The organism is Thalassospira sp. MCCC 1A01428 (assembly GCF_002115825.1).
Lineage (GTDB): Bacteria > Pseudomonadota > Alphaproteobacteria > Rhodospirillales > Thalassospiraceae > Thalassospira.
The window spans coordinates 1-170356 of record NZ_JFJZ01000010.1 but is presented as its reverse complement, the minus strand read 5'-3'; the positions used below and the strand labels follow the sequence as shown (position 1 = coordinate 170356).

Genomic DNA, 170356 nt, shown 5'->3' with positions numbered 1-170356 from the left:
AATGCCGGGACTAAACAGTTACGGCGCTGGTTCTGGCCGTTTATATGGTGATTTTTGATGGCCATATCGGTATGCCGGTGATGGCAGGGGGCTGGCTGGCCTTGTGCGGGTTGGCATTTTTAACCCATATCGGCGGGCAAGGTATGGTGTCGGTATGTTTTAAACGCGTTGATGAAGCAACCGGATCGATTATTTTATTGTGGCAGCCTTTTATGTCGGCATTGCTGGGGGCGCTTGTGCTGGGCGAGGTTTTAAACCCCTGGCATGGTTTGGGAGCTGCGTTTGTTATGGCGGCGGTAGCCTATATTACGGTATTTCGCCGCCGCCGGGCGATATAAGGACAAAGCCTTTCCTGCCCGCTGAAAAGCAAGGCGGCATTGGCGTTGCGGGCAGAACGGGCGGTGCAGCGTCTTTAGGGGTTAAGCATAAGCCACAAGGTTATGATTGGCAAAATAACCGCAAGTGCCCCCAGAAAATTCCACAGCCGTGCGGCGCGAAAATAGGTGTCGGGCAGGGTGGTCGCGTTATGTGCTGCTGCCATATGCGACAGGCGCGCCATGCGACGTTGTAGGGGGATCAACCCCAAAAGCCATATGATTGCCGAAATCACAAACAGTGTTATGCCGCTTTGCAGATTGACGCGGGCTGCAAGGTCAATGCGCCCGATGTGATACATGCCAAGGCCCCCGATTGCAATTAACACCACACCGCCTGCGGTAAAGGCCAAGTCGGTGATTTTGATCAGCCGGCAGGAAAAAGCAATGATCGCCGGGTTTTTTGTGCGATCAGCTGCATTTTTCCACACTGCACTGACGATGATGTTGCCCAGAAACAGCACCACCCCGACAAGATGGATAAATTTTATCAAGATGAAATCCATAAGGCTGCCTTTGATTGCAACGAGAAACGGGGGAAACGGGGGCGATTGTTCGGGGTGGACCAGATTAGTCACTGGTAGAGGAAAGGCTGGTGTGATGCACGGCTATAGTCGGGCATACCACGTGAAATACATGTTCTTTTTGCTGTTATTTCTTTGTGTTTTGCAAGCTGGCGGGAATGCCCAGATCCTCGGCCAGAAGGCCAAAGACGAATTGTTGCAAAGGTTGGTCCAGTGGTGGCGATATCATGCCATCAATTACCAGGGTCGCAATACCGTGCGCCCGGCTCCAGGCCGCCAGGGCACGGTTATAGGCATTGGCGGCATCGGCCAGTGTCATGTCACCGCGCTGGTCCAGATTGGTGACAGAGCGTTGCAAAATATCAAAAACACTGTCGGCGGCATCGCGCAGATCGGGGTATTGGTCCAGCGGTGGGCGTTCGCGCCCGAAAATCAGCCGGAAATGCTGCGGATGTTCGATGGCAAATTCGACATAGGCCGCACCTAGTGCGACGATGCGTTCTTCATGCGGCAGATCGCACCTGGCGGTTTCTTCCAGCCGTTCGCCAAAGCGTTCCAACGCGGCAATTGCCACTGCCGCCAAAATGCCATCCTTGCCATCAAAATGGCGATAGGGTGCGGCTTCGGAAACCCCGGTTAACCGGGCGAGGCGACGCAAAGACAGGCCGCCTGGGCCTTCCTTGCGCAGGATGGTTTCGGCTTCGCGCAGCAATACATTGCGCACGTCGCCGTGGTGATATTTGCTCATATGCTCGTGTCGTTTTTTTATGTATGTTAATAATGTTAACATATTCAAGGCCGCCGCGTGCGTCAAGCCCAAATACCGCAGAAATCAGCCTTTTTCGCTGGGTCAGTACAAGGGGGCGGAAAATAGTGATGTTGTTGTACCGGCAGCGTGTGGCTGGTTTAAGGCTTCAGGTGTCGGGCTGTGCAGGTGTCGGGCTGTGCAGGTTGCGGTGGTTTGACGGGGTGTTTTAAGCCGCCCGGCTGATATGAGGAAAGCCGTAAAATGCGCTGGCGTGACAGATGTGTCGCCAAAGTGATATCGCAAGGCGGAGTTTTGGCACCTGCCCGTTAAAGGCAGCAATGAAAAGCAGCGTCGCAAGGCCCGCTTAAGCAAAAAGGCAGGGCCACATGTGCCCTGCCAAATGATGGTCTATGGTGTTTACTGTCAGCCAACGAGTGGGGACGCGGTGCGCTTCTGGCCCTGACCCTGATCAGGCCCTGTTCCAGCCTTCGCACTGCGCGCGGTGACGCAACAGGTGGTCAGCCAGCACAATGGCGGCCATGGCTTCGCCAACCGGGACGGCCCGAATGCCCACACAGGGGTCGTGGCGGCCTTTGGTGACGACATCCACATCCTTGCCTGCGGTATCGACGCTGTGGCGCGGTTGCAGGATAGAGCTGGTCGGTTTCACAGCAAAACGGATCACAACATCTTCGCCCGATGAGATGCCGCCCAATATGCCGCCGGCATGGTTGGACAGGAAAACCGGTTTGCCATCTTCGCCCATGCGCATTTCATCGGCATTTTCAATGCCGGTCAGTTCGGCAGCTTCAAAACCGTTGCCAATTTCAACGCCTTTGACGGCATTGATCGTCATCATGGCTTTGGCAAGGTCGGCATCAAGCTTGTCATAAATCGGGTCGCCCAGGCCAACCGGCACGCCGGAGCATACCACTTCGATCACGGCACCAACCGATGACCCATCCTTGCGCAACCTATCAAGATATTTTTCAAAGACCGGCACGGCGTCGGCATCGGGGGTGAAGAAGGGGTTGTTATCAACCTCGTCCCAGTTCCAGTTGGCGCGATTGATTTCCTTGGTGCCCATTTTAACCAGGGCCCCGCGAATTTTGATGTCATCGCCCAAAATTTTGCGGGCAACGGCACCGGCGGCAACCCGCATGGCGGTTTCACGCGCCGATGAACGCCCGCCACCGCGATAATCGCGAATGCCGTATTTTTCCCAATAGGTATAATCGGCATGGCCGGGGCGGAACTGGTTTTTGATCTCGCCATAATCCTTGGAGCGTTGATCGACATTTTCAATCAACAGGCCAATCGGTGTGCCGGTTGTTTTGCCTTCAAACACACCTGAAAGAATTTTAACCTCGTCAGGTTCGCGGCGCTGGGTGGTAAAGCGGGACTGGCCGGGTTTGCGTTTTTCCAGATATTTCTGAATGTCGGCTTCGCACAGATCAAGGCGCGGCGGCACCCCGTCCACCACGCAGCCAATGGCCGGGCCGTGGCTTTCGCCAAAGGTGGTAAAACGAAACAGAGAGCCAAAACTGTTGCCAGCCATCAGATATCCAGACATCAAGAGGTTAACGATTGAGACAGACAAAACGGGCCGCCCGTAGGCGACCCGGTAATGATATCGTGATCGCGATTAGGGTTTGCTGACCGTAATGTCCGGGGCATCCACCTGTTTCATGCCAACGGTATGATAGCCGCAATCGACATGATGGGTTTCGCCCGTCACACCTGTTGACAGGTCGGAGAGGAAATACAGACCCGACCGACCGACATCATCGATCGTAACATTGCGCCGCATCGGCGAATTATATTCGTTCCATTTCAGGATATAGCGGAAATCGCCAATCCCGGAAGCGGCCAGGGTCTTGATCGGCCCGGCGGAAATGGCGTTAACACGAATATTATCCGGGCCAAGGTCGTTGGCCAAATATTTGACGCTGGCTTCAAGGGCGGCCTTGGCAACCCCCATCACATTGTAATGCGGCATTACCTTTTCTGCCCCGTAATAGGACAGGGTCAGCATTGAACCGCCACTGGTCATCATTTTTTCGGCGCGCTGGGCAACGGCGGTAAATGAATAGACCGAGATATTCATCGACATGGCGAAATTCTCGGGCGAGGTGTCAAGATACCGGCCCCGAAGTTCGTTTTTGTCGGAATAGCCAATGGCATGGACGATGAAGTCAATGGTGTCCCATTTTTCCTTCAGGGCCGCAAAAGCCTCATCAATGCTGGCGGGATCACTGACATCGCAGGGCAGGACAATGTCGCTGCCAATGCTTTCCGCCAGCGGGCGAACGCGCTTGCCCAGGGCATCGCCCTGATAGGTGAACGCAACTTCGCCACCCGCAGCGGCTACGGCACGGGCAATGCCCCATGCAATGGATTTATCGTTGGCGACGCCCATGATCAGGCCTCGTTTACCGGCCATCAGGCCTGAAAGGTTATCGGCGGACAGGCTCATTTTTCCTCTCGTTCAGGCGATCTCTCTCCGTATCTGGAACCGTACCCGGTTCGGGCGGGAACGTATACTGGAGACATTCAATATTATCCGCATCCTACACAAAGCCCGGCCAAAATCAATCTGGCCTGTTTTATCTTTGCATGGCACGTTATTCTAGCTTGCTTATCTCACTATAGCCGGAAATTGCACAGGATTAAGCGTTTAATGGTGAATTGGCGAAAATTGCTCGACGATCGTACCGGATTTTGGCGCTATGCGTTTATGCGGTTTTTACATGACAACTCGCCGCAACGGGCGAGTGCCTTGTCATACACCACGTTGCTGGCGATGGTTCCATTCCTGGCAATCGCGCTGACCGTGCTTTCGGCTTTTCCGGTGTTTGATCAATGGAAAGATCAGATTTCCGGGTTGATTTTCAGCAACTTCCTGCCCGAAACCGGTTCTGAAGTCGCTGATTATTTAGCCGGTTTCTTAAAAAATACCGGTCAGATGACGGCCATTGGCACGGTGGTTCTGGGTTTCACGGCAGTGATGTTGCTAGGCTCTATCGAAACCGTGATGAACGATGTTTTCCGGGTAACAACGCCTCGCAAACTTTTGTCGCGACTGGTGGTTTTTTGGGCGTTGATTACAGTGGGGCCGTTATTATTGGGCCTTAGTCTGTCGATGGCGTCCTATATTTTTGCCATGCGTCACATGATCGGCGGTGACGCTCTTGATGCGCAAATTGGCCAGTTGGGGTTTTTGGCCCCATTCTTTTTATCCGCCATTGCCTTCACCTTACTGTTTTTAGGAATGCCAAACCGGTCTGTCGTCATTGTTGACGGGGCCGTCGGCGGGGTGGTTGCGGCGGTTTTGTTCGAAGCCCTGAAAAAGGGTTTTGGCCTGTATGTCAGCACATTCCCGACCTATCAGACCATTTATGGTGCCGTGGCGGTGGTGCCGATTTTTCTGATCTGGATGTATTTGACCTGGATGGTCATCTTGCTGGGCGCACAGGTGGCCGCCGCACGGTCCGAATGGCGGGCAGCACGGGCCGCCGGGCTGGTACCGGACCCGCGCGGAGGTGTCCCTGGTCATACCGAGCGGTTGATTGCGGTGCTTAAGCTGCTGGAATATCTGCAGGCACGGTTTCAACTGGCCGATAAACCGCCAAGCTATCGCCGGTTATTGCGCGAATTGAAAATGGGCGGGCGGGATTTGAACTGGGCGCTGGCTGCATTGCGCCGCGAAAACCTGATCGAACGCAGCGAAAAACATCGCTGGTTATTATCGGGGGATTTATCGCGTTTAAAACTTGGTCACTTAATGACCCGGCTGGGCCTGTTTCTGGATCATGACCGGTTGTTGCTGGTCGAGGTCAATAGCGGCTGGCCCGGACGTGTGCGCGATAAATTGCTGGAGCTTGACGATACCCGTCAGGGGTTGCTTGATGTATCGATTAGCGACCTGTTTCAAAGCCCCCGCCCGGAGGACAAGGTGCCACAACCTGTCGAGGATGACGGGACTTCATCGGCACCCGTTGACATTGACCCTGATGAAATGAACCGCCAGGTCGAGTGACGGTATTTTTGCGCGCAATGCAGGGTTAAAGAAAATGCCGGTTGCATGTGCGACCGGCATTTGAATGGTATATTTTTGGTCTGATGTGAAATGTCTTTTCAGGCAGGGTCTGACGGTGTCGGGGCAATGGCAATCAGGGTGCTGCATTTGGCATGTGCCAAAAGTGATGCACCGGTTGACCCGCCCCACCAGCGCGACAATGCGCCCTGTTCACGGTGACCAACCACAATCAGATCAGCTTTGATAACCTCGGCAACCCTGCCAATTTCGCTGGCAGGAATGCCGTTTTCCAAACGGGTTTCAACGGCCAGCCCCATGCCCTGCAACTTCGCCTTACCCTCGTTCAGGCTTTCCTGTATATCGGCCAGCATTCGGTCCGGTAAATCAGACGGAACCGCAGCTTCGGCATAAATTACCCCTATATCCGGTGCCAGCACGGCAAGAAGGCAAACTTCGGCCTGGCACATAACGGCAAGTTCAGCACCCTGTTTCAGGGCCGCACGGCCTTCTTGGCTGCCATCATAGGCAAGCAGGATTTTCTTGTACATGGTGTGGCCTTTATTGTGAAAAGCTGGTGGAAACAAAATGTTATCCCATGCCATCAGCCATGCCAAGTTCAACCATCAGGGGCAAGTCATAATATCAGAAAAACCGAATTTAGGGTTTTGAAGGGTGGCAGGATTCGTAACCTTTCCGATAACTGCCCGGATAGGTAACAGCTAGGATGTGGCTTGAAGCGTTTCTCCTTTAATGGGTAAGGGAGTTGTCAATTTTGGCCAGGGCCTGTTTTATTTCAACCCGTCGCCCGGAATCGGCAACGGGCCGGTCGGGCCGGTCAGGGGCCGCAAGGGCATGTTGAAAATAGGCGCGTGCGTCTTCATAGCGTTTGTTTTGCAATAGAAAATCGCCATAAAAATAATTGGGATCAATGCCGTCGGGGTTGATGGCCAGTGCCTTTTTCAAAAATTCCTCGGCCTTGGTGTTGCTGCCAAAGGCAAGTGGCCATCCGGGAACCTGATAATAAAGCGACCCAAGTGACGTATAAGCCGAACCGTTCAGGGCATAGGGGTTAAGTTTGATGGATTGTTCAAACAGGGCGCGGGCATCGCGGACCTTGCCAAGTGCTGACAGGCCCTGATCCAGCCCCGCATCGGTTGAAAGAATAATCGCTTTCCATATCATGACTTCCGGGCTGTCTGAATATTCATGGGTCAGGGCATCGGCCCGGGTTTCAAGCTGATGAATGGCATCAAGCTGCTGATCCTTGTCCGGGGTTTGATATTTGATGCGCGCCCAGTCATGCTGAAGTTGCGCGACGCCGGCCATAAAGGGGCTGGTGGCATTGGGTGCGGCGGGGGCCGGTGTTGCCTGTGCGGCCTCTATGAACAATCCTGTCAGGGCAATACAGGAACAGGCACAGGCACAGGCGAGGCGGGCGAAACGGCTGTTCATGCCTGTTTTCTTTCATCAACACGGTTAGATGGAATGTTAGACAGGGACAGGGTCGGCGATGCCACGTCCCGGTTCGCGGCAAGAATTTCTTCGCCAGTCAGCCGGTTGTGTTGCAGGCCCTTGTCGATCAGTGCTGGAAAAACGGCATTGAGGATGGCAAAGGCACGCTCGGGCCAGCCAATGCGCACGTCGGTTTCGCGCCGTTCAATGGCGCGAACAATGCGGTGTGCGATTTTATCCGGGGCGTCTTCACGGGTTTTTGTGCGCTGGTTCAGTAATCCGGCATGGCCTTTATTCATGGCTGTTTTTACGGCACGCGGTGCAATATGGGTGATGGTAATGCCATCTTGCGAAACCTCGCGGCGCAAGGCATCGCTAAACCCTTTCATGCCTGCCTTTGCCGCCACGTAACCGGAAAAATGCGGTAGCGGAATAAACCCGGTCATCGAACCGATATTAACGATCTGGCCGCTGCCGCGCCAGCGCATCGCTGGCAGAACCGCCTGTGACAGGCGCATGGGAACCAGCAGGTTCAAAGTTAGCAACAGCCCGTAATCCTGATCTTCGGCACGATTGAAAACGTTAATGCCGGCCATGTTGATGAGAATGTCCGGGGTGGTGCCGCGCAGCATGTTGCAGGTGCTATCGACGGTTTCGTTCAGATCGCCAAGACGGGCGCGGTCATAGACAGCAACGATTGCGCCGCGTGCGCGCAACAGTTCGACAAGGGGCGCACCGATCCCGCCGGTGCCGCCGGTGATGAAAACCGTTTTATCCTTAAGCGACATCGCGTACCTCGCTTACATGAGGAATGGCACCAAACAGGTTTGCAAACAGACGGAAAGTGTTTGTCGCCACTTCGATGATGGCCGCCTGATCTGCTGGATCAGTGATTTGGTTGACGGTTTTTTCAAAGAATTTCATATGCTCGATATCAAGCGAGCCATGTGAAAACAAATAGGTAAAGGCCGATTTGGGCAGGTCCAGACCATTCATCACGGCATCCGCACCCATGCTGGCGATTTGGGTTGATGTGCTTTCCAGCATGAAAACCATGCCAAGAAAACCAACAGGGTTTTTGCGTGTGATGTAATCGTAATTATAGGCAACCATCACCTGTGTTTCCAGGTTGGGTGCGGCCTTGCGGGCGGCGTCCTTATCCCCGCCTGCGGCAGCAATATCATTGAGAATCCATTCCTCGTGGCCTTCTTCCTCGTCCAGATATTCAATAATTGCCTTGTGTAACCAGCGTTTTTCATCGGGAAGGCGGCTGCCCATTGCCATTAGAAACGGAACGGTATGTTTGACGTGGTGATAGGCCTCGGTCAGATAGGCAATATAGGTGGGGCGTGAAATGCGCCCTTGCAGACCATCGACAAGCTGGGGAACACGATAGAGTTCCGCGCGCGCAATTGCAGTTTGCGCAACGAGTTGGTCATAAAAATTCATTGGTGTTTCCTTGACGGCAAGAGGGGAGAGATATTGCTGAAGGATGTTTTTTCGGCGGGGGCGTCCTGTGCCGGTCAAACATTCGTTTTCAACGGTAAAGGGCGCAACGATGCGGAAATGTTTGATCCGGGCGTAATCGGGAAGGGTTTCATTGGCGCTGGCAATGCAGGCGGAAACATCGGCATGGGGGCCGGTTGGCACAATCAGGGCACTTAGATGCGGGTCGCCGTCGCCATAAACGATGGTCTGGTAAATTCCCGGTTGTGCCAGTAAAACCGATTCAGGCCATTCAGGTGAAATATTGCGGCCCATGGATGTAATCAGAACATTTTTACAACGCCCCGTAACATGGACAAATCCGTCTTCGTCCATATGGCCAAGGTCGCCGGTTAAATGGTGGCCGGGGGCTGTTTCGCCCAGATATCCCAGAAATCCCGGGTGATGAATAACAATTTCACCGTCGGTTATGCTGGCCTGAACATGCGGTAACAGGCTGCCGGTGGTGCCGATCCTGTCATGGCCAGGAACATTCATTGAAACCACCGATGCACATTCAGACAGGCCGTATCCTTCATAGACCGGCAAACCAAGGTTGCGCGCCTGTTTGATGAGATGCGGGTCAACTCGTGATCCACCGATTGCCAGAAATTTAAGGTCTGGCAAGGGCCCCTGTTTGATAACCTGTAGCAGCAAGGCGCGCATCAGTTCGGGCACCATAATGGCGGATGTTGCGGCATTTTGTTTCAGGTGATGATGCAGGCTGGAATAGTTTGCGTCAAAGTCGCCTAACTGCGGCAGAACAATGGTGCAGCCCGCCACCAGGCCACTATACACCCCGGCAACATTTTCAAGCAGGATGGCAAGGGGCAGCACGCAAACATGCGTGCCGGCAAAGTCGTTTCCCAGCATGGTATGAATGGAATGGGCAACGTTTTCCATCGCCGATGCGGGCAGGCATACGCCCTTTGGCGTTCCGGTGGTGCCCGATGTAAAGGTGATTTTGGCGGTACCCCGGGGTATGGTGGGCGATGCCGATTGCCCGGTTGCCTGCAAACCTGCCGGGCTAAGCATATGTGTAATGCCTGCCCGTGCAATCGTATGGTCGATTTGCTGACGGGTAAAAAATGGCGGGATCGGCACACAGACGGTTTCTGTTTTCAGGGCTGCCAAATCCCATAAAAGCCATTCAATTGTGTTGTCCAGTGCCAGTCCAAGAACGTCTACATCAGTCAGGCGGGCGCAATAATCGTCAATCTGGCGAAGCAGGGCACCATAGGTGATTTCGTGATCGTTACTGCGCAAGGCAATATGGTTTTGGTCATGAGATTGAATAAAGGAAAACAGCATGATCAGCCTTCGCCATTGTGTTTAAGTTGAAGATGCAGGCGGGGGCGAACATGGGTGTAATGGGCGCCCAACCGTGTTTGCAGTCGTTGATAGCCATCGGCAACCGAGCCGGACAATACGTGGGGGCAGGTGGCATAATAACGGCCCCAGCCGGTTTGGGTGTCGGCCAGGCGTGATGGGTCGGCGGTGGCATGTCGCTGGGGGTTCAGGCCCATTTTATGAAGCCGTTTTTCCAGGCTTGCAGTGCCTGTGACGATGGCGTGGGTAAAACCGTTATGATGCAGATAGGCCGACAGGGCCGCGAACAAAAATGCCGATGCGCCGGTGCCCGATGCTGCCAGATTGCCGATTTCAACAATTTGATGTCGGGCAACCCCAAGAACATCTTCGACAGGCGCGCTAAGATATTGTTCCAGAAAAATGGGACCGTGCCCGGCCGAACGAAAACCGAGAGCGGCAACGATACGCCCGGTGTCGTCACGTACGCTCATCAGGTTGCTATATTGCACCTTCAGGGCGGCGTCATATGTATCGGCATAGATATTTGCAATAAATGTTTCCACTTCCGGCCGTTCTGCCGCAAGCAGGCTTAATATCGAAATGGCACCGGCGTGCATTTGCAAATGATCAAGGAAGCCCCGCTTTTTGATTGTCATCGAGGCCGCAGGAATGCCGTTCTCGGTATAGGTCAGGTTGAGCATGTGCAGTTTGCCCCTGCATTGTGATAGGGGCAGTGTGCGAGGTTCTGCTGACAGGAACCTGAAAGAACTGTGGCAATATCAGGGAAGGTTAAAGTTCTGGGTGGGAACGGTCCCGGGGTGTGCGGGAGCCAGGTGTTTCAACACGCAAACTTATATCGCTGCTGCGTAAATGCAGGTCGCGTTGCGGGAACGGAATTTCGACACCGTTTTCCTTAAATTCATCCCAGACATGAAGCAAAACTTCACTGATGACATTGCCGCGCCCATTTTGCGGGTCGTTGATCCAGAACCGGATTTCCAGATCGACGGAATTATCGCCAAAGCCGCGCAGCAAGGTATTGGGGCCGGGGCTTTGTAAAACGCGTTTGCATTTTGCCGCTGCGGCATTGCACAGGGCAATCGCCTGATGCGGGTCATTGTTATAGGAAATACCGACCGGGACTTTCAGGCGCAATTGCAGGTCCGAATGGCTCCAGTTTTCAACCTGGTTGGTGATCAGGTCCTCGTTGGGGATCAGAAATTCGGTGCCATCGCGCGTGCGCACCGCAGTGTAACGGGCCCCTAACGACTGGATCCAGCCAAAGGTATCGCCAATGGCAATAACGTCGCCGGGTTTGATCGACCGGTCCAAAAGCAGGATCAACCCGCTGATCAGATTAGCAACGATCCGTTGCAAACCAAGGCCAATGCCCACACCAACTGCACCGCCAAAAACCGCCAGTGCAGTCAAGTCGATGCCAATTGTGGACAGGGCAAAAAACACCGCAATCGATAGCAAAACGATTTTAAGCAGCTTGACCAGCAATACCTGCACCGACGGCGTTAACCGATGCACCCGGTTAATACGCTGTTCAAACAGATGCGATGCGAACGATGCCACCCACAACAATATTGCCAGCGATAAAACGGCCTTGATCAACCCGTAGACCGATACACGCACCGATCCCAGTTGAAGGGCGATGCTATCAAGCATGTCGATGGTGGGGGTCAGCAGACCGACGATATTAAGGGCGGCGATGCTCCAGGCGACAATGGCAATGGTGCGGCCCCAAATCGGATCATTCATAAAGGCACTGGCAAGGCGGATGAAAATCCACGCATTTAGCAGGCTGGCAACCAGGCGCAACACGTTGTGGGGGTAGGATGTTTGAATGGCGATGCCATCAAGGATCCAAATGATGACCACAAAAACAAGGGGAAACGACAGACCGGGCAGAGAGGCACAAAACCGTCGTAACCCGGGGATGTGGCTTAATCCTTGCCAGTTTTGCAGCCGGGTTAACAATCTGGCAACCGGGGATGCCAGTAAAACAGCGGGAACGGCGGCAAAGGCGACGGCTGCAACCTGTAACAGGATCGGTACCAGCAATAAATTGGCTTCAATCCAGGCAGTTGCCCGTTCAAACCATGCCAGTATTCGGTCTGATTGCCAGAAATTGTCCATTCATGCCCGCCTGTTTGATCGCACGCGCCTGTTTGTTTTCCGACACAAGGCCGGGTTTATATGGCGCGTATTTTAATCCTGTACGGTGATCATAACATCACGGGTCAGAATTACAGCCAAAACGGTATGGAAAATATCTGCGTCTGTTTTGTCAGGGCAGGCCGGTTACACCAAAGGATGCCCGGTTAAAGGCATCCTTTGGTGTATATCGTCGGGGTAAGGTTTGGTCAGGTGTCTGATTTCATGCTGCCATGGGTGCGAAAGGCAGCATGCCAGGAAAAGGCTTCTTCGATCAGGTGGGGTGTGTGACCGCCACGGCCACAGGCCCGGCGATAATAATCGGCCAGATCATCGCGATAGGACGGGTGGGCACAATTGGCGATAATGGTTTGGGCGCGCTCACGCGGGGCTAAACCACGCAAATCGGCCAAACCGGTTTCCGTGATTACGATATCAACATCGTGTTCAGTGTGGTCAACATGACTAACCATCGGAACGATGCTGGAAATATTGCCGCCCTTGGCAATGGATTTGGTGACAAACACCGACATATGGCCGTTGCGGGCAAAATCTCCCGATCCGCCAATGCCGTTCATCATGTGCGTGCCGCCAACGTGGGTGGAATTGATATTACCGTAAATATCAAATTCCAGGGCGGTGTTGATGCAGATAAGCCCCAGACGACGGATCACCTCGGGGTGGTTGCTGATCTCTTGCGGGCGCAGGATCAGTTTGTGTTTATACTGGTCCATATCCGCAATGACCTGCTGGTATTTAGGCTGCGACAGGGTGATTGACGACCCGGATGCGAAATCCAGTTTTTCGGCGTCAAACAGATCAAAGGTCGAGTCTTGCAATACCTCGGAATACATCTTCAGATTATGAAATGGCGTGTCGATAAAGCCATGCATCACGGCATTGGCGATGGTGCCAATGCCAGCCTGCAAGGGTTGTAATTCATTGGTCAGGCGGCCTTTGCGGACCTCGTTACCCAAAAAATCCGCCAGATGCCCGGCAATGGCGCGGGTGTCATCATCGGGGGGCAGGATGGTGGATGAACTATCAAGCTTTTGGGTAACAACGATGGCCGCAATTTTATCGGGATCAATCGGAATAAACGGAAACCCCACCCGGCTTTCGGGCGAAACCACCGGGATTGGCTGGCGGGTCGGGCGGCGTGACGGAATATAAATATCGTGCAGGCCTTCCAGCGTGTCGGATTGCGACAGGTTAATTTCGATAATTACCTTTTTTGCCAGAATGGCAAAACTGGCCGAATTGCCGACCGACGTTGTCGGAATGATGCCGCCTTCTTCGGTAATGGCGACGGCCTCGATCACTGCAATGTCGATGGCTGGAATTTGTTGTGTTCGCAGTTGTTCAACCGTTTCTGACAAATGCTGGTCAACAAACATGACTTCGCCGTTATTAATCGCCTTGCGCAGGCCCGGATCGGCCTGAAACGGAATACGGCGTGCCAGTACATGGGCTTCGGCCAGGGTTTTGTCCAGGTCATTGCCAAGCGATGCGCCGGTCATCAACGTTATCTTAAGCGGGTCGGTTTTTGCCCGTTCGGCAAGCGCCATGGGGACCGCCTTTGCCTCGCCCGCGCGGGTAAATCCGCTCATGCCAATGACCATGCCATCCTTGATCAGGCTGGCGGCTTCTTCGGCGCTAACAACACGATCCCAAAATCGCGGATGACGTATTCGCTGACGGTGCATGGAACTTCCTTTGCGAGCAGATCAATGACGACCCTTCAACACATAAATGACCAAGGGTCATGAAAGGTGTGCGAAAAATGCGGAGCTATCTGTATTTTCCGCATTGCTAATATTAAAGCGAGATCGCTATGGCGTTGATATTGATCAGATCGACCGGTTTATATTTGCCTGTATTGACCAAAACAGATTAACCGGCCCCTTAATGGAAATATCCCATATCTCATAGGCGACAGGCAGACTTAACAAACACCCGTCAACTGTCGCGTTTCTTTGATCGGGTTTGGTCACTGTATTTTAGGGCAGGGAGATAAGGTTCTGCAGAAAGCTGTGAATTGCCCGGGCGCAATCATCCAGGTTTTGCCCGGTATCGCGCCCGGAGCTTTTGCGCGGTGTAAAATCGTGGTTGCCGTCTTCAACCCAATGCATAAGCACTGCAGGTGAAAGGGAATATTTGGCGATTTCATCGGGCGAGCCAAACGGATCGCGGGTACCATGACAAATAAGTGTTGGTGTTTTTAGCGTGTGCAAATGATCTATGCGGGTTTTTTCCGGCTTGCCCGTTGGGTGAAACGGATAACCCAGGCACAGCAAGCCTTTCACAGTCATGTCATCGGCAATCATGCTGGCGATGCGTCCACCCATCGATTTACCGCCGATGACCAGCCTTTCAGGCGCGCCAATATGATTGATCAAGCTGTGAAAGGTTTCAATTAGAACCGGCGCGCGGTCTGGCGGGCGTTTTTTACCATCCATACGGCGCTTTGCCATATAGGGAAATTCGAACCGTCCCACGCGATAGCCATGTGTCGCTAGCCTTTGTGCCATTTCAGTCATAAAGGGGCTGTCCATCGGTGCGCCGGCCCCGTGCGCCAGAATAATCGTCAGATCGGCTGTTTGCGGGCCATTCCAGATAATATCGACAGTCATGGGGCCTCTGTTTTTAAGGAAACTGCGAAAATAAACCGGGGCGGGACAGGTGTGGGAATGTATTAATCAGCCGGGCGATAAAATAAACAGGGCCGTTACAAATATGGTGTGTAACGGCCCTGATTGATATGTTGTTTTAGGCGTTATCGCACCGAATAGGGATGGTCACGGGACCATTTTTCGATGAAATCGATCAACTCCCGGTCGCGGTTTTCCGGAAGTTTTACCGTCAGGTGAACATACTGGTCGCCGCGTTTGTCGCCTTTGTCATAGGGCGCACCCTTGCCACGCAGGCGCATGGTGGTGCCGCTATTGGCGTTCGCGGGGATTTTCATTGAAACCTTGCCATCAATTGTTGGCACTTCGATTGACCCGCCAACAAGGGCTTCGGGCAGGGAAATGGCCAGCTCGCAATGAAGGTCATTGCCTTCGCGGCGAAATTGCTGGTCGGTATGGACATGCAGCTTGATTAAGGCGTCGCCGGCATCGCCCCCATGCATACCCGCCATACCCTGATTTTTCAGGCGCAGGGTTTGCCCGTCCTCGCTGCCGGGGGGAATGCGCACTTCTAACTGTTTGCCGCTGGCAAGATTGATGCGCTTGATTGTGCCCATCAGGGCTTCTTTTAAATCAAGGCTAAGTTCATAGGAAATATTGGGGCCTTTGACACGGGTGTCGCGCTGCCCGCCAAAACCGCCGCGTGCGCCGGCACGGTTACCAAAAATTTCGTCAAAAATATCTTCGGCATTGTGGCCGCCAAAACCGAACGGGTCGCGCCCCGCACCCGCACTGCTGCGATAGGTGCCGCCACCGGCACCCGCCCGGCCAAATGGCCCGGTGTCGCGCCCGTCGGCATCGATTTCGCCATTATCGTATTTTTTGCGGCGTTCGGCATCGCCCAGCAAATGGTATGCAGCGGAAACCTTTTTGAATTTTTCTTCAATTTTGGTGTCGTCCGGATGAAGGTCCGGATGAAGTTCACGCGCAAGTTTGCGATAGGCTTTTTTTATTTCGTCCTGCGAGGCCGTTTTGGTTACGCCAAGGATCTTGTATGGGTCCTGCATTGCCAGCCTGGTTGGAAAAAGTGAAACATGATGGGGCCGAAAACGGTGTTATCGGCACGCGGCTATTATTAGCGGGTCTTGGTTATGATCGTAAGTGTTTTTGCAATTTTTAGCCAACATATACAAAAACGGCGCAGGGCTAATGCGCTGCGCCGTTTTGCCTGTTCATGCGGTCGTTAATTAACGACTTTCCATGTGCCATCGGGCTGGCGACAGGCCGTGCCATAGGCCTGCTGTTTTTCGCCGCCGATCATGACAGTCTGCTGGTATTCACGGCAATACTGGTCGTTTTCAGGTTTCTGATAGGTTCGGGTCGGGGTGATGGTGCCCGAATGGCCGCTATCGGGGTTTGACCAGGTGCTTGTCTGACCAACCGGTGCGGTTTCAAGGGTGTGCTGGGTGGTGTTTTGCATCATCGCACGGTCGGCATTGTCAAGCGACTTGCCGATTTCGCTGCCGATCATGGCACCGGCAAGTGTCCCCAATGCCACACCGACCAGCTGGCCTTTGCCTTTGCCAAACTGTGCGCCTGCAACAGCACCGCCAACAGCGCCCAAAAGGCCGCCTGCGGTCTGTTTGGTGCCCTGGTTTTCAGCGCAACCCGCCATCAAAAATGTGCCGAGCATCACGGGGATGATAAAAGAACGTGCTTTCATTATATTCATGCCTACCTTGTCTTTACTGTCCCAACCGATATGTATTTAAAAAGGCGGACTGGTCTTGTTGTATGATCCTGTCTGTCGCAAGATGCCAACCAGTTGAACCTTATACGTTGTCAAAGGACCGTTTAGCGTAATGGACGAGAAAATTACGACAAAAATTGGGCATGTCGCCCACAATGATCCATTCGATTTGTTTGATGTGTGGTTCCGTGAGGCGAAAAACAAGGAAGATACCTATCCTGACGCCATGACACTGGCGACCGCAGATGCACAGGGGCGGCCCTCTGCGCGCGTTGTGTTGCTAAAAGGGTTCGATCCCGAAGGGTTTGTTTTTTATACCAATTACGAAAGCCGCAAGGGCACGCAACTTGGTGAAAATGCCTATGCTGCATTGTGCTTTCACTGGAAAAAACTGGAACGTTGCGTGAGAATCGAAGGGCCGACCACCAGGGTGGATGAAGCCGAGTCGGATGCCTATTTTCAATCTCGCGCGCGCGGCAGCCAGATCGGGGCATGGGCGTCGGTGCAGTCGCGCCCGATGTCAGGCCGGTTTGACCTGGAAAAACGGGTGGCGGAATTTACCGCAAAATTCGGCTTTGGCAAGGTGCCTCGCCCCGATCATTGGGGCGGTTTCCGCCTGGTGCCCGACCGCATCGAGTTCTGGTCCGAAGGAACGTTTCGCCTGCATGATCGCCAACTTTACACCCGTGACGCCGAAGGGACCGGCTGGCTGGTGGAAAAACTGTTTCCATAAACCTGGTAGCGGGTCCGGGCGTGGGCGGGGCTTTGCCCCATTCTGTGCATGGGGTTGTTATGTGGGGGCCGCTATTGTGGTTCCGCATCCGGGTTTTCCGGCGGGCAGAATGCTTCCTGTAACACAAGGATCACCTTCATTACGTTGGGGTCCTTGATTGAATAATATATTGTTTGTGCATCGCGCCGGGTTTTAACCAGCCCGTCGCGCCGCAAGCGTGCCAGATGCTGTGACAGGGCGGATTGCTTAAGCTGCAATTCACCTTCCAGTGTTCCAACAGATTTTTCTGTTGTGCCTAGCGAACATAAAATCATCAACCGCCACTGGTTGCCCAGCGATTTCAGAAATTCGGATGCCTCAAGCGCGTTGTCGTACAATTCGTTATAGTTCATTGTTTTTGGTCTTGGCCTGTAGGCTTGCAAGTGCGTTGAACGATGGTGAAACCATTTTGGAACGAGCGATAAAGTACCATAAAATGCCAACCTTTTCGCCTGTTAACAAATTTAATGTTACAGTTTTGGTGCTTTCGTCAAAATTAAAACGGAATTTGATCCAATTGTCGTGATGAGACCCGTTTTACCAGAAGCAAGCGACCCGTCATTCTTTCAAGATTGGGGCGATTGAACCAAATGGCAATATTGCCAGTAATAATTTGCCTGCGATCAGGTTGGAGCGCAGATTTGACAAATTCGAAAGTTTTGATTTCAGACAAAGACAGTGCAGATAATCGACGTGATACTGTTTTTTCAGAGGAATTTGTTCCCCGTTTGAAATTCCGGCCCGAAAGGCTGGTTAATGTGTCAGGTTCAACGCGAATGTGGAGTATTTAGACCATGGCTGTACGTACGATTTTGGCTCCGGTCGCTGGATCGGATATGGACCAGCGGGTTTTGTCGCTGGCATTTAATGTCGCCCGGCGGTTTGATGCCCATCTGGAAGTTTTGTTTGTTGCCCCTGAACCACAGGATGTTATTCCGATTGTGGGCGAGGGCATGTCGGGCCTGATCATTGAAGAAATGATGGGAGCGGCCGAGAAGGAAACCAAAAAACGCCTGGCAAATGCCGAATCTGCCTATTTTCAGGCGCGTCAGGCCGCCGGTATTGCCGAGGCCGATTTCCCGCAGGCGACATTGCAGCCAACCTGTGCGTGGCGCCGCGATGACGGGCGGGAAGATGAAACGGTTGCCCGTCGCGGTCGTTTGTTTGACCTTGTGGTGATTGGCCGTGACCCGCGCGAAGCTGCCGCGTCGCTGACATTTGATGCCTGCCTGATGGAAACCGGGCGACCATTGCTGGTAACACCCAGTGTTATTCCTGCTGATGTTGGCGCCAAGGTTATGATTGCATGGAATGGCGGGGTCGAGTCTGCCCGGGCTGTTACGTCGTCAATGCCGCTTTTGCGGCAGGCCAGCGAGATTACCATTGTCAGTGTGGGCGAGGTGCCACATGGCCGGGCAACCGCACAGGCCCTTGCTGATCAGTTCGTTTGGCACGGGGTGAAGGCCAATGTGGATTTACGGCCCGATCAGTCCAATGTTGCGGCAGCCTTGATGGATGCGGCTGAAAAATGCGGCGCTGATAGTGTTGTTTTGGGGGCTTACAGCCATTCCCGATTTAAGGAAATGATTTTGGGCGGTGTTACCCAGGATATGCTGGCCAAGTGTTCCTTGCCCTTGTGGATAATGCATTGACGCATACGTAACCCATCTTGTTGAAATTCCATCAGAAAATCGAAATATTAGTATGATGACGGGAAAAAGGCGCAGTTTTCTGCGCCTTTTTTTGTTGCGCATGCGAACAAAAAGGATCAGGGTTTGGGTAATTATTACAAAAAAATGTCGTGGGGCGGGCTTGCGTCCTGGAGAAATGTCTGGCGAGGGGGTTATCCCAATGTTGTCTTTGCGCGATGTAATCGATTTCGCTGCAATGTCTGAAGAACTGGCTTCTGAAATTGCGGAAACGGCACAATTACCCGATCTGGGTGCTGTTTTTGCACGTTCGCCCCACAGGGTCGTGGAAGCTGTTGTGCCCTGTGGTGCTAACGATATTGATGTCGAATAACCTGTCTTTCATCGGCAGGAAGTGACGTCAGCCTTCTTTCGACTTGCGCTTACGAAAGTCTTAAAACAGGTCAAACTGGTTGTCGGAAACCGGTGATGAAGGTGTGTGTGCCGATCCCGCCTGTGGTTCTTCGTTCCACGCCAGAAGATGGTTGGGGGTGGGGCGCAACATATGCCGCACCGCAGAAAAATCCTGCTGTTGATCCAGCCATTTATGGATATGGCCGGGCCCGATAATGGCGGGCATACGGTTGTGAATATGACGGATCACAGGGGATGGCGGGCATGTGATGATCACAACGTCGTCACCGTTTTCCAGCCCGGCAAACAGAAACGGGGCATGGTTTGGCAGGGTGATATGGTTTTTATAACGATTTTGCCCATTCTTGCGCCATTCAAACCAGCCGGTGGCCGGTATCAGGCAGCGCCGTTGCAATAACGGGCGAAATGTTCGTTTTTGCGCCAGCGTTTCGGCACGTGCATTAATAAGCAGGCCTTTTGCAGCCTGGCTTTTTGCCATATTGTCGCCACCGTCGTGGCGGGCTAAACCCCATTTGCGCAGCGATAGGGACCATGCCGGTATAATGACGGCAATCGGGTCTGTTGGGCGCTTGATTCCCGATAATCCATTAAATCCGCTATTCTCAAGATTATCGCCTGTTTCATTGCTTGTGCCATCTTCACTTATGTCTGTGGCGGATTTGGCCTGTGCCGCCTTTTGCGGGGCCTTTGGGTTTGTTTGATCAACATGATTTTTATGCTCCGCCGGTTTAGCCGATGGGGCCGGATCATCATTATGTTGGGTGCGGTTTTGCCGTGTCGCGGGCGACAAGGGCAAGGGACGCTGCCGTATCATTTCGGCCATATCCAATGCCAGTCGGGCCTGAAATGCCCGAATGTCAGTATTTAAATCAAACCGGCTGCACATGACTTTTGCCTTTTCCCCTGACGGGCTGGTAGCGTTTGCTGTTTAACCGGCCTATATCAACAAGGTACATCAAAGTCAGCAATTCGCGGGTGGGTTATGGTTTTATTCCGATGCCAGACTACCATCGAAGAATGATCTGTAAAATATCGGGCTGAAACCCCCAACGGGTGTCTTCATTCTGTTGGGCCTGAGTGATATAAACGGCGGTCAGTATCGCCACCAGCAAGGAAGCCATTTATGAGCAACGCCGCCGCCCCGAAAACCGTTGTTCTTACCGGGGCCAGCCGTGGGATTGGCCATGTGACCGTTGGTTATTTTGCCCAGCGTGGCTGGCGGGTTATTTGTTGTTCGCGCGAGGCACCACCGCCCAGCTGTCCGCGGGACCCGTCTCAAGGCATTCACATTCGTGCCGATCTGTCCAAACCCGAAGATGTCGAAAGTTTTATTGCCCAGGCAAATGATGTGCTAGGCGATGACCCGTTACATGCCCTGGTCAATAATGCCGGGGTGTCGCCCAAAACACCCTACAAGGAACGCCTTGGTTGCCTGAATGGTGACCTTGAAGGGTGGCGCGATGTTTTTGAAATTAACTTTTTCACCCCGTTAATGCTGGCGCGTGGTTTTGCGGCTGCTCTTCACCGGGGGAAAGGGGCCATTTGCAATATCACCTCGATTGCGGGGCATTATGTGCATCCTTTTGCCGGCTCGGCCTATTCAACATCAAAGGCGGCTTTGTCCGGCCTGACGCGCGAAATGGCTGTTGAATTTGCCGAACTTGGCGTGCGGGTTAATGCTGTTGCGCCTGGAGAAATTAAAACGGCTATGATTTCGCCGGAATACGAAGCCCTGGTGCCGCGTATTCCCATGAACCGCATGGGAACGCCGGAAGATGTGGCCGCTGCGGTGCATTATCTGGTCGGTGACGAGTCAAGTTACGTCACCGGCACCGAGATATTTGTAACCGGCGGACAGCATCTTTACTGATTTTGCCAACCAGATAACAAAGAACCCCGGTTTGATTAAACCGGGGTTCTTTGGCATATATCGATTGCCATTTTGCAATCGGCGGTGACGTGTTGCTTTATTTTCCGGGTTGATTACGCAACTTTTCGGCTTCGGCGTAAAATTTCTTTTCCCATTCCTTATGGTTATCCAGCCCTTCTTTCAGGAACGGCGTGAAAATGGCCAGACTCATCAGGATTTTATGAACAAGGCGGGCCGGAAATTTTAACGGCTTTTCAAAGTCCACAAACAGCACAACCCGGGTTTTATCGGTGTGATTCCACGCCTCGTGTTCATAGGCGTCATCAAAAATCAGAACCTTGCCTTCCTGCCAGTGGCATACCTGCTGGTCAACACGAATGGCAAGTTTGTCGGCAGGATCGGGAACAATCAGGCCCAGATGCATCCGTAAAACGCCATTATAGGGGCCGCGATGCGGCGGCAAATGCTTGCCCGGTTCAAAGATTGAAAACATCGCGGTTGTCAGACCCGGGATTTTATTCACAATGCGCCAGGTTTCCGGGCAGGTCCTGATTGCCTGTTCCGATTTTATACCAAAGCCCAGAATGAAAAATGTTTTCCAATGTGCATCGGTCGAAATCGTTTTGACGTCGGTTGAAATATCCTGAAACGACGGCAGGTCACTTTGGCGCTGTAAAACCTGCTCCAGTTCCTTGCGAATGGCTGGCCATTCTTTTTCAACTTCGGCAGCCCATGGAAAGGTCGCATTGTCGTAAACGGGCGGATTTCCCAGTTTGGCGTATTTATAATTAAGGCGTTCGGCCCATGAAACAATTGCCATAAAAAACCGGGTGATCCGGCTTGGCCTGTCCATGGGATTGATCCCGTCTGTACCGAAATTTTGTGTGGGCTCGTAAGAGTTTTCTTGTTGTATCGTTGTATCGGAATTGGACAAGTTTACACTCTTTCAAAAACAGGCACAAAGCAGGTGAGTTGCCATTACGCCATGAAATCACGGCAATATTTTGCAAAAAAATGACTTTAGCGCCACTTTTGTTTGCGGTCAAATATGCTGGTAATTTGTATTTCACAACGTCGGAACCAGCACAGGTTGATTGCAACTTTGGTAATGATGGGCCGGATTGGATTTTGGGCGAGCGTGAAGGCGGATTAATCGGCTAGTTCAAGCCACATTTAAATTGGCAACGCCCTTGGAAGGGGCAGTTGCCTGGATTGTTATTGATCATTACGGGGGAAAGGCGGCGTGACCGGGGATTTTCCCCTGTATTTTAGCAATAATCGATACAGCCGATGGTTGATTTGCAGCGTTTTTCCATAACAAGTTGTTTAGCGCCGTCGCAGTACGGGGCTTGATAACATGCCTGTATGATCAACCCCGCAATGGCGGAGACGTCGCCGGGCTGTTCAGGACGAAGATACATTTTCCGGGGCAATTAAGGTGGTCAGCCACGCGTGTTTCTGGCGCAAACGGGAAACTTCCATATCGATCCAGCCAACAAAAGCGCCGACATCATCGGCATGTTGTTCGCGCAGGACAAGCATCCGGTCCAGTTCAAGTTCGCAAACATCTTGCAGAATTTCAATTTGGTCGCGGCGGGTTTCATCATCCAGCAAATGCAGAAATCGCATTTTAAGGGCCATGACCAAACGTGACAGCTCGCCCGATGTATCGCGCAGGGTGCCTTGCATTAATTCATCAAACTTTTGCCGCCCGGCATTGGTAAGGGATAGTTCACCTTCACCCTTGCCACCCGCACCACATGTTTCACGCACCAGCCCTTCAAGTTTCAAAAGCTGAAGCGAAGACCCCATCATGTCGAGCGACGGCCCCATGATATGGGCCGTGAAATGGCGCACCAGATTGGCCAGATCAGCATAACTGATCGGTTTGTCCGACAGGGCCAAAGTTCCAAGTGCGCAGAGGCGAAGACATTCTTTGGGCAGCAAGGTTCTATCCGTATACATGGCGGTTCCCGATCCATTACAGGTTCCGACGTTAACGCGAACGGTTCTTAATTGCAAGAAAATTGAGGGGCTGCAATTATTTTCCACCATCAGAATATAGAGCCAACATGCGCAATTGCAAACAGGACAAAGCGGCAAAGGGTCTGACAACAAAATGTGCCGGGGATTGTTGCGTTGTCGGTTCTTAAACCCGCGCAGATGGAAGGGGGATGACCATGGCGCAGGCAAACAAAACCCCGCCACAGGGGCGGGGTTTGAAACTGTTATGCGCACACAGTTTGTAACAAAGCCGTTATGGGGTCAGGCAGCCTTTTGAATGCCTAACTGGCCCCAGACGGTCAGCAATGAATTGATCAGATGGTCGATCAATTCATCATTATGCAGGGGGCCAGGGGTAAAGCGCAGGCGTTCGGTGCCGCGCGGCACTGTCGGATAGTTGATTGGCTGGACATAAATGTCGTGATCATAGAGCAGGCGGTCGCTGGCTTCCTTGCACATCGCGGCATCACCCACCATTAACGGTACGATATGGCTGGGGGCATCCATCACCGGCAGGCCGGCATCGCGCATGCGCTGGCGCAGGGTTTCGGCGCGTTCTTTTTGCGCTTCGCGTTCAACATTGCTTTCTTTTAAATGGCGAATGCTGGCGAGGGCACCTGCGGCAATGCTGGGCGGATGGGAACTGGTAAAGATAAAGCCATTGCCAAAGCTGCGCACGAAATCGACGATTTCGGTTTTACCGGCAATGTAACCACCAATAACACCAAATGCCTTGGCAAGCGTCCCCTGAACAATATCAACCCGGTCCATTACACCGTCGCGTTCGGCAACACCGCCGCCATGCGGGCCATACATGCCAACGGCATGAACTTCGTCAAGATAGGACAGGGCATTGTATTTTTCGCACAGGTCAAGAATTTCGCTGATCGGTGCGATATCACCATCCATCGAATAAACCGATTCAAAGGCGACAATCTTGGCGCGGTTAGGGCCAAGGTCAGCCAGAATCTGTTCGAGATGCTCAACGTCATTATGTTTCCAGATGCGACGCTCTGCCTTGGAGTGGCGCATGCCTTCGATCATGGAATTGTGGTTGAACGCATCGGAAATAATCACACAATCGGGCAGTTTGGTGCCCAATGTGGAAAGGGTTGTCCAGTTGGCGACATAACCTGATGTCATCAGAAGGGCGGCTTCCTTGCCGTGCAGATCGGCAAGTTCTTCTTCAAGTGCGACATGGACATGGTTGGAGCCGGAAATATTGCGCGTGCCACCGGCACCGCCACCCTGTCCGGTAATTTCGGCCTGCATGGCTTCAAGAACCTTGGGGTGCTGCCCCATGCCAAGATAGTCGTTTGAACACCACACTGTAATTTTGCGCGGGTCTTCACCATTTCCGGTATGAAGCCAGGCACGCGGAAATTCACCGACGATGCGCTCAAGATTGGCGAATACACGATAACGGCCTTCAGCCTTAAGGCCACCAAGCGCGTCTTTGAAGAAGTTGTTATAATTCATCTTTGCATCTTTCGCCTGTCGCTTCACGGTTTGTGTGCGGTACAACCCGCGAAGGTCCTTATCTATCCCGTTGATCGTTTTGATCTGGCGGGAACAGCATTTCCGGGCGCGTCCTGTCCGGGGGTGTGGTGCGGTTATTGACCATTTATTGGTCCACCGCATTGACCCGCATCAAATTTTTAAGCGATTCCAGTCTCACCACGAACCATGCTGGCAGAAAGGCGTTCCATCCTGTTATGTGTCGATCTCGCCCCTGGCACCAATTTGGCGGTAATGGCCGGGTTTGGCAAGCCCAACTGCCGTAATTTTGCCCACATGGCACACATGCGTGGTTTAAATGGCAAGAAATATGCGAAACCGTGACTGTTTCAACACGGTTATGTGATGAAAATCAATTATCTGGCAGGCAGTTCTGGTGCAAATTCCCACGGTCTTCGCCCCGATGAGTTGCGAAATATCCGATGACAGAGTCGCTGCAACGCACCATGAAACATCGTTTCTAAATTATTGGTCCGTCGCCTGGCAGGTGTGAACGCCCGGGGCCTGAGCGATATGCAAGGCCCCGGGAAAGATCGAGTCTGCGCCGGGCAGGGTGATAGCCGTTAAATTGCCTGTTGCCACTGGGTCAGGGCGGCTTCTATGCCGTCAAACATGGTATCAATTTGCGCATCGGTAATGATTAATGGCGGGCACATGGCAACGCTGTCGCCCATCGCGCGCAGGATAACCCCGTGTTGCAGGCAAAGCTCGGCAACGGCCTTTCCTGCCCAACCGGTTGGGGTAAAGGGTGTTTTGGCACATTTGTCAGCCACCAGTTCAAAGGCACCAATCAGGCCCTTGCCCCGGGTTTCTCCAACATTTTCAAATTTGTTCAGATCGCGCAGGCGTTGCTGAAAATGCCCCATAACACTGCGAACATGATCAATAATGCCATCATCTTCGTAAATTTTAAGGGTTTCAAGGGCAACGGCAGCGGCAACCGGATGGCCGGAATAGGTAAAACCATGCCCGAATACGCCAACTTCATCCGCGCCTTTTTTCAGAGCCTGATAAATCTTTTCATTGATGAACAGCGCTGAAATCGGCTGATAGGCCGATGAAAGCTGCTTTGCCACCGTGATCATATCGGGTTTAAGGCGGAAAGTTTCGGTGGCAAACATGCGCCCGGTACGGCCAAAACCACAAATCACCTCGTCGGCAATAAACAGAATGTCGTAGCGGTCCAGCACTTCCTGAATTTTTTCAAAATAGGTGCGTGGCGGTACAACCACCCCGCCAGCCCCCATGATCGGTTCGGCGATAAAGGCGGCGACTGTTTCGGGGCCTTCGGCTTGAATCAGGTCTTCCAGTGATTCGGCCATACGGGTGGCAAAATCTTCTTCGGTTTCATAGGGCTGGGCTTCGCGCCAGAAATGCGGGGTTTCGGTGTGCAAAATGCGATCAATTGGCAAATCGAACAGTTTATGATTGCCCGGCAGCCCGGTTAGCGATGCCGAAGCCACCGTTACCCCGTGATAGCCGCGCTTGCGCGAAATGATTTTTTTCTTTTCCGGGCGGCCAATGGCATTGTGATAATACCACACCATTTTTATCGCACTGTCCGTGGCCTCGGACCCGGAATTGGCGAAAAATATTTTCGACATCGGCACCGGGGCCAGTTCAAGCAGTTTTGCCGCCAGATCAATGGTCGGGTCGGTGCTGCGCGAGGCAAAGTTATGGTAAAATGGCAGGGTTTCCAGCTGTTTTGTTGCCGCAGCCACCAGCCGTTTTTCGCTAAAGCCCAGCGATGCACACCAAAGACCAGCCATACCTTCGATATAGTCGCGGCCATTATCGTCGCTCACATAAATACCGTTGCCTTTGGTAATGATCAGCGGGCCGGTTTTTTCGTGCGCAGTAAAATTGGTGTAAGGGTGCAAAACACTGGCAACGTCGCGGCTGGCAGCAGAATTTCCCAACGAACTGCTTGTGGTTTCCGGGGAGGTATCTGTGGTGGTGGACATGGTGAACCTCGTAAATCGGGTAAGGATGTTTGTCGCGACTTTATCGGCTTGTTTCGCAAGGGGGAATCATTTCTTGCATCAGGGATGGAAATGCGGCGACGGGGCACTGCGACAAGGGGATCAACAAACCGAAAAAAGGCAGGAAGGTGCAATTTTGCGCGCGGCGGGGCAGGCGCAAAGGCAAAACGGCCAATCTTGCGATCAGCCGTTTTGTGCGAATGGTCGACGGGATATTGAAAAAGACTAGTGCGAAAACAGCACCGGAACCGTCATATGTTTAAGCAGGTGTTGGGTGACACCGCCCAGCATCAGTTCGCGCAGGCGCGGGCGGCCATAGGCCCCGCACAGCATCAAATCGATGCTTTCATCAGCGGCGCGCGACAATAACAGGTCACCCACACTGATGCCTTCGGCATTCATGGTTTCCTTGCGCACATTAACGCCGTGGCGTGCCAGGCGGTCGGCAATGTCCACACCGGGAACCGGAATGGAGTCACGCGCGGCTTTGTTGGGGTCCGCACACAGAACCAGCGCCGATTTGGCATTTTCCAGAAACGACATGCCGTCATTTACGGCGCGAACAGCCTCGCGATAGGGTTTCCATGCGACCATGACACGGGTGCCAACGGTTTCGTATTTGCCATAACGTGGCACAACCAGAACCGGCGCGCCGGCGGTCAGAATAACCTTGTCGGGCATTTCCGATGTCGACGACGGATCAGAACTTTCCGGGTCATACTGGCCCAGAACCGTCAGGTCATGATGGCGGGCATACATGGCAACGGTGTCGGCAATTTCGGTTGCCAGGCAATTTACTTCCTGCCAGCTAAACGGCACACCGGCTTTTTCGCAGGCATCGGTAAAGGTAACTTTGGCTTCAGCGGCACCTTCGCGGATGGTGCGGCGCTGGGCTTCCATGATGTCAGCCGAAATCTGGACTTCCATGAAACGTGGAATTTCGGCGCGCGGTAAAACATAAACACCGGTCAGATGGGCTTTGTGTGCCTTTGCAACCGTCAGCGCAACCGACAACCTTTCGGTGCATGGTTTGGTATTGTCGATGTGAACAAGCATATCACGAAACATCTGCCAGAAGCTCCTTCCTGCGCGGCCCGGACAAAGGGTTAAAACAGCCGGGCGATAATGATGAAGGCAGGATAAACCAGCGATTTGACGTTAACTTTGTTCTATCTCAAAACAACGCTTAAAAACCTGCCCGTGTGCAGTCCAAATAACGTAATGCGCGCAAACGTTAAGGGCATTGGTTTGAAAATTCAATGTGTTTGCGACGAAACACTATGTCGGAATTTTCGATTTACCGGCGGACGTTGTCTAGCCGCCGGGCGATATCGGAATTTCCTTTTGCATTGACGGGGCCATTTGCGGCGCGGTGGCCGGGCGGCGTGGTACATTGCCCATTTGTGACGATGTTACCGGAAAACTCCTGCCGGTTTGCGGGACGATGGGATCGGCAAAGTCCTCGCCTGAAATCACGCTCAGGCTTTGGCGTAATTGCCGTGACAGGTTGGGCCAGTTGACTTGTAAAGTGGTGCAGGACGCGGCATCTGCTTCGGTCAGGCAGCGGTTTGCCATGCGGTCCAGAATGCCAAGGGCAATACGGGCCTCTTCAAGTTCGTTTTTTTGTAATGGCGATAGCGCGATGCTTTCGACCGGCGTTGACGGTGCCGGTTGGGCTTTGTCCTTTGTAAACGGGCTGGAGGCAACGGGGGCTGCTTGTGCCGCAGGCGCGGTTGCTTGTGGTTGTGCTGCCGGGGGCTTTTGTTCGTTCCAGCTCCAGGGGGTGACAATACCGGATGGTGTGGCGTTGGCTGCATTTTGTTGCTGCGAATAGGTTGGCGCACAGGCCGTGATGGCCAAAAGCGTTGCCAAACCTGCCAGCGAAGCGAGCCGTTCAAATATGCTTTGATATGTCATGCAAGGCTCCTTTGCCTACCGGTTGCGTCGCCCCGGTTCCGGGGTGTCGCCGTCATGACGTTGTTTCCCTTGGATCATTCCATTGTGCCGCTTGTGCGTCATTCTGTCCAGCGTCGGGCATTTTGTCCGTATCTGCCCGTGGGTCCAGTGCGTCTTGTAACCCGTCACCCAAAAAGTTTACCGCAATAACGGTCATAAAAATCAGCAATCCCGGCCATAGGGCCAACAGCGGGGCATCCCAGATAAATTCCTGCGCATGGGTCAGCATATTTCCCCAACTGGGCACAGGGGGCTGAATACCCAGGCCCAGAAAACTAAGTACGCTTTCCATCAAAATCACATTGCCCACTGCCAGCGTGGTGGCAATGATGATGGGCGTAACAACATTGGGTAAAATATGGCGCATAACAATGCGCACCGGTCCACCGCCCAGCGCCCTTGCCGCCATTACAAATTCGCGTTCGCGCAGGGCCAGTGTTGCCGCACGTACCAGCCGTGCCACGGTGGTCCAGCCGAACAGGGCAATGATCAGGATAATGCGATACAGGCTGAAACTTTCGCCATTGATAATGTCGCGTGGAATGCCAAGTTTGCCAGGGTCAATCGCGGCCAGTACAATTAACAATGGCAGCAACGGCAGGGATATAACCCCATCGGTAAAACGCATTAAAAAGCCGTCGATCCAGCCGCCACGAAACCCGGCGATCACACCAATGATGGTGCCAAGAACCGCTGCACACAAAGCCGAACTAACCCCGACCATTAACGATACCTGCCCGCCATATAACAGGCGCAGTAATACATCACGGCCCAGTTCGTCTGTACCGAGCGGATGATCAGGGCCGGGTGCGCCATAGCGCGAGAATAAATCAACCGCCTGCGCGTCCGTTCCCAGAAAATGGGCAACCAGCGGCGCGCATAGCGATGCAATGGCAAACAGCATCAGAATCAGCAAGCTGATCCATGCCAGCTTATGGCGCGAAAACCGCCGTGCTGCCAGACGCCACGGGCTGGCGGATTTGGGATGGGAATGGGGGGTGATGTTGCTTTTTTGCGGCTGGGTCATGACAGCTTCACCCGCGGATCGAGAAGTTTGTAGCCAATGTCGGCCAGCAAATTGCCGATCAAGGTAACCAGCGTTGCCAGCATCAACCCGGCCATTGCCAGATTGTAATCAGACCCGATCACCGCATTGTAAATAAGTCGCCCCATGCCGGGCCATGAAAACAGGGTTTCCGTGATCAATGCGCCCGAAAACAAACTGCCAAATTCCAGCCCCAGCAGGGTCACGACCGGCATCATGCCATTGCGCAAGGCGTGGCGGATGACAACGCCGCGTTCCGACAGGCCCTTGGCGCGTGCCGTGCGGATAAAATCCTGGCGCATAACCTCGATCATGGATCCACGGACAAAGCGAATGTGCGATCCGACACTGGCAATGGTCAGGGTTGCGACGGGCAAAACCATATAGCGTAAGCCCTCCCAGCCACTGGCATTGTCAAGCTGGCCCGTGCCGCCGGCGGGCAACCAGCGCAGGGTGACGGCAAAAACCAAAATCGCCACCAGCCCCAGCCAGAAAGGCGGGATCGATACGCCGGCAAAAGCGGCAAGGTTAATGCCGTAATCGCGAAAGGATTGCGGTTTTAACGCTGCATAAATGCCGGCAGGAAGGGCAATGGCCAGCGATAGCGCCCAGCTTGCCAGCATCAGTTTCAGGCTGTTGACCAAGGCCGGACCAATCAATGTGGTGACAGGTTGGGTAAACAGGCGGGAATAGCCAAAATCCCCGTTCAGGGCCGCCCACAACCAGTGCAGCCAGCGCAGAATTAACGGCTGATCCAGCCCGTAGAGGCCTTTAAGACGGGCAACATCGGCGGATGTGATAGACGGATTGGCCGTGATCATCAGATCAATCGGGTCGCCCGGCATCAGCCCGATCAGGACATAGGCGCCAAACGATACCAAAACCATGACCAATGCGGTTTGCCAAAGCCGACTGAAAATAAAACGCCGCATGTCTGTTTATTGATCCGTGCGATACCATTCCTCAGCCCAAAGCGAGCTGGGATACATGTGGCCCGTCGGGCGAATGCCCTTTAGCCATTTGGGGAAAATGAAACCGCTTTCACCATGATAAAGGGGCAGGGCGGGGAGGTCGGTTGCATATATTTTTTGCAATTCGTGCCACAGCGGAACGCGTTTATCAAAATCAAGCTCCAGCTCGATCTGGTCAATCAGGGCATCGACTTTGGGATTTTTATATCCGGTATAGTTCTGACCTTCGTAATGGTTTTCGGCGGTTGGGATCTGATCGGATTTTAAAATGGTGAGTGGCAAGTGTTCGGGGGCCGATATCCAGCCAAACATCGCCAGGCCATCAAACTTGCGTTGCGGCAGGGTTTCGCCAAACAAAACCCGGGCGGGCTGGTTTAAAATATCCACATCAATACCCGCCTGTTTCCAGCGGTTTTGCAAGACTTGCTGAATTAACTGTCCGGTGCTGCTTTCTGTAGCGCCATACAGGGTGAAATGCAGGGTTTCGCCCGTGGCATTTTTGCGCATGGCCTTGCCTGTGCGCGTCCATCCGGCGTCATTTAACAGGGCATCTGCTTTTTCGGGATCAAATTGGTAATGGGGAACATCGTCGGTAAAAACCGGGTCGTCAGGATGAATGAAATCCAGCGTTGGCGCATTTTTACCGGCAAACAGTTTCTGGCTGATTTCATTGCGGTCAATGGCATATAGCAATGCCTGACGTACCCGGCGGTCTCCCAGCGGGGCAAAGGCACTGTTAACGTCAAGATGATAAAATGACAGGCCCTTTTTATAAATAATATCGTATTGATCGCCGAACCGTTTTTCAAAACCGATCACTTTATCCAGCGACAGGCCGATTTCGCCGGGGGTATAATCAATCTCGCCTGCGCGCAAGGATGCCTCAAGGGCGGCTGTGTTTTCAAAATTGCGCAGTTGTATGGCGGCGATTTGCGGTTTTTTCCCCCACCAGTAAGGGTTTTCTTCCAGCATCACGGCACTGGCGGTAATGACCTTTGTCACCAGATAGGGGCCAAACCACAGGCCGGGGGTCGCGGGTGCCGTGACATACAGGCTGCGTTTTTGATAGGTTGCCGGGTCTTCATCAAAAATCGGTTTTTCCAGATGGGCCGGTAAAATTTCAACACCCATAAAGGCATTATAGCTGTAATCGATCCGGTCGAGGGTGACAGTGAAATGGTGGTCATCAACGATTTTGAAATCGACAATCCGGTCGAAAACTTCCTTGTCGGCAACGGCAACATCCTTGTTTTGACCAACGGCAATGCTAAAGGCAACGTCTTTGGTTGTTAGCGGTTCGCCGTCACCCCATTTGGCACTTTCGGGTAATGACAGGCTAAGCTGTACGCCTTCCTTGCCATTGGCAAGCGGGACTTTTTTGGCAAGGCCATTGTCAAAGGATGGCACTGCATCGCAAAGCATACAGGCGATTTTCCAGGCGTGATTATAAACCATGATCGGACGGCGGACGAAGCCCAGGATATAGGATTGCACCGCAGAGGATGAAAAGGCAGGATGCAAGGTTTCGGGGTAGCCGCTAATACCGATTTTAAGGGTTTCGTTGGCCTGGGCAATGCCGGCTGATGTCAGGGTGACCCAGCCTAACAGCAAAATCCCGATCAGTTTACGCATTCATGCCTCCGTCGCGCGGGCGGACCCGTCAAATTGTCATTGTCTTTCAATGTGATTGAATTTTTGCTTTGGTGCAACGCCGTGTTGCTTCCATGCAAAAAGCCGCCCGGTTGGGGCGGCTTTCAACATCGGTTGATTTGGCGGCGAAAAGCAGGAATTAATCGTGTTTGCCGCCATGCGATTTTGACCAGCCAATCGGGTCGGCCAGAAAATCACGTACACCGGCAATCGCTTCCTTGCTGAAATATTCGCCTTCCTGGGCGACAGCCAACACGTCGTGCCAGGTGCATAGATAATGCAGTTCGATATCGTCTTTTTTCAGTTCTTCAAGGGCATTGGGGAACACGCCATAAAAGAAGACAACAAACGCATGTTTGCATTCGGCACCGGCGTCACGAAGAGCATTAACAAAGTTAACCTTTGATGCGCCATCGGTTGCCAGGTCTTCGACCAGCAAAACACGCTGGTTTTCATGAATATCGCCTTCGATGCGGGCCTGGCGACCAAAACCTTTGGGTTTCTTGCGCACATATTGCATCGGCAGGTCCAGGGCCTCGGCCAGCCAGGCTGAATAGGGAATGCCAGCTGTTTCACCACCGGCAACAGCGTCAAACCGTTCGTAACCGGCATTGTCCGAAATCTGGCGGGCGGCAAGATCAATGACTTTGCGGCGGGCACGCGGAAACGAAATCAGCTTGCGACAATCAATATAGGTGGGGCTGGCCCAGCCGGATGTCAGGATATAGGGTTCTTCCGGGCGAAAATTGACCGCACCGATATCAAGCAGGATACGGGCGACAGTTTTGGCAGCATATGAACAATGCGAAGCAGTTTTGGACGGGTCTGACATGGCTGTATTTCCTCTGGGCTCGGATAACGCGCCCGTCTTAGCCTTTTATCGGCCAAAGCGCAAAGAAAAGCCGCTGACCAAATGGTCAGGAATAACAATTTATTGATGTCTGCCAGCAAAGTTATACCGACAGAATGGAAATATCAGATCTAAAACAAAATGATGTTTTGAGGCAGGATATCACCAGCATAGGCAGATTGTAATTTCGGGTGGCTGGAATTGAAGATGCACATCTGTGAATTGTAATTTATTGTAATGGCGAACCTGTGGCGGATTGGCAATTGGCGCAAATCGCGTTATCGGTAACCACACGGAATTATTTGCTTTAAGGGGGCAGTGCCATGATGACAGACGCCGGGCTGATTGCAAATATCGATGCGGGCATTGCCACCGTGACCATTCATCAGGCTGAACGTAAAAATGCGCTAACAAAACCGATGTGGGCCGAACTTTCGCGGATGATTGCCGATTTGGGCGCGCGCGATGATTTGCGCTGTGTGGTTATTCGCGGTGGTGCCGGTGCCGGGTTTGGTGCCGGGGCTGATATTCATGAATTTGTGCGCGAACGGCGCGGCTTTAACAAGGCCCGTGATTATGGCCTGCTTCATGCCGAGGCATTGCAAAATATTCAGTCCTGTATGCATCCGGTTATTGCCGCGATAGACGGGGTTTGCGTCGGCGCATCAATGGTTTTAGCGGCGGCGTGCGATTTTCGCATTGCCGCCGATGATGCCCGTTTCATGATGCCCCCTATGAAACTGGGGGCAACACTGGGTTATCCGGAACTGCAAATTCTGCTTGATGTGCTGGGACGCGCGACCTTGATGGAAGTGCTGTTTGAAGGGCAAATGTTTGATGCCAGCCGTGCCCAGCATATTGGCCTGGTTAGTCAGGTCGTGCCGTTGGCTGATTTTGACAGCGAAATTGCCAATGTCAGTAACCGGATCGCCCGGGGCGCACCGATCAGCCAGCGGATGCATAAAAAAATGATCAACCGGCTGACTGAAGGGGGCAGTATTTCGGCCCGTGAATTTGACGAGGCCTATCTGGCATTTGACAGCGATGATTTCGAGGAAGGCTATTCGGCGTTTCTTGAAAAACGCAAACCGGTTTTTCAGGGCCGATAGCCGCTATTGTTTGTGATTAGAACGGCATATTCGGGGTTAGCGGAATGTCGGTAATACCATAATCGATGCCCATTTTATGCAGTTCGCTGGTGATTTGCGACCTGTGATGGGTTTGATGGTTAAAGATTTGCAGAAATAGCACCTGTAACGGCACATCGCGCACTTTCCCCGTTACATCGGCCAGGGTGCGAATGTTATCCTGCCATGCTGTGTTTCCCGAACTGGTAAGGGTTTGCAGGGTGGCATCTGTTTCAACGCGCAGGCGACGCAGTTTTGCAAAATCATCGGCTATGGTGATTGTCGGGGTAAATGCGCCGGGGTTGCCGCCATTTAGCAGGGTTAAAATACGTTGATCGATATACAGAATATGGTTCAGCGTTGCATGGATCGACCCAAAGAACATACCCCGATCCTGCCTTCGGGCGTCGTCGCCAATCTGGTCGCACAAGTCAAACAAAACGCGGTTTTGCCAGCTGTTATAGCGGGCCAGTTCCTGCCCGCAGGCGTTGAAATCCATAAGTGGCATGTTGGTTTTTCCAGTTGTTCTTGAAATTCAGAAGGGCAGGTTGGGTGTGAACGGCATGCCGGTTACACCATAATCAAGGCCCATTTTGTAAAGCTCGGCCGTGATTTGTGAACGATGATGAGTTTGGTGGTTAAACATTTGCAGAAAAAATATCTGCAAAGGGACATCGTTTGTTTTGCCATCAATATCTTGCAAGATGCGGGTTTTATCCTGCCATGCCGGGTTTTGCCTGTTGGCGAAATCGTCAATTGCATTATCGGTTTCAACGCGCAGGCGCCTTAGCTTTGTAAAATCATCGGCAATGATAATTGTCGGTGTAAATGCGCCCACGGTGCCGCCGTTTAGCAGGGATAAAGTACGCTGATCGATATAGAGAATATGGTTCAGGGTTGCATGGATCGACCCAAAGAACATGCCCCGGCTTTGTTTGCGGGCGTCATCGCCAATCTGATCGCATAACGCAAACAAAACCTGGTTTTGCCAGCTGTTATAGCGGGCCAACACCAGTCCGCAGTCGTTAAAATCCATCAGGGACATTGGCTTTATTCCGCAGTTTATGACGGGGAAGGGCCGGGTAGATGGCAACAGGGCCGTGATGGCGGCCCTGTTGGTTTAAATGGCGATGGCGGTGTTTTCGGTGGCCTGTTTGGGTTTGGCAACCAGATGAGTCATGATATTGGCAAAAATGCCAAAACCCAACATGCAGGTGGTGACCGGCCATAATCCATCTTCAAAGGCATGCAACCAGCCTAAAAATACCCCGGCCAGTGCCCCGCATGAAAACTGCATGGTTCCCATCAGGGCGGTTGCCGTGCCGCCAATATGGGGGAAATATTGCATGAAGGATGCCGTGGCATTGGGGGCCGTCAGGCCGATGGCCCCAACCGCAACCATGATAAGAGGCACGACCACATAAAGCGACGGGGTGAAAAAATTGCAGGTTACGAACAGGGCGACGGCCGCAGCCAGTTGCACACTAACGCCGATGGCCAGAATTTGGTGGCATTCCATGCGTTTAAGCAACGGGTTGTTGATGCGGTTGCAAAAGATGATGGTCAGCACATTTGCCCCGAACAAATAGGGGAAATGGGCCGGTTCAACGCCGAAATAATCGATATACATAAACGGAGAGTCGGTGAGAAAGCTGAACATCACCGCACTGGCGCCAGTATGGGCCAACATAAAGCCAACGGCATTCCGTGTGCGCAAAACTTCCAGATAGGTCCACCACACCCGCCGGGCCGGACCGGCATAACGGGGGCGCAATTTGGTGGTTTCGGGCAGTTTCATCCACACAATCACCAGCATCAGGCTGCCATAAAGTACCAGCAGGACAAAAATTGACCGCCATGAGGAAAAACTGAGCAGACCGGCACCGACCGTCGGGGCCACCAGCGGGGCGATCATCATGATGACGGCGATCAGGGCAAACATGCGCGCGGCTTCCTTGCCGTCAAACAGGTCGCGCACCGACGCCCCGACAATAACAAGGGCAAAACCGCCACCAATGGCCTGAACAAACCGCATGATGTTAAGGGCAAGCGGGCTTTGCACTGTTAAAATAATCGCACTCGCGAATACATAAATTGCAAGGCCGGTAAGGGCGACAGGGCGCCGACCAACGCGGTCCGACATGGGGCCGCCCACCAACTGCCCCAGGGCAAAGCCGATCAGAAAACAGCTGATGGACACTTCGACATCATGAATGGGCGCACCAAAATCGTTTGCCATGGCCGGAATGGCGGGCAAATAGGTGTCGATGGCAAAGGGCGCAATGGCGGTAAGTGCTGCCAGCAAAATGGCAAGCCGTTTGGTATTTAGCGGCACGGCAAGGCTGTTCATGGGGCGGTCCGATCCCGGTTTTTCATGACGGTTAATAAAATTAAGGGTCGTGGTTCGGGCGGACGGTTTTTCGGGCGGTGGTGGCCTTGTCCCCGAATGATAAACGTCTTCCTGAGTGCGGGAAGGAAACGTTTTGCCTGCCTGATTTTGTTTGAAACGATTCAATGGTGTCTATTATCCATAAAAATCTGTTTCGTTCAAATAGGCAGAAGCTTTAAGGCCGGAATGGCAGCCATGCAATTTTACAAATGAAAAAGGGGTATTCCGCAGCCGGAATACCCCTTGAAGGTCAGATCATGTGGTGATGCTAGTAGTTCATCACTTTTTCCGGGCCCATCAACAGGGTTGGCAACCATGTTGAAATCGCCGGGATATAGGTAATGATGATCAGGAAGACCAGCAGGATCATCAGCCACGGGAAAGCCGCGCGTACGACCTTAAGCAACGGCATCCCCGTTATGCCCGATGTGACAAACAGATTGAGCCCCACCGGTGGTGTAATCATGCCGATTTCCATATTGACCACCATGATGATGCCCAGATGGATCGGGTCAATGCCCAGCTTCATCGCAATCGGAAACAGGATCGGCGCCATAATCATCAGGATGGCAGACGGTTCCATAAAGTTACCGGCAATCAGCAGGATGATATTGACAACAATCAGGAACCCCCAGGCCGGAAGGCCCCAGCCAATGATGGTTTCGGCAATGGTATGCGGGATGCGTTCGGTTGTCAGCACATGGGCAAACAGCATGGCATTGGCAATGATGAACATCAGCATGATGGTCACTTTGCCAGCCTCAAGCAGAACGTGGCGAATGTCCTTGTCAAACGGTAACAGAACAATTGCCTTGCCCATCAGGCCGATATTGCGCGTGGCAATCGCGCCAAAGCCGGTATTGCCCCCCTCGGGGATCCAGGGCTGATCCTTGATCGGGCCCATGTCGCGGTAAAACAGCACCGCAACCAGCATGGCGTAAAACGAGGCCACGGCGGCGGCTTCGGTCGGGGTGAAGGCCCCGCCATAAATGCCCCCCATGATCAGGACCACAAGAAGCAGGCCCCCCGATGCCGAGAGCAGGCTGCCGCCCCATTCGCCAAGCGACGGACGATCCTGTTTGGGCAGCTTTTTGATTTTGGCGACCACATAAATCGCCAGCATCAGCATGATGCCTACCATCAGACCGGGAATAACCCCACCCAGGAACATGCGGCCAACCGACACCTGGGTTGCAGCGGCATAAACCACCATCACGATGGACGGCGGAATAAGAATGCCCAGTGTCCCGGCGTTACAAATCACCCCAGCGGCAAAACTTTGCGGATAGCCCGATTTGACCATGCCGGCAATCACGATGGAGCCAATCGCCACCACAGTTGCCGGGGATGAACCCGACACAGCTGCAAACAACATGCAGGCCAGAACCGATGCCATGGCAAGGCCGCCAGGGAACCAGCCGACACTGTTAACCGCAAAATTGATCAGACGGCGGGCGACACCGCCAGTCGATAGAAAGGTTGAGGCAAGAATGAAATAGGGGATGGCAAGAAGGGTGTAATGCTCCATCCCGCTAAACAGTTTTTCTGCCAGCGTTGCGAGGCTGTCACTGCCAAACAGCAGAATGGTTGCCAGCGACGACACCCCCAGCGACAGGGCAATTGGCGCGCCGAATGCCATGAGCACGAACAGCAGAACAAACAGGAATGCAATGGTCATGAATAAGCGATCCCTCTTTGATGCCTATGATGCGGAACGGTGTGAACCGTTCTTTGCATCGTCATTTACATCAGCCTGACCGCCCAGCTGGTCGATGGCTTCGCGGGCTTCGTCAGCCAGGGTGAAGCCGGTTTGCCGGCCGGTAATGATGCGCCAGCCGACCTGTGCCAGACGAAAGGCCAGCAAGGCCCCGCCAATCGGCATGATCAGATAGACGACCCACAGCATCAGGGGTGAATCCTCGGCTTCCATTTCCAGCATGTGGTTGAAGGTTACCAGTTCCCAGCCACCTTTGGTGATCCAGAAACAGTAAAGCAACCCGGCCGCAACAATGATCAGGCCGATAATGCGCTGAAGCGTTGCCGGAAACAGTTTCACCAGCGCATCGACACCAATATGGCTGCCAATCTTAACCCCGTAGGACATGCCAAACAGGATCAGCCAGGCAAACAGGAACTGTGTCATTTCCAGAGCCCAGGTGATGCCGGAATTAAACACGTACCGGGCAATGACATTGGCGAAAGTAAGAGAAGTCATGGCGGCAAGCAGGAGGGCGATGAAGCCCTCCTCCAGCCGGGTAACGACCGTCGAGATCATCGTAAACGGTCCCTTATCCAGAGAGATTTACAGGGAATTATTTGTTGCAGGCTGCGGCGGCGTCGATCAGGTCCTGACCGATTTCACCCGCAAACTGGGTCCAGACCGGTTTCATTGCCGTCTGCCAGTCCTTGAACTGTGCATCGGACAGTTCGACCAGTTCGGTTTCGCCCGAATCAAGGACTTCCTTGCGTTGCTGTGCAGTCAGATCAGCCGACAGATCGTTGCCGTATTTGGTGGCTTCCTGCATTGCCTGGGTCAGACCATCACGAATTTCCGGATCCAGACCTTCCCACCATTTGGTCGAGGTAACGACCATATAGTCAAGCAAGCCGTGGTTGGATTCGGTGATGTAATCCTGAACTTCGTAGAACTTCTGCGAATAGATGTTCGACCAGGTGTTTTCCTGACCATCGACAACGCCGGTCTGCAGGGCCGAATAGGTTTCAGCGAAAGCCATTTTCTGCGGAACAGCGCCAACAGCTTCAAACTGTGCAGCAAGAACGTCCGAGCTTTGGATACGGAATTTCAGGCCTTTGGCATCGGCCGGTTCACGCAGCGGCTTGTTGGCTGAAAGCTGCTTGAGGCCATTATGCCAGTAACCAACACCGGTCAGACCTTTGCTGGCCATGGAATCAAACAGGCCCTTGCCCTTGTCGCTGTCCTGGAAGCAGGAAACGGCATCCATGTCTTTAAACAGGAACGGAAGGTCGTAAATGCCAAGCTTTTTGGTCCATTTGCCAAATTTGGCAAGTGACGGTGCGCCAAACTGAACGTCGCCGCGCAGAATTGCCGGCAGAACCTTGTCGTCATCGAAAAGCTGGGAGTTCGGATAGATTTCAACTTTGACTTTGTCGCCAAGAATTTCTTCTGCACGCTTTTTGAAGTAATCGGCAGCCTTGCCCTTCGGCGTGTTCGGAGCAACAACGTGCGCAAATTTGATAACTTCCTGAGCCGAAGCATTGTAAGACATGCCAAGGCCAGCCAGCATTGCCGCGCTTGCGATCAGAATCTTTTTAGTAACCGGACGCATATATGTTCTCCCTAAAAGCTTAATGCGTTTTCCCAATAGTGCGCCATTGAATCGGCGTCATTCTATCCCGCCGTAACAGGCGCTGCCCTGAATAAGCAACTTCCGGGCCAGTTTGCTGTTTGCGTTATAACCACAAAGCATATCAGCTATTTGGCTTGCTTTTGGCTTATGGTGCATTGCAGCGTAAGCTGTTATTTTTGTTATGATTTCCGCACAGTGCAAAACTAATATGTGCGGTTTTTCGCACATTAATTTCGCGCTTTGGCGACATCCTTTTAACAGCATGTGGGAAATTTCTGCGAAATACCAACGAAAAAAGGTTTAAATTATTCGCGTAAAGGTTTTGTCCATGGCCTTGGCTACGGCGCATTTACCTTGCCATGGCGGAGAGCTGGCAAGGGGAATGAACTGGTTTGAAAATGTGAAGAACGGCCCGGATCGATAGTGTAGGTTGATGCGAACCAGGGATACCCAGGATGTACCGTATCGTCAGTATACGAAAAGGTGGTGGTGTTAGTCGTTTTCGGGGCGGTTACGAAAATCGGCGGGTGAAATTTCGTATTTTGCCAGTTTGTCATAGAATGTTTTGCGTGGGACCCCCAGGGTGGAAACCGTGGCTGTTACATTGCCACCATGTTTACGCAGGGCTTCGCAAATCAGGTTTTTTTCAAAGGCTTCGACCTGACGGGGCAGGGGAAGGGTTAAGTCGGCATCGTTACCGGCCTCATGTGTCAGGGTGTCGAGGCCCAGCACACGGCGTTCGGCAGCATTGCGCAATTCGCGCACATTTCCCGGCCAGTCATAACTGGAAAAACGCGCCAGTTCCTGCGGGTCCAGCGGGTCGAAGCTGCGACCAAACCGGTCTTCGGCCTGTTTGAGGAAATGGGCAAATAACAGGGGAATATCGTCCTTGCGATCGCGGAGCGGCGGGATGTGCAGCTGAACAACATTAAGGCGGTAATAAAGGTCTTCGCGAAATTCGCCGCGCGATGCCGCGTCACGCAGGTCAACCTTGGTGGCGGCGACCACGCGCAGGTCAATGGGTTGGGTGGTATTGGAGCCCAGACGTTCCAGCGCACGTTCCTGCAAAACCCGCAACAGCTTTACCTGTAACGATAATGGCATGCTTTCGATTTCATCAAGGAAGACCGTGCCCTTATTGGCAAATTCAAATTTACCTATGCGTTTGCGGTCTGCGCCGGTAAACGCCCCGGCTTCGTGGCCGAAAAGTTCGGATTCAATCAGGTTTTCGGGCACAGCCCCGCAATTGATGGCAACAAACGGCCCATTGCGGCCCGACATATCGTGCAGGGTGCGTGCGACAACTTCCTTGCCGGCACCGGTTTCACCGTTGATCAGGACATGGGCATTGGTGGTGGCGATATTGCCAATTAACCCGCGTAGTTTTTCCATTGCCGGGGTCCGGCCAATCAGGCCGTTGCTGGCGGGCAGGTGGCGGGCCAGTTCGGCTTTCAGGGCGCGGTTTTCGCTGATCAGGCGGCGGTGTGCGCAGGCCCGGCGTACGATGTCGATAAAATAGTCTGGTGCGAACGGCTTTTCGATAAAATCAAAGGCCCCGCTGCGCATGGCTTTGACAGCCGTTGCCACATCGCCGTGCCCGGTTACCAGAATAACCGGCAGGTCAGGGTCAATTGCGATGGTTTGTTCCAGCAATTCCATGCCGGTCATTTTGGGCATGCGAATGTCGGTCACTAAAATGCCGGGCCAGCCTTTGGCGATACGGTCGCGGGCCAGTTCGGGGCGCTCAAAACATTCGACCGGGATATCTGCCAGTTCCAGCGTTTGTTGTGCGGCTTCCCGCACATCGGCATCATCGTCAACAAACAGTACGTGTTCGCAGGGGTGGGTCACCGCTTATCCTTTGGTCGCAGTACGGATCGAAATACGCCGGGTCCTGCCTTGCCTGCGCCCGTTGTCGGATCGCGGGCGAAGGAAGTGGCGGTTTCGTCGTCTAAAAGTGCAAATTCATGGACGGGTGTTTTAACACCGGCTTTCGCCGCCGTCGAGCCTGCCGCGATATTGCGTCGTTCGATGCCGGTGCCGGTTGTATCAACCGGGCGCAATTCAACAATAAAACATGCGCCGCCGTCAGGGGCGGGAAGGTTTTCGGCGCGTATGGTGCCCCCGAAACTGCGCAAGATGCCATAACAGATTGACAAGCCAAGCCCCAGCCCGTCGCCAAATTGTTTGGTGGTGAAAAACGGGTCGAACAGTTGTGGCATGGTCTGGTCCGATATGCCCGGTCCATTGTCCGATACGCTGACAAAAACACGATCAGACCCGCGGGTGATATCAATCATGATCCGTGCGTCATCCTGATCGCGGCTGGCATCGGCGGCATTGGTAAGCAGATTGATAAAAACCTGTTCAAGCTGGGTTTCTTCGGCGGTTACAAACATGCCCTGTTTCGGGCGTGGAAACGCGATAACAGCATTTGATACGCGGCCTGTTTCACGTACCAGATCAATGGCCTTTTGAATGGCGTGGGCAACGTCAACCGGGCCGCTGTCATATTCGGGGCGTCGGGCAAATGTTTTTAAATGGTTGGTGATGCGCCCCATGCGTTCGGTCAGTTCGGAAATGCGGGTTAAATTGCGTTCAACGGGTTCGGTTTGTCCGCGGGCAAAAAACTGGCGGGCATTGTCGGCATAGCTGCGAATGGCGGTTAGCGGCTGGTTTATTTCATGGGCGATCCCGGCTGACATTTGGCCAAGGGCGGCTAATTTTCCGGCCTGCACCAGTTCGGCCTGGGCGGTGCGCAGGGCATCTTCGGTGCGTTGGCGTTCGGTAATTTCTTCGGCCAGGCGCACATTTGTGTTCATCAAATCGGCGGTACGCAATTTTACCTGATGTTCCAGTTCGCGTTGCGACCAGTCGCGAATTTCAAGCTGTTCAAGCATGGCGCGCCGACGCTGCAACAACATAAAAATGGTGCCCATGATAATGATGTGGATGGCCCCGGCAATAAAGGCAGCAGCCAGAATGGATTGGTCCAGAACGGCCTTGTCAGTTAGCAAAAATATGCGCCAGCCTTGCCGGGGCAGGGTGCTGCCGATGGTTAAATACCGGGTGGTTGCGGGCGTTCGTGAAGATGCAGACTGGCTGTCATCCGGACGCGGAGCAGGAAAGCCTGCAACCGATTTTCCGAATGGAGCGGAGGTGCGGTTTAGCCCGTCGTCGGTGTTGGTGACGGCATTGTTTCCTGCCGGGTCGGGGGTAATGTTTGTGGTGTTTACATCGTTGGGCCGGTCATCGCTGATGGTGGTGTCATGCTCTATCGGGGTTTCGGTGGCAATGGACGCCAGTTCCAGCGTGGACATTACGCCATCACGCGGCCAGTTGCCCTTGGTCACGGGCATGGCGGTTAACGGGTATTCGCCATATTTGCGTGATTTTAAAACATTTCGGCGCTGCCCTTCGGACAGGCCGCGCAAATCGCGAAAGCGCCATTCCGGGTGCGAGGAAATAATGACAATGCCGTTTTCGTCTTCGACCAGAACGCTTTCGCCGCCGCGCGCCCAGCGATTAACCAGCGTTTCAAGGTGAGTTTTGACCACCATCACCCCGGCAATGTCGCGGCCATTGGTTAGAACCGGGTGGGAAATATAATATCCTGGCACGTTCGATGTGATGCCAAAGGCAAAATAATGCCCGGTATTTCCACCCATTGCCTGTTTGAAATACGGGCGAAACCCAAAATTACGGCCGACGAAGGATGCGTTGCTGTTCCAGTTGCTTGCAGCAATGGTTTCGCCGGTATTGTCCATAAAATAAATATCGGATGCACCGCTGTCAGCCGCCAGTTTTTCCAGATAGCGGTTAACTTCGTTGGTATCTTCGGCCGTGGGGTGATGCATGCCCGCCAGCGTTAAAATGCGCCGGTCCGATGCCAGCGTGATTGGCAGATATTCGTGTTCCTTGATCGCCCCTTGCAGGTTGGAACGATAAAGTTCCAGTTTGTTTCGCCCTTCTTCTTCGAGCGTCACAATGCGGGTTTCGCGCCAGCCCTGCATGCTGATAAAAATCGTGACGGGCAACAAAAGCAACATGCCCACCAGCACAAGGCGCGCACTGCGGCGAACGGATTGCGATGTTTTTAACATTGGGTGGACATTTCCCGGATTTATCGGCACAGCAAAAGCACTGGATGATTTTTTGTAATATGCCCTGTTTCTGCCTGTCTTGCGATATTTTCATTCCCAATGCGGCTATGACCCATAAAAGATCGTGCCGGGCGATGATGTTGCGGGGCTGGTAATTGTTTTGGTCTGTTTTATAACAGAGAGGAACGCCACGTTCAGGCTGCTACGCGATGATGCGGGATAGAATGACAGATAATGCAATGACGGAAACCGGCCAAAACCGGATTTGGGTTTTGGCTGATGATCGGCCCGGCAATGTCAATCAGGCGGTTGGGGTGGCCGAAGCCATGGCATGCCCGTTTAAGCGTATCGACATTTCCTATGGCGGGGCTGCGCGATTGCCCAATTTCATTCGCCGGGCATCCTTGCTGGGTGTAACCCCGCGATCCCGCGAAAAATTGCAGGCACCATGGCCCGATCTGGTTATTGCTGCCGGCCGCAGAACAGCCCCGGTGGCGCGCTGGATCAAGCGGCAAAGCGGCGGTAAAACCCGGATTTGCCAGATCATGCGGCCCGATGGTGGTGAAAGGGAATTTGACCTTATCGCCGTTCCCGCCCATGACGGCGTGAGGCCCGCCGAAAATGTACTGGAGATTCCCGGTGCGCCCCATCGCATCAGTGAAACCCGGCTGGTGCTGGAAGGCAAGGCATGGCAGGGGAAGTTTCAGGGGATGCCGCGCCCGTTGATTGCCCTGATTGTGGGCGGCAGCACCAAAAAAACCAGGTTTACTGCCGCCATGGCCCGTGATGTGACCGAAACCGCCATTAATGCTGCACGTTATAATGGCGGATCGTTGCTGGTGACGACCAGTCGCCGTACCGGGCGCGAAAATGAAGCCCTGATTGCAGAATTGCTGGAAAAGGCACATGTGCCATTTCATTTGCATGGCTGGAACAGTACCGAAGACAACCCTTATTTCGGGTTTTTGGCACTGGCCGATATTTTGATTGTTACGGGTGATTCCGTTTCAATGTGCTGTGAGGCCTGTGCAGCCCTGGGTGGAGTTTATATTTATGCCCCGGATGGTATTGCCGCCCCGCGTCATCGTCGTTTGCATCAAAACCTGTTTGATCGCGGGTTTGCCCGGCCATTGGCAGTAGGGGAACTGCCCGTGAATGACGTGCCGTCAGTGACGAGGCTGGAAGCCTTTCGCCATCCGTCCCTGCAGCCGGCACGCTTAGTTGCCCAGCGCTGCCTTGAATTGATCGGTGAGCGGGGCTGATGCACAGTGTGACATTGTGCCGCGTGGCGGATGATCGACAGCTTGGAATTTAATTCGCAGGCTTCTTCCTTGCATGATTTCAGAACAGACATAGATTTCGGGTTGAAAACAAGCGGGCGATATACCGCGAAAAAATCAACAAGGAGACTATGGATGCATAACGTAAAAGCCAATGGTGCCGATATTCCTGCTTTGGGCTTTGGTACATTTCGGATGCCGGGCGAAGACGTGTTGCGCATTGTACCCAAGGCACTTGAAGTTGGCTTTCGCCACATCGACACCGCGCAGATTTATGGCAATGAAGCCGAAGTTGGCAGTGCTATTGCCGGGTCATCCGTGTCGCGCCACGATATTTTCCTGACCACCAAGGTGTGGGTCGATAAATTTCGCCATGATGATTTTATCGCATCGGTCGAGGAAAGCCTGAAAAAGCTGAAAACCGACTATGTTGATCTGTTGCTGTTGCATTGGCCGAAAATGGAAGTGCCCCTGGCTGAGCAGATCGGCGCGCTTAACGAAGTGCGCAAGGCCGGTAAAGTGCGTCATATCGGGGTTAGTAATTACAGCACCCGATTAATGGCGGATGCCGTTGCCCTGAGCGATGCCCCGATTGTGACCAACCAGATCGAGGTTCATCCCTATATTGATCAGTCAAAAGTGATTTCTGCCGCAAAAGAGACAGGAATGTCGATTACATCTTATTACGCCATGGCCGATGGCAAGGTGTTTGAAGACGATGTTTTGAAGGAACTTGGGGCCAAATATGGAAAATCCGTTGCGCAGATTGTTCTGCGCTGGGTGATCCAGCAAGATGGCCTGATTGCACTTTCCAAAACCGTGGGCGAGAAACGCGTGGTGGAAAATTTCGATATCTTTGATTTTGAAATTTCGACAGCCGATATGCAGGCGATATCGGCACTGGCACGGCCCGATGGCCGAATTGTCAGTCCCGACGGACTTGCTCCGGTTTGGGATAACTGATTTGCCCCAGGCAATCAGGCTTCGGGGACTGGCAGCTTAAGTGCTGCCAGTCCTTGTTTTTTGTGTTCTGTGCGGGTTGGCTGTGAATGGCGGCTGCACCACGGTGTGGGAATGTATCAAGCACGGACACCACATTTCGCGCGCATTGGCGGGCGGCTGGTTGGCGTTATGACGACGGTTTTGCTTCAGGCTTCGCCTTTAAAATCGGTACTCGCGCTAAGGGTTTTTTGAAACTCGACAAATGCCGGGGTGGAAAAACCCGGGCGCGAGGCAAGATAGGTATCGACCGTTGTAAGCGGATGTTGTTTGACGTCGCCCAAATGGTTGATCAAATTGACAACGCTGCGCGGCATGATGCTAACGCAGGATCCTGCTGCGGTGCAGGCAAACATCGCATGATAGGAATTAACTTCCTGAATGGTGAAATGGGCTTTGCGCGACCCAAATTGGGTTAACCATTCCTCGGCCAGCATCCGATAGGTGCAGCCCGGTGCAAAAGCGGCCAAAGCCTTCGGCTCAATGTCTGTTGCGTGTTCAATGTCGGGGTGGCCCGGCGGCAAAAGCAGTACCAGTTCTTCGCGAAAAACAGGGACTTTGTCGAGCTCAGCCTGGCCAAGCCACCATTCGCCAGACGGAACAGCAATAAGGGCGCAATCAATATGATGGGCCTGCAAGGCTGTGATCAGCTGGCGGGTTGGTGCGGTTGAAAGTTCGATCGTAACCTGCGGCCAGTTTTTGTTGAATGTCGCTAACGGGACGGGCAGGCGACTTGCGACTGTGCTTTCCATTGATCCGACACGCAGGGTGCCAACCGGTGCTGCCGGGTTTACAAGCTGCCGGGCTTCGTCGGCCAGGTTAAGGATGCGTTCGGCATAGTCCAGAAAAGTCAGACCTTCGCCGGTTAAAATCATACGTTTTTTGTCGCGTTGAAACAGGGCAACGCCGATTTCGGTTTCAAGTTGCTGAATACGGGTTGTGACGTTTGAGGGCACGCGACCAAGAAGTTCGGCCGCGCGTGTGATGCCCTGTTCGCGGGCGACAGTGCGAAAAACCGCAAGCGAGGCGATATCCATAAAAACTTCTCCGTTGCAGGATCGATCCGGATTTTATATTCTTAATAAGGGAATAAATACAACAATAAATTCTTTATTTGAGAATTAGTTTGTGTCAGTTATAGCTGGAATGATGATCAAAAGGGCCGATTTCGGGCCGTTGCCAATGATGTGCAAACAGCCAAGGAGACAACACAATGCTACACAGGTTGGATATTGCTTTGCCTATTATTCAGGCCCCGATGGCAGGTGTTTCAACACCGATGATGGCGGCGGAAGTGTGCAACGCGGGCGGGCTTGGATCTATTGGTGTGGGGGCAACCAATGCAGATGGTGCCCGAAATATGATCGACGAGGTAAAAAGCCGAACAGACCGGGCTTTTAACGTTAATGTTTTTGCGCATAAGACGGCAAAGGCAAGCCCGGAAAATGAAGCTGCCTGGCTTGAATACCTAAAACCGGTATTTGCCGAATTTGACGCTGAACCACCCGCCCGGTTACGCACAATTTACAAAAGCTTTATTGATGATCCCGATATGCTGTCGTTGCTGTTAGAGGTCAAACCCGCGGTCGTCAGTTTCCATTTTGGTTTGCCGGCAGCCGGGGCCATTGCCGCATTAAAACAGGCGGGAATTACGTTGTTGGCGACGGCGACAAGCCTGGATGAAGCCCGAAAAATAGAGGCGGCAGGTGTTGATGTGATTGTTGCCCAAGGTATTGAGGCGGGTGGACACCGCGGTATTTTTGATCCTGCGGTATATGATGAAGGTTTGGGCACCTTTGCTTTGACACGTTTATTGGTGCGCCACTGCAAGGTGCCGGTTGTGGCCGCGGGGGGCATTATGGACGGGGCCGGTATTGCGGCGGCACTTGACCTTGGGGCGATTGCGGCCCAGATCGGCACAGCCTTTATTCGATGCCCTGAATCGGCGGCGGACGATGCCTATCGCCGGGCGCTGGGTGGTCCGGGTGCTTTCCATACCCGGTTAACGTCGATCATTTCCGGGCGTCCGGCGCGCGCCCTTGCCAACCGGTTTACAGCGTTGCACGAAAGTGCCTGCGATCAGGTCGTGCCGGAATACCCAATTGCCTATGACGCGGGAAAAGCCCTGAATGCGGCAGGCAAAGCCCAAGGTGAATATGGTTTTGGTGCGCAGTGGGCCGGTCAGGGGGCACCACTTTCGCGCGCTTTGCCAGCAGCCGAGCTTGTAGCGACGCTGGCGCGCGAGATTGAAGACGCGGCGTCGGTGCGGATGTAACAGACACCGGGAGGGTGCTGGTCACAGCTGTTTATATAATCTGTGCCCTAGCATATTCATCTGGAATAAAACAGGGGCCGACAACCACATGTCAGCCCCGGTTTTGTTTATGATGGTCAGATTATAATATTACACGGCCTGCGAATGGCGGTTTGCACTGTGATCCAGAAATGTGTCAAACACGGCACATACCGCACGGACCAGCGGTCGGCCGGTTGGTGTTACGGTGATGGTGTTGCAGCAAACCGTTGCAATGTCATCGACTGCCATTTTACGGATTTGATCAAGTTCCGTAGCAAAGCGTGATACAGGCACGTTATGCGTACGGCAAACTTCATCCAAATCGACCGAAAGATGGCACATCAGTTCGTTGATCACATCACGGCGGATGCGGTCTTCGTCGGTAATGGCGATGCCTTTTTCAATGGCCATCAGGCCATCTTCAACGCAGCGTTTCCAGCGGGCCAAAGCCGGGTCGTTTTGGGCATATCCTTGTGGCAGCGACGAAATCGCCGACGGGCCCATGCCAATCAGCGCTTCGGCGCGATCTGTTGTGTAGCCCTGGAAATTCCGGTGCAAATCACCTGCCAGCATGGCCTGGGCCATTTCATCGTCGGCGCGGGCGAAATGGTCCAGTCCGATGGCAACATATCCGTGTTCGGACAGGCGTTTCTGAATGGCGTCATATTGCGCCCACCGTTCCGATGTGCCGGGCAGGGCTTCGGTCGGGATCAGGTTTTGGTGTTTTTTCATCCAGGGTACATGGGCATAACCAAACACCGATAAACGGTCGGGGTTCAGGGTTACAGTTTTATCAACGGTATCCATTACGCCATCGATGGTTTGAAACGGCAACCCATACATCAAATCAACATTGATGCCGGTCATGCCGCGTTCGCGCAATCCTGCAATCACACCTGCAACCAGTTCAAACGACTGCACGCGGTTTACCGCCTTTTGCACGGTGTCGTTAAAATCCTGTACCCCGATGCTGGATCGGGTAAAGCCGCAATCGCGCATTGCATCCATAAAGTCGGGCTTGGCGGTGCGCGGGTCCATTTCAATGGCAATTTCGGCATCAGGCAAAATGGCGAAGCCCTGCGCAATATCACCCATAATATTGCGCAGGTCATCGGCACTTAGAATGGTGGGGCTGCCACCGCCAAAATGAATATGGGCAACCGGGTATTTGCCCGGCAGGGCCGATAGCACATTTTTAATTTCGGCGCGCAGCACATCAACATAGCTACCCACGGGGCCGTAATGCTTGGTAATTTTGGTGTTGCAGCCACAGAACCAGCACATTTCCTCGCAATAGGGCACATGGAAATAAAGTGACAGGGGCTGGTTTTGGTCCAGTTCCGATAACCAGCGCCGGTAAACCACACCATTGACGGCCGGGCTGAAATGCGGGGCGGTCGGATAGCTGGTATAGCGCGGCAGGCGCAAGTCGTATTTCTGATGCAGGGCGGTGGATGTCATGGCGAATATGGCCTCATCAATGTGATGAAGCGTTTTTTGCATTATTCCAAATCCACCGCCTTGATGTGCGTCAAGATCTGGTTCAGTTGTGACGGAACGCTGAAATCAGGTCGGCGCGCAGGGCCGAAAGGCGGTCTCTGGCATCGTCTTCACGAAATGGAAGCGATTGACCGACACCCCAGATCGGGCCGGGCCAGGCGGGATCATCGGGAAAGCGTGCAACAACGTGGCAATGAAGTTGTGGCACCATATTGCCCAGCATCGCAACGTTGGTTTTATTGGCGTTAAACAGGCGCTTCAGGGTTTTGGATGTTTCGGCACATTCGTGCCCGAGCATCTCGCGTTCGTCGGCGGTCAGGTCGTCGTAATCGACCAGGTCGTTGCGACGTGGCACCAAAACCAACCACGGATAACGGGCATCATTCATCATTAAAATACGCGACAGCGGCCCTTCGGTTACCAGATCGGTGTCGGCGGCCAGTTGCGGATGCAAGCGAAAAGGATCAGTCATGACAAGGCCCTGTTTTACGATATCTGCGACGGGAGTGTTTATATCAGCAAAGTTTTGTCTTGTCCTGCGCGGTAGGTGACGTATGGCAAATGTTACCTGCGTCACAGGCGGAACTGTCATTGCTTTCAGGCGTTTGTATGGGGACCATGCGAAATGCTATGCTGTATTTCGATACATCATGGGGTCGGGTCCGTGATGGAGTGTTGATAAAATGCCGGGAAAAATAATTGCCAAAACGGGCGAGAAACCTCGCGTAATTATTGTTGGGGCGGGGTTTGGCGGGCTTGCGGTTGCGCGTCAACTGGTTGGCAAGGAGGTCGAAGTGGTGCTGATTGACCGCAGCAACCACCACTTGTTTCAGCCCCTGTTATATCAGGTTGCCACAGCCGATTTGTCGCCCGCCGAAATTGCCTGGCCCATTCGCAGTATTTTTAGCCATACCCCCAATGTTTCGGTATTTTTGGGCGAGGTCACAGGCATTGATCTGGCGGGCAAAAGCATTATCGCGCGTGATTACCGGGTGGAATATGATTATCTGGTGTTGTCGACCGGGGCTGCGACATCCTATTTCGGGCATGATGACTGGGAAAAGGTGGCTCCGGGATTAAAAAACATCGGCGAGGCAACCGAAATTCGCAAACGTCTTTTATTGGCGTTTGAACGGGCCGAAAATGCTGAAAACGAAGAAACCCGCCAGCAATTTATGAATTTTGTGGTGGTAGGGGGCGGGCCAACCGGCGTTGAAATGGCCGGTGCCATTGCCGAATTGGCAAAGCAGGCTTTATCGCACGATTTTCGCCGTATCGACCCGCGTGATGCACGTATAATTCTGGCCGAGGGCGCGCCGCGCTTGCTTGGTGCTTTTCCCGAAGATTTGTCCGAATATACCCGCCAGTCGCTGGAAAAGCTGGGGGTTGAGGTGATTTTAAATCAGCCGGTCAGCGATATTACCCCGCAAGGTGTTCAAATTGGTGATGAATTTATTCAAAGTGCCAATGTCATTTGGGCGGCCGGGGTCAAGGTTGACCATATGGCCGACTGGACTGGTGCCAGGACAGACCGGGGTGGCCGGGTAGAGGTTACACCTGACCTTGCCATTCCCGGCCATGCCGATGCATTTGTGATTGGGGATGCCGCCCATGTGGAATGGCGAGACGGGCAAACGGTGCCCGGCATTGCCCCGGCCGCCAAACAAATGGGAAAATATGTTGGTAAACGTATCCTTGACCGTATCAAAGGGCAGGATAGCGAACCGTTTAGCTATAAACATGCGGGTAATCTGGCGACAATTGGCCGACACCGGGCTGTTATTGATTTTAACGGGTTTAAATTAAAGGGTTTCCTTGCCTGGTGGGTGTGGGGCCTTGCCCATATTTATTTTCTGATCGGCATTCGGGCCCCGGCGCTGGTTTTGGTGCAATGGGCCTGGAGCTATATCTTTCGCAAAAAAGGTGCGCGGTTAATCATTGGCCCGGTCGAACCGGACCCGGAAAAGGCGGATATGTATCGCCAGAATTAGCGCTTTTGGCGGTATGCATGTATTTTGGCAGGCAGTTGAATGCGGCCAAGGTGGTTTTAACGGCCTGTTCCAACGGGGTGTGGGGTTCTTCGCCCAGAAATGTCCGTAACCGTGAATTGTTCAGCCGAACGGGTTGACGCCACAGATATTTCATTTCGTCGATTTCACGCAGAAACGGCACAAATAACGTGGCCGGTTTGATCAGCCACCACGGAAACCGGCGCACGGGCAGGGCCGGGTTGTTGCAGGCGGTGCGAATGGCATTAATCATGTCAGTGCCGCTGGCATCCCAGTGGCCGCCAAAATGGAAACGGGCAAAATTGTCTAACTGGTTTTCGCACGCCAGCAAGCGGCATATTGTTTCGGCTACGTCAGGTAAATAAGCCCATTGATGGCCGGTATTTTTTGCGCCGGGATAAATGATGGTTTTAACCGGTTTGCCCGGTTTGATCAGGCCCTGGGAAAACCAGTTATTTTTGGCGGTGGGGCCAAAAAAATCACCGGCGCGTAAAATTAATACCCGTGCCCCTTTGGTGCAGGCGTTTTCAAGCCTGCGTTCCATAATGGCGCGAATGGTTCCTTTGCGGGTTTTCGGGTTTTGCGGGGCGTTTTCGTCAATATCAGGAAAAACATCTGGCCCGTAATTATAAACAGTGCCGGGCAGAACGATGCGGGTGCGGTTGGCAATGGCGGCGGCAATGCTGTTATCAAGCATGGGTAAAACATATGTCGACCAGTTGCGATAACCTGGCGGGTTTACAGCATGAATAATAACATCAACATTTTCGGCGGCGCGCAAAACATCGTGTTTATTTAAGGCATCGCCTTCGATCCAGTCGATTGGCCGGGCGTGTTGCGGGGATACGGGGGGCGCTGCTGATATATCGGGCAGGGCGCGAACAAGGGCGCGAATGTGCCAGCCTTGACCGATGAGCTCGTTCATAACGGCGCGGCCAATGCCACCATTGGCACCCAGGATCAAGGCGGTTTTTGGGGCGGTTGCCATATGTGGTCTCCTGTGCGAGGGGAAGTGTGCGGGACACGGGTTTATTCAGATGCACAGGGTAGGGGGAAACGAAATAAACGGTATTCTATAAGTTTGTATATTTGATATAAGAATATGTATGGATGGGTATCAACCGGACTGGGGCCTTTATCGAAGTTTTCTGGCGGTGCTGACGCATGGATCATTGTCGGCGGCGGCGCGTGCTCTTGGCCTGACCCAACCGACATTGGGCCGCCATATTGACGAGTTGCAACGTCAATTGGGTGTTACCCTGTTTACCCGGTCGTCAGGCGGTTTGTTGCCTACCGATGCTGCCTTGTCATTACGCCCCCATGCCGAAAACCTGAAAGCTGCCGCCGATATGATTTTGCGTGCGGCCAGCGGCCTGGATGAGGAGGTGCGCGGTACGGTGCGCGTGACCGCCAGCGATGTGATCGGGGTCGAGGTTCTGCCCGGTATTTTAACCGATTTGCGGCGGAATTATCCCGATCTGGAAATAGAACTGGCGCTTGGCAACCAGGTTGAAGATTTGTTGCGCCGGGATGCCGATATTGCCGTACGGATGGTTACGCCGCGTCAGGATGCGCTGGTGGTGCAGCATATTGGTGAAATTAATCTGGGCCTGTTTGCCCATTGCGATTATCTGGCGCGCAAAGGTATGCCGCAGCACATTGAGGGGCTGGTTGAACACGACCTGATCGGTATTGACCGGGACCCGCAAGATCGGCGAATGATGCAATCCTTGCCCGAGGCGTTTCATAACTGCCATTTTTCGTTTCGATCCGACCAGCATCTTGCCCATTTGGCAATGATCCGTGCCGGATACGGCATTGGTGCCTGTCAGGTTGGTGTCGCTCGCCGCGACCCGAATTTGGTGCATGTTTTGCCAGAATTTTCATTTGTTATTGATAGCTGGGTGACCATGCACGAAGACTTACGTAATAATTTGCGCTGCCGGGTTGTGTTTGATGCGTTGGTAAGCGGTATGAAGGATCATTGGCGGATCCAGCGAACAGCGGCGATGCCCATTTAGGGGGGTGTCAGCAAAGCGATGAATCCCTTTGCTGACAGCTTTGTTCATGCCTGGATTATTTAGGTGCCATGTTGAGCCACAAGTTTCTCAACGATTTTGGCGGTATCGTTTTCCGCCGTCATAATTGACCGGTGCGTCCGGGTGTCGGCGAATTCGTCATATTCGATTGCGGCGCTGTGGTGATCGGTAATGCCGATATATTCCAGCGGGGTGAAAACGCCGCCTTCCACATGGTTTAAATGGGCAATTCTTTCGCCGGGATTATAACCGTAATCGCCCCTGGATGATAAAACGACAACGGATTTGTTGTCGGTTACCATCGGCCAATAAGGGATGGTGCCGCGCGACCGGTCAAAGCCGAAGGTTCGCCCGACGCGGACAATATTTTCAATCCATGCCTTCATTTGGGCGGGCATGCCAAAATTATACATGGGCACACCAGCCACGATCACGTCGGCTTTTAGCAATTCATCAATCAGCATATCGCTTTCGGCCAGAACATCCTGCATCCAGTTTTCGCGCTGATCCGGTTTGGTGAAAGCGGCGTGGATCCAGTCGCCGGTAATCGGGGCGGGCGGGTTTGCGCCAACATCACGATACATAATCGTATCGTCGGGGCGATGTTGACGCCAGTTTTCGATGAAATGCGCAGTTAACCTGCGGCTGTGCGACCCGTGCGGGGCCAGATCAGAGCGGCCAGGCCGTGCGCTGCTGTCGATATGTAAAATGGTTGCCACAATGGTGCTCCTGTGATGAATTGAAATCATCTTTATTTGTGCAAAACTGTGGTAATAATTGACGGTAAATTGGATACAATCAAAATCGAATACGTCAACTATTAGATGAGTTAAATTCACCTATATGTCATTGCCACCTCTTGCTGCCCTTCGCGCGTTCGAGGCTGCGGCCCGACACCTGAGTTTTAAAAAGGCCGCAACCGAACTTGCCGTGACACCAACAGCAATCAGCCATCAGATACGTTTGCTTGAAGAAACGCTTGGCCTGCGCCTGTTTGATCGTGCGCCCAGGCAGGTGCAGTTGACCAACGCCGGGCAGGAATTATTTCCGGTGCTGCGTGATGGGTTTCATGAGTTTTCCCGCGTTATAGAACACTTAAAACGGCGTAAAGCACAACGTAGCCTGACTGTTTCGGTGTTACCGTCATTTGCGGCCAAATGGTTGTTGCCGCGTTTGCCACGGTTTAAGGTGGCGCATCCTGACATTCATTTAAGTTTGCATACATCGGTTGATGTCGTTGATCTGGCAGCAAATAGTGTAGATGCAGCCATACGTTATGGTGCAGGTCCTTATCCGGGGCTGATTGTGCAGCCCCTGTTTTTTGAACATTTTGCGCCAATGGCAAGCCCGGTTCTGAATGTGCAAACACCCGATGATTTGCGAAAAACACCATTGTTGAATCTGAAATGGTTGCATTCTGATGCGATGACGCCAACCTGGGCGCGCTGGTTTGATACAGCCCGGATCCGTGATGCAGATTTAACAACCGGCCTTGCGTTTAGCGATGATACCCATGCCATTCAGGCGGCCATCGCCGGGCACGGTGTCGTACTTGCCAGTTTTGAAATGACGGTGCAGGAACGCCAAAGCGGACTTTTAGAGCAACCTTTTGGCCCGCAGATACGGGGGTATCAATATCATTTGCTTCACAGTGGCAAAGGTGCCCGTCAAGCCGAAATACAGGCTTTTGGCGAATGGGTCGCTGCGGAAATTGCCCGTGATAAGGATCGGTGAAAGTTAACGCATATTTCCTTTAACAATATCCACGTTACCGTGTGGCTAAACCGGGTTTTGGTAAAGGCGTTACTTTAATCGTGCGGGCACCACAGAATCTATGTTGACGGCAACACTGTGAGGGCAAATCATGCACGGGTTGTTCATGTTTCGTGAAAGGGGATGATCCCATGCCCCGGTTTTGTGCCAATCTGTCGTTTTTGTTTGCTGATCACCCGTTTGAAAAACGTTTTGCTGCTGCGGCATCTGCCGGGTTTAGCGGGGTTGAATATATTGGCGCCTATGACATGGCGATGAACGACATCAAGCGTCAGTTATCCGACAATGATTTAACCCAGGTTTTGTTTAATTTGCCACTTGGCGACTGGGATGCAGGGGACCGGGGTTTGGCGTGCCGTCCGGGCCGCGAAGATGAATTTCGTGATTCTGTTTTCAGGGCGCTGGATTATGCCGCAGCCCTTAACTGCGACATGCTTCATTGCATGGCAGGCAATATGGAAAAGGGCGAAGACCCTGGCGAACTGGCCCGCCTTTATTGCGATAATTTGTTATATGCCGCCGATGAAGCAGCCAAAGCAGGCGTTACCATACTGATCGAACCAATTAGTGGCAATGAGATGCCGGGATATTTGCTAAATTCTGTCGAGCAGGCGGCAGTGATTATTGACCAGCTTAACCATCCCAATCTGGCATTGCAGTTTGATATTTATCACGCTCAGCTTGTTGGCGGCGACATTGCATCGCGGTTGGGTAAACATTTGCCCAAAATTCGCCATGTGCAAATTGCCGGGGTGCCGGGCCGTCATGAACCTGACCGGGGCGAGTTAAATTGTTCGTTCCTGTTTTATCTGCTTGACCGGTTGGGGTATGATGGCTGGATTGGATGTGAATACAAACCCCAGGGCACAACTGAAGAAGGCCTTGGCTGGCTTTCGCTGTGGCAAGGCAGTGTCTCCTGAGGTTTGTGCGTGTTCTTGTGAAAAGTCTGACCGGAGGCGGCATGTTCTATCCGGTCAGTACAAAATGTCTTGCCTGTCAGGCCGTGCGTACACAGGTCAGGAAAGTTTCGACCTGTGATTTCAGGTCGTCTGCTTTTGTTGTCAGGTCCCGTGCGACATCGCTTACCTGCCCGGCGGCGTTTTCGGTATTTCCGACGGAATTTCTGACTTCTATAATATTGGCGCTGACATCGTTGGTGCCGGTCGATGCCTGCTGAATATTGCGGGTGATTTCCTTGGTTGCGGCATCCTGTTCTTCCATTGCCGATGAAATTGCCACCGTGATGGCGTTCATTTCATCAATGGTTTTGGTAATTGACAGGATGGCGTCGACGGCCATGTGTGTTTCGGTCTGAATTGTTTCAATTTGTTGGCTGATTTCGCCTGTTGCCTTGGCTGTTTCATTGGCCAGGCTCTTGACTTCATTTGCCACAACCGCAAATCCCTTTCCGGCCTCGCCGGCGCGGGCGGCCTCGATTGTGGCATTCAACGCCAGAAGATTGGTCTGTTGGGCTATATTTGAAATCAGGCTGACAACTTCGCCGACCTTTTGAGCCGCGGTAACCAGGCCCTGCATTTGCTGGTTGGTTGCTTCAGCTTCGTTCACAGCACGTTGTGCGGTGTCGGATGATTGTGAAATTTGCCGGCTGATTTCGTTAATAGACGAAGATAGTTGTTCGGTGGCGGTGGCAACGCTTTGCACATTGGCGGATGCCTGTTCGGACGCGGCTGCAACGGTGGCGGCGCGCTGGTTGGTATTGTTCGCGGTATCGAGCATCGAGTTTGCCGTATTGCCCATTTGGGATGCCGACGAAATAACCGCTGTTAATACCTGGGCAATGATGGCGTCAAAATCGCCGGTTGCCTGTTCTATTTTTTTTGCCCTGGTTTCGCGTTCTTTGCTTTGTTCAACTTCGCGCGCAGCCAATTGGTCCGCTTTGATCATGTTTTCCTTGAAAACCCCGACGGCGGTTGCCATTTCGCCAATTTCGTCGCCCCGGTCTGTGTCGGGGACGTCAATGGTTTTGTCCCCTGATGCCAGGACGCGCATGGTTTCTGTCATGCGAATAATGGGGGAGGCAATGGCACCGCCAATGACAAATGCCATGATGACGCCAACCCCCAGCGCAATCACGACACAACCCGCAATCATGCTATAGGCAAAGAAAACCGTGTCGTGATTTTCGGCTTGTCTTAAATCAAGAAGTTTTGCTTCCGCGCCGTGAATGTCATTCATGGTGGCGCGGAATTGGTCCAAATATGTTTTTCCCCGTGCCTCGCCAACAAGTTTGGATAATCCATCCATTGTTGTAATGCCGCTGTCATTGCTGGTGCGATTTGCCACAATATCGCGCCGGATATTGATCATTGGCTTCGTCACATTTGCTTGCCAGTCCTTGAGTATTTTTTCCGCTTCATTAAGGCGGTTTACTTGCGTTGGATTGTCCGAAACAACTTTTTTCAGGTTCTCTATTTGGGAATAGACGTTTTTTTCGCCTTCATTATAGGGGGCCAAAAAGTCTTCGTTCCCCGAAAGAAGATATCCGCGCATCCCGGTTTCCATGTTGATTGCAGATGCCGTGATCGTCTCGATATCAATTAGGACCTCGTTGGTATGTTCGACCCATTTGCTTGTCGATAGCATGGAGCGAATGCTGAAGACGGAAACACCTGCAAGCACCAGCAAGAACAAAAGGGGGCTTAGGATCCCGAACAGAACTTTCAGTTTCAGCCTGACATTTTGGAACGACATGATGGCATCCTCTATAATCGCAGCAAAGATGCTGCCGAACAGACATGGAAGATCGTTCTCGCGTGGCGCGAGGTTTCTGATATGCGCATATAAAATCGATTGTTATTCTACTATGAATTGTAATTGAAGTTCAGGTTCAATTTTCATTATTGACGGTGAGACGTTGAATTTTTCCGGCGGGTAAAGGCGTTTGAGAGGTGATTTTCTTTGAAAAGAATGCTCACGCAGATGCGTGGTTTCGCTAGCCGCGTTTTGCCGGCGAAATGGATCACGGATTCTGTGTGTAACCCTTGCGAATCGGCTTGGGCCAAGACATTTCCGGAAATGATGTGATAAATTAATGAAGGATCGCCTGGACCAGTGCTGCCAGCCCGGGCGCGATCTGTCTGTAAAAGCGGGTCTTTGTTAAAAAATCAGGATGGCGCGAAAATCGTTCACGTTGGTCAGCGTCGGGCCGGTGACAATCAGGTCATCAAGTTTTTCAAACGCGCTATAGGCATCGTTACGATCAAGATAATCAGCCAAATCTATTTGCCGGGTTTGGGCCTTGGCCCAGCTTTCACTGTCCATAATCGCACCGGCGTTATCTTCGCTGCCATCAATGCCATCGGTATCAATGGCAAGGGCGGCAAAGCCCGCTTCGTCGCGCAATTGCAGCAATAGTGACAACATAAACTCGGCATTACGGCCCCCACGGCCGCCTTCGCCGCGCACGGTGACGGTGGTTTCCCCGCCCGAAAGCAAAACACAGGGTTTTACAGCAGGTTGGTTATGCCGGGCGACTTGCCGGGCGATACCAGCGTGCATTTTGGCAATCTCGCGCGATTCCCCTTCAATTGCATCGCCCAGAATAACCGGGTTCAACCCCAGTTCTGACGCGGCTTTGGCCGCTGCCAGCAATGAATCTTGTGGGCGGGACAGCATAACAGTTTCATTGCCAGCGAAGCAGTCATGGTCGGGTTTGATGGTTTCAAAATCGTGGTTGTTCAGGGTTTTTTCCACCGATGCAGGCAGTGCAATGCCATAGCGCGCAAGAATGGCGCGGGCATCTTTTTGGCTGGTGGGGTCGGCAACAGTCGGGCCAGATGCAATAATCGCCGGGTCGTCGCCGGGCACGTCAGACACCAGATAGGTCACCATGCGGGCCTTCGCCCCGGCTTGTGCCAGTCGCCCGCCCTTGATCGCGGACAGATGTTTGCGCACACAATTCATTTCCGAAATCGTTGCCCCGCTTTTTAGCAGGGCTTTGCTGATGGCCTGTTTGTCTTCCAGGGTAATGCCGGGTGCGGGCAAGGCCAAAAGGGCCGATCCGCCCCCCGAAATCATGCAGACAATCAAATCATCCGGCCCGGCTTTGCGGGCGATATCAAAAATGCGTTGGGCGGCTTCTTGTCCGGCGGCATCGGGTACGGGGTGTGATGCCTCGATAATTTCAATGTGGTTGCAAGGGGCCGCATGGCCATAGCGGGTGACGACCAGCCCACCCAGCCTGTTTTCAATATCATCGCGGCCGTTGGCTTTGATCCAGCATTCCTCGAAACAGCGTGCCATATGTGCCGATGCCTTGCCTGCGCCAATCACGATGGTTTTACCGCGGGGCAAAACCGGCATGTTGTGTGGAATTTGCACAGCCGGGTCGGCCGCGCGCAGGGCCGCGTCCATCAATTTGCGCAAAATGTTACGGGGCGGTTCGGGCAATCTGGCAGGCTGCAAGGACATGGATATGTCTCCGGTCTGGACAGGGATATTGTTTTACCGCCATTTGGGGCGGGTTTGGCGGGCCAATGTTAACGGAATTAATTTTGTGACCGGTCTTTATTGCGTTCGGTCACATGGGCGATCACGGCCCCCAAATGGTTATACATCGCCTGTTCGGCGCGGTCCGGGTCGCGGGCGGCAATGGCGTCGATAATCGCCTGATGATGGGCTTGCACCATGTTGTCAAATTGCGGTCCGGCAAAAATATGAAAGCGAATTTCGTCAAGGGCGGTTTGCAAAACGTCATGCAGCATTTTCATCAGGTGATAATAAATGATGCTGCCGCTGGCTTTGGCAATCATCATGTGCAGGCGGTGGTCATCCTCTGCCCGGTATTTAACCGCCCGTCGCGGGTCATGGGCGCGCTGAAAGCTGCTGCGAAGTTCCGCCAGTTGTTCGTCTGTGGCGTTTTCAGCGGCGCGGCGTGCCGCCCATGTTTCCAGTGTGCGGCGCAGTTCCATTAAATCAGACAGATTGGTGATGGACCCGCGCACCAGATCGGTCATCGCAACATCCATTTCGATGCCGGTCGATGATAAAACTTCGGTTCCGCCGCCTTGTACGGCGCGTAGATATCCGCGCGTTTTAAGTTTCTGCAAGGCTGCGCGCACCGAAACCCGGCTGACATTCATGTCTTCGGCCAGTTGGCGTTCCCCGGGCAGGCGTTCGCCGGGCAAATACGCACCTTGGGCAAATTGGGCCAGCAGGGCGTCGGCTACCCGGTCGGCCACTCTTTTGGGGCGGCCATCCTCGTTGGTGGTGCTGATATCGTCGCGGGATGTGTGCGGCGTTGGCTGCATCGGGAACGGACTCTCCGGGTTCTGGCAATTGGGATTATGCTTAATGGTCATACCAGTTTACGTGAAGTTGTCGCGAAAATGAATGATTTGCGTGGTCGATATTCACTGACTTGCCAGAATCCTTGCAAATTGCTAGGCATTTGAAAGTGATTCCAGACTGTTTGGTCTTTTCCACCGGCCAGGCCCTTTCATCTTTGCCCAAATATCAGGAGACTTCGCGTGAGCCACCATCCCGCGCAACTGCTTTGCAGTGATGATCCCGCCCCGTTTGATGTTTTAAATGACCATGGCAAGGGACATGCGCTGTTTGTATGTGACCACGCTTCACGCGCCATTCCCAAATCTCTTGGCACTCTTGGCCTGCCCGAGAGCGAACGCAAACGCCATATTGGCTGGGATATCGGGGCGCGCAAGGTTACCGAAATTCTGGTGGAGCGGTTTGACTGCCCGGCGGTGCTGGGCGGATTTTCACGGTTGGTGATTGATTGCAACCGCCAGCTTTGGGACCCGACCGGGATGCCCGAAGTTGCCGATAAAACCGTGGTGCCCGGCAACCAGAATATGTCGCCCACAGAGCATATGAAGCGGATTAACGAAATTTTTCTGCCCTATCATTGGGCGATTGAAGAACGCATTGCCCGTTTTCATGCCCATAAAATCGCCCCCGCCATTTTGGCCATTCACAGCTTTACGCCGGTTTTTCAGGGCTTTGAACGCCCGTGGGAAATCGGGGTTCTGTGGGATGAAGATGCGCGTGTTCCGGTTCCGCTTTTGGAAAATCTGCGGGCGCAAAACCCGGATTTGACGATTGGCGATAACGAACCTTATTCCGGGCGCCACATGGCCGATTACACCATTGACCACCATGCCGAGGCCGCCAATTTGCCGTGCGTGTCGATTGAAATTCGTCAGGACCTGATCGATACTGATGCGGGCTGTGAAAAGTGGGCCAAAATTCTGGGCGACGGCTTTGAAAGCATTCTGGCCGATCCGAACCTTTATAAAATCCGGAGAGACTGATTTGCCCGCAATATTGCGCAAGGAACCGGGATTTACCATTGGGATTGAAGAAGAATTCTGGCTGGTTAACCGCGACACGCGTGATGTTGCGACCGACCCGGCAGCCGGTTTTTTAAAGGACTGCAAAGCCGAACTTGGCGACCATGTGTCGAGCGAGTTTATGCGCTGCCAGGTCGAAATTGGCACCAGGGTGTGTGACAGTGCCGCCGAAGCCCACGACGAACTGACCCGGATGCGCAGTGTCTTGTGCGATGTTGCCGCGCGCCACGATATGGCGTTGCTGGCGGCATCGACCCATCCCTTTGCCCATTGGGACAGCCAGAAACATACCGAGGGCGAACGCTATAGCACCATCGCGCGCGATTTGCGCACGGTGGTGGAACGGTTGCTGATTTGCGGTATGCATGTGCATGTCGGGATCGAGGATAACGACCTTCGCATCGAATTAATGGCGCAGGCGGCCTATTTTTTGCCTCATCTTCTGGCCCTTACCACCTCGTCGCCGTTCTGGCGCGGGCGCGATACCGGGCTTCAAACCTTTCGCCTGTCGGTGTTTGATAATTTACCGCGCACAGGTTTGCCCGAGGTTTTTGGCTCGTGGGCGGAATACCGCCGTCATGTGGACATGTTGATTAATGCCGGTGTGATCGAGGATGGCACCAAACTCTGGTGGGACCTGCGGCCCAGTGATCGCTGGCCAACCCTTGAAATGCGCATTGCTGATGTGTGCACCAACCTGGAAGATGCGGTGTGCGTGGCATCGTTAACGCGGTGTATTTTGCGCATGCTTTATCGGTTGCGGCACAATAACCAGCGCTGGCGGATTTATGCCAACATGCTGATCCGCGAAAATCGCTGGCGGGCTTGCCGCTATGGCAGCACGGCAGGTGATGCCGCCGGGTTGATCGATTTTGGTCGTGGCGAAATTGTGCCTTATGCCGATTTGCTCGAAGAAATTCTCGATCTTATCCGCCCTGATGCCGAACATTTTGGCTGTGTTGCCGAAGTGGAACATGCGCATAAAATTCTGGAACGCGGCACCAGCGCAGACCGGCAACGCAATATCTATAATGCCGCGATTGACCGGGGGGTTAGCCCGCGTGACGCACTGGTAGAAGTGGCCGATTATCTGATTACGGAAACCAGTCCTGTCAGGACAACACCGATTTAACCCGAATGTGGATACCTGAAGGCTTGTCATCAATTGGTGCTTTGGGTATCGTCGCGCCGCATTGAAATTTGCGCTTCGCAACTGAAATTCTGCGCTTCGCACCATGCGCAGCGCCCTGCATATCATCGGAGATCAGAGAATGACCGAAGTCGGAGGAATCGCAGCCGACCAGCTCGTATCCTATGTCGAGCGTATCGAGCGCCTTGAAGAAGAAAAGGCCAACCTGATGGCCGATATTAAAGAAGTTTACGGCGAAGCCAAAGCCCTTGGCTATGACGTGAAAATCCTGCGCCAGATTATTCGCCTGCGTAAAATCGAGGAACATGAACGTTCTGAACAAGAACAGATCCTTGAAGTTTACAAACGCGCGCTTGGCATGAACTGATTTTCTGCTGTCACATACTGACAGTCAGAAATGCTATCAAGGGCCTGCTGGAAACAGCGGGCCTTTTTGATTTTAGTCGACGGAGTTTGCGCTTATGACCCGATCCCGCCCTGAAATAACGGCAGAAGTGACCGATGGTGTTTGTAAGTTGCTGCATCACCATAATATGGCGTGCGTAACAGAATTGCGGCTGGGCAATGGGCGCAGGCTGGATGTTTTGGCACTTGGCGCCAAGGGTGAATTATGGGCGGTTGAGGTGAAATCATCGGTCGAGGATTTTCGCGTTGATGTGAAATGGCAAAGTTATGGTGACTATTGCGACCGGTTTTTCTTTGCCGTGCCGATGGAATTTCCCCGTGATTTGATCCCCGATGATCAGGGATTGATTGTTGCTGACCGCTTTGAAGCGGCGATTCTTCGACCCGCCGAAGAAAGCAAGTTGAACGCCGCGCGCCGCAAAAAGCTGTTGATTGATTTTGGCCGTTTGGCCGCCGGCCGCCTGCGCGGCGATGATAAGATGGATATGCTGATTTCCTAGCTGCTGAAATGCAAAACGCCGCAGCAATGGGACGCTGCGGCGTTTTGTTTGGTCACATCGTTGCGGTCGCCGGTTTATTCCGCCGCTTGTAAATGTTCGGGCGGGTTATGGAACTGCTGGCGTAATTCGGCCTCGCGTTCTTTTACCTTGGCAATATTGGCATCCTTGACATGGCCGTAACCGCGAATTTGTTCGGGCAGGGCCAGAAGGGCACCGGCGATGCGGTCATTATCGGCGTTCAGGCCTGCAATTACCTCGTCCACCAATTGTTCATAATGCGTGATTAAGGCACGTTCGGTTTTGCGTTCATGGGTTTTGCCAAACGGGTCCAGTGCCGTGCCGCGCAGGAACTTTAATTTCGCCAGTACGCCAAAGGCCGACATCATCCACGGGCCGAAAACCTGCTTTTTCAAATGCCCGGTGGTGGCATCGCGATTGGCAAGGGCAGGCGGGGCCAAATGGAATTTTACCTTGTAGTTGCCGGTAAAGTTTTTGCGCAATTTGGCGGTAAAGGCCGGGTCGGTATAAAGACGGGCGACTTCGTATTCGTCCTTATAGGCCAGCAGTTTGAAATAGTATTTCGCAACTGCTTTGGCGATGTGGTCGTGCCCATCGCCGAGTTCGTTTTCGGCGATTTCCGCCTTGCGGACCAGTGCCTCATAACGGTTGGCATAGGCCGCGTTCTGATAGCCGCTCAGGAAAATTTTGCGTTTGGCGATCATATCTTCAAGGGTGGTGGCAATGGGATGGGCCTGCTTTTCGTTCGGGCCAATCACATCAACAACTTTTTGCGCGTCATGGGCAAACAAACGGCCCCAGTAAAAGGACTGCTTGTTCATTTCAATCGCGACACCGTTAAGGTCAATCGCCTGCATCAGGGCTTCTTCGGTAATCGGGATCAGGCCGCGCTGCCAGGCAACGCCGAGCATAAACAGGTTGGTGGCAATTGAATCGCCCATCAACCGGGTGGCAACGTCGCTTCCTTCGACAAAGCTGACGGCATCGGCACCACAGGCATCGACGATGGCCTTTTTATGCTCGTTACTTTTAAGTTCGAAATCGGGGTTACGGGTAAAGGCGCCGGTGATGGTTTCGTGCGTGTTGATCACAGCTTGGGTAAAGTTACGCCGCATTTTGGCAAGGCCTTCAAAGCTGGCCGCCACCAGCAGATCACAGCCCAGCACAACATTGGCTTCACCCGCCGGGATGCGCGCCGCATGCAGTTTTTCCTGATTATCGGCAAAGCGGATATGGCTGACAACGGCACCGCCCTTTTGCGCGAGGCCCGCCATATCCAAGCCGACAATACCTTTGCCTTCAATATGGGCCGCCATGCCCAAAAGCGCGCCGATGGTGACAACCCCGGTGCCGCCGACCCCGGTTACCAATACCGACCACGGTTCTGCCAGGGATGGAAGTACGGGTTTGGGCAGCGAGGCAAAAACGGCGTCGCCATGGTTGTCACCTTTTGCGGCGGCTTCCGGTTTGCGCAGGGCGCCACCTTCAATGGTGACAAAGCTGGGGCAAAACCCGTTGAGGCAGGAAAAATCCTTGTTGCATGCCGATTGGTCAATGGCGCGTTTGCGGCCAAATTCGGTTTCAACCGGCACAACGGCCAGGCAGTTGGATTTTTCACCGCAATCGCCACAGCCTTCACACACCAGATCATTGATGAAAACCCGCTTGGGCGGATCGACCATTAATTTGCGTTTGCGCCGGCGGCGTTTTTCCGCCGCACAGGTTTGATCAAAAATCAGGATTGATGTGCCGGGAACTTCGCGCAGTTCTTTTTGTGTTTCATCAAGGGTATCGCGATGGCGAATATCGACACCCGATGCAAAATGGGCATCAATCGGGTATTTGTCGGGTTCGTCGGATAGGACGATGATGCGTGTTACCCCTTCATCGGCCATCTGCCGGGTGATTTGCGGCACACTGATTGGTCCGTCTACCGGCTGGCCGCCTGTCATGGCAACCGCATCGTTAAACAGGATTTTATAGGTAATATTGACCCCCGAGGCGACAGCAGCACGAATGGCGAGTGAGCCGGAGTGATAATAGGTGCCATCACCCAGGTTTTGAAAAACGTGTTTTTCGTTGGTAAAGGGTGCCTGGCCAATCCAGGTGACACCTTCGCCCCCCATATGGGTGAAGGTCTCGGTCGAACGGTCCATCCAGTTAACCATGTAATGGCAACCAATACCGGCCATGGCACGGCTGCCTTCCGGTACTTTGGTAGAGCTGTTATGCGGGCAGCCGGGGCAAAACCACGGAATACGCGCCACATCGGGCCGGGGCTCGGCAATTTCACGTTCTTTTTGCGCCAGCCATTCAATGCGTTCGTGAATTTTGGGGCTGTCGAAAAAACGGTTGATGCGCGCAGCCAATACCTGTGCAATCCGCGCCGGGGTTAGCTCGTCCATGGACGGCAGGTTCCAGTTGCCCTTTTCGTCGAACTTGCCAATCACGGTTGGGCGCACATCTTCGCGCCAGTTATAAAGCTGTTCCTTAACCTGGTTTTCCATCACCGCGCGTTTTTCTTCAACAACGATGATTTCTTCCAAACCCTGGGCAAATTCGCGTACGTCATCACGGTTTAGCGGCCAGCTCATGCCGACTTTTAAAACCCGAATGCCGATATTGGCGGCGTCCTGTTCCGATATGCCCAAATCATCAAATGCCTGCATAACATCAAGATATGCCTTGCCTGTGGTGATAATACCGAGGCGCGGGGTGGGGCTATCAATCACAATGCGGTTCAGCTTGTTGGCGCGCGCATAGGCCAAGGCAGCATACAATTTATATTTCATCAGGCGCAGTTCCTGTTCCTTTGGCGTATCGGGCCAACGGATGTGAACACCACCTTCAGGTAGTTCAAAATCGGGAATAATCGGGGCAACGCGGCCCGGGGCAACATCAACAGCAGCCGAACTTTCAACCGTTTCGGCAATGGTTTTCATTGCCACCCAGCAACCCGAATATCGGCTCATCGCCCAGCCATGCAGGCCAAAATCGATAATATCCTGCACGCCTGACGGGTTTAAAACCGGGATTTGCGCATCGATAAAGGCATATTCGGTTTGGTGGGGCAGGGTGGATGATTTGCACGAATGGTCATCCCCCGCCAGAACAAGAACACCGCCGTTTTTTGACGTGCCCGCATAGTTGGCATGTTTGAAAACATCGCCGGACCGGTCAACGCCCGGGCCTTTGCCATACCATAAGCCAAAAACCCCGTCATATTTGGCATCCGGATACATGTTGACCTGTTGGCTACCCCAGACAACGGTTGCGGCAAGGTCTTCGTTGACGCCAGCCTGAAATTCGATCTGCTGTTTGGTCAGGAACTTTTTTGCCCGCCATAACTGTTGATCCAGCCCGCCCAGGGGCGACCCGCGATAGCCCGAAATACAGCCTGCCGTGTTTAAACCGGCGCGTGCGTCCAACTGCCGTTGCATTAAAGGCAGGCGCACCAGCGCCTGGATACCGGTCAGGTAAATGCGACCTTCTTCCAGGGTATATTTGTCGTCCAGGGTAACTTTTGCCAACTTTGCCATCTGATGACCTCTCTGGTCTTTGTCTCTTGCGGGAAGCCTCGCGGGTTTTCGCATTTTTATTAATTAATATGGCGCGGATAAGGGCGATGCGAAATACCCGTTACTTTGCAATAATGGTAATGAATGCTGACCTTTTTTCAATCACTCTCGCATTGCAATGGTCAAAACGCCTGATTGTACGGGTTGACGTTGCGTCAACTTGTTATTTGCTTATTTTGGTACCGATTTGCGCGCAATTATCTTGCGTCTCTTGTGCGGTGCAAAGTTTTGCAGGATGCGAGTCCATCTTTGTTTTTGGCGATAGCAGTGGTACCGTCCGGTAATATCCTTTTACTCCTCACAAGGAACCCTGAAATGGACCAACGTCTTAGTCTGGTGACGCTCGGTGTGCGCGATCTTGCTGCTGCCCGCAGTTTTTACGAGGAAGGTCTGGGCTGGAAAGCGACCAGTGCGGTTGAGGGTAAAGTGGTTTTCTATCAGATGAACGGCATGATTATTGGGTTGTTTGGCCGCGATGATCTGGTGAAAGACGGGAATTTTACCGATAGTGGTGCGGGTTTTTCCGGCATCACACTGGCATATAATGCCCGGGACGAGGCCGAAGTTGATGCCGTGATGGTCCAGGCGGAAAAGGCGGGGGCGGTTATTCAAAAACCGGCCGAGAAGGTATTTTGGGGTGGGTATTCAGGCTATTTTTGCGACCTTGATGGCCATCCCTGGGAAGTGGCCTATAATCCGTTTTGGAATATCACCGAAGACGGGCAGATGGTAATACCGCAAGATTGATGCTTTAAAAACGTGCCAGGATGACAATAGCCCGGCACGTTGCGATAGATGTGATCAGGTTTTTGTTCTCAAATGGGTAAGGATATAAATTAGCCCACCCGCGACAAGCCCCCAAAATGCGCCGGAAATTCCATAAAATGTAAGGCTGGCAGCGGTTATCAAAAATGTAACCGCTGCGGCTTCGCGGTTATTTTCATCGCGAAAGGCGGCAACGACCGAGCTTGAAAATGCGCCAATCAGGGCAAGACCTGCCACAGCCTCGATCAGGATGGTTGGGGCCAGGCTGACAAGGGCGGTGATTACGCCAGCCAGCAAACCAAAGACAACATAAAATATGCCAGCAAAAATGGCGGCCCAATAGCGTTTTTGAGGGTCGGGGTGCGCATCTTCACCTGCACACATGGCGGCGGTAATGGCGGCAAGGTTTACCGCATGGCCACCGAATGGGGCCGACAGTAGCGAAAAGATGCCGGTGGTGGCAAATAACGGCCCGGGCGGGGTGTTGTAGTCGTGCGCTCGTAAAACGGCCGTTCCCGGAATATTTTGCGAAGCCATGGTGACGATAAATAAGGGCAGGGCAATACCCACCAACCCGGCGAGGTTAAAATGCGGCACCACAAACGCGACGGGTGGCACCAGTGATAAATGCAAATTGGTGATGGCACCGTCGGGAAAGTTAACACCAAATATAAGAACCAGCACAAACGCAGCCAAAGCGGCAGGCACCGCAAATAACCGTTTAAAACGCGCGACAATTAACCATGCCAGTACAATCGGCAGGCCTAGTACCGGGTTAAATGCCACAGCTTTGATGGGGGCCAGGCATAAACCCAGCAATACCCCGGCCAACATGGCATTGGCAAGCGGGCCGGGAATCGCTGCAACAGCCTTGCCCAAAGGTTTCCATGTGCCGCAAATCACGATCAGGATGGCGCAAATGATGAAGGCACCAACAGCAACCGGAAACCCGCCTTCGACTGCGCCGGATGTTGCAAGTAACGCTGCCCCCGGTGTGGACCAGGCAATGCTGATTGGCATGCGCGTTTTAAGCGACAGGACAATGGCGCATATCCCCATTGAAATCGAAAGTGCCATTAGTCCGGATGCCGCCTCGAACGGCGAGGCGCCGACAGCTGTTAACCCCTGCAAGACAACAGCAAAGGAGCTTGCCGTGCCGACAAATGCAGCGAGAAAACCCATAAAAAAGCTTTGGGAGGAGATGTCACGCAGCATTGGCTGGCTCCAGCGGGTGAAAATAACCACGCGAAGCTAGCCAATCTTTTGTTGTTAATCCACAAAAACTGTTGCGGCACAATTACGTCGACATGATTGTTTGGAATTTTTATTGCCGGTGAATGGTGTGCGACATTCAATATGCCGACAATTTCCAAATTTCCGGGTCACTCATTATTCCGGCAAGGTTTTACTGGGTGGGTCATATATAAAAACGTCGTCATTGCTGTGTTTAGACAAAATCTGATGTGCTTTTTCTTCCTGTCGGTCATCGTCGCTGCGCACAGCAAGCAAAAGGCCGCCATCTTCAAGTTTTTGTTGAACCTTATCGGAATGCTGTTTGCCAAACAGTTTGGCGAGAACACCGCCAGCAGCGGCACCGGCCCCGCCAGCACCAAGGATGGCCGCAATGGTCGCAACCATCGGTCCACCCGCTGCGACCATGATACCGGCGGTGGTGAAGGCGGCAACATACATCGGTGCGCCGATCAGCGCGCCTTCTGCGTCACCCGTTGGGTCGGGTGATGTATAGGCAATGCGCGGTGTTGCCGGATCATTTTCCAGATCTTCGGTTTTGCGATAGATATGGCCCAGTTTTTCGTCGATTGTCAGTTCATTGGCAATCAGGCTCATTTCCGATCGATTAAAACCAGCTTTTTGTAAGGCCTCCAGTGCGTGGTGCATGTCATTGGCATTGTCGAAAACACCAATGATCTGGCGGTGGCTTTTTTCGGGCGTCTGGGTCATGTGTCCCTCCTGTCTTGGTTTCGAGACCAGCGGGATGTGCCGGATAGTTGAATAGTTCCAGAACATATTAGGCAGGGTGAAGTTCCGATAAGGCATAAAAATGGCGCGTAACAGTGCCTTGCTACGCGCCGATAAATTGGAATTTGGCCGATTTTAACCGAAATAAGGATCAGGAATGGTCATTGCGGCGTGATAACCCAGATAGAAATTGGTTGCCAAAGCAATAATCGCCAAGGGCAATGTTACTTTCAGGTCCGCAAAAATAGCCGGAATTTTCGCCCAGATTTTTTCGCCCAGCTTTTCCTTGCGATAATAATCAAAGTTTGCCAGTTGCGAGGCGATGACTGCGGGGGGCAACCAGTAAACAATTGTCGGAATAACGATACGCCCGGCGCTGATTTCGATTGAAAGAAGAATGATGCCGTAGAGCGATGACGCGCCAATGATAAAAAGGCCCTTCGCCCACATGCCCTTGCACAGATAATAAAGCCCGCCGAAAAAGAACGCGAGGAAGTTGCGCATCAGCCGGAATTTCTGCCAAAAGCTTAGGGACTTGTATTTTTCTGTTTTTGTCACTGCGCTCATGGAAAGTTTGTCTGCGTCAAGAGAGTCCAGTAAATCAAATCGCCGTTGCCAGGATGGGCTATAGTTCTTTTGATGATTTGCTGTGGTTGCGTTCTCATTCATAGGTAAGGGAACCTTCTGCTCGATGGTTTGCTCTTGTTTTGTATTGCGAAGCTGCCTTTTGGCTTTGGCTTCAATTGTTTGCGTTGAAGTTGTTTTATTTTTGGACGGTTTTTCAAGTACCGATCAAAGGTGGCAGAAATTTGACAATTGATACCATTGGTTGCCGGGATGCTTCGCTTGGGAAGCATCAACCTTGATCTGCGAGAAAACCGGTTTCAATGTTAAAAATGCGCAGGCTGCCAGCCTTTTGGCTGGCATCTATGACGTTATTTTTGCGGGAATATGCACGCAAGATAACCGCCAGCCCAAATACTTCGCCAATATGATTGATTTTTAATATTTTTTCGTTCTAATCATTGAAGGAAAAGTAATGGTATCTGTAATTCAGATCCATAATAGGCATTCATTTTTTGATCAAAAAAAGAGCCCTGTTTGTGAGCTCTTTGATTCTTGAATTTAGGATAATTATAGCATCAGAGAGCTGGTTATTTAACGATTAAACCAGTGGTTTTCTGTTTTTAACTTTTTCCAATCTTAAATTCTACATCTTTACCTTTATTATCCTGACCTGTTCCAACTTGCCCTTTACCCTTTCCAAGGCTGGTCCAAACACCATTGGCCGTTCTTTTGTCCGAACAGGTTAACGACCAGGTCCCGGTCCATTGTGTCTTGTCGTCTGTGATTGAAGTGCCGTCGCAGGTCATGGTTGGCTCAGCTATCGTTACCGTGAAATCGGTCTGCGCAGCCCCTTTGGCGGTCAGTTTGACCTCACCTTGCATGTCTTTAGCAATGCCATCCCACGATATAGTGAATTGCACTTTGTTCTTGTCTTTCGGCGTCAGCGGGCCGATGTTTTCATAGGCTTTTGCCAGCTCTGTTCTTTCAGCATCGGTAATTAAGTCTATTTTTTGAACAAGCTCTTCGGCAGGTATTGTTAAGCTATCGCCACAATTCACGAATATGACAGCAGTATCGGGATATCCCCTTTCATTTCGGGCATCCGTAAGAACTTTTAAGCGCTTAACAAACCTTGCGACAGTGCATTTACCACTTGTCGCGATCAAACCTTTGGTCCGTGGCGAAATTTTGTCAATTTGAACGTATTTGTCTTCGGGGATGTCAAATTCAGTGGCCAATTTACGGAATGTATTGCGATCAAGCATGTCATCTTCCGTGCTTTGCCGGAACCACGCAACATTCACATGTTCGATGGTAATGAATATTGAATCTTTGTCTGAAATAATCTGTTCAGTCCAGACAGAGCCATTATTGCGTTCAATGCTTTCCGTTTTGTAGGTTCGGGAAGGCTTTAGAAATGTAAAAGCATTAAAATGGGTTTGATATGGTTGAAACGATCCCTTGCTTTCAAGGCTCATTGAACGCCCAATAGAATCTCTTGGCGCTCCGTCGCTGACACAAGCCGTTAAAAGTAGTCCGCAACTTAATGCCGTCAGTTTAGAAAGTATCTTGATCCCCAACATCTGTCCCGTTCTCAAAAGTTAATATTTTAGACCCGTAGAATATACTATCAGGAGTTGTGTGGCGTGACATAAAAAAGAGCCCCTAAAAGGAGCTCTTTTAAATTTTAACGTTCCGTAATTTTAAATTCTATTCGCCGGTTTCGGCGATAGGCGATTTCATCATCACGATTATCAAGGGGTTGATATTCGCCAAAGCCCGCTGCTACCAGCCGTTTGGGCGGCACGCCCTGGTCAATCATGAATTTGACCACGGAAATTGCCCGTGCAGCAGACAGCTCCCAGTTTGATTTGAAATCGTTATTTCGGATCGGAACCTTGTCGGTATGGCCATCTACCCGCATAACCCAATCAATATCATCGGGAATTTCGGTCGAGATCTGCTTTAGGGTATCAGCAAGTTTCGCCAGCTGAACCTTGCCTTCGTCGCCAATGTCAGCTGAACCGGAACCAAAAAGCACTTCGGACTGGAAGACAAAACGGTCGCCAACGACGCGGATGTTTTGGCGATCGCCCAGCACCTGACGCAGACGGCCAAAGAACTCGGACCGGTAACGCTGCAATTCCGCAACCTTTGATGCCAGTGCGGCATTCAGGCGCTGTCCCAGATTTACGATCTGGGCGTCTTTATCCTTGCTCTCGGCTTCGGAAATTTCCAGGGCATCCTGCAATTTTGAAAGTTGCTGACGCACTGCCAGCAATTGCTGGTTTAGGGCCGCAACCTGAGCACGGGCAGATTCACTGATGTCTTTTTGATCATCAAGCTCGCTCGCGCGCTGTGCCAGAAGTTTTGCCAGTTCATCAATTCGCGATTTCTGGTCTTGCTGGGTTTGGTCGGCTTTTTCTTCCAGCTTGCTCAGTTCGGATTTTTTGTCTTCCAGCGCAGCCAGTGCCGCCAGCAGTTTCTTTTCCTGCTCAGCCGCGGACATTTGCGCTGATGACAGTTTGTCAGCCAGCGCAGAAACCCGGTTTTTTAGGGCATCACGGTCGTCGCTGGTGGTCGAAAGCTCGGTCGTGAGCTGGGTTAGTTCCAGCTGCATTTCCTGGTTATTGTTGCGTTCAAGCGACAACAGATTGGTGAGTTCATTAACTTGCGATGTAAGGTCGCTAAGGGCCTTGTCGCGACCCGAGAGGGCCGCACCGAGATAGACCTGTGCAACAACAAAGATCATCAGCAGGAAGATGATCACCATCAAAAGTGTTGCCAGGGCATCTACAAAGCCAGGCCAGGTATTTACATCGCGACTGCGGCGGCGAGACAAGCCGGACATGGGGTTAACCCTCCTCGGCGATCGCGGCGATGGTACGGGCCAGAAGTTTTATTTCGCTTCGAATTTCCTGGGTCTGCTGCTGGCGTCCCATGGTCAGTTCGTCAGCGACGCGCCCAACCTGGTTGTCAAGCGAGCGGATATGCGCACGGGTATTGTCATCAATACCAAAGCTGCCGCCCTTCATTGAATCGGACAACTGATCAAGCACCGGTTTGAGGTGCATCTGGCTTTCCGCCAGCTTGACCATCAATTGCTGTTCAGCCTTCATCTGGTCGGTCAGGGTCGAAAGTTTGTCGGCCAGATCGATCAGGGTGTTGTGCGATTTGATTTGCGAGGACTCGGAACGCTGGATCGAGTTTTGCAACCCTTCCATATTATCGGCCATCTGTTCGATCAGGGCTGAAAGATAAGCCGGAACCGATTGTTCTCCATCAGAAAGCGGCCCGCCCGAAGAAACACGGGTGAAGCTTGATAGCCATTCTTCAAGTTCGTTAAAGAAACGGTTCTGTGCCTGACCTGCCTGCATGTCGAGAAGGCCAAGCGCCAGCGACCCGGCCAGACCAAACAGCGAGGAAGAAAACGCCGTACCCATGCCATTCAGCGGTTTTGAGAGGCCTTCCTTAAGTTGGCCAAACCACAATTCCATATTGCCGCCGCCACCAACATTGACGTTGCCAATCACGTCGGCAACCGAGTTAACGGTTTGCAGCAAGCCCCAGAAGGTGCCGAGCAAGCCCAGAAATACCAGCAAGCTTACCAGATAGCGCGATAATTCGCGGCTTTCATCCAGACGTGACCGGATCGAGTCGAGGATGGTGCTGGTTGCCAGGGTTGAAAGCTGTGGTCGGTCGCGGCGCTGCTCCTGCATCATGCGCGCCATCGGGGCAAGCAGTTTGGGCGTATCCTGTGCACTTAGACCGGGGCGATTACGGCGAAAATCTTCAATCCAGGCGACTTCGGGATTCAGGCTGAAGGCCATGCGAAATGTATAAACGACGCCGATGATAAATACGCCAATGATCAGGCCGTTCAATACTGCACTGGCCAAAAAGGCACCAGACAGCGTCGGATATAACAGGGCTGCGATGGCGACGATAACGGCTGTAAAAATTCCCATCCGGGTCAGATAGGCACCAGGTTTGGTAATAACCGGAATGCTGGCCGCGCCGTTGGACGCATTATTGCTCATGACAGATAAATCCTAGCGTTGAACGGTTTTAACATCGACGCGGTCAGCCGGGCCGGAGGGGACATTGGCACCAAGCGCGCGAACATCAATTCGGGTTGATCGTACGCCGCTGTCGATCAGATAGGAACGGACTTGCAAGGCACGCGAAAGCGAAAGACGACGGGCTTTGCTGGCATTCTGGGATTCACCAGCGGCATACGCCTGAAGCTGAACGCGCAAGTCGTCATCTTTGGTTAGCGTCCGAACAATGGCGTCAAGTCTTTTCCTGGCGCCATTATCGAGTTCAAAACTGTTTTCAGAGAAGGGCAGGCTGTAATCGCCCCCTGCGGTAACTTCTGCCTTTGGCTTGTCCATCGCCAGCGATGCCGGTGCCGAAGCCGTTTCGCGCTGCTGCTTTTGCGGCTGCGGGGCAGGGCGGGGTTCGGGCAGCGGTGCAGCTTTGTGGATTGCGGGTTTGGGCGCCGGCGGTTTGGGCATCACGCGTGCCTGCGGCTCGGTCATTTTTTGAGGCGAAGTTGTTGTGCCCGGTGCGGGGGCGGGTGCCGTTGGTACTGCGTTGTCTTTTTCCAGCGGATTGGGCGTGACTGAGGGGATGTCTTTGGGTTTCGGGGCCGGTTTAATGGCGTTTTTGTCGGGTAACGGCACCGTATTTACGGGCGGGACCGCCATTTTGTTTTTGGGGGCCTCACGCGGAGTATCAATATGTGGTTCGGTAATTTTTGGCGCTGTCGGTGGGGTCGCCTTTGTGGTGCCGGTATTTTTATCGGCCACTTGCACTATTTTTGCCACGGGTGCCGCAGGGGCGGGCGTTAGCAAACTGGCAGGCTTTGCCGCCGGAGCCGATGCCGGTGTTGCGACATGTGCCGGGGCAGATACCGTCATAGCAGTCGCCGGGGTAGCGTTTGCACTAACCACCACACGGCTGGCAGCATTTTCAGCCGGTTTGGCACGCGGTAACCCGTCGAGAGTCCTGGCGGGTGGTTGGTGTGGGGCGGGTTGCACCAGATGAATAACTTGCGGTGCGCCATCATCTTCCATGTCTGCCGCAAGCGGGCCACCAAGATTGCCTGTGGTGCGGCCAGGTGAAGGGGCCGTTGCCGGCGGGAATTCTTCGACGGCAGGGCGTGATGGAAAGGATGCCGGCGCGCGTAATTGCACGCGTTCGACCGGCGGCCGTAAAATTACCGGCGCTTGCGGGCTTTGTGCGCTGGTGTCTGAAGGAATAACACCTGCGCCATCAATGACGACTGTTTCAAGATCATCAATAGTGTTGCCTGGGGTGTTACGGGTGCTGGCGGCATCGAAGTGCTGCGCCCCGCCCGGGGGTGTTAGCAGCAGTTGCGGGGCCAGAAAGCGTGATTTTGGCGAGGTTTGCGGATAAATCAAAAGCTGGCTGTCGATCTTGATCCGGGGATTGGTATCATGGCCGGAAAATGAACCGCCTGATGTATCGGTTTCGCTGTTGCCAAGCTGGTCCAGAACACCCCAGTCAACCTGCACATTGCTGCCGGGCATTGCCGGAGAAAACGACCGGGCACTGGCACCATGACTGGTCGCCATCAATGTTCCGAGCGCCGCCGCAATGGCAATCGCCGAAATCTTTGTATTCCCCTTCATCAATTCGCAGGCCCCTTGTTATCCTGTTTTTCGACCGCTCGCATTGAATGCGATTTTTGTGACGATCTTACGGCACGCAAAGTGCTACCCCAGTTCCGTCCCGGGTCTTCCCTCCCGGACCGTTCTTTGGCACCATAACTTACCATATTGTTGTCGACAACCGGTTTGACCTGAACGCAAAAAAGGCATCCACAACAATTTGTGAATGCCTTTATGATTTTCGCGAAAAACGATCCCGAATTATTCGGAAACGGCTTTCTTCAAAGTCTTGGCCAGCACAGGCTGGATCGAATCATTTGCTGCAACCACACTGCCCGTACCGAGCATGTTGGTGCCACCATTGATGTCGCGGATATACCCGCCAGCTTCGGTAATCATCAAGATACCGGCGGCGATATCCCACTGGCTTAAATGTGTTTCCCAGAAACCGTCATAACGACCGGCAGCAACATACGCCAGATCCAGCGATGCTGCGCCAAAACGGCGTACGCCAGAGCAACGATCCATCACAGCATGAAGCTGTTTTTCAAACACAGCATGATCACCGCGCCCGACATGTGGAATCCCGCAGGCCAGAACGCACTCGTTCAAACGGCGGCGGCCAGAAACACGCAGCCGGCGGTTATCGAGATACGCGCCAACGCCTTTTTCAGCCCAGAAGAACTCGTCCTTGGCGACATCATAGATAATGCCGGCAATGATTTCGTCCCCCCGTTGCAAGGCAACCGAGATGGCAAAATGCGGAATGCCATGCAGGAAGTTGGTGGTGCCATCAAGCGGGTCAATGATCCAGCGGTGTTCCGGATCGCTCCCTTTGATTTCCCCACCTTCTTCAAGCAGAAAACCATAACCGGGGCGGGCCCGTTCCAGTTCTTCGCGCAGGCGTTTTTCGGCACGATGATCAGCAGCCGAAACAAAATCGCCTGGGCCTTTCATTGATACCTGAAGGTTTTCGACTTCACCGAAGTCGCGCTTAAGCCCATAGGCCGCCTTTTCGACGGCCTTGAACATAACATTGATATTTGCTGAACGACGGGCGGCGCCACGCACGGCTCATCTCCCGGTGTTTGAATGTGTCTGAAAAAACGAGCGACGCTGAAAGTTAATCTTTTGCGCGCTCAAGATAGGTGCTTTCGGCAGTATTCACGACGATGCGGGTACCCGATTCAATGTGCGGCGGCACCAGAATGCGAACACCGTTCTCAAGAACAGCCGGTTTGTAGGACGAGGATTGGGTCTGCCCCTTTACCACAGCATCGGCTTCCACGATCTGGAAGGTTGCGTGTTCGGGAATAGTTGCGCTAATCGGTTCTTCTTCAAAGGATTCGACGGTAACAACCATCCCATCCTGAAGGAATACCGCAGGGTCGCCAATCAGTTCGGAATTGACTGTGATCTGCTCGAAAGTTTCGCTGTCCATCAGGGTCAGCATGTCGCCTTCGGCGAACAGGAACGTATAGTCCTTCTGGTCGAGGCGAACACGTTCGACAGTTTCAGACGCACGGAAGCGTTCGTTAAGCTTCGTATTGTCCCGCAGGTTTTTCAGTTCAACCTGGTTAAATGCACCGCCTTTGCCAGGCTTTACTGCATTGGTCTTCACTGCGCGCCACAAGCCGCCATTATGTTCAATAATGTTGCCCGGACGGATTTCGTTGCCGTTGATTTTCATGGCACCAACCGTTCTTTCAGATCACAGATTCACAATGTGGAAAAAAGTGGCGTCTAACTATCAGTTTGCAGGCTTTCCCGCAAGTATCTTCGTGCCATGCAAACGCATGCGCGCCTTGTGCGTTTGCATGGCTCGTCATTTTCAAAAGGTAAGGCGGTGTTTTTCTGAGGCTGGCAGGGCCAGCTTGCAGGTTTATTCCGCCGCAGTTTTGATGTTTTGACCAGGTAGCGGAGACATTCTGCGCTGAATGGCAGGGAAACAAAAGGTCAGGATCATTGCCGCCGCAGCAGCAAACCCGGCCAATATATAAATCTGGTGGGCCTGTGTGGGACCCTGGGAAAATACCCAGGCAAAGATATAGGCAAAGGCGGCCTGGCCGATGGAAAACAGGGTTGTGGTAAAGCTCCAGGCCTGATGACGGTCATCTGCATCGTCGATTAATTCATGGATCCAGCCCAGAATAAGCGACACAACACCAGGTACTGTGGCCCCGACCACAAAGGCCGACACCAAAAGCAGGACAGGATTTTCGCCGCGGGCCGGGATGACTGTCATCACCATGTCCACCAGTAACATACCCGTTAAGGTTACCCGAAACCCGAACCGGTCGCCCAGCTTGCCCAGCGTGACCGGCCCACAAAGGGCACCTATACCAAATATGGTCCAGCACATGCTGCCAAAGCCATCGCCAAGTGCGAGAATGCGCGACGTATAATCGACAAGAAACACCATGTGCGGCACCAGGGAAATGGCGACAAGCGCGTAAACCAGCCCCACCACCCACACCGTAATATGAGGCAATTTTCGGGTTTTTACCGGTTTTTGGGGCACTTTATGCGGGGTGGATGCGGTATCGGGGGCCGTTTTGTGTGCAGAGGTATCTGCGGGCAGTAAAAACCAGGACGACATCATCAAAACAACGCAAATTCCACCCAGTCCAATCCAGGCCCATCCCAGATCATGGGCAAGCAGGATTGGCACAAGGGTACCTGAAATGATAATGCCTGTGCCAACACCACTGAAAATAAGGCCCATGGCAAAGCCGCGTTTTGCAACCGGCACGGAAGGCAAAATGGTTGGTGCGGCCAAAACAATCAGAAAGCCGCCGCTAAGACCCGATAAAATACGCCATGGAAAGAACCACCAGAACGAGGCCGGTTGCCAGCATGCAAAAAAGCTGATGGCGGCAACAAGCATGGCAAGGCGCAAGGCACTGCGATTTCCCAGTTTTGCTGCGGCCAAACGTGCGCAGGAAGCCCCCAGCAGATAACCGGCAAGATTGGCCGCGCCAAGATAGGCAACGCTACCTGCCAGAAACCATTGTTGATGGATCATGGCCGGAATTAAGGCGGAATAGGCAAACCGCGACAGGCCAACCCCGATAAGCGAGGTGCAAAAACCTGCCCAGATATAAAGCCGGGTATCGGATGAAAGGCGGGAAACACTGGGCATCAAGCTGTCCTGATCATGGGAATTGGCGTGATGCTAGTGAGTGTTGGGGATCATTGAAAACGAATTATAATGATAACAGTGATCATTATTTAAGATATCACTCTTAATCCTGGTTTTGCCTCCAGTGGCAGGTCAGTTTGAGCCTGGTTATTGAGGGCGTTAATATCGTCCCAATGTTGGGCAATGGTTTGAAACAGCGCCGATCGTGCGCTGGTCTGCAAGGCATCCTTGCGCTGGATAAATACCGTTTCAACATGGGTGCTGCTTGCTGGCAGGGGATGAAGGGAAACAGGCCCAATTCGGCTGACATGGGGCAACAGGGCCCGTGGCAGCATGGTGATGCCCAATCCTGCCGAAACGCAGTTTATAACAGTTTCCAGCGTGCCAAATTCCAGAACCGGTACGTTTTTACGGCCAAGACGGGCCAGGAAATCTTCCAGCATGAAGCGGTACTGGCAACCGGCATTCATCACAACAATTCGTAATGTGGTGGAATCACATGTTTGCGCGATTGAGGTCATCTCTGCGGGGCCGTAAATAACAAGTTCTTCGGCAAAACAGGGCAGGGCGGTTAAATTGGGGTGGTCAACCGGGCCGCACACAAAGGCACCGTCAAGTTTGTGTTCGAGAACGGCATCAATCAGGCCGGCAGTGGTTTCTGTGCGCAAACTTAAATTAACATCCGGGTATTTTTGCAAAAATTTGGCCAGTACCGGCGAAATGCGCAGGGCTGCCGTTGTTTCCTGCGAGCCGATTTTCAGCGGGCCGGTGGGCACACCATCATCAATTGTGGCTTGCCTGGCCTCGCACATTAAATGCGCAAGCCGTTCATAATAGGGTAACAGGCGCTGCCCGGCCGCACTTAGCTTCACGCCGCGATGATGGCGTTCAAACAGGGATGTTCCAAGGCTTTCTTCCAGAATACGTATCCGGGCGGTGATGTTTGATTGTACTGTATTAAGTTCTTCGCTTGCTTTGCGCATACTGCCCAGCCGGGCGACGGTCGCAAAAACCTGCAAATCGGAAATATCCATGACTGACACGCCTGTATTCACGGGGTCGTGCATAAGCACGATGCTTGCACCGGGTGATCAGATGAAAGATAGGCCGTAATCAGGGGCAGGGCAATATGCCGGCTATTTTGCAACCAGATCTTCGCTGGCTGCGGCAATGGCGCGGGCAATGGCAATGGCGCCTGCTTCGGCCCCGTCAGGATGGTTCCAGATGGCCCCGCTAACGGCAACAAAATCGGCCCCGGCCTTTACCAATGGTGCCAGATTATCGGCATTGATGCCGCCAATGGCAACACAGGGAACCGTGGTAAAGGTGGTCCATATTTCAATAATTTCCGGTTCAACCCAGGTGCCGGGGGTTTTGGTGGTGGTGGGGAAAAATGCGCCAAATGCAACGTAATCGGCCCCTTTGTCGCCCACATCCATGGCCCGATGGCGGGAATCGTAACACGAAACGCCGACAACATGTTCTTCGCCCATGATTTTACGGGCTTCGGCGTAACTTCCGTCTTCGGCGCCAATATGGACACCATCGCAGCCGGTTTTATGGGCCAGATCAGGGCGGTCATTTAAAATCAGGGGAATGTCGCGTTTGGAGCAAACCGGCAAAATCTTTTTGATCGCGGCGATGATACCTTCATCATCGATGTCTTTCAGACGAAGTTGAACACATTCAACCGCACCGGTATCCAACACGCGGGCAAGCAGATCCGGGAAGGTTGCCAGATCAATGCTGGGAGGCGTTAGAAGATAAAGGCCGGTTTGTGCGTCGTCATTCACGGCGGAGGTTCCTGTTTGCTATTACATCGCCTGTTTATCCTGCCCGAACGAACTTGGCAATCAAAGCTGTGCCAATGCCGCCCGCAGGCGTTTTTCCAGTTCGTGTTCGGGCAGGAAGTGATCGTCCATATCATGCAACATCACGGTATTTTGAACCCGCGTGGAGGTGGCATCGGCACGGGGTTGCTCAAACATCGTGGCGGCCCATATATGGCTGCCCTTTTGCCGGGCGATGGCGCGTAAACTTGTCATGGCATCGGTGGAAATATCACCAACGATAACATGGGCGATGTTTGATTCCAGCGCGGATAAGGCCTGCCCGGTGTGGTGGGTGCAATCTATGGCCCCCTCGAACTGGCAGTTGGGCCAGGCATTGTTTAGTTCTGCCAGCAAGGCGGCAAACCATTTTGCGCCATGTGTTTCGCCGCAATTTATCGGGCTATGCAAAATAAAAGGTTTCGTGCCCATAACGCGGCAGGCAAGGGCTGCACCGGTGAAGCTGTGAATACGGATATGAAACGTCAACGGTGACATGGTGATCCAGTGTTTGAAAGGGGGCACCATTATTAAAGGCAGGAGGCCAAAATTCACCCATAAAAAAGGGGCGATCCAAAGACCGCCCCTATTATCTGGTTTATCCGGCTGGATTACAGATATTTTGCCATTTCAACAGCGGTGTCGGACATCCGGTTGGAGAAGCCCCATTCGTTGTCGTACCAGGACAGGATACGCACGAAGTTGCCTCCAATAACCTGGGTCTGGGTCGAATCGAAGGTCGAGCTGTTCGGATTGTGATTGAAATCAATCGATACCAGCGGCGCATCATTTACGCCCAACACACCTTTAAGGCGGCCATTGGCGGCTTCTGCGATGGCAGCATTGATTTCTTCGGCAGTGGTATCACGGCCCGAAACAAAGGTCAGATCGATCATGGAGACGTTCGGGCTGGGCACACGAACCGACGTTCCGTCCAGCTTGCCCTTAAGTTCCGGCAGAACAAGACCAACAGCCTTGGCCGCCCCGGTCGAGGTCGGGATCATGGAAAGCGATGCTGCGCGGGCACGGCGCAAATCCTTGTGCAGGCTGTCAACCGTGTTCTGGTCGCCGGTGAAGGCGTGAACGGTGGTCATGAAGCCTTTGGTGATGCCAACGGTTTTGTTCAAAACATCGGCGACCGGTGCCAGGCAGTTGGTGGTGCAAGATGCGTTTGAAACAATGATATCATCAGCGGTCAGGCTGTCGCTGTTAACGCCATAAACAACGGTTTTGATGTCGCCCTTTGCCGGGGCGGAAATCAGAACGCGCTTGGCACCTGCGGTCAGGTGTTTGCCTGCGCCTGCTTCATCAAGAAAGATACCGGTGCATTCAAAAGCGATATCGACGTTCAGTTCGCCCCACGGCAGGTTGGCCGGGTCGCGTTCGGAACAAACCTTGATGGCCTTGCCATCAATGACCAGATCATTGCCTTCGGCTTTGACGTCATTGGCAAGAACACCATGTACAGAATCATATTTCAGCAGGTGGGCATTGGTTTTGACGTCGCCCAGATCATTGATGGCAACGACTTCAAGATCGGTGCGGCCGCTTTCGACAATCGCACGCAGAACCAGACGGCCAATACGGCCAAAACCATTAATCGCAACACGAATAGCCATTAATTCCTCCAAAAACATACTGATTGTGACCGGACGGTCAAACCCCGCAGACGGGGACAATCAAAAAGGCCGGATCGGCATATTACCGATCCGGCCCGGAAATTAAACCAGTTCCTTGGCCGCTTTGACCATGGCATCGGCGGTAATGCCGAAATGTTCATACAGTTCCGGTGCCGGTGCCGACGCACCAAAGCCATGCAGGCCAATGACCTTGCCGTTTTCACCGACATATTTTTCCCAACCGAAAACCGACAGGGCTTCGATGGCAATACGCGGGGCAGTCCCCAGAACGCTTTTGCGATATTCGGGCGACTGTGCGTCGAACAGTTCCCAGCAAGGCAGGGAAACCACAGCGGCTGAAATGCCTTCGGCTTTCAGTTTTGCCTGGGCATCAACGGCGATTTCAACTTCCGAACCGGTTGCAATCAGGGTGACCTGGGTGTCGCCTTCGGCTTCGGAAATGATGTAACCACCACGGGCAACAAGGTTGTCTTCGCGGTATTCGGTGCGCAATACCGGCAGGTTCTGGCGGCTAAGGGCCAAAACCGTCGGGCCGGTTTCATTGGTAATCGCCATGGCCCATGCTTCGGCGGTTTCAACCGCATCGGCCGGGCGGATCATGGTGACATTGGGCATGGCGCGCAGGGACGCAACATGTTCAACCGGCTGATGGGTCGGGCCGTCTTCGCCAAGACCGATGGAATCATGGGTCATAACGTAAACAACGCGCTGGCCCATCAGGGCGGACAGGCGAATGGCCGGGCGGCAATAGTCGGTAAAGACCAGGAAGGTGCCGCCATAGGGCAGGATGCCGCCATGCAACGCCAGGCCGTTCATGGCCGCTGCCATGCCATGTTCACGAATGCCGTAATAGATGTAACGGCCTTCATACCCGCTTTGCACCGAAATCGGTTCCTGAACGGCTGTTTTGGTGTTGTTGGACCCGGTAAGGTCAGCCGAGCCACCGATCATCGCCGGGATTTCCTTGGTCAGAACTTCGAGCACATTCTGCGAGGATTTACGGGTGGCGATTTTGGGCAGTTCTTCCGTAATCTGTTTCTTGTAAGCATTAAATGCTTCGATCCAGTTTTCCGGCAGTTTGCCTTCGACCCGCTGTTCAAAATCGGCACGAACATCGGCGTCCTGCGCATCAAAACGTGCGCCCCAGGCCGCAAATTCGTCAGCACCACGGGCACCTGCTGCACGCCATGCTTCAAGCACATCCTGGGGGACGTCAAACGGTTCATAGGACCAGTTCAGTTTTTCGCGTGCGCCGGCCAGTTCTTTTGCACCCAGCGGCGACCCGTGTGTAGCCGAGGTGCCGCCCTTGGTCGGTGCGCCAAAACCGATAACGGTTTTACATGCGATCAGCGACGGGGTGCCGGTGGTTTTTGCTTTGGCAATGGCGGCTTCGATGGCATCGGCATCGTGGCCGTCAATCTGTTGGACATCCCAGCCTGCGGCTTCAAAACGTTTTTTGTGGTCTTCCGAGGTCGAAAGCGAGGTGGGGCCATCGATCGAAATGCCGTTATCGTCAAACAGCACGATCAGCTTGGAAAGCTGCAAATGACCAGCCAGCGAAATGGCTTCCTGCGAAATGCCTTCCATCAGGCAGCCGTCACCGGCAACGACATAGGTGTAATGGTCAACCAGGTCGTTATTATAGGCCGCATTCATGATGCGTTCGCCAAGGGCAAAGCCGACAGAGGTGGCAATACCCTGACCCAGCGGGCCGGTGGTGGTTTCGATGCCGGCACCATGACCATATTCCGGGTGGCCGGCAGTACGTGCGCCGAGCTGACGGAAATTTTTGATCTGGTCGAGATCAAAGTCTTCATAGCCGGTAAGATACAGCAGCGAATAAAGCAGCATTGACCCGTGACCGGCAGACAGGACAAACCGGTCGCGGTCTGGCCAATGCGGATGTTTCGGATCGAATTTCAAAAACTTGGTAAAGAGAACAGTCGCGACGTCCGCCATGCCCATTGGCATGCCCGGATGGCCGGAATTGGCTTTTTCCACGGCGTCGGCGGAAAGAAAGCGAATGGCATTTGCCATGCGGCTATGTTCTGCTGTTTTCGTCATTGAATGCGCTTCCTGGGGGTTCGCTATCGGGCGTTGATTACTACGGCTGAATAAATCAAATAAGACGGGCGGAACATGCCCCCGCGATCCGCATACGTCAACCTGTTCTGTCGAAAAACTGACTGGATTGCTTAGATTGCGGTTAATCCTTACGTGATATGATGGCGATCAGAACGGTTTTGAACAGGCAGTATCGCGGAACAGTTGACGCCCTGCTTTGTCACGACCTATCTTGTGAAACGATTATGAAGGATCAGGAAGGACGATATGTCACGTCTGCAAAATGCCGGTGAACGTCTTGAAATTGCCCTTGCCGCCCTTGAACAGGCGGTGGAGTCGCGGCTGGCGCGATCACAAGCGAACGCCCTGTCTGGCGAAAGCGAGAATGCGGCCGCCCAGGCACGGTCTGAAGAAATGCGTGCCGAGCTGGATGCCCTAAAGCACGATTATGATGTGCTGGCGCAGGCAACCGAAACGGTTTCACAACGCCTTGACGGTGCTGTGGGGCAATTGCGGTTGGTCCTGAGTGACGAAACTGAACAAAAGCAGGCGTAAAATCATGGCACAGGTTTCAGTGCGTATTAATGGTCGCAGTTATGATGTTGCCTGCGAGGACGGGCAGGAAACCCGCCTTTCCCAGCTGGCAGAATATGTCGATGAACGTGTGAGCGAGATTGCCGGGATGGTCGGCCAGATTGGCGAACAGCGCCTTTTGGTCATGACCAGCCTGTTGATTGCCGACGAACTTGGTGATGCTCACGAAAAACTTTCGGTGCCGGCCAGTGCCGCTTTGCCCGAAGGGGCGGTTGCCCCGAATGATGCTGATCGTATGGCGCAAAGCATGGAAAATCTCGCCTCTCGTATAGAGGCTATTGCACAAAAGCTCGCAGCTGACTAAGTTCGCATCGGATACTGCTTGCGATGCGTCCTTCGGGGCGATCAAAAGTGGATCCAAAAGGGGGCTGCCCTGCGCGTCAGATTCGCTAATTCCCGGGGCCGATGCTCATTTCTCTAGGGAGCTGTCCCTGGCGGGACCGTGGTCTCGTTATATGGCGCCCACCTGCACACGCAGGTCACGAGGAATTACCACATGGTCAACGGCAGTGGTGGCTCCCGCTTTCCTTCGGGGAAGCGGGAATTTTCCTTTTTGGCTGGTTTAATTGAAATTTGTGATCGGGGGATGACCTGCCCGGTGGGTGGGATTGCCGCGTTTGGTCATGCGGTGTGATAGACGGAATTAAAAATGCGGCTTTTACATTTAGGCGATGTTTTGGGGCAATCCGGGCGCAAGGCGGCACTGGAAGCATTGCCAATGTTGCGTGATCGTTTGCAGGTTGATGCTGCCGTGGTGAATGTTGAAAACTCGGCCCACGGGTTTGGTGTAACTGCAAAAATTTGCCGCGAATTTTATGATGCCGGGGCCGACGTGCTGACCACGGGCAACCATGTCTGGGATCAGCGCGAAATCATCACCTATATCGACGAAGATAAAACCCTGCTGCGCCCGTGGAACTTTCCTGATGGCACGCCGGGACGTGGCGATTGTGTATTTACGGCACGGTCGGGCAAAAAAGTTGCGGTTGTTAACATGATGGGTCGCCTGTTTATGGACCCGCTATCGTGCCCGTTTCAGGGGGCCAACAAATTGTTGGGTAAATATCGCCTGGGTAAAAATGTTGATGCGGTTTTGATCGATTTTCATGCCGAAACAACATCGGAAAAAATGGCATTTGGCCATCATTGCGATGGGCGTGCGTCGCTTGTTTTGGGGACACATACGCATGTGCCAACGGCGGATGCGCAAATTTTGCCAGGCGGCACAGCCTACCAGACTGATGTTGGCATGTGCGGTGATTTTAATTCCGTGATCGGGATGAAACACGAAAGTTCGGTGGCAAAGTTTCTGACCAAAATGCCGTCAGGCAGGCTGGAACCTGCCGAGGGCCCGGCCACAGTGTGTGGTGTTTATGTGGAAACCGATGACAAAACAGGCCTGGCCAAACGGATCGAGCCGGTTCGCATTGGCGGGCGGTTACGTGGTGCCTGGCCCAGCGCCTGATAATATCGGCGTATCGTTTTGACAGACACCGAAATTCACAGATGATAACGGGCCGATGCAGGGATGCATCGGCCCGTTTTGCGCCGTTTCCAACCGTGCAGACATCACGGGGTCGGGGGGGGGAGTTGATGGCTGCACGGCTGTAATCCGGTATGCGACGACCCTACCGCAAACTTTTTAGACCCGATAGCCCAGTCCTCTACAAAGATTGCACAATCCTGCAAATGCGAAAAAACAGTCTGTTGTTTTGTGCAATCGATGATTATGTGTTTTTTGAACCAAGTAAGCCATCAGGCGACATTTTGGCATTCAGGTGAGAAAAAGGCATAACGTCATGACCGATGGTCTGGATAAATTTGCACAACTGATTGAACAAAATTGCACCGGCACCGGGCGCCACGATACGGCCATTCCCGGTGTTGTGCTGTTGCGGGCGGATGCCCCGATGGAACCGGTTAACGTGGTGTATCAGCCGTCGATCTGTATTTTGGCAAGCGGCGAAAAAACGGCGTTAATGGGCGAAAGTGTTTATGTTTATCGACCGGGGCAATATTTAACCGTGTCACTGGATGTTCCGGTGTTGGGTGAAGTTACCGTCGCCAGCCCCGAATGCCCCTATTTGTGTTTGCGTCTGGATCTGAACACCAAAGTTATGGCCGACATCATGATGGAGGCACGGGAAAACAATATTGTGGCAACCGGTCGCCAGCCGGGACCCGCAATGCAGGTTAGCGATGCCGGGCCAGAGATTATCAATGCATCGATCCGCTTGCTGGAACTTTTGGCAAACCCGCGCGATATTCCCATTCTGGCCCCGTTGATCGAGCGCGAAATTTTATATCGCCTGTTAAATGGTCCGCAAAGTGTTCGGTTGCAGCAACTGGCAATGGCCGATAGCAAATTGAACCAGGTATCACGTGCGATCGAATGGATAAAAAACCATTTTCGCGAACCCTTTAGCGTCGAGGTTCTGGCCCGCGAGGCGCATATGAGCCCCTCGGCGTTGCATCAGCATTTTAAGGCCATTACTTCCATGAGCCCGCTGCAATATCAAAAACAGCTGCGTCTGCAAGAAGCGCGTTCATTGATTATGGTAAATGCGATGGATGCGGCCAGTGCCGGATATCATGTCGGCTATGACAGCCCATCGCAGTTTTCACGCGAATATCGCCGGATGTTCGGTGCGCCTCCCAGACGGGATGTCGAACAATTGCGACTCTCGTCTTCTGCCGGGATGGTTGAGGTTGCGTGACAGGTATAGCCTGTGATTTTCCACAAGGATGAATGCGGCGGTTGTAAAATATTGCTGTATAGCAGGTGATTTTGGCCTGCGTGGTTATGCTGTACCCCCGGATATATGAAAACAGCGATCATAAAAACACCCGAAAGAATAGGTTCCGGGTGGAGAATTGGTGTTTGTGAAAATTTAGCCTTGACTAACTTTTAAAGTCCGCACAACAATTGGGGATAAATTTCCTGATGATCTGCTGACTTTGTTTGACTGACCTTATGTCGGTGAAGGCTGTCAGACGGAACTAGCCGGGTTTGTAATTATTTAAAATCTAAGCGGGATCGGTTTCCCGTGCGCGGAGAATGACGAATGGCCGACATTGGTGAAGCGAAACGCAAGCAGGGTGACTGGCGGCTGGATGCCGATCAACCTTCTCTTGTTGAAGTGTTTCGGTCGATTGCGGTATCGCCGGATGCCGGTTTTTTCCGCAAGTTTCTGACTTTTGCCGGGCCGGGATATCTGGTTGCAGTTGGCTATATGGACCCGGGAAACTGGGCCACCTCGCTGGCGGGCGGGTCGCAGTTCGGGTATGCACTGTTATGTGTGGCGTTGCTGTCAAACATCATGGCGGTTATTTTGCAGTCGCTATGCGCCAGGCTGGCGATTGCCACCGGGCGTGACCTGGCGCAGGCCTGCCGCGATGCGTTTCCAACCTGGATGTCATGGCCGTTATGGCTGTTGGCGGAACTTGCTATTTGCGCCACCGACCTTGCCGAGGTTATCGGCACAGCAATTGCCCTGAATTTGTTGTTTGGCATTCCGCTGGAACTGGGCGTGTTGATTACGGCGGCCGATGTTCTGGTGATTTTGTGGTTGCAAAGTCGCGGTTTTCGCTGGGTCGAAGGGTTTATCATTGCACTTTTGGGCGTTATTTCGGTTTGTTTTGCCATCCAGATCGCCATGGCTGATCCGGACTGGTATGGCGTGATTACCGGCTTTGCCCCAACCGTAAATGTTTTGACCAATCAGCATATGCTGTATCTGGCGCTGGGGATTATTGGTGCCACGGTAATGCCCCATAATCTGTATCTGCATTCCGGTATTGTGCAGACACGCGCCTATGAACATTCGATCAAAGGCAAGCGCGAAGCCCTGCGTTTTGCCACACTGGATTCAACGGTGGCGCTGACCTTTGCCTTGGTCATTAATGCTTCTATCCTGATTTTGGCCGCAGCAACCTTTCACGTGGCCGGGCAAACCGACGTTGATGATATCGGCAAGGCGCATGAATTGCTGGCCCCCCTTTTAGGGGCGTCGATGGCACCGATTTTGTTTGGTGTGGCTTTGCTTTGCTGTGGTCTTAGCTCGACTGTAACTGCAACAATGGCCGGCCAGATTGTGATGGAAGGGTTTATTAAAATGACCCTGCCATCGTGGTTGCGACGGTTATTGACCCGGGTAGTTGCCATTATTCCGGCGATTGCCGTAACGGTGATTTATGGTCAGGCCGAAACCGCAAAATTGCTGATCCTGTCGCAGGTGGTGCTGAGTTTTCAGTTGCCCTTTGCGGTGGTACCACTGGTAATGTTTACGGCATCAAAACAGAAAATGAAGGAACTGTGCGCGCCGCGCTGGTTAACTTTTGTTTCCGCAATCATTGCACTGATCATTATCGCGCTGAATGTTAAACTGCTTTACGATATTTCGGTTGGCGCGGTTTAGGGCATAAGCCGCCGTCGGGTTATAAAATATATTGGGTTTCAGCATTTTAGGCCGGAAATAACATCACAGGAATGTGACGGATATTTTCGGCCTTTTTGCATATCCAGGCTTGAACGCCGGGCAGGGCATTGATACGAATTTTCGCCTCTGCCGCGATTTTCTTTGGATTATTAATAATTCGCAATTACGTCGTGCGCCGGGATGTTTATAGTGCGCCGAGCGCAATTTGCCATTTGCCTGCCGTTTGTCGGGTTATCTGTACAGACAATCGGCAAATGTTGCATTTTGCCTGTCGTCTTTTTGTCGTCACAGCAAAAGAAACCGCCATGAATGATCGCCCGGAAAACCACCGCAAGAAGGGAAAACGCCGCACCCTGATCGCAATGGGATGTGCCTTTGCCGTTATGGTCACGCTGGTGGTTTATTCGCCGACGCTTTATCGCATGTTTTGTGCCGTAACCGGGGTTGGGGGCACGGTCCGCCAAATTTCGGTCCCCAATAAAACTGCCGGGGCATCTGCAAATGGTGCAAATGGTAATTCAACGGGCGAAGCGGCGGCAATTGCCGATGATATGGTCGAAGTTTATTTCGATGCCAATGTTGCCAAAGGGCTACCGTGGGAGTTTTACCCCGAAGAACGGATGGTAAAGGCCAAGCTGGGTGAACCGGTGAAGGTGTATTATTATGCCAAAAATAATTCGGATGAAACGATTGTGGCGCGCGCGGTCTTTAACGTTACGCCCTATAAATCGGCCCAGTATTTTTTTAAAATCGAATGTTTCTGTTTTACCAATGAAAAGCTGGCGCCGGGAGAAAGCGCACGGATGCCGCTTGTTTTATATATTGACGATCAGATCCACAAAGATCCGAATACTGCCGAGGTTAAGGATATCACCCTGTCCTACACCTTTTATCGCCAGTCCGATCTGACCGAGCAGGAGATTTCGGACGCACGCGAACTTAAATCCGGTTCGGACCAGAAAGAGGCCGAATTGTCGAATTCGGAAAATATCGATCTTGAAAACGATGTTCGCCGTCACTAGACGCAGGCCAGCCAGCAGGGGAATTCCTGGATATGAAAATCTGTTCGTTGATCTTGATGCCGTTTAAACACTTGCGCAAACCGGCTGTGACGGTCACCTGTGCCATTGTGCTGGCCGGTGCGGCTGGTACGGGCATGACCACCCTGTTTTCGGGCCAGGCACACGCGCATAGCTATGTGCTTGGCAAAATTATGATCGGTCATTTCTGGGCACCGCCTGCTGCGCAAAATGCCAAGGGTGCTGCTGTATTTGGTCCCTTGTTAAATGGCGGGTCTGAACCGGTCACACTGGTGGGGGCAACCACCCCGATCGCAGATCAGGTGCGTTTCAGGGTGGAAAAGGACGGTGTGGAAAGCTGGGTTGACAGCATTACACTTGCCCCGAACAAACCAGTGGGCCTGGCGGCCTGGCGCGAACATATCTGGCTGACAGGTTTGAAAGAGCCCCTTACGGCTGGCGGGGCGTTTGACCTGGATCTGGATTTTGGCAAGGCCGGGCACAAAACAATTCAGATCGTGATCGAGGCAGAAGGCGGGCATTAAGCCAGAAGCCACACGGCCTTCCGGCCCCTGTGGGCAGGTATGATAACGGCAAGTAAATAGCAAAATGGCCCGTCACATACATGACGGGCCATTTTGTTTAGGGTGTCAGGGAAAATCAGGAAGCAGCACGGTCATGAGCCTTGCGGCGCAAATCTTCCAGAATGGTATTGATGCTGTCATTCAGGCCCTGAATTTTCTTCGCCGCATTTTGCGATGTTTGCAAAACTTCGCCGGAGAGTTCACCGGTTTTGCCGGTTTCCTCGGCGACATCGGTGATGGAGGTTGAAACCATCCGGGTGCGGTCAGCTGCATTGCGAACATTGCGGGTGATTTCGTTGGTGGCGGCACCCTGTTCTTCAACTGCTGCCGAAATGGTTGTGGCAATTTCATTGATGCTTTCAATGATGCTGCCGATCATTTCGATGGCGGAAACCGACTCTCCGGTGGATTTCTGAATGCCGGAAATTTGTCCGGCGATTTCGTCGGTGGCTTTTTCCGTCTGGTTGGCAAGGTTCTTGACCTCGGCGGCAACCACGGCAAAGCCTTTACCGGCATCGCCAGCGCGGGCAGCCTCGATGGTGGCATTCAGGGCCAGAAGGTTGGTTTGTTCGGCAATATCGGTAATCAGGGCGATTACCTCGCCAATGCGATTGGCTGATTGCGACAGGCTGACGACCAGATCATTGGTTTCGCGAGCCTTTTGTGCCGCATCGTTGGAAATGCGGGTGGATTCGGCCATTTGCCGGTTAATTTCGGCGTTTGACGCTGCCAGCTGTTCGGTTGCAGCGGCAACAGTTTCAACATTGCTGGTGGCTTCGCGCGCCGAGGTGGCAACTTCTTCGCTTTGCCCCGAAACCAGTTCGGCACTTTGCGTCATTTGCCCGGAAACACCCTGCAGTTGTTCGGCAAGGGCGGCAATTTCGCCAACGGCACTTTCAACTTCGCCCTGCAAGGTATCGGCAAGGCCCAGCAGTTCGTCGCGCAGGGCTTCGTTGCGCTCGCGGTTCAGGCGTTCTTCTTCGGCCTGCATGTCACGCACTTTCAGGGCATTCTCCTTGAACACCTCAACCGCGCGGCCCATGGCCGAAATTTCGTCATTCCCCTTGGCAGGGACGACAACTTCAAGGTTACCCCCAGCCAGTGTGACCATGGTTTGCTGTAAACCACCAAGGCGGCGCAACAGATTGCCACGAACATAGATGACATAGATCGCCAGCGACAAAAGCACCGCAACTGCGGCGACGATGTACAAAATAAGCGACCCTTGCTGTTGCAGATCGCGGGCAGCGGTTGCGGCACCATCAACATCGCTTTGCAGGGTTTCAACAACCTGATCAACGCTAAAGCCCATCGTTGACGCAAATTCACCAGCTTTGGCAACCAGTTGCTGGGAATCAATAGCGGCCTGCAATTCGCGCGATTGCAGGTCGGGCAGGCTGCCTTCACCAACAGAAAGCTTCTGCATTTTGTCGATCAGGTCTTCGTAAAACTTGATCAGTTTGGGATTACCCAGGTCCTGCAACATGTTTGAGGCATCAGCATAACTGCCGCGCACCCGCACGCCAACAATGGAAAGGCGGGTCATGTCGCGTTCAGAGGCCGAGCCGATTACAATATTTGAAATCTGGTTGCCAAGGTTGGTCAGGGCGACCAGCGGCGCGCGTTTGCTAACACTGTCATGATATTTAAACAGCGACGCGATCAGATCTTCGCGAGGCTGGCGGGTTTGCAAAACCGGGCTTTTGCGCAGTTCCTTGACCATTTCCGAAATCTGGCCAAGCTCGTTGGACGTAACGGTCATCAACGGTTTCAAGGTGCTGACGAAGCGATCGGATAATTGCTGGAAATCGGTCAGTTTTTTAGCTTTTTCGTCGCCAATCTGGAACCGTTTCTGGGTCAGTTCATGCAACTGCGCCAGGGTTTCCTGCAATTGAGCGCTGTTGGTTTCAATGACGTCCAGGGTATCAGGCTGCATGCCGGAATCGCGAAGCTGTTCAATCCGGTTTTTCAGGGAAACAACCCGGTTGTCCAGCTCGGCCTTCACACTTTCCTCTTCCTGGGGTGACGACGCTGCGACAATGCGCGGGGCAATGGCAACGATTTCGGCACTTTCGGTGGCCAGCTGCTGCGCACTGAACATCGGCGGCAGTTTGGCTTCGGTAATGTTATCAAGCTGTGTGCCGAAGCGTTCAAATGATATCGCGCCTACGGCGGCGGCTATAACGGCCATCAGCCCAACCAGTGCGAAGGACACAAGCAGTTTTCCGCGTACGCCCATGCCATTCTTTTGCACGGATTTTCGCTGGTTCCGGCCCCCTGTAGTCTGTTGCATTTAGTCTTGACCCTGTGTTCTGCCATTGGCATGCGAGAGACCCGGTTGCTGGGAACGAACGTTCCGGGGCTATGTTTTCACAATGCCAGTTCCATCTGCCGCAGGAATGCAGCAATCGGAGATTTCAAAATATGTTTGTTTTAGTGCGGGCCGGATTGATATTTGTCCCCCAACGGGCCCACTCCCGAATTTGCTTTTTATTCATAACATACCGGCAAAATACAAGTAATCGGTTTGTATTTTGTACAGATGCATAGATAACTTATTCTAATTTCGGAATTTATTATTCTTCTGGTATCGATAATATGACCATAGGTCGTGATACGTTGGGACGTATCAGGGTTTTTACGTGCATTTTCGGGTTCAGAGTCGTGTTTTTTCAAAATAACGGCCCGCCAAAAAATAGCGGGCCGTCGATAATCAGGTTCTGTTTACGCCGTTGTGCATTGGCTTGCACGCGATAATAATCAGAGTTGTATCAGTTGGCCCGATCATAAGCCTGTTGACGCAAGTTATCGAGAATTTCACTGATGCGGATACGCATATGTTCGACCTTCTCGGAAGCACTTTGTGCTGTTTGCAGCACCTGACCGGACAATATGCCGGTTTTTGATGTTTCGGCCACCACATCTCCGATTGATGTTGAAACCATACGGTTGCGTTCGGCGGCCCCGCGGACATTACGGCTTATTTCATTGGTGGCGGCACTTTGTTCTTCGACGGCTGCGGAAATGGTTGTGGCAATTTCATTGATGTTTTCAATGATTTTCCCAATTTCGCTAATAGCCGTCACAGATTCTCCGGTTGATTTCTGAATGCCCAGAATTTGTCCGGCAATGTCGTCGGTGGCTTTTTCTGTTTGGTTGGCCAGGTTTTTAACCTCGGCGGCCACCACGGCAAAACCTTTGCCGGCATCGCCGGCACGGGCCGCCTCGATGGTGGCATTCAGGGCCAACAGATTGGTTTGCTCGGCAATATCCGTGATCAGGGCAATTACTTCGCCAATACGCGTGGCTGATTGCGACAGGCTATTGACCAATTGGTTGGTTTGTTGTGCCTTTTGGGATGCTTCGGCCGAAATGCGGGTCGATTGCGTCATTTGGCGGTTGATTTCCACATTCGACGCCGAAAGTTCCTCGGTTGCGGCAGCAACCGTTTCGACATTGCCGGTAGCCTCGCGGGCCGATGATGCCACTTCTTCGGTTTGCCCCGAAACCGTTTCGGCACTTTGCGACATTTCCCGGGAAACCTCCTGAAGCTGCTGTGCCAAAGTGGCAATTTCGCCCACGGCGCTGTCGACTTCATCCTGCAGCGTGTTGGCAAGGCCCAGTAATTCGTCTCGCAGGCTTTCATTTCGTTCACGGGTCAGGCGGATTTCTTCCGCCTGCATGTCGCGCACCCTGATCGCGTTGTCCTTGAATACCTCGACGGCACGGCCCATTGCGGTAATTTCGTCGTTACCTTTGGTGGGAACCATAATATCAAGGTCGCCGCGGGCCAGTGTCACCATTGCCTGTTGCAGTTTTTCAAGGCGACGCAACAAATTACCCCGGACATAGATAACGTAAATTGCAAGCGAGATCAGAATAGCGCTGGCAGCCACGATGTACAAAATCAGGGTGCCCTGTTTTTGCAAGGTTTCTGTTTCAACTGCTGCGGTATCAACCTGGCTTTGCAGGGCTGTTACCAGTTCATCAACCCCACTGCCCATGGCGTCGGCATATTGCGCACTTTGCGCGACCAGTTGTTCCGATGCGGTAGCTGCGGCCAGTTCACGCTGGCGAATTTCAGGCAGGCTGCCGTCCCCGCTGGAAAGTTTCTGCATCTTGTCGACCAGATCGGCATAAAACTTTTGCAGTTTTTTGTTTTCCATCTGATTGACCAGGTCCAGCACATCGGCATAAGTGCCCTTCACCTGGACCGACACGATTGAGAGCTTATTGTCGCTGGTTTCGGTTGTGGTTGCGATTACCGAACTGCCTGCTTCGTTGCCCAGACGGCCAATTTCCTGAATTGGGGCGCGCGCAGCAATGGTATTGCGATATTTGACCAGCAACTGCACCAGGTCTTCCTTGGACCGGTCAATGTTCTCGTCCTGCTTGCCGTCAAGTTCGTCAATTGCCGCCCCAAGCTGTGCCAGATCATTTTGGGTATAGGATAATAACGGCTTTAACGTGCTGGCATACCGGTCAGCCAGCGATTGATAATCCTTGACGGCTTTGGATTTTTCTTCAGCAGCCTGTAAACGCTGGCGTGTAACCTCGAATAGCTTGTTGAGGGTATCGCGCAGGTTGGCACTGTTTTCCTCGATCTTGTTGAGGGTTTCAGGCATCAGGCCTGTATCCCGTAACGTGGCGACTTTTTCGGCAACACCCTTAAGGCGTGCGTCGAGTTCGGCCTTAACAGTCTGTTCTTCCTCGCTGCTGGTAGAGGCCACAATGCGCGGGGCGATGGCGACGATTTTGGTGCTTTCAGTTGCCAGATTTTGGGCTGTGAACATTGCCGGCAGTTTTTCATGCGTAATGTCGGCCAGTTCGGTGCCAAATTTATTAAAAGAATACGCCCCGATCATTGCTGCAAACACGGCAAGCAGACTAACGATCGTAAATGATGCCAGCAATTTACCCTTCACACCGTTCGCTGTGTGGGCATTTTTCCTTGTTGGCTGCTGGTTAGAGATCCCCGATTTTGAAGTCATTTTCCCTATCCTCGTTAGAGACGGGCGATCAGCAAGACATGGCCAATCTGTCGATGGTTACAGGTGATTGGTTGTTGCCACCCTGGCGGGTCTTCTTTTTATATTGGCTGCATTTGACAGGGCCGTTTTCGGCGGCCTTGATAAAAGGGATGTCAAATCAGCTTCATTTTCATAACGATAACATTTTGATGATAAATTGATATCGTTAATTGTGTAATTCAATGATGTTTCGTCGATGTCGCGACAATGATGCCGGTATGAGAGTTCCGGTAAATTTGTTCAGGCCACTCGATATTCGGGTCTGGAACAATTTTAAGAAGGAACTTCAACGGCATAGACTTTTGGTTAGTCCATGATGGGCGAAGTTTATAATGTTTCGCCGTAGAGGTAGATAAAAAGTTCAAAAGGGTAGGTCCATCTGCTTTTAGCTGGAACCGTCGACGAGGCCGTGACCAAGCTGGCAGACTCGAAGATACAGGGTCGCGTTTTTGTTCAGGGTTCTTAACGGAAAAATGTCCTAAAGCTGCATAATTGCGACGCGGGCCCAGTGTCGCATCAAATATAAACTGGTTGCCGCCTTATATAGTGCCGGTCACCGCGGGTGTTTTATCCTGTCTGTCCTCGATTTGGGGATTTATCAAACGAGGCGGCACATTGGGCGTGCGGGGCAGGGGCTGAAGTTACGCAGAGTTAACCTTGCAATTTAGCGGGCATGGCTGGGCCTTTGGCTAAGCCGTACAATGGTTCGGAACATTGAAAAACCGTTGTTTCAGGCAAGGAAAAACCCCGTTCAGTTTCTGAACGGGGTCAGGTAGGGCTTGTAATCCGGCGGGTTCCCCAAGCGGTGGACGCGTCGGTTAATGTTGGTGTTTCGGTTATGATGCCGCGCGGTCGTGGGCCTGCTTGCGCAAGTCCTGCAGGATATTGTTGATCCGGGTTTGCAGGTTTTCGACCTTTTCCGATGCTGTTTGTGCGGTTTGCAAAACCTGCCCCGACAATTCACCGGTTTTGGCCGTTTCATTGGCAACATCGGTAATGGAACTTGAAACGGCCCGTGTCCGGTCGGCGGCCCCACGCACATTGCGGGTGATTTCATTGGTGGCCGAGCCTTGCTGTTCAATGGCCGCCGAAATGGTGGTGGCAATTTCATTGATATTCTCAATGATACTGCCAATCATTTCGATTGCAGAAACAGACTCTCCGGTCGATTTCTGAATGCCTGTAATTTGCCCGGCAATTTCGTCGGTGGCTTTTTCCGTCTGGTTGGCAAGGTTTTTGACCTCGGCGGCAACCACGGCAAAGCCTTTACCGGCATCGCCGGCGCGGGCAGCCTCGATGGTGGCATTCAGGGCCAGAAGGTTGGTTTGTTCGGCAATGTCGGTAATCAGGGCGATTACTTCGCCAATCCGGTTTGCTGATTGCGACAGGCTAACCACCAGTTCGTTGGTTTCGCGTGCTTTTTGCGCCGCATCGTTGGAAATGCGTGTGCTTTCCGCCATTTGCCGGTTGATTTCGGCATTTGATGCCGAAAGCTGTTCGGTTGCGGCTGCAACGGTTTCTACATTGCCAGTGGCTTCCTGTGCCGACGATGCAACGTCTTCACTTTGTGTCGACACCAGTTCGGCGCTGTGGCTCATTTGCCCGGAAACGCCTTGCAGCTGTTCGGCAAGGGCGGCAATTTCGCCAACGGCACTTTCAACTTCGCCCTGCAAGGTATCGGCAAGGCCCAGCAGTTCGTCGCGCAGGCTTTCATTGCGTTCACGGTTCAGGCGTTCTTCCTCGGCCTGCATATCCCGAACTTTAAGGGCATTATCCTTAAAGACTTCAACCGCGCGGCCCATAGCCGTGATTTCATCGTGGCCCTTGACCGGCACGGCGACATCAAGGTTACCCCCGGCCAGTGTGACCATGGTTTTTTGCAAACCATCCAACCGGCGCAGCAAGTTACCCCGGACATAGATCACGTAAATGGCCAATGACAGCAGGATCGCGGCAATGCCGACAGCATACAAAATGGTCGAGCTTTGTTTTTGCAACGTTTCTGCGCTGGCTGCCGATGTGTCGACACTGTTTTGCAGGGCATCTACAAGTTGGGAAACGCCAACGCGCATTGTGTCGGCAGCCTGCGCACTTTCGGCGACAAATTTCTGTGCCGTGTCGATTGCTTTTAGTTCCTTGGTCCGCAAGGTTGGAATGCTGTCATCGCCGATCGACAAGGCTTCCATTTTATCGATCAGTTCATTGTAGTATTTTTTCAGCTTCTCATTGTCCATTCCGTTCACCAGATCGCGGGCATCGGCATAGTTGCCACGAATACGAACGGCGGTAATGGACAGTCGCACGGCCTGGGTTTCGGTCGTGGCGGCAATGATCATGTTGGTGGCTGTTGCCCCCTGACGTTCAATATCAAGGATCGGGGCGCGGGTTTGCACCGCGTCATGCAGCTTGTAAAACTGCGCCACCATGTCTTCTTTGGTTGTTTCTTCGGCAGAGGCCGGGTCTTTGCGAAGTTTTTTTACTTCGGCATCGGCCTGGGCGATGTCATTTTGAGTATAGGACAAAAGCGGTTTGAGCGTATCCCCGTAACGTTTGCTAAGCTCAAGAAAATCCTTTGTTTTTTCGGCTTTTTCTCTGGAAATCTCGAAACGGGCCTGGGTTGCTTCATGCAAGGAGGTCAGGGCCTGTTCAAGTTGCTGACGGTTGGTGTCGATTTCTTCGAGAATCTCGGGTTCCAGCCCGGATTGACGCAGCTCGTCGATCTTGGCGCTCAGCCCGATCAGACGCTGATCAAGTTCATCCTTGACCGTCTGTTCTTCTTCCTGGCTGGAAGCGGCAATGATGCGAGGGGCAATAGCAACGACTTCTGCACTTTCTGTTGCCAGTTGCTGTGCTGTGAACATTGGCGGCAGTTTGTCTTCTGTGATGTCGGCCAGTGTTACGCCAAACCGGCCAAAAGCAAATACCCCGACGATAACGGCCGCAACAGCCATAAGCCCAACCAAAGCAAAGGAAATCAGAAGTTTCCCTTTAACCCCAAGCCCCGACTGATTTTTTTTGGTATTTTTTTTAGGCTGTTTCGGGGTCCCTGTTTTCTTTCCCATTCTGTCCTACCTTTTTGTTGCGCCGGTGTTCACCCTCACCGGTTTTGAGGCACGGACCTTTTTGAAGGTATCCGCGTATCCACCCTTTGTTTCGGTTCGATTACCCCTTGCCGGTTCAAACCTGGTTTGCGTTGTTTTATTCTGTCTTATTCTCTTCCGATATTGTTGCATTCTGTCTGGCTTCGCAATAGGCAAGCCTGTTTGTGAAAACAAAATGCATTTGATTTTATGTCTCGGACACGACACCTGACGGCTTTATTGCGATCACATTTGTCGATTTGCAGTGAAGTTCGGCAAGCGGGAGGGCCGTGCGGTTTCCGAGCTGAATGTGCGTGCGATGGCTGGACCTTGGGCCGCAAACACGTTATAGGAGCGTGCATTGCATTTGCCTGAAGGGCCTGTAACCGGGCTTTAAGGGGAGGCGCAACACAGGTTTTCACAATGTTGGGCTGGCGGAAAATACAGTATGTATATGTATTGGCGGCAGTTTGACAGGGGCCCGGGCGGCACCAGATCGATAACGTAATTCAAGAATACAGGTTTCAGGTTATGGCCGGTCATTCCCAGTTTAAGAATATCATGCACCGTAAGGGCGCGCAGGACAAAAAGCGCGCCAAAATCTTTACCAAACTTGCCCGTGAAATCACGGTGTCGGCAAAGATCAGCGACGACATTGGCAGTAACCCGCGTTTGCGTGCGGCCATTGCTGCCGCCCGCGGGCAGAACATGCCCAAGGACAATATCGACCGTGCGATTAAAAAAGCGCTCGGCGCCGGTGAAGGCGACAATTTTGAAGAAGTTCGCTATGAAGGTTATGGTACCGCCGGTGTTGCCGTAATCGTCGAAGCCTTGACCGATAACCGCAACCGTACCGCATCCGAAGTACGCGCAGCCTTTACCAAAAGCGGCGGTAACCTTGGTGAAACCGGTTCGGTTGGTTTTATGTTTAACCGGATTGGCGAAATTGTTTATCCGGCGGACAAAGGCGATGCCGACGCGATTTTTGAAGCTGCCCTTGAAGCGGGCGCTGCCAATGCGGAATCGGATGACGAAAACCATGTCATCGAAACTGAAATCGAAGATTTGAACAGCGTTCGTGAAGCCCTGACCGAAATTTTTGGCGATCCTGAAAGCGCCAAACTGGTATTTCGTCCGGTCACCACGGCTGAAATCACTGTCGATCAGGCACAAAGCATCATGAAACTTGTTGATGTGCTTGAAGATAATGACGACGTTCAGAATGTCTGGACGAATGTCGAATGGACAGACGAAATCGTCGCGGCCCTCGATAACTGATCTTGCTTACGCCCGTCATTTTGCTTTGAATGACGGGCGTATTGTATTTTGACGTCAATAATAACAGCAGGTGATTGTCACGTGGTCAGGGTTCTTGGCATCGATCCCGGTCTTCAGCGTACCGGATGGGGCGTGATCGACCTGAACGACAATCATATGCGCCATGTTGCCAACGGTGTTGTAACCTCGACCCAGGCGTTGTCGCTGGCCGAACGGCTGGTGCAGCTTTATTCGGGCCTGACCGACATTATCAATCAGTGGAAGCCCGACGAGGCCGCTGTTGAGGAAACCTTCGTTAATAAAAACCCGGTATCAACTCTTAAACTGGGGCAGGCGCGGGGTGTGGCCATGCTGGCGCCCGCACGCATGGGCATTCCGGTTACCGAATATACACCAAATGCGGTTAAAAAGACGGTGGTCGGTGCTGGTCATGCGGCCAAACAGCAGGTTGAAATGATGGTTTCCACCTTGTTGCCGGGGTGCAAAATTGCCGGAGCCGATGCCGCCGATGCGTTGGCCATTGCCATTTGCCATGCGCAACATGCCGGAAACCGCCAGATGATGGCCCGCTATCAGAACCAGAACGGGGGATCTGCCCGATGATTGCCAAATTGCGTGGCATTGTTGATTTTATCGGCGAAGACAGCGTTATCATTGATGTTAACGGTGTTGGCTATCTGGTCTTTGCCTCGCGGCGTACCTTGTCGATGTTGCCGCAAGCGGGCGGGGATGCCGGGCTGATTATCGAAACCCATGTCCGTGAAGATCATATTCATCTTTATGGTTTTGCCGATAATGCCGAAAAACAATGGTTTTCGCTGTTAACCACGGTACAGGGGGTGGGGGCCAAGGTGGCGCTGGCATTGCTGTCGGTTTTGTCCCCGACGGACCTTTTGCGTGCCCTTGCATCGCAAGACACAACCGCGCTTTGCCGCGCCCCCGGTGTGGGGGCCAAGGTGGCAACGCGGATTGTGGGCGAGTTAAAAGACAAGGCCGCAAAATTGAATTTGGGGCCCGTCGCAGCACCTGTTGCGCCGGTTTCAAGGGCCGAAGGTGCGGATACACCTGCGGCAGATACAAAACCGGCCCGTAAACGCACGGTAAAAGCTGCACCTGCCGTGCCTGAGACCCCGGTTGTTGATGATGGTGCGATGATGGCCGATGCCGTTTCAGCGCTGGTTAATTTGGGATATGGTCGTTCCGAGGCCTTCGGGGCCGTTGGCCGGGCATCCCAGCAGGCGGGCGAAAACCGGAACCTTGATACCCTGATCCGTTTGGGTCTGAAGGAGCTTAGCGCGTGAGCGAGGAAGACGACCGGTTGTTAAGTGGTGAACGCCACGCAGAAGACCGTCAGGATGGATCATTACGCCCCCGTCGCCTGGATGATTTTACCGGGCAAAAGGAAGTGCGCGAAAACCTTGATGTGTTTATTCAGGCCGCACGCGGACGCGAAGAAGCCATGGATCATGTGCTTTTTTTCGGTCCCCCGGGACTGGGCAAAACAACCCTTTCGCAAATTGTTGCCAGTGAGCTTGGCGTTGGCTTTCGGGCAACGTCCGGCCCCGTCATTGCCAAGGCAGGCGACCTGGCGGCATTGCTGACGAATTTACAGCCGCGTGACGTTTTGTTTATCGATGAAATTCACCGGTTGAACCCCGCTGTTGAAGAAATTCTGTATCCGGCGATGGAAGATTTTCAGCTGGACCTGATCATTGGCGAGGGGCCGGCGGCGCGCTCTGTTCGTATTGATTTACCCCCCTTTACGCTGGTGGGGGCCACAACCCGGTCGGGTTTGTTGACGACACCGCTGCGCGACCGTTTTGGCATCCCGTTACGTTTGCGGTTTTACGAACCCGAAGAGCTGGTTGATATCGTTGCCCGCGGGGCACGGCTGCTTGATTTTGACATGACCCGCGATGGCGCAATGGAAATTGCCCGCCGGTCAAGGGGAACCCCGCGTATTGCCGGGCGGTTGCTCCGCCGTGTAAGAGATTTTGCTGTGGTGGCCGGTAAGTCGCCGGTCAATGATTTTATCGCCGATGCCGCCCTGACACGGCTGGAAGTCGATAATCTGGGGCTTGATAGCCAGGATCGCCGATATCTGACCTGTATTGCCAGCAATTATGGTGGCGGGCCGGTCGGCGTTGATACGCTGGCCGCCGCCCTGTCCGAGGAACGCGATACCATCGAGGATGTCATCGAGCCTTATTTGCTTCAGCAGGGGCTTATACAGCGCACACCGCGCGGGCGGATGCTGGGGGTGAAGGGGTTTGTGCATTTGGGGCTGACACCGCCGCGCAATCAGGCCGGTGTGCCAATGGCGGACCTTTTCGAAAGCGAAGCCCTGAACAATGCAAATGACGAAGGCGAGCAATGACAGAATCCCTGTTTGGCACAATAGACGGAAAACGCCACATTTACCCGTTTTGCGTGTTCTATGAAGATACTGACGCCGGCGGAATTGTATATCACGCGCAATATTTGGCTTTTGCCGAGCGCGCACGGACGTCAATGGTGAATTTATTGGGTTTTTCCAATAGAAACATCGCTGAACGCCACAAAGTTGCCATAGCGGTTCGACATTGTACCGTCGATTTCCGTCGGGCTGCGCGGCTTGAGGATCGGTTGACTGTGCAAAGTCGGTTGGTCCGAATTGGCGGTGCGTCACTGGGTTTTGAACAAAAAATTATGCGGGACGGCGAGGAACTGGTCGTGATCGATATCGTTCTGGCCTGCATGTCGTTGGAAACCTTTCGGGCGCAACGCCTGCCGGATGAATTAAGAAATGTGTTCAGTGACTATCTGGATGTGAACGAGGGCTAAAGAAACGATGGAAAATCAGGTTGTCGATGCCGTGTCTCTTGGCCAGTCGGTTATGGCGCACGACATGTCGGTGTGGGGGCTGTTTGTTCAGGCAGGTCTGGTCGTCAAAGTCATTATGATTGGCCTGTTGCTGTCGTCCGTATGGGTCTGGGCGATTGTCTTTGAAAAGATGTTTCGCCTGCGCAAATTGCGTGCCCAGGCTAATCAGTTTGAAGAAGCCTTCTGGTCGGGCGGGTCGCTTGAGGATCTTTATGATCGCATCGCAGACCGGCCCAAAGACCCGATGGCGGCCATTTTTGTTTCGGCCATGCGGGAATGGCGGCGCTCAAATGCACGCGGCGTTAGCGGCGAAACCATGCGCGCGCGCCTGCAACAACGCCTTGAACGGGCAATGGAAGTAACGCTGGGCCGTGAAATGGACCGTGTTGAAAAATACATGACCTTTTTGGCCTCTGTTGGTTCTACGGCCCCGTTTGTTGGCTTGTTTGGCACTGTTTGGGGCATTATGGCGTCGTTCCAGTCCATTGCGGCGTCGAAAAACACATCGCTTGCGGTGGTTGCCCCGGGTATCGCCGAGGCGCTGTTTGCGACGGCTATTGGTCTGGTTGCGGCTATTCCGGCTGTGGTGGCCTATAACAAAATTTCAAGCGACCTGAACCGTTATGGCAATCGTCTTGAAGCGTTTGTTGACGAATTCAGTTCGATCCTTTCGCGCCAGCTTGACGAAAAACGGGATTGATCCATGGGCGGACAACTAGCTTCGGGAAATTCCGGTGGTGGTCGGCGGCGCGGACGTCGGGGGCGCGGTGGCCGTAAGGCCATGAGCGACATCAACGTTACGCCAATGGTCGATGTGATGCTGGTGCTGCTGGTGATTTTTATGGTCACAGCACCGCTGATTACGGCAGGTGTCGATGTTGATTTGCCCAAGGCCAGTGCAACACAAATGACCGGTCAGGACGAACCCCTGGTGGTGTCACTGACCAAAGAGGGCGCTGTTTATATTATGGACAGCGCAGTTGATCGCGACGAACTGGTGGCGAAATTGCGGGCCATTACCGAAAACAAGCAGGATACCCGTATTTTTGTAAAGGGCGACAAGGCTGTCGATTATGGCCAGGTGATGGATTTGATGGGACGGATCAACGAGGCCGGCTTTAGCAAGGTGGCCCTGATCGCCGATCTGCCAGATAAAGGCAAATAAACGGTCATGCTGCGTAATGTGCTGATTTCACTGGCGGTACATTTGGTGATCATTTTGATCGCCTATTTTGGCTTGCCTGACCTGTTTAAACCTGAGCCGCTGGAAATGCAGTCGGTGTCGGTTGATGTTGTGACGGTGGATGAATTTGCGGCAGCCATGAAAAAAGCGCCGCCGCTGCCAAAACCTGCGGACAAGCCGGCGACAAAGCCGCAGCCCAAGGAAAAGCCGACGCCACAACCCAAGCCCCAGGCAAAGCCGGAACCCAAGCCCGAGCCCACGCCGGAACCAACACCGGAACCCAAGCCCCAGCCGAAACCCGAGCCCAAGCCGGAACCGAAGCCCGAGCCAAAACCTGAGCCGAAACCAAAACCGGAGGTTAAAAAAGCCCCCGAAGCCGCACCGGTGCCCGAAAGGGATGACGGTGAATTAAAGGCCAAGCCAAAGCCGGTTGAAAAGAAGGTGGAAAAACCGGAGCCAAAACCGGAAAAGAAACCGGAGCCCAAGCCCGAGAAAAAAACTGAGCCGAAAAAAGAAGAAAAAAAGCCCGAGCCCAAAACGGAACCAAAGCCAAAACCCGAGAAAAAGGCCGAGCCCGCGCCGAAGCGAACACTTGCCGATATCTTGAAAGATGTGCGCAAAACCGAAAGCACACAGGAACCTGTTCCTGATCAGCCGAAGGAAAAACCGGCCAAGGAAACGGCCAGCGAGCAAACGGCAACGCGCCTGGATGATCGTTTGAGCATGAGTGAGCTTGACGCCTTGAAGCGCCAGATCGCGCAATGCTGGAACCCGCCGGTTGGCTCCAAGGACGCGGATTTTGTGGTTTATCTGAATGTGCAGGTAAATCCGGACCGGACAGTGCGGGGTGCCCAGATTGCCAACCGAAATGAAATTGGCAGTGATGCCTCGAAGCGGACAGTTGCGGAAAGCGCCTTGCGGGCTGTTTTAAACCCGGCCTGTAGTCCGCTTAAGCTGCCGGAAAATAAATATGACCTTTGGAATACAGTCGTAATGACCTTTAACATGCGTGAAATGTTGGGAATGTAGGCTGATTTGAGGAAATATTTGTGAAATTGTGGTGAATTGACCCTAATTTCGCCGGAATGATTGCCAATTGTTGTTGTTTTATGCCGTGATTGTTTGAGAAGACGTTTAGCGATATTGGTAAGCCTTTGAAGACAGGCAGGAATCGGATATTAACATGAGGCAACTTTTAGAAATGCTGCATAGCGAAATCTGCATGAAATGATGTGCTAAAACCGCAATGCAGCCCCCTGAAAGTGCCGCTGGATTAAATGCAATTCTAGCGCAAATTCACGTCCAGTTTTGACGCGCGTGAATTGACGGGTTAACGAGCTATCCTTTTGAAAACGCGTGGAGAAAAGCGAGGCAGGATGACAACCAAGACCAAGGCTTTTAAACGACACTGGCATGTACGCGGGCTGGCTGGCCTGTGTGCCCTTGCCGTTGCTGTTGGCTTGACCATTGCTGCGGCCGCCCCGGCGCAAGCAGAACTGCGTGTTGATATTACACGCGGTGAAGTTAAACCGATGCCGATCGCCGTGACACGTTTCGCAGGCGAGGGCGTTTCGGAAACCGATGTCGGGCAGAATATTACAAAGGTGATCAGCAACGATCTGGCGCGCTCGGGCCTTTTCAAAACGATTGATGAAAAGGCCTTTATCCAGAGCGCCAGTTCGCTGGCGGTCAATCCCAACTTTGCCGAGTGGCGCACAATTGGCGCCCAGGCCCTGGTCAATGGCCGGGTCCTGACCGAGGCAAACGGGTTATTGCGAGTGGAATTTCGGTTGTGGGACGTTCTGGCTGAAAACCAGATGGCCGGTGTTGCCTATCGCACACAGCCGGGCAACTGGCGGCGGATCGCCCACAAGATTGCTGACGAGATCTACAAACGTATAACCGGTGAAACCGGGTATTTCGATACCCGCATCGTTTATGTGTCCGAATCGGGACCGGCAACAAACCGGACCAAGCGGCTGGCCATCATGGACCAGGACGGTGCAAACCATCGTTTCCTGACAGACGGCAAGTTTCTTGTTCTAAGCCCACGGTTTTCGCCGACCGCGCAGGAAGTGGTCTATATGTCGTATTTTAACGACAAGCCACGGGTTTACGTTCTTGATATCGACACCGGAGAGCTTGAACTTCTGGGAGATTTTCCGGGGATGACTTTCGCCCCGAGATTTTCACCAGATGGTAATTCGGTGGTCATGAGCCAGGCCCTGGACGGCAATAGTGAAATTTATTCGCTGGATTTGCGCACCCGCGAAAAGCGCCAGTTGACGCGGCACCCCGCGGTTGATACATCGCCATCCTATTCGCCTGATGGATCGCGCATTGTTTTCAACTCGGACCGTAGTGGCGGACAACAACTTTACGTGATGAATGCAGATGGAAGTGGCGTGCAACGGATCAGCTTTGGTGGTGGATTATATTCCACACCGGTCTGGTCACCACGCGGCGACCTGATCGCCTTCACGAAGACGCAAGGAGGTCGGTTCTATATTGGTGTTATGCGGCCAGATGGCAGTGGTGAACGGTTGCTGGCCGAGGGGTATCTCGTAGAGAGCCCGACATGGGCACCGAATGGTCGGGTTTTGATGTTCCATCGCCAAATCCCGTCCAAGGACGGAACCAAGGACAAATATCGCCTGTTTTCGATTGATTTGACCGGTTATAACGAACGTGAAATCGTTACACCGGCGGATGGTTCGGATCCGGCATGGTCGCCCTTGATTCCCTGATTTCTCAATTGTATAGTCTTTGCGAAACACCGTATGCGATTCGTTTTTAAGGCGAGCATGTGATGGTGTCGCGAGACATGGTAAAAACCAACTCGGGCGAATGCGTCCGGTGTTAAGGGGAAAACTTAAATGAAACTTCGGATTCTGAGTGTTTTTGCTGCTGCTGCTCTTTTGGCCGCTTGTGAAACAGCACCGGACAGTTCTGCGAATTCGCAGGGCGAAGGTGTCTCTACAATGAACCAGCCTGCTGATACCACCACTTCCAATGCGCTTTCTGAAAGCAGCCCGGAATGGTTTGCAGTCAATGTTGGCGATCGCGTCTTCTTTGACTACGATCAGTATGACCTGTCGGCAGAAGCCCGTCGCACTCTGGAACTCCAGGCTGCATGGCTGAAGAAATACCCGCAGTACACTGTTCTGGTTGAAGGCCATGCCGACGAACGCGGCACGCGCGAATACAACCTTGCACTCGGCGAACGCCGTGCGAACTCTTCCAAGGATTATTTGATTGCGTTGGGCGTTGAACCGTCCCGCATCGAAACCATTTCCTATGGCAAGGAACGCCCGGTTGCTCTGGGTCATGACGAAGCCAGCTGGGCCAAAAATCGCCGCGCTGTAACGGTTGTCCGTTAATCGCGCGCTGGTTTGAAAACCGGTTTGATTTCAGGCGCCTGTCCCGGTTTCGGGGCAGGCGCCTTATTTTTGCCGTTTGACAGCGCAACGATTTTTGTTTGAAATCTGTTGCATGTTACTGAGTTTGACCAAAAAGGACCGGGAAATGATCCGACCAGAACCCGTCATGATCCGTGGCGTTTCCTTGCTATCTCGCAAAGTGGCCCCTGCTGTTTTGTCTGTTTCGCATAATACACGCCCGTCGTTGCTGGCAAAAATGGGCTCGCTGGTGATTTTGGGTTTTTTGACAGTCGGGTTTACGTCCCCGGTTATGGCGCAGGACGCCTCGATGTCGCGCCAGGTCGAGCAGTTGCGCAAGGATCTTGATTTGCTGCAACGCTATGTGTACCGCGAAGGCCCGCCTGCCAGTGGCGGGGCCGCTTCAGCAGGTGCGGTAACCGGCGGGGCCGACAATACACCGGCCGCCGCGCGCCAACAGGTTCAAATCGATAATTTGCAGGCCCAGATTACCCAGTTAACTGGCCAGATCGAAGAGCAAGGTTACAAGGTTCGCCAGATGTCGGATCGGCTGGATCGCCTGATTTCGGACGTTGACTTTCGCCTAAGCCAGCTTGAAGGCAAAAACACCCAGACCGGGCAGGCTGGTACAGGTGCCGCCGCCGGTGCGATGGCAGGGGGCATGTCCGCCCCGCAAGACAACACTGCAGGCAGCACCGCTGCGCCGGGGAACAGTGCTTCTGGTGGCAATCTGGGCGGGGCCACTGGCGGGCAGCCTTTGGATAAAAATGGTACGCAGTTGTTTGGCGTGATTAAAGGGCAGGGGGAGGCACCCGAAATTCCATCCGGCCCGCAAGGAAATAGTAGTGGTGCAGGTGCTGCCGGTGCCGCCGCTGCGGGGACGGCAAGTGCGGCTGATGGTGTCCTGCCTGCAGGAAGCCCGCAGGACCAGTATCGTTATGCGTTTGGCTTGTTGCGTCAACAAAAGTTCCCCGAGGCTGAAGCTGCCTTACGTGCCTTTGTTAAAGCCCATCCGAAGGATCCTTTGGCAGGGAATGCCCAATACTGGCTGGGTGAAACATTTTATGTACGGGGCAATTACGATCAGGCTTCACTGGCCTTTACCGAAGGCTTCCAGAATTATCCCGATAGCCCGAAAGCAGCAGACAATTTGTTGAAACTGGGTATGTCGCTGGCGAACCTTGGCAAAACGGACGACGCCTGTCTGACTTATGATCATTTGCTGTCTAATTTTGAAGGGTCTTCAACGGTTATTCTCGACCGTGCCCGTCAGGAAAAGAAAAACCGCAACTGCAAATAAGGCGCTTGTGGCGATTATGACCAATAGCGAGCCCGAACAACAAGCGGCGTCAGACGGTGTTCCCGTTGACGCCGCTTCCTTTTCCGCCCTGATGTCTTCCTTTGCCCCGTTCGAGACAGCGCCACGCCTGATGGTTGCTGTTTCGGGGGGCGTGGATAGCATGGCGCTGACCCTTTTGGCGGCACAATGGTGTGCTGAACGGAATGGCAAGGTGCTGGCAGTGACCGTTGATCACGGTTTGCGCCCGGCTGCCGCAGCCGAGGCGCAATGGGTGCGGCTGCAACTGGCGCAATACGGTATTGATCACCGGGTTTTGCATTGGCAGGGGCCAAAGCCGGGGGCGGCGATCCAGCAGGAAGCACGGGCGGCCCGGTATCGGCTGATTGACGAACTTGCCGCGCAACTGGGCATTTTGCATGTTCTGGTGGGCCATCATTTAAATGATCAGGCTGAAACGATCATTATGCGCCAAAACCATGCCAGTGGCCCGGTGGGGCTGGCGGGGATGTCAGGGCAACGATATTTACGCCATTGTCGTCTTTTGCGGCCATTATTGTCTGTCCCGCGTAAAAACCTGGTTGCGACGCTTCGCGGGTTTGCGCCGCCAAATTCCGGCCAGGTGGAGGATGGACAGAAATGGCTGGAGGACCCGTCCAATCGCAATTTGGCGTTTGAACGGGTGCGTATCAGGCAGGAATTGCGCGAACGGCAAAATTTATCATCAGGTGCAATATCACTGCACGATTTTGGTGCCCTGGCTCGGGCCCGTCAACATATTGAAAATGCTGTTGGCGCGTTTTTAGCCCGTCATGTTTATTTGGCACCTGACGGGGTGGCCGCCGTTAACTGGCCCGGCTTCAAGGATGATCAAAGCGACCCCAAAAGACCCGGAAGGGGCCGCATATCGGGATTGTCTGATTTTGATATTGCCGCCTATGGCATCGGTCATGTTTTACGCTGTGTCGGCGGGGCAAGTTATGCTCCGGCACGAGACTCGGTTCGCCAGATTCTACAATTAATACGGCAAAGTGAACCTGCACGGCACAGTCTTGCCGGGTGTGTTCTGCATCGGCGGAAAAATCATATCCTAATTTATCGCGAGGCCGGGCGGATGGATAAAACGCCACAGCCTGTATGGCCCGGACAGAAGAACAGGTGGGATCACCGGTTTGAATTGCAGCTTGAAGGGGGTGTGAAACCCGCGACAGACGGGGATTTTGCCGGTTTTTCGATTGCGCCGCTTGGGATGTGTGACCCGTTTCACAAGCGGGCTTTTCGCCGTGCGATGGCGCAATTTGTGCCATTTTGGGCATCCCGCCCGCGTCAGGCGCTGGCTGTTTTACCCGTTCTGTTGTGGCAAGATCAGCCTTTATCTGTCGCTGGCCTTGAGATTTGTGCGCTTTCCGACGTATTATCCGCCGCCGGTTGCCCGACAGCTCAGTTGGAGCTGTTTTGGGCAATCAGAGTGACGTGGCGGTTTGCGCCATCGACCCCTTTGTGGGAAGGTGGTTTTAAATTCGTCGCAAATCCGTGACTTCGTACTTGCGCCGGGCCAGCCTGTTATTATCTGATGGGTCAGGTCATGTCGCGGGGTGCCTGCCGCGTAGTGGCGGATATTGTTCGCGACCAGTAGCTTGGAAAGAATATGGGAAAAAATCTCGCACTGTGGGTCATCATAGCCATTCTTTTGGTGGCTTTGTTTAACCTGTTCCAGTCGCCATCCGGACGGTCGGGCCAGTCACAGCTGGCATTTTCAGACTTTCTGTCGGATGTTGATTCCGGGCAGATTTCTGAAGTGACCATTCAGGGCAAAACTCTTACGGCGCAAACGCGCGACGGTCGCACCGTCAATGTGTACACCCCGAACTACCCCGACCTTGTTGATCGACTGAACAAGAAGGGCGTTCGTATTGTTGCCAAGCCAGAAGAATCGCTGTCGCCGCTGATGAGCGCGCTGATCAGCTGGTTCCCGATGCTTTTGATTATTGGTGTGTGGATTTTCTTCATGCGTCAAATGCAGGGCGGCGGTGGCAAAGCCATGGGTTTTGGCAAATCAAAGGCCAAATTACTGACCGAAAAGTCCGGTCGGGTGACCTTTGAAGACGTTGCCGGTATTGAAGAAGCCAAAAACGAACTTGAAGAAGTTGTCGACTTTTTGCGCGATCCGCAAAAGTTTCAGCGTCTTGGCGGCAAAATCCCCAAAGGTATGCTTTTGGTCGGCCCTCCGGGGACGGGTAAAACCCTTTTGGCACGTGCCATTGCAGGCGAAGCGAACGTGCCGTTCTTCACCATTTCGGGTTCGGACTTTGTTGAAATGTTTGTGGGTGTCGGCGCATCGCGTGTGCGTGACATGTTCGAACAGGGCAAAAAGAACGCTCCTTGCATTATCTTTATCGACGAAATTGATGCCGTTGGGCGTCATCGTGGTGCCGGTCTTGGCGGCGGTAATGATGAACGCGAACAGACGCTGAACCAGCTTCTGGTCGAAATGGATGGTTTTGAAGCCAACGAAGGCGTGATCCTGGTGGCTGCTACCAACCGTCCCGACGTTCTGGACCCTGCATTGCTGCGTCCGGGCCGGTTCGATCGTCAGGTTGTGGTGCCAAACCCCGATCTGGAAGGCCGTGCGCATATTCTTGGTGTGCATGCCCGCAAAATTCCGCTGGGACCGGACGTTGAACTGCGGACGGTTGCACGCGGGACCCCGGGTTTCTCGGGTGCGGACCTGGCGAACCTTGTCAATGAAGCTGCCCTTGCGGCCGCTCGCCTTGGCAAGCGCGTTGTCACCATGTCGGATTTCGAAAACGCCAAGGATAAAGTCATGATGGGGGCGGAGCGCCGTTCCATGATCATGACCGATGATGAAAAGAAACTGACAGCATATCACGAAGGTGGTCATGCGTTGGTGGCTTTGCATACACCGGCTTCCGATCCGATTCACAAGGCAACCATCATTCCGCGCGGTCGTGCATTGGGTATGGTGATGCGCCTGCCGGAACGTGACCAGGTTTCAAAATCCTACGAACAGCTGATTTCTGATCTGGCTGTTGCCATGGGGGGCCGTGTTGCCGAAGAACTTATTTTCGGCAAGGACAAGGTTACCACCGGGGCGTCGTCCGACATCAACATGGTCACGCAATATGCGCGCAAGATGGTGACGGAATGGGGCTTCTCCGAAAAACTGGGTAACGTGAAATATGTGGATAACCAGGAAGAAGTGTTCTTGGGTCACTCGGTTGCCCAGCACAAGAACGTTTCGGAGAAAACTGCTCAGCTGATCGACGAAGAAGTTCGCCGGTTCTCGGATGAGGCGCTTAGCTTTGCCCGTCGCGTTTTGACCGAACATATTGACGATTTGCATGTTCTTGCCAAAGGGCTTCTGGAATATGAAACCCTGAGCGGCAAGGAAATCGAAGCCTTGCTGCGTGGCGAGGAAATCAATCGTCCGGGACATACCGGTGGCACAGGTGCCGATAGTGGTACTCCGGGTCGTCGTTCTGCTGTTCCGACATCGCGCACACGCAAGGAAAACCCGGGTGAAGGCGGGGGTGAATTGTCACCCGAGCCGCAGCCGGGCAGCTAAAATGAAAGTTTGCTAACCTATGGACAAGATCGAAGGATCGGTCCTGCGAAGCCCCGCCGATGTGCGGGGCTTTGCTGATTTTGATGGACCGTTATACTACGTACCTACCGGCTTTATTGACCGCGCGGATGACCCGCAAACGCTGCCACTGGCAGGTGGACGTCGGGGGTTTTCTGCACTTGAGATTATCCGCCGTCGTGAAAACGGCGGGGCGCAAAGCATGATTTTGCCGTTACTTGCTCTTGAAGGGTGGGTTCAAAATTCCGGCCGGGTAGACGAAATCAATGCTGTCATAGACCGTTTAACGGGCAATCGCCGCGCATTCGCCAATCAGGATATGGATAGTTCCCATATCATGGGCATTGTCAATGTTACCCCGGACAGCTTTTCTGATGGGGGGGATCATAACACGGTAGAACGTGCCATTGCCCATGGCCGGGCTTTGGCCGGGCAGGGCGCATCCATTCTTGATATTGGTGGTGAATCTACCCGTCCCGGTGCGGCGGCAGTTTCGATTGAAGAAGAAATTGAACGCGTTGTTCCTGTTATCCGTGCCCTTGCCGATGACGGGCATTGTGTTTCGGTTGATACCCGCCATGCGGCTGTTATGGCAGCAGCAATGGAGGCTGGCGCACAGATCGTTAATGATGTGACGGCGCTTGAAGGCGAAGAAGCCTCGCTGGAATTTGTCAGCCAGTCTGATACGGCGCCAGTCATTTTGATGCATATGCAGGGCGAACCAGGCACCATGCAGGACAATCCCCGGTATGATTGTGTGGTGCTTGATGTTTACGATTACCTGCTGGACCGTATCGAAAGTTGTGAGCGCGCCGGGATTAGTCGGGACCGCATTTGTGTCGATCCAGGTATCGGATTTGGCAAATCGCTTACGCACAATATCGAACTTCTGTCACGCCTGTCTATTTTTCACGGTTTGGGATGCCCGGTTTTGCTGGGCGCATCGCGTAAATCCTTTATCGGTAAAATTGATCCGTCGGCATCGCCAAAACAACGGTTGGGCGGATCATTGGCCGCGGCCCTGAATGGCTGGCGCCAGGGAATGCAGATTTTGCGTGTCCATGACGTGGAACAGACAGTGCAGGCCTTAAGCATCGCATCGGCCATTGGCACAGTATAACGCCGACGGATCGTGTTTTTATGTTCGTTTGAAAAAGGTGGGGGCGATAAATGTATCGTTTCCACCTTTTTCTTTTTGCGTTTAACCAATTCTGTCAATTTCTGACACGGGATGCTTCTGGCTTGCTATTGACGTCCATTGTCTTCATATCTGTATCACCGGAAGAACTTTTTCTAGTATGCAGTGTTGCATCTGCGTCACCTGTTTTCCCGCCGGTAGGATAAAAATACGAACCCGATTGAATATTGACATCGTTGTGGTGCAATATTGTAAAAGCGTTTCTGGTGCTATCGGGTCGGTCGGAGCAGAATAAATGGCTGCGTGCATTTTTGTGGTCGAAGACAATGAAGACCTCAATCGCGATCTTTGTGAATATCTGGAGATTTGCGGGTTTGATGTTGTCGGGTGTGAAAGTGGCCAGGAATTTCATCGTGCCCTTGAAGACTTAACTCCAACCGCCGTTATTTTTGACGTGATGTTGCCTGATGCCGACGGGTTCGATCTGGCACGCTTCACCCGCAATAAACTTGATTGCGGGATCATGATGCTGACATCGCTTTCAGGAATGGATCAACATTTGGCTGGCTATCAGTCCGGTGCTGATGTCTACCTGACCAAGGATAGCCCGCTTTCGGTAATTGAAGCTGCCTTGCGCCCCTTATTGCGCCGGGTGACAACCCCAGGGCCCGATGCCGCAAATGAAACAGCGTCGGAAGGTGAGGATGATTGCTGGAAACTTGACCGTCTGAACTGGACATTAACGTCGCCAAAGGGTGGCAGTGCAGTGTTAACGGCCGGGGAACGTACAATTATTAGTGTTTTGATCGACGCTAATGGCGGGTGGCTGACCCGTCCCGATATTGTCAAGGCGCTGGGCAAGGCAGATACCGCTGAAAATTGCCGAAACCTGGATACAGCCATTCGCCGTGTTCGCCAGAAAATTACCAAAGATACGGGCGATGAATTGCCAGTTCGCACGGCATACGGCCGGGGATACGCATTTACGTCACCTGCATTGATTGTTGGCGAAGAAGTCGATGTCGACGTGTCGCCGGTAAAAGTTCGTTCCAACGCGTAATATCAAATGTCCGGATATGCTGTTTGCAATCGGCCAAAAGGACCGGTTCGGTGCGTGTTTGAATAATACAGTGTTTGATCTTGTTGGTGCGGCCTGATTTTTGAGCTGGCTGAATAAATATTAGGTTTGTTTTACCCTGGCCTTCCGGCATGGTCTGGTTTTGTTGGCTGCACTGCCTGTGTATAGGTTGGGCTTGCGTGTTATAGCGATGCTTCAAGTGGCAGGATAATACGGATATTAAATCCTTGTTCCGCCCCTGAAACAATATCGGTTTTACCGCCGTGCGCGGCAATGATGCGCTGGGTGATGTGCAGGCCCAATGCAATTTCATTGCGCGGGGTGATGGTTTCCAGATTGGTTTTTTTCTCGTAAAACCGGTTCGGTCCTGAATTCTGCTCGAGAGTGCTTTGAATCGAAAACATGGAATTGCGCAGGGTTTCAATGTCCACTGCCTTGGCCCCGTCCAACCCCGGATGGGATATGTCTATTTTCAGTGTCATATTGTATTCTTCGTGCGCGACCAGCGAAATGGGTTCTCCTGGCTGGTGGCGGCGCGCATTTTCGATGACATTGGTAAGTGCCAGCCCCAGCAAGGTTTCATCCGCATATAAAACGTTATTGGCCCCGCCGTTATAAACAAGGTCAAGTTTGGCGTTTTCACGCTGGGCCAGAGTGATAAATTCCTGAAGAAAGCCTTTGGCCGGGATCAGTTTGCGGGCCAGGGCAAATTGCGGGGCATTCAGGTTATCCTTGCCTAAAAACACATCAACCAGTCTTGCCAGTTTCCCTGACTGGTCCTGAATGCGTTTCAGCCGGTCTGTTACAGGGCGGGGAACGCCATGCTCGCCACGGGCAAGGGCATCTTTGTTCAGACGCAGTGTTACCATTTCAGCAGCCCGCTGGATCACGGCCAAAGGGGTGCGAAATTCGTGCGATAGCATGGAAACCAGTTTGCGCTGTTCCTGAACAATCTTTTCTGTACTTTCAGCCAGATTGGCAGCTTTCAGGCGATCTCGGTCAATGGCTGTAATGCGCAATGCCATCAGCACGCTCATTAAAACAAGATGTGCCGCCAGCGCAAAGGGGTATGCTGCAGCGGTTATGTCATTGACGGGCAGGAAGTGATTTAGGGCAAGGTAATATACCATCAGGGCGGTGGTGGGCACCGCCATCACAGTCAGGTAAATCCAGTGAACAATAAAACGCGGATTATGAATGATGCGCCGTATCAGAAAACTAATGTAAATTAACATGATACATGTATGCGATAACTGACAGTAACTGGCAAAGGTGGTGTAAAGTGGCGATGTCGCCGTGACAGACCCCAATAAAATAATGATGGAATAGCTATAGAAAATCTTTTTGCAAAACCGGCATTCCGAACCGATATCAAGAATATTGACCCAAAGCAGGCTGGCTGCCGCGATGTTAATGGCCGTTCCTGCCCCTACCAGCAAATCATTGGTATAGGGCCATTCCGGGGCAAAAAGTGTAAGAAACAACCCTCCAACAGCTGATGATAATGTGCCAAATGCCGCCAGGCAGGCGCCATAAAGTGCAACAGCGTAATCACGGATAAAAAAGCCGATCACCACGTAAATGATCGACATCATCATCAAAACGCCAATAAAAAGCCCCTTTGCCGCCAGGCCCAGCGACCACCGGCTGATTTGAGCATCATTTGATAGCAAGGATGCTTCGATAAATTGAGTGCTGTTGGACTGTGTGCGAATGTAGAGGGTATATTTACCCTTATCTATTGCCGGAAACGGAGCCAAGTGTTCCGGTGCCAAAACAGGACGTTGGCTTGAAGGAACATGATCGCCCAGGAGTACCGACCAAATAGGCACCGGATTGTCTTTTTGGGTCAGATACAGGTTGATCACGTTCAAAAAGATGGGGCCGATATCGATGTGGCGGCTTTCGCGGATCGGGTTGGACGCGATCAAATCAATGCGATACCAAATAGCATTGTTGGTATAGCCAAAGGCCGGGACTTTGGTATGGGCGGTAAAGGCACTGTCGGGCAGGGCGCGAATGTCGTTTAGGGTTTTGTTCTGTTCCGGGTCCTGGTAACTGGCAATATGTCCGGTGAATAAAATATCGTCCGACAAAGGTGCTGAAATATCGACCGGAGGGGCCAGGCCAGCGTGTGCCGGGCTGTAATGGGCGTCAGTCCCTGCTATCAGGCCTATAATCATCATCAACAGCAACCCTGAAACAGGCCTGTGCGATTTTAGATATATCAGCGCGCTTTTATATTTGGCCAAGGCAGTAAACAGCATGGTCAGTCTGCCCCCGTCTTGCGTGCATTTCGGCCCGACGTAATCCGTTGGGTATTGCGGTGGCGGATATTGTAAATGGTTGCTTCGCGATCAATTGGCAGTTTGAAAATAACTGTGGTGCCACCTTTTTCGGCGACCGACATTGTGATCGCCCCGTTATGGGCTTCGAGAATGCGGCTGGCGATATGCAGGCCCAGGCCAACGCCACGGGTACCATCCGAGGTTTTACCCCGATAAAATGCCAGGGAAACCTGTGACAGGTCTTCTTCGTTCATGCCGGGTCCGTGGTCTACCAGGCGGATATAGGCATATCCGTCGCCCCGATGATTGCAATCAATTGAAACAGGCGATCCTGGCGCGTATTTTCGTGCGTTTTCAATGACATTAATGATGGCAAGTTTTAAAAGGGTCGGGTCCGCGTTGATGGACGTATCGGCATCGCCGTGCAGGGTAATATCAATTTGTGTGCCTTCCTGATCAACGGAACCGATAATACCGGCAAGGAACTCAAACAGATTGACGGTTTGGCGGTTCAGGGTGAACGCTCCGCGATCAAGGGTGTCTTTTGTCAGAAAAACATCCACCAGCCCGGATAATTGACCTGCGTGGTTACGGATGCGCGCCATGCGATCGGCGATACCTTCACCGGCATCACCAAGATGCAACGAAATTAACTCGGCTGATCGTTGAATGATTGCCAGTGGTGTTCGAAATTCGTGACCTAACATGGTAATGAATTCGCGTTGTTCTTCGGCAAGAAGGCGGGTTCGATGGCGCCGGCTTTGTGCTGCAATCCGCGAGTTTTCAAGATAACTGGTGCGATACGCCATCGCTATTCCCATCAGGATCAGATGGAAAATGGTAGCTACCGGATAAACAACCCGGGTGAGCTGGTTTGTTGGTGCCGCGCCGACCAAAGAGGCAACATAAAGGGCAGCTGCAATGCAGGGAAGACCCAAAGCGACCAGATAAAACAGGTGCATGCCCCGCGGAGTGAGCCAGACACGATAGATCAGGCAGATAAACATGCTCACAAGCACGAGCAGGTGAAACGACAGAAAATAATGACCAAATTCGGTGTAATAGGAGGTCGGCGATGTTAGCACCATCGAGGCCGCAATACCGGCATAAATACAATAAGCCCGATAGAGACGCTGGTTTAACTGGCGCAAGTTAATAACCGTAACCCACATCATGACGCTGGTTGCCACAGACAGGGCCGAACCGCCACCTGTTACGATGTCATTTAAAGGAGGCCATAGAGGTTGCAACAGTAAAAGGCCCAATCCGGAAAGACCAATGCACGTTATTGCCACTGACAAAACGTAATTGCCATACCAGAACAGCGAAATATCGCGGATCAATACACCGCCGACAAGATAAACGCCGCCAATAACCGTCAGGGCTGCGACCAGAATGCTTGACAGGATCAGGGCGCGCCCGCCTTTTGACATCAGGGTCGAATCATTGCGAAAGCTGGCTGACAGGGTGTTGGTGCTGGTTGTTTCCACCCGAAAAACAATGCTGTATTTACCCGGCGCAAGATCAGGAAGGCGGGTTGTCGGGTAGCGGCTTTTTATGGTGTCGCTGGTTGCCTTGATGGCATCACCCAGCAGGTCGCGCCAGACGAATTTTTGCGCATTTATGCTAAAGATCGCGACATCAATCCGGTTAAGGTAAGGCGGGCTTATTTCCAGAAACAGGCGCATATTGTGTGATGTCGCTGTTTCCGGTGTGTCGGGAAATTCTACTTCAAATTCTGCCCGATACCAGACTGCGTCACGGGTATATCCCGCACCGATCGAATTGTGGACCGGGACAAAATCCTTGGCAGGCCGCTCTACGACTTCGCGAAACGACAGAATTCGTTCCGGGTCGTTCAGGCGAACGATATACGGGTCCAGCGACATGTCAAACAGGGCCTGCTTGCCTGGCGGTGTAACTGTCAGACGTGCGCCCTGGGCATGTGCGATGCTTCCGGTCAGGAAAAGAACGGTATAAAAGACAGCAATCAGAATATAAAAAATGGACCGTTTTTTTTGCATTTCCGTTTGTTCGGGGATGCGTTCCGGTCGTGTTTGTTGGCCAACACTTTGCACGTTATGCGAAAGTTGCCGGTATATCCCCATTGCTATTTTTTTTGACGGTATCAATCCCCTGGACCCTCAAAAACCACCCCGTTTATGTGTTAACGTTAAATCAGGCCTGATGCCATTGCTTTGTTATGCGGATTTGAACCGCTTCATTGTCCGGTATATACAAAACCATCTGTTTGGCTGGGGCAGGTATAAGAAGAAGAATGGACAAGCCGGTGGCATTCTGACCTGACTTTGTTATAACCGCAGACCGAAACCGGACGATCAAGCAAGGAACCCGGTTGTTGAGATGCCGGATCAAGCATAGTGAAAGAACACAACACATGAGCCGCAAGTATTTTGGGACCGACGGGATCCGTGGAACTGCCAACAGTGCGCCGATGACGGCCGAAGTCGCCCTTAAGGTTGGTATGGCCGCAGGGCAATATTTTACCCGCGGCAACCACCGTCATCGTGTGGTGATCGGCAAGGATACCCGTTTGTCGGGTTATATGCTTGAACCAGCCCTGGTCGCCGGTTTTACATCCATGGGGATGGATGTAATTCTGGTGGGGCCAATGCCTACGCCTGCGGTTGCAATGCTGACCAAATCGATGCGGGCCGATATTGGTGTGATGATTTCCGCATCACATAACCCCTTTGAAGACAATGGCATCAAGCTGTTTGGCCCGGATGGTTTCAAATTATCCGATGCGGTTGAAAGCGAAATTGAAGCCCTGATGGAAAGTGATCTTTCGGCTTTGCTGGTGCCGGCCAAATCATTGGGCCGGGCAAAGCGCATTGAGGACGCACCGGGGCGTTATATTGAAGCCGTTAAATCGTCGTTGCCGGGGCATGTAACGCTTGAAGGATTACGAATTGTCCTTGATTGCGCCAATGGTGCCGCCTACAGCGTTGCACCGATGGTTTTGCGTGAACTGGGTGCAGACGTTATTGAACTTGGCACCACACCAAACGGTTTTAATATTAATGATAATTGTGGTTCGACCCACACCAAACCCATGTGCGACCTGGTTGTTGCGCAAAACGCCGATGTCGGCATTGCCCTTGACGGGGATGCTGACCGTGTTCAGATGTGCGATGAAAACGGTCGCCTGATTGATGGCGACCAGTTAATGGGGCTTGTAACCACGCATTGGCACAAAACCGGCCAGTTGCGCGGCAATGCCCTGGTGGCAACGGTGATGTCAAATCTGGGTCTGGAACGGTATCTGGAAAATCAGGGATTGCGCCTGATCCGTACCAAGGTTGGGGATCGTTATGTGGTCGAGCAGATGCGTGCCCTCGGTTGTAATGTTGGCGGTGAACAGTCCGGACATATTGTGTTGTCGGACTTCGCCTCGACCGGTGATGGCTTGCTGGCATCCTTGCAGGTGCTGGCTGTGCTGGCGGGGCATGACGGCCCGGTATCACAGATGACCCATGTATTTGATCCGCTGCCGCAAGTTTTGAAAAATGTGCGTTATGCTGCCGGTACCGACCCCTTGGGCCATACCAGTGTGATCGAGGCAATTTCCGCTGCGGAAAAGTCGTTTGACGGTAACGGCAGAGTGCTTATTCGCAAATCGGGCACTGAACCGTTGATCCGGGTGATGGCCGAAGGCGATGATGCTATCCATGTCGAACGTGTTGTTGATGGTATTATTGCGCAAATCAATACGGTAACCGCCTAAAGCCGGTTCAGGCTTCGGCTTTCCGCAATTTGGGTTTGAAGAACAGGAGATTCCCGATGAAGGGGCGTGTGTTGATCCTTGCCGGTTCTGATAGTTCCGGGGGTGCGGGTATTCAGGCAGACATTAAAACCGTGACTGTGCTGGGGGGCTATGCCGCCACGGCGATTACAGCCCTTACGGCACAAAACACCCAGGGCGTGTTTGGCGTGTTGGGGATCGACCCTGCCTTTATCATCCAGCAGGCTGAATTGATGCTCGATGATATCGGTGCGGATTGTCTGAAAACCGGTATGTTACATTCTGTCCCCGTGATCAAGGCTGTTGCCGGCTTGCTGGATGGCAAAGCGGCCGGTGTGCCTGTGGTGATTGATCCGGTAATGATTTCGCAAAGCGGATCACGCCTGTTGGAAGAAGATGCGGTTGAAAGCCTGATCAAACTGCTGATACCGCGTGCCACTGTTTTAACCCCTAATATTCCCGAAGCAGAAGTTTTGTCTGGTCTTCGCATTACCAGCGAGGCCGATATGATTTTGGCGGCAGAAAAGATTGGCGCGATGGGGGCCAATGCTGTTCTGGTCAAAGGCGGGCATTCCGAGGGAAACAGGATTGTCGATATTTTGTGGGATCGTGAACACGGTATTTCCGGCTTTGAAGAAGACCGTATTCCGTCGAACAATAACCATGGTACGGGCTGCACCCTTGCCAGTGCCATTGCAACAGGGATTGCCCAGGGGCTTGATCTGGGGGATGCGGTGGCGCGTGCGCGTGCTTATGTACGTGAAGCCATCCGTACCGCCCCTGATTTCGGCAAGGGGAATGGCCCGCTAAATCATGCCCATCCCGTCACCGGTGAATAACCCGCAATAGAAAGCCACGTGTTATGCCCATGCGCACGGCAATGCCGGGAACATCGTTTTTTGATCAGGCCCGTAATAATGCCTGGTCGAATTTTCGTTTATTGGCCTGTTGTGAAAAACTGCCGCAGATAGAGCTAACAGCAGGGCGCACGTCATTTTTCCCAACAATCCTGCAAACCCTCAATCATATCCTGATCGTGGATTGGTATTATATTGATGCCCTTAAATCCGGCGGTCGGGGGCGGGATTGTTTTACCAGTGCCAACCCCTTTGCCGATATAACGACCCTGGCCGAAGCCCAGCGCGCCAGCGATGGTGAATTGCTGGATTTTTGCGAAAAACTGACAGGGGACGCTGCCCTGGAAATGGTAACACTGGACCGAGGCAAGGGCGAAACGGCCTATGAGACAGCAGGGGCGGTGTTGTCGCATTTGTTTGTGCATCAAACACATCATCGCGGGCAGGTTCATGCGATGTTATCGGGAACGCCGCAAAAACCGCCCCAACTTGACGAATATTATCTCGATTGCGACGCCGTTTACCGCGGAAGCGATTTTCAGGATATTGGCTGGAACGATAAATGATGCATTTTATTCGCGGACGAATGGCCCGCCGGTTATTGGCCGTGGGTATTATTGCCATTTTGGCATGGTCAACACTGGGCGGCCCGCGCGAATGGTTCGCCAATCAGATATGGCCCGATAATGCGGCCCCGTGGGAAAGTGTAACCGCCGTTTATTACCCCGATAAAAACGATCGGTCGGCCTTGAAGTTTGCGGGCGAAGGACTTGATAGCGTTGAAAAATGCAAGGACGTTGTGCGTAAGCTGGCGGGGGAAAACAATGACCCGGATTTAACACGTGGATCTTATGATTGTGCGGTGGGGTTCTATCCCACCGACGACCATACCGGCCATTACCGACTGAAAATTACGCCCTGATTGCCGGCCAGACTGTTACAGAACATACCATAACAGGGCAGGCAGGCTGATTGCAGCGAGAAAGGTTGATGCAATAACAACCCCGGCAACTTCTTCGGGGTCGTTGTCGTATAGCTGGGCAAACAGGTAACAAAAAACCGCGACCGGCATTGAACATTGCAAAATCACAACCCCTCGGGCCGCTCCGTCCAGCCCCAGAATTTCCGATAATCCAAGACCGACACCAAACCCCATCGCCAGACGCAAAACCGACAGGCCGATACTGCGAAGCAGGCTGACCGGTTTAAGCCGTGCCAAAGATACACCCAATGTAAACAGCATTAACGGGATGGTGAGCTGGCCGATCAGATCGGTGGTGTTGTAAAGCCAGGCCGGAACCGGGGTTTTGGTTGCCAGAAACACAATTGCAATTAATGTTGCCGGAACAATCGGCATTTTCGCAAGCGAGCGAATTGAAAATGTGCCGGCGACAAACGCCACGCCAACAGTAAGTTGCAACACAATCATCGCGGCAAAAAATGCCACGGCCAATGCCAAACCATCATTGCCAAATGCCAGCAAACACAACGGTAACCCGACATTGCCAATATTGGGCCAGCTTAGCGATTGCAAATAGGTACGCGGGGATAGCTTGAACAGTTTCAGGATTGGCCAGCCAATGGCAATAAAGGCCAGAATGGAAAGAACCGCTGCACTGCCCATCGACAACAGGGCATCTGCGCCGAGTTTAACGGTGGCAAGGGCGGCAAAGGTCAGGCACGGTGTGCCAAAATAGGTCACAAGCGATGTGACAAGGGATGTATCAAAATGTTTGCCGGCCCGTGCCCAGAAATATCCCAGACCGGTTGTGATAAAAACCGGTGCCAGAATGGCAAAAATATTGGCAAACATGGATCATCCCCCTGACAACTACGCCAGTCTTGGTAATTGCCATGTTCTGGCAGGGTCCGACAAGTTAATAATGGTAATACCAGTTATAATGCCGATGTTTTATCGGCTGTTTTCTAACCATCGAAAGCCGTATTGTGAAACTTCCTAAATGTGGGGCCGTTATATTTGTGCCTTGCTGTAAGGCATTGGTTATCCCATTTTAAGGTTGCCGGATTTAAGCCGGGTACTCTTAGTTTCGCAGTTAACACAGTGCTGGACAGGCATTTTTGATATGACCGATTATTCTTTTGTGCGCCGGCACCTGATCGACCCGTCGCCCAAATGGCGGGATCAGCGCAACCCTTTGCCAGCTGTTTTTCTGGATCGTGACGGGGTAATAAACGAGGAAGTGCATTATCTGTCGCGATCGGAAGACATGGTGTTGATCCTCGGTGTGGCACAGGCCATTGCCCGGATTAACGCAGCAGGCGTGCCGGTTGTGGTTGTGACAAATCAATCCGGTGTGGCGCGCGGGTTCTTAACCGAAGACCAGTTGTATGATTTGCATATTCGGATGACGGAGCTGCTGGCCGATGCCGGGGCAAGCGTACAGGGTATTTATTATTCGCCGTTTCATACTGATGGGCAGGGTGAATATCGCAAGGAAAGCATTTGCCGCAAGCCCGGCCCCGGTATGATTTTTGCCGCCTGCGAGGATTTTGCAATTGATCGGCCTGAAAGTGTGCTGGTTGGTGATAAAATTGCCGATATTCGCGCGGGCAATGCCGCAGGCCTTAAAACCGTGATGGTGCGGACAGGACATGGCGCCAGGGAAACCTTACTTCCCGCCGCCGCCGAGGAGGCCGGATTTATTGCAGACGACCTGTTGGCTGCAGTGAACCAGTTGTTTGCCAGTGGTGCCATCGCCAAATAGGACCGGTTACTGTATGCACCACAGCCGCCAGACATCACGATAGGCCTCCTCAAAATCAGCGGCAATCATGCGGTGGTCCATCATGCTGGCTTTCATTACCCGGTCACGCAATGTTCGCCGGATCATGGACAGGGCATCAATATCGCGGCCCAGAAGCACGGCTTTTTCGACATATCCATTGCGGGTTTCGGCGGCCAGCGCATCCAGCCCGACATCGCCAAGCACCCCAAGCCCGCACCGTGCCGACGGCATGGTGCCAGCCAGTGTTACAAAAGGCACCCCATGCCATAACATGTCGCAGCCTGCAGTAATGTTATTGGCAGGGAACGGATCCAGCCCAATGTCTATCTGGTCATAAATGGTAATGTTCCGGTTTTTATCAGGGTTAATCCCGTGACATGTGATGCGATCAACATGCAAACCGGCCTGACGGGCACGATCCAGAAAATTCTGGCGGACAAAATCATCATGCAGTCCTTCCGCCTGTATGATCAGGCGGCTACGGGCTGCTTTGTTCATAATCCGTGCCCAGCTGTTTAAGACCGTATCGCTAATGCGCGGTAACGTACCGACAAAGCCATAGGTCAAATACCCGTTTAGCAGGGCAGGCAACGGGCCGGTTGCCGGGCTGTCCTCGGGCGGGGTATAGGCAAAGCCGGCATGGGGCAGGCGGTGTAATGTTTCGCTACAAAGGCGGTTTTCGGCCGCACCTGCGGCTGTCATGTCAACATGGCCGAACATGTGGTCAATTTGACCGATGCCGGTTGATGCATGATAAAATGTGACCTGTACGGGGGCCGGGCGATAGGCAAATACCTCGATCGGGTGGTCGCGTGTGAAACCCGATAAATCAACCAGAATATCGATTTTGTCCTTTCGGATGCGATCTGCAATGCGTTCGGCATCCTGCCCTGCCACATCGCGCCAGCTATCGGCGACAATTTGCCACTGGCGGGTGATGTCGTCGTGGCGGGTGACGGCGGAATATAAAAACAGTTCTATATGATTGCGATCATGATGGCGGGCCAGCCCCATTAACCGTGCATATAACGGGTGATCGCGAAAATCGGGCGATATCCAGCCAATGCGAAGGCGCCTGTCAGTGCTGCGGGTATTGGCAAATTTGGGCGGGGATGCAAGGGGGGGTAAATGTGATCGCGCCCATTGTCGTGCCTGTTTTAAATATTCCGGGCCGTCAAATTGCGGCAAATACAAAAGGGCCGACAACAGCCGCGCATGAAAATCCGCACGGGCCGGGTTTTTTTCGACCAAAGCAGCAAGGCGGGCAACCCCGTGGGCCGTATCGCCCCCCCGGATCAGAATGTCGGCAAACAGGGCTTCGATATCGGCCAGTTCAGGGGCGTGTTCACGGGCGGCTTCCAGCACGTTGCTGGCTTGCTGGTATCGGCCTGATGCGATCAGGGATGTCGCCATATTGACCATTGATGGCACATGATCGCTATGGATGCTTAACGCACGTGAAAACAGGTTTTGGGCCGCGTCGATATGACCCAGTCGCAACAGAACAGCGCCAACCTGGTTGATTTTATCTGAATCAAGTTTGGCGGCTTCGGCAGCATTTTCAAATGCCATCAGGGCGGCTTCATATTGTCCTAACGCATTCAGGGCTTCGCCAAACAGCAAAAATGCATCAAAATTGCCGTTATGCAGGTTCAGCATTCGCCCCAAAAGGTCGATTGTCTGGCCATAATTGCCGCGGGCCTTTTCAAGGCGGGCCAGATGAAACAGGGCGGTTGGGAAATCGCCGTGATAACTAAGGGCCAGGCGAAATTCGTCAATTGCGCGGTCTATTTCGCCGTTGGCTTCCAGGGCAATGGCATAGTTGCACCGGGCCGCCGGGTTGGCCCCCATGCGCGAAATGCAGCTTTCGAACAGTTCCAGGGCTTCACGATGCTGCCCCTCGCGAGTCAGCAGGGTGGCAAGAAGATGCTCGGCCTCGTTATGGTTCGGGGCGATATCGAGAACGCGGCGGTAAATTTTTTCCGCTTCTTGCAGGCGGTTGCCTTCGTGGGCCGCCAGCCCGCGCCGCAGCAATGTTGAAAGCTCGGCTGTCATGCAATGCCTTGTTTTTGATGTCCTGTCCTATAATGACGTAACCGGGGCCGGTTTGTCATCTTATTCGGATGTTAGTGCTTTAACATCAAATGCTTTAATACCTGGAAATTGACAATGCTATGGCCTGTCGCCAGTGCAACGGTTCTGTCGGCGATCAAATGTGACGGCTGGCATTGCAGCATTCCGGTTTGCAGACTACGTGCGAAGAAAGCAGGCATCGATAATGCCGGGCGTGTGATGTTTGTGTATACCTGTCGCTATCCAAACCGTGGCGAGCCATTGCTGTGGCAATGAGTGTTACGGTAACTCCAAAAAAAACCCCAGCCACAAACGGGCCGGGGCGAGAATGGGAGTGGGAGAATCGCCTGGCGGCGATAATCGAATATTAAAATATTCTTTCGTGACGGCACCGTCTCCTATTCGTTTGATTGATCTTGTGGGTCTTTGGGATAGGGTGATTGGCGTACATAATCCAATGGGGCAGTGCATTTGGGTTAGTGCGGTTATGGCTGCTGGTTCGCCCGGTTTTTTGCCTGTAAGCTGACAGGTATAAAAATACCCGCATGGCAGGTTTGTCGAAACTTTCAGCCAAAAAACTGTAAAACAACGCCAAGTCTGTGCTAGAACGCGAGTTCAAAAATATCACGTATAAAGAGAGGGTCGACCCATGCCGGAATATCGGTCTCGTACAACCACCCATGGTCGCAATATGGCGGGCGCGCGCGGCCTTTGGCGCGCAACAGGCATGAAGGATGAGGATTTTGACAAGCCGATTATTGCGGTGGTCAACAGCTTTACCCAGTTTGTGCCGGGCCATGTTCATCTTAAAGACCTGGGCCAGATGGTTGCACGCGAGATTGAAGCTTCGGGTGGTGTCGCCAAGGAATTTAATACCATTGCCGTGGATGATGGCATTGCGATGGGGCATGACGGTATGCTTTACAGCCTGCCGTCGCGCGAAATCATCGCGGACTCGGTTGAATACATGGTTAATGCCCATTGTGCCGACGCCATGGTGTGCATTTCCAACTGCGATAAAATTACCCCTGGCATGTTGATGGCGGCCATGCGCCTTAACATTCCCTGCGTGTTTGTGTCGGGTGGTCCGATGGAAGCCGGCAAGGTGACGATTGATGGCAAGGAACGCCATCTTGACCTGGTTGATGCCATGGTTGAGGCGGCCGATCCGAAAATTTCGGACGAACAGGTGGCTGTCGTCGAACGTTCTGCCTGCCCGACCTGCGGGTCGTGCTCGGGCATGTTTACCGCCAATTCCATGAACTGCCTGGCCGAGGCCCTTGGTTTGGCTTTGCCTGGCAATGGATCGGTTCTGGCGACGCATGCGGCACGTAAGGAACTGTTCCTTGAAGCTGCCCGCACATCAGTTCGTTTGGCGCGCCGTTATTACGAAGAAGACGACATTACCGCAACGCCGCGCGGCATTGCATCTTTCAAAGCCTTTGAAAATGCAATGGCACTTGATATTGCCATGGGTGGGTCAACCAACACGGTGTTGCATTTGCTCGCGATTGCCCGTGAAGCCGAACTTGATTTTACCATGACCGACATGGACCGTCTGTCCCGTCAGATTCCGCATTTGTCCAAGGTGGCACCGTCTCACCCGTTATATCATATGGAAGATGTGCATCGTGCCGGTGGCATCATGCGTATTCTGGGCGAACTGGAACGGGGCGGGTTGCTGCATACGGATGTGCCGACTGTTCATGCCAAAACCATGGCGGATGCTCTTGAAAAATGGGACATCAGACGAACCACCAATGAAAATGTTCAGAAATTCTATCGTGCCATGCCAGGTGGTGTCCCCAGTCAGGTTGCCTTTAGCCAGGAACGTTACTGGGACGATCTGGATATGGACGAAAAAGGCGGCTGTATTCGCGACATTGAACACGCTTATAGCAAGGATGGCGGTTTGGCTGTTCTGTTTGGCAACATGGCGATCAATGGCTGTATTGTTAAAACTGCCGGTGTCGATGCCAGCATCCTGAAATTTACCGGCCCGGCTGTTATTTGCGAAAGCCAGGATGAAGCCGTTGCCAAGGTTCTGGGCGGTGAGGTCAAGGAAGGCGACGTTGTTGTCATTCGTTATGAAGGACCCAAGGGTGGGCCGGGTATGCAGGAAATGCTCTATCCGACCAGCTATCTGAAATCGATGGGGCTGGGCAAGGCTTGCGCCCTGATCACTGATGGTCGTTTCTCGGGTGGAACGTCGGGCCTTTCAATTGGTCATGTGTCACCCGAAGCTGCGGCTGGTGGCGATATTGCCCTGGTTGAACCGGGCGACACCATCGAAATCGATATTCCCAACCGGACCATCCATATCGCGATTGACGATGCCGAAATGGCTGCACGCCGCGAAGCAATGGAAGCCAAAGGTGCGGCTGCCTGGAAGCCCGCCAAACCGCGCAAGCGTAAGGTGACAACGGCATTGCGGGCCTATGCCGCCCTTGCCACCAGTGCCGATAAGGGCGCTGTGCGCGACGTGACGCAGGTTGAATTCTGATCCTGAAGGTCGCTATCTGAATTTTAAAGCCACCCGGTATGCTTTGGCGTGCCGGGTGGTTTTTTTATGGAAATTTGCGCCGCACGGCTTGTGAAACGATTGGCAAGGGCTTCAGAGAAGCCCGCCCCTTTTAAATCAGCTGATGATTTCAAGCGCCAGCGCAATGCCCTGACCGCCGCCGATGCACAGGGTGACAATGCCGCGTTTAAGGCCATCGCATTGCATGGAATGGATTAAACGGGTGGTTAAAACGGCCCCGGTGGCCCCAATCGGGTGGCCATGCGCAATGGCCCCGCCATCAACATTGACGATATCTTCGGGCAGACCCAGTTCGCGCAGTACCGCCAGCGGCACGGCGGCATAGGCTTCGTTAATTTCGATGCGGTCAATGTCGCCACGCTGCCATCCCGCGCGATACAGTGCCTGTTGCACGGCGGGGACGGGGGCAATGCCAAACATCGCCGGGGCCACGGCCGCGACGCCGTAAGATACCAGCCGTGCCATCGGACGTAGGCCTGCTTTTTCGGCGGCATCGCGGTTGGCGACAATCATGGCCGCAGCGCCGCTGTTTAAACCCGGTGCGTTGCCGGCGGTAATGGTGCCATCGGGGCGAAAGACCGGGCGTAGTTTTGCCAGCACATCCATGCTGGTTTCCGGGCGAACCGATTCATCGCGATCAAACGTGATTGTTCCTTTTTTACCGGCAATCTCGATGGCCGTAATTTCGCCCTCAAAAGCCCCGTTTTGCTGGCGGGCTGCAAAGTTCTGGTGCGAGCGGACGGCCCAGCGGTCCTGATCGTCGCGCGAGATGTTTTTTTCCGTGATCAAATCTTCGGTGTGCCAGCCTGAATGTTCGCCCGAAAAGGCATCATGCAGGCCGTCTAGCAACATGCTGTCCTGTATTTCACCGGGCCCCATGCGATAGCCAAAACGGGCGTTGGACAGCAAATACGGGGCGCGGTCCATGTTTTCCATGCCCCCCGCGATCATGATGGCGCTATGGCCCAGCCATATTTCACGGGCAGCAGCGGCAATGGCCTCGGCCCCTGAACCACAAACACGGTTTACTGTTACTGCCGGAACCGCATCGCCCAGCCCGGCATTAACCACGGCCTGGCGCGCCGGGTTCATTTTGTTGCCTGCCTGCACCACATTGCCCATCACTGCGCCGTCAATCTGGCGAGCAGACAGTTTGGCATCGGCCATAACCCCGGCAATAACCCGCGCGCCAAGGTCGGTTGCGGAAACGGGGGTAAGGGTGCCGTTGAATTTGCCAATGGCCGTGCGGCGCGGGGCGCATAAAACGATATCGGGAAGGGTCATGTCTGTGTCCATTCATGGCAGGTTGGCGATGTTGCTGGCGTGTCGAGCCGGGCTATTAAATGCATATGCATTTAATATATAGTCATATGCATGAACTTGGCAATCATCATGCCGCCCTTAATCGCCAACCGGGAGTTGCTGTGTGACCAAACATGAAAAATCGCCCCGCGCGGATGCGGTCGCCCTGGCCCTGACCGGCGTCTGTATGGCGCATGCCCTGCGCCGTGCAACGCGCGTGGTTAGCCGGCAATATGATGCCGCCCTTGCGCGGCACGGGTTGACCATCGGCCAATTTACCCTGTTGGCGCATATTCAACGAATGGCAAACCCGTCGGTACAGGCGGTGGCCGATGCCATGTTTATGGACCAGTCAGCCATGTCGCGCGGGTTGCGACCATTGGAAAAGGCGGGGCTGGTGATATCGCGGATGGACCCTGCCGATAAAAGGCGGCGCTTTTTATCGGTTTCCGATGCTGGCCGTTCTGCGTTTGATGCCGCCGCAGGTGACTGGCAAAAGGTGCAGTCGCGGTTGCGTGACAATCTGGGGTCGGCAGAGTTTGATATGCTGCGCAAAACCTTGCTGACGTTTTAGCACGCTCAAGCTGAATAACGCCCGAACAGACAAACCCCGCCGTGACAGCGGGGTTTGCACAAAACAGATTTTAAGGTGTTTCCGGCCTATGCCAGTGCTTTTTGCAAAGGCAGATAATCGTAGCCCAGTTCACGAGCAACTGCTTCATAGGTGATGTTGCCATCATGCACGTTAAGGCCCGCTGCCAGATGAACATCATCCTGACAGGCCTTTTTCCAGCCCTTGTCGGCGAGGGCGAGCATAAAGGGCAGGGTGGCGTTGTTCAGGGCGAAGGTGGATGTCCGGGCAACCGCACCGGGCATATTGGCAACGCAGTAATGCACAACGTCATCGACAATATAAATCGGGTCGGCGTGGGTGGTGGCTTTGGATGTCTCGAAACATCCGCCCTGATCAATGGCAACGTCCACAATGACCGAGCCCGGCTTCATTTTTGACAGTTGTTCACGGCGGATCAGTTTTGGTGCGGCGGCACCGGGGATCAGAACCGCCCCCACAACCATGTCGGCATCATATACCAGCGATTCGGTATCATCGATGGTGGCATATTGGGTTTTGATGCGCGGACCGAAGATATCGTCGAGATAGGTTAACCGTTTGATATTTTTATCAAGAATGGTGACATCGGCCCCCATGCCTGCCGCGATGCGGGCAGCATTGGTGCCAACGACACCACCGCCAATGACAACCACCTTGGCCGGGGAAACGCCGGGTACACCCCCCAGCAACATCCCGCGTCCGCCATTGGCTTTCTGCAGGGCAGCAGCCCCCACCTGGGGTGCCATGCGCCCGGCCACTTCCGACATCGGGGCCAATAATGGCAGGCCGCCGTTGCGGTCGGTGACGGTTTCATAGGCAATGGCGGTTACGCCCGATTTGATCAGGCCTTTGGTTTGTTCAGGATCCGGTGCCAGATGCAAATAGGTAAATAACAACTGACCGGGGCGCAGTTGTTCATATTCAACTTTTTGCGGTTCCTTGACCTTGACCACCATTTCGGCGGTGGCAAAAATCTCGTTGGCAGTATCAATTATTGTGGCCCCCGCTGCCTGATAATCGGCATCACTACAGCCAATACCGGCACCAGCATTGGTTTCGATAATGACCTTGTGGCCGTGGGTAATGGCTTCGCGTACGGATGACGGGGTCATGCCGACGCGATATTCATGGTTTTTGATCTCTCTTGGGACACCGATTAACATCGTGTGACCTCCCGGATTTTGAAGTGGCGGGTGGGCTTTTTGCCCGGCTTTTAGTTATGTTTGAACGTTACCCTAAAATTATGGCAATTTCTCTTCAATTTGGGCCGCAAAAAATGGTATTGTTGGCAGATTATTTTAAGAAAATGCCAATATGTCAGGGAAACATTCGAATGGACATCGACGATCGCGACCGGATGATATTGCGCTTGCTGCAGCAGGACGGGCGCATTAGCAATGCGGATCTGGCGGAAAAAGTGAACCTGTCGGCCTCGGCTTGTTTGCGCCGTGTACGCCTGCTTGAAGAAGCCGGGTTTATTGACCGTTACGCCATGTTGCTAAACCCGAAACGGATCGGTAAACCGGGCAATGCCTTTGTCAATATTTCCATTGCCCGGCAAACGCGGCAGGCGCTGGAAGATTTTGAGCGGGAAATCCAGTCTGTTCCCGAAGTCGTCGAATGTTACCTGTTGGCAGGGCAAAGCGATTATCTGGTGCATGTTGTGTACAGCAACACATCGGATTACGAACGTATCCACAGCGAAGTCCTGACCCAGTTACCCGGTGTGGAACGGGTGCAAACCGTTATTACCCTGCGCGAAGTGAAACGTACCACAGAATTGCCCGTGTGAAAAACAATGCCCGGTTGTCGTGTTTTGGCGGGTGATCATACGAAAATTGATTTTGTTGTTTTGGCAGAAGAAACGCCATCAAAGATGACCAATAGTCATTTTGGATGATCGAAAAAACATGCAGAATCATGCAATTGGCTTTAGCCATTCTTAAAAATGCTGCATCGTTTTGACATTGCTGACCGCATGGCTGCATTGCGTATCGGATGTTTGTGAAGCGTTAAATGAGGTGATAGCGGGAACGGTTGTTTGACTCTGCACTTCTTTGCGGGCAATAATCTGCCGGGGAGAAGACCGGGGAAGAACAATTGATGGAAAACGAATGCCTCGTTCGCGCACGCAGTCATGAACAAAAACTGCGCCGCAGGAACGATATAATAGACGCCGCCGAGGCGCTTTTTCTGGAAGGTGAGGGGCAACTGCCGTCTGCGGCGGAAGTTGCAAAAAAGGCCAACCTGGCCAAAGGCACATTATACCTTTATTTTTCCAGCAAAGAGGCCTTGTTTCTTGAAGTCCTCCGTCGCTTTTTCAAGGGATGGAGCGAGAATAATCTGGATATGATCGAGCAGGAGGCCCTTCGCCCGCCTGCAGAACGCGATGCCTTGCGTGTTGCCCGCCAGTTTGTTGACTATCTTGTTAAAAGATCACGGTTTTTGCATTTGGCATCACTATCGCATGGTGTGCTGGAGCAAGGGGCCGATGACGAAAGCGTGTTGATCCATAAGCGGTATGTGGCTGCTATGGTTAAACGTACTGCGGATGCGCTTTCTGAAATTTATGCCATTACGGCACAACAGGCACGAAACCTGATGGCGAATTCGTTCGCCCTTGTATTGGGGCTGTGGCAAATGTCGCAGGTGCCTGCCAGGGTTGTGGTGCTGATGCGCCAGAATGCCCTTGAAGACATGATTATTGATTTCTCCCAGTCTGCCGAAACGGCTGTCATCGAGTTCTGGCGCGCCGAAATTACGGTGATGAAGCAAAGCAATGTTGGGCAGCAGGATGCACCGGCTGTTTTATAGTTATTTTGTGACTGTGAATTGAAAAAGGATGGCCGCATTTTGTTTGGTCATCCTTTTTTATTGATCGTTTGCCGTGATAAACGCAGCATTTTGTGGCTTTTGTTAAACGAAAACCGCCCGGGGCAAGGCTGGGCGGTTTTGTGTTTTATTTTATGGTCGACGAGACATCATAATCAATTAGCCGACAATTCCGGGATCATCCTGTATCTGGCGGCTGCGTTGCCGTTCGGAGCGCATGACAAGGATGCTGGCAATAATGATCAGGATTGAAATTGCAACAATGATCAGGGTGGCCAACGCATTGATTTCGGGCGAAACCCCCAGCCTGACCGACGAAAAGACTTTCATGGGTAGGGTGGTGGAACCAGGGCCGGCCACGAAACTGGAAATGACCAGATCATCTAGCGAGAGGGTGAAAGACAGAAGCCAGCCTGCCATCAGGGCCGGTAAAATCATTGGCAGCGTGATCAGGAAGAAAATCTTGGTGGGTTTGGCCCCCAGATCCATCGCCGCTTCCTCGATCGAGCTATCCATCCCGGCCAGACGTGACTGAATAACAACGGCCACATAGGCTGCACAGAATGTTGTGTGGGCAATGACAATGGTGGTCATGCCTCGGCCTTCGGGCCAGCCGATAAGCTGTTCCATAGTAACAAATAACAGCAGCAATGACAGGCCGGTAATAACGTCGGGCATCACCAGCGGGGCTGCAATCATGCCGGAAAACATGGTGCGGGTTTTAAAACGCCCGAACCGTGACATCACCAGCCCGGCCGGGGTGCCAATGGCAAGGGCAAGGGTCGCTGACATAACCCCGATACGCAGGCTGTTCCAGGCAGCGTCAATCATGCCGTCATCCTGAAACAGTTCGACATACCATTTGGTTGAAAACCCGGCCCAGACCGTAACCAGTTTGCCCTCATTGAACGAATAAATGATCACGAGCAGGATGGGCACATAGAGGAAGGCAAAACCGAAACACAGTGCCGAGGTTAAGAAGATTGATCTTTTGCCGCTCATTTCCCGGCCTCCTCGGTTTTACCCTGAATGTGCTGAAAATACATGATCGGCACGACCAGAAAAATCAGCATGGCGATCGCAACCGAGGATGCAATTGGCCAATCCCGGTTGGAGAAAAACTCGTTCCACAAGGTTCGCCCGATCATAAGGGTATTGGGGCCGCCCAGAAGTTCCGGAATTACGAATTCGCCCACAGCAGGAATGAAAACCAGCAAGGACCCTGCCAGAACACCGGGCATGGAAAGCGGCAGCGTAATCTTCAAAAACGCCTTCCATGGTTTGCAGCCAAGGTCGAGGGCAGCTTCAAGCAGGCTGCCATCCATTTTTTCGAGCGTCGAATACAGCGGCAGGATCATGAAGGGCAGGTAGGTATAGACAATGCCGATATAAACCGCGAATTCGGTTTGGCGCATAATCAGGGGTTCGGAAATGATGTGCATCCCCATCAGGGCAGCGTTGATTAATCCCTCGCGGTCCAAAATGCCGATCCAGGCATAAACGCGGATCAGAAAACTGGTCCAGAACGGCAGGATCACCAGCATCAGCAACAGGTTGCGCGTAGACCCCTTGGCCCGGGCAATGCCATAGGCCATTGGATAGCCGATTAATAGCGTGATGACGGTTGAAATGGCGGCAATACGGATCGAATTCAGATACGCGGTGATATAAAGGCTGTCGGAAAGCAAAAACAGGTAATTGCCAAAATTGATGGCAACATTGACCCCTTCATCCACCCATTGAAACAGTGCGCTATAGGGCGGCTGGGCATATTCGGCGGTGGCGAAACTGATTTTTAAAACAATCAGGAACGGCACCAGGAAAAACAGGAACAGCCACAAATAGGGCAAGCCAATAACAAGAACCCGCCCATGCCGGATCATCCAGCGGTCAAAACGTTGTTTAAGGGTTGGTTTTATCTCGCTCATTGGTTCAGCACCGAGGCGGACCCCGTCTCCCAGGTTACCCAAACCCGGTCTTCCCACGTATAGCGCGGTTCATTGTGGCGATGGGTATTGGGTTCGCTAACCTTGATGCGCAGGCCACTGTCAAGGCGGACGTGATAGGTCGAAAGGCCACCAAGATAGCCGATTTCCTCGACCTTGCCGCCAAAACAGTTATGGGCGCTGTCTTCGGGTTTTTCCGTGCAAAGACGCAGGCGTTCCGGCCGCAGGGCAACCCAAAGTGTGGTGCCTTCATGGCCCTGAACCGCGTGGTCGATATAAATATCGCCGCCAATATCGTCAGACCGGATGATGGCGTATTTTTCGTCATCATCAACCAGTGTTCCTTCAATCAGGTTAACCTGACCCAGGAAATTGGCGGTAAAGCGGGAATTGGGGTATTCATAAAGTTCAAACGGGGTGCCTTTTTGTTTGATAACCCCTTCATTCATCACGGCAATGCGCGAGGCCATCGTCATGGCTTCTTCCTGGTCATGGGTCACCATGACAAAGGTGGTGCCAAGTTTTTCCTGGATATTGACCAGTTCAAACTGGGTTTGTTCGCGCAGTTTTTTATCCAGCGCCCCTAACGGTTCGTCGAGCAACAAAACCTTGGGTTGTTTGACAAGTGACCGCGCCAGGGCGACACGCTGGCGTTGTCCGCCCGAAAGCTGATGCGGTTTGCGTTTGGCAAACTTGCTCATTTGCACCAGTGCCAGCATATCGGCGACGCGGTCTTTGATTTCAGATTTTGAATAACCGTCCTGATGCAGGCCAAAGGCCACATTGGTTTCAACACTCATATGCGGGAACAGCGCATAGGATTGAAACATCATGTTGGTGGGGCGTTCATAGGGTGGAACGCCGGCCATATCCACGCCATCAATAAAGATTTTGCCGTCGGTCAGTTCTTCAAACCCGGCCAGCATGCGTAACAAGGTGGTTTTACCACAGCCTGAACCACCCAGCAGGGCGAACAGTTCGTGACGATAAATATCAAGCGATACATCGTCGACAGCGTAAAAATCGCCGAATTTTTTGGTTACTTTTTCAAACCGGATAAACGGAACCGCATCCGGATCGTTCCACGGTTGGCTTGACTGCACGCATTCGCGTGCTTCTTGCTGATTGGCCCCCTGCGACACCAGGATTCTCCCGTCTGATGTTGTGAAACTATTTATCTTTTTTCTGCTTAACAGGATGAAGCAATTCCGCAATCTGTAAAGAGTGGTGTGCGATATTTCGAACGTTTAGATGGTGTTTTTGGCCAAAATGCGGGGAAAATGGGCGGTGCTGTTCAGTAATTGAGCATTTTTTGCTTCACAGATGTTGCTTTTATCCATCGTGTGTTTGCATTTGCGAAGGGTTTTTTCGCGTTGCGTAATACGAGTCATTAAAAAAACAAGGCGCGGGGGTGCCGCGCCTTGTGTATATCCGTTTTTTATTGAAACAGACCTTACTGGCCGGTTTTCAATTTGGTCCACAAACGGGTCCGTTCGCGCAGCAATTTGGGCCCGGGTTCAACCTTGGCGCGCAGTTTTGCCTTTACCTCGTCCGACGGATAAATGCCGGGGTTATTTTTGATTTCATCATCAACATATTCCATCGCTGCCAGGTTCGGGCCAGCATAGGTAACATAGTTGGTGATCGAGGCACTAACCTTGGCATCAAGAACATAATTGATGAATTTGTGTGCCAGATCGGGGTGCGGTGCATCGGCCGGGATTAACATGGTATCAAACCAGATCAACGTGCCTTCCTTCGGGATCACATAATTGATGTGAACATCATTTTCGGCTTCGTCGGCACGGTCACGCGCCATAAACACGTCGCCGGAAAAACCGACAGAAACGCAGACATTGCCGTTGGCAAGATCGTTGATGTACTGGGAACTGTTGAAATAGGTGATAAACGGACGAACTTTTTCAAGCTGCGTCATCGCGGCCTGAATGGTTTCCTTGCTTTGCGGTTTGTCGCCATTACCCAGATAGAAATTAACCGGATCAACCATTTCCCCCGGATCATCGAGCAGGGTCAGGCCACATTTTGACAATGGTTCGGCGTATTTCGGATCAAAAATAAGCGCCCAGCTATCGGTCGGGGCATCATCGCCCAGAATTTCCTTAACCTTGTCGACATTGTAGCCATAGCCGTTTGTGCCCCACATATAGGGTACGGCATAGGCATTGTCGGGGTCGTATTTGGCAGTCTGTTTCAAAATAGCCGGGTCCAGGTTGCCATAGTTTGGCAATTTGGATTTATCGAGCTTCTGGAAAATATCAGCCTGGATCAGGCGTTGGGCATCGGCCAGAGTTGGAACAACAATGTCATAGCCCGAATGTCCTGCCAGCAATTTGGCTTCGACAACCTGATTGCTGTCATAGACATCGTAGTTGACCTTTACGCCATATTCCTTTTCGAAATTGGCAACGGTATCCTCGGCGATATAATCTGACCAGTTATAGATGTTCAATACATCCTCGGCCGATGCAATGGTCGCATGGGCTGAAACAGCCGCGACCAGCGCAACCAGGCTGGTGGTGCATTTTTTTAGTGACGACATGTCGCTGTGCCTCCCTTAATGACAGCGTTGAGACAGGCAAACGGGGGATGTTGCCCCTGCAAGCTCTGATCTATCCTTTAAACGGTTCGCGGATTTGTCAAACACAAGATACTGGCACGCCACTAATTTTGTGTTTTCAAGCACGCATAAACCTTGATGTTGATCGCGTTTATTGGCCGGTTTTCAGTTTGGTCCATAACCGGGTTCTGGTGCGCAGAATTTTTTGCCCGGGTTCAACCTTGGAACGCAGCCGTTCTTTCACCTCGTCTGACGGATAAACGCCGGGATTGTTTTTGATGCGGTCCTCGATCATATCCATTGCGGCCAGGTTGGGGCCTGCATATTCGACATAATTCGTGATCGCCGCACTGACATCGCCCCGCAAAATATAGTTGATGAATTTCAGGGCAAGGTCAGGATGCGAGGCATCAGCCGGGATCATCATGGTATCAAACCAGATCAACGTGCCTTCCTTGGGAATAACATATTTGATCTCGTTGCCATTATTGGCCTCGGCGGCGCGCGACGCGGCCATATAGATATCACCCGACCAGCCAATGGCCGCGCAAATGTTACCATTCGCCAGATCGTTGATATATTGGGAACTGTGGAAATAGGTGATGTAAGGGCGAACTTTTTCAAGTTGCGCCATTGCGGCCTCGACGGTTTCAATATTTTGCGGCGTGTCGGCAGTACCTAAATATGCACTAACAAGGGGGACAATTTCGCTGGGATCGTCCAGCATGGTCAGCCCGCATTTGCCAAGAGCCTCGGCATATTTGGGGTTAAAAACCATCGACCAGCTATCGACCGGCGCGTCATCGCCCAAAACTTCCCTGATTTTGGCAACGTTATAGCCAATGCCGTTTGTGCCCCACAAATAGGGTACGGCATAGGCATTGTCGGGGTCGTATTTGGCTGTTTGCTTCAGAATTGCCGGGTCCAGATTGCTGTAATTGGGCAATTGCGACTTGTCGAGTTTCAAAAATAACCCGGCCTTGATCAGGCGCTCGGCATCGGCCAGCGTTGGCACCACAAGGTCATAACCGGAATTGCCAGCCAGCAACTTTGCCTCGACCATCTGGGTGCTGTCATAAACATCGTAGTTAACCTTGACGCCAAATTCCTTTTCAAAATTGGCGACGGTATCTTCGGCAATATAGTCTGACCAGTTGTAAATATTTAAAACTTCTTGTGCCGATACGTTATTGGCAAGGCTTAAAAGGCCAATGGCGGTCGTAAAGGCTGTCAGGCTGATAGATTTTTTGTTTGGTTTCATTTTGCGGTGCCTCCCTGGTGGCAACGTCATTTATCATGGGGGCCTCCCTGTTCCTCCCATGCCTGCCATAATCCTGTGAGGTTTCCGGATTTTGTCAAACACTTGAATCAGAGTCTTGGCGTGTTTTGAATTTTATGCTGTTTATTTCGTATATTACAAAAAATAATTGCGCCGAAATATCGATTTCGGCGCAATATTTGCGTGAATTCACGGCACATTAAAACGATCAGGGTTAAACGTTAAGCAGAAGATGCTCACGTTCCCAGGCGCTGATCACGGTTTGGTATGCATCCCATTCGGCTTCCTTAACTGCCAGAACTGCGGCAGAAAATTCGTCCCCCAGCAGTTCCTTTAAGGGGCGGGACCGGCTGAATTTTGCCAGGGCTTCGTGGATATGTCGGGGCAGGGAATGCGCCCGGTCATAACCCGATCCTTCAATCGGTGTTGTCGGATCGATTTCTTCCTGAATGCCCAAAAGGCCACAGGCAAGTGAAGCCGCAATCGCCAGATAAGGGTTGGCATCGGCACCCGGAATGCGGTTTTCGATCCGGCGGGCACTGGGCGGGCCGTTGGGCTGGCGCAGGCCAACCGTGCGGTTATCCAGTGCCCAGTGCATGTTGATTGGCGCATCCGACCACGGCTGCAACCGGCGATAGCTGTTCATGTTCGGGGCCAGCAACGGCATTGCCGCCGGCAAATAACGCTGCAAGCCACCAATATAGTTCAGGAACAGTTTGGAATTTTCGCCGTCTTCATTGGAAAACAGGTTTCTGCCGGTGTCGATATCGATCAGGCTTTGGTGAATATGCATGGCGCTGCCGGGCAGGTTGCCCATTGGTTTGGCCATAAATGTGCCATAGACACCGTGTTTTAATGCCGTTTCACGCAGTGTGCGCTTAAACAAAAACGACTGATCCGCAAGTTCGAGCGGCGCACCATGGTTAAAGTTCATTTCCAGCTGTGCCGGGCCCGATTCGTGGCTCATGGTATCGGCATCGATATTCATGGCCTCGCAATAGTCGTAAAGGTCTTCGATCAGCGGGTCGAATTCGTTAATGGCATCGATGCCAAAGGCGTTTGATGCCCGTTCCGGTCGGCCAGAACGCCCGACAGGCGGTTCAAGCGGGTTGTCAGGGTCGGTGTTTTTGGCAACCAGATAAAATTCAAGTTCCGGGGCAATGATCGGGCGCATGCCCAGGTTTTCAAACTGTTTGAGAACCCGTTTAAGAACATTGCGCGGGGAAATCGACACTTCCTCGCCGGAAAAATGGTAACAATCGCAAATGATCTGGGCGGTTGGTTCTTCGTACCAGGGAACAACACGAATGGTTTCGGCATCAGGTACCATCACCACGTCTTTTTCCGCCGGGTCCAGAAATGCATCGGTTTCTTCGGGGTATCCGCCGGTGACAGTCAGGCAGAAAATTGCCTCGGGAATGGCGAGGCTTTTGTTTTCAACCCCGCGCAAAAACTTTTGGGTTGGCAACACCTTCCCGCGTGCCACCCCTGACATGTCAGGGACAATACATTCGACTTCTTCAATTTTTCGTTCGGATAGCCACGTTTTGAGATCCGTACTCATCATAAGTCGGGCGCTTTCACGCCAGTCCTTCATAATTGCAGTTTATTGCTTTTTTACCGGTTTTTACCGGCGTCCTTTACAACAAACTGTGTTTAAGTTGGCAAATGATCGAATAAATTTCGGTTTTTTATGCGTTTTTCCGAATTCAATGCGAACATCTAACGATATAGCCGAATATGACCCAAGAGTAAAACTGGCAGGAAACGTCCTATTCAGGCTATAGTCGCTTTCAGATTATAAGTTCAGCGCTTGTGTGCTGGTCAAGGAGGTAAAGAATGAAAATCGAACATCCCTATCTAATGTTTCTTGGCGATGCCCCGGATGAACTGGCCGCGAAGACCGCCATTGGCATCAAACAATGGCGCCCGGAATGGTGCAAGGGCCAATTGCGTTTGGAAAACTGCCATGCCGACCTTGGCCTGCCAGATATGACCATTGCCGAAGCCCGCGAAGCGGGTGTGAAAACCCTGGTTCTGGGCGTTGCCAACCGTGGTGGTATTATCGGACCGGCATGGATGGAAACCCTGTTGGCCGCGATTGACGCCGGTATGGACATTGCCAATGGTTTGCACACCAAGCTGAGCACGATCCCCGAGCTGGTTGAAGCCGCCGCAGCCAAGGGCGTTTCGCTGTTTGACGTGCGTCACTTCAGCGGAAAATTGCCGATTGGCAATGGCGAAAAGCGTAGCGGCAAGCGCGTTTTGGCCGTTGGCACCGATTGCTCGGTTGGTAAAATGTATACCGCCCTGGCTATTGAAGAAGAAATGAAAAAGCGCGGCATTAAATCGACCTTCCGCGCCACCGGGCAGACAGGCATTTTCATTGCCGGCGAAGGCATTTCGGTTGATGCGGTGATTTCCGATTTTATTTCCGGTGCTGTTGAAACCATTGCTCCGGCCAATGATGCGGATCACTGGGATGTTGTCGAAGGGCAGGGCAGCCTGTTCCATGCCTCGTTTGCGGGCGTTTCCATGGGCCTGTTGCATGGCTCCCAGGCTGATGCCCTGGTGGTGTGCCACGAGCCGACTCGTACTCATATGCGCGGTTTGCCCGGTTATTCCCTGCCGGATTTGAAAACCACGCTGGAAGTTAACCTGATGCATGCGCGCCTGACCAACCCCGATTGTGTGGTGGTGGGGTTTGCCATTAACACCAAGGCCTTAGATGACGCGGCGGCAAAAAAGCTGATGGCGGACGTGTCGGCTGAATTTGGCCTGCCGTGTGTGGATCCGGTGCGCAACGGCGTTGCCCCGATTGTCGATAAACTGCAGGAGATCTGATGTGCCGAAATTAAGCGTCACATCCGAAGTCTGGCCGCTACGATCAGCCTTTAAAATTTCACGCGGGGCGAAAACCCAGGCAGAAGTGGTGGTTGTTACCCTCAGTGATGGGGAATTTAGCGGGCGCGGGGAATGTGTTCCCTATGCCCGTTATGGCGAGTCGATTGATCAGGTGATTGCCGATATCACGGCACAGGCAGATGCGCTTGATCGCGGTATGACACGGACGGAATTGCAAGATGCAATGAAGGCCGGGGCCGCGCGCAATGCGGTTGACTGTGCCTATTGGGACCTGGAAGCCAAACGTTTCGGCCGCCGGGTCTGGGATTTGCCCGGGCTTGAAACCCCGGCGCCCGAAGGGCTGGTTACGGCAGAAACGTTAAGCCTTGATACCCCTGATGCGATGCGTGAAGCAGCCAAAAAAGCGGCATCCGCGCCGCTTTTGAAGTTAAAGCTGAACGGTGAGAACGTGCTGGAAACGGTGCGGGCCGTGCGTGAAGGCGCGCCGACATCGCGTTTGATTGTTGATGCCAACGAGGCCTGGTCAATCGAGCTGTTGCGCGATATCGGGGCCGAGCTTGATGCGCTGGGTGTCGAAATGATCGAACAGCCCTTGCCTGCGGGCAATGACGACGGGCTGGTTGATATTGATTGCCCGGTTTTGCTGTGCGCGGATGAATCGGTTCATACTGTGGCCGATATTCCGCGTCTGGCCCGGCTTTATGACATGATCAATATCAAGATCGATAAAACCGGCGGTCTTACCGGCGCACTTGAACTTGCCGATGCTGCCCTCGAGGCGGGGATGCAATTGATGGTGGGCTGTATGGTTGGAACATCGCTTGCGATGGCACCTGCCATGGTGGTGGCCGCAAAAGCCCGCATTGTTGACCTGGACGGGCCGCTCTGGATGGCAAAAGATCGCGACGATGGCATTGAATTTACCAAAGGTGTGATGGCATTGCCGGATGTAAATCTTTGGGGATGATCTGACAGGTGTGATGTCAGTTCTTTGTCAGTGCAGATGATGAATAAAGGGGCAGTTGCAAAACTGCCCCTTTGTCATTTTGGCATTTACCACTAAATATTGCGTATAATATGCCGCTTATATTCATAATAATTCCGAAAATTTGCTGCCAATTTACTTTTATTGCGAATTTGCTGCTCTTATGGATAGTTGTCATTTCGCAATTATAAGGTGAGGATAGCTTCGAATTTCCGGGGCGCTGGGTGCTCCTGGTCGAAATAGGTGACGGAGCCCCTTGGTGCCAGCCTCGAAATATCCTTTGGCGTCTTCCCTTCGAGGGCGATTGCGATATGATTGTCGCGATCTTGTCATACCTTTTTTCCATAATGATGCCTTGCGTTTGCGGCGTTCGGAAATTTTACGCCATACCGGGCGGCTGGCAGCGGGTTTTGTTCTGCTGTTTCTGTTTTGCGCACCGTTATGGGACGGCACCTATGAAACGTTGTTTTCTGCCAATGTTTTAAATGTGTCACGACTGGTTGTTGTGCTGGTGGCATTTTGGGTGGTTCTTGACGGGCGCTTTGGTTCGCGGTTGCGGCGCAAGATGCCTTTATTGCCCTTTGCCCTTTTAATGGTGTCTGCCGGGGTGCTGTTTGGCCTGTCACTGGCCGATCCTGCCGCATCGGCCGCGTCGGTAATGACCCATTCGTTATTGTTGCTGGCAATGGGGATGTTGCTTGCCGCAATGCCCCTCTCCCTGCTTGAGGTTTGCGCTTTTCTGGCTATTCCTGCGGCACTTGATGTTTCGGGGTTGCTGCCCGATACCACGGGTGCGGTGGATGCCGGGTTAATGTCCACCCGGGTGCTTTTTCTGGTTATGACGATGACGGCGGCACTATCGGCATTGTTGCAGTTACACCGAACCATTATCAATATTCAGCAAATTGCGCAGGACCCCCTGACAGGGGCGTATAGCCGTGGGTTTGGCAGCGAAATGCTGTTTTTGGGGTTTGAAGCCGCCCGGCGTAATTGCCGCCCGTTTGCAATTGCATTTGTCGATCTGGATAATTTCAAACAGGTGAACGACCAGTTCGGTCATGACCGCGGGGATCGTATTCTGGCCAAAAGTGGTGAAAGCCTGGTTGAGGGGCTGCGCCGTGGCGATGTAGTTGTACGGTGGGGCGGAGAGGAATTTTTGGTCCTGCTGCCGGGTCTTAGCACGGCACAGGCGCGCGAAGTGATGCGTCGTGTTGTTGAAGATGGCCTAACAGAGCTTCCTGACGGGGGGCGTCAGCATTGTAGCGTCGGCATTGCCGAGCGTATTGAAGACAAAATAGAAGATCCCCATACGCTGGTTGATCTGGCGGATCAGCGTATGTATGAAATTAAAAAAGATCAGGAAACAGACGGTATGGGAATTTCCCGCATCGTTTCGCGCCCCGCCCGGCCTGAAGGGACCGGGGCGACTGTGATTTTGCACCCGGCCTGCGAACCGTCATTATCTGTCGGAACAATCATTTCCTGATTTTGCCATATCCACAAATTTCTGGCCGCAGGTTCGGGGATAGCACCTTGTTTGGAACGCGTGACGTTCCCAGATCAAATCCGGTTTTAAGGGGCAAGAATCTGCTGGCCATGATCATGGCTCTAGCCCCGGCCCCGACCGTGCAATTTCCTGTCATTTTGAAATTTTGTGGTGCTGCATAACCAACATAAAGCATCGCCTGCTGTTTCTGCAGTTCTTATGGCTTCAATGCCATAAGCGGCTTGGGGGTATGGTGAATTGGGGGAAGGCACTATCGGATCGGTACGCAGAGGCGGGAACGATTAGATGGCTTCGGGCTTGATGTCGCGTGTTTACATCCTTCTTGTCGTGACGTGCGGTGTGTTTGGTTGTGCTGGTGAAGGTGCAGGTGTTTGTCATTGCAGCTATTGTGCCCCTGGTGCCCGGGTGTAGCTTTTTCTGTTCTGTGCTTTGTTTAAGGGCTTTGCACGGTGCAGGAACACCTGATCATGAGCTGAGCACGTTATGATGTGGCGTTGAGTTACCGATTTTCAGAAAATTTGACGATGCCGAGGCGATAGAATCTTCGTTTTCCGACATTAAGAATGGGAAATTGAAAATTTCGCCCGAATTAATGCTGGCGATTCGGCCCCGATTCTTTTGAAAATTTGGACAGGTTTGCTGACCAAGTGCCACAATTTGCGGCATCTGCGGATCGAAAAAGTGTCAGTCCTGTGAAATTTTGGTCAAAAAAACAGCATAAATTTTAATGATAAAAAAATAGACAGAAACATGTTGCAAGGCAGCGAGGATCTGGCTATTCTCCATTTGTGCGCTGCGGTAGGACGTAGCGCATTCCGGCGAGCGACTAGTTCGCTCGTTTCTTGGACGTTTCCTCCCTAGACTTGGGCCGCTGTCATAGGCGGCCTTTTTTTTGTCTGGAATCTGGGGTTTTCAGCGTTTTTGATTGTGGCGTGGCACAATTTGGGTGCTATTCGGGCTCCGGAAAAAATCCCGTTATCGTTTTGTGCGTTGCGGTGTAAGTGGCGGTAATTACGCGACTTGTCCGCTTTATCATGGCGTGTTTGGGGGAGGTGTTGTTCGGGGATCCATCTCGGGGATGGTGCCATCGCCGTCGCCAAGGCCGCGCTGCATGATCACGCTATCGACCCAGCGGCCCAGTTTATAGCCCGCCGACTGTAACGTTCCCGCCACCCGAAAGCCAAGCCGGGCATGAAGGCCGATGGAGGCAACATTTGCGGAATCGCCAATAATGGCGACCATCTGGCGGTATTCCAGGGCGGTACAGCGCGTGATCAGTTCTGACAACAGGGCACGCCCGGCCCCTTTGCCGACAATTTCTGGCGCGATGTAAATGGTATCCTCGACGGTGAAGCGATAGGCCGGGCGGGGGCGATAGGCGCCGGCATAGGCGAAGCCTTCGACATTGCCGTCAATTTCGGCGATGAGATAGGGCAAGCCGCGTTCGCGCACATGCTGCCAGCGTGCCGTCAGTTCGGCAATTTCGGGGGCGCGTTCCTCGAACGAGGCAAGACCATGCAGCACATGGTGGCCATAAATTTCGGTGATGCGGGCAAAGTCATCGGGCCGGGCATCCCGGATCAGCAAATCGCCCAGTTTATGATCGGTGGTGGCGGCGGTCATTCCAGGGGGCTCCCGTCGAACTGGTGAAAGGTGTCGATAAGTTTGCTCATCTGATCGCGCAGAACAGTGAAACCGCGATGGGGTGTCAGGGTTTCTTCTTCCATATACAGGGCGCGGTTAATTTCGATTTGCAGGGTGTGGACGTGCTGGTCAGGCTGCCCGTAGTGGCGGGTGCAATAACCGCCCGCGTAGGGGTCGTTATAGGCCGGGTGATAGCCCATGTCGCGAAAACATTCGCTGACAAAACGGGTTAATGTCGGGTGGCAGGATCGTCCGTAACAATCCCCCAGGACCAGTTCAACCGGAGACTGTGTGGAATCCATCGAATCGCCAGGCATCGAATGACAATCGATCAGGATACAATAACCAAACTGGTCACGCGTGGTGTCGATCAGCTTTTGCAGGGCGGTGTGGTAGGGGGTGTAACAGGCATCGATACGTTGCAACGCATCCGTAATTGGCAAGCGGCTTTTGTAAATTTCCACCCCGCCACTGACCACACGCGGGATCGACCCAAGCCCGGACAGGGCGCGCATTGAATGTATATCTGCATCGTCGGGGAGTTCACCGTCAAACATGCGGGGGTCAAGTTCCAGCGCGCCACGATTAACATCGACATAGGCACGGGGAAAATTGGCACATAGAAGTGGTGCGCCGCTTTGGGGGGCCGCGGCAAACAGCCGGTCAACAAAGGCATCTTCCGATGCACGAAGGGCAAAAGCATCGATTCGCGCTTGCGACACCAAATCATCGGGATAGGCCCGACCGGAATGAGGGGATGCAAAGACCACAGGGAGGGTCTGTTGTTGCGGCAAAAAAACAGTCGCCGGGGTGCTGGTGCTTTGTTCAGGTGGCATCAGGTTCATGTGGCTTTCGTCGCACGGGCTGTCAGGGGCACCAACATGGTGCAAATCGGGCGAGGCATTCTCTTATCATGAAGATTTTTTTGCAAAAAGCCAAATGGGGGGTTGCACCTTTGCAAGCCTTGGGCTAAATACCGCTGCGCCGCAAGAAACAACGCTAAAGCATTTTAGCAAGTAACCATATTGCGGCAAACGGAAGATGGCAAGATGGGCCTATAGCTCAGTTGGTTAGAGCGTTCGCTTGACATGCGAGAGGTCACAAGTTCGAGTCTTGTTAGGCCCACCATCTTCGCACATATAAGGGCCTATAGCTCAGTTGGTTAGAGCGTTCGCTTGACATGCGAGAGGTCACAAGTTCGAGTCTTGTTAGGCCCACCATTCCAACCCCGCCCGTTTGGCGGGGTTTTGTGCATCCGGGCCGTTCCTGTCCCTTTTCCCGTTTCCCTAATGCCCTGTTTTTTCATAATTTTTTGAAATTTTATGGATTGAACTTTTTCTGACTTGAAAGCGTGCAGATTGTGTGTTGAATGCATTCAAGTGACAGGTTGCTTTCGTGATGCAGGAGCATGCTATGGGGTTACCATTTGAAACGGTTTTGGGCCTTCTGGCAGGCAGCATGACGACGCTGGCTTTTTTGCCGCAAGTCCTGCGCACATGGCGCACCCGATCAACTGCAGACATATCGCTGGGCATGTTTTTGGTATTATGTACCGGCATCGCGCTGTGGTTTGTCTATGGTCTGCTCAACGGTGACTGGCCCGTGATCATTTCCAATGGGCTGACCTTCCTGCTTGCGGCTACTATCCTGGGCTTTAAGCTGCGCCATGGCTGACATTACAAAGGCTACAAGTTGATCGGGTGCCATTGCGCGGCCGTTTTATAAGCCTTTCTGGCTGTCATCGCGTAATCCGTTCAAGAGTTCACAGAAAAAGGCGGCCTGACCTAATTGGCCAGACCGCGTTGATTTGCATTTGTGCCCTGAAGATATTTAAAGCGGCTTGATGGCCGTTTTGGCGCTATCCTGGTTTTTGGTAAGTCAGGCTGTGCCGTTTTCGCAATGGCATCCTCGAAATCGCGGATCATTTATTGACCATGGTGACATTCAGGTTCCAAGCGGCTAACCGCGGCTCATTGAATACGATAGTCCGTTGAAACGCCATGGTTTGGCATGGTGGGCGCGGGAACATCATGATCAAGTTCCGGGCACTGCCAAAACCGGCCATTTTATCGGCACCTGACGCAGCGTTCAGGGATGGTCCCGGGTTAAGCTGGACCGTTTTAGTATCGGTTTCATAGCTTGTACCAGCGCTGGGTGGGCATGATGCAATCAGGACATAAATTGCCGGTTTGCCTTGCCCGGAACGTTGTTGAAAATCGTCGCCGCAATGTGTTTGTGGGTTGATTGCGGTATTGTTATCAGCCCAGTTTCAAATCAAACACCACAAGCCCTTTAATGCCGCCTTCGGCGAGACCAACCAGTTCTCCCCCCAGTGCCTTGTGGTCGGGCAGAACCAGATAGGCGTCGCGTGCAGCTTCATCCACAAAATCAACGCAGATGCCGTGGTTGAAACCCTGTTCCAGGTTTTCGGGGCTGACAGACGGGCTGGCATCGAAGTCGCGCATGCCGGGTAGCTGGTCGCGGAGTGCTGCCAGGCGATCAAACAGGTTTTGAATTGTTTTTTCGCTGGTATCAGGTTTGAAATTAACCAGAACAATATGGCGGATCATCAGGCGTACTTCCTTGTATTGGCCAATTGGCGATGAGCGGTTGTTTTTGTTATGTGGGCGCAAAATACCGCATCGCCAGCCGCTTGCCACGATTTATGTGCGCATCACGGCAATGGATTTCCGAAACCGGAAGGCGGCAAAGGCAAAAAACAGCCCGCCAATGCCTGCGACCATGGCAAATTCCGGCCAGACAATATCCAGCCCCGCACCGCGATATAAGATAGACTGGGCAAATTTGACATAATGGGTTGATGGTACAAATGTCATGATCCATTGCATGAGCTGTGGCTGGCTTTCGGTTGGGGTATAGCCGCCTGAAAGCAGGCGCATGGGCAAGACCACCAGCATAAACAACAAGCCAAATTGCGGCATGGATTGTGCCAGCGTGGCCAGAAAAATGCCCAGTGCGGTGGCAAAAAACAGGTATAAGACCGTTCCTGCCAAAAACAGGGCTTCGGACCCGGCAATGGGAACCTTAAGCATCAGCTCAACCACCAGCCCCAATGACAGGCCTGCCGCAACCAGAATGATCAGCCCGTTTGACCATACCTTTGCCATCATGATTTCAAACGGGGCCAGTGGCATCACCAGCAAATGTTCAATGGTGCCATGTTCACGTTCGCGGATCAGTGCCGCCCCGGCCAGAATGATTGACAGCATGGTTACGTTATTGATGATTTCCATCACGCTGGTAAACCACGAACTTTCGGCATTGGGGTTAAAGGCGTAGCGCAAGACCAGATCGATAGGGGATTGTGCCGTTTCGCCTGCAGCCTGGGTTTTGCCGCCCATCCATGTGCGAACTTCCTGACTGAAAATACTGTTGATATATCCTTCGCCAATTCCCGCCTGCATCATGGCGGTGGCATCGATATTTAACTGGATATCGGGTTTTCGCCCGGCAATCACATCGGCTTCGAAATCGGTGGGAATAACCAGCACAAAGGTATATTGGCCGCTATCCATTACCGGGTCGATATCGCTGTAATTGATCAGGACCGGCGTTTTAAAATAGGGTTTTTCAAGCGCATCTCGCAGGCGGGTTGAAAGTTGCGATCTGTCCTGATCGACCACGGCAATTGATGCGTTATGCAGGTCATGTGACAGGCCGGTGGCTGCGGTGTAAATGGCAAACGAAAATGCCCAGACGATCAGGGCCAGCAACACCACATCCTGTCGCAGACTGAACAGTTCCTTGATCCCCAGGCGATAGATGTTTTCAAGACGATGACGCAGTTTCATGTCCTAGCGCTCCTGCCGGGGAAGAAGCAGCATTGAAAGGCCTGTCAGGGCCGGAAAAAACAATGCCAGAATGATAAATTGCGGATACAGCGCCATTAATCCCAATGCCTTGGTAAAGACCCCGACACTGATGGTCATGAAGTGCGAGGTGGGAATGATCATGGATAAAACGCGCGGCCCGGCCTCGAGCGAGGATATTGGCTGCATCATGCCCGAAAACATGACCGACGGGATCATGGTGGCAATGGCGGTGCCAAACAGGGCGGCAATTTGGGTTTTGGTGAACGACGAAATCAGCAATCCCAGCCCGGTTGTTGAGACCACAAACAGGAAAGCCCCTAGGACCAATGCCAGAAAGCTGCCTTTTACCGGCACACCAAAGACAACAACCGCCATGAATGTCATCAGGGAAAAATTGATCATTCCCAATGCTATATAGGGCAATTGTTTGCCAAGCAAAAATTCAAACCGGCTTACCGGTGTAACATACAGGTTGGTAATCGACCCCAGTTCCTTTTCGCGCACCACGCCAACCGCCATCAGCACCGCTGGAATAAATACCAGCAACAAGGCAATCACCGATGGCACAATGGCATAGATGCTTTTGAAATCCTGATTATAGCGATAGCGGGCCTGAATGCCGGCGGGCAGGGCGGTTGCCACATTGCCGGTTTCGCGCATGATGTTGTCGCCAACATACTTTTGGTGAATGCCCTGCACATAGCCATGGATGGTTTCGGCGCGAAACGGCATGGTGGCATCAATGGTAGCGGCAATTTCCGGGCTACGATTTTGTTGCAGCTTGCGGCCAAAATTTGGCGGAATTTCTACTATCAGTGCCAGTTCACCGCTTTTGATGCGGTTTTCCATTTCGGCATAGCTGTGCAGGGGTGGTTTTTCCGTAAAATATCGCGATCCGGCCAAACCTTCCAGATAGGTGCGGCTTTCGGGGGTCTGGTCACGATCCAGTGCGGCATAGGTCAGGTTTTCAACATCGAACGTAATGCCAAGGCCAAAAACCGGCATTAAAATTAATGTGCCAAGCAAAGCAAAGACCAGCCGGATCGGATCGCGAATTAACCCCATTGCCTCGCGCAGGCTATAGGCCCACATGCGGCGCGGGCTAAAGCCGGGAACAGCGGTTTCCGCCCAGTTGGCGGCCGCGATAAAGGTCTCGTTTTCGGCATCTTCGTTTGTGCTAATCTCGCCAATGCCAGGCGTGGCATCTTTGGCATTCGCACTCCGCCCGGTTTTGTCAGTGTCGCCAGTGGCCTCTTTCAGATAGGCGATAAAGGCCTGTTCCAGCGTTTCGGTGCCGCGTTTTTTTACAAGCGCTGCTGGCGTGTCGCTATCGAGAACCTGACCAGCATGCATCAGGGAAATACGGTCGCACCGTGCGGCTTCGTTCATGAAATGGGTGGAAATGAAAATCGTCACACCCTGATTGCGCGACAGATCGATTAACAATTGCCAGAAATCATCGCGTGCGATCGGGTCTACCCCCGACGTGGGTTCGTCAAGAATAAGGATTTCAGGCGAATGAATGATCGCAACAGCCAGCGACAGGCGCTGTCGCACCCCCAATGGCAGTTTTTCAGCCAGATCATCCATATAATGGGTCAAGCCAAACCGGGTTGAAAGGTCATCGATGCGTGACGAGAGTTGATCGGGCGGCAAGTGAAACAGCCGTGCGTGCAAATCCAGATTTTGACGTACGGTGAGTTCGGAATATAGCGAAAAGGCCTGCGACATATAGCCGACCCGTTCGCGCATTTTAAGGTCGGTGCCGTTCGAGGGTTCGCCAAATAGCCATGCCTTACCCTCGGATGCGGGCAGCAGGCCGGTCAGCATTTTCATGGTGGTGGTTTTGCCGCACCCGTTAGAGCCTAAAAATCCAAAAATCTCGCCCCGCTCAATGCGAAAACTGACATGATCAACAGCCGTGAAATCGCCAAACTTTTTTGTCAGGTCTTTTGCTTCGATGGCGGGTTTATCGCCGCTTTCGGGGCGGGGCGGAATAACCAGTTCCTTGTGGTCCTTGCGCTGGTCCTCGGGCAGAAGGGCGATAAATGCAGCTTCGAGGCTGTCGGTTTTTGTTTGTTTCAATAATTCCTGCGCCGTGCCGCGCGCCAGGATTTTGCCGTCATTCATGGCGATCAAATGGTCAAACCGGCTGGCTTCATCCATATAGGCGGTGGCAACCAGCACGGTCATGCCCCGGCGTGCCTTGCGAATACTATCGATTAAATCCCAGAATTGCTGACGTGATAACGGGTCAACGCCGGTTGTTGGTTCGTCGAGAATTAAAATGTCCGGGTCGTGGATCAGTGCGCAGCACAGGCCCAGCTTTTGTTTCATGCCGCCCGAAAGATTACCTGCCGGCCGGTTGGTAAATGGGGTCAGCCCGGTGCTTTGAACAAGATTTTCAATGCGTTGGGCGCGTTCGGATTTTTTTTGCCCAAACAGGCGACCGAAAAATTCCAGATTTTCGCGTACGGTCAAATCCATATACAGGTTTTTACCCAGCCCCTGGGGCATATAGGCAATACGCGGCGATGTTTTGGCACGCTGACGGGCGTTGCGCATATCACCGCCCAGCGTTATGACGTCGCCTTTTTGCACCTGCCGCGCCCCGGAGATCAAGCCAAGCAGGGTGGATTTTCCTACGCCATCAGGTCCGATAAAACCAACAATGCGCCCCTGGTCAAGATCCAGATTAATGTTTAACAGGGCATCGGTTTTACCATAGTGATGTGAAACATTTGCGACCCGCACGGCTGGCCGGGTGTCGGGACCGTTCTTCATGCTGTTGTTCTGGGGTTGTGTGTCACCGGTGGGGGGAATCATTGGTCGCTGGTCCCGCTGGCCGGGTGATCGGTCGTATCAACGGTGCCAGCCCCGGCAGGCAGGTGAACCTTTAAACGGTCCGGCCAGCCGCTGTTGGATGCAAGAATGATATAGGCCTCGCCAGGCAGGCCGGTTTTGACCTTTTCAATGTTTTGTTCCAGCAGGTCCGAACTGATGCGGATTTTAACCCGGAACATCAGTTTCTCGCGTTCGGTCCGGGTTTCAACTTCGCGCGGGGTGAACTGGGCATTGTCGGCAACAAATGAAACCGTGGCAGGAATGACAAAATCAGGTGCTGCATCCAGCACAATCCGCGCTTCGTTGCCAACATAGGCCAGGCCCGCTTGCGAAGTGGGCAAAAACACCGTCATGTAAACGTCGGTTAAATCCAGCAGGGTGACAACCTTGCCACCCGCAGCCAGAACTTCGCCCGGTTCCGCCAGACGGTATTGCACACGGCCGCCACGCGGGGCGGTTAAAACGGAATCATCAATTTGCACCTGAATGCGCGCCACTTCGGCGCCCGCAGCTTCGACAGATCGTTCGGCACTGGTCTGGCGGGCATGGGCAGCTTCAAGCTGGGCGACAGCAATGTCGCGGTCCGCTTCGCGCTGGTCCACCTGTTCGCGGGCGATATTGTTATTTTTTACCAGTTTTTGCGCGCGATCCAATTGTTGTTTTGCCAGGCGCAACTGGCTTTCGCGTTGAACAATTTCAGCCCTGGCTTCGGGGACGGCCTCTTTGGCACGGGCTTCTTGCGCCAATGCCTGTGCCAGTTGGGCATCCAGTTCGGATGTATCCATTTTGGCAAGGATATCCCCGGCATTTACCCGGTCGCCTTCATCGACCAGCACTTCGGAAACCCGTCCGGCATATTTGGTGGCGACGTGGATTTCTTCGGCCTCAATCCGGCCATTGCCCGATGCGATATAGTCGGGCAAGTCATCCTGATTTTGCAACCAGGCATAATATCCGCCACCGGCAACGATAATCAGAATGGCCAGCACAATCAGAACAGGGCGCAGGGTTTTCATAAAAGCAGGCTCCAGAATCACATTGTCGATGTGCTGGCAGGACATTCCGCACCGCACAATATTAGAATACACTGGTATTATCGATTTGCCAGCGAGAAGCGGGTGATATTTGCCAATTATTCTAACTTAACGGGTGATGGCCGTCTTTGATCCTTAACAAACCTGATATTCCGGTGTCTTGCCGGGGGGCATAACCAAAAAAGGCCCGCAACAGTGTGCGGACCTTGAATATACTGGCGGGCGACTTACGCGGTATTCGGGGTTATAGAACCCGGGCCAGATATTCCGCCGGGCTTTGCGGGCGCACACCTTCCTGACGTTTAACCTGACAGCGGCAGGAAAAACCGGTGACCAACATGTTATCGACGCCGGTTTTTTCGGCTTTTTTCTGCCAGCTCATTTCATAAAGGCGGCGCGAATTATCGTGGTTGGCGGTTTCGTGGCCATAAACCCCGGCCATGCCGCAACATCCGGTACGTTCGGCCGCCAGTTTGATGCCAAAGGCATCGAATATTTTTTGCCATTTTACGCTGACATCGGGGATCGATGTTTTTTCGGTGCAGTGGGGGAAAAGGGTTGGCACGCTGTTTTGGTCAATGGTGGTCGTCATTTTCGGCGGGGTTAAGCGGCCATTGCGAATTTCGCTTTCAAGCCATTCATGAAACAGATTAACCCGGTAATCGGGCCGGTTTTGCAGCCGTTGGGAATATTCCTGACGGTAGGTTAGCGTTACGCTGGGTTCAATACCGATCATCGGAATGCCAAACTGCGCCAGGTCGCCATAAACTGCATCATTGTCGCGGGCCTGTTTGTCGAACTGTTTTAAAAAGCCTTTGACGTGCTGCGCTTTGCCATTGGGGCGATACGGCGGCACAAAAACCCGATAGCACAGTTTGCGCAGCAAATCGACATGGCCCAAAAATGTTTCAACATCATAATGGGTGGTGAAACAATCCTGTATCAGCAAGACAGATTTAACCCGTTCGGCATCGCTCAGGGTTACAAGCTGGTTTTTGCTAAAGGGGGCAATACCACGGGCATGAAGGGCCGGGGCCAGTTTGCGCGTACTGGTTTTGGGCAAATCTTCCAACCCGGCAAAGCGGGCAAAGGCCCATTTCACCGGCGGCAGGGATTGCAGCATATTAAACAGGGCCGGGGCCGATGCTGTTAGCGGGGCCAGCCGTTCTAACCGGGCAATGATGTAATCCTTTAACGGGCGCGGATAGCGGGCATGATAGGCGGCCAAAAACCGCGATTTCATTTCGGGAATATCCACCTTGACCGGGCATTGCCCCGCACATGCCTTGCACGAAAGGCATCCATTCATGGCGTCATAAACGTCGTGGGAAAAGTCGCGCGCATTGGCAAAGGCCAGCTCGGGGGCTTCGGCATCGGTGCCGACACTGATTTGACGGATCCATTCGCGTACCATGCCCGCACGGCCCTTGGGCGAATGCACCCGGTCGCGCGTGACCTTGTAAGACGGGCACATGGCGTCGAAATCGTCATAGTTAAAACAGGCGCCGTTGCCGTTACAGCGTGTCGCGTTCAAGTATTCGTTTTTCAGCCCCGCTTCGATCTGGCGGTCTAGCTGGCCGCGCATAGGGGCTTCGTCAATCGGGGTTATCGGCAAATCCATGCCATAGGGCGATGCGATTTTGCCGGGGTTAAGTTGGCCTTCGGGGTCAAATTCCTTTTTGATGCGGCGCAGCACATCATAAAGCTCCGGCCCGAAATAGACCGGCGAAAATTCACCGCGGAACCCTTTGCCATGTTCGCCCCAGATCAGGCCGTTATATTTTTTGGTCAGTTCCACCACGCTGTCCGAGACGCGACGCAGGCGAATTTCATCTTCCTCGTCACACATATCGAGCAACGGGCGCACATGCAGGCAGCCGACATCGACATGGCCAAACATGCCGTAATCCAGCCCTTCGCCATCCAGCAAGGCGCGAAATTCGGCAATAAAATCAGCCAGGTTTTCGGGCGGAACGGCGGTGTCTTCAACAAAGGGGGTGGCGCGGCGTTTGCCTTCAAGGTTGCCCAGCAATCCGACCGCCTTGGATCGGATCGACCAGATCGCGGCCATTTGGGCCGGGTCTGTGGCGACCACCGACCCGATGGGGGCATTGGCCTCGTTCGGATTGTCGGCCAAATATTGCGCCAGTTGGCGTTGTTTGTCGGCCAGTTCATCGGCGTCATCGGTGGCAAATTCGACCACGTTAAACCCGCGTGTTGGTATGGTAGCACCGTCTGTGCCCAGCAGTTTGGCCAGCAAATGCCAGCTTTCGTCTTGCTCGGCCAGTTTCATTACCTTGTCATCGATGCTTTCAATCGCAATTGGATCAAAGGCCACCAAACGGCCAACATGGCGCAGGGCATCGTCAAAGCTGGCATAGCGTACAACGGTTAAGGCTTTGTATTTGGGCAGGCGGATTACGCGAAAGGTGATTTCCTTGGTCAGGCCCAGGCTGCCTTCGGCACCGGCGATCAGGAAGCTAAGGTTGCTCGCACCGTCATCGGCCACGGCCTCTTTAAGGTTATAGCCGGTAAGACCCCTGTTCATTTCCGGGAAGGTCGATTTGATTTGATCGCGGCGCGGTAAAATTTCGTCGATGATTTTGCGATAAACGCCACCGATGCGGGTTTTTTGCGCGGCTTCAATGGCGGTTTGTTCGGCATCCAGGGCGGATGTAACAAAATCACTGCCATCCACCAGAACTGTCGTCATTTTTTCGATGTAATGGCTGGTTTTGCCGTAAATGCGCGATCCTTTACCCGAACTGTCCGATCCGACCATACCGCCCACCGTGGCGCGGTTGGCGGTTGACACATTGGGCGGAAAGAAAAAACCATGTGGTTTTAGCCACGCATTTAGCTGTTCCAGCACCACACCGGGTTCAACCCGCACCAACCCGGTTTGCGCATCAAAGTCGATGATGTTGTTGAGGTATTTCGATGTATCGACAATCACGGTGTTATTAAGTGATTGGCCATTGGTGCCGGTTCCGCCGCCGCGCGGGGTTAGTTTGACCCGGCGAAATTCGGCGCGTCCTGCCAGTTCCATCACCACATTGATGTCGTCGCGCTGGCGCGGTTGCAGCACGGCACGCGGCATGACCTGATAAACACTGTTATCTGTCGCATGGATCAGGCGGGTGGGGAAATCGGCATGGATTTCACCGCTAAATTTGCCTTCCAGTTCCAGCGTTTTTAAAAATGCCAGGGTCAGATCATCAAGGCTGCGATCAGGGGTCAGTTTCGGGATCATCGAAATCTCTGTCTACGGGGACGGGATATGTTGGGCAGGGCGGCTATGGCGTAATGTGGACGGTTGTTTTTGTAATGTCACCTTATTCAACCGGATTATGATTGATTGTACAAATCGAAAATTCCGAATTATTATTCGATTTTTACATATAATAAAGCTGGTTTTAAAATGTTGTCATCGGTCAGTTTGCGCCATTTGCGCGGGTTTATTGCTGTTGCGGAACACGGGTCCTTTACGCAGGCCGCCAACGTGTTGGGCATAACCCCGCCCACCTTGACGGCAACCATTCGCCAGTTTGAAGACATTATTGGCATGTCGTTGTTTGACCGAACCACCCGGCAGGTCGCACTTAGCACGGGCGGGGGGCGGTTTTTACCGGTGGCGCGCCGCCTGATGGCTGACTTTGAAATGGCCCTTGATGATCTTGATGCGCAGTCCAAAGGTTTGGGGGGCAAGGTTGTTGTTGCCGCCGCACCGTCGGTGCTGACGCGAATTTTACCGCAGATCATTGTCGAGTTTCATGCCGCCCACCCCGATGCCAGTTTGCGGCTGGATGAAATGAATGCGGGCGAAGTTCATGACGCGGTTGCCAAAGGAGAAGTTGATTTTGGCATCGCTGGCGACTGGAAGCCCTTGCCCGACATTCAGTTCGAACCGCTTTTTAGTGATCAATTGGGGGTGGTGTGTCGCCATGATCATCCTTTTGCTGGCCGTACTCAGGTGTTATGGCATGAACTGGTGGATTACCCTTTTGTCGGCCTGGGGCCGGAATCGGGAACCGGGGCGATATTGGCCCGGCACAGCGGGTTCAATGCCCCGCCAGCGTCCATCGTCACCGATGCGCTGGATGGCGGCCATCAGGACCGTTCGCATTTGGAATTCGAACCGGACGGAGGGCACCCTGATAAAGCCGATATACGGCGTAGCCATGCGCTGCGGCCTGTTGTGGAAACATCAAATACAGTAACGCTTTGTGCCATGGTTGCCGCGGGCATCGGCATTACTATTTTGCCCGAACTGGCCGCGCGGGTAGAGGCCAGCCGTGACCTTGTTTTTGTTCCCCTTGGGGCGCCGGTACGCGAACGCCAAATTGGTGTTATTCGCCGTAAAAGTCGAAGCCTGTCGCCAATTGCGCGTATTTTTCTTGATATCGTTCTTGATCGGGCACCAACCATGCCGTTGGCCGCGCGGTTACGATGGCATTTGCCGTTTTGAAAACCTTTGTTCTGTTGCCCCTTGCGATTTGTTTTGAACGACTACAGTTAAGGTGGATGCTATCTTCGCAATGCAGCATCGCCCGCACAGGGCACGATGTCGCGCATAATGGGCCGGAAACAGGCCCTGATACTGTCCCGATTGGAGAACAAGATGGCGCCTGATTCTTCTGTATCTTCCCCGTCGCGGAAAACAAAATCCCGGCCAAAGCCCATTTCCCGACCCGTTCGGAGAACGCCGAAAATTTGTGGTAAACCGCCATTTAATGCGCAAAACCGGTTGTCGATTGATTTGGCGTTGCAAGGCGGCGGATCGCATGGTGCCTTTACCTGGGGGGTGCTGGACAGGTTGCTTGAGGAAGACTGGATCGACATCGAAGCGATTTCCGGGACATCGGCCGGGGCAATGAATGCCGCGGTTATGGCCGATGGCGTTGCGCAAGGCGGGCGCGAAGGCGGGCGGGCAGCCCTGGAAAAGTTTTGGCGAAAAATATCTGATGCCGCGCGGTTTAGTCCGCTTCAACGTGGCCCGCTTGATATTTTGCTAGGCAACTGGTCGTTGGAAAATTCGCCGTTCTTCCAAATGATGGATATGACAGCGCGGGTTTTTTCGCCCTATCAGCTAAACCCGCTGGGGGGTAACCCGCTGTCGGATATTTTAAATGAAATGGTGGATTTTGACCGGCTGACACATGGCGATATTCGCCTGTTTGTGACGGCAACCAATGTGCAAACCGGGTGTGGGCGCATTTTTCGCAACGAGGACATTGATGTTGATGTGCTGCTGGCGTCTGCCTGTTTGCCGATGATGTATCATGCCGTTGAAATTGACGGTGAGCCTTATTGGGATGGTGGATATTCGGGCAACCCCGCAATTGCGCCTTTGGTGCGTGAATGTGCGGCCAAAGATACGATTCTGGTGCAGATCAACCCGGTTGAACGCCAGGGCACGCCAAAGTCCGCCCGCGATATTGCCAGCCGGTTAAACGAAGTATCGTTTAATTCGGTGTTGTTAAAAGAACTGCGCATGATTGCCCTGTTGCGCCGCGTGGTCAGTGACGAGGAAGAGGAAGGGGCGCGTTGGGCAGAAATGCGGATGCACCGCATCACCGGAGATGTGATGCTGGATCTTGATGCATCGTCGAAAATGAACGGTGAATGGTCGTTTCTGGAAATGCTGCGTGACGAGGGCCGTAAGGCAAGCGAAGCATTTTTAAAGACGCATCAGTCCGACCTTGGGGTGCGCCCCAGTCTGGATATTGATGCCATGTTGCCCGAAGTTTAGGTTTGGCGATGTCGTCATAAAAGTTTCGTTATTTCGATATTGTTCTGGAAGGCACGCGCCGTAATCTGTGATCCTTGCATCGGGGTTTCCTTGTGAAAGGCGCGGCCATGTTAATTGCCCAAATAACGGATTTGCATATTCGTGCGGACCGCCAGCTTGCCTATGGCCAGGTGGATACCGCGACCGCCCTTGAAAATGCGGTGGCCCATGTGCAGGCCCTCGACCCGGCACCCGATGTCATTTTATTTACCGGGGATATTGGTGATATCGGCATTGCCGGGGAATATGACCTGGTAGCTGAAATATTGGCACCATTGTCATCGCCCTGGTACATGATACCGGGCAATCATGACAGGCGGGTTGCGTTGCATCGTGCCTTTCCGCGTGCAATACCGGCGCAGGCAGGTGGTTTTTTGCAATATGCAGTACGGGATTTTCCATTGCACCTTATTGCGCTTGATACCCTGCATGAAGGGTTCGGGCATGGCGTTTTATGTGCGGAACGTTTGACGTGGCTGGATCGTGAACTGGCCCGCCACCCTGATCAGCCAACCCTGATTTTCATGCATCATCCGCCCATCATCAGTGGAATAAACCATATGGACGGGCTCAGGTTGCTGCCCGATACTAACCGCGGTGGCACCCCGGTGGATGAAATCGGGGCCGCGGGGCTGGCGGCAGTGTTGGCACGTCATAGGTCAGTCGTGGGGATTATTTGCGGTCATATCCATCGGCCCATACATTGTTTGTGGCACGGCGTTCCGCTATGTGTGGCACCGTCCGTGGCACATCAGGTTGTTGGTGATTTTCGCAAAAATGGCCCGGCGGCGTTTAATCTGGAGCCACCGGCTATTTTGCTGCATTTTTGGTCGGATGCCATGCATGGGCAGGGGCTTTTGACGCATACAAGTTATATCGGTCATTATGATGGTCCTTATCCGTTTTTTGATAAGACCGGAAAGCTGATTGGCTGAGATGCCTCTGTTTGTTTACGCAAATTGCAGCAGGGGTGAAAAGACCCTGCTGCAATAGTTGCCAGCTAAAACCGGATGACCTCGGATATGACCAGTGGGTGAGGTGTGCCGGGTTAAATGTTCATCCCGCCGGAAACTTCGATCCGTTGGGCATTGACCCAGCGATTGTCATCGGAAAGCAGCGACGCAATCATGGGTCCGATGTCATCGGCAACACCGGCACGACCAAGGGCGGTAACACTTGAGACCATTTTATTGTAATTGGCATTGTCACGAACAGCACCACCACCAAAATCGGTTTCGATGGCACCAGGGGCCACGGTGTTGGCCGTAATGCCGCGTGTGCCCAATTCCTTTGCCAGATAACGGGTGAAAACCTCGATCCCGCCTTTCATCATGCCATAGGCCGCATAACCAGGGCCGCTAAAGCGGGCAAGGCCGCTTGAAAGGTTAATGATGCGTCCGCCATCGGCCATCAGGGGCAATAATTTCTGGGTCAGGAAAAACACGCCTTTGAGGTGAATATTCATCAGGCGATCAAATTGTTCTTCGGTGGTTTCCGTGATCGGCGCATTAATGCCAATACCGGCATTGTTGACCAGGAAGTCAAAACTGCCGCGGCCCCAATTTTCGCTCAGGGCGGTTTTAAGGCTGGCAACAAAATCATCGAAACTTTCCGTGACGCCGCTGTCAAGCTGAAGGGCAACGGCATTGCCACCCAGTTCGGCAATTTCTGCTACGGCTGCGTCAGCTTCGGCACGGTTTGAATGATAGGTCAGAACAACATCAATTCCCTTGCGGGCCAGATTAACAACGGTGTTACGACCAAGGCCACGGCTGCCGCCTGTAACAATGGCAATTTTGGATGCGGTTTGCGCTGTCATGTGCAAAATCTCCGTTCGGGTTTGTGTTGATTGCAAGCTACGCCTGCCGCGTTTTTACTGCATGCCCGGTCATGCGAAGTTTTTGCCTGATTCTCCAAAACGTGGTGAAGGGGCTTTGTCAATGCGGCGGGTCAGGGTAGTTTTACGGGAATAATCCTCTGTAATTTTTTGTCCTGATAGGGAAGCGCGGTCATGGTGTTTGGTCCGAAATATGACGAAATCAAAACAGCACTTTCATCTTGCCTGGCGGGGCTGGGCGCGGAGAACGGCGTGCATAAAACCGCGATTGACGGGGTTATGGTCATGCGCGAAACCGCACCAACAGGGCTGATACACATGATGTACCGGCCTGTTTTATGTCTGGTCATGCAAGGTGCAAAGCAGGTGACAGTGGGCGGAAAAACCACCGGTTTTCAGGCAATGCAGTCCCTTGTTGTCAGTGTTGATTTACCCGTGATCGGCAAGGTTACCAGGGCCACCTGCGACGAACCGTTTCTGGCAATGTCGATCGATATTGACCTTGCTGAAATCCGCGATTTATTGGCGGAAATTGAAAAGGATGTTGGCGCAGGCAATACAAGCAGCAAAACAGACCAGCCCGCGCTGTATATTGAAAATGTCGATGACGCGATGCTTGATTGTGCCGGACGTATTTTTCAACTGCTAGAGCGGCCCCAGGCGATCAGCGTGGTGTACCCGTTAATTCGCCGAGAAATATATTATTGGCTGTTGTGTGGCCCGCAAGGCGATGTTTTGCGCCGCATGAGCCTGCCAGACGGGCATACAAGACGCATTGCCCGGGCGATCCATAAAATTCGCAGCGCCTTTAACGAAAGCCTGCGGATTGACCAGCTTGCCGAGATGGCCGGGATGAGCGTTTCATCCTTTCATCAGCATTTTAAATCGCTTACCGGCATGACGCCGTTGCAATATCAAAAGGAATTGCGCCTGCGTGAAGCCCGCCACCTGATGGGGACCAATGCCTTGTCGGCGACCGAGGCCGCCTATGAGGTTGGCTATGAAAGCAGTAGCCAGTTTAGCCGTGAATTTGCCCGCCTGTTTGGCATGACTCCACGGCAAAGTGTTGCCCGTATGCGCACAACGACGATCAATTAAGTGGCCTGCTATATCGGTGCAACTGTGACGGGTTTAAACGATCCGTGTCGGTAACCCATATTTGATTACCGTGTTTGTTTTATTGGCCTTTTCCCTGCCAATTTCTTGCGGTGAGCGTCATCCTGGGGCAAAGTCATCGCAAAATACAATCGGGGGAATGGCGTTTTGACGGCAAGCGAGCGTGAGAAAATGGTGTCCGGGCAGTGGTATCGGTGCCTGGATGACGAATTGGCAGACATGAGGATGGCGGCACGTCATGCTGTCTTTGCCCACAATAATACGCCGCCCGATGATCGCGGCAATATCACAGCGGCCTTATTGGCATTGCTGGCTTATGCGGCCCCGGACGCCCGTATTGAAGCGCCATTTCATTGTGCCTATGGTTGCAACATTCATCTTGGTGCCCAGGTTTTTATCAATTCGGGCTGCACATTTCTTGATAGTGCGGAAATAAATATCGGGGCGGGCACTATGCTGGGGCCTAACGTGCAAATTTATTGTCCGCAACATCATAAAGACCCGGTTTTACGCAAGGACGGCCTTGAAATTGCCCGGCCGGTTTTTATCGGGGAAAATGTCTGGGTTGGTGGCGGTGCAATTATTATGGGCGGCGTTCATATTGGCGACAATGCCATTATCGGGGCCGGTTCGGTGGTGACACGTGATGTTCGCGCAGGAATGACGGTGGTAGGTAACCCGGCCCGTGAAATGATTAACCGGTCATCTGTGGCCTGAACCTGTGCTTTACACGTTGCCGGTGCCAACCTGTTTTATGGGATTTTGGCGGGGCAGTATGGCAACAGGGGCTTTGAGACCGAAAAGATATTGTTGGATTGACGGGCCGGGATGGGGGCATTTGTTGCCAGTTGCGTATCGTGCGTTCATGCCTGCTAGGGGGCGGTTAACGCCGGGTTTGCATCAATGTATCGACTGCGGCCTGATGATTGCGAATAAATTCAAGGTTATCAGGATTGGTGTTGGGGATTTTATCGGGGCCAACCCGGACGGCAACAGCACTGTGGGCCAATGTCATGCTGGCAATCAGATACTCACGCGCGTTAAAGCCGTTTTTGGCTAATAGGGCCTTGATTTTTGGCTGGTTATTCAGGTTTGCAACCATTTCATCAAGTGATTTGGGTTTCGGCGATTTCAAATCATAGTCGTCTTTATTGTTTTTGATTTCGGTGACAACGTTTGTCATGCGTTCAAGTTCATCGGCGGTCAATTTATGGCCTGCTGTGGCTTTGGCAATATCCTGGCGCAGGGTATTGTCGCCATTGGCCGCAGCGGCCGGGAAACTGGTTGCGACACCAATAAACAATGTTAATGCCAGGGCGAGGATACCTGTTTTACCGGGGATTCTGAACATGTCGGTGTCTCCTGTCGTGGGCGTTTTTTCGCGTTTTTTGGGTCAGACATTTGCGACCTACACCCATAATTTGACAAGAATGTGGGCAGGGACAATTTGTGAACCACAAACAGAACCGGGCCGGGGCAAACAGATGTGCATCTGGTCGGCTTTTATGCGGGTTGCGGTATTATCGGGTGTTATTTGCCAATCCCGGCCTTGATTGCCAGGCGGCGTAACGGGCCGATATGGTTGATCGCGCAAAGCCCGCTATAGCGCAAGTCTCGCAGGAATTTTGGTTCTGCCATTGCGGCACGGTTTAGCAGGTCAATGCCACCAACCCGGCCAACGGTTTTTGGCAACTGTCGACGTTCCCAGCGGTGCAGCAAGGCATCGCTACCGATATCGCGGTTTTCCAGCTTTGCAAGGTCGATCTGCTTTGCCAGCGTTTCGATGTCATGCAGGCTCATATTAAGGCCCTGTGCGCCAATGGGCGGTACCACATGGGCGGTTTCGGCAATTAACGCCAGGCGTGGCGCAGTTAACCGATGGGCAATTTGCGCCACCATTGGCCAAACAGCACGCGGTGTTACGATATCAACCGGGCCAAACAGGTTGATTGTTTCGGTCGTTAGCTCGCGGGCCAGCGCCGCATCATCCATCGCGGCCAGTGTTTGCGCGCGGGCATGTGGCACCATCCAGACAACCGATGAACAGGCTTTGCCGTTATGGTCGGGCATCGGCACCAATGTAAGCGGGCCGCCCGAACGATGAATTTCGGTCGAAATATTATCGTGTGGGGTATCGTGGGAAACGGCAAATACCAGCGCATCCTGTTCATAAGACCACCGGTTAAAACGGATGCCAGCCAGATCGCGCAGGGTTGAATTGCGCCCGTCAGCTGCCAGAACAAGCGACGCAGCAAATTTTTGCCCATTCGACAGGGTTATAATCGCCGGGCCGGGGCCAGCCGGTGTGGGCGCGCGATAGCCGGTTACCTTGCAGCCATTCATTAAACGCACATTATCAAGGGTGGCGATTTTACGTAAAAGGGCGGCTTTGGCGGCAATGTTGGTGATGTTCCAGCCAAAATAGCCATCGCTGGTTTCTGCACCATCAAAATCGGCGGTTTCGCGGGGGGTACGTTCGGCCCCACCCGCATCAACGATGCGCATGACGCGTAATTGCGCACCGCTTTGCTGCATGTCATCCCAAACACCGGCATAGGTCAGGGTGTCGATACCCGGTTTTAAAAATGCCGTGGTGCGCAGGTCGGTTGTGGCTGTGTCGGGGGTATCTTTCGGGGCTGGGTCAACAATGACAATCTGGTGGCCATCGGCTGCAAGGCGTGCTGCTGCACTTAACCCGGCGATGCCGCCACCAGCGATCAGGATTTCGGTTTCTTGCATTATCTGTCCACCCGTGTTGCCGGAAATCTTTTATTCTCCTGATATATAGAACGCTTTGGCGGTTGGGCAAAGTGCTGGATCGTGGCGAGGTGGCCGAAAACCAGTCATGCAAACCCGGTGGTTGCGCCACGTGTTGATTTTCTGCATGCTCGCGGCGATTTTGGCATTGGTGACGGGAACAAAAAAATGGGTGCGTGGCTGTATTTGATTTGCGCGATCAGCCTTGAAGTTGCGGGCACGGTCAGCCTTAAATTTTCCGACGGGTTTCGCGACTGGCGTTTTACCACATTGACGCTTGGCTTATACGCGATCAGCTTCTGGGTGCTTTCCATAACACTTCGTACCATACCGGTCAGCACGGCTTATGCCATCTGGTCAGGTTTGGGGATGGCCGCCATCGCGGTGATCGGCATGGTGTTTTTCAAAGAACCGGTTACCGCCATCAAGGGCGTGTTTCTGTTAATGATTATCGGCGGTGTTGTGGGGTTAAATGCTGTTGGAAAACATTAATGTCATGACCTGCGGTTTATAGAACCCATATTGGAACGACCGACGCTGCCAGCAATATTCCCAGCGCGATATTCAGGATTCTCCATTGGATATCCGATTTTAATAATCGCGCCAGAACTGCACCGGTACTACACCATAGCGATAAGGAAAATATCGCTGAAACACCAAAGCCAAGCCCCAATAGGGACGCCAGACTGACCGGGTTTGTGATCAGGCTGGAAAAGGACGCAGCAGCCCCCATTGTCATGGCCCAGCCTTTCGGGTTTAGCCACAAAAGACCCATCCCGCCCAGGAAACTTACAGGTTTGCCAAGGTCTGCCTTTTGTTGGGGGCGACCGCTACCTGCGATAACAAATGCCAGCCATAACAAATAAGCTGTTCCGGCAATTTTCAGCAACATATGTAATATCGGGCTTGCCAGAACCAGGCTTGCCAACCCTGCTGCTGCGGCGGCGGCCAGGGTTGCCATCCCTACAGCAATGCCGAAAATCATGGGAATGGAACGTGCCACACCAAATTGCAGGCCCGATGCCGTTGCCAGTGTGGTCGCCCCGCCAGGCGAAATGGTTGCAATTAATGTGAACAGGGCTAATGGCCCCAATGCGTCCAGTGTCATGGTATTTTATTCCGTTGATAAGCTGACAAAGTAATGTCGGCCCATCAAATACCGCCGCTTTGAATTATGAAAGGCAATGTTTGTAATGGTTGGCATTACAATGCATAATGCTACTTATGGCAGGAAATCTTGATACGGCATTAATTCGCACATTTATTACGGTGGCCGAGAAGGCCAGCATGACAGCGGCAGCATCCACATTGCATCTAACCCAGGGTGCAGTAAGCCAGCAGGTGAGACGGCTGGAGGATGTTCTGGGGGCGTCCCTGTTTGAACGTGACCGGCGTGGTTTGCGATTGACTGGCGCGGGAGAACGTCTTTTTGGTCGCGCCCGGCAAATTTTAGCCCTGAACGATGAAATCTGGACTGAAATGACCGGGGATGTGCAGCGCGGACAAGTGCGCCTGGGTGTGCCTTTTGATTTGGTGGGCAAGGGAATTTCGCCTGTTTTAAAAAGTTATAATGCCGCGTTTTCGCAGGTTGAATTGTCGCTGGTTTGTGCCGCATCGCCAGATTTGAAAGCCGGACTTGCGGCAGGCGACATTGATGTTGCCCTGATCGAGGAACCCGTTGGGCAGGGCAGTGGGGAATGTTTGCGTATTGAACGCCTGGTTTGGGTGGGTGCCAAGGGCGGCACCGCACGTGCCAAACGCCCTTTGCCTGTATCCATGGTCAGCCAGTCCTGTGCGTTTCGTCCGGCAGTTTTTAATGCGCTGGAAAGCCGCAAAGTGGCCTGGAGAACGGTATTTGAAAGCGGAAATATCGAAGCAACTGCTGTTACCGTGCGAACCGACATGGCGGTAACCGTCTGGTTGGCAGCAACAGTGCCCGATGATCTGGAAATTATGAACGATGATCCCGAATTGCCATCACTGCCCGCCTTCGCCATTAATATGTATTGGATGCCAGATGGGGCAAAACCTGCGGTACGCGCGCTGGCTGACCATATGCGTAATCATTTGTTTGGCAAGGATGGGCCGCAGCCCTGATTGTGAGAAGCGATTGACAATAGGATTTTCACATCAGGATGCATAAAGGGCATCTGGTTTGATGATTTTGGCCTATGACTTTTTATTCAAAATTGCCCGATGCCGGAAAGCTGAGATGGTAGAACAAGACAAAACCGGGCGCATTGGCCCGGTTTTGATATAGGTAAGGTGTTGATGGCGCCGGAATGTTTAGTCGGCGACTTCAAAAACGCCATCAATTTCAACGGCGACACCCAAAGGTAGCGATGCCACCCCGACGGCGGAGCGGGCATGTTTGCCGACATCACCGAAAATTTCGACCATGGTGTCCGATGCGCCGTTAACGACTTTTGGCTGGTCGGTGAATTCGGGCGCGGAATTGACAAAGGCGTTCAATTTGACAACGCGGGTTACTTTATCAAGGTCGCCGACTGCTGCACGTACCTGCGCAATCAGATTTAGCGCGCATAAACGGGCGGCTTTCTGGCCCTCTTCAACGTCGTATTCCTTGCCCAGTTTGCCGATGAATTTCAGCTCGCCATTTTCCATGGTGATCTGGCCGGAAATGTTCACAAGGTTACCTGAACGAACATAGGGCAAATAATTTGCCACCGGTGCATTCGCCTGCGGCAAGGTAATGCCAAGTTCGCTAAGGCGGGCGTCGATTTTTCCTGACATGACAGTTTCCTTTGTTTATGGGGCAGTCTGGATTTGTTGGCGTAATCTATCGGGGTTAAGGCGCGAACAAAACCTTTTCTTTGTGTGCAATTATGCCCGGTTTTAGGCCAAATTCGCTATTGTTCTAAATTGCTCATTTGTAATTTGTTATTTTCCCGTGCAGAAAGCCCGATACGGCATAAAAATTAGGCCATATGAAATGGGGAAACGGATAATGACGGTTTCGAACAACTGGGTCGACAGGGTGCATGGCGGGTGGCTGGCGTTGCTGGGTATCACCATTTTAAGCCCTGATGCCCTATTGATCCGTTTGATCCGGGCGGACGATATGACGACCGCTTTCTGGCGGTTGTTGATCCTTGGCCTTACCCTGATGGT

Annotated in this window: 147 protein-coding genes, 2 tRNA genes and 1 other RNA gene; 64 read left to right on the top strand and 86 right to left on the bottom strand. The window is 53.0% G+C overall.

Translation table 11 applies throughout. The features are described 5' to 3' along the window. The first annotated feature begins 26 nt into the window (after nucleotides 1-26). Nucleotides 27-338: a DMT family transporter gene (locus tag THS27_RS10960; RefSeq protein ID WP_305791115.1), complete on the top strand. Its 312-nt coding sequence runs from the start codon at nucleotides 27-29 to the stop codon at nucleotides 336-338. Between the two features lie 74 nt (nucleotides 339-412). Here the strand turns inward: THS27_RS10960 and THS27_RS10955 are convergent, their stop codons facing one another. The 4 genes from THS27_RS10955 to fabI all read right to left on the bottom strand — a co-directional run bounded on the left by THS27_RS10955 (nucleotide 413) and on the right by fabI (nucleotide 4122). Next, on the bottom strand, nucleotides 413-868 hold the full coding sequence (locus THS27_RS10955; RefSeq protein ID WP_246832930.1) for a DUF2269 family protein: 456 nt from the start codon (nucleotides 866-868) through the stop codon (nucleotides 413-415). A gap of 157 nt (nucleotides 869-1025) precedes the next feature. Further along, nucleotides 1026-1646: a TetR/AcrR family transcriptional regulator gene (locus THS27_RS10950; protein ID WP_085590733.1), complete on the bottom strand. Its 621-nt coding sequence runs from the start codon at nucleotides 1644-1646 to the stop codon at nucleotides 1026-1028. 469 nt (nucleotides 1647-2115) lie between these two features. Beyond that, nucleotides 2116-3204, bottom strand: coding sequence for a chorismate synthase (gene aroC / locus THS27_RS10945; RefSeq protein WP_085590731.1), 1089 nt, complete (start codon nucleotides 3202-3204; stop codon nucleotides 2116-2118). Nucleotides 3205-3291: 87 nt separating this feature from the next. Further along, on the bottom strand, nucleotides 3292-4122 hold the full coding sequence (fabI, locus tag THS27_RS10940; RefSeq protein WP_085590729.1) for an enoyl-ACP reductase FabI: 831 nt from the start codon (nucleotides 4120-4122) through the stop codon (nucleotides 3292-3294). Between the two features lie 204 nt (nucleotides 4123-4326). Between fabI and THS27_RS10935 the strand changes: the two genes are divergently transcribed. Then, nucleotides 4327-5685 carry a YihY family inner membrane protein gene (locus THS27_RS10935; RefSeq protein ID WP_085590727.1) on the top strand — a complete coding sequence of 453 codons (1359 nt, stop codon included), beginning with the start codon at nucleotides 4327-4329 and terminating at the stop codon, nucleotides 5683-5685. A gap of 98 nt (nucleotides 5686-5783) precedes the next feature. Here the strand turns inward: THS27_RS10935 and THS27_RS10930 are convergent, their stop codons facing one another. The 10 genes from THS27_RS10930 to THS27_RS10885 form a co-directional block, all read right to left on the bottom strand. After that, on the bottom strand, nucleotides 5784-6233 hold the full coding sequence (locus THS27_RS10930) for a universal stress protein (protein WP_085590757.1): 450 nt from the start codon (nucleotides 6231-6233) through the stop codon (nucleotides 5784-5786). Nucleotides 6234-6432: 199 nt separating this feature from the next. Beyond that, nucleotides 6433-7137 carry a tetratricopeptide repeat protein gene (locus tag THS27_RS10925; RefSeq protein WP_085590725.1) on the bottom strand — a complete coding sequence of 235 codons (705 nt, stop codon included), beginning with the start codon at nucleotides 7135-7137 and terminating at the stop codon, nucleotides 6433-6435. Beyond that, nucleotides 7134-7925, bottom strand: coding sequence for an SDR family NAD(P)-dependent oxidoreductase (locus THS27_RS10920; RefSeq protein ID WP_085590723.1), 792 nt, complete (start codon nucleotides 7923-7925; stop codon nucleotides 7134-7136). The genes THS27_RS10925 and THS27_RS10920 overlap by 4 nt, the downstream gene beginning before the upstream one ends. Next, nucleotides 7915-9933 (bottom strand): AMP-binding protein, encoded by a 2019-nt coding sequence (locus THS27_RS10915; RefSeq protein WP_085590721.1) that lies wholly within the window; start codon nucleotides 9931-9933, stop codon nucleotides 7915-7917. The genes THS27_RS10920 and THS27_RS10915 overlap by 11 nt, the downstream gene beginning before the upstream one ends. 2 nt (nucleotides 9934-9935) lie before the next feature. Then, the gene (locus THS27_RS10910) at nucleotides 9936-10634 is read right to left on the bottom strand and encodes a thermostable hemolysin (protein ID WP_085590719.1); all 699 of its coding nucleotides are present in this window, start codon (nucleotides 10632-10634) and stop codon (nucleotides 9936-9938) included. A gap of 88 nt (nucleotides 10635-10722) precedes the next feature. Continuing rightward, nucleotides 10723-12078, bottom strand: coding sequence for a mechanosensitive ion channel family protein (locus THS27_RS10905; RefSeq protein ID WP_085590718.1), 1356 nt, complete (start codon nucleotides 12076-12078; stop codon nucleotides 10723-10725). A gap of 227 nt (nucleotides 12079-12305) precedes the next feature. Continuing rightward, complete coding sequence (locus THS27_RS10900) at nucleotides 12306-13802, bottom strand: acetyl-CoA hydrolase/transferase family protein (protein WP_085590716.1); 1497 nt, start codon at nucleotides 13800-13802, stop codon at nucleotides 12306-12308. Between the two features lie 294 nt (nucleotides 13803-14096). Next, nucleotides 14097-14729, bottom strand: coding sequence for an alpha/beta family hydrolase (locus THS27_RS10895; protein WP_085590714.1), 633 nt, complete (start codon nucleotides 14727-14729; stop codon nucleotides 14097-14099). A gap of 143 nt (nucleotides 14730-14872) precedes the next feature. Continuing rightward, nucleotides 14873-15793, bottom strand: a complete 921-nt coding sequence (locus THS27_RS10890; protein ID WP_085590712.1) for a DnaJ C-terminal domain-containing protein — start codon at nucleotides 15791-15793, stop codon at nucleotides 14873-14875. 176 nt (nucleotides 15794-15969) lie between these two features. Next, entirely contained in the window at nucleotides 15970-16449 is a 480-nt protein-coding gene (locus THS27_RS10885) for an RT0821/Lpp0805 family surface protein (protein ID WP_085590710.1), read from the bottom strand. A 139-nt stretch (nucleotides 16450-16588) separates the two neighbouring features. On the opposite strand from THS27_RS10885, the gene pdxH reads away from it, so the two are divergent. Then, entirely contained in the window at nucleotides 16589-17209 is a 621-nt protein-coding gene (gene pdxH / locus THS27_RS10880; protein WP_085590708.1) for a pyridoxamine 5'-phosphate oxidase, read from the top strand. 71 nt (nucleotides 17210-17280) lie between these two features. On the opposite strand, the gene THS27_RS10875 is transcribed toward pdxH, so the two are convergent. After that, nucleotides 17281-17601 carry a helix-turn-helix transcriptional regulator gene (locus THS27_RS10875; protein ID WP_085590706.1) on the bottom strand — a complete coding sequence of 107 codons (321 nt, stop codon included), beginning with the start codon at nucleotides 17599-17601 and terminating at the stop codon, nucleotides 17281-17283. 441 nt (nucleotides 17602-18042) lie between these two features. On the opposite strand from THS27_RS10875, the gene THS27_RS10870 reads away from it, so the two are divergent. Beyond that, nucleotides 18043-18900 carry a universal stress protein gene (locus THS27_RS10870; protein ID WP_085590704.1) on the top strand — a complete coding sequence of 286 codons (858 nt, stop codon included), beginning with the start codon at nucleotides 18043-18045 and terminating at the stop codon, nucleotides 18898-18900. A gap of 52 nt (nucleotides 18901-18952) precedes the next feature. Beyond that, a complete protein-coding gene (locus THS27_RS10865) occupies nucleotides 18953-19270 on the top strand; it encodes a hypothetical protein (protein WP_085590702.1) in 318 nt (105 codons plus the stop codon). Between the two features lie 60 nt (nucleotides 19271-19330). Here the strand turns inward: THS27_RS10865 and THS27_RS10860 are convergent, their stop codons facing one another. Further along, entirely contained in the window at nucleotides 19331-20197 is an 867-nt protein-coding gene (locus THS27_RS10860; protein WP_085590700.1) for an SOS response-associated peptidase, read from the bottom strand. Between the two features lie 237 nt (nucleotides 20198-20434). On the opposite strand from THS27_RS10860, the gene THS27_RS10855 reads away from it, so the two are divergent. Continuing rightward, complete coding sequence (locus THS27_RS10855) at nucleotides 20435-21181, top strand: SDR family NAD(P)-dependent oxidoreductase (protein WP_085590698.1); 747 nt, start codon at nucleotides 20435-20437, stop codon at nucleotides 21179-21181. Between the two features lie 97 nt (nucleotides 21182-21278). On the opposite strand, the gene THS27_RS10850 is transcribed toward THS27_RS10855, so the two are convergent. The 10 genes from THS27_RS10850 to THS27_RS10795 form a co-directional block, all read right to left on the bottom strand. Further along, on the bottom strand, nucleotides 21279-22034 hold the full coding sequence (locus tag THS27_RS10850; RefSeq protein WP_210402881.1) for an aspartyl/asparaginyl beta-hydroxylase domain-containing protein: 756 nt from the start codon (nucleotides 22032-22034) through the stop codon (nucleotides 21279-21281). A 551-nt stretch (nucleotides 22035-22585) separates the two neighbouring features. Further along, complete coding sequence (locus THS27_RS10840; protein WP_085590693.1) at nucleotides 22586-23146, bottom strand: hypothetical protein; 561 nt, start codon at nucleotides 23144-23146, stop codon at nucleotides 22586-22588. Between the two features lie 300 nt (nucleotides 23147-23446). After that, the gene (gene hemA / locus THS27_RS10835) at nucleotides 23447-24664 is read right to left on the bottom strand and encodes a 5-aminolevulinate synthase (RefSeq protein WP_085590691.1); all 1218 of its coding nucleotides are present in this window, start codon (nucleotides 24662-24664) and stop codon (nucleotides 23447-23449) included. Nucleotides 24665-25266: 602 nt separating this feature from the next. Beyond that, on the bottom strand, nucleotides 25267-26667 hold the full coding sequence (locus THS27_RS10830; protein WP_085590689.1) for an aspartate aminotransferase family protein: 1401 nt from the start codon (nucleotides 26665-26667) through the stop codon (nucleotides 25267-25269). 243 nt (nucleotides 26668-26910) lie between these two features. Beyond that, a complete protein-coding gene (locus THS27_RS10820; protein ID WP_085590685.1) occupies nucleotides 26911-27753 on the bottom strand; it encodes a universal stress protein in 843 nt (280 codons plus the stop codon). Between the two features lie 246 nt (nucleotides 27754-27999). Beyond that, nucleotides 28000-28602, bottom strand: a complete 603-nt coding sequence (locus THS27_RS10815; protein WP_085590683.1) for a hypothetical protein — start codon at nucleotides 28600-28602, stop codon at nucleotides 28000-28002. Between the two features lie 52 nt (nucleotides 28603-28654). Continuing rightward, a complete protein-coding gene (locus THS27_RS10810; protein ID WP_085590681.1) occupies nucleotides 28655-29668 on the bottom strand; it encodes an ABC transporter permease in 1014 nt (337 codons plus the stop codon). Next, nucleotides 29665-30618: an ABC transporter permease gene (locus THS27_RS10805; protein ID WP_085590679.1), complete on the bottom strand. Its 954-nt coding sequence runs from the start codon at nucleotides 30616-30618 to the stop codon at nucleotides 29665-29667. Before THS27_RS10805 ends, THS27_RS10810 begins: the two co-directional genes overlap by 4 nt. Nucleotides 30619-30624: 6 nt before the next feature. Beyond that, on the bottom strand, nucleotides 30625-32289 hold the full coding sequence (locus THS27_RS10800) for a peptide ABC transporter substrate-binding protein (RefSeq protein WP_085590677.1): 1665 nt from the start codon (nucleotides 32287-32289) through the stop codon (nucleotides 30625-30627). A 157-nt stretch (nucleotides 32290-32446) separates the two neighbouring features. After that, nucleotides 32447-33139 carry an orotate phosphoribosyltransferase gene (locus THS27_RS10795; RefSeq protein ID WP_085590675.1) on the bottom strand — a complete coding sequence of 231 codons (693 nt, stop codon included), beginning with the start codon at nucleotides 33137-33139 and terminating at the stop codon, nucleotides 32447-32449. A 341-nt stretch (nucleotides 33140-33480) separates the two neighbouring features. Here THS27_RS10795 and THS27_RS10790 point away from each other — a divergent pair, with 341 nt between their 5' ends. Continuing rightward, the gene (locus THS27_RS10790) at nucleotides 33481-34266 is read left to right on the top strand and encodes an enoyl-CoA hydratase/isomerase family protein (RefSeq protein WP_085590673.1); all 786 of its coding nucleotides are present in this window, start codon (nucleotides 33481-33483) and stop codon (nucleotides 34264-34266) included. A 16-nt stretch (nucleotides 34267-34282) separates the two neighbouring features. Here the strand turns inward: THS27_RS10790 and THS27_RS10785 are convergent, their stop codons facing one another. The 8 genes from THS27_RS10785 to THS27_RS10745 all read right to left on the bottom strand — a co-directional run bounded on the left by THS27_RS10785 (nucleotide 34283) and on the right by THS27_RS10745 (nucleotide 44105). After that, the gene (locus THS27_RS10785) at nucleotides 34283-34792 is read right to left on the bottom strand and encodes a DinB family protein (RefSeq protein ID WP_085590671.1); all 510 of its coding nucleotides are present in this window, start codon (nucleotides 34790-34792) and stop codon (nucleotides 34283-34285) included. Between the two features lie 27 nt (nucleotides 34793-34819). Then, nucleotides 34820-35329 (bottom strand): DinB family protein, encoded by a 510-nt coding sequence (locus tag THS27_RS10780; protein ID WP_085590669.1) that lies wholly within the window; start codon nucleotides 35327-35329, stop codon nucleotides 34820-34822. 75 nt (nucleotides 35330-35404) lie between these two features. Then, complete coding sequence (locus THS27_RS10775) at nucleotides 35405-36634, bottom strand: multidrug effflux MFS transporter (protein WP_139835544.1); 1230 nt, start codon at nucleotides 36632-36634, stop codon at nucleotides 35405-35407. 307 nt (nucleotides 36635-36941) lie between these two features. Next, nucleotides 36942-38351, bottom strand: a complete 1410-nt coding sequence (locus tag THS27_RS10770; RefSeq protein ID WP_085590665.1) for a TRAP transporter large permease — start codon at nucleotides 38349-38351, stop codon at nucleotides 36942-36944. Between the two features lie 24 nt (nucleotides 38352-38375). Next, entirely contained in the window at nucleotides 38376-38948 is a 573-nt protein-coding gene (locus tag THS27_RS10765; RefSeq protein WP_085590663.1) for a TRAP transporter small permease, read from the bottom strand. Nucleotides 38949-38985: 37 nt separating this feature from the next. After that, complete coding sequence (locus THS27_RS10760) at nucleotides 38986-39981, bottom strand: TRAP transporter substrate-binding protein (protein WP_085590661.1); 996 nt, start codon at nucleotides 39979-39981, stop codon at nucleotides 38986-38988. Between the two features lie 513 nt (nucleotides 39982-40494). Then, a complete protein-coding gene (locus THS27_RS10750; protein WP_085590657.1) occupies nucleotides 40495-41853 on the bottom strand; it encodes a sigma-54 dependent transcriptional regulator in 1359 nt (452 codons plus the stop codon). Then, nucleotides 41850-44105 (bottom strand): ATP-binding protein, encoded by a 2256-nt coding sequence (locus THS27_RS10745; protein ID WP_246832929.1) that lies wholly within the window; start codon nucleotides 44103-44105, stop codon nucleotides 41850-41852. The genes THS27_RS10750 and THS27_RS10745 overlap by 4 nt, the downstream gene beginning before the upstream one ends. A 224-nt stretch (nucleotides 44106-44329) precedes the next feature. Between THS27_RS10745 and THS27_RS10740 the strand changes: the two genes are divergently transcribed. Further along, nucleotides 44330-45367 (top strand): mitochondrial fission ELM1 family protein, encoded by a 1038-nt coding sequence (locus THS27_RS10740; RefSeq protein ID WP_246832928.1) that lies wholly within the window; start codon nucleotides 44330-44332, stop codon nucleotides 45365-45367. A gap of 153 nt (nucleotides 45368-45520) precedes the next feature. Continuing rightward, nucleotides 45521-46348, top strand: coding sequence for an aldo/keto reductase (locus THS27_RS10735; RefSeq protein ID WP_085590655.1), 828 nt, complete (start codon nucleotides 45521-45523; stop codon nucleotides 46346-46348). 185 nt (nucleotides 46349-46533) lie between these two features. Here THS27_RS10735 and THS27_RS10730 read toward each other — a convergent pair whose 3' ends face one another. Then, a complete protein-coding gene (locus tag THS27_RS10730; RefSeq protein WP_085590652.1) occupies nucleotides 46534-47421 on the bottom strand; it encodes a LysR family transcriptional regulator in 888 nt (295 codons plus the stop codon). A 176-nt stretch (nucleotides 47422-47597) separates the two neighbouring features. Here THS27_RS10730 and THS27_RS10725 point away from each other — a divergent pair, with 176 nt between their 5' ends. Then, on the top strand, nucleotides 47598-48659 hold the full coding sequence (locus THS27_RS10725; protein ID WP_085590650.1) for a nitronate monooxygenase family protein: 1062 nt from the start codon (nucleotides 47598-47600) through the stop codon (nucleotides 48657-48659). A gap of 129 nt (nucleotides 48660-48788) precedes the next feature. On the opposite strand, the gene hemN is transcribed toward THS27_RS10725, so the two are convergent. Continuing rightward, entirely contained in the window at nucleotides 48789-50183 is a 1395-nt protein-coding gene (gene hemN / locus THS27_RS10720; protein ID WP_085590648.1) for an oxygen-independent coproporphyrinogen III oxidase, read from the bottom strand. 40 nt (nucleotides 50184-50223) lie between these two features. Then, entirely contained in the window at nucleotides 50224-50652 is a 429-nt protein-coding gene (locus THS27_RS10715; protein ID WP_085590646.1) for an HIT domain-containing protein, read from the bottom strand. 211 nt (nucleotides 50653-50863) lie between these two features. Here THS27_RS10715 and THS27_RS10710 point away from each other — a divergent pair, with 211 nt between their 5' ends. Next, nucleotides 50864-52171: an NAD(P)/FAD-dependent oxidoreductase gene (locus THS27_RS10710; RefSeq protein WP_085590644.1), complete on the top strand. Its 1308-nt coding sequence runs from the start codon at nucleotides 50864-50866 to the stop codon at nucleotides 52169-52171. Here the strand turns inward: THS27_RS10710 and THS27_RS10705 are convergent. Further along, the gene (locus THS27_RS10705) at nucleotides 52116-53177 is read right to left on the bottom strand and encodes an NAD-dependent epimerase/dehydratase family protein (protein WP_085590642.1); all 1062 of its coding nucleotides are present in this window, start codon (nucleotides 53175-53177) and stop codon (nucleotides 52116-52118) included. The two genes, THS27_RS10710 and THS27_RS10705, sit on opposite strands and share 56 nt — an antisense overlap. 118 nt (nucleotides 53178-53295) lie before the next feature. Between THS27_RS10705 and THS27_RS10700 the strand changes: the two genes are divergently transcribed. Then, nucleotides 53296-54210: a LysR family transcriptional regulator gene (locus THS27_RS10700; RefSeq protein WP_085590640.1), complete on the top strand. Its 915-nt coding sequence runs from the start codon at nucleotides 53296-53298 to the stop codon at nucleotides 54208-54210. Between the two features lie 59 nt (nucleotides 54211-54269). Here the strand turns inward: THS27_RS10700 and THS27_RS10695 are convergent, their stop codons facing one another. Next, nucleotides 54270-54947 (bottom strand): FMN-dependent NADH-azoreductase, encoded by a 678-nt coding sequence (locus THS27_RS10695; RefSeq protein ID WP_085590638.1) that lies wholly within the window; start codon nucleotides 54945-54947, stop codon nucleotides 54270-54272. A 124-nt stretch (nucleotides 54948-55071) separates the two neighbouring features. Between THS27_RS10695 and gcvA the strand changes: the two genes are divergently transcribed. Together gcvA and otnI are read left to right on the top strand one after the other, a co-directional pair. Continuing rightward, nucleotides 55072-55962 carry a transcriptional regulator GcvA gene (gene gcvA / locus THS27_RS10690; RefSeq protein ID WP_085590636.1) on the top strand — a complete coding sequence of 297 codons (891 nt, stop codon included), beginning with the start codon at nucleotides 55072-55074 and terminating at the stop codon, nucleotides 55960-55962. A gap of 170 nt (nucleotides 55963-56132) precedes the next feature. After that, nucleotides 56133-56921: a 2-oxo-tetronate isomerase gene (gene otnI / locus THS27_RS10685; protein ID WP_085590634.1), complete on the top strand. Its 789-nt coding sequence runs from the start codon at nucleotides 56133-56135 to the stop codon at nucleotides 56919-56921. 76 nt (nucleotides 56922-56997) lie between these two features. Here the strand turns inward: otnI and THS27_RS10680 are convergent, their stop codons facing one another. From THS27_RS10680 to THS27_RS10670, 3 genes are all read right to left on the bottom strand, one after another. Next, complete coding sequence (locus THS27_RS10680) at nucleotides 56998-58713, bottom strand: methyl-accepting chemotaxis protein (protein WP_085590632.1); 1716 nt, start codon at nucleotides 58711-58713, stop codon at nucleotides 56998-57000. A 405-nt stretch (nucleotides 58714-59118) separates the two neighbouring features. After that, on the bottom strand, nucleotides 59119-60432 hold the full coding sequence (locus THS27_RS10675) for a glycerate kinase (RefSeq protein WP_085590630.1): 1314 nt from the start codon (nucleotides 60430-60432) through the stop codon (nucleotides 59119-59121). Between the two features lie 77 nt (nucleotides 60433-60509). Continuing rightward, entirely contained in the window at nucleotides 60510-61322 is an 813-nt protein-coding gene (locus THS27_RS10670) for a FadR/GntR family transcriptional regulator (protein ID WP_246832927.1), read from the bottom strand. Nucleotides 61323-61490: 168 nt separating this feature from the next. Between THS27_RS10670 and THS27_RS10665 the strand changes: the two genes are divergently transcribed. The 4 genes from THS27_RS10665 to THS27_RS10650 all read left to right on the top strand — a co-directional run bounded on the left by THS27_RS10665 (nucleotide 61491) and on the right by THS27_RS10650 (nucleotide 64385). Then, nucleotides 61491-62291 (top strand): N-formylglutamate amidohydrolase, encoded by an 801-nt coding sequence (locus THS27_RS10665; protein WP_085590626.1) that lies wholly within the window; start codon nucleotides 61491-61493, stop codon nucleotides 62289-62291. A gap of 10 nt (nucleotides 62292-62301) precedes the next feature. Next, nucleotides 62302-63462, top strand: coding sequence for a carboxylate-amine ligase (locus THS27_RS10660; protein WP_246832932.1), 1161 nt, complete (start codon nucleotides 62302-62304; stop codon nucleotides 63460-63462). A 139-nt stretch (nucleotides 63463-63601) separates the two neighbouring features. Further along, nucleotides 63602-63847, top strand: coding sequence for a DUF2312 domain-containing protein (locus THS27_RS10655; protein WP_085590622.1), 246 nt, complete (start codon nucleotides 63602-63604; stop codon nucleotides 63845-63847). A gap of 94 nt (nucleotides 63848-63941) precedes the next feature. Then, complete coding sequence (locus THS27_RS10650) at nucleotides 63942-64385, top strand: MmcB family DNA repair protein (RefSeq protein ID WP_085590620.1); 444 nt, start codon at nucleotides 63942-63944, stop codon at nucleotides 64383-64385. Nucleotides 64386-64459: 74 nt separating this feature from the next. On the opposite strand, the gene THS27_RS10645 is transcribed toward THS27_RS10650, so the two are convergent. Then, nucleotides 64460-67942: an indolepyruvate ferredoxin oxidoreductase family protein gene (locus THS27_RS10645; protein WP_085590618.1), complete on the bottom strand. Its 3483-nt coding sequence runs from the start codon at nucleotides 67940-67942 to the stop codon at nucleotides 64460-64462. 354 nt (nucleotides 67943-68296) lie between these two features. On the opposite strand from THS27_RS10645, the gene THS27_RS10640 reads away from it, so the two are divergent. After that, nucleotides 68297-68728, top strand: a complete 432-nt coding sequence (locus THS27_RS10640; RefSeq protein WP_085590616.1) for a VOC family protein — start codon at nucleotides 68297-68299, stop codon at nucleotides 68726-68728. 54 nt (nucleotides 68729-68782) lie between these two features. Here the strand turns inward: THS27_RS10640 and THS27_RS10635 are convergent, their stop codons facing one another. The 15 genes from THS27_RS10635 to tkt form a co-directional block, all read right to left on the bottom strand. Continuing rightward, entirely contained in the window at nucleotides 68783-69961 is a 1179-nt protein-coding gene (locus THS27_RS10635; protein ID WP_085590614.1) for a benzoate/H(+) symporter BenE family transporter, read from the bottom strand. A gap of 174 nt (nucleotides 69962-70135) precedes the next feature. Then, a complete protein-coding gene (locus THS27_RS10630; RefSeq protein ID WP_085590612.1) occupies nucleotides 70136-70708 on the bottom strand; it encodes a hypothetical protein in 573 nt (190 codons plus the stop codon). Nucleotides 70709-70861: 153 nt separating this feature from the next. After that, nucleotides 70862-71395 carry a DUF2628 domain-containing protein gene (locus tag THS27_RS10625; RefSeq protein ID WP_085590610.1) on the bottom strand — a complete coding sequence of 178 codons (534 nt, stop codon included), beginning with the start codon at nucleotides 71393-71395 and terminating at the stop codon, nucleotides 70862-70864. Between the two features lie 518 nt (nucleotides 71396-71913). After that, the gene (locus THS27_RS10620; protein ID WP_085590608.1) at nucleotides 71914-72771 is read right to left on the bottom strand and encodes a hypothetical protein; all 858 of its coding nucleotides are present in this window, start codon (nucleotides 72769-72771) and stop codon (nucleotides 71914-71916) included. 209 nt (nucleotides 72772-72980) lie between these two features. After that, entirely contained in the window at nucleotides 72981-74144 is a 1164-nt protein-coding gene (locus THS27_RS10615) for a peptidoglycan -binding protein (RefSeq protein WP_085590606.1), read from the bottom strand. Between the two features lie 4 nt (nucleotides 74145-74148). Beyond that, nucleotides 74149-75333 (bottom strand): flagellar motor protein MotA, encoded by a 1185-nt coding sequence (locus THS27_RS10610; protein ID WP_085590604.1) that lies wholly within the window; start codon nucleotides 75331-75333, stop codon nucleotides 74149-74151. A gap of 12 nt (nucleotides 75334-75345) precedes the next feature. Further along, nucleotides 75346-76950 carry an OmpA family protein gene (locus THS27_RS10605; RefSeq protein WP_085590602.1) on the bottom strand — a complete coding sequence of 535 codons (1605 nt, stop codon included), beginning with the start codon at nucleotides 76948-76950 and terminating at the stop codon, nucleotides 75346-75348. 240 nt (nucleotides 76951-77190) lie between these two features. Further along, on the bottom strand, nucleotides 77191-78000 hold the full coding sequence (locus tag THS27_RS10600; RefSeq protein ID WP_246832926.1) for an inositol monophosphatase family protein: 810 nt from the start codon (nucleotides 77998-78000) through the stop codon (nucleotides 77191-77193). A gap of 52 nt (nucleotides 78001-78052) precedes the next feature. Beyond that, nucleotides 78053-78619 carry an elongation factor P gene (gene efp, locus THS27_RS10595; protein ID WP_085590600.1) on the bottom strand — a complete coding sequence of 189 codons (567 nt, stop codon included), beginning with the start codon at nucleotides 78617-78619 and terminating at the stop codon, nucleotides 78053-78055. 192 nt (nucleotides 78620-78811) lie between these two features. Further along, entirely contained in the window at nucleotides 78812-80071 is a 1260-nt protein-coding gene (locus tag THS27_RS10590) for a YbfB/YjiJ family MFS transporter (RefSeq protein ID WP_085590598.1), read from the bottom strand. Nucleotides 80072-80160: 89 nt separating this feature from the next. Next, nucleotides 80161-81105, bottom strand: coding sequence for a LysR family transcriptional regulator (locus tag THS27_RS10585; protein ID WP_085590596.1), 945 nt, complete (start codon nucleotides 81103-81105; stop codon nucleotides 80161-80163). 102 nt (nucleotides 81106-81207) lie between these two features. Then, nucleotides 81208-81864 (bottom strand): thiamine phosphate synthase, encoded by a 657-nt coding sequence (thiE, locus tag THS27_RS10580; RefSeq protein WP_085590595.1) that lies wholly within the window; start codon nucleotides 81862-81864, stop codon nucleotides 81208-81210. 60 nt (nucleotides 81865-81924) lie between these two features. Then, nucleotides 81925-82398 (bottom strand): hypothetical protein, encoded by a 474-nt coding sequence (locus THS27_RS10575; RefSeq protein WP_085590593.1) that lies wholly within the window; start codon nucleotides 82396-82398, stop codon nucleotides 81925-81927. A 113-nt stretch (nucleotides 82399-82511) separates the two neighbouring features. Beyond that, nucleotides 82512-83519: a type I glyceraldehyde-3-phosphate dehydrogenase gene (gene gap, locus THS27_RS10570; RefSeq protein ID WP_085590750.1), complete on the bottom strand. Its 1008-nt coding sequence runs from the start codon at nucleotides 83517-83519 to the stop codon at nucleotides 82512-82514. Nucleotides 83520-83621: 102 nt separating this feature from the next. Further along, complete coding sequence (gene tkt, locus THS27_RS10565) at nucleotides 83622-85631, bottom strand: transketolase (protein WP_256376783.1); 2010 nt, start codon at nucleotides 85629-85631, stop codon at nucleotides 83622-83624. A gap of 240 nt (nucleotides 85632-85871) precedes the next feature. Here tkt and THS27_RS10560 point away from each other — a divergent pair, with 240 nt between their 5' ends. The 8 genes from THS27_RS10560 (at nucleotide 85872) to THS27_RS10525 (ending at nucleotide 92201) form a co-directional block, all read left to right on the top strand. Next, entirely contained in the window at nucleotides 85872-86159 is a 288-nt protein-coding gene (locus tag THS27_RS10560; protein WP_085590590.1) for a hypothetical protein, read from the top strand. Between the two features lie 4 nt (nucleotides 86160-86163). Next, a complete protein-coding gene (locus tag THS27_RS10555) occupies nucleotides 86164-86502 on the top strand; it encodes a cell division protein ZapA (protein ID WP_085590588.1) in 339 nt (112 codons plus the stop codon). Nucleotides 86503-86560: 58 nt separating this feature from the next. Further along, nucleotides 86561-86721, top strand: a non-coding RNA gene (gene ssrS, locus THS27_RS10550) — 6S RNA. Nucleotides 86722-86847: 126 nt separating this feature from the next. Beyond that, the gene (locus THS27_RS10545) at nucleotides 86848-87663 is read left to right on the top strand and encodes a TIGR00282 family metallophosphoesterase (RefSeq protein ID WP_085590587.1); all 816 of its coding nucleotides are present in this window, start codon (nucleotides 86848-86850) and stop codon (nucleotides 87661-87663) included. A gap of 334 nt (nucleotides 87664-87997) precedes the next feature. Continuing rightward, nucleotides 87998-88915: an AraC family transcriptional regulator gene (locus THS27_RS10540; RefSeq protein WP_085590585.1), complete on the top strand. Its 918-nt coding sequence runs from the start codon at nucleotides 87998-88000 to the stop codon at nucleotides 88913-88915. 348 nt (nucleotides 88916-89263) lie between these two features. Beyond that, entirely contained in the window at nucleotides 89264-90616 is a 1353-nt protein-coding gene (locus THS27_RS10535) for an Nramp family divalent metal transporter (RefSeq protein WP_085590583.1), read from the top strand. A gap of 326 nt (nucleotides 90617-90942) precedes the next feature. Then, complete coding sequence (locus tag THS27_RS10530) at nucleotides 90943-91659, top strand: cytochrome c oxidase assembly protein (RefSeq protein WP_085590748.1); 717 nt, start codon at nucleotides 90943-90945, stop codon at nucleotides 91657-91659. 32 nt (nucleotides 91660-91691) lie between these two features. Then, nucleotides 91692-92201, top strand: a complete 510-nt coding sequence (locus THS27_RS10525) for a copper chaperone PCu(A)C (protein WP_085590581.1) — start codon at nucleotides 91692-91694, stop codon at nucleotides 92199-92201. A gap of 115 nt (nucleotides 92202-92316) precedes the next feature. On the opposite strand, the gene THS27_RS10520 is transcribed toward THS27_RS10525, so the two are convergent. From THS27_RS10520 to THS27_RS10510, 3 genes are all read right to left on the bottom strand, one after another. Continuing rightward, complete coding sequence (locus THS27_RS10520; RefSeq protein WP_085590579.1) at nucleotides 92317-94533, bottom strand: methyl-accepting chemotaxis protein; 2217 nt, start codon at nucleotides 94531-94533, stop codon at nucleotides 92317-92319. A gap of 478 nt (nucleotides 94534-95011) precedes the next feature. Next, nucleotides 95012-97231: a methyl-accepting chemotaxis protein gene (locus tag THS27_RS10515; protein ID WP_085590576.1), complete on the bottom strand. Its 2220-nt coding sequence runs from the start codon at nucleotides 97229-97231 to the stop codon at nucleotides 95012-95014. Between the two features lie 875 nt (nucleotides 97232-98106). Further along, nucleotides 98107-100221, bottom strand: a complete 2115-nt coding sequence (locus THS27_RS10510; protein WP_246832925.1) for a methyl-accepting chemotaxis protein — start codon at nucleotides 100219-100221, stop codon at nucleotides 98107-98109. Between the two features lie 660 nt (nucleotides 100222-100881). Between THS27_RS10510 and THS27_RS10505 the strand changes: the two genes are divergently transcribed. From THS27_RS10505 to tolR, 7 genes are all read left to right on the top strand, one after another. Then, nucleotides 100882-101628 carry a YebC/PmpR family DNA-binding transcriptional regulator gene (locus tag THS27_RS10505; protein ID WP_085590572.1) on the top strand — a complete coding sequence of 249 codons (747 nt, stop codon included), beginning with the start codon at nucleotides 100882-100884 and terminating at the stop codon, nucleotides 101626-101628. An 81-nt stretch (nucleotides 101629-101709) separates the two neighbouring features. Then, nucleotides 101710-102231 (top strand): crossover junction endodeoxyribonuclease RuvC, encoded by a 522-nt coding sequence (gene ruvC / locus THS27_RS10500; RefSeq protein WP_085590570.1) that lies wholly within the window; start codon nucleotides 101710-101712, stop codon nucleotides 102229-102231. Next, nucleotides 102228-102929, top strand: a complete 702-nt coding sequence (gene ruvA, locus THS27_RS10495; protein WP_085590568.1) for a Holliday junction branch migration protein RuvA — start codon at nucleotides 102228-102230, stop codon at nucleotides 102927-102929. Before ruvC ends, ruvA begins: the two co-directional genes overlap by 4 nt. After that, nucleotides 102926-104005, top strand: coding sequence for a Holliday junction branch migration DNA helicase RuvB (gene ruvB / locus THS27_RS10490; protein ID WP_085590566.1), 1080 nt, complete (start codon nucleotides 102926-102928; stop codon nucleotides 104003-104005). Before ruvA ends, ruvB begins: the two co-directional genes overlap by 4 nt. Further along, a complete protein-coding gene (locus THS27_RS10485) occupies nucleotides 104002-104451 on the top strand; it encodes a YbgC/FadM family acyl-CoA thioesterase (RefSeq protein WP_085590564.1) in 450 nt (149 codons plus the stop codon). Before ruvB ends, THS27_RS10485 begins: the two co-directional genes overlap by 4 nt. Nucleotides 104452-104458: 7 nt before the next feature. After that, nucleotides 104459-105190 (top strand): protein TolQ, encoded by a 732-nt coding sequence (gene tolQ / locus THS27_RS10480; protein WP_085590562.1) that lies wholly within the window; start codon nucleotides 104459-104461, stop codon nucleotides 105188-105190. A gap of 3 nt (nucleotides 105191-105193) precedes the next feature. Further along, nucleotides 105194-105655 (top strand): protein TolR, encoded by a 462-nt coding sequence (gene tolR, locus THS27_RS10475; RefSeq protein WP_085590560.1) that lies wholly within the window; start codon nucleotides 105194-105196, stop codon nucleotides 105653-105655. 62 nt (nucleotides 105656-105717) lie between these two features. Here the strand turns inward: tolR and THS27_RS27380 are convergent, their stop codons facing one another. Next, the gene (locus THS27_RS27380; RefSeq protein ID WP_246832924.1) at nucleotides 105718-106305 is read right to left on the bottom strand and encodes a hypothetical protein; all 588 of its coding nucleotides are present in this window, start codon (nucleotides 106303-106305) and stop codon (nucleotides 105718-105720) included. Between THS27_RS27380 and THS27_RS27375 the strand changes: the two genes are divergently transcribed. The 8 genes from THS27_RS27375 to THS27_RS10435 all read left to right on the top strand — a co-directional run bounded on the left by THS27_RS27375 (nucleotide 106286) and on the right by THS27_RS10435 (nucleotide 116170). Next, entirely contained in the window at nucleotides 106286-106702 is a 417-nt protein-coding gene (locus tag THS27_RS27375; RefSeq protein ID WP_246832923.1) for a hypothetical protein, read from the top strand. The two genes, THS27_RS27380 and THS27_RS27375, sit on opposite strands and share 20 nt — an antisense overlap. 347 nt (nucleotides 106703-107049) lie before the next feature. Next, complete coding sequence (gene tolB, locus THS27_RS10465; protein WP_085590556.1) at nucleotides 107050-108420, top strand: Tol-Pal system beta propeller repeat protein TolB; 1371 nt, start codon at nucleotides 107050-107052, stop codon at nucleotides 108418-108420. A gap of 129 nt (nucleotides 108421-108549) precedes the next feature. After that, nucleotides 108550-109053 (top strand): peptidoglycan-associated lipoprotein Pal, encoded by a 504-nt coding sequence (gene pal / locus THS27_RS10460; protein WP_085590554.1) that lies wholly within the window; start codon nucleotides 108550-108552, stop codon nucleotides 109051-109053. Nucleotides 109054-109198: 145 nt separating this feature from the next. After that, entirely contained in the window at nucleotides 109199-110371 is a 1173-nt protein-coding gene (gene ybgF, locus THS27_RS10455) for a tol-pal system protein YbgF (RefSeq protein ID WP_246832922.1), read from the top strand. Nucleotides 110372-110387: 16 nt separating this feature from the next. Further along, a complete protein-coding gene (tilS, locus tag THS27_RS10450) occupies nucleotides 110388-111905 on the top strand; it encodes a tRNA lysidine(34) synthetase TilS (RefSeq protein WP_168184871.1) in 1518 nt (505 codons plus the stop codon). A gap of 111 nt (nucleotides 111906-112016) precedes the next feature. Next, nucleotides 112017-113954 carry an ATP-dependent zinc metalloprotease FtsH gene (gene ftsH / locus THS27_RS10445; protein WP_085590548.1) on the top strand — a complete coding sequence of 646 codons (1938 nt, stop codon included), beginning with the start codon at nucleotides 112017-112019 and terminating at the stop codon, nucleotides 113952-113954. Nucleotides 113955-113973: 19 nt separating this feature from the next. Continuing rightward, nucleotides 113974-115092 (top strand): dihydropteroate synthase, encoded by a 1119-nt coding sequence (gene folP / locus THS27_RS10440; RefSeq protein ID WP_085590546.1) that lies wholly within the window; start codon nucleotides 113974-113976, stop codon nucleotides 115090-115092. A gap of 313 nt (nucleotides 115093-115405) precedes the next feature. After that, a complete protein-coding gene (locus tag THS27_RS10435) occupies nucleotides 115406-116170 on the top strand; it encodes a response regulator transcription factor (protein WP_085590544.1) in 765 nt (254 codons plus the stop codon). Nucleotides 116171-116370: 200 nt separating this feature from the next. On the opposite strand, the gene THS27_RS10430 is transcribed toward THS27_RS10435, so the two are convergent. After that, on the bottom strand, nucleotides 116371-118374 hold the full coding sequence (locus THS27_RS10430) for a sensor histidine kinase (RefSeq protein ID WP_168184870.1): 2004 nt from the start codon (nucleotides 118372-118374) through the stop codon (nucleotides 116371-116373). An 83-nt stretch (nucleotides 118375-118457) separates the two neighbouring features. After that, entirely contained in the window at nucleotides 118458-120500 is a 2043-nt protein-coding gene (locus THS27_RS10425) for a sensor histidine kinase (protein WP_168184869.1), read from the bottom strand. 374 nt (nucleotides 120501-120874) lie between these two features. On the opposite strand from THS27_RS10425, the gene glmM reads away from it, so the two are divergent. The 4 genes from glmM to THS27_RS10405 are packed head-to-tail and all read left to right on the top strand — an operon-like array spanning nucleotide 120875 to nucleotide 124021. Further along, complete coding sequence (gene glmM, locus THS27_RS10420) at nucleotides 120875-122224, top strand: phosphoglucosamine mutase (RefSeq protein WP_085590537.1); 1350 nt, start codon at nucleotides 120875-120877, stop codon at nucleotides 122222-122224. 56 nt (nucleotides 122225-122280) lie between these two features. Further along, on the top strand, nucleotides 122281-123081 hold the full coding sequence (gene thiD, locus THS27_RS10415; RefSeq protein ID WP_085590535.1) for a bifunctional hydroxymethylpyrimidine kinase/phosphomethylpyrimidine kinase: 801 nt from the start codon (nucleotides 122281-122283) through the stop codon (nucleotides 123079-123081). A gap of 23 nt (nucleotides 123082-123104) precedes the next feature. Then, nucleotides 123105-123665 (top strand): DinB family protein, encoded by a 561-nt coding sequence (locus tag THS27_RS10410; protein WP_085590533.1) that lies wholly within the window; start codon nucleotides 123105-123107, stop codon nucleotides 123663-123665. After that, entirely contained in the window at nucleotides 123662-124021 is a 360-nt protein-coding gene (locus THS27_RS10405; protein ID WP_085590531.1) for a hypothetical protein, read from the top strand. The genes THS27_RS10410 and THS27_RS10405 overlap by 4 nt, the downstream gene beginning before the upstream one ends. Before the next feature lie 15 nt (nucleotides 124022-124036). Here the strand turns inward: THS27_RS10405 and THS27_RS10400 are convergent, their stop codons facing one another. Continuing rightward, a complete protein-coding gene (locus THS27_RS10400; protein WP_085590529.1) occupies nucleotides 124037-124912 on the bottom strand; it encodes an AEC family transporter in 876 nt (291 codons plus the stop codon). A gap of 271 nt (nucleotides 124913-125183) precedes the next feature. On the opposite strand from THS27_RS10400, the gene THS27_RS10395 reads away from it, so the two are divergent. Beyond that, a complete protein-coding gene (locus THS27_RS10395) occupies nucleotides 125184-125825 on the top strand; it encodes an HAD-IIIA family hydrolase (protein ID WP_085590527.1) in 642 nt (213 codons plus the stop codon). Nucleotides 125826-125831: 6 nt separating this feature from the next. Here THS27_RS10395 and THS27_RS10390 read toward each other — a convergent pair whose 3' ends face one another. After that, nucleotides 125832-127901 carry a tetratricopeptide repeat protein gene (locus THS27_RS10390; protein WP_085590525.1) on the bottom strand — a complete coding sequence of 690 codons (2070 nt, stop codon included), beginning with the start codon at nucleotides 127899-127901 and terminating at the stop codon, nucleotides 125832-125834. 667 nt (nucleotides 127902-128568) lie between these two features. Here THS27_RS10390 and ilvD point away from each other — a divergent pair. Beyond that, nucleotides 128569-130422 carry a dihydroxy-acid dehydratase gene (gene ilvD, locus THS27_RS10380; RefSeq protein WP_085590521.1) on the top strand — a complete coding sequence of 618 codons (1854 nt, stop codon included), beginning with the start codon at nucleotides 128569-128571 and terminating at the stop codon, nucleotides 130420-130422. Nucleotides 130423-130557: 135 nt separating this feature from the next. Here the strand turns inward: ilvD and THS27_RS10375 are convergent, their stop codons facing one another. Next, the gene (locus THS27_RS10375) at nucleotides 130558-131745 is read right to left on the bottom strand and encodes a thiolase family protein (protein WP_085590519.1); all 1188 of its coding nucleotides are present in this window, start codon (nucleotides 131743-131745) and stop codon (nucleotides 130558-130560) included. Nucleotides 131746-131887: 142 nt separating this feature from the next. On the opposite strand from THS27_RS10375, the gene THS27_RS10370 reads away from it, so the two are divergent. Then, a complete protein-coding gene (locus tag THS27_RS10370; protein ID WP_085590517.1) occupies nucleotides 131888-132337 on the top strand; it encodes a MarR family winged helix-turn-helix transcriptional regulator in 450 nt (149 codons plus the stop codon). Between the two features lie 86 nt (nucleotides 132338-132423). Here the strand turns inward: THS27_RS10370 and ald are convergent, their stop codons facing one another. After that, nucleotides 132424-133539, bottom strand: coding sequence for an alanine dehydrogenase (ald, locus tag THS27_RS10365; protein ID WP_085590515.1), 1116 nt, complete (start codon nucleotides 133537-133539; stop codon nucleotides 132424-132426). A 170-nt stretch (nucleotides 133540-133709) separates the two neighbouring features. Here ald and THS27_RS10360 point away from each other — a divergent pair, with 170 nt between their 5' ends. Then, nucleotides 133710-134168, top strand: a complete 459-nt coding sequence (locus THS27_RS10360) for an Lrp/AsnC family transcriptional regulator (RefSeq protein WP_085582045.1) — start codon at nucleotides 133710-133712, stop codon at nucleotides 134166-134168. 311 nt (nucleotides 134169-134479) lie between these two features. Beyond that, nucleotides 134480-135190: a TetR family transcriptional regulator gene (locus THS27_RS10355; protein WP_085590513.1), complete on the top strand. Its 711-nt coding sequence runs from the start codon at nucleotides 134480-134482 to the stop codon at nucleotides 135188-135190. Nucleotides 135191-135367: 177 nt separating this feature from the next. Here the strand turns inward: THS27_RS10355 and THS27_RS10350 are convergent, their stop codons facing one another. The 6 genes from THS27_RS10350 to THS27_RS10320 all read right to left on the bottom strand — a co-directional run bounded on the left by THS27_RS10350 (nucleotide 135368) and on the right by THS27_RS10320 (nucleotide 142575). Continuing rightward, the gene (locus tag THS27_RS10350; protein WP_085590512.1) at nucleotides 135368-136210 is read right to left on the bottom strand and encodes an ABC transporter permease subunit; all 843 of its coding nucleotides are present in this window, start codon (nucleotides 136208-136210) and stop codon (nucleotides 135368-135370) included. Beyond that, nucleotides 136207-137136, bottom strand: a complete 930-nt coding sequence (locus tag THS27_RS10345; protein WP_085581404.1) for an ABC transporter permease subunit — start codon at nucleotides 137134-137136, stop codon at nucleotides 136207-136209. Before THS27_RS10345 ends, THS27_RS10350 begins: the two co-directional genes overlap by 4 nt. After that, nucleotides 137133-138296 carry an ABC transporter ATP-binding protein gene (locus THS27_RS10340; RefSeq protein ID WP_085590510.1) on the bottom strand — a complete coding sequence of 388 codons (1164 nt, stop codon included), beginning with the start codon at nucleotides 138294-138296 and terminating at the stop codon, nucleotides 137133-137135. The genes THS27_RS10345 and THS27_RS10340 overlap by 4 nt, the downstream gene beginning before the upstream one ends. Nucleotides 138297-138607: 311 nt before the next feature. Beyond that, nucleotides 138608-139714 carry a polyamine ABC transporter substrate-binding protein gene (locus THS27_RS10330; protein ID WP_085590506.1) on the bottom strand — a complete coding sequence of 369 codons (1107 nt, stop codon included), beginning with the start codon at nucleotides 139712-139714 and terminating at the stop codon, nucleotides 138608-138610. Between the two features lie 169 nt (nucleotides 139715-139883). Next, entirely contained in the window at nucleotides 139884-140993 is a 1110-nt protein-coding gene (locus THS27_RS10325) for a polyamine ABC transporter substrate-binding protein (RefSeq protein WP_085590504.1), read from the bottom strand. 232 nt (nucleotides 140994-141225) lie between these two features. Beyond that, entirely contained in the window at nucleotides 141226-142575 is a 1350-nt protein-coding gene (locus THS27_RS10320) for a glutamine synthetase family protein (protein ID WP_085590746.1), read from the bottom strand. A gap of 275 nt (nucleotides 142576-142850) precedes the next feature. Between THS27_RS10320 and dgcN the strand changes: the two genes are divergently transcribed. The 3 genes from dgcN to THS27_RS10300 all read left to right on the top strand — a co-directional run bounded on the left by dgcN (nucleotide 142851) and on the right by THS27_RS10300 (nucleotide 146347). Next, on the top strand, nucleotides 142851-143855 hold the full coding sequence (gene dgcN / locus THS27_RS10315) for an N-acetyltransferase DgcN (RefSeq protein ID WP_085590502.1): 1005 nt from the start codon (nucleotides 142851-142853) through the stop codon (nucleotides 143853-143855). 1 nt (nucleotide 143856) lies between these two features. Further along, on the top strand, nucleotides 143857-144843 hold the full coding sequence (dgcA, locus tag THS27_RS10310; RefSeq protein ID WP_085590501.1) for an N-acetyl-D-Glu racemase DgcA: 987 nt from the start codon (nucleotides 143857-143859) through the stop codon (nucleotides 144841-144843). Between the two features lie 379 nt (nucleotides 144844-145222). Beyond that, complete coding sequence (locus THS27_RS10300) at nucleotides 145223-146347, top strand: diguanylate cyclase (RefSeq protein ID WP_139835542.1); 1125 nt, start codon at nucleotides 145223-145225, stop codon at nucleotides 146345-146347. Between the two features lie 1053 nt (nucleotides 146348-147400). Here the strand turns inward: THS27_RS10300 and THS27_RS10290 are convergent. Continuing rightward, entirely contained in the window at nucleotides 147401-147991 is a 591-nt protein-coding gene (locus THS27_RS10290) for a GNAT family N-acetyltransferase (protein WP_085590493.1), read from the bottom strand. Continuing rightward, the gene (locus THS27_RS10285; RefSeq protein WP_085590491.1) at nucleotides 147988-148857 is read right to left on the bottom strand and encodes an N-formylglutamate amidohydrolase; all 870 of its coding nucleotides are present in this window, start codon (nucleotides 148855-148857) and stop codon (nucleotides 147988-147990) included. Before THS27_RS10285 ends, THS27_RS10290 begins: the two co-directional genes overlap by 4 nt. Nucleotides 148858-149063: 206 nt before the next feature. Here THS27_RS10285 and THS27_RS10280 point away from each other — a divergent pair. From THS27_RS10280 to THS27_RS10270, 3 genes are all read left to right on the top strand, one after another. Beyond that, nucleotides 149064-149140, top strand: a tRNA-Val gene (locus THS27_RS10280). 15 nt (nucleotides 149141-149155) lie between these two features. Continuing rightward, nucleotides 149156-149232, top strand: a tRNA-Val gene (locus tag THS27_RS10275). 193 nt (nucleotides 149233-149425) lie between these two features. After that, nucleotides 149426-149686 (top strand): SemiSWEET transporter, encoded by a 261-nt coding sequence (locus THS27_RS10270; RefSeq protein ID WP_085590489.1) that lies wholly within the window; start codon nucleotides 149426-149428, stop codon nucleotides 149684-149686. A 584-nt stretch (nucleotides 149687-150270) separates the two neighbouring features. On the opposite strand, the gene THS27_RS10265 is transcribed toward THS27_RS10270, so the two are convergent. The 5 genes from THS27_RS10265 to THS27_RS10245 form a co-directional block, all read right to left on the bottom strand. After that, the gene (locus THS27_RS10265; RefSeq protein WP_085590487.1) at nucleotides 150271-150582 is read right to left on the bottom strand and encodes a Dabb family protein; all 312 of its coding nucleotides are present in this window, start codon (nucleotides 150580-150582) and stop codon (nucleotides 150271-150273) included. Between the two features lie 93 nt (nucleotides 150583-150675). Next, on the bottom strand, nucleotides 150676-151824 hold the full coding sequence (locus tag THS27_RS10260) for an ABC transporter permease (protein ID WP_085590485.1): 1149 nt from the start codon (nucleotides 151822-151824) through the stop codon (nucleotides 150676-150678). Between the two features lie 3 nt (nucleotides 151825-151827). Continuing rightward, nucleotides 151828-154629 carry a ribosome-associated ATPase/putative transporter RbbA gene (rbbA, locus tag THS27_RS10255; protein ID WP_085590744.1) on the bottom strand — a complete coding sequence of 934 codons (2802 nt, stop codon included), beginning with the start codon at nucleotides 154627-154629 and terminating at the stop codon, nucleotides 151828-151830. Nucleotides 154630-154667: 38 nt separating this feature from the next. After that, nucleotides 154668-155705: an HlyD family secretion protein gene (locus THS27_RS10250; RefSeq protein ID WP_085590483.1), complete on the bottom strand. Its 1038-nt coding sequence runs from the start codon at nucleotides 155703-155705 to the stop codon at nucleotides 154668-154670. A gap of 262 nt (nucleotides 155706-155967) precedes the next feature. Then, nucleotides 155968-158976 (bottom strand): FAD-binding and (Fe-S)-binding domain-containing protein, encoded by a 3009-nt coding sequence (locus THS27_RS10245; RefSeq protein WP_085590482.1) that lies wholly within the window; start codon nucleotides 158974-158976, stop codon nucleotides 155968-155970. A gap of 168 nt (nucleotides 158977-159144) precedes the next feature. Here THS27_RS10245 and THS27_RS10240 point away from each other — a divergent pair, with 168 nt between their 5' ends. The 3 genes from THS27_RS10240 to THS27_RS10225 all read left to right on the top strand — a co-directional run bounded on the left by THS27_RS10240 (nucleotide 159145) and on the right by THS27_RS10225 (nucleotide 162449). After that, a complete protein-coding gene (locus THS27_RS10240) occupies nucleotides 159145-160191 on the top strand; it encodes a LysR family transcriptional regulator (RefSeq protein ID WP_085590742.1) in 1047 nt (348 codons plus the stop codon). 279 nt (nucleotides 160192-160470) lie between these two features. Further along, nucleotides 160471-161475 carry a patatin-like phospholipase family protein gene (locus tag THS27_RS10230; protein WP_246832921.1) on the top strand — a complete coding sequence of 335 codons (1005 nt, stop codon included), beginning with the start codon at nucleotides 160471-160473 and terminating at the stop codon, nucleotides 161473-161475. Nucleotides 161476-161582: 107 nt separating this feature from the next. Next, nucleotides 161583-162449 carry a phosphodiesterase gene (locus THS27_RS10225; RefSeq protein WP_085590476.1) on the top strand — a complete coding sequence of 289 codons (867 nt, stop codon included), beginning with the start codon at nucleotides 161583-161585 and terminating at the stop codon, nucleotides 162447-162449. Nucleotides 162450-162562: 113 nt separating this feature from the next. Here the strand turns inward: THS27_RS10225 and THS27_RS10220 are convergent, their stop codons facing one another. After that, nucleotides 162563-163333, bottom strand: coding sequence for an SDR family NAD(P)-dependent oxidoreductase (locus THS27_RS10220; protein ID WP_085590474.1), 771 nt, complete (start codon nucleotides 163331-163333; stop codon nucleotides 162563-162565). Nucleotides 163334-163525: 192 nt separating this feature from the next. Between THS27_RS10220 and THS27_RS10215 the strand changes: the two genes are divergently transcribed. Further along, nucleotides 163526-164449, top strand: a complete 924-nt coding sequence (locus tag THS27_RS10215) for an AraC family transcriptional regulator (protein ID WP_085590472.1) — start codon at nucleotides 163526-163528, stop codon at nucleotides 164447-164449. Nucleotides 164450-164614: 165 nt separating this feature from the next. Further along, nucleotides 164615-165184 carry a sugar O-acetyltransferase gene (locus THS27_RS27650; RefSeq protein ID WP_085590470.1) on the top strand — a complete coding sequence of 190 codons (570 nt, stop codon included), beginning with the start codon at nucleotides 164615-164617 and terminating at the stop codon, nucleotides 165182-165184. 166 nt (nucleotides 165185-165350) lie between these two features. Here THS27_RS27650 and THS27_RS10205 read toward each other — a convergent pair whose 3' ends face one another. Together THS27_RS10205 and THS27_RS10195 are read right to left on the bottom strand one after the other, a co-directional pair. After that, the gene (locus THS27_RS10205) at nucleotides 165351-165818 is read right to left on the bottom strand and encodes a hypothetical protein (protein WP_085590468.1); all 468 of its coding nucleotides are present in this window, start codon (nucleotides 165816-165818) and stop codon (nucleotides 165351-165353) included. Nucleotides 165819-165997: 179 nt separating this feature from the next. Continuing rightward, nucleotides 165998-167206, bottom strand: a complete 1209-nt coding sequence (locus THS27_RS10195) for an FAD-dependent monooxygenase (RefSeq protein ID WP_085590464.1) — start codon at nucleotides 167204-167206, stop codon at nucleotides 165998-166000. A gap of 81 nt (nucleotides 167207-167287) precedes the next feature. On the opposite strand from THS27_RS10195, the gene THS27_RS10190 reads away from it, so the two are divergent. Then, the gene (locus THS27_RS10190) at nucleotides 167288-167716 is read left to right on the top strand and encodes a multidrug efflux SMR transporter (protein ID WP_246832920.1); all 429 of its coding nucleotides are present in this window, start codon (nucleotides 167288-167290) and stop codon (nucleotides 167714-167716) included. Nucleotides 167717-167732: 16 nt separating this feature from the next. On the opposite strand, the gene THS27_RS10185 is transcribed toward THS27_RS10190, so the two are convergent. Next, nucleotides 167733-168332 (bottom strand): LysE family translocator, encoded by a 600-nt coding sequence (locus THS27_RS10185; RefSeq protein ID WP_085590462.1) that lies wholly within the window; start codon nucleotides 168330-168332, stop codon nucleotides 167733-167735. A 116-nt stretch (nucleotides 168333-168448) separates the two neighbouring features. Between THS27_RS10185 and THS27_RS10180 the strand changes: the two genes are divergently transcribed. Next, nucleotides 168449-169321 carry a LysR family transcriptional regulator gene (locus THS27_RS10180; RefSeq protein ID WP_085590739.1) on the top strand — a complete coding sequence of 291 codons (873 nt, stop codon included), beginning with the start codon at nucleotides 168449-168451 and terminating at the stop codon, nucleotides 169319-169321. Nucleotides 169322-169510: 189 nt separating this feature from the next. On the opposite strand, the gene THS27_RS10175 is transcribed toward THS27_RS10180, so the two are convergent. Beyond that, nucleotides 169511-169978, bottom strand: a complete 468-nt coding sequence (locus THS27_RS10175; RefSeq protein ID WP_085590460.1) for a RidA family protein — start codon at nucleotides 169976-169978, stop codon at nucleotides 169511-169513. Between the last annotated feature and the right edge of the window lie 378 nt (nucleotides 169979-170356).

Coding starts and splice junctions, on each gene's coding strand:
- THS27_RS10525 (WP_085590581.1), top strand. CDS start 91,692: ATGAAAATCTGTTCGTTGATCTTGATGCCGTTTAAACACTTGCGCAAA.
- pal (WP_085590554.1), top strand. CDS start 108,550: ATGAAACTTCGGATTCTGAGTGTTTTTGCTGCTGCTGCTCTTTTGGCC.
- tolB (WP_085590556.1), top strand. CDS start 107,050: ATGACAACCAAGACCAAGGCTTTTAAACGACACTGGCATGTACGCGGG.
- fabI (WP_085590729.1), bottom strand. CDS start 4,122: ATGAGCCTGTCCGCCGATAACCTTTCAGGCCTGATGGCCGGTAAACGA.
- THS27_RS10320 (WP_085590746.1), bottom strand. CDS start 142,575: ATGAGTACGGATCTCAAAACGTGGCTATCCGAACGAAAAATTGAAGAA.
- THS27_RS10770 (WP_085590665.1), bottom strand. CDS start 38,351: ATGACCATTGCATTCCTGTTTGTTCTGCTGTTCGTGCTCATGGCATTC.
- THS27_RS10585 (WP_085590596.1), bottom strand. CDS start 81,105: ATGGATATTTCCGATTTGCAGGTTTTTGCGACCGTCGCCCGGCTGGGC.
- efp (WP_085590600.1), bottom strand. CDS start 78,619: ATGAAAATCAACGGCAACGAAATCCGTCCGGGCAACATTATTGAACAT.
- THS27_RS10645 (WP_085590618.1), bottom strand. CDS start 67,942: ATGGCAAAGTTGGCAAAAGTTACCCTGGACGACAAATATACCCTGGAA.
- THS27_RS10515 (WP_085590576.1), bottom strand. CDS start 97,231: ATGACTTCAAAATCGGGGATCTCTAACCAGCAGCCAACAAGGAAAAAT.
- THS27_RS10700 (WP_085590640.1), top strand. CDS start 53,296: ATGGATGGGTATCAACCGGACTGGGGCCTTTATCGAAGTTTTCTGGCG.
- THS27_RS10625 (WP_085590610.1), bottom strand. CDS start 71,395: ATGAATGAGAACGCAACCACAGCAAATCATCAAAAGAACTATAGCCCA.
- ruvA (WP_085590568.1), top strand. CDS start 102,228: ATGATTGCCAAATTGCGTGGCATTGTTGATTTTATCGGCGAAGACAGC.
- THS27_RS10655 (WP_085590622.1), top strand. CDS start 63,602: ATGACCGAAGTCGGAGGAATCGCAGCCGACCAGCTCGTATCCTATGTC.
- THS27_RS10740 (WP_246832928.1), top strand. CDS start 44,330: ATGACAGATAATGCAATGACGGAAACCGGCCAAAACCGGATTTGGGTT.
- THS27_RS10850 (WP_210402881.1), bottom strand. CDS start 22,034: ATGGACAGGCCAAGCCGGATCACCCGGTTTTTTATGGCAATTGTTTCA.
- hemN (WP_085590648.1), bottom strand. CDS start 50,183: ATGCAAAAAACGCTTCATCACATTGATGAGGCCATATTCGCCATGACA.
- THS27_RS10680 (WP_085590632.1), bottom strand. CDS start 58,713: ATGTCGTTCCAAAATGTCAGGCTGAAACTGAAAGTTCTGTTCGGGATC.
- THS27_RS10675 (WP_085590630.1), bottom strand. CDS start 60,432: ATGTCCTTGCAGCCTGCCAGATTGCCCGAACCGCCCCGTAACATTTTG.
- THS27_RS10670 (WP_246832927.1), bottom strand. CDS start 61,322: ATGACCATTAAGCATAATCCCAATTGCCAGAACCCGGAGAGTCCGTTC.
- THS27_RS10435 (WP_085590544.1), top strand. CDS start 115,406: ATGGCTGCGTGCATTTTTGTGGTCGAAGACAATGAAGACCTCAATCGC.
- thiD (WP_085590535.1), top strand. CDS start 122,281: ATGAAGGGGCGTGTGTTGATCCTTGCCGGTTCTGATAGTTCCGGGGGT.
- THS27_RS10425 (WP_168184869.1), bottom strand. CDS start 120,500: ATGCAAAAAAAACGGTCCATTTTTTATATTCTGATTGCTGTCTTTTAT.
- THS27_RS10705 (WP_085590642.1), bottom strand. CDS start 53,177: ATGGCAACCGCCCCAAAAACCGCCTTGATCCTGGGTGCCAATGGTGGC.
- THS27_RS10630 (WP_085590612.1), bottom strand. CDS start 70,708: ATGACCCAGACGCCCGAAAAAAGCCACCGCCAGATCATTGGTGTTTTC.
- THS27_RS10545 (WP_085590587.1), top strand. CDS start 86,848: ATGCGGCTTTTACATTTAGGCGATGTTTTGGGGCAATCCGGGCGCAAG.
- THS27_RS10530 (WP_085590748.1), top strand. CDS start 90,943: ATGAATGATCGCCCGGAAAACCACCGCAAGAAGGGAAAACGCCGCACC.
- rbbA (WP_085590744.1), bottom strand. CDS start 154,629: ATGAAGAACGGTCCCGACACCCGGCCAGCCGTGCGGGTCGCAAATGTT.
- THS27_RS10725 (WP_085590650.1), top strand. CDS start 47,598: ATGCTACACAGGTTGGATATTGCTTTGCCTATTATTCAGGCCCCGATG.
- THS27_RS10505 (WP_085590572.1), top strand. CDS start 100,882: ATGGCCGGTCATTCCCAGTTTAAGAATATCATGCACCGTAAGGGCGCG.
- THS27_RS10610 (WP_085590604.1), bottom strand. CDS start 75,333: ATGAGCAATAATGCGTCCAACGGCGCGGCCAGCATTCCGGTTATTACC.
- THS27_RS10430 (WP_168184870.1), bottom strand. CDS start 118,374: ATGATGATTATAGGCCTGATAGCAGGGACTGACGCCCATTACAGCCCG.
- THS27_RS10875 (WP_085590706.1), bottom strand. CDS start 17,601: ATGAACTATAACGAATTGTACGACAACGCGCTTGAGGCATCCGAATTT.
- THS27_RS10360 (WP_085582045.1), top strand. CDS start 133,710: ATGGACATCGACGATCGCGACCGGATGATATTGCGCTTGCTGCAGCAG.
- THS27_RS10780 (WP_085590669.1), bottom strand. CDS start 35,329: ATGTCCCTGATGGATTTTAACGACTGCGGACTGGTGTTGGCCCGCTAT.
- THS27_RS10485 (WP_085590564.1), top strand. CDS start 104,002: ATGACAGAATCCCTGTTTGGCACAATAGACGGAAAACGCCACATTTAC.
- THS27_RS10650 (WP_085590620.1), top strand. CDS start 63,942: ATGACCCGATCCCGCCCTGAAATAACGGCAGAAGTGACCGATGGTGTT.
- dgcN (WP_085590502.1), top strand. CDS start 142,851: ATGAAAATCGAACATCCCTATCTAATGTTTCTTGGCGATGCCCCGGAT.
- THS27_RS10930 (WP_085590757.1), bottom strand. CDS start 6,233: ATGTACAAGAAAATCCTGCTTGCCTATGATGGCAGCCAAGAAGGCCGT.
- THS27_RS10815 (WP_085590683.1), bottom strand. CDS start 28,602: ATGACATATCAAAGCATATTTGAACGGCTCGCTTCGCTGGCAGGTTTG.
- THS27_RS10785 (WP_085590671.1), bottom strand. CDS start 34,792: ATGCCACTTATGGATTTCAACGCCTGCGGGCAGGAACTGGCCCGCTAT.
- THS27_RS10900 (WP_085590716.1), bottom strand. CDS start 13,802: ATGCACCGTCAGCGAATACGTCATCCGCGATTTTGGGATCGTGTTGTT.
- THS27_RS10810 (WP_085590681.1), bottom strand. CDS start 29,668: ATGACCCAGCCGCAAAAAAGCAACATCACCCCCCATTCCCATCCCAAA.
- THS27_RS10555 (WP_085590588.1), top strand. CDS start 86,164: ATGGCACAGGTTTCAGTGCGTATTAATGGTCGCAGTTATGATGTTGCC.
- THS27_RS10590 (WP_085590598.1), bottom strand. CDS start 80,071: ATGCCCAGTGTTTCCCGCCTTTCATCCGATACCCGGCTTTATATCTGG.
- THS27_RS10910 (WP_085590719.1), bottom strand. CDS start 10,634: ATGCTCAACCTGACCTATACCGAGAACGGCATTCCTGCGGCCTCGATG.
- THS27_RS10935 (WP_085590727.1), top strand. CDS start 4,327: ATGGTGAATTGGCGAAAATTGCTCGACGATCGTACCGGATTTTGGCGC.
- THS27_RS10265 (WP_085590487.1), bottom strand. CDS start 150,582: ATGATCCGCCATATTGTTCTGGTTAATTTCAAACCTGATACCAGCGAA.
- THS27_RS10620 (WP_085590608.1), bottom strand. CDS start 72,771: ATGAGCCTTGAAAGCAAGGGATCGTTTCAACCATATCAAACCCATTTT.
- pdxH (WP_085590708.1), top strand. CDS start 16,589: ATGGACGAGAAAATTACGACAAAAATTGGGCATGTCGCCCACAATGAT.
- THS27_RS10285 (WP_085590491.1), bottom strand. CDS start 148,857: ATGAACCTGATGCCACCTGAACAAAGCACCAGCACCCCGGCGACTGTT.
- THS27_RS10710 (WP_085590644.1), top strand. CDS start 50,864: ATGCCGGGAAAAATAATTGCCAAAACGGGCGAGAAACCTCGCGTAATT.
- THS27_RS10215 (WP_085590472.1), top strand. CDS start 163,526: ATGGTGTTTGGTCCGAAATATGACGAAATCAAAACAGCACTTTCATCT.
- tilS (WP_168184871.1), top strand. CDS start 110,388: ATGACCAATAGCGAGCCCGAACAACAAGCGGCGTCAGACGGTGTTCCC.
- THS27_RS10920 (WP_085590723.1), bottom strand. CDS start 7,925: ATGTCGCTTAAGGATAAAACGGTTTTCATCACCGGCGGCACCGGCGGG.
- glmM (WP_085590537.1), top strand. CDS start 120,875: ATGAGCCGCAAGTATTTTGGGACCGACGGGATCCGTGGAACTGCCAAC.
- THS27_RS10765 (WP_085590663.1), bottom strand. CDS start 38,948: ATGATCTCGACGGTCGTTACCCGGCTGGAGGAGGGCTTCATCGCCCTC.
- THS27_RS10325 (WP_085590504.1), bottom strand. CDS start 140,993: ATGAAACCAAACAAAAAATCTATCAGCCTGACAGCCTTTACGACCGCC.
- THS27_RS10390 (WP_085590525.1), bottom strand. CDS start 127,901: ATGACAGCCGAGCTTTCAACATTGCTGCGGCGCGGGCTGGCGGCCCAC.
- THS27_RS10925 (WP_085590725.1), bottom strand. CDS start 7,137: ATGAACAGCCGTTTCGCCCGCCTCGCCTGTGCCTGTGCCTGTTCCTGT.
- THS27_RS10520 (WP_085590579.1), bottom strand. CDS start 94,533: ATGCAACAGACTACAGGGGGCCGGAACCAGCGAAAATCCGTGCAAAAG.
- THS27_RS10605 (WP_085590602.1), bottom strand. CDS start 76,950: ATGAAGGGGAATACAAAGATTTCGGCGATTGCCATTGCGGCGGCGCTC.
- THS27_RS10405 (WP_085590531.1), top strand. CDS start 123,662: ATGATGCATTTTATTCGCGGACGAATGGCCCGCCGGTTATTGGCCGTG.
- THS27_RS10560 (WP_085590590.1), top strand. CDS start 85,872: ATGTCACGTCTGCAAAATGCCGGTGAACGTCTTGAAATTGCCCTTGCC.
- THS27_RS10795 (WP_085590675.1), bottom strand. CDS start 33,139: ATGTCAGACCCGTCCAAAACTGCTTCGCATTGTTCATATGCTGCCAAA.
- THS27_RS10330 (WP_085590506.1), bottom strand. CDS start 139,714: ATGTCGTCACTAAAAAAATGCACCACCAGCCTGGTTGCGCTGGTCGCG.
- hemA (WP_085590691.1), bottom strand. CDS start 24,664: ATGAATTATAACAACTTCTTCAAAGACGCGCTTGGTGGCCTTAAGGCT.
- THS27_RS10885 (WP_085590710.1), bottom strand. CDS start 16,449: ATGAAAGCACGTTCTTTTATCATCCCCGTGATGCTCGGCACATTTTTG.
- THS27_RS10735 (WP_085590655.1), top strand. CDS start 45,521: ATGCATAACGTAAAAGCCAATGGTGCCGATATTCCTGCTTTGGGCTTT.
- gap (WP_085590750.1), bottom strand. CDS start 83,519: ATGGCTATTCGTGTTGCGATTAATGGTTTTGGCCGTATTGGCCGTCTG.
- THS27_RS10855 (WP_085590698.1), top strand. CDS start 20,435: ATGAGCAACGCCGCCGCCCCGAAAACCGTTGTTCTTACCGGGGCCAGC.
- THS27_RS10805 (WP_085590679.1), bottom strand. CDS start 30,618: ATGCGGCGTTTTATTTTCAGTCGGCTTTGGCAAACCGCATTGGTCATG.
- THS27_RS10260 (WP_085590485.1), bottom strand. CDS start 151,824: ATGAAACTGCGTCATCGTCTTGAAAACATCTATCGCCTGGGGATCAAG.
- THS27_RS10290 (WP_085590493.1), bottom strand. CDS start 147,991: ATGACCGCCGCCACCACCGATCATAAACTGGGCGATTTGCTGATCCGG.
- THS27_RS10175 (WP_085590460.1), bottom strand. CDS start 169,978: ATGTCAGGAAAAATCGACGCCCGCCTTAGCGAACTTGGCATTACCTTG.
- THS27_RS10915 (WP_085590721.1), bottom strand. CDS start 9,933: ATGCTGTTTTCCTTTATTCAATCTCATGACCAAAACCATATTGCCTTG.
- THS27_RS10395 (WP_085590527.1), top strand. CDS start 125,184: ATGACCGATTATTCTTTTGTGCGCCGGCACCTGATCGACCCGTCGCCC.
- ybgF (WP_246832922.1), top strand. CDS start 109,199: ATGATCCGACCAGAACCCGTCATGATCCGTGGCGTTTCCTTGCTATCT.
- THS27_RS10820 (WP_085590685.1), bottom strand. CDS start 27,753: ATGTTTCGTGATATGCTTGTTCACATCGACAATACCAAACCATGCACC.
- THS27_RS10345 (WP_085581404.1), bottom strand. CDS start 137,136: ATGAGCGAGATAAAACCAACCCTTAAACAACGTTTTGACCGCTGGATG.
- THS27_RS10185 (WP_085590462.1), bottom strand. CDS start 168,332: ATGACACTGGACGCATTGGGGCCATTAGCCCTGTTCACATTAATTGCA.
- THS27_RS10225 (WP_085590476.1), top strand. CDS start 161,583: ATGTTAATTGCCCAAATAACGGATTTGCATATTCGTGCGGACCGCCAG.
- ald (WP_085590515.1), bottom strand. CDS start 133,539: ATGTTAATCGGTGTCCCAAGAGAGATCAAAAACCATGAATATCGCGTC.
- tolQ (WP_085590562.1), top strand. CDS start 104,459: ATGGAAAATCAGGTTGTCGATGCCGTGTCTCTTGGCCAGTCGGTTATG.
- THS27_RS10240 (WP_085590742.1), top strand. CDS start 159,145: ATGTTGTCATCGGTCAGTTTGCGCCATTTGCGCGGGTTTATTGCTGTT.
- THS27_RS10270 (WP_085590489.1), top strand. CDS start 149,426: ATGGGGTTACCATTTGAAACGGTTTTGGGCCTTCTGGCAGGCAGCATG.
- THS27_RS10890 (WP_085590712.1), bottom strand. CDS start 15,793: ATGCAGGACCCATACAAGATCCTTGGCGTAACCAAAACGGCCTCGCAG.
- THS27_RS10535 (WP_085590583.1), top strand. CDS start 89,264: ATGGCCGACATTGGTGAAGCGAAACGCAAGCAGGGTGACTGGCGGCTG.
- ilvD (WP_085590521.1), top strand. CDS start 128,569: ATGCCGGAATATCGGTCTCGTACAACCACCCATGGTCGCAATATGGCG.
- THS27_RS10895 (WP_085590714.1), bottom strand. CDS start 14,729: ATGACTGTCGATATTATCTGGAATGGCCCGCAAACAGCCGATCTGACG.
- THS27_RS10400 (WP_085590529.1), bottom strand. CDS start 124,912: ATGTTTGCCAATATTTTTGCCATTCTGGCACCGGTTTTTATCACAACC.
- THS27_RS10950 (WP_085590733.1), bottom strand. CDS start 1,646: ATGAGCAAATATCACCACGGCGACGTGCGCAATGTATTGCTGCGCGAA.
- gcvA (WP_085590636.1), top strand. CDS start 55,072: ATGTCATTGCCACCTCTTGCTGCCCTTCGCGCGTTCGAGGCTGCGGCC.
- tolR (WP_085590560.1), top strand. CDS start 105,194: ATGGGCGGACAACTAGCTTCGGGAAATTCCGGTGGTGGTCGGCGGCGC.
- THS27_RS10615 (WP_085590606.1), bottom strand. CDS start 74,144: ATGTCCGGCTTGTCTCGCCGCCGCAGTCGCGATGTAAATACCTGGCCT.
- THS27_RS10410 (WP_085590533.1), top strand. CDS start 123,105: ATGCCCATGCGCACGGCAATGCCGGGAACATCGTTTTTTGATCAGGCC.
- aroC (WP_085590731.1), bottom strand. CDS start 3,204: ATGGCTGGCAACAGTTTTGGCTCTCTGTTTCGTTTTACCACCTTTGGC.
- THS27_RS10635 (WP_085590614.1), bottom strand. CDS start 69,961: ATGCTGCGTGACATCTCCTCCCAAAGCTTTTTTATGGGTTTTCTCGCT.
- THS27_RS10250 (WP_085590483.1), bottom strand. CDS start 155,705: ATGAAAACCCTGCGCCCTGTTCTGATTGTGCTGGCCATTCTGATTATC.
- THS27_RS10540 (WP_085590585.1), top strand. CDS start 87,998: ATGACCGATGGTCTGGATAAATTTGCACAACTGATTGAACAAAATTGC.
- THS27_RS10760 (WP_085590661.1), bottom strand. CDS start 39,981: ATGCGTCCGGTTACTAAAAAGATTCTGATCGCAAGCGCGGCAATGCTG.
- THS27_RS10205 (WP_085590468.1), bottom strand. CDS start 165,818: ATGTTCAGAATCCCCGGTAAAACAGGTATCCTCGCCCTGGCATTAACA.
- THS27_RS10245 (WP_085590482.1), bottom strand. CDS start 158,976: ATGATCCCGAAACTGACCCCTGATCGCAGCCTTGATGATCTGACCCTG.
- THS27_RS10180 (WP_085590739.1), top strand. CDS start 168,449: ATGGCAGGAAATCTTGATACGGCATTAATTCGCACATTTATTACGGTG.
- THS27_RS10775 (WP_139835544.1), bottom strand. CDS start 36,634: ATGAACAGCCTTGCCGTGCCGCTAAATACCAAACGGCTTGCCATTTTG.
- THS27_RS10905 (WP_085590718.1), bottom strand. CDS start 12,078: ATGGACAATTTCTGGCAATCAGACCGAATACTGGCATGGTTTGAACGG.
- THS27_RS10575 (WP_085590593.1), bottom strand. CDS start 82,398: ATGTCACCGTTGACGTTTCATATCCGTATTCACAGCTTCACCGGTGCA.
- THS27_RS10860 (WP_085590700.1), bottom strand. CDS start 20,197: ATGTGCAGCCGGTTTGATTTAAATACTGACATTCGGGCATTTCAGGCC.
- THS27_RS10730 (WP_085590652.1), bottom strand. CDS start 47,421: ATGGATATCGCCTCGCTTGCGGTTTTTCGCACTGTCGCCCGCGAACAG.
- THS27_RS10220 (WP_085590474.1), bottom strand. CDS start 163,333: ATGACAGCGCAAACCGCATCCAAAATTGCCATTGTTACAGGCGGCAGC.
- folP (WP_085590546.1), top strand. CDS start 113,974: ATGGACAAGATCGAAGGATCGGTCCTGCGAAGCCCCGCCGATGTGCGG.
- THS27_RS10800 (WP_085590677.1), bottom strand. CDS start 32,289: ATGCGTAAACTGATCGGGATTTTGCTGTTAGGCTGGGTCACCCTGACA.
- THS27_RS10350 (WP_085590512.1), bottom strand. CDS start 136,210: ATGAGCGGCAAAAGATCAATCTTCTTAACCTCGGCACTGTGTTTCGGT.
- ftsH (WP_085590548.1), top strand. CDS start 112,017: ATGGGAAAAAATCTCGCACTGTGGGTCATCATAGCCATTCTTTTGGTG.
- THS27_RS10195 (WP_085590464.1), bottom strand. CDS start 167,206: ATGCAAGAAACCGAAATCCTGATCGCTGGTGGCGGCATCGCCGGGTTA.
- THS27_RS10715 (WP_085590646.1), bottom strand. CDS start 50,652: ATGACTGATCCTTTTCGCTTGCATCCGCAACTGGCCGCCGACACCGAT.
- THS27_RS10790 (WP_085590673.1), top strand. CDS start 33,481: ATGATGACAGACGCCGGGCTGATTGCAAATATCGATGCGGGCATTGCC.
- THS27_RS10640 (WP_085590616.1), top strand. CDS start 68,297: ATGGACCAACGTCTTAGTCTGGTGACGCTCGGTGTGCGCGATCTTGCT.
- THS27_RS10355 (WP_085590513.1), top strand. CDS start 134,480: ATGGAAAACGAATGCCTCGTTCGCGCACGCAGTCATGAACAAAAACTG.
- THS27_RS10830 (WP_085590689.1), bottom strand. CDS start 26,667: ATGTCCACCACCACAGATACCTCCCCGGAAACCACAAGCAGTTCGTTG.
- THS27_RS10375 (WP_085590519.1), bottom strand. CDS start 131,745: ATGACCCTTCCCGATATCGTTTTATGCGCCCCGCGCCGCACGGCCATT.
- THS27_RS10510 (WP_246832925.1), bottom strand. CDS start 100,221: ATGGCTGTTGCGGCCGTTATCGTCGGGGTATTTGCTTTTGGCCGGTTT.
- THS27_RS10745 (WP_246832929.1), bottom strand. CDS start 44,105: ATGTTAAAAACATCGCAATCCGTTCGCCGCAGTGCGCGCCTTGTGCTG.
- THS27_RS10870 (WP_085590704.1), top strand. CDS start 18,043: ATGGCTGTACGTACGATTTTGGCTCCGGTCGCTGGATCGGATATGGAC.
- THS27_RS10865 (WP_085590702.1), top strand. CDS start 18,953: ATGATGACGGGAAAAAGGCGCAGTTTTCTGCGCCTTTTTTTGTTGCGC.
- otnI (WP_085590634.1), top strand. CDS start 56,133: ATGCCCCGGTTTTGTGCCAATCTGTCGTTTTTGTTTGCTGATCACCCG.
- THS27_RS10840 (WP_085590693.1), bottom strand. CDS start 23,146: ATGTATACGGATAGAACCTTGCTGCCCAAAGAATGTCTTCGCCTCTGC.